Source organism: Pseudomonas sp. Irchel 3F6, from assembly GCF_900187595.1.
In the GTDB taxonomy this organism is placed as follows: domain Bacteria; phylum Pseudomonadota; class Gammaproteobacteria; order Pseudomonadales; family Pseudomonadaceae; genus Aquipseudomonas; species Aquipseudomonas siliginis.
This window is the reverse complement of the sequence record NZ_FYDP01000003.1, coordinates 287,679-518,364: the sequence shown is the minus strand read 5'-3', so window position 1 is coordinate 518,364 and position 230,686 is coordinate 287,679. Positions and strand designations below refer to the sequence as shown.

The window sequence follows — 230,686 nt, the reverse complement described above, 5'->3', positions numbered from 1 at the left end:
CGAATATCTCTGGGTTAACCTTTGCCCTTGGTGCGGGTCATATTCGGCCCGCCATTCTTTTCCAGATGCTCGATGATGATTCCGGCGACATTCTTGCCAGTGGTGGTCTCGATGCCTTCCAGTCCCGGCGACGAATTCACTTCCATCACCAGCGGACCGTGATTGGAGCGCAGGATATCCACACCCGCCACCGCCAGGCCCATGACCTTGGCAGCGCGTAACGCGGTCATGCGTTCTTCCGGGGTGATCTTGATCAGGCTGGCGCTGCCACCGCGATGCAGGTTGGAACGAAACTCGCCCGGTTTGGCCTGGCGCTTCATTGCCGCGATCACCTTGTCGCCGACCACGAAGCAGCGGATATCCGCGCCGCCGGCTTCCTTGATGTATTCCTGAACCATGATGTTCTGCTTCAGGCCCATGAACGCTTCGATCACCGACTCTGCCGCCGTCGCGGTTTCGCACAGCACCACGCCGATGCCCTGAGTGCCTTCCAGTACCTTGATCACCAGCGGTGCACCGTTGACCATGGCGATCAGGTCGGGAATGTCGTCAGGCGAGTGGGCAAAACCGGTGACCGGCAAACCGATTCCGCGCCGCGACAGCAGTTGCAGCGAACGCAATTTGTCCCGCGAACGGGCAATGGCCACAGACTCGTTGAGCGGGAACACGCCCATCATTTCGAACTGACGCAACACCGCGCAGCCGTAGAACGTCACCGATGCGCCGATCCGTGGGATCACCGCGTCAAAACCTTCCAGCGGTTTGCCGCGGTAATGGATCTGCGGCTTGTGGCTGGCAATATTCATGTAGGCGCGCAAGGTGTCGATCACCACCATTTCATGTCCGCGCTCGATTCCGGCTTCGACCAGACGGCGGGTGGAATACAGACGCGGATTACGCGACAGCACAGCGATCTTCATGCAACACCTGTGGAGGAGGTAGATACCGGGAACACCGGCTTGTCTTGTACATATTTGATGCCCGGATTGACCACCAACTGGCCATCGATCAGGGCTTTGGAACCGAGCAGCAGGCGATAGCGCATGGACTTGCGGCAGGCCAGAGTGAACTCCACCGGCCAGACCCGATCACCCAAGGCCAGCGTGGTGCTGATCACATAGCGCACCTGCGCATGGCCGTTGGAGCTCTTGATGGTTTTGCGCGTGACCAGCGGCGCTTCGCAGCGCCGGTGACGCAACTGCACCACCGTGCCGAGATGCGCAGTGAAGCGCACCCATTTCTCGCCGTCGCGTTCGAACGGTTCGATATCGGTGGCGTGCAGGCTGGAGGTGCTGGCGCCGGTGTCGATTTTTGCGCGCAGGCCCGCAACTCCCAAACCCGGGAGCCCCACCCACTCGCGCAGACCGACAACGGTCAAATGATCAAATGTCTTCAAAGAAAAAACCAAGGGTTAACGCTTCCAGGCCCCGTCCGGCACCTGGGCCAACGCTTTGAATGCAGGTCTGGCGAACCAGTAGCCCTGCATCAGGAAAATTCCACAGTCCGCGAGGAAATCCCGTTCCCCGGCGCTTTCTATGCCTTCGGCAATGACTGTAACGTCCAACTCCGCACACATTGTGACAATCCCCCGAACGATCACCTGACGGACACGATCCTGGTCAATATCGCGGATCAGCGCCATGTCGAGTTTGATCAGGTCTGGTTGGAAATCGGCCAGCAGATTGAGCCCCGAATAGCCGGCACCGAAATCGTCGATGGCGGTCTTGAAGCCGAATTCGCGGTATTCACGCAGAATATTGGTCAAATGGCGATAATTATCTACGTGCTCGATTTCCAGAGTTTCGAAAATCAGTCGGTCGATCGGAAAGTTGTGTTTGCGTGCGGCCTCCAGTGTGCTGCGAATGCATAGCTCTGGACGGTAGACGGCGTTGGGCAAAAAGTTGATCGACAAGTGTGTCTGCATATTAAGGCTCGCTGCGCCTTCGATGGCGCGGGTCCGGCAGAGCTGGTCGAAACGGTAGCGGTTGTCTTCTGTAACCTGATTTAACACCGACAGTGCACCTTCCCCTGACACGCCTCGCACTAGCGCTTCGTGGGCAAATACCGATTGATCGCGCAGGTCGACAATCGGCTGGTAGGCGAAGGCAAAATCGAAATCCAGCGGTTCGCTTTGCTGGCAGCCCTGGCAACCGCCCCTGGGTGAGGTCAACGAAGTTGGAAATTTAGTCACGCGGTCACTCCAGGCCGGTCGGGCGGCGAAGATCACAGTCAATCTGGAGGGCCGACTTCTTGCGCCCGACAGAAACGGTAGTACAGTTCCGACTACTGGCTGAGCGAGGAATTCATATGGGACAGAAGCAGGAGGAGGACGACAAGGTCCGTCTCGATAAGTGGTTATGGGCGGCGCGTTTCTACAAGACGCGTGCTCTGGCCAAAGCAGCAATCGAAAGCGGCAAGGTGCATTGTCGTGGCGAGCGCTGCAAGCCGGGCAAGGAGCCGCGCATTGGTGATGAGTTCGAGATTCGCACCGGCTTCGAAGTGCGCACGGTGAGGGTCGAGGCATTGTCGATCGTGCGGCGTGGCGCACCCGAGGCGCAAACCTTGTATGCCGAGACCGAAGCGAGTGTCGCCAAGCGTGAAGCGGCTGCGGCGATGCGCAAGGCGGGCTCGTTGGGCGTGAGCACCGATGGCAAACCGAGCAAGAAACAGCGGCGGGATCTGTTCAAGTTTCGCGGTAGCAGCAACGAAGATTGAAACGTTGTGCCGGCCTCTTCGCGAGCAGGCTCGCTCCCACATTCGATCGAGTCGTCTGTGGCAGCGAGCCTGCTCGCGAATCGAGTACGACGCGGTATCAGGCGCTACGCACCATACTCATCCGCGACACCATCGGCAGCTTGCCCAGCAACGCGAAAATCGGCGCGGTCAGCTTCAACCAGAGGTTCGACGCGTGATAGGCAAACGGCGTGTAGTAACCCCAGCCCAACGCCCACACCGCCAGCAGCACACCGCCGATGTAGTCGTCCTGACCCCAATGCGCGCCGGCCACCAGACGCGGCAACATGAACAATACGGCCAGACCCCAGACCGTTAGAAATTGTCCGACGGTGCGGCTGAACACGCCCATGAACAACGCCCAGATCAACAACACCGAGGCATGATCACCGGGAAAACTCTGGCCCGAGCGGTCCTTCAGCTCCCAGGTTTTTTCCAGATGCGGAAAGTAATCGCTGATGTGCACGGCGCCCTCAAGCACCATTGACGGGCTGCTGTGCTGCCAGCCCATGTGATCGGCGAATTTGGAAAACAGCGCGCGGATCACCACCATCAGCAGCAGGATCGAGAAAAAACCGAAGAACGCGCGACGCACGTCGATCGCCCTGAAAACCCAATCGCCCTTGATCAGCAGCGTCAGCAGAATCAGTCCGACGACGATGTCGAACGGGCGCAGACTTGCAATTGCCCAGATGTGGAGCCATATCGGGTTGCTGGCCAGCGGCGCATTCAACGAGCGGAACAGCCACTCGTCGAAAATCACACACAGCATCTGACCGGTAGGCCATAACCAGAAAGCCAGTAGCGCCAGCGGCACTACGTTACACAGAACCAGCCGGCCGAGGTTCCACCTTGATTGGAACAAACCCGGATTGTTCATAAAATGCCTCCCATGGCGAAAAAGCGCCGGCACCAAAAAAAGTGCCAGCAAGCGCAAATTTTCACGTTTTGTAACCATTTTGTCATCACATTCAGATACCCAGACCTATGACCGACCTAGCGGATACCGATTTCACTCAACGCTTCATCTTCGATGACAGCGACACTCGCGGCGAACTGGTAGCGCTGGAGCGCAGCTACGCCGAAGTCCTCGCCAAACACCCGTACCCGGAGCCGGTCGCGCAGTTGCTCGGCGAACTGATGGCGGCCGCGTCGTTACTGGTCGGCACGCTCAAGTTCGATGGCTTGCTGATTTTGCAGGCACGCTCGGAAGGGCCGATTCCGCTGCTGATGATCGAGTGTTCCAGCGAGCGCGAAATCCGTGGCCTGGCGCGTTACGACGCCGAGCAGATCGCGGTTGACGCGACCCTTGCCGACTTGATGCCGAACGGCGTTCTGGCCCTGACCGTCGACCCGACTGTTGGCCAGCGCTATCAGGGCATTGTTGATCTTGACGGCGAGACCCTGTCGGACTGTTTCACCAACTATTTCGTCATGTCGCAACAGGTCGGCACCCGCTTCAAGCTCTTCGCCGACGGTCGTCGTGCCCGTGGCATGTTGCTGCAACAACTCCCCGCCGATCGCTTGAAAGACGAAGAGGAACGCGCCGCCAGCTGGCAGCATCTCACCGCACTGGCCAGCACCTTGAGCGCTGATGAGCTCATTAGTCTGGACAACGAAACCGTGCTGCATCGCCTGTACCACGAAGAGCAGGTACGTCTGTTTGATGTGCAGCATCTGCGCTTCAGTTGCAGCTGCTCGCGGGAACGCTCCGGCAATGCGCTGGTCAGTCTTGGGCTGGAAGATGCGCTGGCGCTGGCCGCCGAGCAGGGCGGCAAAGTCGAGATCGATTGCCAGTTCTGCAATCAGCAGTACCTGTTTGACGCAGCCGATATTGCTCAATTGTTCGCTGGCGCGGGCGTCGATACGCCGTCAGATACCCGTCACTAAAACGGTTCAGCGCAGGTAAATTCACTGCGGAATGACGGAATATCGCCGTTACGACGGGAGGACCCTACTCTTTTTGGGCTTTTCTGGCATAATCCGGCCCACTTTTTTCGCGGTAGTAGTGCACGACTTTCTACTACAAAACGTTTGGAGCACACTCGGCCACTGGCCGACGGGGAACCTCATGACGCAAGCCAATAACGCCGTGTACACCGATCTGAGTGTTGATGATCTGGTAAAAGAAGCCCTGAATCGCGGTGAAGGCGAGCTTGCCGATACCGGCGCTCTGGTTGTTCGCACCGGTCACCGCACCGGCCGCTCGCCAGTCGACCGTTTCATCGTTGAAGAGCCTTCCACCCAGGCCGCTATCGCCTGGGGCCCGATCAACCGCAAGTTCCCGGCCGACAAGTTCGATGCCCTGTGGGCTCGCGTCGAGGCCTTCAACAACGCGCAAGAGCACTTCGTTTCCCACGTGCATGTAGGCGCGGCGGAAGATCACTACCTGGCCGTGAAAATGACCACACAGACTGCCTGGCAGAACCTGTTCGGTCGTTGCCTGTTCATCAACCCGGCCCAGTACAACCCGGCTGGCCGTGAAGAATGGCAAGTGCTCAACGTTGCCAACTTCGAGTGCGTGCCTGAGCGTGACGGCACCAACTCCGACGGTTGCGTGATCATCAACTTCGCGCAGAAGAAAGTGCTGATCGCTGGCATGCGTTACGCCGGCGAGATGAAGAAAGCCATGTTCTCGGTGCAGAACTTCCTGCTGCCGGCCGCTGACGTGCTGCCAATGCACTGCGCTGCCAACATCGGCGAAGACGGTGACGTGACCCTGTTCTTCGGTCTGTCGGGCACCGGTAAAACCACCCTGTCGGCCGACGAAAGCCGTTACCTGATCGGTGACGACGAACACGGCTGGGGCGAAGGCGTGGTGTTCAACATCGAAGGCGGTTGCTATGCCAAGTGCATCGACCTCTCCGAGAAGAACGAGCCGGTTATCTGGAAAGCCATCAAGCACGGCGCGGTGCTGGAAAACGTCGTCATCGACGACGCCAAGCACGCCGATTATGCCGATGTCAGCCTGACCCAGAACAGCCGCGCCGCCTACCCGCTGGAGCACGTTGCCAAGCGTTCCGAGAAGAACCTGGGTGGCGAGCCAAACGCGGTGATCTTCCTGACCTGCGACCTGACCGGCGTACTGCCGCCAGTGTCGATCCTCAACGAAGAGCAAGCGGCCTACCACTTCCTTTCCGGCTACACCGCACTGGTGGGCTCGACTGAAATGGGTTCGGGCAGCGGCATCAAGTCGACCTTCTCCACCTGCTTCGGCGCACCGTTCTTCCCGCGTCCGGCTGGCGAATACGCAGAACTGCTGATCAAGCGCATCCGCGGCTTCGGCTCCAAGGTCTACCTGGTCAACACCGGCTGGACCGGCGGCGGCTACGGCGTCGGCCAACGCTTCAACATCCCGACCACCCGCGCGGTGATCGCAGCGATCCAGAGCGGCGCTCTGATCGGTGCTGCCACCGAGCACCTGGACACCATCAACCTCGACGTGCCTCTGGCCGTACCAGGCGTCGACACCAACCTGCTCAACCCACGCAACACCTGGGCTGACAAGGCGGCGTACGACGAGGCAGCGAAAGCACTGGCCGGTCTGTTCATCGAGAACTTCAAGAAGTTCGAAGTGAGCGACGCGATCAAGGCGGCTGGGCCGAAGTTGTAAGTAGTAGTTTGCAGTGAATAAAAAACCGCCCTTTGGGGCGGTTTTTTCATGGGCGAAGATTTGGGTAAGCTCATCTCAACGGCGGTTCGTCACTTGCCATGTAGCAGTATTCATTCATTTTTGGCCTGATACGGCCAGAGTAATGCCACTCAACAGTACTGCAACATGATCCTCTAATTAAGGCCATTGCTGCCGTGCATGCATGACACGCAGCACTTCCACCCGGTCTTTTTTGATTGCGTAGACGATGACGTAGTTGGCGGCCGCAACGATTTCACGTGTTCCGAGGACCCTGCCCTTTCGGTACAAGGTTGGGCGCTGTCTTGCTATTTCCCCTTTTGATTCGAACATTTCATCGAGATCCGCAGCAGCGTCTGGGTTGTCCTGACCGATTCGGTCCATTATCCGGTCTCGGTCAGCAAGCGCTTCCGGGCGCCAGACCAACCTCATCAGCGCCCTCGTTGACGCAGGGCATCACGCTTGGCGGCGAATATTCGGCGAGCATCTTCATCGCTGATACTTGGCCTTGGATCATCGATGCTGATCTGCACCTGTCGCTTGAACCATTCCTCATAAGCGGCCGCTTCATGGGCTTGTTTCAACGCTTCAGAGCGATCAGGCCTGGCGTAGGTTTTCAGTTGCAGCGGGTCATAGCCGGAGGCATCCACGTTGAATTGGCTGATGCCCAAGCCCTGCAGATAGATCACAAGCGTCTCCAGCCTCTTGAACAGGCGCACCTGACCACTGCGTTGTGCTGTCAGCGCGCATTTGCGGCTGCCTTGCCGAATCTCGACCGACCAGCCTCCTGGTTTCGCGACGATAATTGTGCCGCTCACAGAACCGTTTTCGACCAAGCGAACGAGGGCGCTGTGATCGATGATTTCAGTGCTGGCCATAAATGCGAGCCCTTCGCTGAGTAATGGCTCCCATCGTACGCAATCAATAGTAGTTTGCAAATTTTGACTCCTGGTGCTGGACACGGCGTGTGCAGCGATGATGTTTCGTTTGTTACTTGGCCGGGGGCATCTGACTTGCAGCAGGTCCCAGCCGTCCTGTGTCAGCAGGTACAGGGCGTGGGTGATGTGGGTGTCGCTGCCAAAGCAGCGACACCCACGACTATAGGTTCGCACCACCCGCTCGCGATAGCCGACAAGGCATTGCGTGAAGTAGGAACGGGACGAACAATTCGCCAGACGTTGCTACCGATTCTTAAACGCTTTTCAACGCAAATGTTGGTAGCCAGAAATATCCAGCAGGCTTGTGGTCAGTCCTGTTGCCGGCCGGTAGATCGTGCCTTTGACTGCCGAGAACGGCACGCCTTTGCTGCCCAGCGAGACATAGCGCTCGCCTTTGTCCTGTTCGGTGAAATAGGTGTAGGACTGGCTGTGCATCTTCTTGTAGCGGGCTTCGTCGCTGACGATGGTGCCGGTGAAGCGCAGTAGGTCGGCATCGCTCAGGTTGAGCGTTTTGCTCAGTGGCACGCCCCAACGCTTGAGGCAGGTTTCCGCCAGATGGCGAACGATGCGGCCGGGCTCGATCAGCGCATTGAGGTCGCTGCTGTTGGTGGGATCGCCGCCGAGGGCCGTGGCGTTGCCGGCGAGGGTGGCGTGGCGACCGGCCATTGGATAGATCGAGGTTTTGGTGCCGGTAGCGGTTTGCGGGATCACGCAGCTGAAGCCTTTTGAGCGCTCGTCGCGGGCATAGAAGGCGATGTATTCCTTGACGTTGGATTGAAGTTTGACGCGGTTTTCCTGGAAGTTGCCGATGCCCGGGACTGGATCAATCGCAAATATATTCACCGGAATATGTTTGAGTGCAGCGTCCTGGAACATCGCATTGGCGAGCATGTGGCAACTGATACCGCCACGGCTCCAGCCGACCAGATTGACTCGCGCGGGAATAACGCCGTTCTTGCGGAAAGTCTTGATGATCTGTTCCTGCAACTTCTGTTGCGTGATACTCCGATCGCCATAGTTATACTGGCGCCAGAACCAGGAGCCTTCCACTTTCACATCTTCAATAGGAATGCCTGCGGCTTTCAGACGGTTATATTCTAACTCGGTCAGTTGTTTACGCTGCCAGTCGCATTTGCCTTTGATAATGTTCACAGCGTGCTGCACGTTTTCATCCCAGCCTTTGCCGAACAGCGTGCCGGACAGGCCGTATTCAGAGGTCTTGGTGAACAGGTCGTCGGCTTGCATATTGCCGCTGCCAGGGCCATCGACGACGATCCACTCGGCAAATTCGCGTCCGCTGTGGTGTGCAGCGAGCGTAGAAACGATTTCGCCGTCCCAGAAGCTTTTATGTTTGTCATCAAATTTGTTGGAGCCGGTGCCGCAGAAAAATATTGTTAAAGTTGTCATTTCGTTGCTCTTGCTTATGTATAAGAGCAGTCAAGTTAGTTTTAGGTGGTGTTAAAAATAAAGGGCGCTGTTGTGTCTGCGTTTGTAATGTGAAGTTTGTTATATATGTAGCTGAGCTTTTCGAAAGTATGTCGAGGCGCTTCGATTGTTAAACGCTTGGTTTTCGCTTCCCATGTATCATTCAGTATCGATTCAACCCCGACCTTTTCTCGACTCGCTGCGATCGCCCGCTAGGCTTTGGGCATGGCAGCAGTCAAAGGAGTGACAGTAAATGCACCACACCCTGGAACAGGTTTTTGGTTATCCACAGTTTCGCCCCGGTCAGGAGGCCGCTGTCAGCGCGGTGCTGGCGGGGCGTTCGGCGGCGGCGATCTTTCCCACCGGCTCCGGCAAATCGCTTTGCTACCAACTGCCGGCACTTTTACTGCCACACCTGACATTGGTGGTCTCGCCGTTGCTGGCGTTGATGCAGGATCAACTGGCGTTTCTCAAGTCCCGCGGCATCTCGGCAGGCAGTATCGATTCGGCGCAGAGCCGCGAGGATGCCAACGACGTCATGGCCCGTGCGCGTTCGGGCGAGCTGAAAATTCTGATGATCTCCGTCGAGCGCTTGAAGAACGAGCGCTTCCGCAATTTCCTGCAGCAGGTGCCGATCTCGTTGCTGGTGGTCGACGAGGCGCACTGCATTTCCGAATGGGGCCACAACTTCCGGCCGGACTATCTGAAACTCCCCGACTACCAGCGTCAGTTCAACATTCCGCAGGCTTTGCTGCTCACCGCCACGGCGACACCAAAAGTCATCGCCGACATGCAGGCCAAATTCGCCATCGCTCCGGACGATGTAGTGACCACTGGTTTCTATCGGCCCAACCTCAATTTGCTGGTCGAGCCTGTACGCGGTCAGGACAAGCGTCGGCGTCTGGTCGAATGGATGAGCGCGCGTCCTGGGCAACCGAGCATTGTCTACGTGACGTTGCAGAAAACCGCCGAGCACATCGCCGAGCATCTTCAACGCAACGGAATCCAGGCCGAGGCATACCACGCAGGTTTGCCCCACGATCAGCGTGAAGACATTCAACGCCGCTTCATGGCCGGGCAGTCCAATTGCATTGTTGCCACCATTGCCTTCGGCATGGGCATCGACAAGAGCGACATCCGCAACGTGGTGCATTTCGATCTGCCCAAATCCATCGAAAACTACAGCCAGGAAATCGGCCGCGCCGGACGCGACGGACAGCCCTCCGACTGCCTGGTACTGGCCAACCGCGACAGCCTCAATGTGCTGGAAAACTTCGTCTACGGTGATACGCCCGAACGCGACGGGATTCATTATGTGCTCGAAGAGCTCAAAGCCTCAGTGCCGGACGGACAATGGGAGTTTTTGCTTGGGCCATTGGCGGATCAGAGCAACATTCGCTCGTTGCCGTTGAAGACTTTGCTGGTGCAGCTGGAACTGCGAGGCCTGATCGCGCCGCGCTACGCTTATTACGCTGAATACCGCTTCAAATATCTGCTTGAGCCTGAAGCATTGCTCCAGCGCTTCGAAGGCGAGCGCAGGGATTTCGTTGCGGCGATCATCAGGACGTCCACGCGAGCACGCACCTGGGCCACAGTAGATTTCGAGGCGATGTATTCGCAGTATTCCGCCGAGCGCAATCGCGTGGTGACAGCACTTGATTACTTCCAGGAAAAAGGCTGGGTCGCGCTTGAAAGCAAGCAAATGACCGAGGTTTACAGCCTGCTGCAAAGTGATTTTGCCAGCGACGCCCTGAGCGCTGAACTGCACGAGTATTTCACCCGCCACGAACAGACTGAAGTGGCGCGGATTCACGCCATGCTTGAGGTGTTTGCCACCGAACGCTGCCTGGGTTATCGCCTGGCCGAGTATTTCGGTGACCACAATGCCCCCGAGCGTTGTGGCCATTGTTCGGTATGTCACGGCCAGATCGCGCGGTTGCCGGAGCCGTCGCCATTGCCGCCGCTTGTGGATAAAAACTTCGCGCAGCTGTGTGGTGAATTTATCCACAGGCATGAGCAGCAAACAGGGCGTATTCCATCGGCCGAACGCCTAACGCGGTTCCTGTGCGGAATCAGCGTGCCGTTGTTCACCAAACTCAAGGCGCGGGCGATACCGGGTTTTGCTGCGTTGGAAGAATACCCCTACGCGCAGGTCCGCGAGTGGGCGCAAGAGCACCTTTGACCCCTGTAGGAGCTGCCGAAGGCTGCGATCTTTTGATGTTGATTTTTTCAAGATCAAAAGATCGCAGCCTTCGGCAGCTCCTACTTCAAGTGTCATCAAGGCAGAGCCTCCATCCATCCGCTGAATGTCGATCATCACGCTAATAAACTTCAAAAACCGCCGTTGCCTGACTAAGGTTGGAATCTGTCTTCGGGCCACCCACAAGAGAACAACATGAGCCAGACATCCTTCGAAATCCAGCAAGCTGCGGTGATCGGTGCGGGCACCATGGGCCGTGGCATCGTCATGTGCCTGGCCAATGCCGGCGTGAGCGTGCAGTGGGTGGACAACAATCCACAGATGCTTGAGCAGGCGCTGACGACGGTCGCGCAAACTTATGCACACAACGTGCGTCAGGGCCGCATCGATCAGGCCGAAGCGGATGCGCGAATGGCTCGCGTATCAGCAGCGGCGGATTACGCATCGATTCGCAATGTCGATCTGGTGATCGAAGCGGTGTACGAAAACCTTGAACTGAAGCAGAAGATCTTTCGCGAGCTGGATGGCTTGCTCAAGCCCGAGGCTTTGCTGGCGAGCAACACCTCGGCGCTGGACATCGACGCCATCGCGGCTGCGACCCGGCGCCCGGAACAGGTGCTGGGTCTGCATTTCTTCAGCCCCGCGCACATCATGAAATTGCTGGAAATCGTGCGCGGTGCGCAGACCTCGCCAGCGGCACTCGAGGCAGCGTTGTCGCTTGGCAAGCGCATGGGCAAGGTCAGTGTGGTGTCGGGCAACTGCCACGGTTTTATCGGCAACCGCATGCTGCATCCGTATGTACTGGAAGCGCGCAAGATGCTTCTCGAAGGCGCTTATCCACAGCAGGTGGATACCGCGCTGCAAGGCTTCGGCTTCGCCATGGGGCCGTTTCGCATGTACGACGTGGTTGGCATCGATCTGGAATGGCGTGCTCGGGAGCTAGCTGGCAAGGGGCAGGATGCGCCCGAAGTTCAGGTGGATAACCGCCTGTGTGAGATGGGCCGGTTCGGGCAAAAGTCCGGTAACGGTTATTACCATTATGAGCCGGGCAGTCGCCAGGCCGAGCATGATCCCGAGGTCGATGCATTGGTACTGCGGGTCAGCGAAGATCTGGGTTTCCAGCGTCGCGACATCGGTCCCGAAGAAATCGTTGAGCGCTGTTTGCTGGCTCTGGTCAACGAAGGCGCGAAGATTTTGCAGGAAGGCATTGCCGGCTCGGCCCATGACATCGATCTGGTGTACTTGAACGGCTATGGTTTTCCAGCGGATAAGGGTGGGCCGATGGCGTGGGCGGATCGGCAGGGGCTAGCGGATATTCATCAGCGCTTGCTGGCGCTGGAGACACGCCAGGGCGATCAGTGGAAGCCGGCGCGGTTGATTGGCGAACTGGCGGCGCAGGGGAAGGGGTTTGCTGATCGTTGACACCAGTCGGCTGTGCTGACGCCTTCGCGAGCGGGCTCGCTCCCACAGGTAAAGTGTTCGTCATCACGATCAAATTCAATTAAGAGAATGCGAGAACCCTGCATGAATCAACGCTGCGACTACCCCCACTTCCAGCCCATCACCACACGCTGGCATGACAACGACGCCTACGGTCACGTCAACAACGTTACCTACTACAGCTTCTTCGACACGGCGGTGAATACCTACCTGATTCAGGTCGGTGGCCTGGATATTCATGACGGCGAAGTGGTGGGGTTCGTGGTCAGTTCCGCCTGCGATTACTTTGCCTCGATCGCTTTCCCCGATCTGATCGAGATCGGACTGCGGGTCGGCAAGCTGGGCAACAGTTCGGTGCAATATGAATTGGCTGTGTTCAAGGTCGGCGAAAGCGAGGCGTGTGCGGCGGGACGGTTCGTGCATGTGTTTGTCGATCGGGCGAGCAATCAGCCGGTGCCGATTCCTGCCGGTTTGCGCGGGGCGCTGGAACGGTTGGTAGTCTAGACGCGCAAAAAAAATCGCAGCCCCAAGGGCTGCGATTTTCATTCAAGCCTTCGCCTCAATGGTGGCGATAGTACTTGTGATGCTTGCGGTGGCCGTAGGCATGGCCGCGACCTGGATGACCACGGTCGCGGTAGTAGCGACGGTCATCATGGCGACGGTCGTAACGACGATCATCGTCGTCACTCTTGTTGCCCATGTAGTTACCCAGTGCGCCACCTGCGCCGCCACCAGCGGCGGAGCCGATCAGGCTGCCGGTGGTGCCGCCGAGACTGCGGCCAACCACGTTACCGCCGGCTGCACCCAGTGCACCGCCGATGGCCGCTTCGCCACGGCTGCGCTTGTCTGCGCCGACCGCACTACCACCCGCGCCGCCCAGGGCTGCGCCGATGGTGGAACCTGTATTGCCGCCTAACGATTGACCGACGACCGAGCCAAGAACCCCGCCCAATGCGCCGCCCACACCTGCTTCGGTGGTGCCTCCGGCAGAAGCGAAGCCACTGACCAGGCCAAGGGACAACAAGAGAATCGAGGAGAACTTCATAGAGGATGAGCCTCAAAGGGATGACGGCGCCGATCCTGAAGCTCTGCAATGGGCGTGACAATCAAAATCCGACGAATAACACGACTTGTATACAATATTGCAAGTTACTGTTTTTTCACCGGAACTTAACCGATTTTCGCCGGTCTTTAGCTACTTCGGACAGGCCGTTTTCATGCAGAAACGGCCTTTTTTGTGGGCGGTCGAAAATCTTTGCCACGGCAGATCTGTTGACAGGTCGATCGCATACGCGAGCAGGCTCGCTCCCACCTTTGAAATGCATTCCAAGTGTGGGAGCGAGCCTGCTCGCGAAGGGGCCGGATCTGGCTCCGCGGTTAAGCGGATTTAGCCATGATCAACCCAGTCTCACTCGCCGCTTCCAGCCGGATCGCAATGAACTTCGACGTCGGCGTGTGGCTGCCATCCCCCGTACTTTCCAGCGGCACCAGCGGATTGACCTCCGGATAGTACGCCGCCGCCTGCCCCGCAGGAATATCGAACGCCAACAATGTAAAACCTTTCACCCGACGCTCGCGACCGTCATCCCAGATCGACACGATGTCGGCCTTCTGCCCAGGACGGAAGCCCAGGCGAATGATGTCGGCCTCGTTGGCGAACAGCACGTCACGCTGGCCCTTCACGCCGCGATAACGGTCGTCGAGACCATAGATCGTCGTGTTGTACTGATCGTGGGAACGCATCGATTGCAGGATCAGATCCGGCACCTGGCCGGTGGCGCGGGTGCGTTCGTGAACCAGATCTTTCGGCAACTGGTTGGCGCGGAAATTGGCACGGCCCGATGGCGTGTTCCACTTGCGGGCGCCAGCCGAGTTGCCCAGATAGAAGCCGCCCGGGTTTTTGATCTTGTCGTTGAAGTCTTTGAAACTCGGGATGGTGTCGGCGATCAGTTCGCGAATGCGCCCGTAATCGGCCACCAGCCAGTTCCAGTCCACCGGTTGGCTGCCCAACGTCGCGGCAGCGATGCCGGCGATGATCGACGGCTCCGAGCGCATCTGGTTCGACAGCGGCTGCAACTGGCCGTTGGAAGCGTGGACCATGCTGAACGAGTCTTCCACAGTCACCGCTTGCGGGCCTTCGGTCTGGATGTCGATGTCGGTACGGCCCAGGCACGGCAGGATCAGCGCGTCTTTACCGTGAGCGAGGTGGCTGCGGTTGAGTTTGGTGCTGATCTGCACAGTCAGGTCACAGTTGCTCAGCGCTTCGAAGGTGCGTGAGCTGTCCGGCGTGGCTTGGGCGAAGTTGCCGCCCAAGCCGATGAACACCTTGGCGCGACCTTCGGCCATCGCATGGATTGCCTCGACCACGTTGTGACCGTTATGACGCGGCACCTTGAACTGGAAGCGACGCTCCAGCGAATCGAGGAACGCCACCGGTGGACGCTCGTTGATGCCCATGGTGCGGTCGCCCTGCACGTTGCTGTGACCACGCACCGGGCACAGACCGGCGCCAGGTTTGCCGATATTGCCGCGCAGCAGCATCAGATTGGCGATTTCCTGAATGGTCGGCACCGAATGACGGTGCTGGGTGATGCCCATGGCCCAGCACATGATCACGTTCTTGCCTTTGGCGTACATGCGCGCTGCTTGCTCGATCTCGACCAGGGTCAGGCCCGATTGCTCGACGATCTGCTCCCACGAGGTATCGTCGACCGTGGCGAGGTACTCCAGCACGTTGGCGCTGTGGGCATTGAGGAAATCATGGTCGAACACCGCCGGCTCGCCCGCCTTCTGCGCATCGCGTTCCCATTGCAGAAGGAACTTGGCCATGCCGCGCAGCACCGCCATGTCACCGCCGAGTGCCGGGCGGAAGTACGCAGTGTTGGTCGGCTTGTCGCCGTTGGTGAGCATTTCGATGGGGTGCTGGGGATGCTGAAAACGCTCCAGACCGCGCTCTTTCAGCGGATTGATGCACACCACCTGGGCGCCGCGTTTCACCGCTTCACGCAACGGTTCGAGCATGCGCGGATGGTTGGTGCCGGGGTTCTGGCCCCAGACGAAAATCGCGTCGGCGTGTTCGAAGTCGTCGAAGGTCACCGTGCCTTTGCCGACCCCGACACTCTGCGCCAACGCTACGCCGCTGGCCTCGTGGCACATGTTCGAACAGTCAGGGAAATTGTTGGTGCCGTAAGCCCGCACGAACAGTTGATACAGATACGCCGCTTCGTTGCTGGCGCGCCCCGAGGTGTAGAACTCTGCCTGATCCGGGCTCGGCAGATTGCGCAGGTGCTTGCCGATCAGAGCGAAGGCATCTTCCCAACTGATCGGCTTGTAGCGATCGGACTCGGCGTCGTAGACCATCGGCTCGGTCAGGCGACCCTGATATTCCAGCCAGTAATCGCTCTGCTCCAGCAGCGAAGTGACGCTGTGCTTGGCGAAGAATTTGGCATCGACGCGACGCTTGGTCGCTTCCCAGTTCACCGCTTTGGCGCCGTTCTCGCAGAACTTGACCATGCCGCTCTCCGGCGAATCACCCCAGGCGCAACCCGGGCAGTCGAAGCCGCCGTTCTGGTTGGTCTTGAGCATCATGCGCAGGTTTTTCAGGGCGTTGTCGCTGGTCAGCCACGCCTGGGCCACACTGATCAGGGCGCCCCAGCCGCCGGCGGCACCTTTGTAAGGCTTGTAGCGCGGGACAGGTTTCTGGTCGGCTTGATGATGTTGGCTCACGCTTGATTCTCCATCGCGGGGCTGTACACCCGCGGCGCACTTTTCTGCGGCAGGTGGATGAGATTGAGGTTGTGGCGCCGGGCCCATTGCACGGCCAGGCCGGTAGGCGCCGACAGGCTGACCAGGGTCTGGATGCCGGCACGCAAGACTTTCTGGATCAATTCGAGGCTGCAACGGCTGGTGACGATCGCCAGCCCGCCCTCTGTGGATATCTTCTGGCGGATCAGTCCGCCGATCAGCTTGTCCAGCGCGTTATGCCGACCGATGTCTTCACGACCGAGCAGCAGTTCACCACTGGCGTTCATGAATACCGCCGCGTGCACCGCGCCGCAGTGCTGACCGAGCGGCTGGAACGCGCCGATGCGCTGGCGCAAACCGTCGAGCCATTCGATCGGTGGCAAGGCTGCGCCCGGCAATACCTTGAGATCAGGCAGTGCCTGTTCGACCGCTTCGACGCCGCACAGTCCGCAGCCGCTGGTGCCGGCCAACTGCCGACGCTGCTGTTTGAGGTTCCAGAACGCGCGGTTGGCAATGGTCACTTGCGCGTATTGCGCCGAGCCTGCGCCTGTCAGTTGCAGATCGTAGATATCGCTGGCGTCTTCGATGATGCCGCTGCCGAGGCTGAAGCCGACAATGAAGTCTTCCAGATCGGTCGGGGTCACCAGCATCACTGCCTGGCTGATGCCGTTGTAGGCGATCGCCAACGCGACTTCCTCGGCCAGCGCGGTGCTGGCCGATGCCTCAAAGGGTAAATCGCTGTAGCTGTAGGTCTGGCTGGCGGCTGGCGCGGGCGTTTCAATTGCTGGCGCCGCGCAGGCTGGACGCTTGGCGTTCATGGCATCACCGACGGTTTGATCTAGGTCAAGACTAGGCGCGGCAAGTTGTCGCGTCTAATCGCTATTACCGATCTACCGATAGATGCCGTCGATCAAGCGTCTTTTGACGATTTCTGATAAAGCGCGAAACAGGCTTCTGCCAGCGCTGAACGCGGCGCGCCACGGCGCATAATCAGGCCCAGCGAGGCGAGGGTGTGGGCATTTTCGATCGGTTGCAGGCGCAGGTGATCGGCGAGGGTTTCCGCGCCGCCGTCGAGGGGCATGATCGCGCAGCAAAAACCGCCGTGTACTGCTTGCAGCAGTTGATGCACGGCGTCGGTTTGCAACAGCGGTTGCGGCGTCAGGCCACGGCTGTGGAAGTTGTGGTCGATGGACTGGCGAAAATGCATGCCGCTGGTGAGCATGCACAGCGGCAGTTCGATCAGCGATTCCCAGCTCAGGGGTTCATCGCCGAAGTTGAACGAGCGCTCGTCATAGAGCAGGCCCATGCGCGTCTCGTTAAAGGCCAGCGAATCGAACCGCTCGCTGTCCAGACGCTCCAGATACGAAACGCCAATGTCGATGCGGTTGTTCGCCAAGTGTTCGAGCACCTGCTCGGAACTCAGCGACGACAGCTCGAAGCGCAGGTCCGGGTGCGCCGCGTGCAGACGTTGCATCAGCGGCAAGGGATCGAAACTCGACAGCGGCACCACGCCCAGGCGCAGCGTACCGATCAGATTGCCGCGACAAGCCGCCGCTTCCGCCTGCAAGCCGTCATAGGCTGCCAGCACCGTGCGCGCCCAGGCCAGCACGCGCTCGCCCGGCGCGGTGAAGCCTTCGAAGCGCTGGCCGCGATTGACCAATGGCAGGTCGAGTTCTTCCTCGAGGCTGCGCAAGCGCATCGACAGGGTCGGCTGGGTGATGTGGCAGCGCGCGGCGGCCTGGCCGAAATGGCGGGTTTCGTCGAGGGCGATGAGGAATTTCAGTTGCTTGATGTCCATCTTCGCTCCGGGCGGTTGGCGGGGTGTGGCGATTCTACCGCCTGCGGCGCGGCAGCGTCATTGGTCGGACTGGAACCGGGTTTGGCCGGGGTGGTCTAGGCTTGGACGACTGGAACCCAAATCAAGGAGTGTGCGCTATGAGTCTGTTGAGCTTTGTGAAAGAGGCCGGTGAGAAGCTGATTGATCTGTTGACCCCAGGCAATGCCAATGCGAGTGAGCAGTTGAAGGAACATATCAGCAAGGTCGGGTTGGGCAATCCCAACGTGCAGGCGACCGTGGATGGCGACAAGGTGACGGTGACCGGTGAAGTGGCGAGCCAGGAAGAGAAGGAAAAGATTCTGCTCGCGCTGGGCAACATTGCGGGCGTAGGCAGTGTCGATGATCAGATCACGGTGACCGGACCGGTCGTCGTGGCTGCCGAGTTTGTCGAGGTCAAGGCAGGTGACACGCTCAGTGCGATCTCCCTGCGCGTCTATGGCAATGCCAACCAGTACCAGAAAATCTTCGATGCCAACAAACCGATGCTCAAGGATGTGAACAAGATCTATCCGGGACAAAAACTGCGCATTCCAAAATAACGCAGTCATGTAGGAGCTGCCGAAGGCTGCGATCTTTTGACTTGGACTTTAAAAAAAGCAGATCAAAAGATCGCAGCCTGCGGCAGCTCCTACAGGGGTCAAAGCCCTGCAATCAAATCGCGGTAATCCTCGACTGCGGCAAACTCCGCTGTGTCCTTCGGCCCTTTGCGGCTGTCCGGTTCTTTCACCGCCAGCAAGTGCGCCACGCCAAAATCCCGCGCACTGCGCAGGATCGGCAAGGTGTCGTCGATAAACAGGCTGCGCGCCGGATCAAAACCTATGTCCGCCTGCAAGGCATCCCAGAACTGCGGGTTCTCCTTGGGATAACCGTAGTCATGCGAGCTGATCAGCCGCTCGAAGTACGGCGCCAGTTCGATCCGTTCCAGTTTCAACGACAGCGAATCGCGGTGCGCGTTGGTGATCATGATCACCCGTTTGCCGGCGCGTTTGATTGCGCCGAGAAAGGTATCGGCATCGGCGCGCAGGGCGATCAAGTGGGCAGTTTCCTGTTTCAGTTCGCGCACCGACAATTTCAGTTCCGCGCTCCAGAAATCCAGGCAGTACCACTGCAACTGGCCAGCGTGGCGCTCGAACAACGGCTGCAATTCCAGCTCGGCCATGGCCCGGCTGATGCCGTGCAGTTCGGCGTAGCGCTGGGGCAGGTGTTCGAGCCAGAAATGGTTGTCGAAGTGCAGATCCAGCAGCGTGCCGTCCATGTCGAGCAGGACGGTATCGATCTCGGACCACGGTAAAGAAGGCATGGCAACGTCTCGAACGGTGAAAGGATATCCGACGCAAACAATCGGGAAAGCCGCGTTATAGTAGCGCGTTCACGCCAAGGAGCTTTGCATGCGCCAGAAACCCACCGTACTCGCCCGCGAGATCGTCGCCACCAGTCGCCTGTTTCGCGTCGAAGAACTCAAGCTGCGATTTTCCAATGGCGTGGAGCGCACTTACGAGCGTCTGGTCGGCAAGGGTGCGGGCTACGGCGCGGTGATGATCGTCGCGATGCTTGATGCCGAACACGCAGTATTGATCGAGGAATACTGCGGCGGCACCGACGAATACGAACTGTCTCTGCCCAAAGGCCTGATCGAGCCGGGCGAAGACGTGCTGGCAGCGGCCGAGCGGGAGCTCAAGGAAGAGGCCGGTTACGGCGCGCGTCAACTGGAGCATCTGACCGAGCTGTCGCTGTCGCCCGGTTACATGAGCCAGAAAATCCAAGTGGTGCTGGCCACCGACCTGTATGAAGAGCGGCTGGAAGGTGATGAGCCGGAGCCGATGCGGGTCGACAAGGTCAACCTGCGCGAACTGTCGGCGCTGGCGCAGAATCCGCAATTTTCCGAGGGCCGCGCCTTGGCTGCGCTGTATCTGACCCGCGACCTGCTGAGCCAGCGCGGGGTGTTCAGCTATGAGTGAGACGTCGATGAATTTTCCCCATCCGCTGATGGCACCTGTGGTTGCGCTGGCTTTACAGGCTGGCGAGGCGATTCTGCCGTTCTGGCGCGCCGGCGTTGAAGTCACGGCCAAGTCCGATGATTCGCCGGTCACGGCCGCCGACCTGGCCGCCCATCACCTTATCGTTGCCGGGCTGACGGCGCTGGATCCGAGCATTCCGGTGCTGTCCGAAGAGGACGCCGACATCCCGCAAAGCGTGCGCGCCGGTTGGCAACGCTGGTGGCTGGTGGATCCGCTGGACGGTACCAAGGAGTTCATCAGCGGTAGCGAGGAATTCACCGTCAACATCGCGCTGATCGAAAATGGCCGGGTGGTGTTTGGTGTGGTGACGATGCCGACCAACGGTCGTTTTTATGTCGGCGGCGCCGGATTTGGAGCCTGGCGTGGCGACGAGGGCGGTACGCCGACGGCGATTCAGGTGCGCGATGTGCCTGCGCCGGGCGAGGCGTTTACCGTGGTCGCCAGCCGTCGACATTCCAGTCCCGAGCAAGAGCGTTTGCTGGCCGGGTTGAGCGCCAGTCTTGGTGAGTTGCAACTGGCCAATATCGGCAGTTCCTTGAAGTTCTGTCTGTTGGCCGAAGGTGCTGCTGATTGCTATCCGCGACTGGCGCCGACTTCGCAGTGGGACACGGCGGCAGCGCAGGGCGTGCTGGAAGGGGCGGGGGGCGAGGTGCTGGATTTGAAGGGTGAAGCGTTCAGTTATCCGCCGCGGGAATCGCTGTTGAATGAGTTCTTTCTGGCGCTGCCGGCGAAGGCTGCGTGGCGCGGACGGTTGTTGGAGTTGGCCCGAGGCTAACTGCCTGATCCGCAATTCCCCTCACCCCAGCCCTCTCCCCCAGGAGAGGGAGCCGACCGAGTTGTCTGGCGCTATGCATCGACCTGGAGAATCGAGTCGTGGATTCGGCGAAGCAGTTTCAGGTCGACGTAAATCTGTAGCATCCCCGTATCGGTTCCCTCTCCCTCGGGAGAGGGCTAGGGTGAGGGGCTGTTGATCTTCAACGGTGCAAAACGTACTGCCCGGTAAATCTCACCGCCTCGTCCTCACTTCCCGCATTCAGTATCCGCGTATCCAGCGTCAGCCGCGCCCGTCCATATCGCCGATACATCGCCACAAAGCGTTTCCACACCGCGGCCTCCGGCACCGGGCAAATGGCCACGGCGTCTCCCGTCACCGGCAGCGGATAACTGATCTGCCCTTCCTGAATGACGATATGTCCGTCGGCAATCCCTTCTTCCTTCAAACGTAAATGCAACCAGCCCCAACCGGCCAGCACCGCTGCGCAGTAAAGGCTGCCGCCAAACATGGTGCTCTTGTGATTGACGTTGGGCGCGAGGGGCAGGTGCAGGCTCAGTTGCTGCTCGCGCCACTCAAGCACCTCGAGGCCCATTTCGGCGGTCAGCGGAATGTCGTGATGCAGCACCGTTTGCAGGTATTCGCTTTCGCTGCTCATTCGTTGTCTTCCCCGTGGCTGCTGTCGCCGAAATTCAGACCGTGTTTGCGCAGCTTGTCATGCAGGGTCTTGCGCGGAATACCCAGAGCTTCGGCGAGGCTGCGCACCGAGCTGTGCGAGCGCGCCAGTTCGGCGGCTATCAACGACTTCTCGAAGTTTTCCACTTGCTCACTGAGGCCGCCGCTGACCACTTCTACGGGCGCGCCGCCGCTGCCATCAGCGCTGTTGTCCAGTGCCAGCTCAAGCCCGAGGGCGAAGCGTTCGGCGGCATTTTGCAGTTCACGTACATTGCCCGGCCAGGTGTGGCGCAGCAGCAGGGCGCGGTGTGCCGGCTGCAGCTCATGGGGCGGCAAGCCATGGCGGGCGCTGGCTTCATCGGCGTAATGCTGGAACAGCACCAATGCGTCTTCGCCCCTTTCGCGCAGCGGCGGGATGCGCAGCGGCGCGACGTTGAGGCGGTAATACAAGTCGGCGCGGAAGCGACCCTGATCCGCCGCCTGGCGCAGGTCTTCCTTGGTCGCGGCGATGACGCGGATGTCCAGCGGTATCAACTGATTGCCACCCAGGCGTTCAACAACGCGCTCCTGCAGCATGCGCAGCAGTTTCACTTGCACGTCCATGCTCATGCTTTCGATTTCGTCGAGAAACAGCGTGCCGCCATTAGCAAATTCAAATTTACCGATGCGACGTTTCTGCGCCCCGGTGAAGGCGCCGGGCTCGTGACCGAACAGTTCGCTTTCCACCACCGATTCCGCCAGGGCGCCGGCGTTGATCGCTACGAACGGACCGTTGCGGCGGCTCGACAAATCGTGCAGCGCGCGGGCCACGACTTCTTTGCCGGCACCGGTTTCGCCGAGGATCAGCACGTCAGCCTTGGTCGCCGCCAGCGCACCGATCTGCTCACGCAGACGCAGCATCGGCGTCGAATGGCCGACCAGCCGCGCGCTCAATTCGTTGCGGTCGCTCAAGGCCAGACGCAGGCTGCGGTTGTCCAGCACCAGCCGCCGTAGCGCGAGGGCGCGACGGACGCTGTCGAGCAGTGCATCGCTGGCAAAGGGCTTTTCCAGAAAATCGTAAGCGCCGGCGCGCATCGCTTGCACTGCCAGCGGTACGTCGCCATGGCCGGTGATCAGCAGCACCGGCAACTCGGGATCCTGTGCGTGCAATTCACTGAGCAGCTCGAGGCCGTCCATGCCCGGCATGCGAATGTCGCTGACCACCACACCTGGCCAGTCACGCTCAAGCTGTGCGGCGAGGCCCTTGGCTTCGGACAGCGGAAGAATTTTCAGGCCGGCCAGGTCCAGGGTCTGGCCGAGAGCCTGGCGCAGGTGCGGATCGTCGTCGATCAACACTACCTGGATGCGATTGTCGATGGTCATGCACTTCGATCCTCGGAAGGTTGCAGGCTGACTCCGGGCGCGCCGGCGCGCAGGCGCAGGGTGATCAGGGCGCCGCCTTGCTTGTGGTTGGCGAACGACAGCTCGCCACCAAAGGCGCGCATCAGCGTTTCACAAATGGCCAGTCCCAGACCCAGACCCTGGGTGCGGGTCTTGGTGGTGTAGAAGGGCTCGCTGGCGCGGCCAAGAGCTTCCATGCAGAACCCGGGGCCGTTGTCGCGAATGTACAGATTGACGCCGTCGGCGGTGGCTTCGGCACTCAGCCACAACTTGCGCGGCGGGCCTTTTTCGGTGAGCGCATCGAGGGCGTTGGCCAGCAGGTTGCCGAGAACCTGGCGCAATCGGGTTTCGCCGGCCTCGACCCACAGCGTCGCGGCGGGCAGGTCGCGAATCAGTTCGACTTCCATGCTGCGCCGACGTTTGGCGAGTAATGCCAGCGCATCGTCCAGCGCCGGTTGCAGAGCGACGCTTTCCGGTGCGTGGCGATCGCGCCGAGCGAAGGCACGCAAATGGGCGATGATCGAGGCCATGCGCCCGGTCAGTTCGCTGATCAGCTTGAGGTTGCCGCGCGCGTCCTCGGTGCGCTGATGATCGAGCAGCACTTCGGCGTTTTCCGCATAACTGCGAATCGCTGCCAGCGGCTGATTGAGTTCGTGGCTGATACTCGCCGACATGGTCCCCAGCGCCGACAGTTTGCCGGCCTGAACCAGATCGTCCTGGGCGCGTACCAGCTCCTGCTGCGCATGCTCACGCTCGAGCACTTCCTGCTTCAAACGCCGGTTGAGGCCTTCCAGATCGCTGGTACGTTCGGCCACCCGGCCTTCCAGTTCGCGGCGGGCCTTGGCTTCGAAGGCGATGCGCTCCAGATAGTGCCGGCGACGCTGCATCATCAAACCCACCAGCAGCATCACCACCAATAGTGTGGCGCCGCCGATCGCGACCACCGTGCGCACGGGACGATCGATCAGCGTGCGCGGGGCGAGGATGCTGACGCTCCAGCCGGTCTCGGCGATGTCGTGGGTCTGCGTCAGCCAGGCGTCGGGGCTCAGGTTCAGCGGCCGGGGTTCACGGGTCGGATAGGGCTGGATCGCAGTGATCGCGGCGCGCTCGGCATCGCTCAACTCGCGAGTGGAGCGGAAACGCCATTCCGGGCGCGACGTCAGGATGACCACGCCGTTATGGTCGGTCACCAGCAGTTGTTCCGGGGTTTTGCCCCACAGGCTTTCCGTGTGGTCGAGGTCAACCTTGATCACCAGCACGCCGATGATTTTCTCGCCGCTGCGCACAGCCGCAGCGAAGAAATAACCGCGCTTGGCCGAGGTGGTGCCGAGGCCGAAGAAGCGTCCGAGGCGCCCGGCCATGGCTTCACTGAAGTACGGGCGGAAGGCGAAGTTGCGGCCGACGAAGCTGTCGCGTTTGTCCCAGTTCGACGCCGCCAGCGTCTGGCCGGAGGTGTCCATCAGATACATGACTTCAGCGCCGGTCTGCGCAGCGATGTTTTTCAGCAGGCGATTGGCGTTGCCTTGGGTCACGCCGTCGTCCGGCGCACCGAGCACCGCGCGCAGGGCCGGCAGATCGCCGAGAATCTGCGGCAACACTTCATAGCGATGCAGGGTGCCGAGTAGGTTGGCGACGTACAGATCGAGGGTCTGGCGATTCTGTCCGGCGAGTTCGCTGCGGTAATAGCGTTCGGCGAGATGTTCCAGCGGCCACAGCAGCGGCGCCAGGCACAGGGCCAACAGCGCGAGGCTGCGCCAGCGAGGTCTGCGGGGGAGCGGTGGTTTCATGTGCCGGATACGCCTGTAGGGACAGGCGCATTATGCCCGGCCTCAGGCGAAGACGTCAGCGTCCTTGAGCAGCGCGGCCGCTTGGTCCTTGGCCGACAGCTTCGGCGCTGCGTCCAGTTGCCAGTCGATGCCCAGCGCCGGGTCGTCCCAACGAATGCTGCGTTCGGAGGTCGGGTCGTAATAGTTGGTGGTCTTGTAGAGAAATTCGGCGAACTCGCTCAGCACCACGAAACCGTGAGCGAAACCTTCCGGTACCCACAGCTGGCGATGGTTTTCCGCCGACAGGCGCACCGCCACCGACTTGCCGAAATGCGGCGAACTGCGACGGATGTCCACCGCCACATCAAGCACTTCACCCGCGGTCACGCGAACCAGTTTGCCCTGGGTGTTCTGCAACTGGTAATGCAGGCCACGCAGCACGCCTTTTTGCGAGCGCGAATGGTTGTCCTGCACAAATTGCGTATCCAGACCGGTGGCGTCCTGAAACGCTTTGGCATTGAAACTCTCGTAGAAAAAACCGCGCTCGTCGCCGAACACCTTGGGTTCGATGATCAGAACACCGGGCAGATCGGTGGTGATGACATTCATGAGGATTTCCATAGACAGGTGTGAATGGCCGACATTCTTGCGCAAAGTGCTGCAGGGCGCGAGCGTTCGGTTTGAATTGGGCCGTTCAGTCACGCTGGGGGTTGCGTAACCGCCAAGGCAATGGCGATATAAGCGCCTAATAAAATTTCAGGGGTCGTTTCATGCCGCTCGCCACGTTGATTCATCGCGCCAGTTTGCCCGGTCCGCAGGTTTCAGAGGCGCAGGCGCTGCAATGGCTGGCCGAACATTACGGGCTCAGCGGCACGTTGCAGGCGCTGGGCAGCCAGCAGGATCTGAATTACCGCGTCGACAGCGCAAATGGGCGCTTCGTGTTGAAAGTCTGTCGTGGCGACTACGCTCTTGTGGAACTGCAAGCCCAGCACGCAGGCCTCAATTATCTGGCCGAGCAGTCGGCGATCAAGGTGCCGCGCGTCATCGCAGCCAATAACGGTGCGGATCTGTTGTCGTTGCAAGCCAATGGCGAAACGGTGCATGTGCGGTTGTTGGAGTACATCGACGGGCAGCCGTTGACCGATTTCGATCATCTTGGCCAGGACGTGGTTGCCGGGTTTGGCCGACTCTGTGGCGAGATGGATCTGGCGCTCGCAGGCTTCGATCACCCGGGCCTTGAACGCACCTTGCAGTGGGACGCGCGTCACGCCAACGCTTTGATCAGTCATCTGTTGCCGGTGATCTCGGACGTGCAGCAGCGTGCGGTGATCAGCGCTGCCGCCGAGCAGGCCGAGCGCCGTTTGCAGCCGCTGCTGGACAAGCTGCCGGTGCAGGCGATTCACATGGATATCACCGATGACAACGTCGTCTGGGCGCGTGATGCCCAGCGGCATTGGCAATTGCAGGGGGTGATCGACTTCGGTGATCTGGTGCGCACCTGGCGTATCACCGATCTGTCGGTGACCTGTGCGGCTTTGCTGCATCACGCCGATGGCGATCCGTTTGTCATCCTGCCGGCGGTCAAGGCGTATCACGCGGTCAATCCGTTGCAGTACGCAGAACTGCAAGCGCTGTGGCCCTTGATCGTGGCGCGTGCGGCGGTGCTGGTGCTCAGTGGCGAGCAACAGGTGAGCATCGATCCCGCCAATACTTATAGCCGCGACAATCTCAGCCACGAGTGGGAAATCTTCCGCGTCGCGACCTCGGTGCCACTGGAGCTGATGGAAGCGGCGATTCTCACCGCCGTGGGACAGACCGTGCCGGAGGCTGAAAACACAGAATTTGCACCATTGTTGCCCGGGCTGGTCGGGCGTGAATTTGCGCTGATCGATCTGGGCGTGTTGAGTCCGCATTTCGAAGCGGGCAATTGGGAGCAGCCGGGCATTGATCAGCGCTTGCTGACAGAAGCAGCAGCGGTCCATGGGCTGGCGGCGACGCGTTATGGCCAGTACCGCTTGTCACGCACCCGCCCGGACAGTGCGACTGAACCGGATACGTTCCCGTTGCATGTCGAATTGCGTGTGCCGACCGGAAGCGAGGTGCAAGCACCGTTCCCCGGCGTTCTGAATCAAGCGGCAAACGGGGCGCTGCAACTCGATGGCCCGCAGTTCAGCGTTCGCCTGTGGGGCGTGACGCCAGTTCTTGGCCATGACGCGGCACTGGATCGAGGCCAGAAGCTCGGTACGGTCACGGGCCCGCTGCTAGTGCAGATGTGCCGGGGAGCAGAACTCGACGCGCCGCTGTTCTGCACGCCGTCCCGTGCATCCGCATGGCAGGCGGTGTGCCCGTCACCGGCGACTTTGCTCGGGCTGGCCTGCGACGCCGAGCCTGAGCTGGACGCGCAAACCCTGCTCGAACGCCGCGATGCCAGTTTCGCCCGCACGCAAAAACACTATTACGTTGACCCGCCACGTATTGAACGCGGCTGGCGCAATCACCTGATCGACATGCACGGCCGATCCTATCTGGACATGCTCAACAACGTCGCGGTTCTCGGCCATGGTCACCCTCGGATGGCGGCGGTCGCGGCGCGGCAGTGGTCGTTGCTCAATACCAATTCGCGCTTCAACTATGCGGCGGTCGCCGAGTTCTCCGAGCGCTTGTTGAAGCTGGCGCCGAAGGGCATGGATCGCGTGTTCCTGGTCAACAGCGGCAGCGAGGCCAATGACCTGGCGATTCGTCTGGCCTGGGCTTTCAGCGGCGGGCGCGACATGATCAGCGTGCTCGAGGCGTATCACGGCTGGACGATCGGTGCCGATGCGGTATCGACGTCGATTGCCGACAACCCGAGGGCGCTGGAAAGTCGCCCGGACTGGGTGCATCCGGTGCCGGCGCCGAACACTTATCGGGGCGAATTCCGTGGCGCGGATTCGGCGCCGGATTACGTGCGCAGCGTCGAGCATCATCTGCAAAAACTGGCCGAGCAGAAGCGGCAACTGGCCGGTTTCATCTGCGAGCCGGTCTACGGCAATGCCGGAGGTATTTCTTTACCGCCGGGCTATTTGCCGCAGGTGTATGAAAAGGTCCGCGCGCAGGGCGGGGTGTGCATCGCTGACGAAGTGCAGGTCGGTTACGGGCGCATGGGCCACTTTTTCTGGGGCTTCGAAGAGCAGGGCGTGGTGCCGGACATCATCACCATGGCCAAAGGCATGGGTAACGGCCAGCCACTTGGCGCGGTGATCACCCGCCGGGAAATCGCCGAGGCGCTGGAGGCCGAAGGTTATTTCTTCTCGTCGGCGGGCGGCAGTCCGGTCAGTTGCCAGATCGGCATGGCGGTGCTGGATGTGATGGAGGAGGAAAAGCTCTGGGAAAACGCCCAGGTCGTCGGCGGTTACTTCAAGGCGCGCCTGGAAGCGTTAATCGATAAACATCCGCTGGTCGGCGCGGTGCACGGCTCCGGGTTTTATCTGGGGCTGGAGCTGATCCGCAATCGGCAGACACTGGAACCGGCAACCGCCGAGACTGCATTGCTGTGTGATCGCCTGCGCGAGTTGGGGATCTTCATGCAGCCGACGGGCGATGACTTGAACATCCTCAAGATCAAGCCACCGATGGTGACGTCGCGCCAGAGCGTGGATTTCTTTGTCGACATGCTGGATCGGGTGTTGAGCGAAGGCCTGTAAGCAAGGCACATCCCATGTGGGAGCGAGCCTGCTCGCGAAAGCTGTGTATCAGTCGCCACATGCGGTGACTGACACAGCGCATTCGCGAGCAGGCTCGCTCCCACATTTGTTTTCGCTCTCAAGTTCGATTTGTATCGATTTAATTAGCGTTCAAACGAATAGATTACTGATTTATAGCTTTTAAAGCCGATATTTATCGGTTATAAATTCGCCATTGCTCCGGCATGACGATCTATTGTCCGGTGCGCGCGTTTTCTTTTCGGTCGAATTCTTCGACTGTCAAAGCACTAGCCCGGAGATGATTCATGAGCCGTATCGTTACCGTCGCCGCCACGCAGATGGCCTGTTCGTGGGACCTGGAAGCCAACCTCGAAACCGCTGAAAAACTGGTCCGTGAAGCCGCCGGCAAAGGCGCGCAGATCATCCTCATCCAGGAACTGTTCGAGGCACCGTACTTCTGCCAGAAGCCCAATCCGGATTACCTGCAACTGGCAACGACGGTTGAAGAAAACGTCGCCATCAAGCATTTCCGGAAAATTGCCAAAGAGCTGCAAGTGGTGCTGCCGATCAGCTTCTACGAACTGGCCGGGCGTGCACGCTTCAACAGCATCGCGATCATCGACGCTGACGGCAGCAACCTCGGGATTTATCGCAAGAGCCACATCCCCGACGGCCCCGGCTATCACGAGAAGTATTACTTCAACCCGGGCGACACCGGCTTCAAGGTATGGAATACCCGTTACGCGAAAATCGGCGTCGGCATCTGCTGGGACCAGTGGTTCCCGGAAGCGGCGCGCAGCATGGCCTTGCAAGGCGCGGAAATTCTCTTTTATCCAACCGCGATCGGCAGCGAGCCGCACGACAAGACCATTTCTTCGCGCGATCACTGGCAGCGGGTGCAGCAGGGCCATGCCGGCGCCAACCTGATGCCGCTGATCGCCAGCAACCGCATCGGCAACGAAGAACAGGACGGCTACGACATCACCTTCTATGGCTCTTCGTTCATCGCCAACCAGTTCGGCGAAAAAGTGCAGGAGCTGAATAAAACCGAAGAAGGTATTCTTGTGCACACGTTCAACCTCGACGAGCTGGAACATATTCGCAGCGCGTGGGGTTCATTCCGCGACCGCCGACCGAATCTGTACGGCGCGTTGAAAACCCTCGACGGTTCCCTGGAGTCCTGATGACCACATTGAAAAGTACCCCGCGCGCCGACGGCTTCTACATGCCGGCCGAGTGGGCGCCACAAACCCAGACCTGGATGATCTGGCCCGAGCGCCCGGACAACTGGCGTCTGGGTGGCAAACCGGCGCAGACCGCGCACGCCACAGTGGCCAAAGCCATCGCCCGCTTCGAGCCGGTGACCGTTGCCGTCTCCGCCGGCCAATACGAAAACGCCCGCGCGCGCCTCGACGTGCCGAATATCCGCGTGGTGGAAATGTCCAGCGACGATGCCTGGGTTCGTGACAGCGGCCCGACCTTCGTTATCAATAACCATGGCGAAGTGCGCGGTGTGAACTGGGATTTCAACGCCTGGGGCGGTTTCGATGGCGGCCTGTATGCACCGTGGAACCGTGATTCGCAGGTCGGCGGCAAGATCCTCGAGATCGAACGCAGTCCACGTTACCGCACCGAAGGTTTCGTGCTCGAAGGCGGTTCGATTCATGTCGACGGCGAAGGCACGCTGATCACCACCGAAGAATGCTTGCTCAACCGCAATCGCAACCCGCACCTGAGCCGCGAAGAAATCGAAGCCGTACTCAGCGACAACCTGTCTGTGGACAAGATCATCTGGTTGCCGGATGGCTTGTTCAACGATGAAACCGACGGCCATGTGGATAACTTCTGCTGCTACGTGCGTCCGGGCGAAGTGCTGCTGGCGTGGACCGATGATCCGCAGGATCCGAACTACCCGCGCTGCCAGGCCGCGATGCAAGTGCTGCAAAGCAGCACCGACGCCAAGGGCCGCCCGTTCACGGTGCACAAAATGCCGATTCCGGGGCCGCTGTACGCGACCGAAGAAGAGTGTGCCGGCGTCGATGCGGTGGACGGTTCGCAGGAGCGCAACCCTTCCGTGCGCCTGGCCGGCTCCTACGTGAACTTCCTGATCGTCAACGGTGGCATCATCGCGCCGAGCTTCGACGACCCGATGGATGCCCCGGCCAGGGAAATCCTGCAGAAGCTGTTCCCGCAGCACGAAGTGGTGATGGTGCCGGGCCGTGAACTGTTACTGGGTGGCGGCAATATTCACTGCCTTACCCAACAGCAGCCAGCGCCGCACAAAGAGTGAGTTGAGTCGTAACAGCTTGAGTTGATTAACAAATCAGCCAGGCAATGATTAGCTCGCTCAGCATGAAAGCAAGCCCGCGGCCCGTCAGGACCGCGGGCTTGTTTGTATCCGCCGGTCGACATTCGAGTCGCCTTGGCATAGCTCTTGTATTGCTCCTGATGCACTAGGGAGGGAGGGGAACTTCAACAGTTCTGTCACAAACCTTGGATAACGTAGCCGCTCACGAACGGGGAGAGAGCGCTGAAATGAACGCCGAAGTGAACGTAATCAGCGAGCGGACTGTGCATCCCATGGCCGTCAACGGCGAATCGCTCCAGCTTGTCGCGCACTGGTTGAAGTCCAATGGAACGCGTCAGATCAGACAACCTGATCCGCGCCGGATGATGATCGAGCGTTACCCCGCTGGCCTGTTCAGCGAGGCCGAGCTGGAAGCCTTGTGGGATGTGATGGAAGGATAGGAACAATAGGGATTGGTAAAAGCGCTGCCGGGATGGCGGCGCTTTTTTTGGCCTGATTTTTATCCACAGGCATTCAAAGGTGGGAGCGAGCCTGCTCGCGAAGACGTCAGCCCTGCCAATGACTTCATCGAATGATCCACCCATTTCGCAAGCAGGCTCGCTCCCACGGTTCAGAACTCCCTGCTTAACCTCATTTTTCTGCAACAGCCCAGCAAAAAAATTACGTTTCTTAGACGTTTTTCGCCTATTTAAAGACGATTCTTGAAATTGACACACAGTTCAGGGCGCGGCTACGATTCGGCCCAACGCCTGTGGCTAACCGCCATGACTCAAAATAAGGAGCAGGCCCGCCATGACGTTAACGTCGGCGGGCTTTTTTGTTTCGGGGTGAATACAAGAGTGCAGAAAGCGCCGTTTCAGCCGTTCGACACAGCGCGTTTCAACCCGTAATAAGGAAAACAAAATGTTGAACAAGCGAATCTGTCTGATCGCACTGGGGATGTTGAGTGCTACACAGGCCATGGCTAACGACCAGGCCGAATCCAAGGGTTTCGTTGAAGACAGCAGCCTTAAAGTGCTGTTGCGCAACGCCTACATCAATCGTGATTACAAAGACGGTAACAAGGACAAGGCCGAATGGGGCCAAGCGGCCATCGGTACGTTCTCGTCGGGCTTCACCCAAGGCACCGTTGGTGTCGGCGTGGACGCTTTCGGTCTGTACGCATTGCGCCTGGACGGCGGCAAGGGCCGTAGCGGCGCTGGCGGCATCGACTTCTTCAAACAGGAAAATGACGGTCGTGCGAACCACGACATCGCCAAGGGCGGTGCTGCGGTCAAGTTTCGTGTATCCAACACCGTGTTGACCTATGGCGACCAGATGCCGGCCCTGCCGGTGCTGAGCTACGACAACGTGCGTCTGCTGCCGGAAAGCTATACCGGTACGTTGATCACTTCCCGTGAAATCCAAGGCCTGGAATTGAACGCCGGGCGTTTCACTGCCGAGTCGCGCAAAAGCGATGAAGGCCGTGACAGCGGCGGTCTGAAGTCGATCAACGTGTTGGGCGGCAGCTATCAGTTCACCGAACACTTCAAAGGCGCGCTGTACGCCTCCGACGTTGAGGACGTCTTGAAGAAACAGTACGTGAACGCCAACTACGTGATTCCGTTCAACAAGGATCAGTCGCTGACCCTGGATTTCAACGGCTATCGCACCAAGCTGGACAGCTCGTACGTACGCGAAAACACCGTACCGGGCGAAAGCATCGTCACCGGTCGCGACAACAAGATCTGGAGCCTGGCAGCCACCTTCGCCACCGGCCCGCACTCGTTCACCGTGGCGCATCAGCGTTCTACTGGCGACAGCAACCTCGGTTACGCCTATGGTGGCTACCAGAAAGATCAGGGCCGTGTTGGCGACGGTGGTAACTCCATCTATCTGGCCAACTCCTACTGGTCCGACTTCAACGCCGAAGACGAGCGCAGCTGGCAGCTGGGTTACGGCCTGGACTTCGGTTCGTTCGGCGTTCCGGGTCTGAGCTACAACTTCGCTTACGTGCGCGGCGACAACATCACCACGTCCACCAGCGAAGGCGGCACCGAGCGCGAAATCTTCAACCAGTTCAAGTACGTCGTGCAGAGTGGCCCGGCCAAAGACCTGAGCGTGAAGCTGCGCAGCTCGATCCTGCGGGTATCGCAGAAATCCAGCGAGTACAACGTCAGCGGTAACGAGCTGCGTGTATTCGTGGACTATCCGATCAACATCTTCTGATGATCGATCCGCTGTAAGAAAAATGAGAAAACCCCGATTCGTTCGGGGTTTTTTTCGCCGGTTTTTCAGCGAAAACCGCAAATAACCGGTGTTCTTGTCATATAAAAGTCGTTTTTCAAGCGCTGCAGATTCCGTTTCAAGCAGTGCTTCAAATGCCTGAAATTCTTTCTCATGGACGCAAATTCTCCACCCAATAGATTAGGGCGTTCAACGCAGCGGAGAATTTGGTAATGATCGTTTTGAACAGAGAAGTGGGCGAATCGCTACGGCGCGACAAGTTTGTCAACGTCCAGGGTGGTGACTTCAATCTCTACGGTCATTTTGCCGACTTCGTCAGACTGACCAAAAGTTGGGAAAACATGGAGCCTGACAGCTATTACGGTCAGGCCGAAGCCGGCATGCGTTATCGTCGTTACAGCGACTTTGAATACAACCCGAAAACCCGCGAACTCAAGCAACTTGAGCATCGCGCCTACGTGCAATCGAAAGAGAACAACGCTTACGTCGGTGGCGTGGTACGGCACTTTCAGGACTTTTCCGAAGAAGTGATCTCTTCCCCGGTGATGCGCAGCCTGATCGACACCGATTTCGAAGTGTACAAAAGTGTCCTGCCGGAAGAGTTGCACGATGAAATCTGGCAGTGCCAGATCCATCAGATCCGCATCGAGATCAAACCCGGCAAACAGCTGGAAATCACTCCTGAAGGTATTCATTGCGACGGCTATCCGTTCAGCGGTGTGCACTTCTGGGGCCGCAGTAACGTAGAGGGTGCCGAGAGTCGACTGTACGACATTCACGAGCATCAACTGGCGGCGACCACCTACGAGGAAATTCTCGATACCACCTTCTTCCTCGATCGCGACATGCGCCACTACGTGACCCCGGCGCGCAATACCCACACCCATGCCATGGCGTACCGGCAGATTCTGGCGATTTCCTTCTCGCGGCCCGGGACCGCTTTCGACATTGTTCGCTAATCAGATCACCCTAATCGACGGCGTCGAGTGCTCGACGCCAGTGGTACTGCGCCGCGCCACCGCCAAGGATGCGCAACGCATGGAGCGCTTCTTCCGCCAGTTCGACGAAGTGTCGTTCTGCGAATGGCAGGACGCCAAATGCCTGCGCGGCGTGTTGATCCAGAAAACCACCACGGCGTATCTGGCGTTCGATGTGGCTGGCGAGATCGTCGGCGCGGTGCTCGGCGGCATGCTCGGCAGTCGCGGCACGATCAATCATCTGGCCGTGAGCCCGCGCTACCGCAGCCAGGGCGTGGGCCAGCGTCTGGTTGAAGCAGCGTCGTCCGACATGAAACGGGTCGGGGTGCTGCGGATGTTTCTGTTCGTCGACGATGCTAACCTCGCGGGCAAGCGATTCTGGACTGCCCAGGGTTTTTGCGAGCCTCACGGCGAACGAACATTTGAGAGGGATCTATGAATGAAAGGTCCGGCAGCGCGCCGCTGATGGCGACTCATCAGCCGTCGCGCACGTTTGCCGAAGCCAGCCCGGTGGTCGCCGGGTATTTCACCGTGTCGTTTGTCTTCGGGCTGATGGCGGTCAACGCCGGTCTGCCGATGTGGCTGCCAGTAGCGATGTGCTTGTTTGTCTATGCCGGCGCCTCGCAGTTCGCCGCGCTGGCGCTGATCTCCAGCGGCGCCTCGCTGACCACCATTGTGCTGACCACTTTCCTGATCAATGCGCGGCACATGCTGATGTCGGTGTACATGGCCAAGGCGCTGCGCGCCCTTGGTTTGAGCCGCATGGAGCGTTGGGCTTACGCCGGTGGCCTGACGGATGAATCCTTCGCCTTTCACAGCGTCAAGCTTGGCACGGGCGCACCGGTCAATGTGCGTTACCTGATCGGCTTCAACCTGTTCTGTCACACCTCGTGGGTGCTCGGCGGTCTGCTCGGTGCGGTCTGCGCGCAGTACGCGGCGCACTTGATCAAGTATCAGCTCGACTACGCGCTGACGGCGATGATGCTCTACGTGCTGGTCTCGCTGTGCAACACGCGCAACAAACTGATCGCCGCCGCTGCCGCCGTGGTCTGTATGGGTGCGCTGAGCCTGATCGGCAGTTCGCCCTTCAACGTATTTATCGCCACGTTTGTGGGCTGCGGAGTGGGTGTATGCCTGACCAAACGTTCCTGATTCTGGTGGTGGTGCTGATGATGGCGGTGACATTCCTGCCGCGCGCCTTGCCACTGCAGATCAACACCGAACACTGGCCGCCCTTCGTGGCGCGGGCGCTGGAATATCTGCCGGTGGCGATCGTCGCTGCGATCAGCCTCACACCCCTGTTGATCAAGGATCGGCAGATCCAGCTCGATCGCCCGGAATTCTATGCTGCGATTCCGACGTTGCTATGTGCGTATTTCAGCAAAAACCTCTTTCTCAGTGTGGCGGTGGGGACGGCTGCGTACATTGCGCTCGGCGCGTTCATGTAGCGACAGATCAACGACGTCGTTCAGCGCCTGGTGCGACAGCTCCGGATTGTTTACCGCCAGGCGCACTTCGAGGAAATCCTCGAAACCGGGAAAAATCGTCAGACCGTTCTTCTGCGCCGCTTCACGCGAGACCATGCCGACCGCATCCATCTGCGTGATCAACGACAGCGTCAGGGTTTCGCTGCAGGAATAGACCATGCGCTGGCCGTTCTCGTGATTGCCCAGCCCGGCGTCGAGAAACCGCAAGAAGCTGTGGGAATACGGACAATCTTCCGCAGGACGCACCTGAAACTTGTTGCCCAGCAAGGTCAGCGGATCGTTCTCCTGACCGCAATGCGCACCGACCACCTGCACCTGCACCTCGGGCAGCACGATGCTCGGCAGCCCCGGCCGCTGCGGGCCGATCAGCACGGCAAGGTCGAAATCTTCGTTCTTCAGCTTGCTGAGATTTTCCATCGACTCGGCGTAGCTGAATTCCATCTGGTAATCGGGAAACACCTCAATCAGGCGTCCGATCATGCGTCGGTTGAAATCAGGCGACAGGGTGTTGTTCAACGCCACCTTCAACGTGCGCTGCCCGGGCACCTTCAGCGCCTCGACCTTTTCTTCCATCTGTCGCGTGGCGATCAACACTTTGTCGATGTAAGGCGTGAGCTCCGTACCTTGCGGCGTCAGCGTCAGGCCCTTGTTGGAGCGGCGAAACAAGCGGAAACCGAACTGCTCTTCGACCTTGTTCAACTGTGCGGCCAACGCCTGCACGGTCAGGCACGAATGCTCGGCTGCAGCCGACAACGAGCCGGTCTGCACGATGCGCATGAGGTTGCGTAAGGTTCTGCTATCCATGGGTAATGCCCTCTGAAGTGGGCTGGGTATTGTTGTTTACGAAACGACCGAAACGGCGCCATATGCCGGCTATATTCCTGCACCTGAGCATAGTTGTCGCGGATTTAGTAGCGAATTGATTTCCCCGCCGATGGCTGGAGGCTGACAGAGGATCGGGGTTTTTGGTGAAGTGGGGGTGATGAAGGTCAAAAAAGTGCGTGGTTTTGGTGCGCGGGGAGATTTTTTTCGAAGAGAAACAGCTTACATCTTCCTAGCTTTTTGCCTGCGTCATACGCAGATAGGTCTCAGGTAAAGTAACGATTCAGCTGATAGCGCCCAACAGTCAAAGGAGTTGAAATGGATGTCTGGCATGCGAGCCATGGTGGTAGATAACCACCTATCAACTTCGCATTGACCCCCAAAGATCACTCCGAACACAATGCAGAGGTAGCGCTGATGTAGCTACAAAACCACGATGAGGTAATTGAAATGGCTGCACTACTGAAAACTACCGATGTGCGCTGCCGCATTGATGAGGATTTGAAAGCGCGTGCCACTGAAGTCTTGAACGCTTGCGGGCTGAGCATTAGCGACGCCATGCGACTTTTTCTGCGACAGGTTGTTGCTACTCAGGGGCTTCCCTTCGAGGTGCGAGTTCCATCGGAGAAGACGGCCCGCGCAATGATGGAAGCACGAGAAATCCGTCAGCGTTTCGACTCGATAGACGACATGCTAAGGAATGCTGATGGCGAAACAGGAGAAAACGCAAAAACGCGCTGATCGGCCTAAACAGTGTGCACAGACTTCTGAATTCAAGAAGTCTTGGGATCGTTTAGGGAGTCATTCAGAACTGTTTAAATAGCGCAGAAAAACATAAGCCGGCTTAACTCCGGCTTCTGAGCGTTTGATTATTACGATTCGTTCATTTGTGTATCAAAACGCTAAAAAATTACAGTTATGTACTAGTCTTCAGCTAAGACAAAAAATCAGGAGGCGTCTATGCCTACCTCATCCCCAGCTCTCACCCCACGCGAACAACTCGACGCCCCCGAAGCCGGTCGCGTCGCGCTGAAGTTCTTCTTTAACCTCATGGAGCGCTGGGGCTGCAGCGCTGAGCAGCAACGCACATTGCTGGGCGGTGTCGGTAACACCACCTTCTATAAATACAAACACCTGCCGAACGTACGTCTGCCTAACGATACCCTTGAGCGCATCTCTTATCTGATAGGCATTCACAAGGCGCTGAGCATCATCTTCAGCAATAGCCGTGAGCGCGCCTACAAGTGGGTCAGCAGCCCGAACACTGCGGCACCGTTCAATGGCAAAACCGCCCTGGATTACATGCTGGCGGGCCGAGTGGTCGATATCGCCGATGTGCGCCGCTACCTCGACGGAGTGCGCGGTTGAAAGCGCCGGCGCTGGTCGACGTGCCATGGCCACGCGCCTATCGCATCGTCAACAGCAGCTTCCCGCCGATTGCGCTGTTCGAAGACGTCCTCGACCCCGAGGACCTCGAAGTTGCCTACGCCATCGAAGCGCTGACCAATGATCGCCTGATCGAACAGGCCGGCGTCCTTGCCCGCGTACGTCCCGAAGATCGTCTGTCCGGCCCCGGTTCCAGCCCGGTGATGGCCGCGTTCACTCACGTCGGCAAACGCAGCCGTTTCAGTGACGGCACCTTCGGCGTCTATTACGCCGCCAGCAGCCAGGCTGCGGCCATCGCTGAAACCTGTTTTCACCAGGAACGCTTTCTCGCGGCGACCCAGGAAGCCGATCTCGAATTGACCATGCGTACTTACATCAATCAGGTGATCAAGCCGCTGCACGACGTTCGCCATGGCTTTGATCATCTGCATCAGCCTGATCCTGAGGCCTATGGCCCATCACAGCTGTTCGCGCGGCAACTGCGCGACGTCGAGTCGTGGGGCTTGCTCTATAGCAGCGTCCGGTTGCCTGGGCATGAATGCGTTGCGGCGTTTCGTCCGCCGGCGGTATCGATTCCGAAGCAGGGCAAGCACTTGCGCTATGTCTGGAGCGCAAGTGAGGGCAGAATTTCGTTTGTGTTCGAGGTCAGTCAGGTCTGAATTATCGCTTTGACTTCGTCGAGTGTTTTGACCGGAATGACGCCGGAAGGAATTCGCGAAGAGGGCGACAAGTTGTAAACGGCAAACTCTTTGCCGACGACTTTGTCGGACATGAGTTTCAGAGATGGAAGTATTCTGGAATGAAAATGCTGATCCAGACCGCACGGCGAGATAGAGCTTCCATCAGTCTCGTAAAAGCGCCCCGCGGACTGGTTCATATCCGCTCCCACCAAAATCACCTTTGAAAAGCCTGCGTGATAGGCAAGTTGGAGTGCGAGATACAAGACTGTGCGGGCATCAAAAAAACCATGGGCCAGGTTTTTGCTGAACCCGATACTGCGGTTTCGGCTACCCAGAACAGCGCGATTGCGTACGAGATCCTGGTTGTTGCGCAGTAGCCATTCAGTCAGGGTTGGTTTGGGCGCTTTCTTCAGAAGATAGAGATCACCTGTCGGTTCAACGGCCAGTTCCTGGGCCTGGCGAGCCCAGAGAGCTACTCGCTGACTGGTGCGCATCGCATAGGCAAACAAGTCAGGCTGTTGTATCGAAAAACTGGTGTCGGTGCATGCATAGAAGAACGGCTTTATGCCTGTTCCCATGAACATGGATATCGCACCGTTCACCGTGATCATCGGGATGTCGGCAAACTGTTCAATGGGAAAATCTTTCGCGGAGCTGCCCGAAACGATGATGAATGCAGCGCCGTGAGCGATATTTCGGCAGTCAGCAAAGTCCCTGACGTGGAGGGGAAGTGGGGAGGCATTTGGCGTTCTTGATGTCGAGTTCATCGATGGTCTCTAGGGCCATGTCATGCGTTCAGTCCGTTGTGCTGACGTGATGAAGCGAGATGACTCTTCCACAGCGCCGCGCTTTGTAAGTGAGTGTTGCGCTCGGCGTTAGTTCCCAGTTGGCTGCTGGGCAGCCCATGCGTTGGCCAAGAACGCTCCAGTGGCTGGCGGGTTATCTGGATAGATGCAGGAGGGAAGTCGGATATGTCCCCGCACCAAGGGACCTTGAGGAAGGCCGGCATGTTTTCGGCAGGCCTGAAATGCAAAAAGCCCTCGCATCAAGGAGGGCTTCGAATGGCGGTTTGCATCGATGCCTTTCTGGTGGCGAATCCATTACTTCACCACATCATCGATCAATGCCTTGCTTAGCTCGTGCAGATACTGCGAGGCATAAGCGCGGACTTTGCAGGATTGGGAGCAGGGGCGCAGGCAACCGACGGGTGCAGCGCAGACTCTCTTGCGGGTCGCAAGTCAGCATCCTGAGGCGTTGCGGGATTTGCATATTGCTTGATACCACTAAGGCCTTTGGCCTGACCTCTGCAATACAAAACGAAGCCCCTGCATTTTTGCAGGGCTTCGTTTTGTATGGCGTCAGCACTAAAATCGTAAAAAATGAATTCAGGTTGCGACTCTGTCATTTTTTGAAAAACGTGGTCTGTCCCCAATTCTGTTTCTCCGCGCAATGGCAAAAGAACAAGACCTCTGGCTTCCTCTACCCCAAACACCATTGCGATTGCCGTTTCCAGTCATCTGGAAATCCCATAAGTTTCAAATCACCCGGTTCCCTCTGGTCCATTATTTCGGCCAAGTGAAATTTCCACTGGCTGTCTGGACTGATCAAATCGGTTAAATACGCCAGCATCGTTAGTACTATAAATAGCCGCTGCTTGGGTTGAGGCCGATTGCCAGGCGCATTTTGGATGACCCATTCTTTTGGTAAGGATGGTCGAATCGAGAGCTCTCTGTTCCATAGTCGTGAGTGGTGGGCGCAGCAGTTTCGAATGAAGGTCAGAGTGTGGAGCCAGGAGGCCAGTACTTCGAAGGGGAGATTAAATCTGCTCGCGATCGCTTTCTTGTCGACGCTTTTGCCTATGGCATTGAACATCGTGGATACCGTCCCAAGGCTGAGCTCTTCCAGAACAGCCCAAGCGGGCGGCAACTCGGGATGGGCATAGGTTGATCCGTAGAATCGAAAATAGTTATCGCGCATGCGATTTTCAATTCGCTGGTGCTGGACCTGATCAACTCGGCTGCTCTTTTTTATACGATCAATCTCACGTCCCAGTTTGTGGCGCTCCTTGCCCAGTTGATCTCGCAGGGGCCGCAATAACTCGCCATGTGAATATGAAGAAGAGAAGATTGACGCGTCAGCTATCCAGTCAGGCCCGTACTTAGGGCACATGTGATTGCTGATAGTCGCTCGTATGGCGACTTCGACACGTTCGATAGCATTCATGGTTATGCGTCGCAACGAGCCATCGAAGCGGTAGATGTCGACGACTGCTTTCTGAGTGCTACCAGGTTTGAAGGTGTGTTCAGGGTTTGTTTCCTGAAAAGGGCGCATGTATGGACTCAAGCGAAACAGCGTGACCACTTCCAGGAAACGCATGGCGCGCTCGTCATTTGCGACTTGCAGGCCTCGTTGCTTTAGCAGTTCCAATTGCTGTTCTACGCTGAGGGCCGGCTTGTCGAAGGGCCTCATGTAGTTTTCTCCAGGCAAAAAAAACCCGCACGATTTGAGCTTGCTGACTGGGTCAACCTAGGCTTGGCGGGTGTATTGGGGTGCATTATAGGTAGGTGCAAGAGCCCGTCAATGTTGGGCTGATGTGAAATTGTAACGGGTCCGGGCGCGCGGGCAGAGTAGGGGGCTGCTGGTTGAGATAAGGCGTCGTTGGTTTTGTCGCAGCGATGTTGCCCTCCTAATGAGCTCCAAACGCCAGAAACAACAAAGCCCCTGCATTTCTGCAGGGGCTTTGTTTTGTATGGTGCCGGCACCAGGAGTCGAACCCGGGACCTACTGATTACAAGTCAGTTGCTCTACCAACTGAGCTATACCGGCGTGTGGGCGACGATTATAGCGATTGGGTTGATCCTGTAAACCCCTGAATTCAGACTATTTTTGCATTCCCGGAAAATCAGGCCCTGCGCAAATTTATACGCAGCTTTTGTACCTCACGTGCAGTGAGGCATCTATGCAGGGCGTACAGTTGAGTCTGGGCTTGCGGGACCCCGCAATTATTCACTCGGCTAGCCCAATATTCGTCGGTTATGTCGTTTTGATTGGCAGCTTATGCACAACTGAGGGGCGCGGATACTGGCTTATGCGAGGTGTTGTGAACCCATTCTCATCTTGTTCGCAAATCCCTGTTTTACAGGTTTTTTATTCATGTGAACAAAAAATGACCAGTGTTGTTAAAGCGACGAAACAGGCGCAGGTATTGGATCCACAGCAAATCCATCAACAGAGTTATCCACAGGTCGTAACGTTTTAGGCGCGCTCGGCGAGCAGCAGTAAGTTACGCGGTGTGAGTGAGGCGTCGCAAAAGGTGCCGAGGCGTACGACGTATCCCTGTTCTGCGAGGAAAAGCGCCCGATCCAGATTCAGCCAGAGCTCAAGGGGGCGGCGGAACAATCCGCGCAGCAATTCCAGGTTGCGAACTTCGGCCAACCGCTGCCAACCGGTTGCTTCGAGTTCGGGCCAATCTGGCTCGCCGACTGTGGATAACTCTTTGAGCACAGCCAGATCGCGACAGTAATCAGCGAACGGTTTGTCCAGCCAGGCGCTGGGCAGGGAGGGCGTTGGCAGGTATTCATCGACGCCGCGCACTTGCCGTTGCAGCAGGTCGAAAGCCAGGCGACGAGCCATCGAGGTGTCACGCTGGCGCCGGACGCGCGCACCGGCGGTGACGGTTTCGTTCATCGGCAGCGCCAGATCTTCCAGCGAGAGCTGTAGAAGCGATGCCGATCCTGCACAGGACGAGGCCTGGTATTCGTTACGACTGATGCGGTTGTAACAGCACGGTGCGATCGCCATTTGCTGGCAGCCGGCAGCACTGGCCAAATGCATCAAGCGCACGTGCAGATCACCGCATGCGTGGAGGGCGACGGGGGTGTGGGCGGCGTTCAATACGGCCGGGGCGTCTGCCGCGAGTACATCCTGTTCGACATGCAGGGCGTGCAAGTGATGACGATGACTCAGTGCCTGACCGCTGGCGACCAATAAAGGATCGTATTCAACGCAAGTCAGTTGCTGCCCCGACCCCGTTAAGCGCCGTCCCAAGTGCCCTTTGCCTGAACACCAATCCAACCAATGCGTCGGTGGCGAAGCGAAAGACAAGCGACCGGCAAACGCCTCGATCTGCTGCCACTTGCGCCCGGGCACATCGACATTCAAACGATGCCCGGCAGCTTCAAGCGCACGCCCCGACAACTCACCGACCGCACTCAGCTGCGCCGACAACTTCGCCAATGAAGCGAACGGCTCAGGCGCATCCACGAGTTCAGCAGGATGGTTATGCGCGCGTTCTGCATCTTCCAGCGATCGCTTGCGTAGCCACGCAGACAACTCTGGATAAGACGCTTCCCAGGCAAGCGAAAAATGGGTGAACGGTCGAGGTTTCCACAGCGCCTGATGCTCAATCAAATAAGCATCCAGCGCGGTGAAGCGGGCGAGTAGGGCCTCGCCCGTCAGCACGTGGGAAGTATCAGCGGCCTTGGCAGGCATCGACGCGCAGCCAGCGTTCCAGCAGCTTGAAGCCGCGAACCAGCACGTAAGCCATGACCAGGTAGAACACACCGGCGGCGAAGAAGATCTCCACCGGCAGATAAGTGCGGGCAATGATCGTGCGTGCCATGCCGGTCAGTTCCAGCAGGGTCACGGTGCTGGCCAGGGCGCTGGCCTTGAGCATCAGGATCACTTCGTTGCTGTAGGCCGGCAGGCCGATGCGCGCGGCACGGGGCAGGATGATGTAGAACATCGCTTTGGGCCTGGACATGCCCAACGCTCGCGCGGCTTCAATTTCACCGGGTGGAATCGCCTGAATGGCACCGCGCAGAATCTCGGCGATGTACGCCGCTGTGTGCAAGGTCATGGTCACGGTCGCGCACCAGAACGGATCGCGCAGGTAGGGCCACAACGCGCTTTCACGTACGGCGTCGAACTGCGCCAGGCCGTAATAGACCAGGAACAGCTGCACCAGCAACGGCGTGCCCCGGAAAAAGAAGATGTAGGCGTAAGGCAGCGAGCGCACGTACCAGCGCTTCGAAGAGCGGGCGATGCCCAACGGAATGGCGAGCAGCAGGCCGGCAATGACCGCGATGGCGACCAGTTCCAGCGTCAGGGTCGCGCCCTGTGCCAGTTTTGGCAGCCACTTGATGATGACTTCCCAGTTCATTGCGCGCTCCTCGCAAAGCCGCGGGCGGCGCGTTTTTCCAGGAAGTGCATGCCGGTCATCGCCAGCACTGTCAGGCCGAGGTACATGATCGCCGCGACCATATAGAAGGTGAACGGTTGTTTTGACACGGTTACACCGATCTGCGCGTGACGCATGATTTCTTCCAGACCGATGACCGATACCAGCGCGGTGTCTTTCATCAGGATCATGAACAGGTTGCCCAGGCCCGGCAGGGCGATGCGCCACATCTGCGGCATGATCAGCCGGGTGAAAATCCGCCATTTCGACAGGCCCAGGGCCTGGCCGGCTTCACGGTGGCCCTTGGGAATGGCCAGCAGGGCGCCACGAAACACTTCCGTGGCGTAGGCGCCGAAGCACAAACCCAGTGCGATGACACCGGCGGCAAAAGCGTTGAGTTGCAGGTCGGGGTTGCCGAAGTACTCACCGAGGGCGCGCATCAGGTTGACCGTACCGAAGTAGATCAACAGCACCCAGAGCAATTCCGGGACGCCGCGCACCAGCGTCGAATAGGTACCGCCAAGCCATTGCAGCGGCTTGTACGGGGAAGTCTTGGCCAAGGCGCCGAGCAGGCCGAGCACCAGGCCCAGGCACAGCGCGGTGAGGGCCAGTTGGACGGTCATCAGCGCACCAGCGGCGAGCGCCGGGCCGAATCCGTAGAGGTCGATAATCATGGGTTTCTGTTCAAATTGCGGCAGGCAAAGTCGGGAGCCGGCGCCGCTTGATTACGGCGCCGGTCCCACAGGTCAGATCAATAGATACTGAACGGGAAGTACTTGTCGTTGATTTTCTTGTAGGTACCGTCGGCGACGATTTCCTTCAGGGCGGCGTTCAGCTTGTTGCGCAGTTCGTTGTCACCCTTGCGCACGGCGATACCGATCTTGTCGCTTTCCACTACCGGGTCGCCCTTGAACTCGTAGTTCTTGCCAGCGTCGGTTTTCAGCCAGTCATAGTTGGCGTACTTGTCGGCGAGGATCGCGTCGACACGGCCGGAGGTCAGATCGAGGTAGGCGTTTTCCTGGGTGTCGTAGAGGCTGACCTTGATATCGTCACCGTAGGTGTCTTCCAGCCAGGTGCCGGCCAGCGTTGCGCGCTGGGTGCCGATGGTTTTGCCCTTGAGCGAGTCCTTGTCGGTTTTGAAGTCGACGTTCTTCGGCGCGATGAACTGCAATTTGTTCGAGTAGTACGGGTCGGTAAAGTCCACTGCGGCTTTGCGATCTTCGGTGATCGACAGCGAGGAAATCAGGAAGTCGAACTTCTTCGCGTTCAGCGCCGGAATGATGCCGTCCCAGTCGGAAGTGACGACGGAACATTCGGCTTTCATCTTCGCGCACAGGGCGTCGCCGATTTCCTTGTCGAAGCCGACCACTTGGCCGCTGGCGTCTTTATTGTTGAACGGCGGGTAGGCCGCTTCGATGCCCATCTTCAGGGTTTCAGCCATGGCACCGGCGCTGAACGCGAGGGTGACGGCGGCGGCCAGGAAGACCTTTTTGAAATTCTGCATGCATGTTGCTCCGTTAGCGGTTGCTGGACATGAATTGTTTGCAGCGCGCCGAAAGCGGGTTATCGAACACCTGCTGTGGCGATCCTTGCTCTTCTATAAGGCCCTGATGAAGGAACACCACTTCGCTGGAGACCTGGCGGGCGAAGCCCATTTCGTGGGTCACGAGCAGCATGGTGCGGCCTTCTTCGGCCAATGCGCGGATGACACTAAGTACTTCCTGAACCATTTCCGGGTCAAGCGCGGAGGTGGGTTCGTCGAACAGGATCACCTTCGGCTGCATTGCCAGCGTGCGGGCGATCGCTGCGCGTTGCTGCTGGCCACCGGACAATTGCGCCGGGTAGGCGTGGCGCTTGTCGGCGATGCCGACCTTGGCGAGCAACGCTTCGGCGACTTCGATGGCCTCGGCCTTGCTCTGGCCGAGCACGCGGCGCGGGGCCTCGATGACGTTGTCGAGCACGCTCATGTGCGGCCACAGATTAAAGTTTTGAAATACAAAACCAATCTCCGAGCGCAGGCGATTGATCTGTTTGCCGTCGGCGGCGACCAGTTCGCCGTTCTTCGCGGCTTTGAGCTTGAGTTCTTCACCGGCCACCAGGATCTGGCCCTGATGCGGGTTTTCCAGCAGGTTGATGCAGCGCAGGAACGTGGACTTGCCGGAACCGGAAGAGCCGAGGATCGAGATCACGTCGCCGTCGCGGGCGGTCAGCGAGATGCCTTTGAGCACCTCCAGCTGTCCGTAGCGTTTGTGCAAGTTGCGGATTTCAAGCGCGGGCGTGGCCTCAGCCATGTGCGTTCCTCATATATGTTGCGCTCCTGCTGTTGGCGGGCCTTCCTGGCGAGGCGGCCAAGCTAGCATAGCGTTTCAATGGCAGCCAACAGCGCTACGAGCGGTAAACGGGTGGCATGTGGCGGGTTGTCGCATCGGCGCAGCAGACTGTCGCCCCGTCAACAACCGAACGGGTGTTTGATCGTGTAAACCCGTGGGTGCCGCGTAAAAAAAGGCGCGATGTTGCCAGCTTTGGCGGGGTGTTGGAAGCGCTATCCGGCCGAACGTTCCTTATTCGCCCTTTTTCTGTGCGCCGCACACTTTTTCTGTGTGTTTCTGGTGCGCGGATTCGTCTTGAAAGTGAGTCGCCGGGTAACGTTCTGGCGAATAGCCATTAAACTCAAGGACTTGCATCGGATGCCGGAGCCCCCGGCCCTCAAGGACTTGAAACATTTTGGCGCAAATATTGCGTGCAGAATAAGGAACAGGCCGTTGGATTCTTTTTACGAGAAAGAATTTACAGACGCGCCGGACGCACTCGCTTTCCTTGCAAAGGTAGTCTCTATGAGCAGTACCCCAAGCTCCACTGGCCTCGAACAGGGGCTCAAACCGCGTCATGTGACCATGTTGTCGATCGCCGGTGTGATCGGCGCCGGTCTGTTCGTCGGCTCCGGCCACGCCATCGCTGCCGCCGGCCCGGCCGTGCTGCTGGCCTACGCCGCTGCCGGTACTCTGGTGGTGCTGGTGATGCGCATGCTCGGTGAGATGGCCGTGGCTTCGCCGGACACCGGTTCGTTCTCGACTTACGCTGATCGCGCGATCGGTCACTGGGCCGGATTCACCATCGGCTGGCTGTACTGGTGGTTCTGGGTGTTGGTGATTCCGCTGGAAGCCAACGCCGCCGCGACCATCCTGCATGCGTGGTTCCCGGGTGTCGACATTTGGGCTTTCGCGCTGGTGATCACCATGCTGCTGACCGTGACCAACCTGTTCAGCGTGAAGAATTACGGTGAGTTCGAGTTCTGGTTCGCCCTGATCAAGGTGCTTGCGATCATCGGCTTCATCGGCCTCGGCCTTGCAGCGATTTTCGGCTTCCTGCCGACCAGCCAGGTCAGTGGCGTTTCGCACCTGTTCGACAGCGGCGGCTTTCTGCCCAATGGCATGGGTGCTGTGCTGGGCGCGATCCTGACCACCATGTTCTCGTTCATGGGTACCGAAATCGTCACCATCGCAGCGGCGGAATCGAAAGACCCTGGCAAGCAGATTTCCAAAGCGACCAACTCGGTGATCTGGCGGATCGGCCTGTTCTATCTGGTGTCGATTTTCATCGTGGTTGCGCTGGTGCCGTGGAACGATCCTACCTTGGCCAACCTGGGTTCCTACCAGACCGTACTTGAGCGCATGGGCATTCCCAACGCCAAGATGATCGTCGACATCGTCGTACTGGTCGCAGTGACCAGTTGCCTGAACTCGGCGCTGTACACCTCCTCGCGCATGCTCTTTTCCCTCGGCAAGCGCGGCGATGCCCCGGCCATGTCGACCCGCACCAACAAGAGCGGTACGCCTTACTGGGCGGTGATGTTGTCGACCGGCGCAGCGTTTCTCTGCACCTTCGCCAACTATGTGGCTCCGGCCGCGGTGTTTGAATTCCTCCTGGCCAGCTCCGGCGCCATCGCCCTGCTGGTGTACCTGGTGATCGCCTTCTCGCAACTGCGCATGCGGAAACAGCGCATGGCGCGCGGCGAGAAAATCGTCTTCAGCATGTGGCTGTTCCCCGGGCTGACCTGGGCGGTGATCATCTTCATCGTCGCCGCGCTGACCATCATGCTGTTCCAGGAAGCCCACCGCGTGGAGATCCTTGCCACGGGCCTGCTGAGCCTGATGGTGGTAGCCGCTGGTCTGCTGGTGTCGCGCCGTCGCAAGCTGGAGAAGCGTGGTGCGGTGGTGTTGAACTGAGTCGTAACGCGTGATGTAAAAACGGCCGCTGTCAGGGATGACTAGCGGCCGTTTTTGTTTCTGAGCTTTCCAGTCAGGTTAAACCCAGTCCTCGATTCGCAAACCGGAAACGCGTTGAAACTCCCGTACGTTGTTCGTCACTACAATGAGTCCAAGTGAGCGTGCGTGGCCAGCGATCATTTGGTCGTATGGCCCGATCGGCGTTCCAGCCTTCGCGAGTTCAGATCGAACCATCCCGGCCTGTGCGGCTGCGTCGTTATCGAAAGGCAAGACATCCAGTCGCGCGACAAATCCTTCAACAATTGCCAGATTTTTCTCCGGGGCCGCCGACTTTTCAGCACCGTAAATAAGCTCCATAAGCGTGATAGCGCTGATGCACAACTGCCCGGAATGTCGATTGAAGGCTTCCCGGACAATTTGTGGTTTGTTCTTGATGGTGAAGATGCAGATATTTGTATCCAGCATGTACTTGATCATCAGAACGACTCGCGCTCCTGTTCAGTGGGTTGCTCACGGTTAGCCATGAAATCAGGGCTGACGCTGTCGCCATCAAACCAGCTATCCCAGCTTTCTCCAGCAGGCGTAATGACGCGTGTTCTGCCAATCGCGATGACTTCCACTCGTTTAACGTCGCCGGGCATCGCAACTGCCTTTGGCAGTCGGACTGCCTGACTTCTGTTGCTCATGAAAATTGTGGTCTGCTCCATATTCGAGCTCCCGGGTCTGTTCCTGTGATTAGCTCAGGATAGATCGTGCTGGGGATATGTCAATGGGATATACATCGTCACCGGACAAAGAGTAGCTAGGCCATCCAAAACAAAAACGGCCGCTGTCAGGGATGACTAGCGGCCGTTTTTTGTTTCTGAGAAGGGCTTATTCGCTCTTGTCTTCCTGGGGCTCTACCGACTTGCCATAAGCATCCAGCGCCACGCCGAAATCCGTAATGAACTGCGGCTCGCTCAGCCAGGCCTGGGCCTGTTCGATGGTCATGCCGTCGGCCCACATGCGGTAGTCGATGAGCATATCGGCGGCCAGGTGGGTGGCGGCCATGCCTTCGTTGTCGGCGTTTTCCATGTCGAGCAGTTCAGGATGGTCGACGATGATGAAGGCCAGTTCGCGCAGCAGGGTCAGCAGCATTTCGTTGCGGCTGACGGCTTCGGCGTCGCGCATTTTGCTGAACATCGCCAGGGTGTATTCCGGGATCGGCTCGGCGAGGTGGCCGAGCTCTTCGTCCTGATCCAGCGGTTTGCGCCCGACCATACGGATCTGCTTGGCTTTGGCCTTGGCGCGTTTGGCGCGTTTCTGTTGCTTGTTCAGGGATGCCATGGGAGCTCAGTTCTTCTGTTGGGTTTGTGCGGCGATCGCGTCGGACGCGGCCACATAGTCGGCCTGAAAGCCCGGGGATTCGATCCACGCCAGCGCGCCGGCCTCGTCGGTTTCCTGCGACCATTGGCGATACTCGATCAGCGCGGCGAGGATGAAATCCATCGCGCCTTCTTCGCCTTCCTGCTCGTACACCAGTTCCAGTAGCGGATCTTCGAGGAACGCGGTGCACATGGCCTGTTGGCTGATCTTCTCGGCGTCGATCATTTTCTTGAACAGCTCGGTCAAGTCCACCGATTCGAAGTCGATGCGGTCGTCGTTCGGGTCCAGCTCGACCGGCGCTTCGGCGCGCTTGGTGCGGTTCTGCTTGGCCTTGGCTTTGGCCCGGGTGGCGCGTTTTTGCTGCTTGTTGGCGGAGGCCATGATGTGTTCCGTCGTGCGTTGAGAGGGGCTCAGCTGCGTGGCACTTGTCGGCCGGGTGTATCGGCGGCCAGTGCGCCGGTCTGCAGCCAGGTCAGAGCAATGGGCCATAGTGTGGCTTGGTATGCGCTGCGAAAAAAGCCGAAATGTCCGACTTGTCGTTCGCCGATGTCCTGCGGCGCAATGCGCAGATGGGTTTTTGCCGCGTTGCTGAAGTAGCCGAGCAGGCGTTCGATCGCCGGGATCGTTCCGTAAGGATCATCGCTGAGGCTGATGGCGAGGGTCTGCGCGCGGACGCCATCGAAGGGCAGGGCGCCCGCCTTTTTCATCAGCACCCGACCGCTTGGACGATCCTCGTACCGTGCAGTGGGTGTGCTCCAGTCGCAGACTACGCCGGTTGGCGTGTCCTCCAGCCAGCCGATCCGCTTGCCTGGAAAATAGCCGCAGAGCAGCGCCATCAAAGGCATGACCACATGCCACTTGCCGAACATCCGCCAGCGCTGTTCGGAAGCATAATCGCGCCAATAAGCGAACTGCGCACCGACGGTTACCAACCGTCGGATCACCTTGCCCGACTCCGCTAAGCCCGCCGCGCAACCGCCGAAACTATGGGCGACCACATCGATTGGCTGACCGGGAAACTCCCGCTGCGCGCGTTTGAGCATCGCTTCGAAATCCAGAGCGCCCCAGTCAGTCCACGAAGCGCGCAGCCCTTTGATCGATTCGCTGCGTGATTCGCCAATGCCCCGGTAATCGTAGGTCATCACATCGCAGCCATGGCTGAACAGGTAGGCCGCGAACCGTGAATAGTGCCGACAGCGCACCGAGGTGGCGGCGTTGATGATGACTACCGGGCGCTGAGGATCGGGCGAACTGTGGCGCCAGGTGAAGCCGCCGAGTGCGTAGCCGTCGTCGGCAGTTTCCTTGAAGGACGTGCCTTCAGCTGCAGTCAAAACTGGTTGGCTCAACTCTGCGTCTTCCAACTCGAATGGGGGCTTGCTGCCTATGGCGCTTGACCTCGGCGGTTAGGTGCCAACCATAGTCGCCGCGCTGATCAAGAACAATCCGGCCGGTTCATTCACTGGATTGAATGAGCATGCGTTCTTCGATCAACGCCTGTTCGCGGTTGAGTTCAGCACGTAACTCTTCTTCGCTCGGCAGTATCGTCTTGTAGCTGCTGGCGAACAGTTGCTCATTGCCTTTGAGCATGGAATAGCGCGCCACCGAGTCATTGCTTTCCGCGCTGAGAATGATACCGACGGTTGGCTTGTCACCTTCGCTGCGCTTGAGCTCGTCGTACATGCGCACATACATGTCCATCTGCCCGACATCGCGGGCGCTGAGCTTGCCGCGTTTCAGGTCGATGATCACGAAGCACTTGAGCAGATAGTTGTAGAACACCAGATCGATATAGAGGTCGACGCCGTCAGTGCTGATGCGTTGTTGGCGGGCGACAAAGGAAAAGCCTTTGCCAAGTTCAAGCAGAAAGCTTTGCAAGTGATCGATGAGGGCTTGTTCGAGTCCGCTTTCCCTGACTTTGCCTGCTGAGGGCAGGCCGAGGAATTCGAGCATGACTGGATCGCGAATGAATTCCCGCGGATTGCATTTCATCGCGTCGATGTTGGTCGTGGCTTCCTCGACCACCTCGGCTTTGTCCTGACTCATCAGCAGGCGCTCGTAGTAGAGCGTCAGGATCTGACGATCAAGGGCGCGGCTTGACCAGTTGAGGTCGGCGCATTCGTTCATGTACCACAGGCGCGCTTTCTCGTTCTCGACGCGTAGCAGGCGGCGGTAGTGGGTCCAGCTCAATTCGGAACGCACTGCGTTCCAAATTGGAAAAGACTGATAAAAGCTACGCATATATCGCAGATTGCGCTCATCAAATCCCTTCCCGAATTGCCCCGTTAGATCCTTCGCCAGCAGCGCGAGCAACTGCTGGCCATAACCCGCTCGCTGAGCGCCTTTCTGTTCAAACTCGACGATATGCCGGCCGATTTGCCAACAAGTCTGCACCTGAATCGTATCGACCGCGCGTAGCACTTTTTGCCGCGCCTGGCGAATCAGCTCGCCCAGTTCGCCCAGCAGTGAATCGATTTTATGGTCTTGCGTATCAGCAGGTTTGAGCTGGCTCATCGGGTCTTCCGCATTCTGGAAACAGAGACGCAAGCATGCCGGGGAAGGCGGCGCAGGTATGTCGGGCGAACCTGCGAGTTCGGAAGGAAGGGTGGGACAGGCGTTGCAGGACATTGCCACCGGAAGGCGCGTAACAGGGTAAATGTCCGTAGTCCATTTCGTGCTTTTGCCCAGTCAATCGCCGCAGAGTTGGCAGCGCTGCGGTGAGCGATCTGGTGTTGCGCTGGAATGAAAGAACAGGCAGGTAAGAGGCTGCTTCAAAAAAGCGCCCCAGTTGCATCATCGCGAGCGCTTGCCCTTCGGCCTCTGCTCACGCACCCGTCCTTTGCGATAAATCCACAGCCCGAACACACCGATGGCCAACATGAACGCGGTCCAGAAGCTCTGCCAGACGAACTCGAACCAGTATCGCCGAGGTTGCAGTGCCAAGGTGTAGGTGCTGCGCGGTCCGCGATTGTTGGTGGTGATGGAACCGCTGATCCAGCTTTCGATAAGCATGTAGATCGAAAGACACACGGCTAAGGCAATCAGCACCCCAGCGAGCACCGTCAGCCAGAATGTCCAGCGGCTCGGGCGATACGGCGGGGGATGCGGCAAGCGAATACGGGATCTTTTCTGATTCATAAGCGAGGCTCGCGCAAGTCGGTCAGGAAACTGCCAGCTCTTGCAGCTGTTCAGTCGGCATCTGCCGCGGGCTCGTCGGGCGTGCGGCAAGGTGGGCGCATTCGGCGATCACCTTGAGAATGCCGATCACCGCCGGGGTCAGCATAGTGCCGAGGCAAATGCGCACGCCTGTGGAAGCCTGGCCATCGGCGAAAAATATGCCGCTGCCAGCCACGTGGCAACCACGCTCCGTGGCCAGTTGCTGCAGCGCAGACATGTCGGTGTGTGCCGGCATTTCGACCCAGTGGATGAAGCCGCCGCGCGGTGGCACATAGACGGTCCCGAGCGGGAAATCCGTGCGCACCAGTGCTTCGACAAAACTCGCCAGCGAGGACAGTTGCGACCTCAATCTGGCGCAGTGCTCGTCCATGTAGCCACGGCCGATGAATTCATTGAGAACATTTTGCGCCAGGCTGGAAACGGCCAGGTTGCGCGAAAACATCTGCGCGAGGATGGCATTGCGGTATTTGCCGGCCAGACACCAGCCGACGCGATAACCCGGCGCGATGGTTTTGGAAAAGGACGAGCAGTAGATCGTCTGGCCGCTGCTGTCGTAGCTCTTGAGGGCGCGCGGTCGATCAGCTTCGGGCACCAGGTCGAAGAAGATGTCGTCTTCGATGATCGGCACATCCGCTTCCCGGGCGATCCTTGAAAGTCGCGCGCGCGCTTCGTCGGGCATGATGAAGCCACGCGGATTCTGCAGCGTCGGGTTGAGAAAAATCACCGCGACCTTTTTTTGCTTCAGGGCTTCTTCCAGATGATCGACATCCAGGCCCGTGCGGCCGTCGGTGCGGATCGGCAGGGCGCGCATGCCCAGGCGTTCGATGGTCTGCAGGATGCCGTAATAGGTCGGGGTTTCGATGGCGACTGTAGCGCCTTTCGACGCGACTGCTTCGAGGGCCAGTTCGAGAGCGATGGTGTCGCCCGACGTCACCAGAATATCGTCCGGCCCGCAGACTACACCGCGGGTCAGCATCAGCCCGGCGATGCGCCGTCGCAGCGCCGGCAGGCCGGGTGGCGCGACCAGACCGCTCAGCGTGTTGTCAGTCTTGGCGGCCAGCACCGAGAGGCATTTGTTGAGCAGCACGTTGGGCGTGAGATCGCTGTGCAGGACGGCCGAATTCAGCGATGCGGTGGTGCGCGAGGCCGCTTCGGAGAGCATCGCAACCACAGCATGATTGACGTTGACGGTGACACTGGAAAAGTCGAAAGCGCCGGACGGTTTTGCCCGCCCTGATGCCGAGACGAAGTAGCCGACGCGCGGTACCGTCGAGACGTAGGCGTCGGCCTCGAGATCGGCCAGCGCCCGCTGCACCGTGGTGATGCTGGTCTCGAACATCCGCGCCAGAACGCGGATTGACGGCAGTTTGGCTTCGGCCGCCAGGTCACCGCTGTCGATCTGGCGAATAATCCAGTCCTTGACTATCCGCCAGCGCTTGTCCGGCAAATCAAACCTGTCCATAAGTTCTCTGTGATGATTCGAAACAATTCACAGAAAGTAGAGCAAAACGATCCCCGTTGCAGCAACTATGACGATGTTCAGCGCCACCAGACCGAAGGCGAAGCGGATCAGGCTGTTTTCTTCCTGGCGGTTGGCCCCGGCAAGTCCGGTGATCAATGACAGGATCGACAGCGAGCCAAGTGCGCCATGGCCGGCGGCGCTGTTGACCATTGCCGCCAGCCACGCCCCGTGTTCGCTGCTCAGCGCGGCAATGGACGGCATCACCAGCGTGTTGCCGCCGACGTTGGAGCCGGTGACATAGCCGGCAATCCCTGCCAGCAGGGCGATCGTCGGTGCCAGCGAAATACCCGACATGGATTGCAACGCGCTTTGCGCCTCGACGAGGAATCCAGCGTTGACCATCACCTGAGACAGCAGCAGGAACAGGAAGATTGTCGTGACCGGAAACTTCGCCCGGTTGAACAGCGCTGGCCACGGGAAACCCGCGCTCGCGGTTTGCCTGAACGCCATCAGCACGGTCACGATCAGCAGCGCCAGCCCTGGAGACGCCAGCGGCTTCCATGAAACGTGTTCGCCCCTGACAACCCACAGGCCATCCCAGCCCGACAGCACGAACAGTCCGCGCGACGCCACAATCACTCCCAGCAAGGCCAGATAAGGCCATGCCGCGCTCGGCCAGCGCACCAGTTTTTTCCGTTGCGCCCAGGAGATGCCCAGGCCGACGCAAGCCACGGCCAGCCCGGCCAGCACACCGGAAACTTCCGGGCCGACCCACAGGTTGACGCAATACAGCACGGCAACGAACAGGGCGGTCACGACGATCAGCCCCAGCCACGGAGTAATCCTGCGGATGCCGGCCTGCCACAAGGCCAGCGACGCCAGGCAGAGGAACACCGGCGCGCTGATCAGCGCTGAATGGCTACCGAGGGTTTGCGCCGGCAAATGTGCCAGCAAGGCGCCGATCACCGTTGCCAGACCCAGCGTGCCCCACGGCATGATCACCATGCCGGCGAGAGCGATTTTCATCCCCGACTGGCGAGTGAAAAGCCCCATCAGCAGCGGCACCGTGGCGATCAGCGAAACGCCGAAGCCGGTCATCGCTTCCAGCAGCGGCGCCAGCCCCAGCACGATGAAAATCACCTGCGCCGGGGGTGTCCAGCCGAGTTCCTTGACCCACGCGCCGATGGCCTGTGGCGCGCCGCCGCGCTCGACCAGAATGACGAAGGCCAGCCCCGGGACGATGACGCACGCGGTGCTGAGAAACAGGATCGTGGTGTCCTGAAAAATCGCCGAGGAGATCGCCGCCGACACCGGCCCGGCAGCGCCCAGCGCCCACAGCACCAGCACCAGCACCACACCGGCCAGCGCCGCTTGTACCGGCGGACGCCGGACGATCAGGATCAGCGCGATCACCAGCGCGATCGGTGACATTTGCAGCAAGAGAGAGCTCATAGCGGTTTCCTTGGCTTAATCGTGCGTCTGTCCGCTGTACTCGGTCGCCCGCATGGACGCGCGCTGGCAGAACGTCTGATACCACTCGCTCAGGCGTGTTTGCGCCGAGAAGTCCGAGAGTTGACGGAAAGCGATCCAGTCCAGCGCGGTCGCCAAGGCGATGTGGCCAACGGTGATCGGGCCATTGAGGTCGACGTGTTCTTCGATGAAGCGATACGCCTCCTTGAGTTTGTAGGCCTGGCCGTCCGCGTACGCCGGATAGCGCAAAGCCTCGGGGCGCCGCTCGACTTCCCAGCGCAGCTTGATGCCGACGTCGCACATGCCCTGCGCCAATGCCTGCAGGCGCAGCGCCTTGTAGCGCTCGGGGCCGCTGGCCGGGATGAATTTACGGCCGTTGCTCAGGTCATCGAGGTATTCGCAAATCACGATGGAATCGAACAGTGCGGTGTCGTCGGGCAGCATCAGCACCGGCACTTTACCCAAGGGGTTGGCCTGGTAAATGGTCGCGTTCGGTGAAGTCGGGCTGGTCTCGTGATGTATCACCTCAAGGCTCGATGCGATGCCAAGTTCGTGAGCCAGCACCAACACCTTGCGGGCGTACGGCGAATGCGTCTGATAGTAGAGTTTCATGCGCGAGTTCCTGTCTCAAGGATGGCGGTGGCGACTCGATGGGCGTCCATGAACAGCCGCGAAGGTGCGCCCGCCGAGGTGACGTAGTGGTTGTAATAGCAAGAGCCTTCGGCGAGCGGTCCCAGCACCCAGATGTCACGCACCGCTTCGCCGCTGTTCGACTTGGGGTTGGACGCCGCGTCGACATCGATGCCGTCGATGCCCGGCACATCGGTGCGTGGACGCACAAGGCCCAGGCGCGCGAGGTCGCGCACAGGTGCGCAGTCGCTGTGGCTGACGCCGCTGCTCTGGACGTAACCGGCGACTCGCTTGAAGTGTTCGATAGCCGGGCGTGAGCCGGGCTTGAGGAAGGTCAGCAAACCGGCATCACACAGCGCGAGCAGATCGGCGTGGCGCTCCTTTTGCGGGCCGGCGACCAGACGGTTGATCGCCTTGTGCCAGCGGCCATAGAACTGCCGATGCGAATCTTCGGTGAGCCCGTCGAAATCGACCGCCTCACGCAGCCGGTCGCGCAAGTCGCGCCAGACTTCGATGGCGGCTTTGATCGGCGACGCGCCGCGTCCCAGACGTGCTTCATGCAAGTCGGCTTCGAGGGTGTCGTAAATCCATGCGTGATAGTTGTAAGGCGTCACGCTGTCGGGCAGTGCGTGGCAGATCAGCTCCAGCGGACTGATTGCGCCGGCAATCGCTTCGAACTCGCGCAGCAAGGCTTCACAAGCGGCCACACCGGCAGGGCCGACAACGCTGACGGTTCTGAGCTGCTCAAGCAGCTGTTGCGGCGCTGAGGGTTTATGCAGGACGGCGACCGCAGCGGCACGCATCTCCAGCAGCATCAGCGGCAGAATGTCCCGTTCGAAATCCAGTCGGCGGTTGTGCGCGTTGACCCGCAACGATTCGATACGCTCGCTCGTGAGCAGCACGGCGCTATGGCGGGGGCAGCCGATCAAGCCATTGGGACGCGTGCGAAACGGCAGCCCGTCCCGCGACTGAATGAAGATCACCGGCTCCTGACCCGAAGGCTGGTAAGTGTGACTGCCATCAGCCATGGGTTTGTAGATCCCGCCTCTGCCAGCCGTCAGCGCCGCCAGGGTGTCCATGGCGCCCAGGCCCAACCCTTCGATCAACACCGTTTCGCCGGGCTCGACGGTGGTGAGGCTGCCCGGCAGCGGGTAAACGTTGTCGACCCGGTTCTGCCCCGCCAGGCGCAGGCGTCCGGTGTGGCCAACGGTCAGCACCAGACGATCCACCGTCACCGCAGCGCCGTCGGCGGTTAGCAGAAGGTATTGCTGATTCTCGCGGCGCTCGACCGCCGTGACCTGATGCCGATTCAGATTGACCGTGACCCAAGCGGGTGCGGTCGCGAGGATCCGCGAGAAGGCGTCGGCCAGATAAGCGCCGAGCAGGTGCCGTGGCAGAAAATCCTCCGGCTCGACGTCGCGACCGTCGGCGGCGAGCAGGCCGCTGTCGGGGTCAACCTTGACGCGCTGTGCTCGGCACCACGCGAGAAAGTCCGGCCCTGGTCGTTCCCGGGCGTCGGTCAGATCACCGAACGCTGCTGCGTCGGGAAATACCCCGAGCTGACCGGCGACGGTGTTGAGCAACAGGTAGTCCGGTTGATCGGGCCAGTGCGCGCCGCTGCCGAGCACGTTGGGCTCGAAGATGTCGATGACGACCGGTTGTTGCGGACGTTCCTCGGCGCGGCTCAACAGGCGCTCGAATACCGACAATCCGCGCGAACCGCAGCCGATCAGGCCGATGTGCACAGGCGCGTTCACCATCTGCGCTCCTCGCCAAAAAATGACGGGATGGCAATTGCCGTCCCGGCTGCCACCGCAATGTCGTGGATCATCCGGCCAATCGCGAGATCGAGAATGCCCATGCCGAATGGCGAATAGATCAGCGGTTTGTCCTGGGCGAGGTGCAGGTCACCGCGAATCAGCTGCGCCACTGTGCCGGTGACAAAGTCGCGATGGCCGTATTGCTGCTCGGCCAGATGCGGTGAGGTATTGGCCTTCAGGCAATGGGTGATGTCGTCGAAGTAGTTGTAACTTTCCTCGATGATTTCGGCGCCGATATCCCGCAGCGAGATGTTCAGAACAATCTGCCCCGGGCGGAACGTGCCCTGGCCTTTTACGTAGGGCTCGCCCGCGCTGGTGGCGAACACCACGATGTCGGCTGTCAGTGCGTCTTCGAGCGACAGCAGACGCACATCCGGCAGGCCCAGTTGTTCGCCAAATTCCGCGAGGGCTTGCGCCGATTCGGCGTTGAGATCGTGAATGCCCACGCTGTCGAAGGACCAGTCGTCCGCGACGAAAGTCTCGAGGATATTTCTTGAGATTACCCCGCCACCAATGATCGAAAGTGTCGCCGCGTGGCGGTTCTGGCCATTCAGCCACCAGGCACCCAATACCGCCGACGCCGCCGTGCGCACGGCACTGATCAGCGCACCTTCGAGCAGGGCGTAGGGATAACCGGTCTGCGGGTCGTTGAGAATCAGCACGGCAGATGCGCGCGGAATGCCTGACTTGATGTTGTCGGGATAACTGGCAATCCACTTGATCCCGGAGACGGATTGATCGCCCTCGCTGTCGACGATGGCCGCCGGCAGCGCAATGATCCGGTTCGCCGGTTGCGCAGGGAAACGCAGAAAATAACTGTCGGGGTTAACGGTTTCGCCACGCTCGTGGGTCAGGTAGGTCTGCGCCACCATGTCGATGGTTGCATGCCGCAGCCCGTTGAGGATGTCTTTGACGACAGCGCCGGGGATGACGTGGAACGGCTGGATCGGATTCTGTGTGGTCATGAGGATTACGCCGAGAGTGCCAGAGCGATTTCAGGGAAAAGGGGCTGCAGTGCGGTTGCGCCGATCCGCTGGGTGACCCAGTCGTCGGAGTAGATGGTTTCGAGATAGCGCTCACCCATGTCGGGGGAGATCGCCACCACGACATCGTCGGGCCGGATATGCGGCGCCCACTGGCGGATGCCGGCGAGCACAGTCCCGGTGGAGCCGCCGAAGAGCAGGCCGTAGCGTTGCGCCAGCCAACGGCAGACCTTGATCGTCTGTTCCTCGGGAATCGACAGGAAGTCGTGAATGCCCGACGACTCGAATATCTCCGGCAGGCGGCTGGTGCCGAGCCCCGGGATATGGCGCGTGCCGCCCGGCAGGCCGAACGTCACCGAGCCGACGGTATCGACGGCAATGATTTGGTCTGCGGATGATGTTCGGCGAAGTAGTTCTTGCAGCCCATCAGCGTGCCGGTGGTGCCCGCGCCGACGAACAGGTAATCCACCTGGGAAAACTTGCGCGCGATGGACCTGGCAGTCGCTTGATAGTGGGCGAGGGGGTTGGTCGGATTCTTGTACTGGTTGAGCCAGATGTAGTCGGCGTTGTCAGCGACCAGTTGTTCGATCAGGCGAATCCGCGAATTCAGGTAACCGCCGTTCTCGTCACGCTGATCGACCATGAGCATTTGCGCGCCAAGGGCTTGAATCAGCTTGCGGTTCGGCGCGGAAATATTCGGGTCGATTACGCAAACGAACTTGTAGCCCTTGGCCGCGCAGACCATGGCCAGCGCAACGCCCAGATTCCCCGATGAGGATTCGATAAGGCGGGTCTTGTGGTTGATCAGTCCGCGAACTTCAAGATCAGTGATCAGCGCGTGCGCGGTCTTCAGCTTGATGGAGCCGGCGGGATTCAGTCCTTCGATTTTCAGCTGGATCGTTGCGCTGCAAAGATCGCCGATCTGCACATAACTGTCTTCATTGATGAGTTGCTTGATCATACGTCGTCCGTTTCGCTCTTTTGCCGGGCGCACGGGGGCGCCAGCATTCATCCTGGAATGTTTGAAAAGCAGTAACTGCAGTTCGCCTGTGGGTTGGGTTCAGATTTTTTGCTGGACAGGAAGTGACCTTGCGGGCGACGCCGATCGATTCAAAAAATCAGGGTTTGCGCTCTGAGGGCTACAGGAGTCCAGAGTGTTGCGGGGCGCAAAGTAGAGCCAGTCATTGGCTCGCCAAGGCTTGCTTGAAGTATTGGCGAAACGCCATCTACACGGAGAGATACAGATTTCGGGTTTTTTCCAGTACAGCTGGAATCCGGGTGTATCGAAGGGGGAAGAGAGGAGGGGGGTCAAATCGCAGGCATAAAAAAACCCTGAATCTTGCGATTCAGGGTTTTCGGTATTTGGTGCCCAGAGACGGAATCGAACCGCCGACACGGGGATTTTCAATCCCCTGCTCTACCGACTGAGCTATCTGGGCAACGGGGCGCATTAAAAGGGTTTTTCGGATTTACGTCAACGACTTTTTGAAAATTTCTTAAATTAATTCCGTCGCTTACGAAATCTGCGGGTTATTCGGCTGGCGGCACGTAGCCTTCGGCCTTGGCGTATTCCTCGCCGGAGAAGTACTTGTCCATTTCGCCCTGCAAGTATTTGCGATCGTCGGCGTTCATCATGTTCAGGCGCTTTTCGTTGATCAGCAGGGTCTGGTGTTTCTGCCAGTCGGCCCAGGCCTTGGCCGAGACGTGGTCAAAAATATCCTGGCCCTTGGCGCCCGGGAAAGGGGCGCGCTCCAGCGCGGGCAGTTCTTCTTTGTACTTGCGGCATATTACGGTGCGGGTCATGGCGACTCTCCTGCATTCAATACGGCGGCCGCGCGTTCGAGCAAGGTCTTGACCGGGGCAGCAAGGCCCAGGCGCGGCGGGGTGGCGAGGTTATACCAGAGCCAGTCGGCCTCGGCCACGTGATGGCTGGCTTCCTGCACCTGAACCAGCCACGGTTCGATGGACAACTGGAAGTGGCTGAAGGTGTGAATCAGGCTCGGCAGCGCCTGCTGCTGGCCCATGGTCAGCGAGTGTTGATCGGCCAGATGCTGCAGATCTTCCAGATCATCCAGTTCCGGCAGGCTCCACAATCCGCCCCACAGTCCTGTTGACGGGCGGCGGTAAAGCAGAATCGCGCCTTCGCCGTTGGCGAGCATCGGCATCAGCGTGCGTTTCTGCGGGATGGCCTTGCGTGGCTTGGGAATCGGATAACGTGTTTCCAGACCAAGTATGTGCGCTTCACAGCCACGCTTGAGCGGGCACAGCAGACAGCTCGGCTTGCTGCGCGTGCAGAGTGTGGCGCCAAGATCCATCATCGCCTGGGTGTAAGCGTTGACCCGATCGTGCGGGGTGAAGCGCTCGGCGTTGGCCCACAGCTGTTTGGCGACTTTCGGTTCGCCGGGGTAGCCCTCTTGCGCCGTGAAGCGCGCCAGCACGCGTTTGACGTTGCCATCGAGGATCGGCGCGCGCAGGCCCATGCTGATGCTGGCGATCGCCCCCGCGGTGGACAGGCCGATGCCCGGCAGCTCGGTGAGTTTTTCCACGTCGCGCGGGAATTCGCCAGCGTACTGGCTGACGACGATCTTCGCGGTCTTCTGCAGATTGCGTGCGCGAGTGTAGTAACCCAGCCCGGTCCACAGGTGCAGCACCTCGTCTTCCGGCGCTTCGGCCAGCGCTTCGACTGTTGGCAGCGCCGCCATGAAACGCTCGAAATAGTTGAGCACGGTGCTGACCTGAGTCTGCTGCAACATGATCTCGGACACCCAGACCCGGTACGGATTGATGTCCTGCTGCCACGGCAAATCGTGGCGGCCATGGCGGTCGAACCATTCCAGCACCGCCGTGGAAAACTGCTCCGCTGTCATCGCTTGAACAGCCCCTTCAATGCGTTTTTCAGTTCCGGACTGACTTTGTCGCCCAATTTCTCGTCGATCTTTTCGCTGAGTTTGTTGCCGGCCATTTTGCTGGCGACCTGACCAAGGCGGTCATTGTCGACGCGACAGGCCTTGGCCCCCAGTTCCAGCGGGCCACGGCAGCGCAGTGGCCACTCGATGCCGACGAACTTCTCGCCGACCTGACAGGCCGGGTCGGGCATGGCGCTGGTGTCGCCCTCGACGATGATGCCGACGCGGTAATCCATGCCGAGCACGCGCAGGTCGATGTCGCCGTCACCGTTGACGGTCATGCCAGGGATACGCACTTTCAGGTCGGGGTTGCTGGCGACGCCGTTGCGCACGGTCAGGTTGCCCTTGAGCTCCTCGAACGGCGTGTCCTTGCCCCGAGGCTCGCCGCTAAGGGTCTTACGGTTGAGGGTGGCGATGCCTTTGCACAATTGCTGTTCGAGATTGGCATTGAGCAGCACGCCGTTGTTGATGACGAAACTGGCGTTGCCGTTCAGCGTATCGATCAGCGCCTGCTGGCTGTTGCCGCTGCCGGTGAGGCTGCTGGTCAGAGTTACCAGACCTTTGACCGGCGGATTTTTGCCTTGGCTTTCGATGATTTTTTCCGCCGGCACGCGGTTGAGCCGGGTCTGCAGGTTCAGCACTGGCGCGCTTGGGCGCACGTCGAGTGTGCCGTTGGCGACGAAGCCGCCGTTGTACAGATCGCCGCTCAGGTTAGTCAGCGTCAGCAAGCCGCCCTGGCCGGTGGCTTTGAGCGCGGCGTTCTGGATCGGCAGCTTGTCGAGGGTCAGTTGGCCGAAAGTCAGGTCCGCGTCCACATCCAGCTTGGCCAGGCGTTCGACCGGCAGCAGGCGCTCGGTGCTCCAGGCGGTTTTGCTCGGTTTGTCCGGCAGCGGCGTGGTACCCGCGACGGCGCCGGCCTCGGTGCTGGCGACTTCGGCCTGACGGGTTTGCGTGGCGTTGTTGGCCTGAGCCGATTTCGGTGGCAGGTAGCGGTCGACGTTGAACGTGTCGGCCTTGAGTATCGCGCGCAGCGACTGTTTGGCGAAGTCCTCGACGGCGATGCGGCCACTGAAGCTGCTGTCATCGAGTTTCAGGTTGATGTTGTCGAACGACAGGCTGGTCGGGGTGGCCGCAACGCGGCTGACCAGTTCGACCTTGCTCAGGCTGCCTTCGCCCATCGCCGGCAGTGTCTGGCCGATACTGTCGACGAATTTCGCCAGATCGAACTGGGCGATGGAAATGCCGCCGCTGATCTGTGGCGTCTTGTCGAGGTCGTTGGCTTTCAGCTCGCCCAGGGCGCGCAACTGGTTGGCGGAAATCTTGATGCCGGTCCATTCGGCGACGTTCGCTGCCTTGTCCAGCAATAACTGGCCCTGAGCAGAGAAGGTCATGGTTTTGCCTTGCAGCGGATCGCCAGCGAGTTCGCCGGTCAGCTTCAAGTCTTCGAACTTGTAGCGTTGCAGGGCGCGCTCGAAGCGCAGCTCGCCGTTGAGCTCGGTACGCACGCGCAGCACCGGTTGATTGGTGCCGAGGAACGCGGTGGCTTTCACCGGGATATTGGTCGAATCGTGTACCGGGCCGGTGCTCAACTGAATGCTTTCGGCACTGAACTGCTTGCCGGTCAGCTCATCGGTGTACTCAACGCGGGCGTTGTTCACGGTCAGGCTGTCGATGTCGAGGCGGATCGGCTGCGCCGGTTTTTCCACGGCGACGGTCGGCTCGCTGGTGGTCGCGCCCGGTGTGGCGGGTGCAGTCGAGCCAGGCGCCACAGGCACCTTGCCGATGTCTTCCCAGTTGCCGTGGCCGTTCTTGTCGCGGTTCAGGCGCAGGTTGAGGCCTTCGACGCGCACGTCGCTCATCTGCACTTCGCGGCGCAACAACGGCAGCACGCGCACGGAAAGGCCGAGCATCTGCAGGTCGGCAAACGGTTCGGCAGGCTTGGCCAGAGTGGCGACGCTGGCTTCGTGCAGTTCCAGACCAAGCCACGGGAACAGGCTCCAGCCGATATCGCCATTGAGCGTCAGCTCGATGTGGGCCTTGTCGCGGGCTATCTGGCGGATCTCGTCTTTGTAGTCGTTGGGATCGAAGAGGTGGGTCAGGGCAAAACCTGCCGCCACAATGATCAGCAACAGCCCGAGAAGTACCAGACCCAGGATTTTGCCGAACGCTTTCATGGGCGAGTCCTTGTAGTTAGTCGAATTCGTCATTTGGCCGGGGAGTATAGCGCTGCAAGCACCCGGTTCGGTGTGGCGTCATCTGCCGAGGGTCGGCGGTGGCACCTGCAACTTCGCCACCGGTGCCTGCGCTTGAGGATGCCCGGCGGGCGCCAGAGGGCGCAATCCGGCCCCCGCTTGCGACGCCATTTTTTGCGCTTGGTTCACCAGTCGTTCAGCCCCGCCAAAGCGACGGGTAACTTTTCGCACGCATAAATGGGACAAGTAGCAAACGGCGTGGTGCCTTTGCAGACGCGGGGTTGGCGGCTTCCCGAGTCGTACGAGAACAGATGACTTGAAAAAAGGTGATATCAGTTTGGTTTTTCTGTCACCTGAGAATGGTAACCTTCGCCAGTTCGTCCGCCCGTCTGCGACTTAACGTCGCGCCTTCAAGGAGCTTCACCTAAAAAAACGGTCATGCCTGCGTGCATAAGGCCGAGGGTGAGCAGTGGCTGGCGAACCATACTAACAATTGGGGGATACACAATGAGCACGAGCATCACGGCGGACGGCCTCAAAGCCGACCAGCCTGCGTTCCTGTCCAAGGAACGCATCATCGCCAAGCCCGGTTTCAACCGCTGGCTGGTTCCACCGGCCGCTTTGGCCATTCACCTGTGCATCGGCATGGCCTACGGCTTCTCGGTGTTCTGGTTGCCGCTGTCCAAGGCACTGGGCGTTACCGCGCCGGTGGCTTGCGCGCCGGACATGAGCTTCATCGCACAGGTATTTTCGTCGAACTGCGACTGGCCGATCTCCATGCTCGGCTGGATCTACACGCTGTTCTTCATCTTCCTCGGCTGCTCGGCAGCGATCTGGGGTGGCTGGCTGGAACACGCCGGGCCTCGTAAAGCGGGCGTGGTCTCGGCCTTGTGCTGGTGCGGCGGTCTGCTGATTTCCGCGCTGGGTATCTATACCCACCAGATCTGGCTGATGTGGATCGGCTCCGGCGTGATCGGCGGTATCGGTCTGGGCCTGGGCTATATCTCGCCGGTGTCGACCCTGATCAAGTGGTTCCCGGACAAGCGCGGCATGGCGACCGGCATGGCGATCATGGGCTTCGGTGGCGGCGCGATGGTCGGTGCACCGTTGGCGACTGCGCTGATGAGCCACTTCGCATCGTCAGAAGGCGTGGGCGTATGGCAGAGCTTCGTGGCCATGGCGGCCATTTACTTCGTGTTCATGATCGGTGGCGCACTGTCCTACCGCGTGCCGCCAACCGGCTGGAAACCTGAAGGCTGGACCGCTCCGGCGAAGAAAGCTTCCAACGCGATGATCACCAACCGTCACGTTCACGTGAACGTAGCGTGGAAAACTCCGCAATTCCGTCTGGTCTGGCTGGTGCTGTGCCTGAACGTGTCGGCGGGTATCGGTATCCTCGGCATGGCTTCGCCACTGTTGCAGGAAGTGTTCGGCGGCAAACTGCTGGGCGTCGATGTGCCGTTCGGTCAACTCGACGCTGGCCAACTGGCCTCGATCGCGGCGATCGCAGCGGGCTTCACCGGTCTGCTGAGCCTGTTCAACATCGGTGGCCGGTTCTTCTGGGCTTCGTTCTCGGACTACCTGGGGCGCAAGAACACTTACTTCGTGTTCTTCGCGCTGGGTTTTGCCCTGTACGCGCTGATTCCGAACATGGGCCATCTGGGCAACGTTGCGCTGTTCGTGGCGGCGTTCTGCATCATCCTGTCGATGTATGGCGGTGGTTTTGCCACGGTCCCGGCGTATCTGGCCGACCTGTTCGGTACGCAGATGGTCGGTGCGATCCACGGTCGTCTGCTGACTGCCTGGGCCGCTGCCGGCGTGCTCGGTCCGGTGCTGGTGAACTACCTGCGTGAGTATCAGTTGAGCATCGGCGTGGAACGCGCTGCCGCTTACGACATCACCCTGTACATCCTCGCCGGCCTGCTGGTGCTGGGCTTCCTGTGCAATCTGATGGTGCGCCCGGTGGCCGACAAGTACTTCATGACCGACTCTGAACTGGCCGCCGAACAGGCGCTGGGCCACGACAAGGGTGCCGATGCCAGCACCGTTCTGGAGTGGAAAGCGGCGCCGGGCACCAAGCCATTGGCGATCGCTGCGTGGCTGGTGGTGGGTATTCCGTTGGCGTGGGGCGTGTGGGTGACTCTGCAGAAAACGGCGGTATTGTTTCACTAAGGTGTTAGCTGAATAAACGCCGAACCTGTGGGAGCGAGCCTGCTCGCGAAGACGGAGCACCAGTCGACATCCATGTTGGCTGGCGTACCGCATTCGCGAGCAGGCTCGCTCCCACATTTGTTTATGGCATGCCTGTACTGGCTTGTATGGACATGTCTACCCGCGACAGCCGGGCGTTCTATCCGTCAGGCATCTCACCTCTCGTGTTTCTGTTTGCCTCCTGCGTGCCTATAATGGCTGCCTTTTTCGCCCAATGATTTTGCGGAGCTGGTGATGGCCGAACGTAAGGCGTCTGTCGAGCGCGACACTCTGGAAACCCAGATCAAAGCCTCGATCAACCTTGATGGCACCGGAAAGGCCCGATTCGATATCGGTGTACCTTTTCTTGAGCACATGCTGGATCAGATTGCCCGTCACGGGTTGATCGACCTGGATATCGAATGCAAGGGCGATCTGCATATCGACGACCACCATACGGTGGAAGACGTCGGTATCACCCTCGGCCAGGCGTTCGCCAAAGCCATCGGCGACAAGAAAGGCATCCGTCGCTACGGCCATGCCTACGTGCCGCTCGATGAAGCGCTGTCGCGCGTGGTGATCGATTTCTCCGGTCGCCCGGGCCTGCAGATGCACGTGCCGTACACCCGCGCCACCGTCGGCGGTTTCGACGTTGACCTGTTCCAGGAATTCTTCCAGGGCTTCGTCAATCACGCGCTGGTCAGCGTGCACATCGATAACCTGCGCGGCACCAACACTCACCACCAGATCGAAACCGTGTTCAAGGCTTTCGGCCGCGCGCTGCGCATGGCTGTCGAGCTGGACGAGCGCATGGCCGGGCAAATGCCGTCGACTAAAGGCGTTCTGTAATGCAGACGGTTGCAGTTATCGACTACGGCATGGGCAATCTGCACTCGGTGGCCAAGGCTCTTGAGCACGTCGGCGCCGGCAAGGTGCTGATTACCAGCGACGCGAACGTGATTCGAGAAGCCGACCGTGTGGTATTCCCGGGTGTTGGCGCGATTCGCGATTGCATGGCGGAGATCCGTCGCCTCGGCTTCGACTCGCTGGTCCGTGAGGTCAGCCAGGATCGGCCGTTCCTCGGCATCTGCGTCGGCATGCAAGCCTTGCTCGATACCAGCGAAGAGAACGCCGGCGTCGACTGCATCGGCCTGTTTCCGGGCGCGGTGAAATTCTTCGGCAAGGATCTGCACGAAGACGGCGAGCACCTCAAAGTCCCGCACATGGGCTGGAACGAGGTAAAGCAGAAGATCAGTCACCCGCTGTGGCACGACATCCCCGACCTGGCGCGTTTCTATTTCGTGCACAGCTACTACATCGCCGCCGCCAATGCGCGTCAGGTTGTAGGCAGCGGCCATTACGGTGTCGATTTCGCCGCAGCGCTGGCCGACGGTTCGCGTTTCGCCGTGCAGTTCCACCCGGAGAAAAGCCATACCCACGGCTTGCAACTGCTGCAGAACTTCGCTGCGTGGGACGGTCGCTGGTAAATGGCTGTCAAGAAATCCAGACCGCCGATCCTGACCCTCACTCCCGAGCAGGAGAGCGAGGCCAATCGCAAGATCCAGCGGTTCATGGAAGACCGTTTCGAACTGGATCTGGGTTCGTTCGAGGCGGCGGAAATTCTTGAGCTGTTTACCCGCGAGATTGCTCCGCACTATTACAACAGGGCGATTTTCGATGTGCAGACCCACCTCAAGGAACGGTTTGAAAGCATCGAAAGCGACCTGTGGGCGCTCGAGAAAAACTGATTCCCGAGCCAAGCTGAACATTCCAATTTTAAGGTTTGCCAGATGCTGATTATTCCCGCTATCGATCTCAAAGACGGTGCCTGCGTACGTCTGCGCCAGGGCCGCATGGAAGATTCCACGGTGTTCTCCGATGACCCGGTGAGCATGGCTGCCAAGTGGGTGGAGGGCGGTTGCCGCCGTCTGCATCTGGTCGACCTGAACGGCGCGTTCGAAGGCCAGCCGGTCAACGGCGAAGTGGTTACCGCAATCGCCAAGCGTTACCCGACCCTGCCGATCCAGATCGGTGGCGGCATTCGTTCGTTGGAAACCATCGAGCATTACGTTAAGGCGGGCGTGAGCTACGTGATCATCGGCACCAAAGCCGTAAAAGATCCGGCGTTCGTTGCTGAGGCCTGCCGCGCCTTCCCAGGCAAGATCATTGTCGGTCTGGATGCCAAAGACGGTTTCGTCGCCACCGACGGCTGGGCTGAGATCAGCACCGTGCAGGTCATTGACCTGGCCAAGCAGTTCGAAGCCGACGGCGTATCCTCGATCGTTTATACCGACATCGCCAAAGACGGCATGATGCAGGGCTGCAACGTACCGTTCACCGCCGCGCTGGCCGCTGCCACCAGGATTCCGGTGATCGCTTCCGGCGGCATCCATAACCTGGGTGACATCAAGTCGCTGCTCGACGCCAAGGCACCGGGCATCATCGGCGCGATTACCGGCCGGGCGATCTATGAGGGCACTCTCGATGTCGCCGAAGCGCAAGCTTTCTGCGATTCGTACCAAGGCTGAGGACTGACCATGGCGTTAGCCAAACGCATCATCCCTTGCCTGGACGTGGACAACGGCCGGGTCGTCAAAGGCGTGAAGTTCGAGAACATCCGCGACGCCGGTGACCCGGTGGAAATTGCCCGTCGCTACGACGAGCAGGGCGCCGACGAAATTACCTTTCTCGACATCACCGCCAGCGTCGATGGCCGTGACACCACGCTGCATACCGTCGAGCGCATGGCCAGCCAGGTATTCATCCCGCTGACCGTCGGCGGTGGTGTGCGTACCGTGCAGGACATCCGCAACCTGCTCAATGCCGGCGCGGACAAGGTGTCGATCAATACCGCCGCCGTGTTCAACCCCGAGTTCGTCGGCGAGGCCGCGCAGCATTTCGGCTCGCAGTGCATCGTCGTTGCCATCGACGCCAAAAAAGTTTCCGGTCCCGGCGAAACCCCGCGCTGGGAAATCTTCACCCACGGCGGGCGCAAGCCGACCGGTCTCGACGCAGTCGAGTGGGCGAAGAAAATGGAAGGCCTCGGTGCCGGCGAGATCCTCCTGACCAGCATGGATCAGGACGGCATGAAAAACGGTTTCGACCTCGGCGTGACCCGCGCCATCAGCGACGCGCTGGGCATTCCGGTGATCGCTTCCGGTGGTGTCGGCAATTTGCAGCATCTGGCCGATGGCATTCTCGAAGGCCATGCCAGTGCGGTGCTGGCGGCGAGTATTTTCCACTTCGGCGAATACACCGTGCAGGAAGCCAAGGCCTACATGTCGCATCGCGGCATCGTCATGCGCTAAAGCGTACAGGCCAGTGGACAGCATGGCGCGCCCAAGGCACTCTTGGGCACGCCATGGATTCCGGTAGCCCGACATGATCAAACGCCTGCTTGTTGTTCTCGCCAGCGCCTCGTTGTTGTTCATCAGCAATGCCCGGGCCGAAACCAGTCCCGACACCGATCTGGTGCTGCTCACCGAGAACTTCCCGCCGTACAACATGGCGAAGAACGGCAAGAATTTCGCCCAGGGCGACAACATCAACGGCATTGCCACGGACATCGTTCGCGAGATGTTCCAGCGCGCCGGCCTCACTTACAGCCTGACCCTGCGTTTCCCCTGGGAGCGTGTCTACAAACTCGCCCTGGAGAATCCCGGCTACGGGGCCTTCGTCATGGCGCGCCTGCCCGATCGCGAAAGACTGTTCAAATGGGTCGGCCCAATCGGCCCGGACGACTGGATCCTGCTGGCCAAGGCTGACAGCAAGATCACCCTCGAAACCCTCAATGATGCGCGCAAATACAAGATCGGCGCCTACAAGGGCGATGCGATTGCCGAGACGCTCACCAAGCAAGGCCTCAAACCGGTAGTAGTGCTGCGCGATCAGGACAACGCAAAAAAACTGCTCAATGGCCAGATCGATCTGTGGGCCACGGGTGATCCTGCCGGCCGTTATCTGGCGCGGCAGGATGGCGTGACCGGCCTGAAGACCGTGCTGCGCTTCAACAGCGCCGAGTTGTATCTGGCGCTGAACAAGGACGTCTCCGATGAGGTGGTCAACAAGCTACAGACCGCGCTGGATCAGTTGCGCAAGGAAGGCGTGGTCGATGAAATCATGGCGCGCTATCTGTAACGGCTGACTCGTCGGGCTCTGGCAGGGAGGCGCTGATTTCACCCTCGGTCGCAGGCGCAAGCACAGTCTGATCTTCGACCGCCTCCGGCTCAGTTGCGACGATGATTTCAGGCTCGGTGGGTGCGTACTGGCTGATGTGCAGGCTATTGCCATCGGTGTAGATGAAACCCTCCGTCACTGCCGTGCCGTCCGCGCGCACCAGTCTGTATTCGCTCTGGGCCAGGTAGGCGGCCACTGAGCGGTTTTTGTCCACCACCGCAACCACTTCGATGGTCGCTGTATTGAGCCATTCATTCGAATGCAGTTCGCATTGGGTGAAATCGTGGCCCAGCCGTGCGGAAAACATCAGCGCGCCGTGCTGTCGGGTTTGCCATTGGGCGCCGAATTCGATGGATGTGGTCTGGGTGAAAGTACGCAAGCCGCCAGTACGCTGGGCGCGCTGCGCATTCCACCTGAATATCTGGCTGTCGTTGCCACTGTTGCGTGCGTGACCGACGAGGATGTAGCGATCCTTGCGTTCAAGCAGATAGAAGGGCGAGTGACGCCATTGCTCAGCGGCGGTGTAACGCGGATCGTTGACCGTGAACCAGGGGAGGCTGGCGGTGTAAGTCGCATCGTCCGTTGGCTCTACAGGTGTTGGCGTCTCGCCGCAGAGCACCGGTGGCGATGGGCGTGTAGACATCTGCAGGCCGATCTGCAAGCGCAAGCAGTAGACCGGGAAACTGGCCGGTCGGGTGTAGTCACTCAAGCTGAAAAAACTGCCCGATGCCAAGTAGACTTCGCCCGGCAAAGCGGCTGGAGGAACGGCGCTCCAGGTGCTGAGGCGCTGTCGGGCCTTGCTGCCCTTGTCGTCCCAGATCAGATCGGTGGTATTCGACGCGATCACCAGGTCTTCGCGAACGCACCGCACCGCGTTGAGCGACGGTTTTTCATGATCGTTCGAGCACACCGACCCCAGCGCTACGTAGCCTGCGGGAGCTAGCGGTCGCCAGATCGACAGATCTCTTTTCGAGCCTGATCCGGAGTCCTTCCAGACCAGCTCGTAATCATCGGGACGTCGCAGTGCCCTGCCTTTGGTGGGGTCATTGCTGGCAATGTCTGCCTCACAAACAACCGCGACCACGCGTTCACCGTTGATGTTGCCAACGCCTCTGGTGACGAAGTCGCCCAAGGGGAAATAACCGGGCAGCGCGTCGGGAGCCGGGGTCGGGCGCCAGAACGACGCGGGTCTGGCCGACAAACCGTTGGTATCCCAGATGCGCAGAAATTCTGTTGTGAAGTTGATCAGCAGGTTATCGATGCGGATCGGTTCAGTCCGCCCAACGGGCGGGATAATCGGGGCGTTGTTTGTCATGGGCACTCCTGATAGTTGCAAGCGACTCAAAGGAGTCGCGACCTGTTGCAGGTCTCACTATCCGGAAGGGGGAGGGGCGTTCGGTGGTAACTATGTATTGCAACGTGACCGGGTGTTACCGGTAAACGCCATCCTTGCCATGGCCAGCCATGGCGCGGTTGCTGCGCACGCTGATCATCTGCCTGATATCGATCCAGTCGATGCCCTGCGATTTGAGCTTGGGTAATTCGCGCTCGAGCACCGCCAGGGTCTGCGGATACGGATGGCCGATCATCACCGCTGAACCCTGTTTGTGCGCCAGGGCGATCGCGGTCTGCAACTGAGTGGCAATGGCCGCTTCGGTGCGCTCATCATCAAGAAACACATCACGGGAAACGCTGGCCAGGTCGATCTTCTGCGCCTGCTGCGCAGCGACCGTTTGAGCGCTGGTGCGGCTGTCGACGAAGAACTTGTGCCGACGCTGCAATTCGCCCATCAACCACGCCATCGCCACAGGCTGCGCGGTCATGCGGCTGCCCATGTGATTGTTGATGCCGGCAGTGAACGGGACTTTTTCAAACGCGGCATTCAGGCGTTTCTGCAGCTCTTCAATGGGCAGTTCGGGGTGCCAGGCGTACGGCCCGGTGGCCGGGTCCATGGGCATGTGCAGGATGACGATCTTGCCGGCGCGATGGGCTTCGCGGGCAAATTCGGTGGCGTGGGGGGTATCGGGCATGATCGCCGCCGTGACCGGGCCGGGCAGGGCGAGCACGCGACGATCCCGGGGCAGGTTCTGCCCCAGGTCATCGATGATCAGTGTCAGGTAGGCCTTGTGCGGCGAGGAACTGGCGGGCTCTGCTTGGGCAAGACCCGCCAGACAGCACAACAGAACGCAGAGGGAACGCAACAACATCCTCAGCGGCCGGACGTGATGCTCAGGCCTTTGAGCAGGCTCAGGGCCTGGGCCAACTGGTAATCGTCATCCTGCGGCATCGCTTTGGCCTTGCCGCCGGAGCCGCTCGGTTTGTCGGCGCCGCCGTTGCCGTTGCCCAAGTGACCTTGCAGATCGGCTTCCTTGAAGTATTCGCTGTCGGCTTCGTTGGTGATCTTCGCGCGGCGCACTTCGATGTCCGGCACGATGCCCTGAGCCTGGATCGAGCGGCCGTTCGGCGTGAAGTACAGCGCGGTGGTGATCTTCAGCGCGCGGTCGTTGTTCAGCGGCAGCACGGTCTGCACCGAGCCCTTGCCGAAACTGGTGGTGCCCATGACCACGGCACGCTTCTGGTCCTGCAGGGCGCCGGCGACGATTTCCGAAGCCGAGGCACTGCCACCGTTGATCAGCACGACCATCGGTACCGCTTCGCTTTCATCCTTGCCGGTGGCGGAGAAGCGCAGCTCGGAATTGGCGATGCGGCCCTTGGTGTAGACGATCAGGCCTTTGGTGATGAAGTGGTCGACCACTTCCACCGCCGATTGCAGCACACCACCCGGGTTGTTGCGCAGGTCGAGGATGATGCCGTTGAGCTTCTTGCCGTTGTCCTTGCGCAGTTTGGCCAGAGCCTTGGAGACTTCTTCGCCGGTCTTGACCTGGAACTGGGTGATGCGGATATAGCCGTAGCCCGATTCCAGCAGCTGCGCCTTGACGCTCTTGACCTGAATTACTGCACGGGCCAGGGTCACGTCGAACGGCGTGCCGCCATCGCGAACCAGGGTCAGGGTGATTTTCTGGCCGATCTTGCCGCGCATCTTGTCGACGGCTTCGGTCATGGTCTGGCCACGGGTTGGCTGGCCGTTGATCTTGACGATGAAGTCACCCGCCTGGATGCCCGCCTTCGACGCTGGCGTGTCATCAATCGGCGAGACAACCTTGATGAAGCCGTCTTCGGCGCCGACTTCGATGCCCAGGCCGCCGAACTCACCGCTGGTGCTTTCCTGCAGCTCGGTGAAATCTTCAGGGCCAAGGTACGCCGAGTGCGGATCAAGGTTGCTGAGCATGCCCTTGATCGCGTTTTCCAGCAGGGTCTTGTCGTCCACAGGCTCGACGTACGCGGCTTTGATCCGGTCCATGACCTCGGCGAAGGTGCGCAGCTCTTCCAGTGGCAACGGCGCCTTGGCGGTCGCGGCAGTGCCTGCCGGAGCGACGGTCGGGGCCGGTTGCGCGGCGAACGCCAGAGGCGCGCCGATCACCAGGGCGATCGTCAGGGCCAGCGAGGTAAGGCGGGACAAATGCAGCATGTCGAACGAACTCCTGAATTAGGTGGTGCGCTTATCCTTGCGCACGACACCATTGCGCCGGATCACTCGGGTGACCCTGCTGACGAATTGCGAAATACAGCGCTGGCGTGTCCTGACCGCCACTGTTACCGACAGTGGAAATCGACTCGCCCGCCTTGACCACATCACCCGCCGACTTGAGCAGCGTCTGGTTGTGGCCGTAAAGACTCAGAAAACCGTTGCCGTGATCAAGAATCACCAGCAAACCGGCACCGCGCAGCCAATCGGCGAACACCACGCGCCCGCCGTGTACGGCGTGCACCTGGCTGCCGGCGGAGGCGCTGATCATCACGCCATCCCACTTGGTGCGGGCGTCGTCGCCACGGCTTTCACCGAAGCGTGCGAGTAATCGACCATCAACCGGCCACGGAAGTTTTCCCCGCGTTGCAGCAAAAGGCCCGCCAAACGTTTCGCCGCTGCTCGATACCAGCGCGCCGGGGCTTGATCTGGCGGGTTTTCGTGGGGCGTCGCTGTTTTCAGCCTGCGCCTCACGCAAACGCTTTTTTTCCGCTTCCTGCTGGGCGATCAGCGCTTTCTGCCGCGCCTCTTCTGCCTCACGAGCCTGTCGGGCCAGGGTTTCTTCAATGGTTTTAAGGACTTTAGACAGGTCTGCCTGATCCTGCTCGCGGGCGGCGAGTTTCTGATCGCGGGCCTTGACGTCGTCATTGAGTCTGGCGAGAACCTGCTGGCGCTCCTTGCGGACTTTCTCGAGTGCTTCGCGCTGCGTGTCGAGGTCGCTTTTCTGCACCAGCAACTGCGCTTGCTGCAGACCGATGTCTTTTTCGACATTGGCCAGTTGGCGCAGGGTTTCGTTGAAGTTCTTCAACTGCTCCAGGCGTGCCTGGCTCAGGTAGTCGTAATAGGTGAGGGTGCGGGCGAATTTCTCGGGATTCTGCTGGTTGAGCAGCAGCTTGAGGTATTCCTGGCGGCCGTTCTGGTACGCCGCTCGGGCCTGAATGGCGATCAGTCGCTGCTGTTCAGTGCGCGCGCTCTGGAGTTTTTTTTTCTCTGCATCGAGCCGCTGCAGCTCGGATTCGCTCTTCTGCAGTTCTTTCTGCAGCGCGTCGACCTGCTTCTGCAGCTTGCCCATCTCGGTTTCAGTGCCCTTGAGCTCTTTCTGCACGCCGGACTTTTCTTCCTGCAGCTTGCCCAAGAGTTTTTTCAGCTCGGCGATATCCTGACGCGTGGCGTCCAACTGCTGTTGGGTTTGCGCGCGCTCGTCGGCGAAGGCCGGCTGGAGCAGACAGGTCAGAGCAAGGGCGATCAGGACGCGAAGCATAGGGGCGGGCGGCACCAGGGTAAGGGACGGCCTAGTATGCCCGCCCGAGGCTGCAAAAAAAACGCCCAATTGGGGCTGTGTGATAACTGGCTGGAGATACAGCTGAAAATAATCTTCGAAACCAGCACAAACCACTGTGGGAGCTGGCTTGCCAGCGATGGCGGCTGCACATTCAACATAAATGCTGGCTGTCAGCTTGCTATCGCTGGCAAGCCAGCTCCCACAGGGTTTTTGCGGTGTTTTCCGGATTCGGCTCAGACCAGAATCGAAGTCCCGGTCATCTCCGCCGGTTTTTCCAGACCCAGCAGCATCAGCATGGTCGGCGCTACGTCCGCCAGCACGCCGCCTTCGCGCACTTTCAGGTCGCGTTTGCCGACGTAGATGAACGGCACCGGCTCGGTGGTGTGCGCGGTGTGCGCCTGGTGGGTTTCTTCATCGGCCATTTTTTCGACGTTGCCGTGGTCGGCAGTGATCAAAGCTTCGCCGCCGACTTTTTCCAGCGCCTCGACGATGCGACCGACGCAGGTGTCGAGGCACTCGACCGCTTTGACCGCTGCATCGAACACACCGCTGTGGCCGACCATGTCGCCGTTGGCGTAGTTGACCACGATCACGTCGTAGCGCTGGTTTTCGATGGCGTCGACGATACGGTCGGTGACTTCCGGCGCGCTCATTTCCGGCTGCAAGTCATAAGTAGCGACTTTCGGCGACGGGATCAGGATGCGCTCTTCGCCCGGGAACGGTTCTTCACGACCGCCGGAGAAGAAGAAGGTCACGTGAGCGTACTTCTCGGTTTCAGCGATGCGCAGCTGGGTCTTGCCGTTTTTTGCCAGGTAATCACCAAGAACGTTTTCCAGGCTGCCGGCGGCGAAGGCCGACGGTGCCGGAATACTTGCGGCGTACTGGGTAAGCATGACGAAACCGGCCAGTTTCGGCTGACGGGCGCGCGCGAATTCCTTGAAATCGTCTTCGACAAACACCCGGGTCAGCTCGCGGGCGCGGTCGGCACGGAAGTTCATGAACACCACGGCATCGCCGTCTTCGACTTTGACCGGCTCACCGATGGAAGTGGCTTTGACGAATTCGTCGCTTTCGCCACGGGCGTAGGCGGCTTCGAGACCTTCCTGAGCGGTGGCGGCGTTGAATTCGCCGTTGCCGTCGACGATCAGGTTGTAGGCCTGGGCGACGCGATCCCAACGGTTGTCGCGGTCCATGGCGTAATAGCGGCCGATGATGCTGGCGATCCGGCCTTTGCCCAATGCCTGGAACGTCGCGTCGAGCAGTTCGATCGACGAGGCAGCGCTTTTCGGCGGCGTGTCGCGGCCATCGAGGAAGGCGTGCAGATAGATTTTTTCGGCGCCGCGCTTGAAGGCCAGCTCGGCCATGGCGATCAGGTGATCCTGATGGCTGTGCACGCCGCCATCGGACAGCAGGCCCATGAAGTGCACGGCTTTGCCGGCGGCCACGGCTTTATCCACAGCGGCGCAGATGGTCGGATTGTCGAAGAATTCGCCGTCGCGGATCGCTTTGGTCACACGGGTGAAGTCCTGATACACCACGCGCCCGGCGCCGAGGTTCATGTGGCCGACTTCGGAGTTGCCCATCTGGCCATCCGGCAGACCGACGTCCATGCCGCTGCCCGAGATCAGGCCGTTCGGCACGGTGGCCCACAGACGATCCAGCACGGGTTTCTTTGCCGCGAACACAGCATTGGATTCGGGGCTGTCGCTGTGACCGAAGCCGTCGAGAATCATCAGGACCAAAGGTTTGGGCGTAGTCGTCATGGAATCCACTCGTGGCTGATAAAGAAGAGGGCGATGGAAAACGGAGTTGGAGTTTAAAGCGAAGTTCCGACCGCGTCACCGCCGGACGGGGTTTGGCCGACCATAGTGGCTGTGTATACTGGCCGACATTTTAACGCCCTGGAACCTCCTTCGATGGTTGCTCACCTGATTGAATTTGCCACTAACCACTACATTCTTGTCGGTATCTTCGTCGTACTTCTGGCTCTGTTGCTGGCGCACACGATGCAGGGCGGCGGCAAGAGCCTGAGCACCGGCGAACTGACCGCACTGGTCAATAAAGACGCAGGCGTGGTGGTGGACATCCGTCCGGCCAAGGATTATGCCGCTGGCCACATAGTCGGCGCGGTGAACATCCCGCAAGACAAACTGGCTGCCCGCGTCGGCGAGCTGGAAAAGCACAAGGCCAAGACCATCATTCTGGTCGACGCCCTCGGTCAGACCGCCGGCACCCACGCCCGCGAACTGATGAAGTCCGGCTTCACCGCCGCCAAGCTGTCCGGCGGGATTTCCAGCTGGAAAGGCGACAACCTGCCGCTGGTGAAATGACATGAGCGAAGTCATCGTCTACTCCAGCGATTACTGCCCTTACTGCTCGCGCGCCAAGCATCTGCTCGCCAGCAAAGGCGTGGCCTTCGAAGAGATCAAGGTCGATGGCAAGCCGCAGCTGCGTGCCGAAATGACCAAAAAGGCCGGGCGCACGTCCGTGCCGCAAATCTGGATCGGCGCGAAGCACATCGGCGGTTGTGATGATTTATACGCCCTGGAGCGCGCCGGCAAACTCGACGCGCTGCTCAAGGGCTGAACGGCTGCACCCACGTACAGCACTCCCTAAAAGACCCAAGATCGATAAGGATCTGAGATGACTGACCAACAGAACACTGCAGCCAGCGAAGAAGAAACCGCACCGCAATTCTCCTTGCAGCGCATCTACGTACGCGACCTGTCCTTCGAAGCCCCGAAAAGCCCGGCAATCTTCCGCCAGCAGTGGGATCCGGCGGTCGGTCTGGATCTGAACACCCGCCAGAAAGCGCTGGAAGGCGATTTCTACGAGGTGGTGCTGACCCTTTCCGTTACCGTGAAAAACGGTGAAGAAGTGGCCTTCATCGCTGAAGTGCAACAGGCCGGTATCTTCCTGATCAAGAATCTGGACGCGGCTTCGATGAGCCACACCCTCGGTGCGTTCTGCCCGAACATCCTGTTCCCGTACGCCCGCGAAACCCTGGACAGCCTGGTCACCCGCGGTTCGTTCCCGGCGCTGATGCTGGCCCCGGTGAACTTCGACGCCCTGTACGCGCAAGAGCTGCAGCGCATGCAGGAAAGCGGCGAGACCCCGACCGTTCAGTAAGACGGTTCAGTAATACCCATGTGGGAGCGAGCCTGCTCGCGAAAGCGGTCTGTCAGACACATCAATGTTGACTGACACTCCGTAATCGCGAGCAGGCTCGCTCCCACATTTGCTTGCGGCGTTACTTGAAGTCGTTCTGCCGCCACGCTTCGTACACGGCGACCGCCACGGTGTTGGACAGGTTCAGGCTGCGGCAGCCTTCGCGCATCGGCAGGCGCAGGCGCTGTTCGGCGGGCAGGGCGTCGAGCACGTCCGCCGGCAGGCCACGGCTTTCCGGGCCGAACAGAAAAGCGTCGCCGGGCACGAACGCGGCATCATGGAACGGTCGCGAACCCTTGGTGGTGAAGGCGAACACGCGCGGGTTGCCCAGACTTTCCAGACAACTGGCCAGGTCAGCGTGACGCTGCAACGTGGCATATTCGTGGTAGTCGAGACCGGCACGGCGCAGGCGCTTGTCGTCCATCTCGAAACCCAGTGGTTCGATCAAATGCAGGTGGCAGCCGCTGTTGGCGCACAGCCTGATAACGTTGCCGGTGTTCGGCGGAATTTCTGGTTGAAAAAGGATGACGTGAAACATGCACGGCTCCGAAGGTAAAGATGAGCGGCATTCTACGCCGCCTGTGGACAACCGTTCGAAACTATTCCCGCGAGTCATCGGCTCGCTGGCGATTGTCGGCTTGATGATCGGCTTGATGATCGGCCGTCTGACCACGCCCGATCCAAGCGTGCTGGAGCGTGTCGAGGTCACCGATGGTGGCCTGGTGGTGTGGTTCAACAACGAGCCGAAACTGCACGGCGAGATCATCGATGGCACCGTCGCGCTGCTGTTTCAGGCCGAAGGTCGGGCGCAGAAGGGCCAGCTCAGGCTCAACGGCAAGGACGTCAACTGGCGCACGCGCAAAAGCGATGGAGGGTTATTGCTGACGGTGCTGGCAGCGCGCCCGTTGCAGGGCGACTGGGTTGGCAGCGAGGTCGATGATCGTTGGCGGCTGGAGATCCGCTTGAGCGAGCCCTAGGGGCAAGTCCTCATCACTGGGCGCGCTCCGACACTGTTTGAGGTCGTTTCCCACTGCGGCCGTCTCCCTTTCCCATCTCCGTCCGATGCTCGTCCACGCTATCGTTTGCCCCTTCAAACGGCAGGATGCCGAAACCCGTCGTCCCCTTGCTCGACTGCATGGGGCGTCTTTTTCAAGGATGAAAACATGCCAGTAAAACCCCCTCGCGGTGGCGGTACCCACGTGGACGTTCCGGGCAGCCCGCATCGGTCTGCGGACGCCGACACTTCGCTTTACGGCCACTCGGGTCGCACAGGCGTCGATGTGAATTTTGCTCAGCACCATTTGCTGCCGCGCGCCGAATCATCCAGTGACGCGACCCTGGATGCCATACCCCCTGCCGCGGCCGTTGTGGTGCGCGCACTCGCAGAAGGTATTCGCCCTCCCACCACCCAGCCTTCGCTGGACAATTACGTCACCAACGCCCGAGCGATACTTCCACAGGTCAACAGTGAGGGTTTGCGGGTGATCAGTCGGCGAACCTACGCAGACCTGGTCAACGGCGACCTGGTGCCTGTCGCAGTGGATCCTGCGACGGGTCTGTATCGAGCCCGGCGGCCAAGCGAGTTGCTCCCATCCGGCCCGGTGATGCTGCGCGATGTGGACAGCGGACTTTGGTATGCGCGTGAAGTCGCGGAGCCCACCACCCGGGAGCAGATCCGCAAGTACCTGCCCGACACGACCGACGAGGACGCGGACGCCTTCATCGCCCGGTTCGATGACAAGGACGGGGCAGAGCTTGAGCTCAAGCATATTCAGCTTGGGCTGGCGCAATTGGACTCGACGCGTTTTGACCTGCCGATCAGTCGAGGTCGCATTTCATCGGACAAGGAGTTACATGAGGCGCGGAATATATGGGCGACGTTTCGCCAGCTGTATAGATGGCAAGGCCAGCCCGAACAGAGCGTCTACCGTGACGGGCGGCATGTGGGCTTCAAGCTGGAAATCGATCTGACGATATGGCCAGTTCAAAAACCGCTTTCCTTGAAATTCAGCTCAGTGGTTTCTCTGACTTTAAGAGGCCGTGGCCGGCTGGACCCGGACGTGTTTTGCGCACAGTTTCCCAATCTTGAAAGTCTGACCATTACCAGTCAGGCAATCGAAGTGGAATGGCGGTTTCAAGGCTGGAACGTGATCGAACGGGCTTATTCGAAATTCAGGCTGGATTCGCGCTTTGCCGAGCAATTGAAAAGATTCCCGCGTTTGCAAAGGCTGCACCTGCAGGACTGTGAATTGACGTCTGACTTTTCGGTACGAGGCCTTGCCAGGCTAAACGAGCTATGGCTTTGCAACACATTCGAGGCCCCGGTGAACAGCCTGGACATGCAGATGCGGCATCAGGAGCAAGTCACCTTTTTGCAAGTGGCAGCTGATATCAGAGGGATGACTGAACTGCGGGTGCTGGATCTGAGCCGCACCGGAATACACCTGCTGCCTTCCGGACTTGAGGCCATCGACGTGGCGTCGACGCTGGAAGTGTTAAAACTGGGGGGCAATCCGCTTTCGACCAGCCCCTCACTCGAACACATGACCGCACTGCAGGAGCTGGATCTTTCCAATACACGATTGCAAAGATTTCCCGAGGGCATTACCGACAGGATTCCCGCAAGAGAACTGAATCTTGCGGACAATCACATCAGGTCGATCCCCGAATCCGTGGAGCTCAGAGCGGGCTTCAATCTCATCGGCAATCCGATAATGGACCCGGCCTCTTTACGGCGGTTGATACGAGCACGGGTAGAGACAGGCACCGATATCTGGCTTGGGCAGGAAAGCAGCGATGTAACTGCCGATCTCTGGCTACGCAATGTGCCACAGGAACAGATAGCGGAAAAACAAGCGCTGTGGGACAGGCATAACGCCGCAATGCCACTGGCAGTGACCGGCATTCTTCGTCGACTGAGTCGAACGCCCGAGTTTCACGTTGAACGCCCGCTTCTGCAGCGGCGCGTGTGGTGGTTTCTGGAAATGTATGACAGCGCCGAAGTCAACGAGCGGGCCAGGCTCGACGCCATTCTTTATACGGAAACGAGTCCCGGGAGAATGCTGGACAGGCTGGAGAATGAAATCCGCAGCTATGACGGAGGACGACAGAGTCAGCCGCTGCATCCTTTGCCCAAGCGGCCCAGGTTCGAGTAACTCGCAGGAGTACGCAGTGCCGATGCAAAAGCGGCAAACCTCGACCCGTCTGTAACAGCAATGCCACCCCCCCATCGTCTCTGGGATAAATGCCAGGGACGACTTTCAAGGATGAAAACATGCCAGTAAAACCACCCCGCAGTGGCAGCACCCGCGTGGACACGGATGTTCACCCGGCCATGACCCGACGTCTGGACAAGGATTTCGCACTGGTGCGCACTCCCGATCTCAATGGCACCGCCCCCTGGGTTCGTGGCGATGATCCGAAGCTGCGGGGCAGCTTGCCGGGCGATGTTGTCGGCGCGGACAGGACCTTGCCGACGCCGATGGTCGAGGTTCGCCCTGCGCCCCACACCAATCCAAGTCCTCCCGTCATCGCCAGGTCGCTGGACAGTTATGCAATGCGATCACCGGCCGGACTGCCGGCAGCTGACGGTGACGGCTTCAGGCTGTACAAAAAACGTCAGTATGTGGATGTGTCTGGCGGCGGCATCGTTCTGGTAGGGGTGGATCCGGACAGCGGATTTTATCGCGCTCGACTCCCCAGCGAGTTGCTGCCCACCGGTCCATGGATGTTGCGGGATAGCCGCAGCGGCCTCTGGCATCCGCACAACGACTTCAACGCACGCACCGATCCTCTGACCGTTGCGGGTTTGCAGGGATTTCGCAGCGGGCTGGATCTCAGCGGCGTCGCCCCCGGCAGCGACGGCGTGGTACGTCACGCTGGCAAGCTCTACGTGGTCATTGATCAACAGGCGTATCAGGTTTTGCAGGATCTTGCTGCGTCTCGCCCGGAATACAAGGTCTGGCGTCTGGTTGATCCCAGTCATCCCGGCGCCACCGACAGCGCAAACATTTATCGCGCCAGCCTCGGCGGTGAGACGCTGGCCATTACCCGGAACGAGCGCAATACCTGGGTTTCCATCCTTCCTGGTTTACGCGGGGGCATGCAGCGCAATGAGGCTGCAGGTGCCAATCCGTTCAACTTTCATCGCCCCTGGCTCACTGACTCCGGCCCTTCACGGGGGCAAGCGGCGGTTGCAGACGCGACCACGCGGGCGCAGGTAAAACGCTATTTCGCCGACTCCACCGATCAGCATGCCGATGATTTCATTGCCCGATTTGCTGAGGCAGGTGCGGCTGAGGTGGAGCTAAAACGGCTACAGCTTGAGTTTCCTCAACTCAACCGTGAGGTCACTGCGTGGGAGACTGCCTACAGGGGTGACAGCAGTGCCGAGCGCATTCGGCGACTGGCAATAGGTGCCAGCGTGCGTCGATTGTTCAAGTGGCAGGGCGACAGTTCGGAAAAAGTCTACCGGGATGGCCGGCTGATCGGCTTCAGGTTGAAACTGGATTTGGGCGCGCGGGGGAATTTCGCCCTTCCGGTTTTTTCGACTCGACTCGGATCTGTTGTGTCTCTTGGCCTGGAGGGACGCACCTCTAGGAATCTGGGAGATCTGTTGTCGATGTTCCCGCGCATGGACACCTTGCAAACACGCAGAATCGACGGCCAGAAATTGCTTGCCCAACTCGACAAGCTCCCACAGTTGAGAGTCCTGGAAATTCGTGAAAGCAGTCTGTTGCTGTCGTCGACAGGCCTCGACCACTTCGCCACATTGACCGGGCTGGAAGAGTTGAGCCTGATCAACTGTGGTATCTGGCCCGATCTTTCAGTGCGAGGGATGACCGGGTTACGGGTATTGCGCGCACGTTCCTGTGGCTTGCTCCGTCTGCCTTTCGGATTGGATGAGGTGGCCGTGGCGTCACGGTTGCAGGTGCTTGATCTGTACCACAATCCCGAACTGCGACATCCGCCTGATGTGACCCAGATGTCCGAATTGCGAGTATTGGATCTGTCCCATACCCGCATATCCGCGCCGCCACCCGGGCTTGGCATGCAGAGCGGTCCTTCGCGACTCCAGGTCTTGAATTTATCCAGCACCCCACTCGCTGTGGCGCCGTCGCTCAGCGCAATGTCGGCATTGCTGGAGGTTGACCTGAGCCATACCGCGATAAAAACTTTCCCGGACGGCGTGAACTCCGAGGTTCCCCGAGCACGTCTGGATCTGAGTTATACCCGGATCGAATCAATCCCCGAAGCTGTTGAACTCAGGGAAGGTTTCAACCTTACCGGCACGTTGATTTCCGATCCTGTCTACTTTCGGCGGTTGATTGCTGCACGTCGGCAAACAGGTACGGACATCTGGTTGGGACGAGCTTCGAGCCATCTGGTCATAGACCACTGGATGCACAATGTTCCACAGGCGCAACGCGCCGCCCGGATTTCCCTCTGGGACTCGTTAATCGATCAGACGAATGTTGCCATGATGGGCAAAATCAGAGAGCTGGTCCGCACGCCTGAGTTTCAGGTTGAGCGGCCGCTTCTGCAGCGTCGGGTCTGGGCGTTTCTGGAACATTTCCAAAAGGCGAGTCTTGGTGAGCAAGACGCTTTGCGGGACATCGCGATAACGGAGTCCAGTCCCGGAAAAATGCTGGAAAGGCTCGAAGAGGAAATGACGAAGTTCGACTCAACCTGGCAGCACCAGCCCCCGCATCATTTGCCCAAGCGGCCGCGGCTTGCATAGGGGGGTGCAAACCGCAGGCGGCACGATGCCGGCATCATCACCCCTGCACAAAAGCGCAGGCTGATGACGTTCGGCCTGCCCTGCCATTCCCACATTTGCTAGCGTCATTTCCCACCGGAGCCGTCTGTTTTTCCGCTGCGCGTCAACGTTAACGCAGGCTATCGTTGGTCTTCCCAGCTAACCGGCAGGATGCCGACCCCCCCGCCTGAGCATGAATGGCGGGGCGACTTTTCAAGGATGAAAAAACATGTCAGTAAAACCACCTCGCGGGGGCAGCACCCACGTTGATACGGATGTCCACACGTTCCCGAAGCGAAGCTCGGACAAGGATTTCACAGCGGCGGATATGCCCGTCCGTGATGGCACGGTCCCGTGGGCCCGTCTCGATGATCTGAAGTCGCTTAGCACCAAACCTGGCGACGACGCAGGCCCGAATACGATCCTGCCGGCGCCGGTGGTCGAGGTTCGCCCGGCACCGGAGGTTGCTGCCATCTCTCCTGTGATACACCGGTCGCTGGAGACTTACCGGATAACATCAACCACCGAATTGCCTGACGCTGATGGCGAAGGCTTCAGGCTGTACAAAAATCGCCGTTATGTTGACGTCCCTGGCAGTGGCCTCGTTCTCGTCGCAGCTGATCCGGATACGGGATGGTATCGCGCTCGACATCCCGGCGAGTTGTACCCTTGCGGCCCATGGATGTTGCGCGATAGCGAAAGCGGCATCTGGCATCCGCACAGCGACTTCAGCACCCGCACCAACCCCCTGACCGCCCAAAGCCTGGATGGCTTTCATGCCGGGCTGGATGTCAGTGGCGCACAATCGGGCAGCGACGGCGTGATACGTCACGATGGCAAACTCTATGTGGTCATCCATGAGCAGGCGTATCAGGTGATGCAGGATCTGGATGCCTCCCGCCCGGAATACAGGGTTTGGCGCCTGGTCAAACCCAATGATCCCGTCGCTGCCGACAGCGCGAACATTTACCGCGCCAGCCTGGGCGGTGAAACCCTGGCGATCACCCGCAGCGAGCAGAACACCTGGGTTTGCATCCTCACAGGTTTGCGCGGCGGGATGGATGGCGCTGCTCAAGCACCTGCCAACCCGTTCAACTTTCACCGCCCCTGGCTCACCGGCGCAGGCCCCTCTGGGGGACAGCCGCCGGTTCTGGTTGCGACCACACGGGCACTGGTCAGACGCTATTTTGCTGATGCGACGGATCAACATGCCGATGATTTCATCGCAAGGTATGGGGAAGCGGGTGTGGCAGAAGTCGAACTCAAGCGGCTTGAGCTGGAGTTTCCTCGATTGAACCGTGAGATCACTGCCTGGGAGACGGGTTACAAAGGCCAGGACATTGCCGAACGCAGGCGCCGGCTGGCAATAGGGGCCAACGTGCGTCGGTTGTTCAAATGGCAGGGAGAGCATTCGGAAAAAGTCTACCGCGACGGGCGGCTGGTCGGTTTCAAGCTGGAGCTCGACTTGGGAAGTCGGCGCAATCTGGCGCTACCGGGTTGTTCCGTTCCGCTCAGATCCGTCGTATCTCTAGGCCTGGAAGGAAGTCCTTCGAAAAGTCTGGGAAAATTGTTCTCGATGCTTTCCCACATTGAAACCCTCGAAATCCGCAGATTCAATGGCAAGTGTCATGAACTGTTGGCCGAAATCTATAAACTCCCGGCGTTGAAAGTCCTGACGATGCAGGAAGCCAGACTATGGCTCCCGTCGGACGGCCTTGAGCATTTCACGCGATTGACCCGTTTGCGGGAGTTGAGCCTGACGCACTGCAGTATCTGGCCGCTTTTTTCAGTGCGTGGCATGAGCGAGTTGCGGGTCTTGCGCGCACGTTCCTGTGGTTTGAGTCGTCCCCCTGTCGGCCTGGATCAATGGCCCGTGGCGTCACGGTTGGAGGTGCTTGACCTGTACCATAATCCCGATTTGACAGAAGCACCTGATGTGACTCGCATGTCCGGATTGCGAGAGTTGAATCTGGCCAATACGTTCATAACCTCGCCGCCGCCCGGGCTTGGTTTGCAGAACGGTCCGTCGCGGCTGGAGATATTGAATTTGTCGGAAAGTCGGCTGGCTGTGGCGCCCTCACTGCGGGGAATGACGGCGTTGCGGGAAGTCGATCTCCACCGAACTCGTATAAGAGAATTCCCGGACGGCGTGACATCCGATATTCCCAGGACACGTTTGAATCTGGCCTATACCGCGATCAGAGCCATTCCCGAAACCATTGAGCTGAGAAAAGGGTTTGACCTGACTGGCAGTCCGATTGCCGACCCCGCTTCTCTTCGACGATTGATAGCTGCACGTCGGCAGACGGGTACCGATCTGTGGCTGGGGAGAATCGAGGCTGATTTGGCGGACAGTCCATGGCTGCACCATGTCCCCCAAACGCAACGCGCTGAAAAGTCTGCCCTGTGGGATTCATTTGTCCTTCAAGTGAACCCCGCAATGATCAAACAACTCAGAAATCTGGTGCGTACGCCGGAATTTCAGGTTGAGCGTCTGCTTTTGCAGCGCCGGTTCTGGTCGTTTATTGAAAGCTTCCAAAAGGCCAGCGTAGGTGAGCAAGAAAGTTTGCTGAACATTGCGTCTACTGAACCCAGCCCGGGGAAAATGCTGGACAGGCTGGAGGAGGAAGTAAGGAGGTTTGACCCGACATGGCAAAACCAGCCCCCACATCATGTGCCCGAGCGCCCCAGGTTCGAATAAGGGCGGGACGCATTGCGGTGTAAAAGCGGGAATCCCTGACCTGCCTGTATCAGGGTTCCCAAAAGCATGGGCTTCGCTTGCAGCGTCAGCCCGGTGTAAAGAGGGAACCCCCGGCCTGCCTGTACCAAGGATCCCAAAACGGTGGGCTCGCTGCTTTGCGCTGTGAGCCCGGTGTAAAGAGGGGAATCCCCGGCCTGCCTGTACCAAGGTCCCCGAAACGGGTGGTGAATCGAATCACCTGAGATAGATATTGCAGGCGGCGTGCCAGGTTTTGATTTGCTGTAACAAAAAATGCTTCGAAAACGCGAAAGCCCCGGAATACGGGGCTTTCGCTTATTTCAAGTCTGGGTTTTTCGGCACTGCGGAACTGGGCGATGAGAATCGGGCTCTGCGCGATCACGGGTCATCGTGCATTGATGCGGTGCACGGTGGCCCTCACCCTGACCCTCTCCCAAGGGAGAGGGGACTGACCGAGTTGCCCGGTCAAGTTACGCCGACCTGAGATACCGAGCCGAACCCAGGCCTCGAAACCACCCGAGATTGCTCCCTTCCCCCGGGAGAGGGCTGGGGTGAGGGGGATCGATCCTGAGTGCACGGCAACCCTTAAGCGTTAACCCTCTTCCCCCTCGTCATCATCCCCACCATCAACCTTCATCCCCAGTTCCTTGATCTTGCGCGTCAGGGTATTGCGCCCCCAACCCAGCAGCACCGCCGCATCACGCCGACGTCCTGCGGTGTGCTTCAAAGCAGTCTCGATCATGATCCGCTCGAACGCCGGCACTGCGCTGTCGAGCAGGCTCGACTGGCCGCGGGCCAAGGCCTGATCCGCCCACTGGCGCAGGGCCTGTTCCCAGTTGGTCACTGGCGCCGAATCCTGCGGCAGGTTGAGCAGTTCCGGCGGCAAATCGCTGATGTGCACTTCACGGCCGGAGGCCATGACGGTGATCCAGCGACAGGTATTCTCCAGCTGGCGCACGTTACCTGGCCACGGCAGGTTTTTCAGGTATTCCTCGGTCTCGCTTTTCAGCAGCTTCGGCTCGACCGCCAGTTCCTGCGCGGCGCGGCTGAGGAAGTGCCGGGCCAGGGTCGGGATGTCTTCGCGACGATCCGACAGGCGCGGGATGTGGATGCGGATCACGTTCAGGCGGTGGAACAAGTCCTCACGGAATTTGCCGGCGTGGACAAGTGTTTCGAGATTCTGGTGGGTCGCGGCGATGATGCGTACATCCACCTTGACCGGTACATGGCCGCCGACGCGGTAGAACTCGCCATCGGCCAGCACGCGCAACAGACGGGTCTGGGTGTCCGCCGGCATGTCGCCGATTTCATCGAGAAACAGCGTGCCGCCGTCCGCCTGTTCAAAACGACCGCGACGCAGGTTTGCCGCGCCGGTGAACGCGCCTTTCTCGTGGCCGAAAAGTTCCGATTCCATCAGATCCTTGGGGATCGCCGCCATGTTCAGGGCAATGAACGGCGAGGCCGCGCGTGGGCTGTGGCGGTGCAGGGCGTGGGCCACCAGTTCTTTACCGGTACCGGATTCGCCGTTGATCAGCACGGTGATGTTGGAGTGGCTCAGGCGCCCGATGGCGCGAAACACCTCCTGCATCGCCGGCGCTTCGCCGATGATTTCCGGGGTGCGGGTCAGCGCCGGCACAACCTCTAGGCCTTGCTGTTCCTGCGCATGTTGATTGGCGCGTTTGACCAGCGATACCGCTTCATCGACGTCGAAAGGCTTGGGCAGGTACTCGAAAGCACCGCCCTGATAGGAGGCGACAGCGCTGTCCAGATCGGAGTGAGCGGTCATGATGATGACCGGCAGCCGTGGGTGCTGTTCGCGAATCCGCGCCAGCAGATCCAGGCCACTGGCGCCTGGCATGCGGATATCGGAAATGATCACGTCCGGCTGCTGCCGGGCCAGACGACTCATCACGCCATCGGCGCTGTCGAAGCTCTGGGTGGTCATGCCTTCCTGCTGCAAGGCTTTTTCCAGGACCCAACGGATAGAACGGTCGTCATCGACGATCCACACGGTTTCACTACGGCTCATGTCGATGTGGCTCCTTGTTCCAGTGGCAGGAAGATCGAGAAGGTGGTGTGGCCTGGATGGCTCTCACACTCGATCAGGCCCTGGTGCTGACTGATGATGTTCTGGGTAATGGCCAGGCCCAGCCCGGTACCATCCGGGCGGCCGCTGACCATGGGAAAGAAAATGGTTTCCTGCAGTTCCGCCGGAATGCCGGGACCGTTGTCGATGATCTCGATCTTGGTCACCAGACGATGGCGGATGTGGCCGATGGTGAACTGGCGCATGGCGCGGGTGCGCAGGCTGATGCGGCCCAGGCGCAGCTCGTTCTGGCTGCTGATGGCCTGCATCGCGTTGCGCACGATGTTCAACACCGCCTGAATCATTTGCTCGCGGTCGATCAATACGTCGGGAATGCTCGGGTCGTAATCACGCACCAGGGTGATGCAGCCCTGGCTTTCGGCTTCGACCAGATGGCAGACGCGTTCGAGCACTTCGTGGACGTTGCACATGGCCAGCGATGGCAGTTTGTTCGAGCCGAGCATGCGATCGACCAGATTGCGCAGGCGGTCGGCCTCTTCGATGATCACATTGGTGTAATCGCGCAGGCTTTCTTCCGGAAGCTCGCGGGCGAGCAATTGCGCCGCACCACGGATGCCGCCGAGGGGGTTCTTGATCTCGTGGGCTAAACCGCGCACCAGCATCTTGCTGGTTTCCTGCTTGGACAGCTGCGCCTCTTCCTTGGTGATCCGCAGCAGGCGATCACGCGGGTGCACTTCAAGCAAAAGCAAAGTCTCGCCGTTACTGAGAATCGGCGTCACCGCGTAATCCACGGTCAGCGTCTGGCCGGTGAGGGCGGTGAGCATCGCTTCACGCTTGGTGAACGGGTGCGCCTGCTCCACGGCCTGACGCAGGGAATTGAGCGCCTCGGGGGATTCGGTGAACAGCTCGCTGATGAACTGGCCGTGGCTGCGCTGACCGCTGACGGCCAACAGCATCTCCGCCGCCGGGTTCATGTACTCCAAGCGCAGTTCGGCGTCGAGCAGGATGGTCGCCGTGGTCAGGTTGTCGAGCAGCAAACGGTGAATAGCGTCGCTTATGGTCATCTGGACCCCTTTTGGAGCAAGGCGTGCGCGAGAACAAAGCGCTGATGTCGGGAAAATGCAAAAACCAAACCAAGGCTCCGAAAAGAAGCGTTTAAGCCCTGAAACAGGCGTTTGACGCGCGTTTGTATGGCACGAAGCCAGCTCAAACGGGAAGTTTCGAACCAAAATGGGTTGGGTTGTGGGCGAGATGCAGTTTAGTGCACCAATATAGTGCGCGCGGCTGGCGGAGGTTAAAAGAAGCGCAGGAATGGATTTTTCGGCTCTTCAGGTTTGTCCTTGAGCGGGCACTCCGGGCGCACGCCATAGTCGTCGGGAACGCAGGGTTTGACCTGACGTTTCTGCGCGAGGGAAATGCGCAGCATGTGGAACGGCTGATTGGCGGTGCGTTCCACGGTACGTCCGGCGGCGTCGAGGATTTCGATCGAAAGGCTGTGGCTGCCGCGATCGATATTGCTCAGCGCAAATACCGGGCTGACGCCGGGCTCGCCAGTGGCCTTGCCATCCAGCAGCAGGCGATAACGATGGCCGCTTTGCAGGCCCGGTTCGCTGGTGACGCTGACGATCAGCTCGCCGGCGCTGCTGCGCAGAGTGGCATCAGGCTCCGGGATCAGAATGCGCAGCATGTCGTAGTGAAAGGGCGCTGGTTCGGCGGATTTTTTCGCTGTGGTGATCGGCGCTGCGGTGTTGGCAGGGACAGCCATGCGATTGCTCGTCGCGATCGGCACTCGCTTGGCGTTGGCGCGCGGCTGATCGGTATAGACGCGGTTGCCCTGTGCGTCGACATAGGTAAAGACCTCCGCCAAGGTGTACGTCGACACCAGCGCCAGAATGAGTGCCAGCCCCGCGCGGATCATGGCGTATGCACCCGTTGCACGGTGAAGGCGGCTGGCGGGCTCTGCTGAACGACGCTTTGGCCGTCGATCACTTGCACGGCCAGGCGATGCTCGCCGCGATCGATGTTGACCAGTTGCAGAACCGGCACGTTGCTCGGCTGGCCATAGGGCTGGTCGTCGAGTAGCAGCCTTAATTGATGCGGCGGTTGCAGACGCGGCTTGATCAGAACATTGACCGTAAAGGTGCCGTTGTTGGCGCGCAGGGCCTCGTCAGTGGGCAGGCCGGCGAGCTCGAGGATTTCATAGGCGTTGCGCGCTGGTTGCGGTGCTTCGGGGCGGGGTGATTGCGGCGCACTCGGTGCTTGCGGCTCGACCCGATTGAGTGGCGGCAACTCGACCGGTTGCGCCTGCACGCCGTCCGGCGGCTGATTGCTGTACGCCGTGTTGCCGTTGGCGTCGGTGTACTTGTAGATCTGCGCGGCGGCGGGCAGGGCGATCAGCAGCAGAATGTAGAGAAGCGTGCGACCCATGAAATCGACCGGGGTTGGAAACTGTGGGTAGCAGCATAGGACAGGTGGGGCGGTTGGCCAAAACCGTTAATAACTGGAATTGAAAAGACTGGTAGCCAAAACATGGATTGTTCCCATGCTCTGCGTGGGAATGCCTCCTGGGACGCTCCGCGTCCAGTGACGCAGAGCGTCACGGGCTGCATCCCACGCGGAGCGTGGGAACGATCAAACGATCCATGACCCACCGCCTTCGCGAGCAGGCTCGCTCCCACATGGAAAATGCGTTGCGCCGGGCAATAAAAAAGGCCTCCCGAAGGAGGCCTCTTTTGTCACGCCGCTTTACGCAGCGCTACCGGATCAGCAGCTGTAGTACAGCTCATATTCCAGTGGGTGCACGAAGGTGCGAACCTTGATTTCTTCTTCCGATTTCAGCGCGATGTAAGCGTCGATGAAGTCGTCGGAGAACACGCCGCCCTTGGTCAGGAACGCGCGGCCCTTGTCCAGCTCTTCCAGGGCTTCTTTCAGGCTGCCGCAAACCTGTGGAATCTCTTTCGCCTCTTCAGGCGGCAGGTCGTACAGGTTCTTGTCGGCGGCATCGCCTGGGTGGATCTTGTTCTGGATACCGTCCAGACCGGCCATCAGCAGTGCTGCGAAGGCCAGGTACGGGTTGGCAGCCGGATCCGGGAAGCGTGCTTCGATACGGCGGGCTTTCGGGCTCGACACGTAAGGAATACGGATCGAAGCGGAACGGTTCCGAGCCGAGTAGGCCAGCATTACCGGAGCTTCGAAGCCTGGCACCAGACGCTTGTAGGAGTTGGTCGCCGGGTTGGTGAAGCCGTTCAGGGCCTTACCGTGCTTGATGATGCCGCCGATGAAGTACAGAGCGGTATCGGACAGGCCGGCATAGCCTTCACCTGCGAAGGTGTTCTTGCCGTCTTTCCAGATCGACATGTGTACGTGCATGCCCGAACCGTTGTCGCCGTACAGTGGCTTCGGCATGAAGGTCGCGGTGCGGCCGTAAGCGTCGGCAACGTTGTGCACAACGTATTTCAGGGTCTGAACTTCGTCGGCCTTCTTCACCAGGGTGTTGAACTTGACGCCGATTTCGTTCTGGCCGGCAGTTGCCACTTCGTGGTGGTGAACTTCAACCGACTGACCCATTTCTTCCAGTGCGTTGCACATGGCGGTACGGATTTCGTGGTCGTGGTCGAACGGTGGAACCGGGAAGTAGCCGCCTTTCACGCCTGGACGGTGACCCTTGTTGCCGCCCTCGATGTCCTGGTCGGACATCCACGAACCTTGCTCGGAGTAGATCTTGAACATCGAGCCGGAGATGTCCGACTTGAATTTCACCGAGTCAAAGATGAAGAACTCAGGCTCCGGACCGGCGAATACGGTGTCACCGATACCGGTGGCTTTCAGGTGCTCTTCGGCGCGCTTGGCGATCGCACGTGGGTCGCGATCGTAGCCCTGCATGCTCGAAGGCTCGATGATGTCGCACACCAGAATCAGGGTTGGGTCTTCGGTGAACGGATCGAGCACGGCAGTTTCGTCGACCGGCATCAGGATCATGTCGGAGGCTTCGATGCCTTTCCAGCCGGAGATGGAGGAACCGTCGAACATCTTGCCGACTTCGAAGAAGTCGTCATCCAGCGCATCGCGAGCCGGCATGGTCACGTGGTGCTGAGTGCCTTTGGTGTCCGTGAAGCGCAGATCAATCCACTTGACGTCATGATCTTTGATGAGTTGAACCGACTTCGACATAGTGTCCTCCGGGTGAATTAGGGCGGGTAGTGGATGCCCTTAATAATGGTGATGCCGGCGCGAATACTCTGCCAAGGCAACCTGCCTCACAAGGGAGCAAATTGCATGCCAGTGCCCCAGCATGGGTTTTTTGCCCCAAATTCACGCTTATTAAGGCGTGCGAGGTTCTGAATCGACAAATCCCGCCCCTTAATGTTGCGTTTAAATTCATAAATGACCTGTTTTGGTGCAAGCAAAACCTTCTGCACATTAACTGGTTAAACCTTGAGCAATTTCCGCTATAATCCGCCCCCCCCTTTTTCGGCTGGCCGTTCGCGCGCTGTTTTCATGAAACTTATCGTAAAAGTCTTCCCCGAGATCACCATCAAAAGCCGACCTGTCCGGACGAAATTCATCCGCCAGTTGGCCAAGAACATCCGCACCGTGCTCCGTGACCTGGACCCGGCCGTGGTGGTGAACGGCGTGTGGGACAATCTCGAGCTGGAAACCCGCGTTACCGACCCCAAAGCCTTGAAAGAGATCGGCGAGCGCCTGACCTGCATGCCGGGTATCGCGCATTTTCTGCAGATCGACGAGTACCCGCTGGGCGACTTCGACGACATCACCGAAAAGTGCAAACAGCACTACGGCGATGCACTGGCCGGGAAGATTTTCTCGGTGCGCTGCAAGCGCGCAGGCAAGCATGCCTTCAGCTCGATGGACGTGGAAAAATACGTCGGCAGCAAGCTGCGTCGTGAGTGCGGTGCGGCCGGAATCGACCTTAAAGCACCGCAAATCGAAGTCCGTATCGAAGTTCGCGACAAACGGTTGTTCGTGATTCACAGCCAGCACAACGGCATTGGCGGCTACCCGCTCGGCGCGTTGGAGCAGACGCTGGTATTGATGTCCGGCGGCTTCGATTCGACCGTGGCGGCTTACCAGATCATGCGTCGCGGCCTGATGGCGCACTTCTGCTTCTTCAATCTTGGCGGGCGTGCCCACGAATTGGGCGTGATGGAAGTCGCGCACTTCATCTGGAAGAAGTACGGCAGCTCGCAACGCGTGCTATTTGTCAGTGTGCCGTTCGAGGAAGTGCTGGGCGAAATTCTCGGCAAAGTCGATAACAGTCATATGGGCGTGGTTTTGAAGCGTATGATGTTGCGCGCCTCGTCCGAGATCGCCGAACGCCTGCACATCGATGCACTGGTGACCGGTGAAGCGATCTCCCAGGTGTCGAGCCAGACGCTGCCGAACCTGTCGGTGATCGACTGCGTGACCGACAAGCTGGTGCTGCGGCCGCTGATCGTCGCGCACAAGCAGGACATCATCGACACCGCCAACGAGATCGGCACCGCCGATTTCGCCCGGCACATGCCGGAATACTGCGGCGTGATTTCGGTCAACCCCAAGACCGCCGCCAAGCGTGGCCGGGTTGAGCACGAAGAGAAAGAATTCGACATGGCGGTACTCGAGCGTGCGCTCGCCAACGCCAAACTGGTGCCGATCGATCGGGTAATCGACGAGTTGGGCCAGGATTTGCAAATTGAAGAAGTCAGCGAAGCGCTGGCCGGTCAGATCGTCATCGACATCCGCCACCCGGATGCCGCCGAGGATGACCCGCTGGAGCTCGCCGGCATAGAGGTACAGACGATGCCGTTCTATGCAGTGAACGCACGTTTCAAGGAACTGGACCCTACTCGCCAGTACCTGCTGTATTGCGACAAAGGCGTGATGAGTCGCCTGCATGCCCACCATTTGCTCAGTGAGGGGCATGCCAATGTGCGCGTTTATCGACCGAGCTAAGTGCCCGGGGCTGTTTGCCTGTGGCCTGCGTCACCGGCCCCCCGACACCGCCGTCAAGCTGTAACGGCCATGCCGGACACTACTGCTAATCGCTGCCATGACTTGTCAGCAAACCGAATCCTCTGATCGAGATACACAAGTGATCGAAAATCTACGCAACATCGCCATCATTGCCCACGTTGACCACGGTAAAACCACCCTGGTAGACAAACTCCTGCGTCAATCCGGCACCCTGGAGCGCAACGAGCTCAACGACGAGCGCGTGATGGACTCCAACGACCAGGAAAAAGAGCGCGGTATTACCATTCTGGCGAAGAACACCGCCATCAACTGGAACGGCTACCACATCAACATCGTGGACACCCCGGGCCACGCCGACTTCGGCGGCGAAGTTGAACGCGTAATGTCGATGGTCGACTCCGTTCTGCTGCTGGTTGACGCTCAAGACGGCCCTATGCCGCAAACCCGTTTCGTGACCAAGAAGGCTTTCGAAGCCGGCCTGCGTCCAATCGTGGTCATCAACAAGGTTGACCGTCCAGGCGCGCGTCCGGACTGGGTTCTGGACCAGATCTTCGACCTGTTCGACAACCTCGGTGCTACCGAAGAACAACTGGACTTCCAGGTTGTTTACGCTTCGGCCCTGAACGGTATTGCCGGTCTGGACCACACCGCCATGGCGGAAGACATGACTCCGCTGTACCAGGCAGTAGTCGACCACGTTCCGCCTCCGGCCGTTGACCGTGACGGTCCGTTCCAGATGCAGATCTCCGCTCTGGACTACAACAGCTTCCTGGGTGTTATCGGTGTTGGCCGTATCGCTCGTGGTCGCGTCAAGCCGAACACCCCGGTTGTCGCTATCAGCGCCGACGGCAAGCGTCGCAACGGTCGTATCCTGAAGCTGATGGGTCACCACGGTCTGCACCGCATTGACGTTGACGAAGCAGCAGCCGGCGACATCGTCTGCATCAGCGGCTTCGACGAGCTGTTCATCTCCGACACTCTGTGCGATATCAACACCGTCGAGGCGATGAAGCCGCTGACCGTTGACGAGCCAACCGTGTCCATGACCTTCCAGGTAAACGACTCGCCATTCTGCGGTAAAGAAGGCAAGTTCGTGACCTCCCGTAACATCAAGGATCGTCTGGACAAAGAGCTGCTGTACAACGTTGCACTGCGCGTTGAAGAAGGCGACTCGGCTGACAAGTTCAAGGTTTCCGGCCGTGGTGAGCTGCACCTCTCGGTACTGATCGAAACTATGCGTCGCGAAGGCTTCGAGCTGGCCCTGGGCCGCCCTGAAGTGATCATCCGTGAAGTCGACGGCGTGAAGCAGGAACCGTTCGAAAACGTCACCATCGACATCCCTGAAGAATCCCAGGGCAAGGTCATGGAAGAGATGGGTCTGCGTAAGGGCGACCTGAGCAACATGGTGCCGGATGGCAAGGGCCGTGTTCGTCTGGAATACAACATCCCTGCTCGCGGTCTGATCGGTTTCCGTAACCAGTTCCTGACCCTGACCAACGGTGCTGGCATCCTGACCTCGATCTTCGACCGTTACGCTCCAGTGAAGTCGGGCCACATGTCCGGCCGTCAGAACGGCGTTCTGGTTTCGGTTGAAACCGGCAAGGCTCTGACCTACTCGCTGGAAACCCTGCAGGCTCGTGGCAAGCTGTTCGTAGAACACGGCCAGGAGATCTACAACGGTCAGATCGTTGGTCAGAACAGCCGCGACAACGACCTGGGTGTCAACCCAACCAAAGGCAAGAAGCTCGACAACATGCGTGCTTCGGGTAAAGACGAAACCATCGCTCTGGTTCCACCTGTTCGCTTCACCCTGGAACAGGCTCTGGAATACATCCAGGAAGACGAGCTCTGCGAAGTCACGCCTAAGTCGATCCGTCTTCGCAAGAAGATCCTCGACGAAAGCGAGCGTACCCGCGCTGCCAAGAAAGCCAAGGCGTAATCCAGCCCTGGAATAGAAAACGCCCCCGGTCGCGAGACCGGGGGCGTTTTTGTTTGTCTGGCGTTTAGCGATATTTGTGCTGGCCCCATCGCTGGCAAGCCAGCTCCCACAGGGTTTTGGGTCGTATATAAAATATGTGTTCGACCACAATCATTGTGGGAGCTGGCTTGCCAGCGATGGCGGCCGGTCAGCCGCTGAAAATCTCAAGGCCGATCAAAATTTGTCGATGGCCCGGAAATTCTGCACCCGCTCGACTTCTTTCGGCTTATAAGCGCAATACCCCGGCCGCGGCCCGATCTTCGGGTGGTTGCGGCAGGTGTCCGGGCGCTTGTCATAAATGGTGCACAGGCGGGTTTTACGATCCAGGTAATAGCAGTCGTTGTTGCTCATGCGCTGCAGGGTGAAGATCCCCGACTTCTGATTGAAGCGCTCGACCAGACCTTCCTTTTGCAGACGCTTGGCGATGTTCTTTGGCGGATCGCCCAGTTCGAACTCGTCGACCACACCGATGCGCACCAGATCCTTGATCTTCACTTCGACCGGCAGCGTGCAGCAGCTGGACATGCACGAGCCGCACATCGGCGCCGAGTATTTGGCCCACGTATCGAGACGATCAATCTCGGCGGCGGCGATCAGGTTGGGCTTCATCATCGGGAGTTACCAGGCGTGTATGCATCAGGGCGCGCGATCATACCGGGAGCGGTGGAATTTTGAACAACCTTTCGCCGGATATTTTCGCAACGACTGCAATTTGCCCGACAGGACGGCACGGCCCCTGCATTCATTGGCTCATCCGCCAGGGTTATGTCGGACTGGTGCACAGTCCGCGCAAATACTGCCGAACCAGAGCCGTTACCGCCGGTCAGACCGTCTAGGCTCAGAAAATTCCCGCTCGCTCGAGGTCCTGTTGATGACTCAAGAACCACTAGTTCGCGAAGCAGAGGTGGCCGCGTTCCGCGACGCCGTCCTGACCAAACTCACCTACGCCGTGGGCAAAGACCCCGATCACGCCTTCGACCATGACTGGTTCGAAGCCATTGCCCTGGCTGCGCGTGATCACATGGTCGAACACTGGATGGACCACACCCGGCAGATCTACCGCAAAGGCCAGAAGCGGGTTTATTACCTCTCGCTGGAATTTCTCATCGGCCGCCTTCTCTACGACAGCCTGAGCAACCTTGGGCTGCTCGACGTCGCCCGTGAAGCGTTGACCGAACTGGGCGTCGATCTGGAGCGCATCCGCTTGCTGGAGCCTGACGCGGCGCTCGGCAACGGCGGCCTCGGTCGGCTCGCGGCGTGCTTCATGGAAAGCATGTCGACCCTCGGCATCGCCGGCCATGGCTATGGCATTCGTTATGAGCATGGCTTGTTCCGTCAGGCGATCGTCGATGGCTGGCAACAGGAGCAGACCGAACACTGGCTGGATTTCGGCAACCCTTGGGAATTCGAACGGCCGGAAGTGGCGTACCCGATCGGCTTCGGCGGCAGCGTCGAAACCGTCACCGATGCCTCCGGCAAGACTCGTCAGGTCTGGTCGCCGGCGGAAACCGTGCGCGCAATTGCTTATGACACGCCGGTGGTCGGCTGGCGCGGAGCGAGCGTCAACACTCTGCGCCTGTGGCGTGCCCGCGCCATGGAAGACCTGCACCTGGAACGCTTCAACGCCGGTGACCACCTGGGCGCCGTGGCGGAAGTGGCTCGCGCCGAAAGTATCTCCCGCGTCCTTTATCCGGCCGACAGCACCGAAGCCGGGCAAGAACTGCGCCTGCGTCAGGAATACTTCTTCGTCGCCGCCTCGCTGCAGGATCTGCTGCGCCGTCACCGCAACATGCACACCTCGGTGCTGACCCTCGGTGATCACGCGGCGATCCAGCTCAACGACACTCACCCGTCAATCGCCGTGGCAGAACTGATGCGCCAACTGGTCGACGTCTACGACGTCGCGTGGGACGCAGCATGGCAAGTCACCGTCGACACGCTGTCGTACACCAACCACACGCTGCTGCCGGAAGCGCTGGAAACCTGGCCGGTCGGGCTGATGGAACGCATGCTGCCACGGCACATGCAGATCATTTACCTGATCAACGCGCAGCACATCGATTCGCTGCGGGCCAAGGGCATTCACGACTTCGACGTGTTGCGCGCGGTGTCGCTGATCGAAGAAGACAACGGCCGCCGGGTGCGCATGGGCAACCTCGCGTTCCTCGGTTCCCACAGCGTAAACGGCGTGTCCGGTCTGCATACGCAGTTGATGCGCAAAACCGTATTCGCCGAACTGCACAAGCTCTACCCGGAGCGGATCAACAACAAAACCAACGGCATCACCTTCCGCCGCTGGCTGTATCAGGCCAACCCGGAACTGACCTCGATGCTGATCGACGCTCTCGGCCCGGATGTGCTCGACCATCCCGAAGAGCGCCTGCTCGAACTTGAACCGTTCGCCGAGAAAACCGCGTTCCGCAAAGCCTTCGCCGAGCAGCGTTTGCACAGCAAGAAGGCGCTGGCCTATCTGATTCACGAGCGCCTCGGGATCGCGGTCAACCCGGCGGCGATGTTCGACGTGCAGGTCAAACGTATCCACGAATACAAGCGTCAGTTGCTCAACCTGATGCACACCGTGGCGTTGTACCAAGCGATTCGTGCCGAGCCGGAAGTCGACTGGGTGCCACGGGTCAAGATCTTCGCCGGTAAAGCGGCGGCGAGTTACCACCAGGCCAAGCTGATCATCAAACTGACCAACGACATCGCTCGGGTGGTGAACAACGACCCGACCGTGCGCGGCCTGCTGAAAGTGGTGTTCCTGCCCAACTACAACGTCAGCCTGGCCGAAAGCATCATTCCGGCGGCGGATTTGTCCGAGCAGATTTCCACCGCCGGTTTCGAGGCGTCGGGCACCAGTAACATGAAGTTCGGCCTCAACGGCGCGCTGACCATCGGCACCCTCGACGGTGCCAACGTGGAAATGTGCGAGCGCATCGGTGCCGAGCACATGTTCATCTTCGGTCTCAGCGCGCAACAGGTTGAAGCGCGCAAGCAGAACCACGAGTTCAGCGCCGTACCCGACATCGCCGCCTCCCATCGTTTGAACGATGTGCTGCAAGCGATTCGCAGCGGTGTGTTCTCGCCGGACGATACCTCGCGTTATACCGGGCTGATCGACTCGTTGATCGACTATGACCGCTTCCTGGTCTGCGCCGACTTCGATTCCTACTGGGAAGCGCAGAAGCGTGTCGATGCGCACTGGCACGACTCGCAGAACTGGTGGCGTTCGGCGGTGCTCAACACCTCGCGGATGGGCTGGTTCTCTTCCGACCGGACGATTCGCGAGTACGCCACGGATATCTGGAAAGCGCTGGAGTAACTTTCCCCGACAAATCTGCGCAAGGCCCAACGTTTGTTGGGCCGGATCGATATACTGAGCGCCGGTTAAAAGGCATCAATCACCGCCGTACCCTGTGGGAGCGAGCCTGCTCGCGAAGCGATCGTCGACTTAAACAGAAATGTTGGCTGACAATCCGCCTTCGCGAGCAGGCTCGCTCCCACACGGTTTGTGCCTAGACTGAAGCCATCGCCGGACTCGCCCCGCCCCGGGGCTGCTTAGGGATATCGACCATGCAATGGATGTTCATGTTGATCGGGCTGGTGCTCGGTGGACTGCTCGACGAGTCATTCAGCGGCGCGCTGTTGGGTGCGCTGCTGGGGCTGGTCATCGGCCAGGCGCTACGCATTGCGCGCCTCGGCTCGCAGGCGGCGGAGCAACAGCGTCAACTCGAGCAGGTGCGCGAAGCCTTGCAAGGCGTGGCCCAGCGGCTGTTTGTGCTGGAAGGTTCGCCCTCGCATGCGCCCGCGCCGCCACCTGAAGCCGAGCCAGTCGCCGCGCCCGTCGACGTGGCTGAGCAGGCAGCCCCGCCCCCTGAGCTGATCTGGGAACTGCCCCCCGAACTCGAACCGGTCTCCGCCGTCGCCCGCGAAACCAGCCAGTCGCTGCCGGCCGATGTCTGGCGCGCCGAACCGGCTCCCGTTGCACCAACGCAAAAACCCGCCGAACCCCGTGGCCCGAACATGATCGAGCGCGGCATCAGCGCTGCGCGCAACTGGCTGTTCGGCGGCAACACGGTGCTGCGCGTCGGCGTGGTGCTGCTGTTTTTCGGTCTGGCATTTTTACTGCGTTACGCCACCGAAGGCATGGTGGTGCCGATCGAGTTGCGATACGCCGGCGTCGCGGCAGCGGCGTTGGCCCTGCTGGCACTGGGCTGGTGGCTGCGCAGACGCAACAGCAGCTATGCGTTGATACTGCAAGGCACCGGGATCGCGGTGTTGTACCTGACGGTGTTTGCGGCGATGCGTCTGCATCCGTTGCTTGATCCGTCCGCTGCACTCGGTTTGCTGGTCGCGGTGACGGTGTTCTCGGCCATTCTGGCGATTACCCAGGACGCGCTGGGGTTGGCCGCAGCGGCGGCCCTCGGTGGTTTCGCCGCGCCGATTCTGACTTCTACCGGCGAAGGCAATCACGTCGCACTGTTCAGCTATTTCGCTCTGCTCAACGCCGGCATTCTCGCCATCGCCTGGTTCAAGGCCTGGCGCCTGCTCAACCTGATCGGTTTCGTCGGCACCTTCGGTATCGGTTTCGCCTGGGGCCTGCGTTCCTACACGCCGGAGCTGCTGTGGAGCACCGAGCCGTTCCTGATTGTGTTTTTCCTCATGTACCTCGCCATCGGCCTGCTGTTCGCCCGGCGCAAATTGCGCGACCTGCAGGATGCTCCGGCGGAGGCTGATCGCGAGGCGCTGCTGCAATGGTCGGCCCGCAAGGGTGATTATGTCGACGGCACCATGCTGTTCGGCCCGCCGATCATTGGCTTCGGTTTGCAGTTTGCGTTGGTCCAGCACCTGGAATTTGCGGCGGCGTTCAGTGCGTTGGCGCTGGGCATGATCTATATGGCGCTGGCCAAAGTTTTGATGGGCGGGCGCGCGATGCTGCTGGGCGAAACCTGCCTGGCGCTGGGGGTGATTTTTGCCAGCCTGGCGATTCCGCTGGGGCTCGATGCGCGCTGGACGTCTGCGGCGTGGGCCGTGGAAGGCGCAGGAATTTTCTGGCTCGGGTTGCGTCAGCATCGACCGTTTGCCCGGGCCTTTGCCTTACTGCTGCAACTGGGTTCGGCACTGGCGTTTCTCAGCCAGCTGCAACTCGGCGAGAGCAGCCTGCTCGACGGCGCACCGCTGGGCGCGCTGATGCTTGGCGCCGCGCTGCTGTTCAGTTTCCTTCAACTGCGCAAGGCTACGCCCGAGCAGACATCGCCGTGGGAAAGGCAAGGCCTGCCGCTGCTGGCGTGTCTGGGCCTGACGTTCCTTTATCTGCTGGCACCGTTGTTCCTGTTCATCCAGGGCACGGCGATCAGTTGGGCCTTGGCCGGGTTGGCGACTTTGTTCGTGGGGCTGCGGATTCAATCACGCACATTCCTGTTCACCGCGTTCGCCGTGCAGTTGCTGGGCGGCGCGTTGTTCCTGCTGCGCCTGCAAACTGCCGGTGAAGATTCGGCGGCGGTGTTCAGCGCTGGCTGGAGCGGTTTGCTCAGTGCGTCCTTGATCGGTCTGGCCTTGATTGGCGGCATGCTGCTCGCGGCGCGGGATGAGATGGTGCGCGGCGATGTGCGCCTGCTGCGCGGCTTGTCGGTGGTGCTGCTGGCCGGCTTGGTACTGATCAATCTGGCGGTGCTGTTCGTGCTGCCGTGGCAAACCGCGAGCGCGGTGTGGGCGGCCAGCGGTTTGCTGATCATCTGGCTGAGCCTGTACCTGCAACAGCGTCTGAGTTTCGTTTTCGGCCTGCTGTTGCAGGTGGTCGGCGGCGCAGCGTTTCTGCTCGCCGGCCCCGAATGGCTCGGGCCGTTGTCTAGCGAAGGATTGAAACCATTGGCCCATGGCGGATTCTGGACGCCGCTGGTGCTGGGGCTGGCCGCGCTGATCGGCGCGTGGCGCTTGCAATTGGGCAACCATGCCAGTGCTTTTGATGCCTTGAGTTTGCAACGCTTGTCGCAAGTGCTGCTGGTCTGGGGCGCCGGTTGGTGGACGCTGGCGTGGGTCAGCGAGATCCTGCGTTTCGCTTCGCCGAACCTGCAAGGCACATTGTTGCTGCTGGTCGCTGCGATCAGTGTTGCGCTGTGGACGCTGTTGTCGCTGCGTCTGAAATGGCCGGCGCTGGGGTTGCTCTGCACCTTGCTGATTCCGGCGGCGACGCTGGTTTTGCTCGGCTCTTGGCATTCGCGCTACCACCCGGCCGCCGACTTCGGCTGGCTGGCGTGGCCGGCGCTGTTCGCGGTGCATTTCTTCAGCCTGCGCCGCTTGGCTTCGGTGTTGCCGGCGCGCGCATTGAGCGCGGCCCATGTGTTCGGTTGCTGGCTGTTGATTGGCGTGCTGGCGCTGGAGTTGCGTTACGGCCTGCTGTTGTTGGCCGAGCAGTACAACGCGTGGCGGTGGCTGGGCTGGGCGATTCTGCCGAGCCTCTATCTGTTGCTGATGGCTGCACCGCGCAACTGGCCGTGGCCGGTGGCCGCATTTGCCCGCGAGTACCGCTTGTACGCAGCGGCACCGCTGGCGGTGCTGATGCTGGCGTGGTTCTGGCTGGCCAATGGCGTCAGCGATGGCAATGCCGAACCATTGCCTTACGTGCCGCTGCTCAACCCATTGGAGCTGGGTCTGCTGTTTGCGCTGTTCGGCGTTTATGCCTGGTCGCGCAGCGCGGTCGCGCAGCTGTCGATCCGTCAGGATCATGCCGACAAGGCTACGCAACTGATCGCCGGGGTTTCGCTGTTCGCCTTCTGCACCGCGCTGGTCACCCGCGCGGCGCATCACTGGGCCGGCATCCCGTTCGAGCTTGATCAACTGCTCGCGTCGATGCTGGTGCAGGCCGGCCTGTCGATCGTCTGGACGTTGATGGCGCTGGGGCTGATGATCGGCGGCCATCTGCGCCATCGCCGCGAAGTCTGGCTGATCGGCGCGGCGCTGATTGCGCTGGTGGTGGCCAAGCTGATTTTTGTCGAACTGAGCAACCGTGGCGGCCTCGCCCGGATCGTCTCGTTTATCGGCGTTGGCGTATTGCTGCTGGTGGTCGGCTACTTTGCGCCGCTGCCACCCAAACGCGTCGAGGCTGAACCGGCGGCGGACAAACCCGCGCCGGAAACCGAAGGAGTTGCATCTTGAGTCGCATGCTGAATCTGGGTTGGTTGGCGCTGGGCGTGGTGATGGTCGCTGGCGCTCAGGAAAAACCGGCGGACTTCGCCACGCAGTTGCCGTTGACGGTGAGCGGCAATGGCCCGTGGTATCGGCTCGACCTGCCGCTGAGCGCGCAATTGCAGGCGCGCCAGACCGATCTCAGTGACTTGCGCGTGTTCAACGCCGCCGGCGAAGCGCAGGCCTACGCCTTGGCTCGCGAGTCGGCGCAGACCCGCGACGACGGCAAGCTGCATGAGGTCAAGTGGTTCCCGCTGTACAACGCTGCCGACGCCAGCGAGCGTGCGCCGAATGTGCGCGTGCAGTCGACCACCAACGGCACCCTGGTCGAAGTGCAACCATCCTCGCAACTGGAGGCGGGCGAAGAAGTGCTGCGCGGCTGGCTGCTCGATGCCAGTGCGATCAAGGCACCGTTGCAGCAGTTGATCCTCGACTGGACCAGCGAGCGCGACGGTTTCCAGCGTTTCAGCATCGAGGCCAGCGACGATCTGCAGCACTGGCAATCCTGGGGCGAGGGCCAAGTGGCACGGCTGACCTTTTCCGATGAGCGCATCGAACAGCACGAAGTGACCCTGCCGGGGCAGACCGCGCGCTATGTGCGCCTGCTGTGGGAGTCGCCGGGTTCGGCGCCCGTCCTGACGTCGGCGCAATTGAAAAGCAGCGACCCGCGCAACCTGCCGCTGCCTTTGGTCTGGTCGCCCAGCGTGGCCGGCAACAGCAGCAAATCCGGGGAATACATCTGGCAGCTGCCGATGGGGCTGAATGTCGAGCGGGTGCAGATCGAGCTGAAACAGCCGAACAGTCTGGCGCCGGTCACGTTGGCCGGCCGGCGCGAGAGCAACTTGCCATGGCAGCCACTGAGCAGTGGTTTGCTGTATCGCCTGAGCCAGAACAATCAGGACGTGGTGCAGAACGAAATCCCGCTGTCCGGGCAGACCGTGCAGCAACTCAAGCTGACCGTGGATGAGCGCGGCGGCGGGTTGGGTGAGCAGGCGCCGGACCTGAAATACGCGGTGCGCGCCACGCAAGTGATCTTCCTCGCCCGGGGCGAAGGGCCGTACAGCCTGGCCTTGGGCAATGCCACGGTGAAAACGGCGAACCTGCCGCTGGCAACGTTGATTCCGGATTTCAAGCCAGAAAAGCTGGCGAGCCTGGGCAAGGCGACGGTGCAGGACGAAGCGAAGGCCACGCAAACCTCAACGGCGACGACGGCTGCGGTGGCCGGGACCAACTGGAAGAAGTTCGGCTTGTGGGCAGTGTTGCTGCTCAGTGTGGTGTTTCTCGGGGCGATGGCGTTCAGCCTGTTGCGCAAACCGCCAGCCAATACCTGAGCATGGCGGCGCTTTGCGCCATTCGCGAGCAGGCTCGCTCCCACAGTGATCTCGGTCGTTCACATATTTTGTGTACACCACACATCCTGTGGGAGCTGGCTCGCCAGCGATGGCGGCCGGTCAAACAACAAAAATTCATCAGACTGCCGCTATCGCTCAACCACCACCCGCCCCATTTCCAACTACGCTAAACCCGACACCTGAACTCTCCACCAACAATCACGTCTCATACAGGCAAATACACCCAGGCGCAGGTTAGCCGGCGTCTTCGCTCGCTAGGTTTTCAGACTCCCTGTAAACTGCGCGGGTTTTCCGCCCCCCATTCCACCGGAGCCGTCCATGTCCCGCGTTACCTTGAGTCGCTATTTGATTGAGCAGACCCGCAGCAACAACACTCCTGCCGATCTGCGCTTTTTGATCGAAGTGGTAGCGCGTGCCTGCAAGGAGATCAGCCACGCCGTGTCCAAAGGCGCCCTGGGTGGTGTTCTGGGCAGCATGGGCACCGAGAACGTGCAAGGCGAAGTGCAGAAGAAGCTCGACGTGATCTCTAACGAGATCCTGCTCGAAGCCAACGAATGGGGCGGTCACCTGGCCGGCATGGCGTCCGAAGAAATGGACAACGCCTACCAGATCCCGGGCAAATACCCGAAAGGCGCATACCTGCTGGTCTTCGACCCACTGGACGGCTCGTCGAACATCGACATCAACGCCCCGGTCGGCACGATCTTCTCGGTATTGCGTTGCCCGAACGAATACCTGAGCCAGAACGAGCCGCTGAACGAAAAAGCCTTCCTGCAGCCAGGCACCCAGCAAGTGGCCGCCGGTTACGCCATCTACGGCCCGCAGACCATGCTGGTGCTGACCCTGGGCGACGGCGTCAAAGGCTTCACCCTGGACCGCGAAATGGGCAGCTTCGTACTGACTCACGAAGACATCACCATCCCGGAAACCACCCAGGAATTCGCCATCAACATGTCCAACCAGCGCCACTGGGAAGCCCCGGTACAGCGCTATGTCGGCGAGCTGCTGGCCGGTGAAGAAGGTCCGTTGAAGAAGAATTACAACATGCGCTGGGTCGCGGCAATGGTCGCTGACGTCCACCGCATCCTGACCCGCGGCGGTCTGTTCATGTACCCGCGCGACAGCCGCGAGCCGTCGAAACCGGGCAAGCTGCGCCTGATGTATGAAGCCAACCCGATGTCGTTCCTTGTCGAACAAGCCGGCGGCGCGTCCACCGACGGTCACCAGCGCATTCTCGACATCCAGCCGGAAGGCCTGCACCAGCGCGTTGCAGTGTTCCTCGGTTCGAAAGAAGAAGTCGCCCGCGCCACGGCCTACCACAAGGAATAAACCATGCACGCGCCCTGGCAGCCGTTGCTCGACTGGTGGTTCGGACACGCCGAATCAGCCAGCGAAGTGGCGGCCGAAAAGGGCAAGTTGTGGTTCGGCAAGCGAAACAGCCAGGACCTCGAAGCGCAGACGCGTTTCGGGGTCTTTGTCGATCAGGCCCTGGCCGGCGAATTGACTGAGTGGACGCAATGTCCCGAAGGCTGGCTGGCGGTAGTGCTGCTGCTCGATCAGCTGCCGCGCATGATCTATCGCGACACTCCCAAAGCCTTTTCCGGTGATCTGCGCGCTCAGAAGCTCGTCGCTCAAGGCATTGCAGCGGATTTCGATCGGCAGTTGAAACCGATTCAGCGTGTGTTCATTTATCTGGTGTTCGAGCACTGCGAAAACCTCGCGGTGCAGAACGAAGCCGTTTCCAGATTTATTGAATTGGTGGCTGAACAGCCAGAGTCGGAGCGGGCGGTGTTTGCCGATAACCTGGACTACGCCGAGCGGCATCAGAAGGTGATTGCCCGGTTTGGAAGGTTTCCGCATCGCAATGCGGTGTTGGGGCGGGAGTCTACGTCTGAGGAATTGGAGTTCCTGTCCAGGCCCGGCTCAAGATTCTGAATCTTCAGTGCGGCTTATGCCGCTTTCGCGAGCAGGCTCGCTCCCACAATTGAAATGCATTCCACTGTGGGAGCGAGCCTGCTCGCGAAGAGGCCTGAGGCTGCAGCTTAGATCCTGAAGCTGCCGACCAGATGCTTCAACCGCGCCGCCTGCTGTTCAAGATCCGAACACGCGCGCAACGTCGCCTGCAAGTTCTCCACGCCTTCCTGATTCAGCGTGTTGATCTCGTTGATATCGACATTGATCGACTCGACCACAGCAGTCTGCTCTTCAGTCGCGGTGGCCACCGACTGGTTCATGCCGTCGATTTCGCCGATGCGCTGGGTCACGCTGCCCAGACGCTCGCCGGCCTGGTTGGCGATGCCGACGCTGCTTTCGCTCTCGCGCTGGCTCTCGGTCATGATGGTTACCGCCTGGCGTGCGCCGACCTGCAGCTCTTCGATCATCTTCTGCACTTGCTGCGCCGAATCCTGGGTGCGGTGCGCGAGGTTGCGCACCTCGTCGGCGACCACGGCGAAACCGCGTCCGGCCTCACCGGCACGCGCGGCTTCAATGGCGGCGTTGAGTGCGAGCAGGTTGGTCTGCTGGGAAATGCTGGTGATCACTTCGAGAATCTGGCCGATGTTCACCGTGTTGCTGTTCAGCGTTTCGATATTGCCGCAGGAATCGCTGATCTTCGCCGACAGTTGTTGCATGGCGTGGATGGTTTTATCCACCACCTGCTGGCCGTCGACCGCGAGGCTGCGCGCATCGCTGGAATGCTGCGAGGCGAGCGCGGCGTTCTGGGCGATTTCCTGAGCGGCGGCGCCGAGCTGATTGATCGCGGCGGCGACGCTGTTGGTGCGGCTGGCCTGCTGGTCGGAGTTGTACATCGACGAGTTCGAGGCAGCGACCACACGCAGGGCGACTTCGTTGACCTGGCCGGTGGCCGAGGACACTTCGCGGATCGACGTATGAATGCGTTCGACGAAGCGGTTGAACGACGTACCCAATGCGCCGAATTCATCGTTGCCGTGAATCACCAGACGTTTGGTCAGATCGCCTTCGCCTTCAGCGATGTCATGCATCGCACGGCCCATGGTCAGCAGCGGTTGCATCAGCACGCGAATCAGCATGCCGAGCAGGCCGATGATGATCAACACGGCGATGACCATGGCGATCAGTGCCGAGGTGCGGAATTCGCTGAGCATCGAGAACGCGGTGTCTTTGTCGAGCACCAGCGCCACGTACCAGTCAGCCGATGGCACGCCGTTGACGTGGGTGAATGAGATCAACTGGGTCTTGCCGTCGAACTCGACTTCTTTCAGGCCTGGACTGACCTCAGGCACGCCGTTCGGATAAGCCTCGGCCAGTGTTTTGAGCACCAGCTTGCTGTCCGGGTGAATCAGGATTTTCCCTTCGGCGCTGACGATGAATGCGTGACCGTGGCCGCCGAAGTTCAGCGAGTTGATGATCGCGCTGACGCTGGTCAGATCGATGTCGGCACCGGCGACGCCGAGCATTTGGCCCTGACGCTGCACCGGGGTGGCAACGGTGATGACCAGTTTGCCCGACGAAGCGGCGATGTACGGTTCGGTGACGATGGTTTGTTGTGCGCTGTTGGCCGCTTTGTACCAGCCGCGCGCGCGTGGATCGTAGTCCGGCGCACGGTTGCCGGCCGGCACCGAGAACATCACGCCGTCAGCGCCACCGAAATAGCTGAGCTGGAAATTGCCGGTGTAGGCGGGCAGGTCGATGATGCGCTTGAGGCTGGCGGGCGCGTTGCCGTCGACGGCGACTTGCTGCGACAACGATTGCAGCAGTTGAATGCGGCTTTCCAGCCAGGTCTGGATGTTGCTGGTGGTCAGGCTGCCCAGTTCCTGCATGGTCGCTTCGGTGCTGCTGCTCAAGGCCTGACGCTGGCGATAGTCGTTGAAGAGGATGAAACAGGCGAACGCAACGGCCACCACAAGGGCAGCAGCCAGCAAAATCTTGTGGCTGAATTTCATGTTTCTGGTCATCGAATGAACTACCGCGAAGGGGCTGGTCAGGAAAGGGCGGCAATTTGCCATATTCGGCAGCGTTGCGCTGCTCTTATTTTCGACCGCGCCGCGCCAAAGATTAGGCGTTTGCAGGGAAAGTCGACGAAATGCTCGACGGCTTCACAAAGTTTTTGATTTACCGACAAAAGCCGGACGGGCGGGCTGATAAATAGGCGTTCGGTCACGGAACCAGATGACACTTTTCTCTTCTAAGCTTCTGGTTGGCACCATGCCATCCCCCCTCGTTCCAGGAGTTTCACCATGTCGCTGCGATCTATCGCCCTGCTGTCGTTTTGCGTGCTGTTGGCCGCATGCAGCAAGGTCAATCAGGAAAACTACTCCAAGCTCTCGGCCGGCATGGCCAAGTCCGAAGTGGAAACCCTCCTCGGCAAGCCCACCGATTGCTCGGGCGCGCTCGGTATGTCCAGCTGCACCTGGGGCGACAAGAACAGCTTTATCAGCGTGCAATACGCCGGTGACAAAGTGCTGATGTTTTCCGGCCAAGGCCTGAAGTAAACCGGGGCTTCGCGCCCACGGAGAAAAAAATGAAGCGGTTATTGCTGATCCTTTTTGCTGGCCTGGTACTGGCTGGCTGCGCCACTTCCGGCGTCGACCCGTTGGCGCCCAAGACCGTCAACAGCGTCAATCTCAAGCGTTATCAGGGCACCTGGTATGAACTGGCACGCTTGCCGATGTACTTCCAGCGCCACTGCGCGCAATCCGAAGCCCATTACACCCTCAAGCCTGACGGTAATGTCGGCGTGCTCAACCGTTGCCTGACTCCGGAGTGGCAGTGGGAAGAAGCCAAGGGCACGGCTTATCCACAAGTGCCGGGCAAGACCGACAAGCTCTGGGTCGAATTCGATAACTGGTTCTCGCGCCTGGTGCCGGGTGTGGCGAAGGGCGAGTACTGGGTGTTGTATGTCAGCGACGATTACAAGACCGCCATCGTCGGCGATCCGAGTCGCAAGTACTTGTGGCTGCTGTCACGCACACCGACCGTCAACGGTGTAGTGCGTGAAGAATTGCTGAGCAAGGCGCGTCAACAGGGTTACGACACCACACGCCTGATTTGGCGGGCGTCGGATCGGCAGATGGCCAAGACCTCCAATTAAGCCGCTATACAAATCAAATGTGGGAGCGAGCCTGCTCGCGAAGAGGGTGTATCAGTCGACATGAATATTGACTGATACACCGCGTTCGCGAGCAGGCTCGCTCCCACAGTTTGGTTTTGGGTCAGCCCAAGAGATCGCGCAGGACCTGGGTGAAGGCTCGGGCGCTTTCCTCTTCGCCAGCATGCCGGCCATCACGCACCACCCATTGACCATTGACCAGCACATCGCGCACCTGGCGATCGCCGCCGGCGAACAACCAGCGATTGAGAATCCCGTCCCCCGCAGCCGTCGCCAGATACGGATCGCTACCGTCCAGGACAATCCAGTCCGCGCGCTTGCCCACTTTCAGCGCACCAATCGGTTGCCCCAACGCTTGCGTGCCGCCGTCCAGCGCGGCGTCATATAGTGTGCGACCGACCATCGGCTGCTGCGCGCCATACAAGCGATTGCGCCGCTGGTCACGCAGACGCTGGCCATATTCCAGCCAGCGCAATTCTTCCACCACGCTCAGCGACACATGGCTGTCGGAGCCAATGCCCATGCGCCCGCCCTGGGCAAGAAAGTCCACCGCCGGGAAAATCCCGTCACCCAGATTCGCTTCAGTGGTCAGGCACAGCCCGGCGATCGCGCGACTGTTGGCCATCAGCGTGACTTCTTCCGGGTTGGCGTGGGTGGCGTGGACCAGACACCAGCGCTGATCGACTTCAGTGTTCTCGTACAGCCATTGCAGCGGACGACGACCGCTCCAGCTCAGGCAATCGTCGACTTCCTTTTGCTGTTCGGCGATGTGTATGTGCACCGGGCATTGTTTGTCACTGGCCGCCAACACTTCGCTGATTTGTTGTGGCGTCACCGCCCGCAGCGAGTGGAAACACAGGCCCAGCGATTGCGCCTTTTGCTGCGCCAGTAATGGCTGCAACCGCGCTTGCAGATTCAGATAGTTTTCAGTGCTGTTGATAAAGCGACGCTGGCCATCGTTTGGCGTCTGCCCGCCGAATCCGGAATGACTGTAGAGCACTGGCAGCAGGGTCAGACCGATGCCGCTTTCGCTGGCGGCCTGACTGATGCGCAGTGCCAGTTCGGCAGGATCGGCATACGGCTGGCCGTTGCTGTCGTGGTGCACGTAGTGAAATTCGGCGACCGAGGTGTAACCGGCCTTGAGCATTTCGATGTACAGCTGACGGGCGATGATGCCGAGCTGATCCGGGCTGATTTTTCCGACGAGGCGGTACATCAGATCGCGCCAGGTCCAGAAACTGTCGTTGGGGTTGCCGGCCACTTCGGCCAATCCAGCCATGGCACGCTGGAAGGCGTGGGAGTGCAGATTGGGCATCCCCGGCAGCAACGGCCCGCGCAGCCGCTCGGCTTCGTCTGCGCTGGAATCGGCCTGGATTCGGGTCAGCAGGCCATCGGCGCTGACCTCGAGACGTACATTGTTGGCCCATCCGTTAGGCAGCAGTGCGCGTTCGGCAAAGAAGGCGGACATCGTTCGGCACCCCATCGTGTGTTATTTGTATATACATATACAGACGTTTGCCTGCCCGGTAAACTCCGGCAAGCTAGTCACTTTCATCCAATGAACAGGGATCAACCGTGCCGACTCCGCCTCCAGTTTCTCCGTTGGCCGCGAACATGGGCGACAGTCCGGCGCCCTTGTACGCCCGCGTCAAACAGATGATCACCCAGCAGATCGACAGCGGTAATTGGCCGCCGCACTACCGCGTGCCGTCCGAAAGCGAGCTGGTCAGCCAGCTTGGCTTCAGCCGCATGACCATCAACCGCGCCCTGCGCGAGATGACCGCTGACGGCCTGCTGGTGCGCATGCAAGGCGTGGGCACGTTTGTCGCCGAACCGAAGAGCCAGTCCGCGCTGTTCGAAGTGCACAACATTGCCGACGAAATCGCCTCGCGCGGGCATCGCCACACCTGTCAGGTCATCACCCTCGAAGAAGAGGCCGCCGGTTCCGAACGCGCGCTGGCGCTGGACATGCGCGAAGGCCAGAAGGTCTTCCACTCGCTGATCGTGCACTACGAAAACGACATTCCGGTGCAAATCGAAGACCGTTTCGTCAACGCTTTGGTCGCCCCGGAATACCTCAAGCAGGATTTCACTCTGCAAACGCCCTACGCCTATCTCAACCAGGTCGCGCCGCTGACCGAGGGCGAACACGTGGTCGAAGCCATCCTTGCCGAGCCGTCGGAGTGCAAGTTGCTGCAGATCGAAAAGGGCGAGCCGTGCCTGCTGATTCGTCGGCGTACGTGGTCGGGGCGTCAACCGGTGACGGCGGCGCGTTTGATCCACCCGGGTTCGCGTCATCGTCTGGAAGGGCGCTTTCACAAATGAATGAGATAAAGGTTTTACGCGCCGAAGGCTACCCGCGCATGCCCTGGAAAAACGGCGGCGGCAGCACCGAGGAAATCACCCGTGATGCCGGCGCTGGCCTGGACAGTTTCGGCTGGCGCCTGTCAATTGCCGACATCGCCGAATCGGGCGGTTTCTCGACATTTGCCGGTTACCAGCGAGTGATCACCGTGTTGCAGGGCGACGGCATGACTCTGTGCGTCGACGGTGACGCTACCCGTCCACTGTTACCGCTGGACCCGTTCGCCTTCAGCGGCGAAAGTCAGGTGTCCTGCACCTTGCTCGGCGGTGCGATTCGCGATTTCAATCTGATCTACGCGCCGCAACGTTACAGCGCACGGTTGCAGTGGTTGGCCGGTGAGCAGCGGTTTTTCAGCTCGGCATCGACGGTGCTGGTGTTCAGTGCCAGTGAGCGGATGGACGTGAGTGTTGGCGACGGCGTTTCGCAGCTCGGTCGGCATGATTGCCTGCAGCTGGACGGCAACAGTGGGCTGGTCGAAGTCTCTACCAACGCCGCATGCTGCGTGATCGAACTCCTCCAGAACTGAACACACCCCTGTGGCGAGGGGATTTATCCCCGCTGGGTCGCGAAGCGGCCCCATTCTTGATAAAAAAAAGCGGTCTGCTGCGCAGCCCAGCGGGGATAAATCCCTCGCCACGAAAGCCATCCCCACTCTTGTTTCCCTCTACGCACCAACTTGTTACCGAACGCCCCAGCGTGGCGCAAAACCACGCTGTCGTAGCCAATCCCAACCTCCCCAAAATAACTGCGAAGAAAATTTCATTCACGCCAGAACCCTCGATTCAGGCGCTCTCCAGCCCTACCTCTGATTTTTCCTGAACACTCCTCCAGCAAGTTGGCCGCTTGATTGCATATGCTTGTATGTACAAGTAAAGACGTATGCGTATGAGTCGTCCGAGACTCTCCGCAGCGTCCACTGATTCGCTTGTCGCGCAGCACAGCGCGCAGGCTGCTGCCCACTGCCAGGGTTGGTTTGAATTGATCGCTGAGGAGTCTTTTTCGTGACTGACAATACCCAGAACAGCAACAAGTTTCGTGACGTGCAGATCCGCGCCGCACGCGGTAACACGCTGACCGCCAAGAGCTGGCTGACCGAAGCGCCGCTGCGCATGTTGATGAACAATCTCGACCCGGAAGTCGCCGAGAACCCGAAAGAACTGGTGGTCTATGGTGGCATCGGCCGCGCCGCACGCAACTGGGAGTGCTACGACAAGATCGTCGAGAGCCTGACCAACCTGAATGACGACGAAACCCTGCTGGTGCAGTCGGGCAAGCCGGTCGGCGTATTCAAGACTCACAGCAACGCGCCGCGCGTGCTGATCGCCAACTCCAACCTGGTACCGCACTGGGCGAGCTGGGAACACTTCAACGAACTCGACGCCAAAGGCCTGGCCATGTACGGCCAGATGACCGCCGGCAGCTGGATCTACATCGGCAGCCAGGGCATCGTTCAGGGCACCTACGAAACCTTCGTCGAAGCCGGGCGCCAGCATTACAACGCTGACCTCAAGGGGCGCTGGGTGTTGACCGCCGGCCTCGGTGGCATGGGCGGCGCACAACCGCTGGCTGCCACCCTGGCCGGCGCCTGCTCGCTGAACATCGAGTGCCAGCAAGTCAGCATCGATTTCCGCCTGAAAAGCCGTTACGTCGATGAGCAAGCCAAAGATCTCGACGACGCTCTGGCGCGTATCGACAAATACACCAAAGAAGGCAAAGCGATTTCCATCGCGCTGCTCGGTAATGCGGCGGAAATCCTCCCGGAACTGGTCAAGCGCGGCGTGCGCCCGGACATGGTCACCGACCAGACCAGCGCCCACGATCCCCTCAACGGTTACCTGCCGGCCGGCTGGAGCTGGGACGAATACCGCGCTCGCGCCAAGACCGAACCGGCCGCTGTGATCAAAGCCGCCAAGCAGTCGATGGCGGTGCACGTCAAAGCCATGCTGGAGTTCCAGAAGCAAGGCATTCCGACCTTCGACTACGGCAACAACATCCGTCAGATGGCTCAGGAAGAAGGCGTCGAAAACGCTTTCGATTTCCCGGGTTTCGTGCCGGCCTACATCCGTCCGCTGTTCTGCCGTGGCATCGGCCCGTTCCGTTGGGCGGCGCTGTCGGGTGATCCACAGGACATCTACAAAACCGACGCCAAGGTCAAAGAGCTGATCCCCGACGACGCGCATTTGCACAACTGGCTGGACATGGCCCGCGAGCGCATCAGCTTCCAGGGTCTGCCGGCGCGTATCTGCTGGGTCGGTCTGGGCCAGCGCGCCAAGCTCGGTCTGGCCTTCAACGAAATGGTCCGTAGCGGCGAGCTGTCGGCCCCCGTGGTGATCGGCCGCGACCACCTCGACTCCGGCTCGGTGGCCAGCCCCAACCGCGAAACCGAATCGATGCAGGACGGTTCCGACGCCGTCTCCGACTGGCCGCTGCTCAACGCACTGCTGAACACCGCCAGCGGCGCGACCTGGGTCTCCTTGCACCACGGCGGCGGGGTCGGCATGGGCTTCTCGCAGCATTCGGGGATGGTGATCGTCTGCGACGGTACTGACGAAGCCGCCGAGCGCATTGCTCGTGTGCTGCATAACGACCCGGCGACTGGCGTCATGCGCCATGCCGATGCCGGTTACCAGATCGCCATCGACTGCGCGAAAGAGCAGGGGCTGAATCTGCCGATGATCACTGGCGGGTAACACGCTCTGGTTTTAAGTGGGAGCGAGCCTGCTTGCGGAGGCGTCGTGTCAGTCGCTACTGCTGTGACTGATACACCCGATTCGCGAGCAGGCTCGCTCCCACAGAGGAATTTCAGTGAACCCGAATAGCAATCCACAGAGGTTGAATCATGGCGGTTAACAACGAACGTGCAGGCAGTACTCCGTTGATTGAAAGGCGTTCGATCGACTACATCCCGGAAGCGGAAAGACACGGTCGTCTGTTCAGCCAGTTCACCCTGTGGATGGGCGCCAACCTGCAGATCACCGCGATCGTCACCGGGGCCTTGGCCGTGGTGCTTGGCGGTGATGTTTTCTGGTCGTTGATCGGTCTGCTGATCGGCCAACTGCTCGGCGGTGGTGTGATGGCGCTGCATGCCGCGCAAGGGCCGAAACTGGGCTTGCCGCAGATGATCTCCAGTCGTGTGCAATTCGGCGTTTATGGCGCTGCGATTCCGATCGTGCTGGTGTGCCTGATGTACCTGGGTTTCACCGCCACCGGGACAGTGCTCTCCGGGCAGGCGCTGGGGCAGTTGTTCGGTGTCAGCGACAGTGTTGGCATCCTGATTTTCGCCAGTGTCATCGTGCTGGTCACAGTGCTTGGCTACCGGGTGATCCACTGGATCGGCCGCGTCGCCAGCGTGATTGGCGTGATCGCTTTTGTGTTCCTGTTCTGGCGGCTGATGAGCCAGACCGACGTCGGCGCACTTCTGCAGATACGTCATTTCAGCTGGAGCAGTTTCCTCCTGGCGGTGTCGCTGGCGGCGTCCTGGCAGATCGCTTTCGGCCCGTATGTGGCGGACTATTCACGCTACCTGCCGAGCGCCACTTCATCGGTGAAAACCTTTTTCGCCGCTGGCGCAGGTTCGGTGATCGGCGCGCAAGTCGCGATGATTCTCGGTGTATTTGCCGCCGCGTCGGCCAACGGTCAATTCGCTGGCCATGAAGTCGCCTACATCGTCGGCCTCGGCGGTACCGGCGCCACTGCTGCGCTGCTGTATTTCAGCATCGCGTTCGGCAAAGTGACCATCTCCACGCTGAACTCTTACGGCAGCTTCATGTGCATCGCCACCATCATCAGTGGCTTCAAAGGGCACTTGACGGTTACCCGCATGCAGCGGCTGATCTTCGTGCTGTTCATCGTCGGCGCGGCAACCCTGATTGCCCTGCTCGGGCAGCACTCGTTCCTCGGTGCGTTCAAGTCGTTCATCCTGTTTCTGCTCGCCTTCTTCACCCCGTGGAGCGCGATCAATCTGGTCGACTACTACTGCATCACCCGCGAGCGCTATGACGTGCCGGCGCTGGCCGATCCGGACGGTCGCTACGGTCGCTGGAACCTGCTCGGTATCAGCGTCTATGTGTTCGGCGTGCTGGTGCAGTTGCCATTCATCTCGACCAAGTTCTACACCGGCCCACTGGTAGCCGCCCTCGGTGATGTCGACATTTCCTGGATCATCGGCCTGGTTCTCCCGGCCACCGTCTATTACTTCTGCGCAAAGAAATGGCACAGCGCAGTGCCCGATCGCCTGATTCTGCCGGTCGAGCAGAACAGCACCCAACAAGCAAAAACGAGCGGGGCCGGTCGCGCTGCGGCGCAGGCCTGATCTGGACGTGGACCAGGCTGGATGCCTCTTGAACTGCCGTAAGCCCATTCATGATTAGGAGCGTCACGACAATGAAATCGAACAAGACCCTGCTGACCACATTGCTGTCCATGGGCCTGTTGGCCAGTGCCGGTGCGACGCAAGCCGCCGGCTGGTGCGAATCGGGCAAACCGGTGAAATTCGCCGGGCTGAACTGGGAAAGCGGCATGCTCCTGACCGACGTTATGCAAGTGGTGCTGGAGAAAGGTTACGGCTGCAAGACCGACAGCCTGCCGGGCAATTCCATCACCATGGAAAACGCCCTGAGCAGTAACGATATTCAAGTGTTTGCCGAAGAGTGGGTCGGCCGCAGCGAGGTCTGGAACAAGGCCGAGAAGGCCGGCAAGGTCGTCGGTGTCGGCGCGCCGGTAGTGGGCGCGGTCGAAGGCTGGTACGTGCCGCGTTACGTGATCGAAGGCGACGCCAAGCGCAAGCTTGAGGCGAAAGCCCCGGACCTGAAAAACATCGCTGACCTGGGCAAGTATTCCGCCGTGTTCAAGGACGCCGAAGAGCCATCCAAGGGCCGCTTCTATAACTGCCCGGCCGGCTGGACCTGCGAGCTCGACAACAGCGAAATGCTCAAGAGTTATGGCCTGGAAAACAGCTACACCAACTTCCGTCCGGGCACAGGCCCCGCGTTGGATGCGGCGGTGCTGTCGAGCTACAAGCGTGGCGAGCCGATCCTCTTCTACTACTGGTCGCCGACGCCGCTGATGGGCCAGATCGATGCAGTCAAACTGGAAGAGAAACCCGGCGTCGACAAGACCGTCAGCATCAAGGTCGGCCTGTCGAAAACCTTCCACGACGAAGCCCCGGAACTGGTCGCCGTGCTGGAGAAAGTCAACCTGCCGATCGACCTGCTCAATCAGAACCTCGGGCGCATGGCCAAGGAACGCATCGAGTCGGCAAAACTGGCGAAAATCTTCCTCAAGGAACATCCTGAAGTCTGGCACGCATGGGTGAGCGACGACGCAGCCAAGAAAATCGACGCGGCCTTGTAGGTCAGGTTTCCCCGGCTGCCAGCCACGGCAGCCGGACGCTTGATCGCAACCCCTTGATTGAGAGTCCCTTATGTTTCCCGAAAGCTTTACCTTTTCCATCGCCGACTGGGTCAACGGTTGGGTCGATTCGCTGGTGACCAACTACGGCGACGTGTTCCGGCATATCTCCGACACGCTGTTGTGGGCCATCGTCAGTCTCGAAGGTTTGCTGCGTGCGGCGCCGTGGTGGTTGATGCTGGCAATCGTCGGTGTCATCGCCTGGCACGCCACGCGCAAAGTCGTGACCACCGCCGTGATTGTCGGTCTGTTGTTTCTGGTGGGCGCGGTCGGCCTCTGGGACAAACTCATGCAGACCCTGGCGCTGATGATGGTCGCGACGATCATTTCGGTGCTGATCGGCATCCCGCTGGGGATTCTCTCGGCGCGTAGCAATCGCCTGCGTTCGGTGCTGATGCCGCTGCTCGACATCATGCAGACCATGCCGAGTTTCGTTTACCTGATTCCGGTGCTGATGCTGTTCGGTCTGGGCAAGGTGCCGGCGATTTTCGCCACGGTGATCTACGCCGCGCCCCCGCTGATTCGCCTGACCGACCTTGGTATTCGCCAGGTCGACGGCGAAGTCATGGAAGCGATCAATGCCTTCGGCGCCAACCGCTGGCAGCAACTGTTCGGCGTGCAACTGCCGCTGGCGCTGCCGAGCATCATGGCCGGGATCAACCAGACCACGATGATGGCCCTGTCGATGGTGGTGATCGCCTCAATGATCGGCGCCCGCGGCCTCGGTGAAGACGTGCTGGTGGGGATTCAGACCCTCAACGTCGGCCGTGGTCTTGAAGCCGGGCTGGCGATCGTGATTCTCGCGGTGGTCATCGACCGCATTACTCAAGCGTACGGTCGGCCACGCCACGAGGTGAGCAAATGAGCAACGCAAGCGTGAGCAAGATCGAAGTGCGCAACGTCTTCAAGATTTTCGGCAACCGCGCCAAGGATGCGCTGGCCATGGTCGGCCAGGGCAAGAGCAAGGATCAGGTGCTCAACGAAACCGGTTGCGTGGTCGGCGTGAACGACTTGTCGCTGAGCATCGGCACCGGTGAAATCTTTGTGATCATGGGCCTGTCCGGCTCGGGCAAATCCACCCTGGTGCGCCACTTCAATCGCCTGATCGATCCTACCAGCGGGGCGATTCTGGTCGATGGCGAGGACATCCTGCAGTACGACATGGACGCCCTGCGTGAATTTCGCCGGCACAAGATCAGCATGGTGTTCCAGAGCTTCGGCCTGCTGCCGCACAAGACCGTGCTCGATAACGTCGCCTACGGCCTGAAAGTACGTGGCGAAAGCAAGCAGGTCTGCGCCGAACGCGCGTTGCACTGGATCAACACCGTCGGCCTCAAAGGCTACGAAAACAAATACCCGCACCAGCTCTCCGGCGGCATGCGTCAGCGCGTCGGCCTCGCCCGTGCATTGGCGGCGGACACCGACATCATCCTCATGGATGAAGCATTCAGTGCGCTGGATCCGTTGATCCGCGCCGAGATGCAGGACCAGTTGCTGGAACTGCAAAAGACCCTGCACAAAACCATCGTCTTCATCACCCACGACCTCGACGAAGCCGTGCGCATCGGCAATCGCATCGCGATTCTCAAGGATGGCCGGCTGATTCAGGTCGGCACGCCAAGAGAGATCCTGCACTCGCCGGCAGATGAGTATGTCGACCGGTTCGTGCAGCGGCGCGCGGCGGTGGTGTGACGCTGAGTGGCCGTCGTGGCGAGGGGATTTATCCCCGTTCGGCTGCGAAGCAGTCGTAAAACCGGCCACTGCGGTCTGTCTGACGGATTTGCGGGCATGGTTTGGGGCGGCTTCGCCACCCAACGGGGATAAATCCCCTCACCACTGGGTTACCGGCATCAACAGAATTGGTATGAGGTTAGAGATGTCCCAGGCTGAAAAAATCGTTATCACAGGCAGCCCTCTGCGTTGGCAGGACGTGGTCGCCGTTGCCCGGCACGGTGCGCCACTGGAACTGTCCAGCGAAACCTGGGCGCGCATCGATAACGCTCAGGCCATCGTCCAGCGCATCGTCGCCAGCGGCGAGCGCGCCTATGGCGTCAACACCGGTCTGGGCGGTCTGTCCAACGTCTCGCTGCAGGACGAACAGCTCAGCCAACTCTCGCGCAACACCTTGCTCAGCCATGCCTGCGGTGTCGGCCCGGTGCTCAGCGACGAGCAGACCCGCGCGATCATCTGCGCTGCTGTTCACAACTACAGCCACGGCAAGTCCGGCCTGCATCGGCGTGTGGTCGAAGGGCTGCTGGCGCTGCTCAATCGCGGCATCACCCCGCAGGTGCCGTCGCAGGGTTCGGTGGGTTACCTGACGCACATGGCGCACATCGGCATCGCGCTGCTCGGCGTTGGCAATGTCAGTTATCGCGGGCAGATCATTTCGGCGCAACAGGCGCTGGCCGAAGAGGGCCTGCAACCTGTGCAGCTCGGCGCGAAGGATGGCTTGTGTCTGGTCAACGGCACGCCCTGCATGACCGGCCTCAGTTGCCTGGCGATTGCCGATGCTACGCGGCTGTTGCAATGGGCCGATGTCATTGGTGCGATGAGTTTCGAAGCCCAGCGCGGCCAGATCGATGCCTTCGATGCCGAGATCATTGCGCTCAAGCCGCATCCAGGCATGCAGCAGGTCGGCCAAAATCTGCGCGCATTACTCGATGGCAGCGAAGTGATCGCCGCAAGCAAAGGCGTTCGCACTCAGGACGCGCTGAGCATCCGCTCGATCCCGCAGGTGCATGGCGCCGCGCGTGATCAATTGGAGCACGCAATCAAACAGGTGGAAGCCGAACTAAACGGCTGCACCGACAACCCGTTACTGCTCGGCACACCGGACAATTTCCGGGTGATGTCGCAGGCCAACCCGCACGGTCAATCCGTGGCGATGGCGGCGGATCTGCTGGCGATTGCCATGGCCGAAATCGGCTCGATTGCCGAGCGCCGTCTGGACCGTTTGGTCAATCCGCACGTCAGCGGTCTGCCGGCGTTTCTGGTGGCCAATCCCGGGGTCAACTCGGGGATGATGATCGTGCAATACGTCGCCGCCTCGCTGTGTGCGGAAAACCGTCAATTGGCGCAACCGGCGGTACTCGACAACTACATCACCTCGGGCCTGCAGGAAGATCACCTGAGCATGGGCGCCAACGCCGCGCTGAAGCTGCATCGCGCGCTGGAAAACTGCACGCAGATCCTCGCGATTGAATACCTGCTGGCGGCGCAGGCGTTTGAATTCCTCAAGGAACAGCGCTTTGGCGTGGGCACTGACCGCGCGTGGAAACTGCTGCGCGAAACGGTCCCCGCCTACGATCAGGATCGCTGGCTGGCGCCGGATATCGCTGCCGCTGCGACCGTGCTGAAAGACCCGAATCTGCCGCACAACGTTCTACCGAATTTGCACTGACAACTACCCATACCAGCGTGCCAAGGCGTGGATCGTTCACAAGACGAGAAACGACGGATAACGGAATGCTCCGGAGCGACTGGTAGTTAATAACAATGCCTGACAGGAGCATTTTAATGACTGCGCTGAATCTGATCCCCGGCCAACTGAGCCTGGCCCAACTGCGTGACGTCTATCAGAACCCGGTCACACTGACCCTCGACAACAGCGCCAGCGCGCAGATCGAGGCCAGCGTCGCCTGCGTCGAACAGATCCTCGCCGAGAACCGCACCGCCTACGGCATCAACACCGGTTTCGGCCTGCTGGCCTCGACGCGCATCGCCAGCGAAGACCTGGAGAACCTGCAGCGTTCGCTGGTGCTCTCGCACGCTGCCGGCGTCGGCCAGCCGATCAGCGATGACCTTGTGCGACTGATCATGGTGCTCAAGGTCAACAGTCTCAGCCGTGGTTTTTCCGGCATCCGTCGGCAGGTGATCGATGCGCTGATCGCGCTGATCAATGCCGAGGTCTATCCGCACATTCCGCTGAAAGGTTCGGTCGGTGCGTCGGGGGATCTGGCGCCGTTGGCGCACATGTCGCTGGTGCTGCTGGGCGAGGGCAAGGCCCGCTACAAGGGCGAATGGCTTGAAGCCACCGAAGCACTGAAAGTCGCAGGCCTGGCGCCGCTGACTTTAGCGGCTAAAGAAGGTCTGGCGCTGCTCAACGGTACTCAGGTTTCCACAGCGTTTGCCCTGCGCGGTTTGTTCGAAGGCGAAGATCTGTTTGCCGGTGCAGTGGCGCTGGGCAGTCTTACCGTAGAAGCCGTGCTCGGTTCGCGCTCGCCGTTCGACGCGCGCATTCATGCCGCGCGTGGGCAGAGAGGGCAGATCGATGCTGCTGCCGCGTACCGCGATCTGCTCGGTGAGCGCAGCGAAGTCTCCGCCTCGCACCAGAACTGCGACAAGGTCCAGGACCCGTATTCGCTGCGCTGCCAGCCGCAAGTCATGGGCGCCTGCCTGACCCAGTTCCGCCAGGCCGCTGAAGTGCTGGCGGTCGAAGCCAACGCGGTTTCCGACAACCCGCTGGTATTCGCCGCTGAAGGCGACGTGATTTCCGGCGGCAACTTCCACGCCGAACCGGTAGCCATGGCCGCTGACAACATGGCCCTGGCCATCGCTGAAATCGGCTCGCTGAGCGAACGCCGCATCTCGCTGATGATGGACAAGCACATGTCGCAACTGCCGCCGTTCCTCGTCGCTAACGGTGGTGTGAACTCCGGCTTCATGATCGCGCAAGTAACTGCGGCAGCACTGGCCAGCGAAAACAAGGCATTGTCCCATCCGCATTCGGTGGACAGCCTGCCGACCTCGGCCAACCAGGAAGATCACGTATCGATGGCCCCGGCGGCGGGCAAGCGTCTGTGGGAAATGGCCGAGAACACTCGCGGCATTCTCGCCGTGGAATGGCTGGCGGCGGTGCAGGGCCTGGATCTGCGCAACGGCCTGAAGACCTCGCCGAAGCTGGAACAGGCACGGGCGATTTTGCGCAAGCAAGTGCCGTTCTATGAGAAGGACCAATTCTTTGCCCCGGACATCAATGCGGCGACTGAATTGCTGGCTTCGCGGTGTCTGACCGAGCTTGTTGCTGGGCAGTTGTTGCCTAGTTTGTAAGCGCTTTACGGGGAGATTTGTATTGTTAGTGAAATCGATCCCCCTCACCCCAGCCCTCTCCCCCAAGGGGGAGAGGGGGAAGGGAGCCGATCTTCATTGTTTTCGCAACGTGAGTTCGGCTGAGAAATTTCAGGTCGGCATATCTCGACGGAACAACACGGTCAGTCCCCTCTCCCTCTGGGAGAGGGCTAGGGTGAGGGGCTTTTGAGGCTGCTCACCATACAAACCCAAACGGAGGCCAACAGTGAAAACCCTCTGGCAACACTGCTACGTCGCAACCATGGCCAACGGCGCCTATTCGATCATCGAGGATGCCGCGATCGTGACGTCCGGCACGCTGATCGAGTGGATTGGCCCACGCACTCAATTGCCATCCGGCGAATACCCGGCGGTCAATGATTTGCAGGGTGCGTGGGTCACCCCCGGTCTGATCGACTGCCACACCCACACCGTGTTCGGCGGCAACCGCAGCGGCGAGTTCGAGCAGCGTCTGCAAGGCGTCAGCTACGCCGAGATCGCCGCGCAGGGCGGGGGCATCGCCAGCACGGTGCGCGCCACCCGTGAAGCGAGCGAAGACGAGCTGTTCGCCAGCGCCGCCAAACGCCTGAAAAGCCTGATGCGCGACGGCGTGACCACGGTGGAAATGAAGTCGGGCTACGGTCTCGATCTGGCCAACGAGCGCAAGCTGCTGCGGGTCATCCGGCGCCTGGCCGAAGAGCTGCCGATCAGCGTGCGCAGCACTTGCCTGGCGGCGCACGCGTTGCCGCCGGAGTACAAGGATCGCGCCGACGATTACATCGATCTGGTCTGCGAGCAGATGCTTCCGGCCCTTGCCGCCGAAGGTCTGGTCGACGCCGTGGATGCGTTCTGCGAATACCTGGCATTCTCGCCGGAGCAGGTCGAGCGGGTGTTCGTCGCCGCGCAACAACTCGGTCTGCCGGTGAAACTCCACGCCGAGCAATTGTCCTCGCTGCACGGCTCCAGCCTCGCCGCACGCTACAAAGCCTTGTCCGCCGATCACCTGGAGTTCATGGACGAGGACGACGCGATCGCCATGGCCGCTGCCGACACCGTCGCCGTGCTGCTACCGGGCGCGTTCTACTTCTTGCGCGAAACCCAGTTGCCGCCGATGGAAGCGCTGCGCAAGCACAAGGTGAAAATCGCCATCGCCAGCGACTTAAATCCCGGCACCTCGCCAGCGCTGTCGTTGCGCCTGATGCTGAACATGGCCTGCACCTGTTTTCGCATGACTCCGGAAGAAGCCCTGGCCGGGGCGACCCTTCATGCCGCGCAGGCGTTGGGCATGGCCGATACCCACGGCTCGCTGGAGGTCGGCAAGGTCGCTGATTTCGTGGCGTGGGACATCGAGCGTCCAGCGGATCTGGCCTATTGGCTCGGTGGCGATCTGGACAAGCGCGTCGTGCGTCACGGCGTCGAATCGAATTTCTAGGAGGGCGGTTGTGGACAAGGTTCTGAGTTTCAAACAAGGCCGCGTGCCGCTGCTGATCAGCATGCCCCACGCCGGCGTGCGTCTGACCCCGGCGGTCGAAGCCGGGTTGATCCCCGCCGCGAAGAGTTTGCCGGACACCGACTGGCATATCCCGCAGCTCTACGATTTTGCCGAGGAACTGGGCGCCAGCACCCTGGCTGCCGAGTATTCGCGTTTCGTCATCGACCTCAACCGGCCGTCCGACGACAAGCCGTTGTATGCCGGGGCGACCACCGGGTTGTATCCGGCGACGTTGTTCGACGGCATTCCGTTGTTTGAGGAGGGGCAGGAGCCGTCGAAAGAGGAGCGCGCAACATACCTGGAGCAGATCTGGACGCCGTACCACCGCACCTTGCAGGAGGAACTGGCGCGACTGAAAGCCGAATTCGGCTACGCGCTGTTGTTCGATGCGCACTCGATCCGCTCGATCATCCCGCACCTGTTCGACGGCAAGCTGCCGGACTTCAACCTCGGCACCTTCAATGGCGCCAGTTGTGATGCGCAACTGGCCAGTCAACTGGAAGCGATCTGTGCGCAGCACGCGCAGTTCACCCATGTGCTGAACGGGCGGTTCAAGGGCGGGCACATCACCCGCCAGTACGGCGATCCGGCGCAGAACATCCACGCCGTGCAGCTGGAACTGTGCCAGTCCACCTACATGGAAGAGTTCGAACCGTTCCGCTACCGCGCTGACCTGGCCGAGCCGACGCGGGTGGTGCTCAGGGAATTGCTGCACGGCTATCTGGCCTGGGCAAAATCTCACTACAGCGCCTAACCCCTGTGGGAGCGAGCCTGCTCGCGAAGGCGTCCGTTTGATCGTTCCCACGCTCTGCGTGGGAATGCAGCCCGTGACGCTCCGCGTCACTGGACGCGGAGCGTCCCAAGAGGCGTTCCCACGCAGAGCGTGGGAACGATCAGGCCCCGGAGCATGCTCATTGACGCAAATCGGGTTTATGATGCCCAACGGCAGAATAATACGAGTCCCCCCAGGGATGACCTCGACCCCTTACGGAGCGCGCAATGCAGACTTTGTTTCCGCAGATCAAACCTCACGCCCGGCACGATCTGGCTGTCGATGACACCCATACGCTGTACGTCGATGAAAGCGGCTCGCCGGAAGGATTGCCGGTTGTATTCATCCACGGTGGCCCCGGCGCCGGCTGTGACGCTCAGAGCCGACGCTATTTCGATCCGAATCTGTATCGCATCGTCACCTTCGACCAGCGCGGCTGCGGTCGCTCCACCCCGCACGCCAGCCTGGAAAACAACACCACCTGGGATCTGGTCGAAGACCTTGAGCGCATCCGCAGACACCTGGGCATTGAAAAGTGGGTGTTGTTCGGCGGCTCCTGGGGTTCGACCCTGGCCCTGGCCTACGCGCAAACCCACCCGGAGCGCGTGCACGGTCTGATTCTGCGCGGGATTTTCCTCTGCCGTCCGCAGGAAATCGAATGGTTCTATCAGGCCGGCGCCAGCCGTCTATTCCCGGATTACTGGCAGGACTACATCGCGCCGATCCCGCTGGACGAGCGCGACGACCTGCTCAGTGCTTTCCACAAACGCCTGACCGGCAACGACCAGATCGCCCAGATGCATGCAGCGAAGGCGTGGTCGACCTGGGAAGGGCGTACCGCGACCCTGCGGCCAAACCCGCTGGTGGTCGATCGTTTCTCCGAGCCGCAGCGCGCGCTGTCGATTGCGCGGATCGAATGCCACTACTTCACCAACAATGCCTTCCTTGAACCTAACCAGCTGATCCGCGACATGGGCAAGATCGCTCATCTGCCCGGCGTGATCATTCACGGTCGCTACGACGTGATCTGCCCGCTCGACAATGCCTGGGAATTGCACCAGGCCTGGCCGAACAGCGAATTGCAGGTGATCCGCGACGCCGGCCACGCCGCGTCCGAGCCGGGCATCACCGATGCGCTGGTGCGCGCGGCGAGCAAAATGGCCCAGCGCCTGCTCGACTTGCCACTCGAAGAAGCATGAAGGCGCTGTTACAACGCGTAAGCGGCGCGCGGGTAGAGGTCGCCGGCGAGGTAGTCGGCGCAATCGATCAGGGTTTGCTCGTGCTGGTCGCGTTAGAACCCGACGATACGCGTACCAGCGCCGACAAACTTCTGCATAAGCTGCTTAACTATCGAGTATTCAGTGACGCCGAGGGCAAGATGAATCTGTCCCTGGCGGATGTGGGTGGCGGGTTGCTGCTGGTCTCTCAGTTCACACTTGCCGCCGACACCAAAAGCGGCCTGCGCCCGAGCTTTTCCACGGCCGCACCGCCGGCACTGGGTGAGGAATTGTTCGACTATTTATTGAGCCAGGCGAAACAGGTGCATGGCACTGTGGCATCAGGTAGATTCGGCGCCGATATGCAGGTGCACCTGGTCAACGATGGCCCGGTTACCTTTTTGTTACAGACCTGACAGTGCCTGAAACACCTTTTTCGGAAATTTCGACTGTTTTTAGGCTGTTTTCGCGATAAATACTTTGTTACCCCTGATGCGTTGTCATCCGGGCTACTAGATAATCGCGCGCTGCGGGGATCGACATTCGTTGATCCGTTTTGACTTAGGTAGAGACTTGTCTGGATCCGATTGGGGAATCATTTTGCCCCGGCGGAGTCGGAACAATGCTCGCCAACCTGGCATAAAGATAGCTGGCCGTTGGTTTATTGATCTGTTTTCGGCGAGGGTTGCTCGTGATTGTTAGTCCCTGTAATGCAGCAAAAATGTCTGCCAAACGCATGCGAAGTGCTCTGGTAGCGGGTTCGGCGCTCCTGTGCCTGCTCAGCGCCGGTCAGCTTTGGGCGTTCAATCTTGACGACGTATCGGCCAAGGCCAAAGAGCTGGCCGGGCAGAAGTTCGAAGCCCCGCGCAGCAACCTGCCGAACGAATTCCGCGAAATGAAGTTCGCGGACTACCAGAAGATCCGCTTCCTCACCGAAAAGGCTGAGTGGGCCGATCAGAAGACGCCGTTCAAGCTCTCCTTCTATCACCAGGGTATGCACTTCGATACACCGGTGAAAATCAACGAAATCACCACCAATACCGTCTCGGAGATCAAATACGATCCGAGCCGCTTCGATTTCGGCGATCTGAAATTCGATCCGAAAGCCACCGAGCAACTGGGTTATGCCGGTTTCCGTGTGCTGTACCCGATCAACAAGGCCGACAAGCAAGACGAGATCATGACCATGCTCGGCGCGAGCTACTTCCGCGTCGTCGGCAAGGGCCATACCTATGGTCTGTCGGCCCGTGGTCTGGCGATCGATACCGCGCTGCCGTCGGGTGAAGAGTTCCCGCGTTTCCGCGAGTTCTGGATTCAGCAGCCCAAGCCGGGCGACAAGCACCTGGTGATCTTTGCTCTGCTCGACTCGCCGCGTGCCACTGGTGCCTACCGTTTGATCCTGCGTCCGGGCAGCGACACCATCGTCGACGTCAAGGCGCAGATGTTCCTGCGTGACAAGGTCGGCAAACTTGGCATCGCGCCGCTGACCAGCATGTTCCTGTTCGGCGCCAACCAGCCGTCGAAAGTCCTCAACTACCGTCGTGAACTGCACGACTCCAGCGGTCTGTCGATCCATGCCGGCAACGGCGAGTGGATCTGGCGCCCACTGAACAACCCGAAACATCTGGCTGTGAGCAACTTCAGCGTCGAGAACCCGCGTGGTTTCGGTCTGCTGCAGCGTGGCCGTGATTTCAGCCACTACGAAGACCTCGACGACCGCTACGACAAGCGCCCAAGTGCCTGGATCGAGCCGAAGGGCGAGTGGGGCAAGGGCACTGTCGATCTGGTAGAGATTCCGACCGCTGACGAAACCAACGACAACATCGTTGCGTTCTGGAGCCCGGAAAAAATGCCGGAGCCAGGCCAGCCGCTGGACTTCGCCTACCGCATGCACTGGACCATGGACGAAGCAGCACTCCATGCGCCGGATAGCGCCTGGGTGGCACAGACCCTGCGTTCGACCGGTGACGTCAAGCAATCGAACCTGATCCGTCAGCCCGATGGCAGCGTGGCCTATCTGGTCGACTTCGAAGGCCCGTCGCTGGCGGCCCTGACGCCGGATGCCGACGTGCGCAGTCAGGTCAGCGTCGGTGACAACGCCGAACTGGTCGAGAACAGCGTGCGCTACAACCCGGAAACCAAGGGCTGGCGTTTGACCCTGCGGATGAAGATTAAGGATCCGAGCAAGGCAACCGAGATGCGCGCTGCTCTGGTTCAGCCGGTGGTCACCGCGGATCTGGGCAAATCGGTCCCGGCCTCCAACTCGTCGGTCGCCAAGGCTGACAAGGTTGCTGCCAAGCAACAGGAAAAACTCGACAAGGAAGCCAAGGCCGCCGAAGCCAAACAGGCTGAAGCCAAGCCTGCAGCCGACGCCAAGGACAAGGCCAACAAAGACGCCAAGCAGCCAGTCGCTGCCGACGCGGCCCCTGCCACACCGGAATCGGCGCCGACTGAAGAAGTCCTGACCGAGACCTGGAGCTATCAGTTGCCTGCCGATGAGTAATTCACCAGTACAGCCAGAGACTCTGTCCGAGTATCTGGCGCATCTGCCGATGACCGACGAGCAACGCGCGGAACTCGCGGGTTGCCAGTCGTTCAGCGAGCTGCATGAACGCCTGTCGTCCTCGACATTCGACGCCCCTGCTGAAGCCGCCCAGGCTTCGGTGGGCAAGCGTCTGACCCTGAGCACTGCCGAAGAACTGGCTGAAGCGGAAATGCTGGTGCTCGATGCCAGCGGTCGGGTCAGCCTCAAGGCGACCCCGCCGATCCGCCGCACCAAGGTCGTGCCGGAGCCATGGCGCACCAATATCCTGGTGCGTGGCTGGCGCCGTCTGACCGGGCGCACCAACCCGCCGCAGCCACCGAAGGACGCCAATGTCCTGCCGGCCGCGCGCTGGCGCACGGTCGGTTCGATCCGCCGCTACATTCTGTTGCTGCTGATGCTCGGCCAGACCATCGTTGCCGGTTGGTACATGAAAGGCATCATGCCGTACCAAGGCTGGTCGTTCGTCGATCTGGAAGAAGTCCTGCATCAGCCGCTGCTGCAAACCGCCACGCAAGTGCTGCCGTATGCGCTGCAAACCAGCATCCTGATTCTGTTCGGGATTCTGTTCTGCTGGGTATCGGCCGGTTTCTGGACCGCACTGATGGGCTTCCTCGAGTTGCTCACTGGCCACGATAAATACCGTATCTCCGGGAAAAGCGCGGGTAACGAGCCGATTCCGAAAGATGCGCGTACTGCGCTGGTGATGCCTATCTGCAACGAAGACGTGCCGCGTGTATTCGCCGGTCTGCGTGCGACGTTCGAATCGGTAGCGGCCACCGGTGATCTGGATCGCTTCGACTTTTTCGTCCTCAGCGACAGTAACGACACCGATATCTGCGTCGCCGAGCAACAGGCCTGGCTGGATGTCTGCCGCGAAGCCAAGGGCTTCGGCAAGATCTTCTATCGCCGTCGCCGCCGTCGCGTGAAGCGCAAGAGCGGCAACCTCGACGACTTCTGCCGTCGTTGGGGTGGTGACTACAAGTACATGGTCGTGCTCGACGCCGACTCGGTGATGAGCGGCGAGTGCCTGACCAGTCTGGTGCGCCTGATGGAAGCCACGCCGGACGCCGGGATCATCCAGACCGCGCCGCGTGCGTCGGGCATGGACACTTTGTATGCGCGCATGCAGCAGTTTGCGACCCGCGTGTACGGCCCGCTGTTTACCGCCGGTCTGCACTTCTGGCAGTTGGGTGAATCCCACTACTGGGGTCACAACGCGATCATCCGCATGAAGCCGTTCATCGACCACTGCGCTCTGGCGCCGTTGCCGGGTAAAGGAGCGTTCTCCGGTGCGATCCTGTCCCACGACTTCGTCGAAGCTGCGCTGATGCGCCGTGCCGGCTGGGGCGTGTGGATTGCCTACGACCTGCCGGGCAGTTACGAAGAGTTGCCGCCGAACCTGCTCGACGAACTCAAGCGTGACCGTCGCTGGTGCCACGGCAATCTGATGAACTTCCGCCTGTTCCTGGTCAAGGGCATGCACCCGGTGCACCGCGCGGTGTTCCTGACCGGCGTGATGTCCTACCTGTCGGCGCCGTTGTGGTTCTTCTTCCTGGTGTTGTCGACCGCGCTGCTGGCGGTGAACACGCTGATGGAGCCGCAGTACTTCCTCGAACCGCGCCAGCTCTATCCGCTGTGGCCACAATGGCACCCGGACAAGGCCATCGCGCTGTTCTCGACGACCATCGTGCTGCTGTTCCTGCCGAAGCTGTTGAGCATCATCCTGATCTGGGCCAAGGGCGCGAAAGAGTTCGGCGGCAAGTTCAAGGTGACTCTGTCGATGCTCCTGGAGATGCTGTTCTCCATGCTGCTGGCGCCGGTGCGGATGATTTTCCACACCCGCTTCGTCCTCGCCGCGTTCCTCGGTTGGGCCGCGACCTGGAACTCGCCGCAGCGTGACGACGACTCGACGCCATGGAGCGAAGCGGTCAAGCGCCACGGTCCGCAGACGTTGCTGGGCTTCTTGTGGGCGCTGCTGGTGATCTGGTTGAACCCGAGCTTCCTCTGGTGGCTGGTGCCGATCGTCGGTTCGCTGATGCTGTCGATCCCGGTCTCGGTGATCTCCAGCCGTGTCGGCCTTGGTCTGAAGACCCGTGACGAGAGCCTGTTCCTCATCCCTGAGGAATACAATCCGCCACAGGCCTTGCTGGCAACCGATCAGTACACCCACGAAAACCGCTATCACGCCCTCAACGACGGCTTCGTCCGCGCCGTGGTCGATCCTCAGCAGAACGCCTTGGCGTGCTCGCTGGCGACCTCGCGTCACGGCCAGGCCGAGCCGATCGAGTGGCTGCGTCAGGAACGTGTGCGCCACGCGATCAAGGTCGGCCCGGCCGGGCTGAACAACCATGATCGTCTGCAACTGCTCAGCGACCCTGTTGCACTGGCACGTTTGCACGAGCAGGTCTGGGCCGAAGGGCTTGCCGAGTGGCTGGATGCTTGGCGCGCTTCGGTGAAAGCCGATCCGCATGCGCCGTTGCTGCCGCTGCGACCGGTGAGTTTGCAGGCTCAGCCGGCCTGATAAGAGAACCCCGCTGATTCAGCGGGGTTTTTTTATGTCCGCTGTTGAGCTGCGAACAAACACCGATCAAACCTAAAACCAGTGCATAGCATCCGTCGCCAAATTGGCGCGCCCGTTACCTACGACGCGCAGACCGCGCCGCTGCCTTCGCGAGCAGGCTCGCTCCCACCTTGGAATGCGTGTCCCTGTGGGAGCGAGCCTGCTCGCGAATGGCATCACCTCGGTTACAGGCGAATCGGGGTTGTGCATCAACTCAGACTTTGAAACGGCCTACCAGCATCTGCAGATGCGTGCCCAACCGCGCCAGTTCAACGCTGGACGCAGCGGTCTCTTCACTCGCCGCCGAGGTCTGATCCGACACATCGCGCACGTTCAGCACGCTGCGGTTGATCTCTTCGGCCACGGCGCTCTGCTGCTCGGCAGCGGCGGCGATCTGCTGGTTCATCGCCTGGATCGCCGAGACGGTGCGGGTGATGCTCTCCAGTGAGCCACCGGCACGCCGGGTCAGTTCGACGCTGCTGTCGGTGAGGCTGCGGCTGTTGTCCATGATCGTCGCCACTTGCTGAGTGCCGTTTTGCAGGCCGACGATCAGCTCTTCGATCTCTTCGGTGGACTTCTGGGTGCGCTGGGCGAGGCTGCGCACTTCGTCGGCAACCACGGCGAAACCACGTCCGGCTTCCCCGGCACGGGCCGCTTCGATGGCAGCGTTGAGGGCCAACAGGTTGGTTTGTTGGGCGACAGACTTGATCACGTCGAGGACGCTGCCGATCTTGTCGCTTTCACGCTTGAGCTCGCCCATGGCTTCAGTGGAGTGACCCACCTCGATTGCCAGACGCTCGATCTGCGCGATGGCTTCGCCGACGACCTTGTCGCCTTCACGGGCCTGTTGGTCAGCGGCGACAGCGGCCTCTGAGGCTTCTTCAGCATTGCGTGCGACTTCCTGCACGGTGGCGGCCATCTCGTTCATGGCGGTGGCGACCTGATCGGTCTCCACCTTCTGATTGTTGACCCCGGCGCTGGTCTGCTCGGTCACCGCCGAAAGTTCTTCAGCGGCGCTGGCGATCTGCGTGACGCCGTCGCTGATGCCACCGATCAACTCGCGCAGGCCTTGGGTCATGCTTTGCATCGAGCGCTGCAATTGCCCGAGCTCATCGCGACGCAGGGAAACCAGGTTGTGGGTCAGGTCACCGGCGGCCACGCGCTCGGCCACTTTCAGAGTCTGGGTCAGCGGAATGATGATTTGTCGGGTGATCGCCCAAGCGGCAATCAGACCGAAGGCCAGCGCCAGCGCAGTGGCGATCAGCAGCATGTTCTTGGCATGGGCGGCATCGGTGTCGCGCACCACGGTTTGCGATTCGGTGAGCTTCTTGCTGGCCGCGATCAGGATGTCGCCCTGAGCCGACATGTTGGCCAGTGCGGCGGCGTTCTTGACCTGCGAATCACGGAACTGAGCGACAGCGGCGCGGTAAGCCTTGAGCGAATCGGTGGCTTGCTGCAGGTTGGCGATGTGCTGCTCTGGCACGCGGGTCGGCAGGCTTTCGAGGTTCTTCAAGGCGTTGTCGATGGCGGTCAGCGCCGGTTGCTCGGCATCGGCCTTGCCGCTGTAGGTGTAACCGCGCACCTGATAGCGCGCCTGCTGCAACAGTTTGCTCAGCTCGATGACAGCGTTGTACTGCGCAACGCTGTCGCCTTGCAGCATCGCACTTTCGACTTCGCCGACCTTGGCCACAGCATTGTCAGCGTTGGCGCCAAGCTTGCTGCGCGCATCTTCACGGTGCACGGTGGCCTGGGTCATTTCGCCGAAAGCGCGTTTGTATTCGGCAACCGCAGCAAGCTGTTGATCGACCATTGCCACATCCGACGGCTGCTCGATCATGCCGCGTGCCGACTGCAAACCGCTTTCGAGTTTGCTGAGCAATTCATTGACCGCGCCCGGACCCTGTTCACCACGACGCATGTCGTAGTCCATGCGCGCCAGGCGCAGGTCTTTGGTCAGCTCATTGAGGCTGGAAATGAAGCCGAGCTTGTCGCCACGGCTGATGATGCCGCTCATGCCGGTCCAGCCGGTGAACGTGATCAACAGCGTCAGCAACAGCACCAGGCCGAAACCGATGCCCAGCTTGCGTTTGACGCTGACGTTTCCAAGACTCTCGGCTAACCAACGGTACATGCGACCACTCCCTTCGGACCACTTAATTGGACTTATAGGGGTTGTATCGGCTGGGTGGTGGCAATCTGTAACGCCACTTGTCTGCGACTGTAGGGGCTTGTAGGAGCTGACGAGTGCAACGAGGCTGCGATCCTTTGATCTTGCTTTTAAAAACAAAAGATCGCAGCCTTCGGCAGCTCCTACACAGGATCGGTGTCGCGCTAGAACAGGCGTGCGAGCAGGGCGGTGACGGCGGTTTCGACGCGCAGGATGCGCTCGCCCAATTGCACCGGTTGCAGGCCGGATTTGGCCAGCAGATCGATTTCGTAGGGAATCCAGCCACCCTCGGGGCCAATGGCCAGGGTCACCGGTTCGTTCAGGGCGCGCGGGCAGGGCGGGAAGTGGCCGGGGTGGCCGACCAGGCCGAGGGTGCCCGCGCTGATCGCCGGCAGCCGATCCTCAACGAAAGGCTTGAAGCGCTTTTCGATGACGATCTCCGGCAATACCGTATCGCGAGCCTGTTCGAGCCCGAGGATCAACTGCTCACGAATCGCTTCCGGCTCCAGAAACGGCGTCTGCCAGAAGCTTTTCTCCACGCGATAACTGTTGACCAGAATCACCTTGGCCACACCCATGGTCGCGACGGTCTGGAACACGCGGCGCAGCATTTTCGGCCGGGGCAGGGCCAGCACCAGGGTCAGCGGCAGCTTGGCCGGCGGTGGCTGATCAAGGCTGACACGCAACTCTGCTTCGCCCGCTTCCAGACGCAGCAGCTCAGCCGAACCCATCAGTCCGTTGATGCGCCCGACGCGCAGGCTGTCACCGACTTCGGAGCGATGCACTTCCTGCATGTGGGTCAGGCGCCGGTCGCGCAGGATCACGCGGTCGGCCGCAATGAAGTCGGCCTCTTCGAGCAGCAGCAGGTTCATGCCTGAGTCGCTGGCGGCTGGTCGTTGTGGTCATCGGCCGGGGTTTCGTCCGGGCGTTCGCGCTTGCTGACCAGCGCGCCGAAGAGGATGCCGATCTCGAACAGCATCCACATCGGCACAGCCAGCAGGGTCTGCGAGAAGATGTCCGGCGGGGTGAGGATCATGCCGACCACGAAGCAGCCGATGATCACGTACGGGCGGATCTTCTTCAGGTATTTGACGTCGACCACGCCGATCCACACCAGCAGGACCACGGCCACCGGGATTTCGAACGCCACGCCGAAGGCGAAGAACAGCGTCATGACGAAATCGAGGTAGCTGGCGATGTCGGTCATCATTTCCACGCCGGCCGGGGTGGCAGCGGCGAAGAATTTGAAGATCAATGGAAAGACGAAGTAATAGGCGAACGCCATGCCGATGTAGAACAGCAGGATGCTGGAGATCAGCAGCGGTACCGCGACGCGTTTTTCATGCTTGTACAGGCCCGGAGCGATAAAGCCCCAGATCTGATGCAGGATCACCGGAATCGCAAGAAACAGCGAAACCATCATCGTCAGTTTCAGCGGCGTCAGGAACGGCGACGACACGTCTGTGGCGATCATCGTCGCGCCGACCGGCAGGTACTGGCGCAGCGGCGTCGAGACGAAGGTGTAGATCTGCTGGGTGAACGCGAACAGCCCGGCAAAGATGATGAAGATCGCCGCCACGCAACGCAGCAGGCGGGTGCGCAACTCGGTGAGGTGCGATACCAGCGGCATGTGCTGGTCGTTTTCCGGAAGATCGCTCATGGGGCTCGCGGCGGCAGTGTAGGGTCTTGAGGCGCTGGTGTAGTCGGCGCGGCGGAGGGCGCTACGTGTTCAACCGATGTGTCTGTGGTAACCGGCGCCGGTCCTGGCGGTGTTACAACAGGTGCAGGAGTCGGAGCGGCAGCGCTGTGAATCGTCTGCTCGCCCACAGGCTCGACCGGCGTCGGCTCCTGCTGGTTCGGATTGAAGATCTTCCGCGCCTCTTGCTCCAGCGACAGAATATGTTCGTTGTGCAGTTGCCGACGGATCTCGTCGGCACCGATTTCACGTTCAACTTCCTGTTTGATCGCGTTGAAGCTGCGCTTCAGGCGGCCGACCCACAGACCGGCGGTGCGCGCCGCGCCCGGCAGACGCTCGGGGCCGAGCACCAGCAGGGCGACGAGGCCGACGAGCAGCAGTTCAGAGAAGCTGATACCAAACATTAGTCAGTGCTCACACGTCTTTGCGGATCGGCTCTTCGACTTTTTGCGCCTGCACGTCGATGGTGTGCGGCGGGTTGGCCTGAGCGGTGGTTTGCGGCTGCACCGGTGGCACTGGCTGGGCCGGCGGGGTCACGCTCGGCTCGGCCGGTTTTTCGTCGTCGTTCATGGCTTTGCGAAAGCCCTTGATCGATTCGCCAACGTCGGTGCCGAGGTTTTTCAGTTTTTTGGTACCGAACACCAGCACCACGACAATCAGAATGACGACCCAGTGTTTCCAGTCAAAAATGCCCATGTGGCGATTCCTCTCTAAAAGTTGTTCAGGCGGACGGACGCGAGGCTTTCTCGACGTGTCCGGACAAGCCGAAGCGACGGTCCAGTTCATCCAGCACGGCCTGCGGATGCTGCCCCAGTTGGGCGAGCATGACCATGCTGTGGAACCACAGGTCGGCGGTCTCGTAGATCACATCACTGCAATCGCCGCTGATCGCGGCATCCTTGGCGGCAATAATGGTTTCGACCGACTCTTCGCCGACTTTCTCCAGAATCTTGTTCAGCCCCTTGTGATACAGGCTGGCGACATACGAACTGTCGGCGGCTGCGCCTTTGCGCTCTTCAAGTACCTGAGCGAGGCGGGTCAGGGTGTCACTCATGTGTGTGTCCTGCGGAATAGATAGCGTGCGGGTCTTTCAGTACCGGGTCGACCGTTTTCCAGTCGCCGTTTTCGAAGACCCGGTAAAAGCAGCTTTGACGGCCGGTGTGGCAGGCGATGTCGCCGATCTGTTCAACCATCAGGATGATCACGTCGGCGTCACAGTCCAGACGCATTTCATGCAGGGTCTGCACATGGCCGGACTCTTCGCCCTTGCGCCACAGCTTGCCACGGGAACGTGACCAGTAGATTGCACGATTCTCCGCAGCGGTCAGTTCCAGCGCTTCGCGGTTCATCCAGGCCATCATCAATACGCGCCCGGTCTTGTGATCCTGGGCAATCGCCGGCACCAGGCCGTCAGCATCCCACTTGATCTCGTCCAGCCAGTTTTTCATCGTCAAATCTCGAAAAGCAGCAGCAAGCCATGAGCTTCGAGCTGCAAGTAAACGCACGTTGCGGCGTGCCTGTAGCGTCAAGCTTGAAGCTGGCAGCTTATAACTTGCAGCTCAATCGTGCTATCGGCGAACGACCAGATACAAACCGACCGCGATCATGATTCCGGCGGGCCAGTGCGCCCACTCGGTCAACGGACCACCCGCTGCGAGGATCGCGCCGCCGGCCAGATGCGCGCAGCCGAGCAGGCGCAGGAACCAGTCGTCCTTGCGTTTGTGCCACGGCGGCGGAGGGTCTTTGGCGTGGGGTTGCGACATGCGTTCGAGCAGATCGCGGGCCATGTTCGACAGGTGCGGAATCTGCTCCAGCTGGCTCTGCACGTTGCCCAGCAAGGCTTTCGGGCTGACGCGTTCGCGCATCCAGCGCTCGAGAAACGGCTGCGCGGTGTTCCACAGATCCAGATCCGGATACAACTGACGACCGAGGCCTTCGATGTTCAGCAAGGTCTTCTGCAACAGCACCAGTTGCGGCTGCACTTCCATGTTGAAGCGGCGTGCGGTCTGGAACAGGCGCATCAGCACCTGGCCAAATGAAATATCTTTTAACGGTTTTTCGAAGATCGGTTCGCACACCGTACGGATCGCCGCTTCGAATTCGTTGAGTTTGGTTTCCGCCGGCACCCAGCCCGAGTCGATGTGCAGTTGCGCCACACGACGGTAGTCACGCTTGAAGAAGGCGAACAGGTTGCGCGCCAGATAGTCCTGGTCTTCCGGGGTCAGGCTGCCGACGATGCCGCAGTCGATCGCGATGTATTGCGGGCTCCACGGATTGACGGTGCTGACGAAAATGTTGCCCGGGTGCATGTCGGCGTGGAAGAAGCTGTCGCGGAACACTTGAGTGAAGAAAATCTCCACGCCACGCTCGGCGAGCATTTTCATGTCGGTGCGCTGGTCAGCGAGGGTCGCCAGATCGGTGACCTGAATGCCGTAAATGCGCTCCATGACCAGCACTTTCGGCCGGCACCAGTCCCAATAGACTTGCGGTACATAAAGCAACTGCGAGCCTTCGAAGTTGCGGCGCAACTGGCTGGCGTTGGCCGCCTCGCGCAACAGATCGAGTTCGTCGTAAATGGTTTTTTCGTAGTCCTGCACCACATCGACCGGGTGCAGCAGGCGTGCATCAGCGGAGAACTTTTCCGCCGCGCGGGCGAGGATGAACAGCCACGCCAGGTCCTGCGCGATGATCGGTTTCAGGCCTGGGCGAATGACCTTGACCACGACTTCTTCGCCGCTTTTGAGCTGCGCCGCATGCACCTGCGCCACCGAGGCCGAGGCCAGCGGGGCGACGTCGAAACGGCTGAACACTTCGCTGATTTTCTTGCCCAGCTGTTCTTCGATCAGCTTGATTGACAGCTGCGAGTCGAACGGCGGCACGCGGTCCTGCAGCAGCATCAGCTCATCGGCGATGTCTTCGGGCAACAGGTCGCGGCGGGTCGAAAGAATCTGCCCGAACTTGATGAAGATCGGCCCCAGATCCTGCAACGCCAGACGCAAGCGCGCACCACGGTTGAGTTCCAGCGGCTTGCGCGGCAGCCAGCGCCACGGCAGCAAAAAGCGCACGGCCAGAAGGAACCAGGGCAGCGGCAGATCGAACAGCAGGTCATCGAGGCGGTAGCGGATCACGACGCGCTGGATGCGCAACAGACGGCGGACGGCAAGCAGCTTCATGCGTTATCGCTTGGGTCGAGGGATCGGGAAAGGCGCTCAAAACGCGCCTCGAGTCGTTCCAGATCAAGTTTGATCCGGTCCAGTTCGCTGAACCGCGCTTCGGCTTCACGCTGCCCGACAAGGGTGCGCGATTCTTCGGCGAGATATTCGGCAAGATTCTGGTTGAGGCTGGCAAATCCTTGTTGATACCAGCGTGCGCGGCTGCGCAGATGGCCACCGAGCAATTGCGTTGCGACCGGACCGAGCCAGCGCGAGAGTTCGTACTCCCAGTCCAGCTCGAGGTTTTGCAGCACGCCGGCCAGCTCCAGCAACACACCGCTGTCGCCATCGAGCTCGACTTCCGGAGCGTGCAGCACGGCGGTCTTGTCCTTGCTCAGGGCCAGTTTCAGCAGGCTTGAGGCCGGTGCACGCAACGTGCAATCGACGTCCGCTGCCCACTGCGCAGCGAGCATCAGGCCTTCGTCGCTGGGCAGTATGAACAGTTGCAGCGCCGGGCTGCGGCAGTCGACGGCAATCACTTTGCCGGTCAGATGCGCCAGGCGCGGCAGCGCCGTGCTGTCGAGACGCAGCACCCGATTGAGGCCGAGTTCGACGCTGGCGAGCAGCCCGGTGAGCAACATCAGGGTTTGATGCCGCGGTGCAGGGCGACGATGCCTGCGGTCATGTTGTGATAGGTCACGCGGTCGAAACCGGCCTCGACCATCATCGACTTCAGCGTTTCCTGATTCGGGTGCATGCGGATCGATTCGGCCAGGTAACGATAGCTTTCCGAATCGTTGGTGATCAGCTTGCCCATCAGCGGCATGAAGGCGAACGAGTAGGCGTCGTAGGCTTTGGACATCAGCGCGTTGGTCGGCTTGGAGAATTCCAGCACCAGCAGGCGGCCGCCAGGCTTGAGCACGCGCAGCATCGAACGCAACGCGTCCTCTTTGTGCGTCACGTTGCGCAGGCCGAAGGCGATGGTCACGCAGTCGAAATGGTTGTCCGGGAATGGCAGTTTTTCCGCGTCGGCCTGGACGAATTCGACGTTGCCGGCAACGCCCAGATCGAGCAGACGATCACGGCCGACCTTGAGCATCGACTCGTTGATGTCGGCCAGCACGACCTGGCCGGTCGGGCCGACGAGGTTCGAGAACTTGCGGGTCAGGTCGCCGGTGCCACCAGCGATGTCGAGTACGCGGTTGCCGCTGCGCACGCCGGAAAGCTCGATCGCGAAACGCTTCCACAGACGGTGCATGCCGCCCGACAGAAGGTCGTTCATGAGGTCGTATTTAGCGGCTACGGAATGGAAAACCTCAGCGACTTTTTCCGCTTTCTGGCTTTCCGGAACGTTTTTGAAGCCGAAGTGAGTGGTGGGTTCGGCATCGCTGCCTTTGCGCTGATCAGTCATATCGCTGTCACCAAAAGAGAATGCGCGACATTCTAATCCCCAAGCCATGCTTTGTCTTGGAATGGCTAAAGGTAAGATGGGCAACCTTCGGGACGATTTGCCGCAGATGCGGTCAAGATTCAACGTCAGCCATTCAATCATCAGGAGTCATTCCATGGCCAAAATCAGTGTTGAGCGCGCCCACACCCTGGGCAAGGACGCCGCCCGCGAAAAGGCCGACAAACTGGCCAAAAAGCTCAATGAACAATACGGCCTGGAGCCGCAATGGTCGGGCGACACCCTGAACCTCAAACGCTCTGGCGTGAAAGGTGAAGTGCATGTGGCGGACGATTCGATCAGGGTCGACGTCGAACTGGGCCTGATGATGTCGGCCATGAGCGGCATGATCAAAGCCGAGATCGAGAAAGCCCTCGACAAAGCCCTGGCCTGATTTCCAGATTGAAATCCAATCCCCTGTGGGAGCGAGCCTGCTCGCGAAAGCGTTCTTTCAGTCAAATTATCCGTGATTGACAAACCGCTTTCGCGAGCAGGCTCGCTCCCACATTTGTTTAGAGTTGCTCCCGCTGGTTAGGGTGCCCTTTCTAATTTTTCTCCCTACTTTGTGCCTGAGCCCGACACTCGTCCGGCAGTTCCTCAAACCTTCTGCGCGTGAGGTGCACCATGGCCAAAGTCATTTTGAAGAAAAAAATCGACGCTCCGACTTCCACTCTGAGCGACGTCAAATCCTATGCCCGCAAGATCTGGCTGGCAGGCCTGGGCGCCTACACCAAGGTCGGCCAGGAGGGCAGCGAGTACTTTCAGGAGCTCGTTGCCGCCGGTCAAACTGTTGAAAAGAAAGGCAAAAAAGCCGTCAGCGAAAAACTCCATGCGGCCAACGCCGAGATCGATGACGCGGCCACTCAGGTCAGCTCGTTCAAGGGTCGCGTGGAAGTTCAGCTCGACAAGGTCGAGAAGGCCTTCGACAACCGTGTAGCCAGCGCCTTGAATCGGATCGGCATTCCGTCTAAACATGACGTTGAGGCACTCTCTGCTAAGCTCGATGAGCTGACGGCATTGCTCGAACGCGTCGCGCGAAAATCTTAAGGAGAACGGGATGGCTGGCAAAAAGAACACCGATAAAGAAAGCAGCTCGTGGGTCGGGAAGGTCGAGTCCTACTCCCGCAAAATCTGGCTGGCTGGTTTAGGCGTGTACTCGAAGATCGACACTGACGGCAGCAAACTCTTCGATGCATTGGTCAAAGACGGCGAGAAAGCCGAGAAACTCACCAAGACTGCCGTCGGCAAGAAAGTCGAGGACTCGACCTCCTCGGCCAAGTCGCGTATCAGCGGCGTGAAAGATCGCGCACTGGGCAAGTGGGACGAGCTGGAAGGGGCTTTCGACAAGCGCCTGAACAGCGCGATTTCGCGCCTGGGTGTGCCGAGCCGCAATGAGGTCAAGGCGCTCAACGCCAAGGTCGATACGCTGACAAAGCAGATCGAAAAACTCACCGGTCTGAAAGCGCAGCCTGTGGCGGCAAAAACCGCTGCGGCGAAACCTGCCACTAAAACTGCAGCTGCCAAACCTGCGGCGAAAACCGCAGCCAAGCCACTGACCAAAGCGGCAGCAAAACCGGCTGCGAAAGCTGCGACCAAAACTGCGGCCGCCAAGCCTGCGGCCAAAGCGGCAGCCAAACCGGTTGCCGCCAAGGCCGCTGCCAAACCGGCAACCAAAGCAGCAGCAAAACCTGCGGCTAAAGCAGCAGCAAAACCAGCGGCCAAGCCAGCAGCGAAAACTGCTGCCGCCAAACCCGCTGCGAAGCCTGCGGCCAAGCCGGCTGCGGCGAAAAAGCCAGCAGTGAAAAAACCGGCCGCGCCGAAAGCCGCTGCGCCGAAACCGGCTGAGGCGCCATCGACTGCGCCAACAGCTCTGGCCAACGCGGCAAACTCCGCTGCGGCACCCACGGCAGCAGCTACTCCGACTGCGGCATCGACACCGTCGACGCCATCCAGTCAGTCCTGATTTCAGGGCAAATCAAAAACGCCCGGCCTGTGAAGGTCGGGCGTTTTTGTTTGTGCATTCCAAGCGGTCCCTCACCCCAGCCCTCTCCCCAAGGAGAGGGAGCCGACCGAGGTGTCCTGCGTCATACGTCGACCTCAACAAATCGAGTCGATTATCGATTCAAAGAAGCTCGCTCAGGTCGGCGTAGCTCGCGAACATCCCCCAATCAGTCCCCTCTCCCTCCGGGAGAGGGTTAGGGTGAGGGGCTTTTCGGGTCAGTCGTGATCCTCAAGGTATTGCAGGGCCATTCGCTCTGTCGCCACCTTCACCGGCGGCAGCAAATGCGGCGCCACCAGCATCATGATCTGATAAACCACCAACCGAACCTCTCCCTCACGATCAAGAATCCGCTGGTAATCCAGCGAGAACAGCAACGTCATGGTCACCTGCTCCACCAGTTGCCCCAATGCCTGGGTATCGCTGACCAGTTGCCCCGAAGCCTTCAATCGCGCCAGCAACGACGCCAGCGTCCGCTTCAGCGCATTGAGCAGATTGCGAATCCCCTTGGCCAGTTTCGGCAAGCGCCCGGCGAGGTTCGACAGGTCCTGGAACAGGAACCGGTATTGCGCCAGGCGCTCGACGATCAAATGCAGAAACAGCCAGTAATCCTCCGGTGCAAGCTCCACGTCCGGCGGCGGGTCGAGCAGGGGCGCGAGCTCGTGCTGGAAGCGTTCGAACAGGCCGAGAATCAGCGGTTCCTTACCGTGGAAGTGGTAGTAGAGATTGCCCGGGCTGATCCCCATTTCGTTGGCCACCTCCATGGTGGAAACGTTCGGTTCACCCTTTTCGTTGAACAGTTGCAGCGCACATTCGAGGATCCGGTCGCGGGTTTTCATCCAGTCTTCTTAGAAAATTTCGGTTGAGCGTCAGCGCACATGCACATAGGTGCCAGGTGCTGCTTCCATCGGTGGATAGTTCGGATTGCCGAGGGTGGTGCGAGTCTCATTCAGGGCGCCGGAGCGCTGGGCGACCCATTCCAGCCACTGCGGCCACCAGCTGCCGTCGACGTGTTTGGCATCGTAGTACCAGGCACGCGGGTCGCTGCTCAGTTTGGCGTTCTCGACGTAGGCAGCTTTCGGGTTGCTCGGCGGGTTGAGGATGCTCTGCACGTGGCCGCTGTTGGACAGCACGAAACGTCGTTCGCCACCGAGCAGCAGGGTCGAGCGATACACCGCGTCCCACGGCGTGATGTGGTCGTTCATGCCGGCGACGCTGAAGCTGTCGACATTGACCTTCTGCAGATCGATCGGCGTACCGCACACCTCGAGACCGCCCGCGTGGATCAGCGGGTTGTGCTTGAAGAAGTCCAGCAGATCGCCGTGCAGCGCCGCCGGCAGGCGCGTGTTGTCGTTGTTCCAGTAGAGGATGTCGAAGGCTGGCGGCTCCTTGCCCAGCAGGTAGTTGTTGACGAAATAGCTCCAGATCAAATCGTTGGGGCGCATCCAGGCGAAGACCTTGGCCATGTCGCGACCGTCGAGCACGCCTCGCTGGTACGAGCGACGTTTGGCCGCTTCCAGTGTTTGCTCGTCGGCGAACAGCGTGGCCGGGGTCTCGATCTGGCTGTCGAGCAGACTGACCAGATAGGTCGCGCTGGCGACCCGGCGCAGTTGCCGTTTGGCCTGCAAATGCCCTTGCAGGGCGGCAATGGTCAGGCCGCCGGCGCAGGCGCCCATCAGGTTCACTTCGCGGGCGCCGGTAATCGCCCGGCAGATGTTCATCGCTTCTTCGACCGCTTCGACGTAACTCGACAGGCCCCACTCGCGATGGCGCACATCAGGGTTGCGCCAGCTGATCATGAAGGTCTGCAGGCTGTTTTTCAGGGCGTACTGGACGAAGCTGTTCTGCGGGCTCAGATCGAAGATGTAGTACTTGTTGATTTGCGGCGGCACCACCAGCAAGGGCTTGGCGTACTGCTTTTCGCTCATCGATTTGTACTGGATCAACTCGAACATTTCATTGCGAAACACCACAGCCCCAGTGGTGGTCGCTACGGTTTTGCCGACCTCGAACGCCTGCTTGGTCACTTGCCGTGGCAGGCCGTCGTTGTGCAACAGATCATCGAACAGATGGCTCAGGCCACGCACCAGACTCTGCCCGCCGGAATTGAACAGCTCCTTGACCGCCAGCGGATTGAGCAGGGTGTTGGAGGGCGCCACGGCGTCATTGAGCAGAGTGAAAGCGAAGTGCGCACGGGCACGATCTTCAGGGCTCATGTCGCCTTCATCGATCCAGCTCTTGACCTGTTTCTGCCAGGCCAGATAAGCCTGCAGGCTGCGTCGGTAGAACGGGTTGAGGCTCCACGCCGGATCGGCGAAGCGGCTGTCTTGCGGATTGGTCGGGTGCAGGGTTTCGCCGAGCAGCACGCGCCCCAACTGCCCGCCAAGCTTCAGCGCGTGCCTGGCGCTGTGCAACGGATTGCGCAAGCCGTGGGCGGCGACGCTGCGCAGTGTCGACAGCAGATCCCTGCCACGCAGACCGGCGATCGCACTTTGGGCGTTGATAAACACGGCGGGGCTGGGCACCACGCCCGTCGCTGGTTTTTCGCGCATGACTCAACACTCCTTCGTCTTCAGGGCAAAAACACACTCACCGAACCAGAACACCATAGACGCTGTTACCGGTTGCTGCCTGCGCGGCGTCCTGCCGCGCGCTTGATTTGAAAAGTGCTGCATAAAGCAGGCCGCCGCGATCAGCCGCCGAGCGGGGTCGGATGCGGGTGCATGACTGCGCGCAGACGCTCCTCTTCGAGAAACTTCATGATGATCGGCGCCACCGCTTCGGCGCGAGTGATCAGGAACAGATGGCCGTCATCGATGATGTGCAACTGGGCGTTGGGAATGCGCCAGGCGAGCATGCGCATGTTGATCAGCGGAATCAGCGGATCGTCATCGCCGGCCAGCACCAGCGTCGGCTGATGGATCTTGTGCAGCCAGTGGATGCTGGTCCAGCCGAGGCCGGCGAACAGTTGCCAGTAGTAACCGAGCTTGCCCGCCGAGCGCACTTTCGCCGCATGGCTGGCAGCCAGCGTCGGGTCGCGACGGAACGAGCCGCCGTAGATCATTGGCGCGATGCGGATCACATGGGATGGCTGAATGTAGCGGCGCGGGCTGGCCATCATCCACAGCACTTTCGGTTTGCCAGGGACCATCACCGCACCGGCCGCAGTGGCCGCCAGTACCAGTTTTTTGCAGCGCTCGGGATAGTCGTAGGCAAACTGCTGCGCCAGAGCTCCGCCCCACGACACGCCGATCACATTGACCTGACCGTAGTCGAGATAGTCGAGCATCCGCGCCGTCAGTTTGGCCAGGCCGGGGAAGCGATACGGCCGGTTCGGCGTCGACGATCCGCCGACCCCTGGCACGTCGAAGGCGATCACTTCCAGATCCGGGTCGAGCGCCGCGACAAACGGGAACACCAGCTCCAGGTTGGCGCCGATGCCGTTGAAAATCAGCAGAGGCGTCAAATGAGGCTTGCCGGGACGCACCGCCGTGCGGAGGGTCTGGCCATCCAGATCGACGGTGCGGAATATGAACGGTTGCGGCATGCGTGAGGCCCTGTAGATTTCAAGTCCACCCGTATTCCTGTAGGAGCGGACCTTGTGGTGAGGGGATTTATCCCCGTTGGGTTGCGAAGCGACCCCCGAATCCTGAAACCGCGATTTGTCAGACTGATCGCGGCTAGTCGATTCACGACTGCTTCGCAACCCAACGGGGATAAATCCCCTCGCCACAAGGCCCTCTCCCACAATGGGTGGTGTCAGTTACCGTTCGTGAACATAAGTGCCCGGCGAAGCCTCGCCTGCCGGGTACGCTTTGTTGCCCAGTTTCGTCGGGGCCTTTTTCAGGTTGCCCGAGCGCTCGGCCAGCCATGCCTGCCAATACAGCCACCAGGAATCGGTGTGCTTGGTCGAGTTTTCCTGCCAGTCATCGGCAGTCGCCGCCATCTCTTCGCTGGTCATGTAACGCGATTTCGGATTGCCCGGCGGGTTGAGGATGCTTTGGATATGGCCGCTGCTCGACAGCACGAATTCTACTTTTCCGCCGAACAGCTGCGCCGACTTGTAGCAGGACTTCCATGGCGTGATGTGATCGTTGGTGCCGGCCAGCGAGAAGATGTCGGCGGTGACCTGCTTGAGGTCGATCGGCGTGCCGCACACTTCCAGTGCATTGGGACGGATCAGTGGATTGTTTTTGAACATCTCGATCAGGTCGCCGTGGAACGCAGCGGGCAGGCGGGTGGTGTCGTTGTTCCAGAACAGGATGTCGAACACCGGCGGCTCGTTGCCGAGCAGGTAGTTGTTGACCCAATAATTCCAGATCAGATCGTTGGGGCGCATCCAGGCGAAGACCTTGGCCATGTCTTTGCCTTCGAGCACGCCGGCCTGGTAGGAGTGGCGCTTGGCGGTCTCCAGGGTCTGCTCATCGACGAACAGGGCGACGTCGCTGTCCAGGGTGGTGTCGAGCACGCTGACCAGCAGGGTGAGGGTGTTGACCTTGTTCTCGCCGAGCGCGGCGTAGTGGCCGAGCAGGGCGGTGCAGGTGATGCCGCCGGAGCAGGCGCCGAGCATGTTGACGTCTTTGCTGCCGGTGATCGCGGTGACTACGTCGACCGCTTCCTTCAGCGCTTCGATATACGTCGACAGACCCCACTCGCGCTGGGCCTTGGTCGGGTTGCGCCAGCTGATGATGAAGGTCGGCACATTGTTGCGCAGGCAGAAGCGCGCCAGACTCTTGTCCGGGCTCAAGTCGAAGACGTAGAACTTGTTGATCTGCGGCGGCACTACCAGCAGTGGGCGTTCGTGGACCTGCTCGGTGATCGGCCGGTACTGGATCAGCTCCAGCACATCATTGCGGAACACCACAGCACCTTCGGTGACGCCGAGGCTCTTGCCGACTTCGAACGCGCCCATGTTGACCTGGCTCGGCATGCCGCCGTTGTGCACGAGATCCTTGGCCAGATGCGAGAGGCCATCGAGCAGGCTTTTGCCGCCGGTTTCGAAGAAGCGTTTGACCGCCGCCGGGTTGGCCGCCGTGTTGGTCGGCGCCATGGCTTCGGTCATCAGGTTGATGACGAAATGCCCGCGAGCGATGTCCTTGGGGGACAGGCTGCTGTCATCGATCCAGGCATGCAGTTCCTTGCGCCAGGCCAGGTAGGTTTGCAGATAACGTTTGTACAGCGGGTTCTGGCTCCACGCCGGGTCGGCGAAACGGCGGTCGTCACCGGCCGGTTGCAGCGCGGACTTACCCAGCAGCACGTTCTTCAGCTCGAGGCCGAAATGGGTCACGTGCCTGACGCTGTGAATCGGTTGTCTGATGGCCTGTTTCAGCACCATTCGAGCAGAGGCCAGCAGATCCTTTCCGCGCAGCCCGACGACGGGGTTAAGCCCCAGAGTGTTTTCCGAGGCTTGGTACTTCAGGTCATCGTTATTCTTGTCACTCATCTACGACGCTCCATTGTCCTGAGACGAGTACCCGGTTTCACGCTGTCGCTTCCACAGCCAATGCCGGGTACTACTGCTCGGGTGACCGTTGATTCTGCATAGCTGCTTTACAGTCGTAGAGCACTGCAGGGAACTTGCCAGCTCCATTGGTTACCCGAGTTTAATTTTTTTCGCAAGCGGCCGATCCGGGGCCATATGCGCGGAGCATTCAAACAGATGAAGTTAGAAAATGCCCTCTAAAGAGCGAGAGCCACGGCCTAGAGCATCAGCTTGACGAACGACTCGTTCGGATCGCGGGATTTTCCGGCCGCGCGCAGCTCGGCAAGATAATCGTCCCAGAGTTCGTTCTGGCGCTTGCCGAGTTCATAGAGGTATTCCCAGGTGAACAGGCCGCTGTCATGACCGTCGTCGAAGGTCAGTTTCAGTGCGTAGTTGCCAGCCGGTTCCAGCTTGCTCAGACCCACGTTGAGCTTGCCGAATTGCAGGATCGGTTTGCCGTGGCCCTGGACCTCGGCGGAGGGAGAGTGCACGCGCAGAAACTCCGCGGGCAGGGTGAATTCCTCGCCGGACGCGTAAGTGAGCGTCAGGGTTTTCGAGGCTTTGTGCAGTTTGATGTCGGAGGGGATTCGATTCATGGGCTGGCGTCCGATGTGTGGGCGACCCTGATTCAAATGTGGGAGCGAGCCTGCTCGCGAAAGCGGCGGTTCAGACGGCATTGATACCGACTGACACGACCTCTTCGCGAGCAGGCTCGCTCCCACAGGGTCCGCTACCGCTGTAAGTATGGCTTACAGGATATAACGGGACAGATCTTCGTTCTGCGCCAATTCGCCGAGGTGGCTGTTGACGTAGTCGGCGTCGATCAGAATCGCCTTGTCATCGTGGGCGCTGGCGAGGTCGCCGGCGCTGAACGACACCTCTTCGAGCAGACGCTCAAGCAGGGTGTGCAGGCGACGGGCACCGATGTTCTCGGTTTTCTCGTTGACCTGCCAGGCGATCTCCGCCAGACGCTTGATGCCCTCGGGCTGGAACTGGATGTTCAGGCCTTCGGTCTTCAGCAGCGCGCAGTATTGCTCGGTGAGCGAGGCGTGCGGTTCGCTGAGGATGCGTTCGAAGTCTTCCGGGCTCAGCGCCTTGAGCTCGACGCGGATCGGCAGACGACCTTGCAGCTCCGGCACCAGATCGCTTGGCTTGCTCAGGTGGAACGCACCGGAGGCGATGAACAGGATGTGGTCGGTCTTGACCATGCCCAGCTTGGTGTTGACGGTGCAGCCTTCGATCAGCGGCAGCAGGTCGCGCTGTACGCCTTCACGGGAGACATCGGCGCCGCCGACATTGCCGCGCTTGGCGACCTTGTCGATCTCGTCGATGAAGACGATACCGTGCTGCTCGACCGCTTCCAGCGCCTTGGCCTTCAGTTCTTCTTCGTTGACCAGACGCCCGGCTTCTTCATCGCGCACCAGTTTCAGCGCTTCCTTGACCTTGAGCTTGCGCGACTTCTTCTTGCCCTTGCCCATGTTGGCAAACAGCGATTGCAGCTGGTTGGTCATCTCTTCCATGCCTGGCGGCGTGGCGATCTCGATGCCGGAGACTTCGGCGACTTCGATTTCGATTTCCTTGTCGTCCAGCTGGCCTTCGCGCAGGCGCTTGCGGAACAGCTGACGGGTGTTGGAATCGGAGCTCGGCGCTTCTTCGTTGCTGAAGCCCATGCGTGCTGGCGGCAGCAACGCGTCGAGGATGCGATCCTCGGCGGCGTCTTCGGCCCGGTGACGTACGCGGGTCATTTCCTGTTCGCGGAGCATTTTGATCGCGGCATCGGCCAGATCACGGATGATCGACTCGACGTCACGGCCGACATAACCGACTTCGGTGAATTTGGTCGCTTCGACCTTGATGAACGGCGCATTGGCCAGTTTCGCCAGGCGACGGGCGATCTCGGTTTTACCGACACCGGTCGGGCCGATCATCAGGATGTTCTTCGGGGTCACCTCAACGCGCAGCTCTTCAGGCAGTTGCATGCGGCGCCAGCGGTTGCGCAGGGCAATCGCGACGGCGCGCTTGGCATCGTCCTGGCCGATGATATGGCGGTTGAGTTCGTGGACGATTTCGCGGGGAGTCATGGACATAGTAATTGACGGTCCTCAAGCAAAAACAAGCCGTGGCACAGGGGCCGCAACAGGCTTATTCAGCGAGATCCTGCTCCTCAATGGTCTGGGTGTGGTTGGTGAATACACAGATGTCGCCGGCGATGCCGAGAGCGGTTTCGACGATCTCGCGCGCCGACAGATCGGTCTTTTTCAGCAGGGCGCTGGCGGCGGCTTGCGCGTAGGCGCCGCCGGAACCCATGGCGATCAGGCCATCTTCGGGTTCGACCACGTCACCGTTACCGGTGATGATCAGCGAGGCGTCCTTGTTGGCGACCGCGAGCATCGCTTCGAGGCGGCTCAGGGAGCGGTCGGTGCGCCATTCCTTGGCGAGTTCGACGGCGGCGCGGATCAGGTGACCCTGATGTTTTTCGAGCTGGCCTTCGAAACGTTCGAACAGGGTGAAGGCGTCGGCGGTGGCACCGGCGAAACCGGCGATGACCTGGCCGTGGTACAGGCGACGGACCTTTTTGGCGTTGCCTTTCATCACGGTGTTGCCGAGAGAAACCTGGCCGTCGCCGCCCATGACGACTTTGCCGTGGCGGCGGACTGAAACGATGGTGGTCAAGGGAAGAGTCTCCACGCAGCGGGGCGAAAATGCCTTATGCCCATTCATATGGGGGTGCTGGAGGGGATTTCAACCGGTTGGGGCGATGGGAGACGAATGGTGTGTGTGATGACTGTGGCGAGGGGATTTATCCCCGTTCGGCTGCGGAGCAGTCGCGAAACCATCATTTGCGGTATGCCTGCTGCACCGCAATGGCTGGTTTCAGGGCTGCTCCGCAGCCAAACGGGGATAAATCCCCTCACCACAAAGTTTGAAGGTCACCTGCAAGTTGCAGCTGACCTCTGAGAGCCTTAGCGGCTCTGGCGTTGTTGTAACAACAGGTTGCTGAAGCCGGCACCAGCCAGTTGTTTCTGCGCCGTGGTCAGTTGTTCACGGTTGCTGAACGGGCCGACCAGCACGCGATACCAGGTTTCATCCTTGACCGTGCCGGACTCCACCGCCACGGCTTGGCCGAGCAGAATGATCTGCGCGCGAACCTTGTCGGCATCGGTTTCCTTGCGGAACGAACCGGCCTGGAGGAAAAACTTGGTCACTGGCGCGGCCTTGCTCACCGGTGGCGCTGGCGGCGGCGTGATCCCGGCCAGAGCTGCCTGTGCCCGTGCGGTGTCGATCTTCGCCGCTTCGGCCGGGGTTACCGGCGTGGTCGGGACGGCCGGCACTTGCGGCGTCGGCAGGGTCTTCTCCGGTACCGCGTCCGGCGGCACGATCACTTCCGATTCCGGCAGCAGGGTGTAGAAGTCGTACTTCGGTTTCACCGGTTGCGTCGGGCTCGGCGGGGTCTTGTTGGCCTCGGCGATCTTCGACGCTTTCTGCTGCTGTTCGACTTTCTCGCGCTTGACCGTGTCGCTGCCCTTGCCCGGTTCCAGTTTCATCAGAAACACGATGAACGCGCCGACGGTCAGGCCGATGGCCATCCACAGCCAGCCCGGAATCGGTTGTTTCGCCGGGGCCTGATAGCGGCTGGCGCCGCGTTTGGGTGCAGGTTTTTTCTTGGCAGCCAACTTACATACGCTCCAGAGTTTCCAGACCCAACAGCTCCAGGCCTTGCTTGAGGGTGCGACCGGTCAGTGCGGCCAGACGCAGACGGCTCTGCATCTGCGCCGGGGTGTCGGCGGCGAGGATCGGGCAGTTCTCGTAGAAGCTGGAGAACAGGCCGGCGACGTCGTACAGGTAGGTGCAGAGAATGTGCGGCGTGCCTTTTTCAGCCACGTTGTTCAGCACTTCGCCGAACTGCGCCAGCTTCGCCGCCAGCTCCTGCTCGTGCGCCGCTTCGAGGACGATCTGGCCGTCGACTTCGCTGAAGTCCTTGCCCAGTTTGCGGAACACACCGGCCACACGGGTGTAGGCGTACAGCAGATACGGCGCGGTGTTGCCTTCGAAATTGAGCATCAGGTCGAAGTTGAAGCTGTAGTCGCTGGTGCGATGCTTGGACAGGTCGGCGTATTTCACCGCGCCGATGCCGACGACCTTGGCGATGTTGCGCAACTCGTCTTCGGCCAGGGTCGGGTTCTTCTCTTTCACCAGGTTGTAGGCGCGTTCCTGGGCTTCGGTCAGCAGGTCGATCAGCTTCACAGTGCCGCCATCACGGGTCTTGAACGGACGGCCATCGGCGCCGTTCATGGTACCGAAACCCATGTGTTCCATTTCCATGGGATGGGTGACGAAACCGGCCTTGCGCGCCACCGCGAAGACCTGCTGAAAGTGCAGGGCCTGACGCTGGTCGACGAAATACAGCGCGCGATCAGCCTTGAGCTTGCCGCTGCGGTAGCGCACGGCCGCCAGGTCAGTGGTGGCGTACAGGTAACCGCCATCGGCCTTGACGATGATCACCGGCAGCGGGTCGCCATCGGCGTTCTTGAACTCGTCGAGGAACACGCACTGGGCGCCGTTGCTCTCGACCAGCATGCCCGCTGCTTTCAGGTCGTTGACCACGTTGATCAGGTCGTCGTTGTAGGCGCTTTCGCCCATCACGTCGGCCATGGTCAGTTTGACGTTGAGCAGTTCGTAGATCTTCTGGCAGTGCGACAGCGAGATGTCCTTGAACTTGGTCCACAGTGCCAGGCATTCGGCATCGCCAGCCTGCAACTTGACCACCAGGCCACGGGCGCGATCGGCAAATTCTTCGGACTCGTCGAAACGCTGCTTGGCCGCACGGTAGAAGTTTTCCAGATCGGACAATTCGTCGCTGGTGATCGGATTTTCCTGCAGATAAGCCATCAGCATGCCGAACTGAGTGCCCCAGTCGCCGACGTGATTCTGGCGGATCACTTCGTCGCCGAGGAACTCAAGCACGCGGGCCACGCCGTCGCCGATGATGGTCGAGCGCAAGTGGCCGACGTGCATCTCCTTGGCCAGGTTCGGCGCCGACAGGTCGACCACGGTGCGTTGCGCCGGGCCGGCCTTGCGCACGCCGACATGGGCGTCGGCCAGTGCGGCGTCGAGGCGCGAGGCCAGTGCCTGGGTGTTCTGGAAGAAATTGATGAAGCCCGGGCCGGCGATTTCGGCCTTGGTGACGTTCTCGTCAGAGGGCAGGGCGGCGATGATTTTCTCCGCCAGATCCCGTGGCTTCATGCCGGCCGGCTTGGCCAGCATCATGGCGATGTTGCTGGCGAAGTCGCCGTGGGTCTTGTCGCGGGCGTTCTCCACCTGGATCGCCGGCGTCAGGCCTTCAGGCAACACACCTTCGTTGACGAGTTGGGTGAGGGCTTGCTGGATCAGCTGGCGAATGGTGTCTTTCATGGTCTTCTCTTTCGACCGCAAGCGCGGCGGGCGCATCGATGCGCGGGTGGAAAAACTGGGCATTATCCGTTGCGAAGACGGGCTTGCCAACCTTAGCAGGCAGGATGTGGATATGTGGTGACAAAAAGTCCGCTTTCGCGAGCAGGCTCGCTCCCACAAGGTTTTGCGCAGGACACACAAGGTATGTACGGCGCTGATCCACTGTGGGAGCGAGCCTGCTCGCGAAAGCGATCTTCAGCTCAATACAGATCCACCGGATCAACATCCAGCGACCAGCGCACCGCCCGCCCGCTCGGCATCTGCTCCAGCACCAGCATCCAGCTCGCCAGCAAGCGGTGCAGCGGTGCCCGCGCGGTCGCCTGTAACAACAGCTGGGCGCGATAACGCCCGGCACGGCGCTCCATCGGCGCCGGCACCGGCCCGAGCAACTCGATGCCGCTCAGATTCAATTCGGCCAGCAAGCGTTCGGCCGCGCTGCACGCTTCATCGAGAAAGCCTTCCGCCTGCCCCGGCTTGTGCGCTTCGGCACGCAACAGCGCCAAATGGGCAAACGGCGGCAACCCGGCCGCGCGGCGCTCGCTCAAGGCTTGTTCGGCAAAGGCGAAATAACCCTGCTCGGTCAGTTGCACCAATAAAGGGTGGTCGGCCAAATGCGTCTGGATGATCACCCTGCCCGGCTCCTCAGCCCGGCCGGCGCGCCCGGCGACCTGGACGATCAACTGCGCCATGCGCTCGCTGGCGCGGAAGTCGCCGGAAAACAGGCCACCGTCGGCATCCAGAATCGATACCAGCGTCACCCTTGGGAAATGGTGCCCTTTGGCCAACATCTGCGTGCCCACTAGAATGCACGGCTGACCCTTTTGAATCGTCGCAAACAGCTGATTCATCGCGTCCTTGCGCGAGGTGCTGTCGCGATCGACGCGCAGTACCGGATAATCCGGGAACAGAATCGCCAGACGCTCTTCGGCGCGTTCGGTACCGGCGCCGACCGGGCGCAGATCGACCTTGCTGCACTTCGGGCACTGGCGTGGCGTGCGCTCAACGTTGCCGCAGTGGTGACAGCGCAACTCGCCGTAACGCTGGTGTACGGTCATGCGCGCATCGCAGCGCGAACACTCGGACATCCAGCCGCAATCGTGGCAGAGCAGGGTCGGGGCAAAGCCGCGACGGTTGAGGAACACCAGCACCTGCTGACCGTTGGCGAGGGTCTGGCCGATGGCTTGCTGCATCGGCCCGGAAATACCGCTGTCGAGCGGACGGCTTTTGACGTCCAGACGCAGAAAGCGCGGTTGCTTGGCGCCGCCGGCGCGCTCGTTCAGGCGCAGCAGGCCGTAGCGGCCGGTGTAAGCGTTGTGCAGACTTTCCAGCGACGGCGTGGCGGAGCCGAGCACGATCGGGATGTTTTCCTGCCGCGCGCGCACCAGCGCCAGATCGCGAGCGTGGTAGCGCAGACCTTCCTGCTGTTTATAGGAACCGTCGTGCTCTTCATCGATGATGATCAGCCCGGGATTTTTCATCGGCGTGAACAGCGCCGAACGGGTGCCGATAATAATGTCGGCCTCGCCATCACGGGCGGCGAGCCACGCGTCGAGGCGTTCGCGATCATTCACTGCCGAATGCAGCAGGGCGATACGCGCATTGAAGCGCTGTTCGAAACGCGCCAGGGTTTGCGGGCCGAGGTTGATCTCCGGAATCAGCACCAAGGCTTGCTTGCCGGCTTCGAGGGTTTCGCGGATCAGTTGCAGATAGACTTCGGTCTTGCCGCTGCCGGTGACGCCGGCCAGGAGAAACGCGTGATAACTGTCGAAACCGGCGCGAATCGCTTCATACGCCGCGCGTTGTTCGCTGTTGAGCGGCAGCTCCGGTTGTGCCAGCCAGTGTTCATGGCGGACGCCGGGGGCGTGGCGGCGGATTTCGACTTGCACCAGTCCCTTGGCCAGCAGCAGATCGAGGCTGTCCTTGCTCAGCATCAGTTTGCTCAGCAACTGATGGGCGACGCCGTGGGGGTGCTGGGCCAGCGTGGTCAGCGCCTCGCGCTGGCGTGGCGCACGGGCCACTCGCGGGTCATCGACGCTGGCGCCGGGGGCCACCGACCAGAAGCGTTCCTGGCGGGCTTCGGCCAGCTCGCCCTGACGCAGCAGCACTGGCAAGGCCCAGTTCAAGGTGTCGCCGAGGCTGTGCTGATAATACTGCGCCGTCCACAGGCACAGCTTGAACAGCGCCGGCGGCAGCGGTGAAGTCGAGTCGAGGAGGGCCAGTGCCGGTTTGAGTTTTTCTGCCGGCACCTCGCTGGTGTCGGTGACCTCGACCAGAATCCCGATCATCTCGCGCCGACCGAACGGCACCCGCAAGCGCATGCCCGGCTGCAATTGCTCACGCCGCACCCCGGCCGGCGCCCGGTAATCGAACAGGCGGCGCAAAGGCGAAGGCAGGGCAAGGCGCAAAATGGCGTCGGGCACGCGGGGGGATCTCGATACGCAAAATGATCGGATATGCATGACCTGTGGGAGCGAGCCTGCTCGCGAAGGCGGTGGGTCAGGCAACACATGTGTCGACTGCCATGGCGCCTTCGCGAGCAGGCTCGCTCCCACAGGGAAGTGCGTTCAAGGCCGGGAGCCTAGCAGACGGTCGGTCTCGGTGACAGCTTGCGCGATTGAAAAGGTCTGGTAGAATCCGCGGCCTAATTACGTGCGGTATTCAACAATAGTGTTGGGTGGCGGCACGCTAGCCTGAGGAAGACACCATGAAAGCCGATATCCATCCGAACTACCCGGAAATTGCTGTTACCTGCAGCTGCGGTAACAAGTTCGAAACTCGTTCGACCTACGGCAAAGCCCTGGCGATCGACGTTTGCAACGAATGCCACCCGTTCTACACCGGTAAGCAGAAGACTCTGGACACCGGCGGCCGTGTGCAGAAGTTCGCAGACCGTTTCGCTACTTTCGGCGTCGGCAAAAAAGCCTGAGGCTGATCATTTTGGATGGTCGTTTCGACTTCTCCAGACTGATGAAAAAGGCGTCCCTTGCGGGCGCCTTTTTTGTGTCTGCGATTTGGCTGTCCGCCGCCCAGGCGTTCTGCCCGACACCCGCAGGGCTGACCAGCGTCTCCGTGCAGCGGGTGGTCGATGGCGACACCCTGCGCCTGAGCGACGGGCGCAATGTGCGCATGATCGGCCTCAATACGCCGGAGCTGGGCAAGCAGGGCCGCAGCGACGAACCGTTCGCCGTGGCGGCGCGTAAACGCCTGCAAGCGCTGGTCGATGACAGCGGCGGCCGGGTCGGCTTGCGGCCCGGCAGGCAGGCGAAAGACCATTACGGCCGTACGCTCGCGCATGTTTACAGCGCCAGCGGAGTGAATCTCGAAGCGCTAATGCTTGCCGATGGCCTGGGTTTTCACGTTGCGGTGGCGCCGAACGTCGATCTGGTCGCCTGCCAGCAGGCCGCCGAACGCAGCGCTCGACAGGCCGGGCTTGGTCTCTGGCGGCAATCGCCGGTGCAGAAAGCGCAGGAGATCCAGCGTTCAGGCTTTGCCGTAGTCAGCGGTCGGGTGAGCAAGGTGCAGCGCAATCGCGGCGGAATCTGGATCGAGTTGCAGGACAGGCTTGTATTGCGGGTTGCACCCAATCTGCTCGGACGATTTGACAGTACTGGTCTGGAAGCACTGAAAGGCAGGCAGATCGAGGCGCGTGGCTGGGTGGTTGACCGAACCCGGCGCGGTGGATTGCAAAAAGGTCAGGCGCGCTGGTTGTTGCCGTTGACCGATCCTTCGATGCTGCACGTGCCGCGTTGAAGAAAAATTGTAGACATTTTTACAGCTGATTGTGAACAGTCCAGCCCTTGTGCGCCGTGGCTCTTGGCCCAAAGTCGTAGGGCAGGGCGCTTGACAGCGGTGACTGCCCAGTCTTGTGGGGACTTTGCGAGGCGCGTATCCTCGCTGACCAGTCTGTCCAACAGTAAAAAAGCGGAATGCCAAAATGTCTGATCTGAAAACTGCCGCTCTCGAATACCACGCCAATCCTCGTCCGGGGAAGCTGAGTGTCGAGCTCACCAAGGCCACTGCTACCGCCCGCGACCTGTCGCTGGCCTACAGCCCCGGCGTAGCTGAACCAGTACGCGAGATCGCTCGCGATCCTGAACTGGCCTACAAATACACCGGCAAGGGCAACCTGGTGGCAGTCATTTCCGATGGCACCGCGATTCTCGGCCTGGGCAACCTCGGCCCGTTGGCGTCCAAGCCTGTGATGGAAGGCAAGGGCGTACTGTTCAAGCGTTTCGCCGGCATCGACGTATTCGACATCGAAGTCGACTCGGAAAGCCCGCAAGCCTTCATCGACACCGTCAAGCGCATCTCCATCACCTTCGGTGGCATCAACCTGGAAGACATCAAGGCGCCAGAGTGCTTTGAGATCGAACGCGCTCTGATCGAGCAGTGCGACATTCCGGTGTTCCACGATGACCAGCACGGCACCGCGATCGTGACCGCTGCCGGCATGATCAACGCCCTGGAAATCGCTGGCAAAACCCTGCCGGAAGCAAAAATCGTCTGCCTCGGCGCCGGCGCTGCCGCCATCTCCTGCATGAAACTGCTGGTGAGCATGGGCGCTCGCATCGAAAACATCTTCATGGTTGACCGTACCGGCGTGATCCACTCCGGCCGTGACGACCTGAACCAGTACAAAGCCGTGTTCGCCCACGCTACCGAGAAGCGCACCCTGGCAGACGCACTGGCAGGCGCTGACGTATTCGTCGGTCTGTCCGGTCCGAACCTGCTGAGCGCCGAAGGCCTGCTGTCGATGGCGGCCAACCCGATCGTGTTCGCCTGCTCCAACCCGGATCCGGAAATCTCCCCGGAACTGGCGCACGCCACCCGTAGCGACGTGATCATGGCTACCGGCCGTTCGGACTACCCGAATCAGGTCAACAACGTACTGGGCTTCCCGTTCATCTTCCGTGGTGCCCTGGACGTTCGCGCCAAGCGCATCAACGAAGAAATGAAAGTCGCCGCCGCCAACGCCCTGCGCGAACTGGCCAAACTGCCTGTTCCACAGGACGTGTGCGATGCCTACGGCGGTGCTCCGCTGGAGTTCGGCCGTGAGTACATCATTCCGAAGCCAATGGACAAGCGCCTGATCACCCTGATCTCCGACGCCGTGGCCAAGGCCGCGATCGAGACCGGCGTTGCTACTCTGCCGTATCCGAAGAACTACCCGCTGAAAAGCGTGGATGACGTGTTCAACGGCTAAGTCGTTGTAGCGTGTCAAACAAAAGCCCCGGCTCGTGAGAGTCGGGGCTTTTTTATGCCTGAAGATCAAGAGCCCCTCACCCTAACCCTCTCCCAGAGGGAGAGGGGACTGATTGGGGGACGCTTGGGAGCTACGCCGACCTGAATGTATGGTTTTGAATCCATAATCGACACCACACTTTCAGTGTCGGTGTTTGACCCCAGACAACTCGGTAAGTCCCCTCTCCCTCTTGGAGAGGGTTAGGGTGAGGGGCTTTTGATCTTCGGGTAATAAAAAGCCCCGCACTTCTCACGAAGACGGGGGCTTTTTGCGGCATCAGGATCAGAACAAATCGATCGGCGCCTGTTCATCCGCCGGCAGCGGGCTGCCTGGCACTGCGCCGTTGCCCAGCTCGTTCACCGATGGCGGCGTGTCTTCGGCCTTGAACAGTTCGAAGTACGCCCCCGGTGTGCTCGGTGTTGCTGCACGGCCGCTGACCGGGTCTACCCGCAGGCTGAGCAAGCCTTCTGGCTCAGGCTGCACATGCGGCGGCTTGTCTTTCAGCGCGGCCGACATGTAATTCATCCATATTGGCAGCGCCACAGTACCGCCGAACTCACGGCGTCCGAGGCTTTCCGGTTGGTCGAAACCAGTCCACACCGTGGTTACGTAATCAGCGTTGTAGCCAGAGAACCAGGCATCTTTCGATTCGTTGGTGGTACCGGTCTTGCCCGCGATGTCACTGCGGCCCATGGCCAGTGCGCGCCGGCCGGTGCCGAGTTTGATTACATCCTGCAGCATGCTGTTGAGGATGTAGGTGGTACGTCCATCGACAATCCGTTCGGCCACGGCCGGCGCTTGCGGCACTGCCGGATTGGCCGACGCTTCACCGGCAACCGGAGCGGCATTGACCGTGAACGACTCGGTAGCCGGCGCAGCGATACCGTCGGTCGCCGCGCCACCCTGTGGCACGGTCGGCGGGTTGGCGACGAACAAAGTGTCACCGTTACGGCTTTCGATCTTGTCGATGATGTACGGGGTGATCTTGTAGCCACCGTTGGCAAAGGTGCTCCAGCCAGTGGCGATTTCCATCGGCGTCAGCGTTGCGGTGCCGAGTGCCAGCGACAGGTTCGGCGGCAGGTCCTGCTTGTTGAAGCCGAAGCGGGTGATGTAGTCGATGGTCTTGCCCACGCCCATGGCCTGCAACAGGCGGATCGACACCAGGTTGCGCGACTTGTACAGCGCTTCACGCAGGCGGATCGGGCCGAGGAAGGTGTTGGTGTCGTTCTTCGGGCGCCAGACCTTGTCCAGGTACTCGTCGACGAACACGATCGGCGCATCGTTGACCAGGCTGGCAGCGGTGTAGCCGTTATCCAGCGCGGCGCTGTAAACGAATGGCTTGAAGCTCGAACCCGGCTGACGCTTGGCCTGCATGGCGCGGTTGTAGTTGCTCTGCTCGAAAGCGAAGCCACCCACCAGCGAACGGATCGCACCGTTTTGCGGATCCAGCGACACCAGTGCGCCCTGAGCCTGTGGTATCTGGCTGAATTTCAGCGAATTGTCCGTCTGGCGCTGCACGCGGATCAAATCACCGACCTGCGCCACATCCGACGGCTGGCGCGGGTTGGCGCCCATGCTGTTGGTGTTGAGGAACGGTCGCGCCCATTTCATCGTGTCCCAGGCTACGTGCTCTTCACCGGTGCGGGTCAACACCTGCAGGCCGGTTTTATCAACCTGGGTGACGATCGCAGGTTCGAGGCTGCTGATGGTGCGCTGCTTGGTCAGCTCGCTGGCCCAGGCTTCGCGGGTCTTGCCCGGCAGGCGCGACTCGGGGCCACGGTAGCCGTGGCGCTGGTCGTAGGTCATCAAGCCTTCGTGCAGCGCGGTGTTGGCCATTTCCTGCAGATTGCTCGGCACTGTGGTGGTGACGCGGAAACCTTCGGTGTAGGCCTCGCTGCCATAACGGCCGACCATTTCGGCACGGGCCATTTCGGCGATGTACGGTGCGTTCACTTCCGGGGTCGGCACGTGGTAGCTGGCGTTCAGCGGCTCGTTGATCGCCGCGGTGTAGTCGGCTTCGCTGATCTTGCCCAGCTTATACATGCGCCCGAGGATCCAGTCGCGGCGTTCTTTGCTGCGCGCCGGGTTGGCCAGCGGGTTGAAACGCGACGGTGCTTTTGGCAGACCGGCGATCATCGCCATCTGCGCCAGGCTGATGTCACGGATCGATTTGCCGTAATACACCTGCGCCGCCGCCTCGATGCCGTAGGCGCGGTTGCCCAGGTAGATCTTGTTGACGTACAGCTCAAGAATCTCGTCCTTGGTCAGTTGTCGTTCGATCTGCAGGGCCAGAAGAATTTCGGTGGTTTTGCGCGAGAAGCTGCGCTCGCTGGTGAGGAAGAAGTTCTTCGCCACCTGCATGGTGATGGTGCTGCCGCCGGACTGAATATGTCCGCTCTTGACCAGTTGCGTCGCCGCGCGCATCAGGCTGCTCGGGTCGACGCCATAGTGGTTGGCAAAATTGTCGTCTTCAGCACTTAGTAACGCATTGATGAAGTTGGGCGGAATGTCGGCGAAACGAATCGGTGTACGGCGCATTTCGCCAAATTCTGCGATCAACTTGTTGTCGCTGCTGTAGACGCGCAGAGGAATCTGCAACTGAATGCTTCTCAGCGCCTCCACAGACGGCAAACCCGGACTAAGGTAAAGAAAGGCGCCGCTGAGACCTAAGAGCAGTCCGCAGAAAACGGCGACGATGGACCAACCGAAAAATTTCAGCAGACGAATCAAGGCTTTTGGACATCCAGGGCAAAGAATGAATTTGGCACGGGGCTGCGGTTACACACAGAGCCATCCGCGCTGGCAGTAAAAAGCGGAAAAAATCGCTGGGCATTATAAGCACTTTTCCGTCGGGGGCGTCATTGGCGCTTCTGTCAAGACGGGGGTGAAGGAACGCAATGCGTATTACAGAGTCCGTAACTCACGGAAAGTCATAGGGAATTGGTAGTGCTGGGACTCTTCAATAAAAAGACCAATGCGTTACTGGGGATCGACATCAGCTCCACGTCGGTGAAGCTGCTGGAACTGAGCCGTCAGGGCGAGCGCTACCGGGTCGAGGCCTATGCGGTGGAGCCGTTGCCGGCGAACGCCGTGGTCGAAAAGAACATCGCCGACCTCGAAGGCGTCGGCCAGGCGCTGAGCCGGTTGCTGGTGAAAGCGCGAACCGGGGTCAAGAGCGTGGCGGTGGCGGTGGCCGGTTCTGCGGTGATCACCAAGGTCATCGAGATGGACGCCGGGCTGTCTGACGACGAACTGGAAAACCAGCTCAAGATCGAGGCCGACCAATACATTCCCTATCCGCTGGACGAAGTCGCCATCGATTTTGAAGTCCAGGGCGTCTCGCCGCGCAACCCGGATCGGGTCAACGTGCTGCTTGCCGCCTGTCGCAAGGAAAACGTCGAGGTGCGTGAAGCGGCGCTGGCGCTCGCCGGCCTGACCGCGCGGGTGGTGGACGTCGAGGCCTACGCCCTCGAGCGCTCGTTCGGTCTGCTGGCGACGCATCTGGCGGCCTCCCAGGAGCGCCTGACCGTGGCGGTGGTCGACATCGGTGCGACCATGACCACCCTCAGCGTCCTGCACAACGGCAAGATCATCTATACCCGCGAGCAATTATTCGGCGGACGCCAGCTTACCGAGGAGATCCAGCGCCGCTACGGCCTCACGGTCGAACAGGCGGGCCTGGCGAAAAAACAGGGCGGGCTGCCTGACGATTACGTCAGCGAGGTCTTGCAGCCATTTCGCGAGGCGCTGGTGCAGCAAGTCTCGCGTTCGCTGCAGTTCTTCTTCGCCTCCGGGCAGTACAACGCGGTCGACCATATCCTGTTGGCCGGCGGCACCGCCTCGGTGCCCGGGCTGGACCGTCTGATCGAACAGCGTCTGGACACGCCGACGCAGGTCGCCAACCCATTCGCCGACATGGCCTTGGGCAGCAAGGTCAACGCAGGAGCGCTGGCCAGCGACGCGCCAGCCTTGATGATTGCCTGCGGGCTCGCGCTCAGGAGTTTCGACTGATGGCGCGGATCAACCTTCTCCCCTGGCGCGAGGAACGCCGCGAAGAACGGCGCAAACGCTTTCTGCTGGTTCTGATCGGCGTGCTGGCCGGCTCGATCGGCGCGGTGCTGATTGCCGACCAGATCATCAGCGCAGCGATCGAGCGGCAGATGGCGCGCAACGATTACATCGGCAAACAGATTGCCGTGGTCGACGAGCGCATCAAGCAGATCAGTGAACTCAAGGCGCGCCGCCAGCAACTGGTCGAGCGCATGCGCATCATCCAGGACCTGCAGGGCAATCGGCAGATCAGCGGGCGGGTCTTCGACCAACTGGCGCGTACCCTGCCGGACGGCGTGTATTTCACCGATGTGAAAATGGCCGGCAAGACCCTGTCCATCAGTGGCGCGGCGGAGTCGAACAACCGGGTCTCCGAGCTGATGCGCAATCTCGACGCGTCCGACTGGTTCGACGCGCCAAGCCTGAATGAGGTCAAGGCCACCAGCGCCGATCAGGTCGAACAGGCCAATGTCTTCCAGCTTACCGTCCGTCAGACTCAGCCCAAGGTTGTGGAGGACGAGCAATGAACGCCCCCGAATGGCTGCAAAGCCTGCGCAATATCGATTTCAACGACCTCGACACCAGCAACATCGGCTCCTGGCCCCCGGCGGTAAAAACCCTGTGCGGTGCGCTGGTGATGGTGTTGATCCTCACGCTTGGCTATTACTTCTTCATCAGCGACATGGAAAATCAGCTCGACCTCAAGCGCGAAGAGGAAACCACCCTCAAGGAACAATTCGCCAGCAAGGCGCGGCTGTCGGCGAACCTTGAGCTCTATACCCAGCAAATGAAGGAAATGGAAAACACCTTCGGCGTATTGCTGCGGCAATTGCCCAGCGACACCGAAGTGCCGGGCCTGCTCGAAGACATCACTCGCACCGGTCTGGGCAGCGGCCTGGAATTCGAAGAGATCAAGCTGCTGCCGGAAGTGACCCAGCCGTTCTACATCGAGCTGCCGATCCAGATCACCGTGACAGGCGCCTATCACGACCTCGCGACCTTCGTCAGCGGCGTCGCCGGGCTGCCGCGAATTGTCACTCTGCACGATTTCGAACTGGCGCCAGCCAATCCCGAGGGCGGGACGAAGCTGCGCATGAGCATTCTTGCCAAGACGTACCGCTATAACGACAAGGGGCTGGAGAAATGACCCCGATTCGTTATCTCGTCCTGCCCATGATGCTGGCGTTAAGCGGCTGCGGTGGCGGCGATGACTTCAGCGACCTCGACGCGTACCTCAACGAAGTGCGCCTGCGTCCGGCGGGCAGGATTGAACCAACGCCGACATTCCGGTCTTACCCCACATTCACTTACAGCGCCGCCAACCTGCGCAGCCCGTTTTCGCGGCAGGCGCGGGTCGATCTGGCCGGGCAGAAACACGGTTCGCGCAACGTCAAACCCGACCCCAATCGGGTCAAGCAATACCTTGAAGGGTTCAATATCGAGCAGTTCGAAATGGTCGGCACGATTGCCAATGCCTCGGGCTCGTTTGCGCTGTTGCGCGGCGCAGGCGGGGTGCATCGTCTCAAGGTCGGAGACTACCTGGGCCGCAACGACGGCCGCATCGTCGCCATCAGCCCTACCCAGGTCGATGTCGTCGAGATCGTGCCCGACGGCGCCGGCGCCTGGCTGGAGCGGCCGCGCACCATTCCTTTGAAAGAGCACTCATAGTGGAAGTCGAACAATGAACAGGATTTTCTCCACCCTCGGTTTTTCGCTATGGATAGCGCTGGTGTCACCGATGGTAATGGCGGCCAGTCTGAAAGCGCTGGATGTTGCCGCGCTGCCGGGTGACCGCGTCGAACTGAAGCTGTCATTCGACGGCCCGCCACCACAGCCCAAGGGCTACACAACCGAGTCACCGGCACGCATTGCACTGGATCTGCCGGGCGTGACCAGCCAGATGGCCAACAAGAATCTTGATCTGGGCAGCGGCAACGCGCGCACGGCCACGGTGGCCGAAGCCAAGGATCGCACGCGGCTGATTGTCAGCCTGACGCAGTTGGCGCCTTACAGCACGCGGGTCGAGGGCAATAATCTGTTTGTGGTGGTCGGTCAGGGCGCTTCCGCGACTGCGCCGCGCCCGGCTGCCGTTGCACCGCGTGCCGCCACGGCCGCTGCGGCACCTGCCAGACCAGCCGCGCAACGCAGCAGGGCGATTCGCAGTGTCGATTTCCAGCGCGGCACCGAGGGCGAGGGCAACGTAGTCATCGACCTCTCTGATCCGACCATCGCCCCGGATATTCAGGAGCACGATGGCAAGATCATCCTCAGCTTCGCCCGCACGCAATTGCCGGAAAAGCTGCGCGTGCGCCTCGACGTCAAGGACTTCGCCACCCCGGTGCAGTTCGTCAATGCCGCGGTAACCGGTGATCGCGCGGTGATCAGCGTCGAGCCCAGTGGCACCTTCGACTACTCCACGTTTCAGACCGACAACAAGCTCACCGTGAGCGTTCGGCCGATGAGCATCGACGACCTGCAAAAGCGCAACGCCGACCGTCAGGCCTATGTCGGCGACAAGCTCTCGCTGAATTTTCAGGACATCGACGTGCGCTCGGTGCTGCAACTGATCGCGGACTTCACCAATCTCAATCTGGTGGCGAGCGATACGGTGCAGGGCGGTATCACCTTGCGCCTGCAGAACGTGCCGTGGGATCAGGCACTGGATCTGGTGCTGAAAACCAAGGGGCTGGACAAGCGCAAGATCGGCAACGTGCTGCTGGTCGCGCCGGCCGATGAAATTGCCGCTCGCGAGCGTCAGGAACTGGAATCGCAGAAGCAGATCGCCGAGTTGGCGCCCCTGCGTCGTGAGCTGCTGCAAGTCAATTACGCCAAGGCAGCGGACATCGCCAAGCTGTTCCAGTCGGTGACCAGCGCCGAGGCCAAGGTCGACGAGCGCGGTTCGATTACCGTCGATGAGCGAACCAACAACATCATTGCCTACCAGACCCAGGATCGCCTCGACGAACTCCGGCGGATCGTCGCCCAGCTGGATATTCCGGTGCGCCAGGTGATGATCGAGGCGCGCATCGTCGAGGCCAACGTCGATTATGACAAGAGCCTGGGCGTGCGCTGGGGCGGTTCGGTGCAGAACAAGGGCAACTGGAACGCGTCCGGGGTCAATGGCTCCTCGAGCACCATCGGTACGCCGGGCAGCACCGGCACCAACTCGCCGTTCGTCGACATGGGCACGGTCAACAATACCTCGGGGATCGGCATTGCTTTCATCACCGACAACGTGCTGCTGGATCTCGAACTGACGGCGATGGAAAAGACCGGCAATGGCGAAATCGTCTCGCAGCCGAAGGTGGTCACCTCGGACAAGGAAACCGCGAAGATCCTCAAAGGCACCGAGATTCCCTATCAGGAGGCCAGCTCCAGCGGCGCTACCTCGGTGTCGTTCAAGGAGGCTTCGCTGTCACTGGAAGTCACCCCGCAGATCACCCCGGACAACCGCATCATCATGGAGGTCAAGGTCACCAAGGATGAGCCCGATTACCTGAACAAAGTGCAGGATGTGCCGCCGATCAAGAAAAACGAGGTCAACGCCAAAGTGCTGGTAAATGACGGCGAGACCATCGTAATCGGCGGTGTTTTTTCAAATACTCAGAGCAAGGTCGTAGATAAGGTGCCATTTCTTGGCGATGTGCCGTATCTTGGCCGCCTTTTCCGGCGTGATGTGGTTTCGGAGAAAAAATCCGAGCTGCTGGTATTTCTCACTCCGCGTATCATGAATAACCAGGCGATTGCTGTGAGTCGTTGATTCTGTGCGAAATTTGATACTTGTAGGACCGATGGGTGCTGGCAAAAGCACCATCGGCCGATTGCTGGCCAAAGAGCTGCGCCTGCCGTTCAAGGATTCCGACAAGGAAATTGAGCTGCGCACGGGTGCCAATATCCCATGGATCTTCGACAAGGAAGGCGAGCCCGGCTTTCGTGACCGTGAGCAGGCGATGATCGCCGAGCTGTGCGCGTTCGATGGCGTGGTGCTGGCGACCGGCGGCGGCGCGGTGATGCGTGATGCCAATCGCAAGGCCCTGCATGAAGGCGGGCGCGTGGTGTATCTGCACGCCTCCGTCGAGCAGCAGGTCGGCCGCACCTCCCGCGACCGCAATCGGCCGCTGCTGCGTACCGCCGATCCGGCGAAAACCCTGCGCGACCTGCTCGAGATCCGTGATCCGCTTTATCGGGAAATTGCCGATCTGGTGGTGGAAACCGACGAGCGGCCGCCACGCATGGTGGTGCTCGACATTCTCGACCGTCTCGCGCAGTTGCCACCCCGTTAAAGCATCGCCCGAAATGCGCTATCCTCGGCGTCCTGTCAGCGCCCGCCGAGGGTGTGGCGGTTGCCGGGCGAGCGGCGTCATACCGCTACGAGCCGCAGAACACCAATAATTTCAGGGCAGGATGCCTGCTTCCATCTTCACTGTGGGGACACATGCAGACACTCAAGGTCGATCTAGGCGAGCGCAGCTACCCGATTCATATTGGCGAAGGTCTGTTGGATCAGCCGGAACTGCTGGCGCCGCATATCCACGGGCGGCAGGTGGCAATCATCTCCAACGAAACCGTCGCGCCGCTCTATCTCGAACGTCTGACCCGCAGCCTTGCGCAGTTTTCGGTTATCTCAGTGGTGTTGCCTGATGGCGAAGCCTTCAAGAACTGGGAAACCCTGCAACTGATTTTCGACGGTCTGCTGACCGCCCGTCATGACCGCCGCACCACCGTGATCGCCTTGGGCGGCGGGGTGATCGGCGACATGGCCGGTTTCGCTGCCGCCTGTTATCAGCGCGGTGTCGATTTCATCCAGATTCCGACCACGCTGTTGTCGCAGGTCGATTCCTCGGTCGGCGGCAAGACCGGCATCAACCATCCGCTGGGCAAGAACATGGTCGGCGCGTTCTATCAGCCGAACGTGGTGCTGATCGATACCGCATCGCTGAAAACCCTGCCGCAGCGCGAGCTGTCGGCGGGCCTGGCGGAAGTCATCAAGTACGGCCTGATCTGCGACGAGCCGTTCCTGACCTGGCTCGAAGAAAACGTCGACGCCCTGCGCGCGCTGGATCAAACCGCGCTGACCTATGCGATCGAGCGTTCCTGCGCGGCCAAGGCTGCGGTGGTCGGTGCCGATGAGAAGGAAACCGGCGTACGCGCCACGCTCAACCTCGGCCACACCTTCGGCCACGCCATCGAAACCCACATGGGCTATGGTGTCTGGCTGCATGGCGAGGCGGTCGCGGCGGGCACGGTGATGGCGCTGGAAATGTCCGCGCGCCTGGGCTGGATCAGCGAGCAGGAGCGTGATCGCGGCATTCGTCTGTTCCAGCGGGCCGGCCTGCCGGTCATTCCGCCTGAAGAGATGAGCGAAGCCGATTTTCTCCAACACATGGCAATTGATAAAAAAGTGATCGACGGTCGTCTGCGCCTGGTGCTGCTGCGCCGGATGGGCGAAGCGGTAGTGACCGACGATTATCCGAAAGAGGTTCTACAGGCCACGCTGGGAGCGGATTACCGCGCCCTGGCTCAGCTTAAAGGTTAAAACGATTCCGATGACTAGTTTGCATGCCGACGAGGCGTTTCTCGGCCATTTCCAGTTAAGTCACGACCCGTTCGCGCCACGGGTGCCGGGCTTCAAATTCTTCCCGGCCCAGCGCAAACCGGTGCTGGGTCAACTGCATCATCTGGCGCGTTACAGCCAGTTGCTGCTGGTGGTCACCGGCCCGCAGGGCAGCGGCAAGACCCTGCTGCGGCAAGCGCTCGTTGCCAGTACCAACAAGCAATCGGTGCAGAGCGTGGTGGTTTCCGCCCGTGGCGCCGGTGATGCGGCCGGCGTGCTGCGCCAGGTGGCGCAGGCGCTGGATGTCGCTCAGGCCGAAGTCGGCGCGATTCTCGAGCAGGTGGTGCAACTGGGTCTGACCGGGCAGGAAGTCTATCTGCTCGTGGACGATGCCGAGCAGCTCGACGAGTCCGCGCTGGAAGCATTGATGGCGCTCGGCGCCGGCACGCCGGAAGGTCGTCCGCATGTGTTCCTGTTCGGCGAGTCGTCGCTGATCGCTCAGCTTGAGGCGTTGCAGCTCGAAGAAGAGCGTTTCCACGTCATCGAATTGCAGCCGTACACCGAAGAAGAGACCCGCGAATATCTCGACCAGCGGCTGGAAGGCGCGGGCCGGGGTGTCGAACTTTTCACCGCAGATCAGATCTCTGATATTCACGAAAGCTCCGAGGGCTGGCCGGGCAACATCAACCAGGTCGCTCGCGATGCACTGATCGAAGTCATGATTGCCAGCCGCTCCGCGGTCAAGCGTCCAAGTATGGGGTTCAACATGCCGAAGAAACACGTATTGGCGATTTCCGCCGTCGTTGTGGTCGCGGTTGCCGCCGCCTGGCTGATGCCGGGTCGCAGCAAGGCACCGACCACCGGTGCTCCGGCCAATGAACAGGCGCAACTGCCATTGGGTCAGGGTGCAGCGAACGGCGCCAACCCGTCCGTCGAATTCGCCGGCAACACCCAGCCGATGCCGCTGCCATTGGTCGGCAACTCGCAGCCGGTCATGCGTGGCCCGCTGGCAGAAGCCGCCGGTGGCATCACCGAAGGCGACGACGGCGTGCCCCTGGAAGGCTCCAGCGATACGCCGCCGACCGTAACCACCTCCGCACCGCCTGCGGGCGTTCCGGCCGGTCCCGCGCCGACACCGGCTCCGACTCCTGCCGCCAAACCGGCGCCAACCCCGGCACCGACGCAGATCGCCACAGCCAAGCCTGCTCCGGCCACCCCGGCGCCAGCTGCGAAACCGGCTCCTGCTCCGGCCAAGCCTGCCGACAAGCCCGTTACCGTGGCCAAGGCTGCCGGTGGCAGCTGGTACGCCGGTCAGCCGACCAGCAACTATGTCGTGCAGATCCTCGGCACCAGCTCGGAGACCGCCGCGCAGAACTTCGTCAAGGAGCAGGGCGGCGAGTACCGTTATTTCAAGAAAGTCCTCAACGGCAAGCCGCTTTACGTGATCACCTACGGCAACTTTGCCAATCGTGATGCGGCCGTTTCTGCCATCAAGGCCTTGCCAGCGAAGGTTCAGGCTGGTAAACCTTGGCCTCGCACTGTCGCCAGCGTCCAACAGGAACTGGCAACAACTCGCTGAAGATTCGGCGGCCTTACCCAGGCCGCCTCTCCCGGCACCTCAAAATCTCCACGAGTGCGCGCCGCCTCTAGGGACGGTTGGCGCTTGCTGACGACCGCGACGCCGCCCCATTTTTTGCTGGGCAAGGCGCGAGGAACGCAGTTTGGTTTTTCCAAATAAGTTCCGAGCAACGCTGCCCAGCGAAAAATGGGGCGCGTCCCTTCGGGTTGCGCGCCAACGTGTGCGAGGCTGCGTTGCGGGATTTGCCAAGGGAACAACCATTGGCAGCATCCCGCGCCTTGCCTCGCACACGTTGGCGTGCAACGCGGTTCGCCAGCAAGCGCCAACCGTCCCTGCGGTCGCGTGCCTTGTGGTGTCTGCGTCACAGTAGTCTTTGAGTCGTTGCGGTCAAAATTAAAAAAGTTTTGACTAGCACAGCAGATCGCTTTAAACCTTTCACAAATGCGACATGAATTTGCGACAGTTCGTCGTCAAATTTGTGAGCCTCTGTGTCGCTGTGTACAATGACCACCCTTTTGCCCCCGCTAAGCCGGCGTACGTTCGGCGCGGAACGCAAGTGGTTGAATTGAAAAGAAATTTGCCTCGAGTAGAGGCAGCCTGGTGAGAAAGTGTCTATGAAAGCAGGTCTGTACCAACCAGATGAATTCAAGGATAACTGCGGTTTCGGCCTGATAGCTCATATGCAGGGCGAGCCCAGTCATACCCTTTTGCAAACGGCCATCGAGGCCCTGACCTGCATGACCCACCGCGGTGGGATTAATGCCGACGGCAAGACCGGTGACGGTTGCGGTCTGCTGATTCAAAAACCCGACGCCTTCCTGCGAGCCATTGCCCAGGAGAGCTTCGGTGTCGAAATGCCCAAGCAATATGCCGTGGGCATGGTGTTCTTCAATCAGGATCCGGCCAAGGCCGAAGCCGCTCGCGAGAACATGAACCGCGAGATCCTCGCCGAAGGCCTGCAACTGATCGGCTGGCGCAAAGTGCCGATCGACACCAGCGTCCTCGGCCGCCTGGCCCTTGAGCGCCTGCCGCAGATCGAGCAGGTCTACATCGGCGGCGAAGGCCTGAGCGATCAGGACATGGCCGTGAAGCTGTTCAGCGCCCGTCGCCGTTCGTCGGTGGCCAACGCCGCTGACACCGACCATTACATCTGCAGCTTTTCGCACAAGACCATCATCTATAAAGGCCTGATGATGCCGGCCGACCTGGCCGCGTTCTATCCGGACCTGAGTGACGAGCGCCTGCAAACCGCGATCTGCGTGTTCCACCAGCGCTTCTCCACCAACACCCTGCCGAAATGGCCGCTGGCGCAGCCGTTCCGCTTCCTCGCCCACAACGGCGAAATCAACACCATCACCGGTAACCGCAACTGGGCGCAGGCCCGTCGGACCAAGTTCACCAATGATCTGATGGATCTGGAAGAGCTCGGCCCGCTGGTCAACCGCGTCGGTTCCGACTCCTCGAGCATGGACAACATGCTCGAACTGATGGTCACCGGTGGCATCGACCTGTTCCGTGGCGTGCGGATGATCATTCCGCCTGCGTGGCAGAACGTCGAAACCATGGACCCGGATCTGCGTGCGTTCTACGAGTACAACTCGATGCACATGGAGCCGTGGGACGGCCCGGCCGGCGTGGTGATGACCGATGGTCGCTACGCGGTGTGCCTGCTCGACCGTAACGGTCTGCGTCCGGCGCGCTGGGTCACCACCAAGAATGGTTTCATTACCCTCGCCTCGGAAATCGGCGTGTGGAACTACCAGCCCGAAGACGTGCTCGCCAAGGGCCGTGTCGGCCCTGGCCAGATCTTCGCCGTGGACACCGAGACCGGGCAGATCCTCGACACCGATGCGATCGACAACCGTCTGAAATCCCGTCATCCGTACAAGCAATGGCTGCGCAAGAATGCCCTGCGCATTCAGGCGACCATGGAAGACAATGACCACGGTTCGGCTTTCTACGACGTCGACCAGCTCAAGCAGTACATGAAGATGTATCAGGTCACGTTCGAAGAGCGTGATCAGGTGCTGCGTCCGCTTGGCGAGCAAGGTTACGAAGCCGTGGGCTCGATGGGCGACGACACGCCGATGGCCGTGCTGTCCCAGCGTGTGCGCACGCCGTACGACTATTTCCGCCAGCAGTTCGCGCAGGTCACCAACCCGCCGATCGACCCGCTGCGTGAAGCGATCGTGATGTCGCTGGAAATCTGCCTCGGTGCCGAGCGCAACATTTTCCAGGAGTCGCCGGAACACGCCTCGCGCGTGATCCTCAGCTCGCCAGTGATCTCTCCGGCCAAGTGGCGCTCGCTGATGAACCTCGACCGTCCGGGTTTCGAACGGGCGATCATCGACCTCAACTACGACGAAAGCCTTGGCCTCGAAGCGGCGATCCGCAACGTTGCCGATCAGGCTGAAGAAGCCGTGCGCGCCGGGCGTACCCAGATCGTCCTGAGCGACCGTCATATCGCCCCGGGCAAGCTGCCGATCCACGCTTCGCTGGCGACCGGTGCCGTGCACCACCGCCTGACCGAGAAGGGCCTGCGTTGCGATTCCAACATCCTCGTTGAAACCGCGACCGCCCGTGACCCGCATCACTTCGCGGTGCTGATCGGTTTCGGTGCCTCGGCGGTCTATCCGTTCCTGGCCTACGAAGTGCTGGGTGACCTGATCCGTACCGGTGAAGTACTGGGCGACCTCTATGAGGTGTTCAAGAACTACCGCAAGGGCATCACCAAAGGTCTGCTCAAGATCCTGTCGAAGATGGGTATCTCGACCATCGCTTCGTACCGTGGTGCGCAGCTGTTCGAGGCCATTGGTCTGTCCGAAGAAGTCTGCGAACTGAGCTTCCGTGGTGTGCCAAGCCGGATCAAGGGTGCGCGTTTCGTCGACATCGAAGCCGAGCAGAAAGCCCTCGCCGTCGAAGCCTGGAGCCCGCGCAAGCCGATCCAGCAGGGCGGTCTGCTGAAATTCGTCCACGGTGGCGAATATCACGCCTACAACCCGGACGTGGTCAACACCCTGCAAGCCGCCGTGCAGCAGGGCGACTACGCCAAGTTCAAGGAATACACCTCACTGGTGGACAACCGTCCGGTGTCGATGATTCGCGACCTGTTCAAGGTCAAGACCCTCGACACGCCGCTGGACATCAGTGAAGTCGAGCCGCTGGAGTCGGTGCTCAAGCGCTTCGACTCCGCCGGTATCTCGCTCGGCGCACTGTCGCCGGAAGCTCACGAAGCCCTGGCCGAAGCCATGAACCGCCTCGGCGCGCGTTCCAACTCCGGCGAAGGCGGCGAAGATCCGGCGCGTTACGGCACCATCAAGAGCTCGAAAATCAAGCAGGTTGCCACCGGCCGTTTCGGTGTAACCCCGGAATACCTGGTCAACGCCGAAGTGCTGCAGATCAAGGTCGCCCAAGGCGCCAAGCCGGGCGAGGGCGGGCAACTGCCGGGCGGCAAGGTCAACGGGCTGATCGCCAAACTGCGTTACGCAGTGCCGGGCGTGACCCTGATTTCGCCACCGCCGCACCACGATATCTACTCGATCGAAGACTTGTCGCAACTGATCTTTGACCTCAAGCAGGTCAACCCGCAGGCGCTGGTTTCGGTGAAACTCGTAGCTGAAGCGGGCGTCGGCACCATCGCCGCCGGTGTGGCCAAGGCCTATGCCGACCTGATCACCATTTCCGGTTACGACGGCGGTACCGGTGCTTCGCCGCTGACTTCGATCAAATACGCGGGCGCACCTTGGGAACTCGGCCTCGCTGAAACCCACCAGACCCTGCGCGGCAACGACCTGCGCGGCAAAGTCCGGGTGCAGACCGACGGCGGCCTGAAAACCGGCCTCGACGTGATCAAAGCAGCAATCCTCGGCGCCGAGAGCTTCGGCTTCGGTACCGCGCCGATGATCGCACTGGGCTGCAAATACCTGCGCATTTGCCACCTGAACAACTGCGCCACTGGCGTCGCGACGCAGAACGAGAAGCTGCGCAAGGATCACTACATCGGCACCGTCGACATGGTGGTGAATTTCTTCACCTACGTCGCCGAAGAAACCCGTGAGTGGCTGGCCAAGCTCGGCGTGCGCTCCCTCGAAGAGCTGATCGGTCGTACCGATCTGCTGGAAATCCTCGAAGGCCAGACCGCCAAGCAAAACCATCTGGACCTGACGCCGCTGTTGGGCAGCGATCACATTCCGGCGGACAAGCCACAGTTCTGCGGCGTTGAGCGCAACCCGCCGTTCGACAAAGGTCTGCTGGCGGAGAAGATGGTCGAGCTGGCCGCGTCGGCGATCAACGACCTCAGCGGTGCCGAGTTTGAGCTGGATATCTGCAACTGCGACCGTTCGATCGGCGCCCGGATCTCCGGCGAAATCGCGCGCAAGCACGGCAACCAAGGCATGGCCAAGGCGCCGATCACCTTCCGCTTCAAGGGCACGGCCGGGCAGAGCTTCGGTGTGTGGAACGCCGGCGGTCTGAACATGTACCTGGAAGGCGACGCCAACGACTACGTCGGCAAAGGCATGACCGGCGGCAAGCTGGTCATCGTGCCGCCGAAGGGCAGCGTCTATAAAACTCAGGAAAGCGCCATTATCGGCAACACCTGCCTGTACGGTGCCACTGGCGGCAAGTTGTTCGCCGCCGGCACCGCAGGCGAGCGTTTCGCCGTGCGTAACTCCGGTGCCCACACCGTCGTGGAAGGCACTGGCGATCACTGCTGCGAGTACATGACCGGTGGTTTCGTCTGCGTGCTGGGCAAGACCGGTTACAACTTCGGCTCTGGCATGACCGGTGGTTTCGCCTACGTGCTTGATCAGGACAACACCTTCGTTGACCGGGTCAATCACGAGCTGGTGGAAATCCAGCGGATCAGCGGCGAGGCGATGGAAGCCTATCGCAGCCACCTGCAGAACGTGCTGAACGAGTACGTCGCCGAAACCGACAGCGAGTGGGGTCGTGAACTCGCCGAGAACCTCGACGATTACTTGCGGCGTTTCTGGTTGGTCAAGCCCAAGGCTGCCAGCTTGAAAACCCTGCTTTCCAGCACTCGTGCCAACCCGCAGTGATATGCGCCTGAAGAGTTTGATGAGGTTTTAACAATGGCTGAACGTCTGAATAACGACTTCCAGTTCATCGATGTCGGGCGCAAGGATCCGAAGAAGAAACTGTTGCGTCAACGCAAGAAAGAGTTCGTTGAAATCTACGAACCGTTCAAACCCCAGCAGTCGGCCGATCAGGCCCACCGCTGCCTGGGTTGCGGCAACCCGTATTGCGAATGGAAGTGCCCGGTGCACAACTTCATTCCCAACTGGCTCAAATTGGTCGCCGAGGGCAACATCCTCCAGGCCGCCGAGTTGTCGCACCAGACCAATACCCTGCCGGAAGTCTGCGGCCGGGTGTGCCCGCAGGATCGTCTGTGCGAGGGTGCCTGCACCCTCAACGACGGCTTCGGCGCGGTGACCATCGGTTCGGTCGAGAAGTACATCACCGACACCGCGTTCGCCATGGGCTGGCGCCCGGACATGTCCAAGGTCAAGCCGACCGGCAAACGTGTCGCGATCATCGGCGCAGGCCCGGCGGGTCTGGGTTGCGCCGACGTGCTGGTGCGTGGCGGTGTAACTCCGGTGGTGTTCGACAAGAACCCGGAAATCGGTGGCCTGCTGACCTTCGGCATCCCCGAGTTCAAGCTGGAAAAGACCGTGCTGAGCAATCGTCGCGAAGTCTTCACCGGCATGGGCATCGAGTTCCGTCTCAACACCGAAGTCGGTAAAGACGTGACCATGGAACAACTGCTCGCCGAATACGACGCGGTGTTCATGGGCATGGGCACCTACACCTACATGAAGGGCGGTTTTGCCGGGGAGGATCTGCCGGGCGTTTATGACGCGCTGGATTTCCTCATCGCCAACGTCAACCGCAACCTGGGCTTTGAAAAGTCGCCGGAAGATTTCGTCGACATGAAAGGCAAGAAGGTCGTGGTACTCGGCGGCGGCGACACGGCGATGGACTGCAACCGCACCTCGATCCGTCAGGGCGCCAAGTCGGTGACCTGCGCTTATCGTCGTGACGAAGCGAACATGCCCGGCTCGCGCAAAGAGGTGAAGAACGCCAAGGAAGAAGGCGTGAAATTCCTCTACAACCGCCAGCCGATCGCCATCATCGGTGAAGACAAGGTCGAAGGCGTGAAGGTGGTCGAGACCCGTCTCGGCGAACCGGATGCCCGTGGCCGTCGCAGCCCCGAGCCGATCCCGGGTTCCGAAGAGATCATCCCGGCCGATGCCGTGGTCATCGCCTTCGGCTTCCGCCCGAGCCCGGCGCCGTGGTTCGAACAGTTCGAGATCCAGACCGATAGCCAGGGCCGCGTTGTTGCGCCCGAGCAAGGTCAGTACAAGCACCAGACCAGCAACCCGAAAATCTTCGCCGGTGGCGACATGGTGCGCGGTTCCGACCTGGTGGTGACGGCGATCTTCGAAGGGCGCAATGCGGCTGAAGGGATCCTCGATTACCTGGGTGTCTGATCACTTTCCAAAATTGGAATGGGATTAATTGTGGGAGCGAGCCTGCTCGCGAAAGCGGTGGATCAGTCAACAGAGATGTTGAATGTGAAGCCCTCTTCGCGAGCAGGCTCGCTCCCACAGTTGTTTCTCGGTGTTGCTGATAGCGTGTTCCAGCGCGACAAATTGACCCGATAGACAAAAGGCTGACCCACATCCGTGCCTTTTGCCGCGCGCTCTGAGAAAATGCCCGCACTTTTTTTCCGGATGCCGACATGACTGCCCTGAAGAACGACCGTTTCCTCCGCGCCCTGCTCAAGCAACCCGTTGACGTCACCCCTGTGTGGATGATGCGCCAGGCCGGTCGCTACCTGCCGGAGTACCGCGCCAGCCGCGCGCATGCCGGCGACTTCATGAGCCTGTGCATGAATCCGCAATTCGCCTGCGAAGTCACCCTGCAACCGCTCGACCGCTACCCGCAACTGGACGCGGCGATCCTGTTTTCCGACATCCTCACCATTCCCGATGCCATGGGCCAGGGCCTGTACTTCGAGACCGGTGAAGGTCCGCGCTTCAAAAAAGTCGTCAGCACGATGGCCGACATCGAAGCGTTGCCGATCCCGGATCCGCACAAAGACCTCGGTTACGTCATGGACGCGGTCAGCACCATCCGTCGCGAACTCAACGGTCGCGTGCCGTTGATCGGTTTCTCCGGCAGTCCGTGGACCCTCGCGACTTACATGGTTGAAGGCGGCTCGTCGAAAGACTTCCGCAAGACCAAGGCGATGCTTTACGACAACCCGCAAGCCATGCACCTGCTGCTCGACAAACTGGCGCAGTCGGTGACGTCGTACCTCAACGGCCAGATCATGGCGGGTGCGCAAGCGGTACAGATCTTCGATACCTGGGGCGGCAACCTGTCGGCAGCCGCGTATCAGGAATTCTCCCTGGCCTACATGAAGAAAATCGTCAGCGGCCTGATCCGCGAGAACGACGGACGCAAAGTGCCGGTGATTCTGTTCACCAAGAACGGCGGCCTGTGGCTGGAAAGCATCGCCGAAGCCGGCGCCGACGCCCTCGGCCTGGACTGGACCTGCGACATCGGCAACGCCCGTGCCCGTGTCGGCGACAAGGTCGCGCTGCAAGGCAACATGGACCCGACCGTGCTCTACGCCAAACCGGAAGCGATCCGCACTGAAGTCGGGCGCATTCTGGCCAGCTACGGCAAGGGCAGCGGCCACGTGTTCAACCTTGGTCATGGCATCACCCCGGAAGTCGATCCGGAACATGCCGGCGCATTCCTGCGTGCGGTGCATGAGCTGTCGGCGCAGTATCACGAGTGATCAGCGCCCAATAAAAAACGCCCGGCCAAGTGCCGGGCGTTTTCTTTTGCACGATCTAATGTCGTACCCAAATCAACTGTGGGAGCGAGCCTGCTCGCGAAAGGGGTGTGTCATTCAACACTGATGTTGCCTGACACAGTGCATTCGCGAGCAGGCTCGCTCCCACAGGGTTTTATGTCAGGCTTTGACACCCTGCAACGGCGGCAACTTCGCCAGCTTCAACGCCACCAGAAGGGCAATCAGCAACAGCGCACCAATAAACAAGCCGATGCCGTTCCACCCGCCCAGATGCCAGAACACCCCGCCCGCCGTCCCGGCAATGCTCGATCCGGCGTAATAACTGAACAGATACAGCGACGACGCCTGACCCTTGGCCGTCAACGCGCGCCGGCCGATCCAGCTGCTCGCCACCGAGTGCGCGGCGAAGAAGCCGAAGGTGAACACCAGCATGCCGATGATGACCAGCAACAGCGGCGTGAACATCGTCAGCGCGAGCCCGGCGAACATCAGCGCAATCGTCGCCCAGAGCACTTTGCGCCGCCCCAGTTTGTCCGCCAGCGAACCGATCTTCGCCGAGCTGTAGATCCCCGACAGGTAGACCACCGAGAGCAATCCGACAAATACCTGATCGAGGTTGTACGGCGCAGCCAGCAAGCGGTAGCCGATGTAGTTGAACAGCGTGACAAACGCGCCCATCAGCACGAACGCTTCAAGAAACAGCAGCGGCAGGCCGGCGTCGCGAAAGTGCATGGTGAAGCCGTCGAGCAGGCTGCGCGGGTGCAGTGAGCGGGCGCGGAAGTTGCGCGACTCCGGGAGGATCTTCCAGAACACCGCCGCCGCGACCAGCGCCAGACCGCCGATCACCAGCATCGCCGTGTGCCAGCTGACGAAGTCGATCAGCACGCCAGTTATCAAGCGTCCGCTCATTCCGCCGATCGCGTTGCCGCCGATGTACAAACCCATCGCCAGGCCGATGTGCTGTGGATGGATTTCTTCGCTCAGATAGGTCATCGCCACTGCTGCCAGGCCGCTCAACGACAGGCCGATCAGCGCGCGCATGATCAATACGCCGTGCCAGCTCGGCATCATCGAACTGGCGATGGTGCACAACGCGGCAGCGAACAGCGCCGCGACCATCACTGGTTTACGGCCGATGCGGTCGGAGATCGGCCCGGTGATCAGCAGACCGAAGGCCAACATGCCGGTTGCCACCGAGAGGATCAGACTGCTCTGCGCCGCGTTGATCCCGTATTCGTGGGACAGCAGCGGCATCATCGGTTGTACGCAGTAGAGCAGGGCAAACGTCGCAAAGCCGCCACAGAACAGCGCCAGCACCGTGCGCATGAACGCCGGCGTGCCTTTTTCGATGTAGATCTCTTGCAGCTCGGCGAGGGTATCGTCGCCGGCAGCGGGCGGGACTTCGTGGGCAAGGGGCGCGACAGCAGTTTTCACTTCAGACCTCGGAAAGCACAGCCGGGCAGGCAATGAAAAAATCATATAGCTGGCTAATGTTTCTATCCAATATATTGTTCGACCTGTTTGATAGCTTCAGCGACCTAATGGAAATCCTATGGAACTGCGTCATCTGCGTTACTTCATCGCAGTCGCCGAAGAACTGCATTTCGGCCGGGCCGCACAGGTGCTGGGCATCTCCCAGCCACCACTGAGCCAACAGATTCAGGCGCTGGAGCAACAGCTCGGCGCGCGCTTGTTCGAGCGCACCAATCGTCGGGTCGAGTTGAGCGAGGCCGGTCGCCTGTTTCTGCAGGAGGCGCGGCTGGTGCTGGCACAAGTCGACAAGGCAGCGGATGTCGCCCGCCGTGCGCAACTTGGCGAGCTGGGTGAATTGAAGATTGGCTTCACCTCGTCGGCGCCGTTCAATTCGACGATTCCGCAGGCGATTTTTTCTTTTCGTCAGCGCTTTCCGGCGGTGCATCTGAACCTGCGCGAAATGAGCAGCACCATGGTCGCCGATGCTCTGGTGGACGAGTCGATCGAAGTCGGCATCATGCGCCCGCTCGGATTGCCAGATTCACTGAGTGTTGTGGAGTTGATGCGCGAGCCATTGGTGGCGGTGCTCAGCTCCAAGCATCCACTGGCCCAAAGTAGCGATGAAGGCCTGTTTCTATCGGCGCTGGCGCTGGAGCCATTCGTGTTTTTCCCGCGCAGCTATGGCAGCGGGCTCTACGCACAACTGCTGAGCCTGGCCCGTGACGCCGGCTTCAGCCCGCACTTCGCTCAAGAGGCTGGTGAGGCGATGACCATTATTGGTCTGGTGGCGGCGGGCTTGGGTGTATCGGTGCTGCCAGCGTCCTACCAACGCATGCGCATCGACGGCGTGGTCTACCGACCGCTGCTCGATCCCGAAGCGATTTCGGCGGTGTGGCTGGTGCAGCGCAAAGACCAGAAATCGCCGATGGCCAAGGCGTTTGTCGAACTGCTTACGCGCAAGGTTGAACCGCTGACGGTGTGAAGGCGGCTGGCGCTTTCGCGAGCAGGCTCGCTCCCACAGGGAAACGCATTCCAAGGTGGGAGCGAGCCTGCTCGCGAAGGCGTCGGCCCAAACATCACAGATTTCAGGGCAACCGCACCAAATCCCCCTTCAAAGCCACCCGGGTAACAAAAACTCCTGCCCGGCACTCGTAGGTATTCAAATCCTTGCGTACACGTTGGTCGTAGTAACTGACGATGTTGACCACCGCATTCGCCCCGACCCGCTTGGCATCAGCCTGCAATTTGATCAGATTCGACTGCAACACCCATTCACACGAAGCCTGATCGCTCTTGTTGAAGCCGTTGGTTTGCAAATCACTGACCACCCCTTGGCGCAGCAACTGCTGAGTGCCCTGCGGCCCGTTGCCGATCAGGTAGAACTTCACACTGCCATCCAGCCGCCCGGCGCGAATGGCGTCCGACAGCACGGTTTCGAAAGGCATGTACATGAGGTTGGTGGCATGGCTGGCACTGGGCAGCAGGGCGATAAGCGCAGCGGCCATCAGGGCTTTCACTTGCATGGTCATCTCCTTTGACGGTGAAAGAGACTGCGAGGGCAGGTGACGGTGCTGCGACCTGCATCAGCGAGTGTAGATGCTGCTGAATCACTGCAAATAAAAAGGGCGCCAAACGGCGCCCTTTGTCGTTTCTGGCGCTTACTGAACCTTCGCCAGATCACCCTTCAACGCAACGCCCGCCATGATCGCGCCGGCGTGGCATTCGTAGGTTTGCGCGTCCTTGCGCTCGTTGCGCTTGTAGAAGCTGACGATGTTGGTCACGGCGTTGGCGCCGGCGTTTTTCGCGGCCTGGTGCAGGCTGATGATTGCCGATTGGGCGACCCACTCGCAGGCGACTTCGTCGGATTTGTTGAAGGCGTTGGTTTTCTTGTTGGTCACGGCGTCGGCGCTGACGACGGTGACTTTGCCGGCCGGGGTGTTGCCGGCCAGATAGAATTTCACGCTGCCATCGATCTTGCCGGAGCGGGTGGCTTCGGCGACGGCTTTGTCGAATGGCAGGTAGACCGCCGTGTCGCGGGCCTGGCTGACCGCTGGCAGGGCGCAGAGCAGCAGGGTAACGGCGGCGAATTTCTTGAAGTGCATGTAGGTCTCCTTGACCTGGATTGATTCGGTTATGCCCAGCGGCGGAAGATCAACGAAGTGTTGACGCCACCGAAAGCGAAGTTGTTGTTCATCACGTAATCGTGGTGCATCTGACGAAACTCGCCGCGCAGGTAATCGAGCTTGCCGCAGTGCGGGTCGACCTCGTCGAGGTTGAAGGTGTGCACGTAACGGTCGCTGTTGAGCATTTCGATGCTGAACCATGACTCCAGCGCACCGCAGGCACCGAGGGTGTGGCCGAGAAAACTCTTCTGCGAGCTGATCGGCATGTGTTCGCCGAACAGGCTGCTGGTGGCCAGGGTTTCGGCGATGTCGCCCTGCTCGGTCGCGGTGCCGTGGCCGTTCACATAGCCGATGGCGTCGGGGCGGAGGCCGGCATCTTCCAGGGCCAGCTCCATGGCGCGGCGCATCGTGGCCTGTTCCGGGCGGGTCGTGTGCTGGCCGTCGGCGTTGCTGCCGAAACCGACGATTTCCGCGTGAATGTGCGCGCCACGGGCGAGGGCGTGTTCCAGCTCCTCAAGCACGAGCATGCCGCCACCTTCACCAATCACCAGACCGTCGCGGCCCTTGTCGTACGGGCGTGGGCTGGTCTGTGGTGCATCGTTTTTCAAGCTGGTGGCGTAGAGCGCGTCAAACACCATGGCTTCAGTCGGGCACAGTTCTTCGGCACCGCCGGCGAGCATCAACGGCAGGCGGCCGAACTTGATTGCTTCGTAGGCGTAGCCGATGCCCTGGCTGCCGCTGGTGCAGGCGCTGGAGGTCGGGATCAGGCGGCCGGTGAGGCCGAAGAAAATGCTGATATTGGCGGCGGTGGTGTGCGGCATCATCCGCACGTAGGAGTTGGCGTTGAGCCCCTCGGCCACCGAGTTGAGCAGCATGTTGCCGAAGGCTTTGATCTCGTCAGTGCTACCGGTAGATGAACCACAAGCGACGCCCATGCGCCCGTCCTTGATCGATTCGTCACCGAGCAGGCCAGCATCGGCCAGAGCCTTTTCTGCTGCGCCGACCGCCAGTCGCGAAACCCGGCCCATGCTGCGCAACTGCTTGCGGGTCCAGTGCGACGGTACGAGAAAATCATCGATAGGCCCGGCCAGACGCGTGTTGAGCTCAGTGAAGCGATCCCACTCGTCCATCCGGCGAATGCCGCTGCGATTGGCCGCGAAATTGCCGGCAATGGTCGGCCAGTCGCTGCCCAGCGAGGTGATGCCGGCCATGCCGGTGACGACGACGCGCTTCATCAGCACAGGCCTCCGTTGACCGCCAGCACCTGGCGGGTGATGTACGAGGCTTCCGCCGACATCAGGAAATTCACCGCAGAGGCCACTTCTTCAGGGGTGCCCATGCGTTGCGCGGGGATCATTTTCATCAGTTCCTCCACCGGCACGTTTTCGTCGAGCATGGCCGTGTCGATCAGGCCAGGGGCGACGCAGTTAACGGTGATTTTGCGCTTGCCCAGCTCGATCGCCAACGCCTTTGCCGCACCGATCACGCCGGCCTTCGAGGCGCTGTAATTGACTTGGCCACGGTTGCCGATCAGGCCCGACACCGAGGTGATGCACACGATGCGTCCGGCGGCGCGACGACGGATCATCGGCATCATCACCGGGTGCAGGACGTTGTAGAAACCGTCGAGGTTGGTGCGCAGGACCACGTCCCAATCGTCATCGCTCAGCGCCGGAAACGCTCCGTCGCGAGTCAGCCCGGCGTTGAGTACCACGCCGTAATAGGCGCCATGGTTTTCGACGTCGGCCTCGAGAATGCTTTTGCAGGTTTCACGGTCGGCGACGTCGAATTGCAGAATGCGTGCGCGGCGACCCAATGCTTCGATTTCGGCCTGCACCGCTTGGGCTTCGGTCATGCCGCTGCGGCAATGCAGGACGATGTCGTGCCCGGCTTGCGCCAGACGCAAGGCAATGGCGCGGCCGATGCCACGGCTGGAGCCGGTGACCAGTACGGATTCAGTCATCGTGCGACTCCTTTGTCTGTTGCAGATATTGGTTGGCATGCGGCGGACGGAACACGTTCAGCCGGGCGCTGGCATGAATGCCGTCACCGTGGATGTGACATTCGAATACGCCCATGCCGTTGTCGTCTTCCAGTGAGCGCAGGCCGTGGATGGTCAGCACGCTGCCAGGCGCAAAGGCTTCGACGTTGCACTCGAATTTGCGCGTGCCGAGGAGAAAGCCCAGCTCCGGCGGATTGCCTTTCTGCCGGGCGTGGCAACCGGCGAAAGCGGCGACGCTCTGCGCCATCAGCTCGACGCCGACCCACGCCGGCAGGCTGCCGTCGGGCAGGTTGAACAGGCCGTCGGGCTTGACCGTGAGGCGGGTGAAAATCTGCTCATCGTCGAAGCGCTCGATCGCGTCGATCAGAATCATGTCGCCGGCATGCGGCAGCAGTTCGGCGAGCGGCCAGTGGCTCATGGGGCGTCTCCGATAATCAGGCTGACGTTGTTGCCGCCGAAGGCAAACGAGTTGCTCATCAGGTAGCGCGGTGCAATGGACGTCAGGCGTTCGCTCGCGGTCACCCACTTGAGCGGCGGCAGCGCGGGATCGGCCTGGCCGTCCCAGATATGCGGCGGTAACGCCTGCTCAGGGTTGTCGGCACTCAGGCTCAGCCAGCAGAACGCCGCTTCCAGCGCGCCAGCCGCGCCGAGGGTGTGGCCGGTCAGCGGCTTGGTTGACGAGCAGGCGACGCCTTGGGGAAACAGCGCCGCGACCGCCAGACTTTCCATCGCGTCGTTGTGCTGGGTGGCGGTGCCGTGCAGGTTCAGGTAGTTGATTTGCCCGGCTTGCAGATGCGCGCGACCAAGGGCTTTTTGCATGGCTTGCAGGGCGCCGCGACCGCTCGGCTCCGGCGCGGAGATATGGTGCGCATCCGAGCTGGCGCCCGCACCCAGCAGGGCGATGCCCGGGCCTTCGTCGCGCTGTTTGCTCATCACGAACAGCACCGCTGCCTCGCCGATATTGATGCCGTTGCGGTTGGCGGAGAACGGATTGCAGCGCTCATCTGAAACGGCTTCCAGCGAAGAGAAACCGTTCAGCGTGAGCTTGCACAGACTGTCGACGCCGCCGCACAGTACCGCGTCGCACAGGCCCAGATCGAGCAGGCGCTGAGCGCTCATCAGCGCGCGGGCGCTGGAGGTACAGGCGGTGGAAATCACGTAGGCCGGGCCGCTCAGTTGCAGCCATTCGGCGAGAAAATTCGCCGGGGCGCCGAGTTCCTGTTGGCGATAGTCGTACTCGCGGGGAAATTGCTGTTCGCGGATGTAATGCGCCAGACCCCGGCTGGCCTCGTCGATGCCTGAGGTGCTGGTGCCGAGCACCACGCCTATGCGCTCGCGGCCGAAGGTCTGGATCGCACGATCGATGTCGTCTCGAATCTGCAGCGCGGCTTCCAGCAGCAGCTGATTGTTGCGACTGCTGTGCTCGACCAGGTCCGCGGGGATCGGCGCCAATTCACCGTGTACGCCGGCGACAGGCAGTTCACGTTCGGCGACCCAGCCGGACTCGCGGCGCATTCCCGAACAGTCTCCGGCAAACAGATTGCGCGCGACTTCAGACTTGTCGCGTCCCAGGGCGCAGATCACGCCTAGGGCATTCAGGTAAGCGGTCATGGCGTCGATTCACCTAACTGGGAAACGCGATATTGCGGGCCTTGGGGCAGATTCAATTGGAAGCTCAACGGTTGTGAATAGCGGATGTTCCAGCGCGCCGGCAGTGAACGCTGATCGGCCTGTTGTCGGGCGTCGGGATAGTTGCGCAGCAGCTCGGCAGGAGGCGTCAGGGCGAACAGCAATGCGGCGAACAACTCCCGCGCTTCCGGGTTCGGCGGCAGCAGACCGTCGGCCTGCCAGTGCCCGTCGATCAGTTGCTGGCGGGCCTGGGGAATGCCCAGCGGATCCATCATCGACCACCGCGTGCCGGCGCCTTCGCGCTGGATCACCAGCAGCCAGTCCTGACGCTGCCCGGCTTGCTCGCGCTCAATGTGCAGTTGCAGCGGCAGAGGCAGCGTCGGGTTGGCCGCTGGTAGCGGTGGCTGGCTGGCGCAGGCACTCAACAGCAAGGCTGACAAAACGATCGCCAGCCATGCAGCAAACCCTGTGGGAGCGAGCCTGCTCGCGAATGCCATCTGACATTCGCCACTTTGGCTGACTGATACACCGCTTTCGCGAGCAGGCTCGCTCCCACAGGGTTTCAGGTGTTCAGATCGATAGCCGTACATCAGACAGATTCCTGCAATGGCTTGCGCGCGACGACGTTTACCAGCGTCTCTTCGCGCTCACCGAATGGCTTGGGTTTGCTCAACCCCAACCGCTCCAGCAAACCAAAATCCTTCGACCGGCTCCACCACAGATACGGGTAGGACACATTGCGCTCGGCAAACTCGAAGCCCTGCTCGCGGATCATCTGCAGGTAGCCGGCGGCGCTCTTCTGCACATGCATCGGATGGCGGAACAGCCAGCGAATCACCCAGGTATCAATGTAAGCCTCGGTGGATTCGGCGAACAGCAGATAGCCGCCTGGCTTGAGCACGCGATAGAACTCGGCCAAGGCCTTTTCCTGCTCGACCAGATGATGGAAGGTCTGGTGGCAGAACAGCAGGTCGACGCTGGCATCGGCGACGTTGAGCGTGGCGCAATCGCTGCCGATCAACTCGACTGGCATGCCCAGGCGGGTGGCCTCTTCGGCGCTGAGTTGCAAACTGTGCGGGTCGGCGTCGACGCCGATCAGTCGCTGCGGGGCGAAGGTCTGACGCAGGTGGCCGAAGGACTTGCCCTGACCGCAACCGGCGTCGAGCAGCACCGGGTGTTCCGGCAGCGGCTCACTGAATAATCCACGCAAATCGTTGATCGCCACGCGCAGCACATGGCGCTGCCAGGTGTGGCTGCGCAAGAACCAGAGACCGAAGCGGGTTTCCTCGACGTAACTGTCGCTCAAGTAATTCATGAGGCGTCCTGCGCGCAGAGTTGGGAAATCATCTTCAGCCGGCGCCGCGCTTCACTGACGAACGGGTTGCGCTCGTCCCAGGCGTAACCGGCGAGGATCGAGCAGATCATCCGGCGAATTTCCGCTTGGCTGTCCTCATAGAAAATCACGTCCTGGAAGGTGCCGGCGTACCAGCCTTCGACGTAGCAACGGAAGGTATCGACGCCGCGTTTCAACGGTTCGGCAAATTCGCTTTGCCAGTCCACCGTTTCACCCTGCAACTGACGGTGCAGCACGCCGGCAGCCATGCTCGCCGAACGCATGGCGATGGTCACGCCGGAGGAGAACACCGGGTCGAGGAATTCTGCGGCGTTGCCCAGCAGCGCAAAGCCCGGGCCGTGCAGGGTTTTCACGTTGGCCGCATAGCCGCCGAGGGTGCGCGCCGGGGTGTCCCAGACCGCGTTGTTCAGAACCGCGGCGAGGCTTGGCGTCTCGGCGATAAAACTGCGCAGGCAGGCATCGAGATCGCTGTCGCGGCTCTGGAAATGTTCCTCAGCCGCGACCACGCCCACCGAGCAGCGGCCGTTGCTGAAGGGGATGGTCCAGAACCACACATCGCGATGCTCGGGATGGGTGGTGACGAGGATCTTTTCACGGTCGAACGCCGGGTTGTCGATGTGATCTTCGACATGGGTGAACACGGCCTGACGCACCGGGAAATTCGAAGGTGCTTCGAGGTCGAGCAAGCGCGACAGCACGCGGCCGTAGCCGCTGGCGTCCAGGACGAAATCGGCTTCGACGCGGTACTCGCTGCCATCTTCGCGGCGCACATCGAGTTGTGGTTTCGCCTGATCGAAATCGACGCTGACAATCGCATCGCCATAACGGATTTCCGCACCTTGCAATGCTGCTTGATCGGCCAGCAACTTGTCGAAATCGGCGCGCTGCACCTGGAACGTGGTCGGCTTGCCGGCGGTGAAAGTGTCGCCAAAATCGAAAGCGCTGTAGCGCTCGCCCCAGGCAAACGCCGCGCCGGTCTTGCGCTGGAACCCGGCTGCGTTGACGGCGTCGAGCATGCCGGCTTCTTCAACGAAGTCCAGGCAGTGGCTGAGCAGGCTTTCGCCGATGGAGAAGCGTGGGAAGTGCTGGCGCTCGAGCACCAGCACATCGTGGCCCTTGCGCTTGAGCAGGGCAGCGGCGATAGCACCGGACGGGCCGGCACCGATGATCACGACCTGACGGGATTCCATTTCAACGATTGGCACGTGAGCTCCGGGGCAGAGGACTGTTCAGATTCAGGGGCGCGCGATGCAGGCCGATCAGGGCCGGCAGCAGCGTCGCGATCAGGCCCATCAGCATCAGCGCGAAATACAGCGCCGGGGTGATGAGCTGTTGTTGCAACAACAGATTGAGAAAGACGATTTCGCTCAGGCCGCGAATGTTCAGCAGTACGCTTTCGCGCCAGCGGCTGGCACCCGCGAACGAGGCTCCAGCCCAACCGAGGCCGAGCCAGTTGCCGAGCAGTTTACTGGCAATCGGCAACAGCAGCAGCGCCGCCCATTGCCCGGCGTCGAGGCTGGCGAGGGCGCTGTGGACGTCGATCTGGACGATGCCGAGCGTGAGGATCAGCGGGATTGCGATCCACGTCTGCAAACGGCTCATCCAGCGTGCCGGCAACGGCAGCACCAACGGCACTTTCAGCAGCGCCATGCACAGCAGATAGCCGATGCCGAAAATCAGCGCGTTGAGTTTGTAATGCTCGGCCATGACCAGCAACGCGAAGAAGCCGAGGCTGTAAGTCAGCGGGCGACGCACGCGCAGCAGGTGCAAAAGCAGCGGCACGCCGGCCATGGCCACGGGCAGCAACAGGCTGCTCAGGTACAGGCTGCCCTGGGCGAGGCCGAACAGCGTCCAGCAGGTCAGATCGATAAGGATCGCTGTTTGCACCAGACGCCGCGTGGCAGCGGGCGGGTAATCGATGTGACGCAGATACAGGTACAACACCGGGATCGCGGTAATCGCGAAGACCAGTCCGATGGCCAATGCGTTGAGCCACGGCTGCGACGGCAGCAACCAGTACGCAACCGCCAGCCCGCAAGCGAACGGCACAGCGAAACTCGGTATAGCGATTTTCACGCTCTGGCGATCCAGACGCAGATCGATGACATCGCTGAGGATATGCCCGAGCAGCAAGGCGAAGCTCAGGCTGTAGAGGTTTTTCAGCCAGTCCGGGGCGATCAGTTGTGCGCCGCTGAGCTGCCAGCCCGGCTCGATCCAGAAATACATCAGCAACGGCAAACCGAAGCTCGCCAGCAGCAACTGACTGACGATCGGAATCAGGCCGAAGTGACGGCCGACACGAGTCGCCAGCGCAAACAGCGCCAAGGCCAGCAACCAGAAGCCGAAGACCATCATGCCGCTGGCTCCGCAACCGGTTCATGGCGCCCGGCCCACGGCGCGAGCATGAAGCTGAACGCCAGGCCGAGGCTCACCGACAGGCCGAAATTACTCACCGCCGGGGTGCTGGACACCGCTAGCAGGCCGAACGACAGCCACGTCGTCACTGCTGCAAGCAAGGTGCCGAGCAGGCTCACCGCCGCGCCGCCCACCTGTTCGCGCATGAGGATTGCATAGTCGACACTGATCGCCGTCACCAACAGCAGGCCGAACAGGCTGAACAGGGTCAGCGGCTGACCGAGCCAGCCAAGGCTGGCCAGACTGCACAGCGCCGCCAGCAGCGGCAGGGCGACGATACGCAGGGCGCCGGTCAGGCCGAACGGCAGGATCAGCACCAGCACGATCAACACGCAGGAGGCCAGTTTCAGTTCGGCGGCGCTGATCTGCGTGGCGGCGAACACCTTGTTCAGATCACCGAGGCGATCGACCAGCACCACCCCCGGCAAATCGAGCGCCTGCACGCGCAACAACGACGGATTGTTCAAGCCCTGCAGGCTGGTGATTGCCGCAACGCCGTCTTCAGTCGGGCCAAGCCATAGCGTGCGATACGGCTCGCCGAGCGGGCCGGCCAGCGCGGCGTCGATGTCTTCGGCGGGCAGGGTCTGCAACTGCTGCAATTCATTTTGCAACGCAGCCACCGGCACGCCGAGATCGAGCAGCGGTTGCCAGACCGACGGCAGCCTGTTCAGTGATTCGCGCACTTGCTGTTGCTGGCTCGGCGCGCTGACCAGTTGATCAAGGGCCAGATAGCCTTGCAGTTTGTCGAGGTTGACCAGTTGCTGCAGCCGTTCGCTCAGCGCTGCCTGGCGCTCAAGCAATTGCTCCTGATTGGCAGCGCGGATCAGGAAGAACTGGCTGGTCGGTTGAAAACCGGTGATGCGCGCGATGGTCTGCGCTTCGTCGGTCAGATGCTGCGGCGCGCCAACCCATTGGCGAATGTCGTTTTTGCTCTGCAACTGCATCAGTCCGCCGACGCAGAAGGCGATCAGCAGGGCCAGCAGCGCGGGCGTGCGTATGCAACCGAGCAACGCCTCACGCAGATGAATCAGGCGCTCGGCCAGACGCAGCGGCCATTGCGCCGGGCGCAGTTCGACATTTTTCAGCAGCGCCGGCAGCAGGCAGACCGCCGACAGATAGGCGCCGAGCAAACCGGCGGCGGAGAACACCGCGATCTGCGTCAGCGCCGGGAACGGTGTCCACGCCAGCGCCAGGTAGCCGATAACGCTGGTGATCAGGCTCAGGGTCAGCCCCGGCAACGTCAGGCGCAGGGCCGGCCAGCTGCGCCACGGCTTGAGGCTCCAGCTCTTGGACAGATAGTGCAGCGGGTAATCGACGGCGACGCCGATCAGACTCGAACCGAGCACCAGCGTCATCACATGCATGTGGCCGAACAGCGCCACGCAGGCCACCGCGCCGAACAGCATGCCGACCAGCACCGGAACAAATGCCAGCAGCACGCCCCAGCGGCGAAACGCCAACAGCAGCAACAGCAGAATGCCAACCGTCGCACCACCGCCGACCCAGGTCATTTCGCGGGTGGCTTGTTGCTGGCCGTTGGCGGCGTAGAGCAGGCCACTGGCGGCGAGCAACTGCACGTCGCCTTTCGCCGCCTGTTCGCGGCTGTGCTGGAGCAGATCCGCAACTTGCAGCGGCAGGTTCATATCGAAGGCATTGCCGGTGGTGCGCGCACGCAGCATCACCCAGCTCTTGCCGTCGGCATCGGCGACCAGTGCGCCGCTGCCAATGTCCAGTTGCACTGCGCCATGTTTCGGCTGGCTGTTCTGGATGCGCCCGGTCAGGCCCAGCCAGTCGTCCTGGCTTGGCACCAGGGTGAAGCCGTTGAACGGATCGAACAGCGCCTGTACTCGCTGCTGGATGAACGCGTCGGGGTGCTTGCTGAGTAGCTGCCGATCATCCGCCGAGAGCATCGCAAGGCGTCCTTGCAGCAATTGCTTGCGCAGCGCCGGCAAGTCGGCTTGCAGGTTCCACTGCACGGTTTCGAACAGACCGCTGGCCTGCCATTGTTCGCCCAGTTGTTGGGCCATGGTCAGCGCTTGCTGGCGATCGGCGTGGCCGACCAGCACCAGCATTTCGCGATTGAGCGGTTCTTGCATGCGCTGTTCGGCGCGCAACTCCAGCGCGTCTGGATTGGTCCCGGGTACCAGCTCCATGAGATTGGCCGACAGCGGCGCACCGTCGCGCCACTGCCAGGCACCCAGCGCGACGACGGCCAGCAGCAGGCTCAGAAACAGCCAGGGCAGCTTGCGTTCACTCGGCAAAGTCATGTTGCTCCGCTTCGCTCAAGGGTTGCTCGGCCGTGCTGTCCTGCATGCGCAGCAGGGTGCTGTCGCCTTGGGTTTCCAGCAGCTCGATGGTTTGCACAAGGGCGCCGCCATCGATATTGATCTGCTGGAACACTTGCTTGAGCAGCATCGAACGCGGCGTCAGGGTCAGTTGCCACTGCTGCGCCGTGCCGCTCAGGGCCAGTTCGAAATCGCGCTGCAAACCGCTGCTGTCACCTTGCAGCACAGCGAGAAACAAACGGTTCTGCTCGGCACCGGCGCTCTTGTTCGGCAGGAGTTGCCAGCCGTTGGTGTCACGGCGGGCGATGCCATCGGCGGTGATGCGGTAATCCTGTTGCAGCGGGGTTTTCAACAGCCACAGCAGGCCATGATTTTTCGCGAGGACGAAGCTGCCCTTGCTGATCAGCGGCTGCGGCAGGGCGCGCAGGTGTTTTTCCTGAGTGAACTGGCCGTGGATAACATCCGGTTTCGCCAGTTGTTCACTGAGTTGTTGCAGGTCGAAGGCATTGGCCCATGACGACACGGCCAGCAGCGTCAACGCGCCGAGGCTTCTGAAAAACACATTCATCGCAGCATCCTTTCCACGGCATCGGTGAAGACTTTGGGTGAAGCCAGTTGCATCTCGCGGCTGCTGACCTCGACAGCGACCTGCACGGAGCTTGCGCGGGTCAGGCGTTCGCCGGTCTGCAGGTCGGTGATCAGGTAATTGATCTTCAGACGGTTTTCCCACTCGACCAGACTGGCGCGCACGTTCAGCCGCTGGCCGAACACCGCGCTGCGCACGTAGCGCAGTTGCAGGTCGATGATCGGCCAGGCGTAACCCGACTCGACCATGTGCGTGTAGTTGTGGCCGATCTTGTCCAGCAACGCGCAGCGCGCGACTTCGAGGTATTTGACGTAATGGCCGTGCCAGACCACGTGCATGGTGTCGACGTCGAAAAACGGCACCAGAATCTCGGTATCGGCGTGAAGCACTCCGGCACTACGCATGCAGCCTCCAGTGTTGCGCGGCGATGCGTTGCAGGCACAGGCGCAGTTCGCCTTCCAGGGCGCGGTCTTCGATGACCGGCGGGAAGTCCTTGCCCAGCTCTTCGTGCATCGCTGCCAGTGCCGGCGGCAGCGGGCGCGCATCGGCGGCTTGAGCGCGCAGCCACACGCCCTGATTGGCGGCGAGCAGGGTGGCGGCGGCGACCTGTTCGGTCAGCTCCAGCACGCGAATCGCATCACGGGCGGCGATGGTGCCCATGCTCACCTTGTCCTGGTTGTGGCACTCGGTGGAGCGCGAGAACACGCTGGCCGGCATGGTGTTTTTCAGTGCTTCGGCGGTCCAGGCGCTGGTGCCGATCTGCACCGCTTTGAAGCCGTGGTTGATCATGGCCCGATCGGCGGGTGCGCCGGACAGGTTGCTCGGCAAGCCGTGGTTGTAACGCTCGTCGACCAGCAACGCCAGTTGCCGATCGAGCAGATCGGCGACGTTGGCCACGAGGTTTTTCAGGCTGTCCATGGCAAAGGCAATGTGCCCGCCGTAGAAGTGCCCGCCATGCAGAACGCGCTCGGCTTCGGCATCGATAATCGGGTTGTCGTTGGCACTGTTCAGTTCGGTTTCGATGAAACCGCGCAGCCAGTTCAGGCTGTCCGCCAGCACGCCGAGCACATGCGGCGCGCAACGCAGCGAGTAACGATCCTGCAGACGATGCAGTGGCGCGGTCGGCGCGTCGATCGCCAGATCCTTGCGCAGCCACGCGGCGACCTGCATCTGCCCCGGGTGCGGTTTGGCGGCGAACAGGCGTTCGTCGAAGTGCTCCGGGTTGCCTTGCAGCGCGACGACGTTGAGCGCGGTGATGCGCGTGGCCAGTTGCAGCAGATAATCGGCGCGAGCGAAGGCGAGACAGGCGAGGCCGGTCATCACCGCTGTGCCGTTCATCAGCGCCAGCGCCTCTTTCGGGCGCAGCACCAGCGGTGTCCAGCCGAGCTCGCGATGCACGTCGGCAGCCTGACGACGTTCGCCACGGAACAGCACTTCGCGCTCGCCGGACAGGGTTGCGGCGACATAGGACAACGGCGTCAGATCGCCGCTGGCACCCACCGAACCCTCTTCGGGAATCAGCGGCAGGATGTCGTATTCGAGAAACGCGTGCAGACGCTCGAGCAGTTCGACGCGCACCCCGGAAACGCCGTGGCACAACGACTGCAAACGCGCCGCCAGCACCGCGCGGGTTGCCTGCGCGTCGAGCAGTTTGCCCAGGCCGCAACCATGAAAGGTGTAGAGATGACGCGGCAGCGCCTCGACGTGATGCAGCGGCACCGCGACCACGCAGGAATCGCCGTAACCGGTGGTGACGCCGTAGATCACGCCTTCCTTGTCCAGCAGCGAATCGAGAAACCGCGCGCCTTTGGCGATGCGCTCGCGATAGTCGGCGTCAGCCTGCAATTGCACGGGCGCCTGACGGTTGGCCAGGGCCAGCACGTCTTCGATGCGCAAAGGGCGTTCGCCGAAGGTTACCGGCTCATGGGTTGGCGTCGTCATCGGTCTTCCAGAAAGGGTAAAAGTTGAACCATTGCTGCGGGGCTTCGAGGCAATAGTGACTCAGGCGCTGCGCGTAGCGGGTGGCCCACTGATGAATGACCTGCTCGCGCTCGCGGCGTGTCCACACCACCGCGTCGGCGAACGGTTCGAGAGTCAGGCGATAGTGGCCGTCGGGTTGCTTGAGGCACATCAGCAGATTGACCGGGCACTTGAGCAGGCCGGCCAGTAACCACGGGCCTTGCGGAAATGGCGCCGGATGGCCGAGAAAGTCCACCGTCACGCTGCGCCCGCCGTGCAGCGGCACGCGGTCACCGGCAATCGCCAGCCACTCGCCGCGTTCCAGCCGTTCATGCAGTTGCAGCATGATCACCGGGTCGAGTTCGCTGACCTGAATCAGGCGCAGATTGGTCGCCCCGGCCTCGCCAAGCAAGCGGTTGAATTGCTCGGCGTGCTTGGTGTGCACCAGCACGTTCATGGTGACCTTTTCGCCGATCTCCGCCAGCGCCCGGCAGACTTCGAGATTGCCCAGATGTGCGCCGACCAGCAGTTGCCCGCGACTGCCGCGCAACTGCTTGCGCAGCAGCGCCGGGTCGATGATTTCGATCTGCTCGATGCTCAGCTTACCGTTCCACACGTCGAGCTTGTCGAGCAGCGAATCGGCGAAGGTCATGAACTGGCCGAACACCCGCCAGTGGCTCGGACGCAGGTCGTCGCGCTGGCTCCACGCGGCCAGCCGCTGCTGGTACTGCCAGGCACTGCGCCGGGCGATCCGGCCGAACAAAAAGAAATACAGGACGATGGCGTACAGCAACGGGCTGAGCAGGCGCCGTCCGAGGACTCTGGCGGCGAACGCGGTGAATTTCATCAGCAGGAAACTGCCGCGCTCTTCGCGGTCGGCCCAGTGCTTTTTGTCGACTTCTTCGCTCATGGTTTCCACCGCCGCCAGAGGATCACCGGCCAACGCAGCAACATGCCGAAGAACAGCCGCGTGTGCATGCTGGAAATCAGCGCGTTGTCGTGGAACAGGCGAAAGTGCGACACGCCGTCCAGCGGGTAATGCACGCTGGTCTGCAGCCAGCGCATCGGCTGATTGCGCCAGGCCAGCCGCACAAGAATGTCCGAGTCGAAATCCATGCGCTTGCCGACTTTGGCCGAGTCGATCACGGCCAGAGTTGGCGCCAGCGGGTAGACGCGGAAGCCGCACATCGAATCGCGAATCTGCAACGACAGGGTGTTGATCCAGACCATCACGTGGGTCAGGTAGCGCGCGTACAAACGCCCTTTCGGCACGCTCTCGTCGAACAGTGGATAGCCACAGATCATCGCCTCGGGATGGCCGCGGGATTCGCCGACGAAGCGCGCGACGTCATGCAAATCGTGCTGGCCGTCGGCATCGACCTGCAAGGCATGGCTGTAACCCAGACGCGAGGCTTCACGCAGACCGGTCATCACCGCGCCGCCCTTGCCCTGATTGGCCGTCAGGCGCACCAGAAAAACCCTGTCGCGCTCGGCCAGGGTGTCGAGCACCCGCGCGCAGGATGGCTCGCTGGCATCGTCCACCAGAATGCACGGCAGGCCTTGTGCGAGCAGGGCATCGACCACGGTGGTGATCGCGGTTTCGTGGTTGTATACCGGGATTACGGCGCAGGGGTTATGCATGGGCAGGCCCCAGGAGAATGCGTCCGCTGGAACACGTCGCCGTGTCGTTGCGATAAGCGAAATACAACTTGCCGCGCTCGGCATCGAAACGCAGATGCAGCTGGATTTCATCACCCGGGCGCACCAGTTGCTGGAATTTCAGCACTTCCATTCCGGCAAATGCGCCGTCCAGCTTCAGCAACTGCCGACCCAGATTCAGCGCCCATTCCACCTGCACCACACCGGGCAACACCGGTGCCTTGGGAAAGTGTCCGCTGAAGTAGGCCAGGTCCGGCGGCACGCTGAGTTGCAGGCTCCACTCGCCGTCGCTTGCGCTTTGCTCCAGCACTTCGGGGACTTTCGGCCGTGCGGCCAGCAGCAATGCTTCGACGTCGGCTTGCGCCAGTTTGCCCTGGCTGTTCAACGGCATCTGCCGCAGCAGGCGCCAGCGCCGGGGCAGGGCGAGGGCTTCGCAATGCTGGCTCAAATGTTTGCGCAGGGTTTCGGTCAGGTCGCGGCGACCGTGCTCGCGCAGGGCGAACAGGCCCGATTCGCTGAGCACCAGCAGCGCACCGAGCGAAGCGCGGTTTTCCTGCACGACACCGAGGCGCGCTTCGGCGACCCAGTCATGGGCTGCCAAGGCCTGCTCGAGCATCGGCAACGAGATGCGTTTTTCTTCCAGTTTGACGATGCGGTCGAGCCGTCCCAGCAGTTCGAAGCGACCATCGGCGGCAATGCGCGCGGCATCGGCGCTGTGTTCAACATGGCCGGCAGGCAGGTAAGGCGAGGCGATCAGCAGGGCGCCGTCGCTGTCCTGGCTCAGTTCGACGCCAGCAAACGGCCGCCACAACGAATCGCCCTGACGCCAGGCGATGCCGCCGGTTTCCGAGCTGCCGAGGATTTCTGTCGGCCATTGCTGCAAGCGCTGTTGCAGACTTTGCGCCGCTTCCGGCGGTAACGCGCCCCCGGAGGAAAACACCCGGCGCACCGCGCTCAGGGCCGGCCAGTCGAGGTTGTCGCCCATGCGCTTGAGCAGCGCTGGGCTGGCGACCCAGGCAAAGGCCGGATGCTCGCGGCTGGCGCGTTGCAGGTCTTCGGAAAAGGCCAGTTGCCGGCGCACGAACGGACGCCCGGCGCACAAGGGCCACAACACGCGAAACAGCAGGCCATAGATGTGTTGGGTGGCGACACTGCCGATGATGCAGGCTTCACCGAGGTCTGCGCCCCACAACTGTTCCAGCGCTTCGACCTCGTTGGCCAATTGGCGCAGGGTCTTGTCGATGCGCTTGGGCTCGCCGCTGGAGCCGGAAGTGCACAGGCTCAGTCGGCATTGATCGAGATCCAGTTGTGCACCGGGCAGTTCGGGCTGAGTGAAGTCGTCCAACTGTGCATCGCCCGGCTGATCGGTCAGCCATAGATCGACTTCCTGCGACCAGCGCTGACGCGTCTGCGCTTGCAGATCCGCCGGCAGCAACACGCTGACGCCGGCACGCCACGCGCCGAGCAGGGCGATGGCGAGGTCGGCGGCATCTTCCAGATGCACGGCCAGCCTTTTCACGCCTTGGCTTTGCAGACCCGCGGCGACGCTCAGGGCCTGCGCTCGCAGTTGCGTGTGATCGAGTGCCGGCGCTTGGCAGATCGCCCGTGCCGGCAGTGCCTTGAGCAACAGCTGCTCAAGTTTTATCCAATTCATGTACGGCCTCTTACCCGTTGTCGTATCAGCCATTCAATGGCAAACATCAGGCCGATCAATCCGTAGGAGATCAGGCCGGTGTACAACATCCACCAATCCAGCGGCGCCCACAGGGTGAGGAGGGCGGCGCACAAACCGTTGCAGAAGAAAAACACGCTCCAGGCCAGTGTGACCTTGCGTGTGTAGCGAACGGCAACCTCCGGCAGCTCCGGCTCACGCAAGCGCGCCAGACGCTCGACCATCGGCGGGCCGAATTTCAGGCTTGCGCCGAACAGCACCAGCATGAATGCGCTGATCAGCACCGGGTACCAGCGCAGCAGCTGCGGGCTGTCGAACACCGCCAGCAGCAGGCAGAAAACCATCGCCACGCACGCCATCCACAGGCTGCCCGGCTTGCGTTCGCCGGTCAGGGCTCGCGCCAGCCACAGGCTGCCCAACAGCAGCGCAAATTGCCACGGGGCGAAATGCTCCATGCCGAAATACACCGCAAAGGGGTACAGCAGACCGGCCAGCAGCAGGCCCAGGCCGATCAGTCGGCTCATGCGGCCGGTTGAACCAGACGGAACACCGCTTCGACCACGTCACCGACGGTGCGCACCGATTTGAACTCTTCGGCGGCGATTTTCTTGCCGGTCTGGCGTTTGATGTGATCGATCAGGTCGACCGCATCGATGCTGTCGATTTCCAGATCCTGATACAGATTGGACTCTAGGTTCACACGGGCCGGATCCAGCTCGAACAGCTCGACCAGGGCATCGCGCAGGGTGTTGAAAATATCGTCACGAGTTTGCATGGTCCGGTCTCAAGCTGCCTTTTTTGCCGTGACGAACGCCGCAAGGCTGGCCACGTTGGTGAAATGGTTGCGGGTGTCCTTGGCATCGGCGTCGATCTTGATGCCGTATTTTTTCTGGATCGCCAGGCCCAGTTCCAGCGCGTCCACGGAGTCCAGGCCGAGGCCTTCGCCGAACAATGTCTGCTCGTCGCCGATGTCCTCGGGGCTGATGTCTTCCAGGCCCAAGGCGTCGATGATCAGCAGTTTGATGTCACGCACCAGGCTAGCGGTGTTCAGTTCGCTCATCTGCGGCGAGCTCCTTAATGAAATAGTCATGCAAATAATCGTTGAGCTTGCGCGAGGCCTGCGGTGCGGGGCCTTGCGCGGCGAAGGTCTGTGGGTCTATATCGGCCCCCACGCGAAAACTGAAGTGCACGCGGCGATGGGGGATGCGATACCACGGCTCGGCTTTGGTCAGGGTGGTCGGGCTGACCTTGATGATCACCGGGGTAACGATTTTCGCACCGCGCAGGGCAATTGCCGCCGCCCCCCGATGAAAGGCCGGCGCCTGCCCCGGCTGGGTGCGGGTGCCTTCGGGGAAGATGATCAGGGTCTGGCCGTCCTGCAATGACTGCGCGGCGGCGTCGAGCATGTCCATGCTGCCGTCGTTGCTGATGTACTCGGTGCGGCGCAGCGGGCCACGGGTGAACGGGTTTTCCCAGAGGGTTTTTTTCACCACGCAATTGGCGTGGCGCACCAGACCGATGAGAAACACCACATCGATCAGCGACGGGTGGTTGGCGATGATCATCTGCCCCGGTCGGCCAAGGCGCTCGGCACCCTCGATGTCATAAGTCAGCACCCCGGTGCGGGCCATGAAACGCACGAAAAACCAGAACAAGCGACTGACCGTACGCCGCGCGCGCAGGCGATGGACCAGCGCGTCACCGGGCAGGCAGCCGAGCAGCGGAAATACCAGAAGGCGCAGACACAGCCCGCCGAGCCCGAACAAGGCGAAGCTCGCAGCAGTGGCCAGCAGGCGCCAGTAGTAGGCGTCGCGGTGTTTGGCGGTCACGGGTTGCGATGCCAGGTCCATACACGATTTTTCCACGCATGTTGGCAGTCAGGTTGCTGGCCGAGCAGGGTTCGCAGCAGGTTGAGCGCGTGCGGCCAGTGCGCCTTTGACCGGGTTTCGGTGCTGCTGTTCAGGGTCAGCCGCCAGTCGGTACCGGGCGTAAGCAACAAGCCCAGCGCATAAGGGAACGGCACATCATCGACCCACTGCGAATACGCCTCGGGCGGCTGCTCTTCGGTGATCACCAGCAGCACCGCCGGGGCGCCTTCATCAAGCAGTGCGGCTGCTTCGAGCATGCCGTGTTCGAGGCCGTCGCCAGCAGCGGCGAGGGCGGTCATTTCGCTGGTTTCACCGCGCATGATCGACCACAAACCGATGATCGCGTTATGCACCGACAGGCTGAATTGGGTCGGCGACAAGGGCTGCTCGGTGGCCAGATCGCGGAGGATTTCAAACGTGCGGGGGGTTTCGCCGTGCCGCGAGACGAACACCAGCGGCAGATTGTCCCGCCCGTCGGCCAGCGGCCAGCCAACGCTGAAGGCCATCCGCGCCAGGCGGCTGAGGCGGCGGCGCTGCATGGCCGGCAGAAACGACACATCGGGCGCGGCATCACTGCTCTGCAGCACGACCGGTTGTCGGCTCCAGGCCTGCCAGGCGTCCACGCTGTCGAGCCCCGGGGCCCACGCGCGCCATTGGGCGATGTTGAAGTTGATCACGGACATTCATCCCGCCCCTGCGGGCTTTCGTTGACGCGTTGAGTCGCCAGCGCCGCAGCAGGCTTGGCTTGGCGCAGGGCGCCGGGTGGCGCGCATTATCCCGGTGCGACGGGTGTGTAGCAAATGTTGGTTACATTTTGCCCAACAAAATGTACCGAGCGGTTCGCTGCATGGCTATCACTTGGCCATTATCCGGATTTGACGCGGCGTGTCTGTCAGGTGTCTCCGTAATGGCTGGCGGTTTTTTCCATGCCTGGGCGTCGATTTTTACACCTGACGACGTAGTCCATGTCCGTGAAGGTAGCGAAGCGCGGTCACCGCCAACTACACTCGGTCATTCTTTGATACACGGAGGTTTGGTCATGCGGCGCGTGGTGTTCAATCAGAAAGGTGGCGTGGGCAAATCCAGCATCGCCTGCAATCTGGCGGCGGTCAGCGCCAGCGAGGGTTATCGCACGTTGTTGGTCGACCTCGATGCCCAGGCCAATTCCACTCAGTATCTGACCGGGCTCACCGGCGACGATATCCCGATGGGTATCGCTGACTTCTTCAAACAGACCCTGTCCTCCGGGCCGTTCTCGAAAAAGAATCAGGCGGACATCTACGAAACGCCGTTCGACAACCTGCACATCATTACCGCCACCGCCGAGCTGGCCGACCTGCAGCCCAAGCTCGAGGCGAAACACAAGATCAACAAGCTGCGCAAGTTGCTGGACGAATTGTCCGAGGATTACGACCGGATCTATCTCGACACCCCGCCTGCACTGAATTTCTACGCGGTATCGGCGCTGATTGCCGCGGATCGAGTGTTGATCCCCTTTGACTGCGACAGCTTTTCACGTCAGGCCCTGTATGGACTGATCGCCGAGATCGAAGAGTTGAAGGATGACCACAACGAAGGGTTGGAAGTCGAAGGCATTGTGGTCAATCAGTTTCAGGCGCGGGCCAGCCTGCCACAGCAGATGCTCGATGAGTTGATCGCCCAAGGCTTGCCGGTATTACCGGTGTATCTGAGCAGTTCGGTGCGCATGCGCGAGTCGCACCAGGCCAGCATGCCGCTGATCCACCTCGATCCACGGCACAAGCTCACGCAGCAGTTCGTTGAACTGCACAATCTGCTGGAAGGCCACTGATTCCCCGACTCACACGCAAATCCTGTGGGAGCGAGCCTGCTCGCGAAGAGGCCGGCACATTCAACATCGGCGCTGAATGATCGACCGCCTTCGCGAGCAGGCTCGCTCCCACAGGGGGATCTGTGCTGGATCAGATGCCTTGGCTACGCAGCCACGCCATCAACTGCGGCAATGGCAACGCACCGCTCTGTCGCGCCACTTCCCTGCCGTTTTTAAACAGAATCAGACTCGGAATCGAGCGAATCCCCAACTGCGCCGACAACTGCTGATTCGCTTCGCTGTCGAGCTTGGCCAGCCGACACTTGCCCGCCAACTGCGCCGCAGCCTGTTCGAACACCGGCGCAAACGATTTGCACGGCCCGCACCAGTCCGCCCAGACATCCACCAGTAACGGCAGATCGCCCTTGATCTGACTGGCGTAATCGCCTTGCTTTAGTTCGAAAGGCTTGCTCAGCAGTACCGCAGATTTGCAGCGCCCGCACTTGGGTTGATCGGCGAGACGCTCGGCTGGAATGCGGTTGACGCCATTGCAGGAGGGGCAGGGGATGAGGAGTGGGGTGGTCATGATTGGTTCTCTGATAGGCAGTCTATAGAACTGATTTGGAGTCGATCTGCCAACTTATCAATGTCGCAACTGCTCACATTTTTCTCAAAACAGTTCCGGGATCGATGGCTAGTCTGAAGACCAATTCGGCGTTTTACGCTTGTCGTGAGGAGATCGCTTTGTCTTTATCCGCGTGCTACTTTTGTTGCACTAATCCAGGAATCGATGATTCCTATGCATCAAATCGGAGCGACATAATGTCCGTAACTTCCAAGATACGCCGCCAAGGTGGCGCTGCCGTCATTACGATTCCGCCCACGCTTTTAAAGTTGTTGCATCTGGAGGTTGGCGCACAGCTAGAGCTGAATGTGGTCGATGGCGAACTGATTGCTCGTCCAGCCGTAGCCGCTACGCGTAAGCGTTATAGTTTGTCAGAGCTACTCGAAGGCGCAGAAGAATTGCAGAAACTTAACGCCCAGACTAGCGAGACCCTTGAAGGTGATTCTGTCGGCCGGGAGCTGGGTTGATGGTGCGCCGACAGCCCCCTCAGCGGGGTGACGTTTACTGGATTGATCCAAACCCAGTGGCGGGGCGGGAGATGATGAACAGACATCGCTTTGTGGTGATCACGCCCAGAGAGATCAACGCATTGGGCGTGAGCATGACGGTGCCTGTTACTCGCGGTGGGAATTTCAGCCGGTATATGGGTTTGGCGGTCGCCATTACTGGCCACGAAACCAATGGTGTAGCGGTGTGTAATCAGGTTCGCAGTTTTGACATAGAACAACGGGTACGAGACGGCACGGCCAAATTCATCGAGCGACTGGATGACGTGACAATGTCTGACATCGTCGACCGTGTAATCAGTGCAATCGACCCGCTAAGCTGAAGCGCCTACGAAGAACAACTGATCTCCAAATGCTTGCCCCACTCCGGCGGTCTCTCGGCGTAACTTTCCATTCCCGGCTGCTCGTCGAACGGTTTGCTCAATACCGCATGCAACCGGCGCACCTCGGAATAGTCGCCTTGCTCGGCCGCATCGATGGCTTTTTGCGCAAGGTAATTGCGCAGGATGTACAGCGGATTGACTGCATGCATCCGTGCGCGGCGTTGTGCCTGATCGGCATTGCCGTCGCGGGTAACCCGGGCGACGTAGCGTTCGCCCCAGGCATCGAAACCTTTGATATCGACAAAATCGTCGCGCAGGCGGGCGATGGCCTGTTCGGCTGACTCTTCACCGAGGCGGCGGAAAAACAGCGTGTAGTCGACGCCGCTGTTCTGCATCAGTTGCAGCAGGTTTTCCAGCAGTTGCTGGTCCTCCTCCTCGGCGGTGGTGAAGCCGAAGCGACGGCGCATCAGGTCGAGGTAGTGCGCCTGGAACAGCGGCAGGTACAAGCCGAGGGTTTCACGCAGGGCTTCGACGCTGATGAATGGCGTCAGTGCCTGGGCGAGGGCGCTGAGGTTCCACTGGCCCACCGGCACCTGATTGCTGAACGAGTAGCGGCCCTGATCGTCGGAGTGGTTGCAGATGAAATGCGCGTCGAAGTCATCGAGGAAGGCGAACGGGCCGAAGTCGAAGGTGATGCCGAGGATCGACATGTTGTCGGTGTTCATCACGCCGTGGCAGAAGCCATAAGCCTGCCACTTGGCGATCAGCTCGGCGTTGCGCTCAACGATTTCGCGAAACATCGCCAGATACGGTTCCGGCTGTTCGAGGCATTCGGGGAAGTGCGTCGCCAGCACATGCTCGCCGAGCTGTTTCTGCTGCTCGGGTCGCTTGGTGTAGTAGAAATATTCGAAGTGGCCGAAGCGGATATGGCTCGGCGCCAGACGCAGCACCATCGCCGCGCGTTCCTGCTTTTCCCGCCAGACCGGCGTGTCGGAGCCAATCACGCAGGCGGCCCGCGAAGATGGAATGTTCAGCGCAAACAGCGCCTCGGAGGCGAGAAACTCGCGAATCGATGAGCGCAGCACCGCGCGACCATCGCCCATGCGTGAAAACGGCGTCTGCCCGGCGCCTTTGAGGTGCAAGTCCCAATGCTCGCCAGCGTTGTTGTACACCTCACCCAGCAGCAGACCGCGCCCGTCACCCAGTTGCGGGGTATAACCGCCGAACTGATGCCCGGAATACACCATCGCCCGCGGCTCGGCATCGGCCCACAGCTTGTGGCCGCCAAACAGTTGCGCGAATTCTTCGGTGTCGGCGCTGGCCGCATCGAGATCAAGCAAGGCCAGAGCGGCCGGGCTGGCGACCACCAGACGCGGATTGTCGATCGGTTCGGGCAGCACGTGCGCGGAGAACGCGTCGCCCAGCCGGGCAAAGCGGTTATCGAAAGTCAGTTCGTCGAGGGCTTTCACGGGCCGGCTCCAGCAGAATGTCCGAGCATTCTGCTGGGACCATGTCGGTTAGTCGAGTTTGCTCGGTGGCGGTTCCGGCAACGGTTTCTGCCCGTCGACGATCGGCACGATGGTTTTGTTCTCGGGTTCCACAGGCACCATCTTGTATTCCTGACCGTGGAGGTTCTTCAGATAAACCTCCATCTGCCGGAACGAGATGTTGATGTGCTGCTTCTTGAACTCGCGATTGATGAAGCGGTTGACCTCATCCAGCACCGGGTTGCGGTCGCCGAGATCGCGCACATGCATGCGCAGTTCGTGGTCGAGGGTGCTTTCGCCGAAGTTGAGGAAGTACACGTGTGGCTCAGGTTCTTTGAGCACGCGCGGGTTCTCCCGAGCCGCTTTGAGCAGCAACTCCTTGACCAGATCCAGATCCGAGCCGTAGTCGACGCCGAGTTTCAGCGTGACGCGGGTGATGGTGTCGGTCAGCGACCAGTTGATCAGTTGCCCGGTGATGAACGTTTTGTTCGGGACAATGATGTCCTTGCGGTCGAAGTCGGTGATGGTTGTGGCGCGGATGCGGATCTTGCTCACCGTGCCCGACAGGTTGCCGATGGTGATGGTGTCGCCGATCCGCACCGGGCGTTCGAAGAGGATCATGATGCCGGAGATGAAGTTGGCGAAGATCTCCTGCATACCGAAACCGAGGCCCACCGACAGCGCTGCCACCAGCCATTGCAACTTGTCCCAACTGACGCCGAGGGTCGACAGGGTGGTGACAAAACCAACGCCGGCAATCACGTAGGACAGCAGCGTCGTTGTCGCATAAGCGCTGCCCTGGGCCAGATTGAGTTTGGACAGCACGAACACTTCGAGCAGGCCGGGCAAGTTGCGCGCCAGAGCGAAGGTGATACCGATGATGATCAGCGCGCCGAGCATGTCGCCGATGCTGATCGGCACCATGCTCATGTTGGCGCCGGTGCCGCTGGTGTATTCGTAAAGGGTGATGTTGTCCAGATACGAGAACACCGAAATCAGGTCCGACCAGACCCAGTACAGCGCCGCGATGAAACCGCCGAGCAGGGCCAGGCGGATCAGGCGCAGGGACTGTTCGTTGACCTTTTCAATGTCCAGGGTCGGCTCTTCGATCACCGCTTCGCCGTCGCCGGCCTCTTTTGCCGCCTGCCGTTTGGCCAGCGCTCGCTGGTAAGCCAGACGCCGCGCGGCAACGCTCAGGCCCCGTACGAAAGTGGCCTCGATCACTAGCCAGAACATCAGCAGGTACAGGGTGTTGATCAAACGGTCGCTGAGTTTCAGCGCGGTGTAGTAGTAGCCGAAACACACCGCAACAAACAGGGCGATCGGCAGCAGGGTGAACATCACTCCGACGGCTTTGCGGAACAGCGAAGCGTTCTGGTGCGTCGGGCTGCTGATCAGCAGGCGACTGAGCAGCCATGCCATCAAGGCGTAGCAGGTCAGCACCACCGGCATGCCGAGCACGTCATCGGCCAGCGCCGCCGGTTGCAACTCGGCGACGGCCACCACGGCCACCAGCGCCATGACCACAAGGCCCAATCGACGTACCCAGCCCTGAAGGAACTCGACCTGCGGTTTTTCCCAGCGGAAGTGCAATTCCGCCACGCCACCCGGTGCGAGAATCCGGTACGCGGTGTAGAACACCAGCCAGGCCTGGCCCATCTGCAACAGCGCCGCGCCCATGTTGGCGTTCTGCCCGCGCGCGTCGATCTGCAGGGCCAGACCGCACAGCGCCAGACCCAGCGCCACCGGCATCGCCAACAGGATGTTGATCAGAATCGCCTGCGGCGTGTGCCACTGGCTGTCGCGCTTGAAGTGGCCGATGTCCTGGTGAACCTTGTTGAGTCGTCCGTACAGCGCTTTGCGTCGCCACAACAGGGCGCCGATCAGCAGCGCCAATGGCAGGAACAGCAATGGCCGCTGGGTCAGGCCGTCAGTCAGTTCGCTCAGGCTCGACGCCCAGGGCAGGGTGTTGACCTGTCGCTCGAGACGCTCGGGCACGCCGCGCATCCATTCCACGTCCAGCGGCTTGTTGCTGGGGATCCAGAACATCTGTTCGTCGAGGGTCGCGCGCAGGCTTTGCGCGGTGCTCAGCAATTGTTTCTGGTTGAGCTGCAGGGTGATCGATTCATTGAGCATCGCGCTCAATTCGCGGTTCAGCCGCTCGAGCAGATCAGCACGGGTGTTGGCCAGATCGAGCAGGCTTTTGCGCAGTTGCGGGGTGACCTGCTCTGGCGGCTGCGTGGCCAGCAAATTGTCGACGTAGGTCGCCGGATTGCTCAACAGCTCCCGCTGCTGGCTGACATCGAACTGATACAGGCGAATATCGGCAATCTGGTCGGCGAGGTCGCGGTCGACCTTCAAGTGCGGCAGCGCCTGCTTCTGTTTATAGAGAATTTTCGACAGCAACAGGCTGCCCTTGAGCACGCTGATCTGTTCGTCCAGTGCCGAATCGCTCTGGGTCAGGGTGTCGAGTTGCTGTTTGGTCTGCAGGTTCTGCTGCGTGACTTCGTTGAGACGGTCGGTGCTCTTGAGCAAATAGTCGGAAAGCTTGAGATTGGTCGCGCTCTCGCTCGCCAGCAGGCTGCTGCCGCCGGCCTTCTGCGCTTCGATCGATTGCTGGGTAACGGTTTCCTGCGACTGCGCCAGACGCTTCTGGTTGATCAGGGTTTGCAGTTCCTGGATCTCGCGGTCGAGGCGATCGGATTTCTCCGAGAGCAAGTCATGCTGAGCGTTGCCCAGATCCTGCAACTGGGTGTTGCCGGCCAACTCCTGGCGGCGCAATGGAATCAGTGCATTGAGTGCGGCCAGTTCGGCGTTCAACTGGTCGCGCTGTTCGGCGGTGACCGTTTTGCCCGTGTCCTTGCCGGATTTGAGGATGGTGTTGATCTGCTGGATGCGCGTCTGGCTGGCGGAAATCTCCGCCTGCGCACGCTCGGGGCGAGTCTGCGCGGTGATGATCAGACTGTTGGCTTCGGCCAGGGCTTTTTGCAGATCGCTTTGCTGGGTCGAGCGATCGGTGAGGATCTGCTCCAGTTGCTGGATCGACTCTTTCGGAAAACGCTGCGCTACCGGCACCGGTGCGGTGGCCTTGAGGCGGCTGAGTTCGCGGGTGTTTTCAATCGTCTGCTTCGGCGCGTTGGCCAGCTGACGCTTGAGATCGATCAGCTTCTGCTCGTAATCACGCTGGTTGTTCAGTTGATTGAGGGTGTTCTGCAGGACGGTCTGCAGGGTCTTCTTGTCGGCGTCCGGCAGTTTGCTGTCAGCCAGCTTGTCGAGGCTGGCCTGCACGGCATCGCTGGACGGTGGTTCGGCAGCATGCAGCGGGCCGACAACGAGACTGAGGCCCAGCAGGGCCGCGGCGAAAAAGGAGCGCAGGGTAGGCATAGAGACCGGTCAAGCAAGTGAGAGTGGAAGCAGTTTAGAGGAAGAGTCCGGGGCCCGGGCGACTTCCTTCGGGGAATCTGACGCCCACTTTGCCGATCTTGTTCCCGTCCATGACCGCAACCGTCCAGTGGGTGTTGTTCCACTCCACCTGGTCACCGACGATGGGAGCACCCCCGACTTTTTGCGCAATGAACGCGCCCAGGGTCATGTCCGGATCGATGCCTTCGGCCGGCAAGCCATACAGCGCTGCAACCGCTTTAAGCTGGGCGTCTCCTTCGAGTACGAAGTCGCCGAAGAAGCGCAGATCGAGGCCACGTTGCGGCGCCTGGCTGAACAGTTTGCCGAGGGCCGACAAGTTGTGTTCATGGCCAATAACACACAGCAAATCATCGACTTCCAGCACCGTACTACCCGACGGATGGAGCAGTTGCTGACCACGAAACAGTGCCGCGATGCGTGTGCCTTCGGGCATTTTCAGCTCACGCAGGGGCGAACCGATGCACCATTTCTCGGCGCCGAGCTTGTAAACGAACAGTTCCCACTCGCTGGTGACGTGCACTTCCAGTGCCGCCCGGGATATCGGCGCGGGTTCTGGCGGAACGGTCACCTTGAGCAATTTGGCCACCCACGGCAGGCTCGTGCCTTGCACTAGCAGCGACACCAGTACGATGAAGAAGGCCAGGTTGAAATACAGCTGCGCTTGCGGCAGCCCGGCCATCAGCGGGAACACCGCGAGAATGATCGGCACCGCGCCGCGCAGGCCGACCCAGGAAATAAAGGCTTTTTCACGACCATGGAAAGCCTTGAACGGCAGCAGGCCGACCATCACCGACAGCGGCCGCGCGAACAGGATCATCCACAGCGCCAGACCGAGGGCGGGCAGGGCGATCGGCAGCAGATCGTGGGGCGTGACCAGCAGGCCCAGCACCAGGAACATGCCGATCTGCGCCAGCCAGGCCATGCCGTCGAGCATGTGCAGAATGCCGTGGCGGCTACGCACCGGGCGGTTGCCGATCACCAGACCGCACAGGTACACGGCGAGAAAACCACTGCCGTGCAAGGCGTTGGTCAGCGCGAACACTACCAGACCGCCAGCGATGATCAGAATCGGATAGAGCCCGGCGGCGAGATTGATGCGATTGACCAGTTGCAGCATCACCCAGCCACCGCCCAGACCGATCACACCACCGATGCCGAACTCGCGGATCAGGTGGGTCAGCAGGCTCCAGTGCAGGCCGGTTTCGCCGCTGGCGAGCATGTCGATCAGGGTGACGGTGAGAAACACCGCCATCGGGTCGTTGCTGCCGGATTCGATTTCCAGACTGGCGCTGACCCGTTCGTTGAGGCCTTTACCGCCGAGCAGCGAGAACACCGCAGCGGCGTCGGTCGAACCGACGATGGCGCCGATCAGCAGGCCCTGAATCAGATTGAGGTCGAACAGCCACGCAGCGGCCATGCCGGTCAGCCCGGTGGTGATCAACACCCCGACCGTGGCCAGCGACAGCGCCGGCCATAACGCCACGCGGAAACTCGACACCCGCGTACGCAAGCCGCCGTCGAGCAGGATCACTGCCAGGGCGAGGTTGCCGACCAGATAGGCCGTCGGGTAGTTATCGAAAATGATCCCGCCACCATCGACCCCGGCCGCCATGCCGACCGCGAGAATGATGACCAGAATCGGAATGCCGAGACGTGAAGAAAGAGAGCTGACAAGAATGCTTGCGCCTACCAGCAACGCGCCGATCAAGAACAGGCTGTTGATGGTCGTCGCATTCAAAGGCAGTACTCCAGAAGCGTAAAGACGGGGGCACAAACTGACCATGCAGTCTGCGTGCCAGCGATTCTAACCTGTTGAAATGTGATGCTGTCAAAAAGGTTTTCAGGGTGCATCAGGTTTTGCGGCAGGCGGAGGATTGCGGCCCTCACCCTAGCCCTCTCCCGGAGGGAGAGGGGACTGACCGAGGTGTTTGTAAAGGTTACACCGACTTGCAATATCGAGCCGAACTCAAAATCTGAAAGGCCCTCAATCTGCTCCCTTTCCCCCTCGCCCCCTTGGGGGAGAGGGCTGGGGTGAGGGGGGTAGCCTTTGATCTTAGAGGCTGAACCGCCCAACCATGTTGTTCAGATCCAGCGCCAGGCGCGACAGCTCATTGCTCGCCGCGCTGGTCTGATTGGCGCCGGTCGCCGACTGCACCGACAGATCGCGGATATTGACCAGGTTGCGATCGACTTCCCGCGCCACCTGCGCCTGCTCTTCGGCAGCGCTGGCGATGACCAGGTTGCGCTCGTTGATTTCGACGATGGCGCTGTTGATCGTGTCCAGCGACATCCCGGCGCCACGGGCGATGTTGAGCGTCGACTCGGCGCGCTCGGTGCTGTTGCGCATCGAATCCACGGCATGCTCGGTGCCGCTCTGGATGCTGCCGATCATGCGCTCGATTTCGCTGGTCGACTGCTGGGTGCGATGGGCCAGGGCGCGCACTTCGTCCGCCACCACGGCAAAACCACGACCGGCCTCACCGGCACGGGCCGCTTCGATCGCTGCGTTCAATGCCAGCAGGTTGGTCTGGTCGGCGAGGCCACGGATCACGTCGAGCACCTTGCCGATGTCGCGGGATTCATTGGCCAGGTCGCCGATCAGCGAAGCGGTGCTCTGCACATCGGCGCTCATGCGTTCGATGGCGCTGACGGTTTCCTGAACCAGATCACGACCGTCGCCCGCCGAAGTGGTGGCGTTTTTCGAGGCTTCCGAAGTGCTGACTGCGTTGCGCGCGACTTCTTCGACGGCGCTGGTCATCTCGTTCACGGCAGTGGCCGCCTGCTCGATTTCGTTGTTCTGCTGGGTCAAGCCGCGAGCACTTTCATCGGTGACGCTGTTCAGCTCTTCTGCGGCAGACGCAAGCTGTGTGGCCGAACCGGAGATGCGCTGCAGGGTATCGCGCAGCTTCGATTGCATCTTCGCCATCGCCGCCAGCAAGCGCCCGGCTTCATCTTCGCCATCGACATGGATCGGCTGGGTCAGGTTGCCTTCGGCGATGGTTTCCGCCGCCTCCAGTGCCTTGGAAATCGGCTTGGTAATGCTCACGGTCAGCAACCAGGCGAACAGCAGGGTCAGGCCGCTGGCGATCACCAGCAAGGTCACCACCAGATTGAACGACATCGAATACTGATCCTTCGCGCCCTGGTCGGTTTCGGCGATCTGCTGGGTGTTGATCTCCAGCAAGCGCGCCAGCGCGGTATTCACCGCTTCCGAATTGCTCAGCAAATCGCTGTTGAGCATCTGCCGCAACTCGTCGATCTGATTGTTGCGCGACAGGGTTTTCATCCGCTCTTCGAGCTGACGGTACTGCGCCAGCAATTGCACGTACTGATCGTACGCCGCACGTTCCTGCGGGCCTTCGATCAGTGGCTCGTATGCGCGTTGCGCATCGGCGATCTGGCGATTGCGCAGGTCGAACAGTTCGATGGTTTTCTGCTGCACGTCGGGTTCGCGGTTGATCAGCAAACGATAGGAGAGCACGCGCAGGCGCAGGGTCAGTTGGGTGAATTCGTCCAGAGCCTTGATCGACGGCACGCTGGCGGTGGCGATGTCTTCGCCGGCCGCGCGGATCTTGCTCATCTGGTTCAGCGCAAACACGCCGAGGATCAACATCAGGCCGCCGATCAGGGCGAAGCCGGTGAACGCCCGTGGGGCGATGTTCATATTGCGAAGGGACATGGGCGGATACCGAAAAGGGCCGCATCCATGCGGGCTGAGACTGCTGTATGGGTGACTTATCGGTCATACGACTAAAGTCTTGAGGTGGTGTGCGTATTTGTCGCAGACAGGCTTGAGCGACGAAGTGCAGGAACCAGATCGACCAATCACAGTCTTTTAAACTCGCGAGAAGCTTCGCCACCCAGGAAAATCAAGGCCTTGCGCCGGTTTAACCCTGGCATCCGTGGTGACTTTTCTTTATCGTACGCGCCCTTTGAAAAACGCTTGGAAGATCAAAATGTTGGAAGCATCCCTCAGCCAATTGGAACAGCTCGTCAGCGACCTGGTGCAACAGAACCAGACCCTGCTGCAGACCAACCAGACCCTGTCCACGGAACTGGCCCAGGCCAAGGATGAAAACGAAAACCTGCAACTGAACCTGATGGAGCAGGAAGAAAAACACGGCGCCACCGCCGCGCGCATCCAGGCGCTGGTTGATCGCGTCAATGCCGGTCCTGTCAGCGCATGAACCACGGCACAGCAGGGGTAAAAGTCATCTCCATTCTCGGCGAGGACTATTCGATCAAGGCACCGGCCGGGGAAGAACAGACCCTGCTGGACGCGGCGATGATGCTCAAGGCAGCGCTGGAAGACACCAAGCGCAAATACCCGACGCTGATCGGCGACCGTTTGCTGGTGCTGGCGGCGATGAATCTGTGCTCGCAGCAGATCGAAATGAAGAAGCAGCACAAAGAAGAACTCGAGCGTTATCAAGAGCAAGTCAGCGCCACGGTCGAGACGATTGCCAAGACCATCAGTCAGGGCTGATGGGGTTGCGCACAACCAGGGAATAGATTGTCGGTTGGTTTGTATACAATCGGCACGGCCGTTGCAGTGTTTCGGCCACTTATTCCTTGGGGGTGCTCCATGCAGTGGTGGCGACGCAGTATTCAGTGGCAGTTGATTCTCGGCATGGGCGCGGCCCTGCTGATCAGCATCGTGATTGTGGTTGGCATTTATACCCTGGTGGTCAACCGCCTCGCCCAGAGCTATCTGGTCGAACAGGCGCTGCCGTCGAGCATTGAAGCGACGCGCAACGATATCGAACGCATCCTCGTCCAGCCACTCACCGCCGCCAAGGACATCGCCAGCAACACCATGGTGCGTGACTGGCTGGCATCCGGCGAAGACAGCCGCAAAACCGCGCTTTTCGCGCAATATCTGGAAGGCATCCGCGCTGAACACAAAGCCTTTACCGCGTTGATCATCGGCACCGAATCCAATCATTACATCACCGAAAAAGGCCTCGATCGCACCCTCAGTCGCGCGAAACCGGCCGACGCCTGGTTCTATTCCTTTCTCGACAGCAATCAGCCGCGCACCCTCAATATCGACAACGACGGCGCCACTGGCGAGCTGGCCCTGTTCATCGATCTGAAGGTCGAGCAGGCCGGCAAAGTCGTCGGTGTCGCCGGGTTGGGGCTGAGCATGAAAGAGCTGTCTGAGCTGATTCACAACTTCAGTTTCGGCGAGCGCGGCAAGGTCTATCTCGTGCGTTCCGATGGTTTGATTCAGGTCCATCCTGAAGCGCAGTTCAGCGGCAAACGCACCTTGACCGAGCAGATCGGCGCCAACGCGGCGCAAGCGCTGATGGGGCACAAATCCGCAGTGAACAGCAGCTTCCAGCGCGACGGTGAAGACTTCCTCGCCTTCAGCCTGCCCCTGCGCGATCTCGGCTGGACGCTGGTGGCCGAAGTGCCGCAGTCGCAGATCTACGCCGAAGCACGGAAAGCGATGTGGATGAGCGGCGGCATCGGTCTGGTGGTGGCGCTGGTCTGCCTGGCGTTGGTGGTGTGGCTGGCGCAGGGGCTGGTGCGACCGATTCGACAAGTAACACGGGCGCTGGTGGCCATCGGTAGCGGTGGTGGAGATTTGACCCACCGGTTAGATTCCAGCCGTGCCGATGAGCTGGGTGACCTCGCGCGCGGCTTCAACCGTTTCCTCGACAGCCAGCGCGCAATGATCGGTGAAGTGCTGACCACCAGCGAGCGCCTGCGCACAGCCGTAGGGCAAGTGGCTACGGTGGTGGACAACACCGCCGAGCGTTCCGGCCGGCAGCAGGAAATGACCGACATGGTAGCCACCGCCGTCCACGAAATGGGCCTGACCGTGCAGGAAATCGCGCAGAACGCTGGCAACGCCGCGCTTGCCTCGCAAACCGCGCGCGATGAGGCGTTGCAGGCACGGGAAGTGGTCGGTGGCTCGATCCGTCATATCGAAAGCATGTCCGATGAGATCGGCTTAGCGGCGGGCGCAGTGGGTGAGCTTGCGCAGCAAGTGGCGTCGATCGATTCGGTGCTGGCGGTGATTCGTGGCGTTTCCGAACAGACCAATCTGCTCGCACTCAACGCCGCCATCGAAGCTGCCCGCGCCGGCGATATGGGCCGTGGCTTCGCGGTGGTCGCCGATGAAGTGCGCACCCTCGCGCGCCGAACCCAGGCCTCGACCGACGAAATTCAACTGATGATCGGCAGCCTCAAGCAAGGCGCGGAGAACGCCGTGTCATCGATGCGCACCGGCCAGGCCGCGACCGGCACCGGGGTCGAATCGAGCCAGCGTACCGGCGCGTCGCTGACGGCGATCACCGGTCAGGTCGAGCGCATCAGCGATATGAACCATCAGGTGGCGACGGCAACCGAAGAGCAGTCGGCGGTGACCGAAGAGATCAACCGCAACGTGCAGGGGATTTCCGATCTGGCGCGGGCGACGGCGGGGGAGGTTCGTGCGTGTCGTGAGGATTGTCAGATGTTGCAGCGGCTGGCGGATGATCTGGCGCGGCAGATGGGTGGGTTCAAACTGAGTTGAGTATCAGACCTGAAAAGCCCCTCACCCTAGCCCTCTCCCGGAGGGAGAGGGGACTGACCGAGGCGTCTATCGCTATACGTCGACCTGAAAACACCAGTCGATTATGGATCCGGCAAGGCCCTTTCAGGTCGGCGTACTTCTTGAATATTCCCCATTCGGCCCCCTCTCCCTCCGGGAGAGGGCTGGGGTGAGGGTAGCGTTTCAGAACCACGCATCCCGCATCCCCAGACACGTATCATCCCGCGCCTCCAGCAAGTCCAGCTCATGCTGGCAACCCGGCACTTCCCATGTCAGGAAATACCGCGCCGCCTGCAACTTGCCCTTATAGAAGTCGACATCCGCCGCATTTCCTTTGGCCAGGCCTTCCTCGGCGCGGATCGCCTGCTCCAGCCAGCGCCAGCCGATCACTGCGTGGCCGAACACTTTCAGGTACAGCGCCGAGTTCGCCAGGCTGCTGTTGACCTTGCCTTGGGCCAGATCGGTGAGCAGGCCGATGGTCACGGTTTGCAGGCGGGCAACGAGTTTTTCCAGCGGTTCGCGCAGGGTGGTCAACGAATCGTATTCAGTGGCACGTTCGGCCGTGTTGGCGATCAATCGAATCAGCTGCTTGAGACCGGCGCCACCGTTCTGCGCCAGTTTGCGCCCGAGCAAATCCAGCGACTGGATGCCGTGGGTGCCTTCGTGGATCGGATTCAAGCGGTTGTCGCGATAGTACTGCTCCACCGGGTACTCACGGGTGTAGCCGTGGCCGCCAAGAATCTGGATCGCCAGTTCGTTGGCCTTCAGGCAAAACTCCGAAGGCCAGGATTTGACGATCGGTGTCAGCAAGTCCAACAGTTCATGAGCCTGTTTGCGTTCGGCTTCGGTTTCCAGCGTGGTGGTGTCATCGAACAACCGCGCGGCATACAGGCCGAGGTCAAATGCCCCTTCGACGTAGGATTTCTGCGTCAGCAGCATGCGTCTGACGTCCGCGTGCTGAATGATCGCCACCGGCGCCGTGGTCGGATCCTTGCTGTCCGGCACCCGACCCTGCGGCCGCTCGCGCGCATATTCCAGTGAATACAGGTAACCGGCATAGCCGAGCATCACCGCGCCCATGCCGACGCCGATTCGCGCTTCGTTCATCATCTGGAACATGTAGCTCAAACCATGGTGCGGTTTGCCCACCAGATAGCCGACGCACTCACCGTTATCGCCGAAGTTCAGCGCCGTCGATGTGGTGCCGCGCCAGCCCATCTTGTGGAACAAACCGGCGAGCAGCACGTCGTTGCGCTGGCCGAGGCTGCCGTCGTCGTTGACCAGAAACTTCGGCACGATAAACAGCGAAATACCTTTCACCCCCGGCGGGGCGTCCGGCAGCTTGGCCAGGACCATGTGCACGATGTTTTCCGACAGCGGATGATCGCCGCCGGAAATGAAGATCTTGTTGCCCTTGAGGCGATAGGTGCCGTCGGATGCAGGCTCGGCGCGTGTACGAATATCCGACAACGATGAACCGGCATGGGGCTCGGTCAGGGCCATGGTGCCGAAAAAACGTCCGTCGATCATCGGTTGCAGGAAGCGCTGTTTCTGCTCTTCGCTGCCAAAGCTCTCGATCAGATTGGCCGCGCCCATGGTCAGGAACGGGTAGGACGTCGAAGCTGCGTTGGCGGACTGAAAGTGCGCGAAGCAGGCTTGCGACAGCAGGGTCGGCAATTGCATGCCGCCGGCGTCGAAACTGCGTGCGGCGTTGAGAAAGCCGGCCTCGAGAAAGGCATCCACCGCCGGTTTCACTTCGGGAATCAGAATGGCCTGGCCGTCTTCATAGCGCGGCTCGTTTTCATCGCTTTTGCGGTTGTGCGGTGCGAAATACTTCTCGGCGATGTTGCGCGCGGTGCCGATGGCGGCGTCGAAGGTTTCGCGGTTGTGCTCGGCAAAGCGCTCACGCCGGGTCAGGCCCTCGGCATCAAGGACTTCGTACAGCTCGAAAGCCAGATTGCGGGAACTGAGCAGCGTCTCGGACATGGCGGCCTACCTGGAAATTGGGGTTGGGCCGAGTCTAAGTCGGTGGAATAGAGGCTGGATAGGATGATTGATGAGAGTGATGCAGAAGCAAAAGATCGCAGCCTTCGGCAGCTCCTATATTTGGAATGCGTTTCCCTGTAGGAGCTGCCGAAGGCTGCGATCTTTTGATCTTCTGTGGAAGCGAGCCTGCTCGCGAAAGCGGTGGGTCAGGCAACATTGATGTCGACTGAAACGCCGTCTTCGCGAGCAGGCTCGCTCCCACAGAGTATTGCGTACCAGGCGACCATTGCGGTCGCCTGGATTTACAGCGGTTTAACCGATCGTCATCAAGCTGGCGTTACCCCCCGCCGCAGCGGTGTTCACGCTCAATGCACGCTCGATCACCAGGCGCTCCAGGGCAATGTTGGTCTCGCCTTGGGACAGTCCCTGAACGCCAACGATCGCGCCGCCACGCTGGGCGATCTGCTGGCAGACGCCGCGCAACTGGTCGGAGTGGCCGTGATGCAGCACGGCATCGAACACCACTTCGTCCTTGTTCCAGTCGGCAACGCGTTTGATCCGCGCCTGGACTTCCTTCGGCAGACGGGCGAATAGCGTCTTGGTCAGCTCGGTTTCCGGCCACACTGCCGAACCGCCAACCGCCAGCACCGCCGCCAGTTGCGTCAGCAGATCACCTTCAACTTCTGCCAGGCACAGCACGTGTTCGCGCGGCAGGATCGCGTAGCTGTTTTTCTCGCCGGTCGGGCCAGCCAGCACGCGGGTGATGCCGCTCTGCGATTGCGCTGCGTATTGCACGCACAGGGTGCTCAGATCGGCGAACTTGTTGTTGTCGGCCCAGGCTTTCAGAGCGTTCAACGATTGGCTCATGGCATCGCGCAAACGCACGTCCGGGGCGACGATGGCGTCACCGCGAGCGAAGGATTGCTCGATGGCGTCGCTAGGACGCGTCGACAGCAAACGGTACAGATACAGCGGGCCGCCGGCTTTCGGGCCAGTACCCGACAGGCCTTCGCCGCCGAATGGCTGCACGCCGACCACGGCACCGACGATGTTGCGGTTGACGTAGACGTTACCGGCGTTGACGTTGTCGATCACCTTGGCGATGGTCTCGTCGATGCGCGTGTGCACGCCCAGCGTCAGGCCGTAACCGGAGGCGTTGATCTGGCCGATCAGTTGATCCAGCTCTTTGCGCTTGTAGCGCACCACGTGCAGTACCGGGCCGAAGATTTCGCGTTGCAGTTCGTCGAAGCTTTCCAGCTCGATCAGGGTCGGCATGACGAAGGTGCCGCGCTTGATCTCTTCGCTGTCGGCAATCGCCACCTGGTAAACATTGCGACCTTTATCGCGCATGCCCTGGATGTGCTTGTCGATGCCCGCCTTGGCTTCGGCGTCGATCACCGGGCCGATGTCCACGGACAGACGCTCGGGGTTGCCGAGACGGCTTTCGGCCATGGCACCTTTGAGCATTTCGATGACGCGATCGGCGGAATCTTCCTGCAGGCACAGCACGCGCAGTGCCGAGCAACGCTGGCCGGCGCTGTCGAAGGCCGACGACACCACGTCGATCACGACTTGTTCAGTCAGTGCCGAGGAATCGACGATCATCGCGTTCTGGCCACCGGTTTCGGCGATCAGCGGAATCGGACGGCCCTGGCTGTCGAGACGGCCAGCGATGTTGCGTTGCAGCAAGCGCGCGACTTCGGTGGAACCGGTGAACATCACGCCTTTGACACGCTCGTCACCAACCAGACCGGCGCCGACAGTTTCACCGCGACCCGGCAGCAGTTGCAGCACGCCTTCCGGAATGCCGGCTTCGAGCATCAGGCGCACGGCTTGAGCGGCGACCAGCGGAGTCTGCTCAGCCGGTTTGGCCAGTACCGGGTTACCGGCAGCCAATGCCGCAGCGACCTGGCCGCTGAAGATTGCCAGCGGGAAGTTCCACGGGCTGATGCACACCACCGGACCGAGTGGGCGGTGAGCGTCGTTGCTGAAATCGTTGCGCGCCTGCACTGCGTAATAACGCAGGAAGTCGACGGCTTCGCGCACTTCGGCGATGGCGTTGGCGAAAGTCTTGCCGGCTTCGCGAGCCAGCAGGCCCATCAGCGGCTGGATCTCGCCTTCCATCAAGTCAGCGGCGCGCTCCAGAATCGCCGCACGTTCGGCCGGCGGGGTGGCCTGCCAGATCGGCGCGGCGTTCAGTGCGCATTGAATGGCGTTGTCGACGTCTTCGACCGTAGCTTCTTGAACATGACCGACCACATCGCGGTGATCGGACGGGTTCAGCACGGCGACCGGCGTTTCGTTGCTGGAGGCGCAACCGAGCATCGGCGCGGCTTTCCAGTCGTTGTGCGCGGTGGCGAGCAGGGCGCAGGACAGCGAGGCCAGACGATGTTCGTTGGCCATGTCGATGCCGCTCGAGTTGGCGCGCTCGGCACCGTACAGGTCACGCGGCAGCGGAATGCGCGGGTGCGGCAGGCCGAAACCGCCTTCCACGGTGGCCATCTGCTCGATCTGTGCCACCGGATCGGCCACCAGTTCCTGGATCGAAATCGACTGGTCGGCGATACGGTTGACGAACGAGGTGTTGGCGCCGTTTTCCAGCAGACGACGCACGAGGTACGCCAGCAGGGTTTCGTGGGTGCCGACCGGTGCGTACACACGGCACGGACGGTTCAGCTTGCCCTCGGAAACCTTGCCTACAACTTGTTCGTAGAGCGGTTCACCCATGCCGTGCAGGCACTGGAACTCGTACTGGCCCGGGTAATAGTTCTGACCGGCGATGTGGTAGATCGCCGACAGGGTGTGGGCGTTGTGCGTAGCGAATTGCGGGTAGATGACTTCCGGTACCGACAGCAGTTTGCGTGCGCACGCAATGTAGGAAACGTCGGTGTAAACCTTGCGGGTGTAGACCGGATAGCCTTCCAGACCTTCGACCTGGGCGCGCTTGATTTCGCTGTCCCAGTACGCGCCTTTTACCAGACGGATCATCAGGCGATGACGGCTGCGGCGGGCCAGATCGATCACGTAGTCGATCACGTACGGGCAACGCTTCTGGTAAGCCTGGATGACGAAACCGATGCCGTTCCAGCCGGTCAGTTGCGGCTCGAAGCACAGACGTTCGAGCAGATCCAGCGACAGCTCGAGGCGGTCGGCTTCTTCGGCGTCGATGTTCAGGCCGATGTCGTATTGCTTGGCCAGCAGGGTCAGCGACAGCAGGCGCGGGTACAGCTCGTCCATCACCCGCTCGTACTGCGCACGGCTGTAGCGCGGGTGCAGCGCCGAGAGCTTGATGGAGATGCCCGGGCCTTCATAAATTCCACGACCGTGGGACGCTTTGCCGATCGAGTGGATCGCCTGTTCGTACGAGGCCAGGTATTTCTGTGCGTCGACTTCGGTGAGTGCCGCTTCACCGAGCATGTCGTAGGAATAGCGGAAGCCTTTGGCTTCGAACTTGCTCGCATTGGCCAGCGCTTCGGCGATGGTTTCGCCGGTAACGAACTGCTCGCCCATCAGGCGCATGGCCATGTCGACGCCCTTGCGGATCATCGGCTCGCCGCTCTTGCCGATGATGCGGCTCAGCGACGAAGTCAGGCCGGCTTCGTTATGGGTGGAGACCAGTTTGCCAGTCAGCAGCAAGCCCCAGGTGGCGGCATTGACGAACAGCGAAGGGCTGTTGCCCAGGTGCGGATGCCAGTTGCCGGTGCTGATCTTGTCGCGGATCAGCGCATCGCGGGTGCCTTTGTCCGGGATGCGCAGCAGCGCTTCGGCCAGGCACATCAGCGCCACGCCTTCCTGGGACGACAGGGAGAATTCCTGCAGCAGGCCCTGAACAATACCGGCACGACCACCGGCACTCTTCTGGTTGCGCAGTTTTTCTGCGATGGTCGCCGCGAGCTTGTTGGTGGCTTCGGCCATCGGGGCCGGCAGGCGCGCCTGCTCGATCAGCATTGGCACCACTTCCGGCTCAGGACGGCGGTAAGCAGCGGTGATCGAAGCGCGCAGTACCGATTGCGGGAGGATGCTTTCAGCGAATTCGAGGAAGCATTGGTGAGCGTGATCGGTCTGCACTTCGCCTGCGTCATCGGCGTCTTTGGCGGTCAAACCGTTCAACTCGGTCAGGGTTGCACCACCCTCGAGTTTTTCCAGGTAATTGAAAATTGCCTGCTTGATCAGCCAGTGCGGCGTGCGATCAATCGAGGTTGCGGCAGCCTTCAGGCGCTCGCGGGTCGGGTCATCGAGTTTGACCCCAAGGGTGGTGGTAGCCATATTTTTATCCTCATGGTTGCCACAGTTGCGTGGCATCAGCTGGCCGCAAGATTAGCCGTGCGCTGAATGAGGTGCAACCGGGTGCAACCCTTTTTTTGCCGGAATAATACGCAGCTCGTCAGGAAATAATTTCTGGTACGAAAGTGCTGCTCCTGCTTGGTGCTTTTACTTCTAGCAAAGAGGCGTGACTGCCACAAAAGGGAGCAAAAACGGGGTGATCGTCGATTAATCCGACTGGGTGCAACTAATTCTCGCGAAACTGGTTGCACCTTATTTGCTTTGTTGCATAGCATTCGCCGCCAAGGTGCAACCGGGAATAACCCGGTGTACCGGCTGATGGCTTTCCTGGGGAAACATCAGTCTTAAATGCGCGGGATCCCGGATCGTCTGCCAAACGTCGTCGTTTGCGAGCGGTTCACCACCGCCGCTACATAAAAACAAAGCCAGGGCGTAACTCAATGAGCGTAAGCAATCCAACCCTGATCACATTCGTGATCTACATCGCAGCAATGGTGCTGATCGGCTTGATGGCCTATCGCTCCACCAACAACCTTTCTGACTATATTCTCGGTGGTCGCAGCCTCGGCAGCGTCGTCACCGCGCTGTCTGCCGGTGCCTCCGACATGAGCGGCTGGTTGCTGATGGGCCTGCCGGGCGCCATCTACATGTCCGGTCTGTCTGAAAGCTGGATCGCCATCGGCCTGATCGTCGGTGCCTACCTGAACTGGCTGTTCGTCGCCGGCCGTCTGCGTGTGCAGACCGAGCACAACGGCGATGCCCTGACTCTGCCGGATTACTTTTCCAGCCGTTTCGAAGATAAAAGCGGCTTGCTGCGGATTATCTCGGCGATCGTGATTCTGGTGTTCTTTACCATCTACTGCGCTTCCGGCATCGTCGCTGGTGCCCGTCTGTTCGAAAGCACGTTCGGCATGACCTACGAAACGGCGCTGTGGGCCGGTGCTGCGGCGACGATTGCTTACACCTTCATCGGCGGTTTCCTCGCGGTGAGCTGGACCGACACCGTGCAAGCCACGCTGATGATCTTCGCGCTGATCCTTACGCCTATCATCGTCCTGCTGGCCACTGGCGGCGTCGACACCACGTTCCTGGCCATCGAAGCGCAGGATCCGAGCAACTTCGACATGCTCAAAGGCACCACCTTCATCGGCATCATCTCGCTGATGGGTTGGGGTCTGGGCTACTTCGGCCAGCCGCACATCCTCGCGCGTTTCATGGCGGCGGATTCGGTGAAGTCGATCGCCAAGGCGCGTCGCATTTCCATGGCCTGGATGATCCTCTGCCTGGGCGGCACAGTGGCAGTGGGCTTCTTCGGTATCGCTTACTTCTCGGCGCACCCGGAAGTGGCCGGTCCTGTGACCGAGAACCCGGAGCGCGTGTTCATCGAACTGGCGAAAATCCTCTTCAACCCATGGGTTGCCGGTGTACTGCTGTCGGCCATTCTGGCGGCGGTGATGAGCACCCTGAGCTGCCAGTTGCTGGTGTGCTCGAGCGCCCTGACCGAAGACTTCTATAAAGCCTTCCTGCGCAAGTCCGCTTCGCAACTGGAACTGGTCTGGGTCGGTCGTGCCATGGTGCTGCTGGTAGCCTTGATTGCTATCGCGATGGCTGCCAACCCGGAAAACCGCGTACTGGGTCTGGTGTCCTACGCCTGGGCCGGTTTCGGTGCTGCGTTCGGTCCGGTTGTGCTGATCTCGGTCGTCTGGAAAGACATGACCCGCAACGGCGCCCTGGCCGGCATTCTGGTCGGCGCGATCACCGTGGTGGTCTGGAAGCATTTCGAACTGCTGGGTCTGTACGAAATCATTCCTGGCTTCATCTTCGCCAGCCTGGCCATCTACTTTGTCAGCAAGGCGGGTGAACCGACTCGCGGCATGGTTGAGCGTTTCGAGGCAGCGGAAAAAGACTTCCATCTGAACAAGTGATGGACTGAGCTTCGGCTCACATGAAAACGGCCCGCTTCCTACCGGAGGCGGGCCGTTTTTTGTTGCCTGTGATTCTTCAACAACACTGGAGAACCCTGTGGGAGCTGGCTTGCCAGCGATGACGGTGTGTCAGTCAGCGATAAGTTGAATGTGCCGACCTCATCGCTGGCAAGCCAGCTCCCACAGGGACACTGACCGGCTTGAAGGAATGTCTGTAGTCAAAGTGCTAATTTCTAAAGGTCCTTTCAGCAAACCACGTAGGGCAAATCTGAATTTGCCGTCACCTGCTCAGCACCCCTTGCCCCTCATGCAGAATCGCCCGCCCTCACACTGCAGAGAGACATCGGATGTTCGCGCCTGCCAATCAACCGCGTTTCACGTTGACCCTCGAAGGCGCCCGGCATGACCTCAAAGTCCTTGAGTTCACGGGCAGGGAAGCCATCAGCCAACCCTTTCGCTTCGAGCTGGAACTGGTCAGCGAGCGGCCGGACCTGGATCTGGAAAGCCTGCTGCATGGTCAGGCGTTTCTGAGTTTCGATGCTCAGGGTTGCGGTATTCATGGTCAGATCTATCAGGTCGGGCAGGGCGATTCCGGGAAACGTCTGACACGCTATCACCTCAGCCTTGTCCCGCGTCTGACGTATCTGGGGCATCGCATCAACCAGCGGATTTTTCAGCATCAGAGCGTGCCGCAAATTGTCACGCAGATCCTCAAGGATCATTCGATCCTGCGCGATGCCTTTGAATTTCGCCTGGGCAGCGAATACCCGGAGCGCGAATACTGCGTGCAATACGCCGAAAGCGATCTGGCCTTCATCCAGCGCCTGTGTGCCGAAGTCGGCATTCATTACCACTTTCAACACAGCCCCGAAGGCCATTTGCTGGTGTTCGGCGACGACCAGACCGTGTTCCCCAAGCTGCCCGCGCCAACGTTGTATCTGCCGGGCAGCGGCATGTCGGCGGGCGCGCCGGCGATTCAACGGTTCAACGTGCGCGTGGAAACCCGCACCAGCGTCGTCACCCGGCGCGACTACAACTTCGAAAAACCACGCCTGTCGCTGGAAAGTCGCAGTGACGGCGAGCAGCGTCCGGTGCTGGAGGACTACCTCTTTCCGGGCCAATTCAACGATCGCGAAACCGGCAGACACCTGACGCGCCGTGCGCTTGAACGGCACGTTGCCGATTACCGTCAGGCCGAGGGCAGCAGCGACGAATCCTCACTGGTCTGCGGGCATTTTCTGCAACTCACCGAGCATCCGCGCAGCGACTGGAATGATCTGTGGTTGCTCACCTGTGTCGAGCATCGCGGCCGCCAGCCGCAGGTGCTTGAGGAATCGGTGACCAGCGATGGCGAATCCTTCCAGGGCTACCGCAATACTTTCGTCGCCACGCCGTGGGACGTGGTCTTTCGTCCGGCGCTTTGCCCGGAAAAACCGCGCATGTCGGGCTACCAACCTGCCGTGGTCACCGGCCCGAAAGACCTGGAAATCCATTGCGATGAATATGGCCGGGTCAAAGTGCAATTGGCCTGGGATCGTGATGGCGAACTCAACGAGCACTCCAGTTGCTGGCTGCGCGTCGCGACCGGTTGGGCTCACGATCACTACGGCAGCGTGTTGATTCCGCGCGTCGGCATGGAAGTTTTGGTCGGCTTCATTGATGGCGATGCCGACAAGCCGCTGGTCATGGGTTGCCTGCCGAATGCGGCGACCCCGGTGCCGCTGGATCTGCCGGCAGACAAGACCCGCAGTATTTTCCGCAGCCAGAGCAGTCCTGGCGGTGGCGGTTATAACGAACTGCGCATCGAGGACAAAAAGGGCGCCGAGGAAATCTACCTGCGTGCCCAGCGCAACTGGACCCAGCATGTGCTCAACGACCAGCAGTTGCAGGTCGACAACCAGCGCAGTGTGGTGGTCACCGGCACCGCCCGACATGAACTCAAGGCCGACGAGCAACGCATCACCCACGGCCAGCGCCAGACCGAAGTCAGGCAGGATGATCATTTGTCCGTGCTCGGCGACCGGCAGGTGCGGGTGAACAGCCAGGCCACCAGCGCCTCGGCGCAGATCCATATCAGCGCAGGCCAGCAAGTGGTCATTGATGGCGGCGCGAGCGCGACGATTCAGGCCGGCGGACAGTGGATCAACATCGGCCCCGGCGGAATTTTCAGCAGCGTGCCGATTGTTGTGGGTGGCGCGCCGATGGCGGCGACCAGCGCTGCGCCGGTGGTGCCGGGATTGCCGGAGAAACTGGCCGCTGCGCCGGCGGCGATTCTCACCGCCGCACAGATCATGAGTCTCAAAGGTGATGCGCCATTCTGCGAGGAGTGTGAGCGTTGTAAGGATGGTGTTTGTGCCGCGTGAGGAATTGACGCCTGAACAATGGCTGGCGCGGCAGCCGCTGCATGCGTCGGAAAAATTGTTCGCCATTTTCAGCCGCGCCAGCGACGCCGATGCCTTCAAAGCCTGGCAGGGCACGGCGAATCCGGTCTGGGCCGAAACCATTTATGCCGAGTGGGACGCGGTGATGCCCTACGTGGGAATTGTCGCTGCAGACAGTGAGTTTTTACGTTGGGTGGCGGAAACAGAATCCCGGGATTGGGGATGGTTGGCGGTGTCTTCGGCGGATCTTGACGTGCTGGTCGAACATTTCCGCAGCCTGACTCAAGTGCTGATGCCGGACGGTAAAACCGTGTTTTTCCGCTTTTGGGATGGTCGGTTTCTGCTGCCTCTTTTGCACTCTGAGGAGGTCAATTCCGCGCAATTGCTGCCAGTCGTTTCACGAGCCTTGATCAATGGCCAAGCCATCGAAATCGCGGGCCGTGCGCTGGTTTCGGGGCGGGTCTTTCCGTGGTGGAGCGTGCCGCAATCGCTCTTGGCGCAGACAGATGCAAGCGTACGCATCGCCAATGCTCTGCAATGGCTGAGCGAGGAGCGACCGGCCATATTCGAGGCGTTTCCCGAGGCTGTTTTGCGCTGCAAGGTCGGGCAGTTTTTCAAATTATCGATGTCGGAAGATTCGTCACGATCGTCCCTTCTGGAGTTTTTGCTGGCAGAGGCAGAGTGAAATTTCGGGGCAAACGCTTCGGACGTTTCCTTCGAATCGCGGCGGCTTTCATGAACTGGTGCGCGGTGGGTTGCAGGGATAGTCTTTTCGTTGTCGCCGCGAGAGCGTTGGCAGGATGAAGGATTCCCGCATTCATGACGTTACAGTTCGTTGGCTTTTTGCGGCACTTGGTTCAAGTCCGTAAGATCGTTCGCGGCGGCTGTGCGTGGGGCACGCTTCGGCGTGGCCGAGGTCCATGATTGCTCGGTTCCTACTCCCGCGCACAGCTGCCACCCTAACCCGTAGGAAGGTGTGATGGCGGCTCACGTTTATCAATCATGGGACCCGGAAAATGACCAATATGCATACTGATTCACCCTACGAAAAAATCACTCCTCACCCCGACAACCGCTTCATGGCCCTCACCGGCAATTGCAGTGACATGCCCAGCCTGTTCGTCGACACCCACGTGCCCCTCGACATCCTCATGGACGCCGCCAACCATCGCATCCGCGCCGTGGTCCAGGTCCTGGAAAACATGTGCATGCGCGGCTCGATCGAATGCGACTCCGTGATCCTCAGCGACTTCGCCCTGCTGTGCGCCATCCCATTGCGCGATGGCTGTGATGTGCTCGATGTCATCGGCAGACGCTTGCGCAGCATGCCCGCCTGAAGATCAGAAGATCGCAGCCTTCGGCAGCTCGAACAGAGTGAACGCGTATCCCGTGTAGGAGCTGCCGAAGGCTGCGATCTTTTGATGTTGAGGCCCGCTCGGCTGCGAACCCCTGACTTGCCGACCGGTAAAAGGTAAACTTTGCGGCCCTCGCAGGAGCAGCCATGAATTATCGTCACGCCTTCCATGCCGGCAATCACGCCGATGTGTTCAAACACCTGACCTTGACCCGCCTCATCGCTCTGATGTCGCGCAAGGAGCAGCCGTTTGCCTATCTCGACACGCACGCCGGCATCGGTCTGTATGACTTGCAGGGCGATCAGGCCAACCGTACCGGCGAGTACCTGGAAGGCATCGCGCGGTTGTGGGATCAGCCGGACCTGCCGGCGCTGACCGCTGATTACATGAAGGTGCTGCACGAGATGAACCCGGATGGCCAGTTGCGCTATTACCCGGGTTCGCCCGAGCTGGCGCGGCGCCTGACGCGGCCGCAGGATCGGGTGATGCTCAATGAGAAGCACCCGGAAGATGGCGTGCTGCTCAAGGACAATATGGCTGGCGATCGTCGGGTGAAGGTCCATTTGGGCGAGGGCTGGCACGTGGCGCGGGCGATGTTGCCGGTGCAGGAGAAGCGCGCGGTGATGCTGATCGATCCGCCGTTCGAGCAACTGGACGAGATGCAGCGCTGCGCGGCGTCGATGAAAGAAGCCATCGGCCGCATGCGCCAGACCGTGGCAGCGATCTGGTATCCGGTGAAGGATCAGCGTGCATTGCGGCGTTTCTATCAAGACCTGGCAGGCACGGGTGCACCGAAGTTGCTGCGTGTGGAGCTGCTGGTGCATCCGCTGGATACGCCGAACAGCCTGAACGGTTCCGGGCTGGCGATCGCCAATCCGCCGTGGGGGCTGGAAGAAGAATTGCGTGAGTTGCTGCCGTGGTTGTCGAAGAAGCTTGGGCAGACTCAGGGTGGCTGGCAGATGGATTGGTTGATTGCCGAGAGCTGATCGCCGAGCGATCGTTCCCACGCTCCGCGTGGGAATGCCTCAATGGACGCTCTGCGTCCGCTGTCAGGACGCGGAGCGTCCCGGGCTGCATTCCCACGCAGAGCGTGGGAACGATCAGGCGGGGTTAGTCGCCCGCCAGGCTCGCAGGCATGCAAACGCCGGTGCCGCCAATCCCGCAATAACCCTCAGGGTTCTTCGCCAGATACTGCTGGTGATACGCCTCGGCAAAGTACACGGTCGGCGCCTGTTCGATCTCGGTGCTGATTTCGCCCAGACCCGCCTTCGACAGTTCCGCCTGATACACAGCCTTGCTCTTCAGCGCCGCGTCCAGATGCTCAGGCGAGGTCGCGTAGATCACCGAGCGGTACTGGGTGCCGATGTCGTTGCCCTGACGCATACCCTGAGTCGGGTTGTGCAGTTCCCAGAACATCGCCAGCAGCTCTTCATAGCTGACTTGGGCCTTGTCATACACCACCAATACCACTTCGGCGTGGCCGGTCAGGCCCGAGCAGACTTCTTCGTACGTCGGGTTCGGCGTGAAGCCGCCGGCGTAACCGACCACGGTGCTGACCACACCTTCGCGCTGCCAGAAACGTCGTTCCGCGCCCCAGAAGCAACCCAGACCGAAAATCGCAAAGTCGACGTCCTGAAAGAATGGACCGAGCAGCGGGGTGTCTTCGAAGACAAAGTGTTTTTCCGGCAGGGTCATCGCGGTTTCGCGGCCGGGCAGGGCTTGTTCTTTGGTTGGAAGCACGTTTTTGTTCACCAGAATTTCCGAGCGCAGAACCATGAGCGTTCCTCTCAGTCAGGTTGGAGGTAAAAAGTCAGACCGCCAGTGTGCCGAATGATGCCGAGTTAATCACTACCCAATGTAGGAGCTGCCGAAGGCTGCGATCTTTTGATTTTGCTTTTTAAAAACCAGATCAAAAGATCGCAGCCTTCGGCAGCTCCTACAGGGGGCGGCATGTTATGGCGAGAATGGGGTAGCGGGGTTAGAGGCAGAGCGGGCCGCGCGGATAGCGCTTGAGAGCCTGGATCAGCTCGCCGCCTGGAATCGGTCGGTCGAACAGATAACCCTGGCCGACGTCGCAACGGTGTCGACGCAGGAAGGCCAGTTGCTCGGCGGTTTCGATGCCTTCGGCCACAACCTTGAGTTTCAGGTTGTGGGCCATGGCGATCACCGCCGAGGTGATTTCCATATCGTCCTGGTTGTCGGGGATTTCGTGGATGAAGCTGCGATCGATCTTGATGATGTCGATCGGGAATTTCTTCAGATAGCTCAGCGACGAGTACCCGGTGCCGAAGTCATCCATGGCCAGGGTCAGGCCCAGGCGCTTGAGCTGGTCGAGTTGCAAATGCGTGTCTTCGGTGGCTTCCAGCAGCAGGCCTTCGGTCAGCTCGAGTTCGAGCAGATTGGCCGGCAGCGCTTCTTCCCTGAGGATGTTGGCGATCGAGGCGACCAGATCCGGATCAGAGAACTGTTTCGGTGACAGATTGATTGCCACCTGCAGATTGCCCAGGCCGGCAGCGGTCAAGGATTTGCTCATGCGGCACGCCTGACGCGCGATCCACTTGCCGATCGGAATGATCAGGCCGGTTTCCTCGGCGACGCTGATGAACTGATCCGGGCGAATCATGCCGCGCTCCGGGTGGTTCCAGCGCAACAGCGCTTCCATCCCCAGCAGACGACCGCTGCGCAGGCACAGTTTCGGCTGGTAGAACACGTCCAGCTCGTTCTGCGTCAGGGCGCGGCGCAGGTTGTTCTCGACGAACAGTTTGTAACTGGCCTCGGCGTTCAGCGCCTCAGTGAACACCTGCAACTGGTGTTTGCCGTTGGCCTTGGCCTTGTGCAGTGCCAGACCGGCGTTGCGCATCAGGGTTTGCGGATCGCGCCCGTGCAGCGGCGCGCAGGCCAGACCGACGGAGCCGGTGACGCTGATAAGCTGGTTGTCGACGAACATCGGCTTGTCGAGGGTCATCAGCAACTGACTGGCGATCTGCTGCCCGGCCTCAAGATCGGTGTCGTCGAGCAACACGGCGAACTCGTTACTGGCAAAACGCGCCAGGCTGCCACTCGGGCTGAGGCTGTTGCGCAAGCGCCGGGCGAGGCTGATCAACAGTTTGTCGCCGGTCTGGTGACCGAGGCTGTCGTTGATGCGCTTGAAGTTGTCGATGTCCACCAGCAACAGGCTGATCGGCGTATCGCTGTCGCGGGCGAAACGCTCATCGAGATTGCGGATGAATGCCGGACGGTTGCCGAGGTTGGTCAGGTTGTCGGTATAGGCCAGGCGCTCGATACGTTGCTGCGCGAGTTTGGTCTGGGTGATGTCTTCGTAGATGCCGATGTAATGCGTCAGCTCACGGTTATCGCCATAGACCTTGGAGATCGACAGCTGGCCCCAGTACGGTTCGAGGTTCTTGCGTCGGCTCTTGAATTCGCCCTGCCAGCTGTTGCTCTGGGCCAGCGCCGAGGGCGCATCGAACAGCAGCTCGCTGAGATTTTCCAGGGCGGGCAGTTCCGACAGGCGCTGACCGTGGACTTCCTCGGTGGTGTACTGGGTGATCGCAGTGAAGCTCGGGTTGACGTACTCGACCACGCCGTCGCAGTTGACCAGCAAGAAGGCGTTGGCGCTTTGCTCGACCGCGCGCTGAAACAGGTGCAGGGCGCTGGTGGCAGTGCGCCGGTTGTGGTTGTTGATCACTTGTGCGAACTGGTCGGCCAGTTCGCCGGCAAAGGCGATTTCGTCGGACTGCCAGGCACGGGTGACGCCGGTCTGTTCCAGGCACAACACGCCGACAACCTGGCCGTCGACGCGAATGCTGGCATCGAGCATGGCGTTGACGTCACGCGGACGCATCGCCTCGGCCATCTCGCGGGTGCGCGGGTCGTGCATGGCGTTGTGGGCATCGATGGCGCGGCTGCTGTGCAGGGCTTCCATGTAGTCGGGGAAGCCGCTGATATCGATCGGCTCCGGCAGGATGTATTCCTGGGTCGCGCGATGGTAAGCGGAGATCGGCAGCAAGCGCTGGCCTTCGAGGTTCCACAGGCTGGCGCAGTCGATCTCGTAGATATCGCAGGCGCAGCGGGTGATCAGTTCAGCGGCTTCCTGCAGCGAGTTGTGCGTGCTGTAGCGCTGGCGTGCGAGCAGCAGAATCAGATCCTGCTGGGCACGCACGCGCTCCAGATGCTGCAGTTGTTCCTGCTGGGCACGCTGGTTCAGCTCAAGGGCGATTTGCAGGCGCGAGTTCTGGGTTTCCAGATCCACCGAAGGCAGCGCCTGGGTTTCGTCGAACACCTCGTCGACCGCCAGCAGGTAGCCGCGCAGCAAGTGCCGGTTGTGCTGTTTGTAGGCTTCGCCCAGCTCGAGGATGTTCAACGCGCCGGCGGCGGTGTGCAGGGTGTAGCGCACCACGTAATGTGCGCTTTTGCTCAACTGCTGCTGAATCGCATCGTGCAGTTGATAGCGCGCCTCGGGCTCCATCAGGCTGGCGTAAGGCGAGCCGACCAGTGCGCAGAGCTCTACGGCCGGCTGGCCAAACTGGCGTTCGCAGTTGGGATCGAGGAACAGCATTGCCCAACTCGCTTCATTCAAGCGCTCGAAACGCAGCATGCCGAGCCGCGAGGGCACAGGCAACTGCGTCACTACCTCGGCCGCCATACGGCTGGCGGCATCGGGCTGGCTCTTCATGAAGGAAACTCGCTTGGAAATATGCTGAATGCGCCGGGCTCTCGCCCTCTTGTCTGTTGGCTGCGGCAAGGTTGCATCATTGCGGCACCGACTGACAAGAGAGATGAAGGCCAAGTGCTATAAGAATATGTCGGCTGCAGTGAACATTTCTCCAGTGCACAACTGAAATGAGCACAAGATCGCAGCTTCACGCAGCCCCAACAGGGTAATGCGCCTTGTGTAGGAGCTGCCGAAGGCTGCGATCTTTGGGTGTTTCAACGCAATTTCATACTGATCGACTGCAAGTTCTTGCCATCGCGGTCATGGTAATTGACCAATATCTGATCAGCCTCGACCACCACATGCGCAAAATTGTCCTGACTCACCACTGCACTGGTCAGCTCGTGCCGATAATCCCCTGCCGCCGTGCGCACCAGCGGTTGATCGAGGATAAACGTTGAAGCCTTGGCATACGGCAGCAATTTGCTGTTGTGCAGCGGCGAGGACACGATAGTGTGCACCTCGAAATCGGTGTCCTCGCTGTGACTCAAGCGACTGGTCAGCGAGCCATGGACGTCGCCGGAGACGAACACCACGTTCTTGATCCGGTGAGTGCGAATGGTTTCCAGCAGGCGCAGACGCTGTTCGGGAAATGCTTTCCAGGCATCGTCACCGTTGAACTTGCGATCGGGATAGAACATCACGCTGGTCACCACGAACTTCACTCGTGCCGGGCTATGGATCAGCCATTGCAGCAGGGTCTGTTCCTGCTCGATGTCGAGAATGCGCCGGTCTTCTTTCGAGAGGTTGCGTCGGGTGCGGCTGTCGGTGACGAACCAGGCGATATCGCTGTCGCCAAACTGATACCAGTAATGCTTCAACGTATCCCGGTCTATCTGACCCTTCTCATTACATGCATAAACCGGGCTGTGGCTGGCTTGATAAAGTTCATAAGCGGCCATGGCGTTGCGATATAAGTCCTCGTCCGCTGCGGTGGCATTGGCAGGCCAGTTATCTTCTATTTCATGATCGTCGAGCATCATGTAAGTCGATGTATTGGACATCAGTCGCTGAATATTCGGTTGCGAAAATGCCGTTCGATATTTCTTCAGGATGTCTTTGGCTTCGCGATCCGGAGCAATGACATTCAAATCATCTACATACACTTGATCTCCGGTCATGATCACCGCGCTGACGGGTAGATGACTGTTCTCGACCAGTCGATTGATCGAGCCAAAGATGCGGTCGC

197 protein-coding genes, 2 tRNA genes and 7 pseudogenes (1 of these 206 running past the window's edge) are annotated in these 230,686 nt (G+C 60.5%); 92 read left to right on the top strand and 114 right to left on the bottom strand.

The genetic code is table 11. The features are described 5' to 3' along the window. Positions 1-14: 14 nt before the first annotated feature. Genes rimK through CKW30_RS13945 form a run of 3 tightly spaced genes read right to left on the bottom strand, consistent with a single transcriptional unit; the run spans position 15 to position 2,191 of the window. Positions 15-920: a 30S ribosomal protein S6--L-glutamate ligase gene (gene rimK, locus CKW30_RS13955; RefSeq protein WP_024011184.1), complete on the bottom strand. Its 906-nt coding sequence runs from the start codon at positions 918-920 to the stop codon at positions 15-17. Continuing rightward, entirely contained in the window at positions 917-1,378 is a 462-nt protein-coding gene (locus tag CKW30_RS13950) for an ATP-dependent zinc protease (protein ID WP_177434215.1), read from the bottom strand. Before CKW30_RS13950 ends, rimK begins: the two co-directional genes overlap by 4 nt. 33 nt (positions 1,379-1,411) lie before the next feature. Then, positions 1,412-2,191 (bottom strand): EAL domain-containing protein, encoded by a 780-nt coding sequence (locus CKW30_RS13945; RefSeq protein WP_095181098.1) that lies wholly within the window; start codon positions 2,189-2,191, stop codon positions 1,412-1,414. Positions 2,192-2,307: 116 nt separating this feature from the next. On the opposite strand from CKW30_RS13945, the gene CKW30_RS13940 reads away from it, so the two are divergent. Then, positions 2,308-2,715, top strand: a complete 408-nt coding sequence (locus CKW30_RS13940) for an RNA-binding S4 domain-containing protein (protein ID WP_016772182.1) — start codon at positions 2,308-2,310, stop codon at positions 2,713-2,715. Between the two features lie 97 nt (positions 2,716-2,812). On the opposite strand, the gene CKW30_RS13935 is transcribed toward CKW30_RS13940, so the two are convergent. Continuing rightward, the gene (locus tag CKW30_RS13935) at positions 2,813-3,613 is read right to left on the bottom strand and encodes a phosphatase PAP2 family protein (protein WP_095181097.1); all 801 of its coding nucleotides are present in this window, start codon (positions 3,611-3,613) and stop codon (positions 2,813-2,815) included. Between the two features lie 107 nt (positions 3,614-3,720). Between CKW30_RS13935 and hslO the strand changes: the two genes are divergently transcribed. Continuing rightward, complete coding sequence (gene hslO, locus CKW30_RS13930; RefSeq protein WP_056787111.1) at positions 3,721-4,623, top strand: Hsp33 family molecular chaperone HslO; 903 nt, start codon at positions 3,721-3,723, stop codon at positions 4,621-4,623. 181 nt (positions 4,624-4,804) lie between these two features. Continuing rightward, positions 4,805-6,346: a phosphoenolpyruvate carboxykinase gene (locus CKW30_RS13925; protein WP_016772179.1), complete on the top strand. Its 1,542-nt coding sequence runs from the start codon at positions 4,805-4,807 to the stop codon at positions 6,344-6,346. 177 nt (positions 6,347-6,523) lie between these two features. Here CKW30_RS13925 and CKW30_RS13920 read toward each other — a convergent pair whose 3' ends face one another. From CKW30_RS13920 to CKW30_RS13910, 3 genes are all read right to left on the bottom strand, one after another. After that, positions 6,524-6,796: a type II toxin-antitoxin system mRNA interferase toxin, RelE/StbE family gene (locus tag CKW30_RS13920; protein ID WP_056787114.1), complete on the bottom strand. Its 273-nt coding sequence runs from the start codon at positions 6,794-6,796 to the stop codon at positions 6,524-6,526. Continuing rightward, positions 6,796-7,242, bottom strand: a complete 447-nt coding sequence (locus CKW30_RS13915; protein WP_095181096.1) for a hypothetical protein — start codon at positions 7,240-7,242, stop codon at positions 6,796-6,798. Before CKW30_RS13915 ends, CKW30_RS13920 begins: the two co-directional genes overlap by 1 nt. Before the next feature lie 324 nt (positions 7,243-7,566). Then, complete coding sequence (locus CKW30_RS13910; protein WP_095181095.1) at positions 7,567-8,709, bottom strand: hypothetical protein; 1,143 nt, start codon at positions 8,707-8,709, stop codon at positions 7,567-7,569. Between the two features lie 271 nt (positions 8,710-8,980). Here CKW30_RS13910 and CKW30_RS13905 point away from each other — a divergent pair, with 271 nt between their 5' ends. The 3 genes from CKW30_RS13905 to CKW30_RS13895 all read left to right on the top strand — a co-directional run bounded on the left by CKW30_RS13905 (position 8,981) and on the right by CKW30_RS13895 (position 12,871). After that, the gene (locus CKW30_RS13905; protein ID WP_095181094.1) at positions 8,981-10,909 is read left to right on the top strand and encodes an ATP-dependent DNA helicase RecQ; all 1,929 of its coding nucleotides are present in this window, start codon (positions 8,981-8,983) and stop codon (positions 10,907-10,909) included. Positions 10,910-11,122: 213 nt separating this feature from the next. After that, positions 11,123-12,349 carry a 3-hydroxyacyl-CoA dehydrogenase gene (locus tag CKW30_RS13900; protein WP_095181093.1) on the top strand — a complete coding sequence of 409 codons (1,227 nt, stop codon included), beginning with the start codon at positions 11,123-11,125 and terminating at the stop codon, positions 12,347-12,349. Positions 12,350-12,451: 102 nt separating this feature from the next. Next, the gene (locus tag CKW30_RS13895; RefSeq protein ID WP_071174077.1) at positions 12,452-12,871 is read left to right on the top strand and encodes a thioesterase family protein; all 420 of its coding nucleotides are present in this window, start codon (positions 12,452-12,454) and stop codon (positions 12,869-12,871) included. 55 nt (positions 12,872-12,926) lie between these two features. On the opposite strand, the gene CKW30_RS13890 is transcribed toward CKW30_RS13895, so the two are convergent. From CKW30_RS13890 to CKW30_RS13875, 4 genes are all read right to left on the bottom strand, one after another. Next, positions 12,927-13,412 carry a glycine zipper domain-containing protein gene (locus tag CKW30_RS13890; RefSeq protein ID WP_039756448.1) on the bottom strand — a complete coding sequence of 162 codons (486 nt, stop codon included), beginning with the start codon at positions 13,410-13,412 and terminating at the stop codon, positions 12,927-12,929. Between the two features lie 332 nt (positions 13,413-13,744). Next, positions 13,745-16,093, bottom strand: a complete 2,349-nt coding sequence (locus CKW30_RS13885) for an FdhF/YdeP family oxidoreductase (RefSeq protein WP_056787127.1) — start codon at positions 16,091-16,093, stop codon at positions 13,745-13,747. Next, positions 16,090-16,929: a formate dehydrogenase accessory sulfurtransferase FdhD gene (gene fdhD / locus CKW30_RS13880; protein ID WP_016772170.1), complete on the bottom strand. Its 840-nt coding sequence runs from the start codon at positions 16,927-16,929 to the stop codon at positions 16,090-16,092. Before fdhD ends, CKW30_RS13885 begins: the two co-directional genes overlap by 4 nt. A gap of 92 nt (positions 16,930-17,021) precedes the next feature. Next, positions 17,022-17,909: a LysR family transcriptional regulator gene (locus CKW30_RS13875; protein ID WP_095181092.1), complete on the bottom strand. Its 888-nt coding sequence runs from the start codon at positions 17,907-17,909 to the stop codon at positions 17,022-17,024. Positions 17,910-18,046: 137 nt separating this feature from the next. On the opposite strand from CKW30_RS13875, the gene lysM reads away from it, so the two are divergent. Beyond that, positions 18,047-18,487, top strand: coding sequence for a peptidoglycan-binding protein LysM (gene lysM, locus CKW30_RS13870; RefSeq protein ID WP_056787132.1), 441 nt, complete (start codon positions 18,047-18,049; stop codon positions 18,485-18,487). Between the two features lie 98 nt (positions 18,488-18,585). Here the strand turns inward: lysM and yrfG are convergent, their stop codons facing one another. Beyond that, complete coding sequence (gene yrfG, locus CKW30_RS13865) at positions 18,586-19,248, bottom strand: GMP/IMP nucleotidase (protein WP_095181091.1); 663 nt, start codon at positions 19,246-19,248, stop codon at positions 18,586-18,588. Between the two features lie 88 nt (positions 19,249-19,336). On the opposite strand from yrfG, the gene nudE reads away from it, so the two are divergent. Further along, positions 19,337-19,906, top strand: coding sequence for an ADP compounds hydrolase NudE (nudE, locus tag CKW30_RS13860; protein ID WP_016772166.1), 570 nt, complete (start codon positions 19,337-19,339; stop codon positions 19,904-19,906). A 7-nt stretch (positions 19,907-19,913) separates the two neighbouring features. Further along, a complete protein-coding gene (cysQ, locus tag CKW30_RS13855; RefSeq protein ID WP_095181090.1) occupies positions 19,914-20,741 on the top strand; it encodes a 3'(2'),5'-bisphosphate nucleotidase CysQ in 828 nt (275 codons plus the stop codon). A gap of 199 nt (positions 20,742-20,940) precedes the next feature. Here cysQ and CKW30_RS13850 read toward each other — a convergent pair whose 3' ends face one another. The 4 genes from CKW30_RS13850 to rfbC are packed head-to-tail and all read right to left on the bottom strand — an operon-like array spanning position 20,941 to position 25,168. Beyond that, positions 20,941-21,396, bottom strand: a complete 456-nt coding sequence (locus tag CKW30_RS13850; RefSeq protein WP_095181089.1) for a thioesterase domain-containing protein — start codon at positions 21,394-21,396, stop codon at positions 20,941-20,943. Then, positions 21,393-22,775, bottom strand: coding sequence for a sigma-54 dependent transcriptional regulator (locus tag CKW30_RS13845; RefSeq protein WP_041477494.1), 1,383 nt, complete (start codon positions 22,773-22,775; stop codon positions 21,393-21,395). Before CKW30_RS13845 ends, CKW30_RS13850 begins: the two co-directional genes overlap by 4 nt. Next, positions 22,772-24,580 carry an ATP-binding protein gene (locus CKW30_RS13840; RefSeq protein WP_095181088.1) on the bottom strand — a complete coding sequence of 603 codons (1,809 nt, stop codon included), beginning with the start codon at positions 24,578-24,580 and terminating at the stop codon, positions 22,772-22,774. Before CKW30_RS13840 ends, CKW30_RS13845 begins: the two co-directional genes overlap by 4 nt. Positions 24,581-24,622: 42 nt before the next feature. After that, complete coding sequence (gene rfbC, locus CKW30_RS13835; RefSeq protein WP_095181087.1) at positions 24,623-25,168, bottom strand: dTDP-4-dehydrorhamnose 3,5-epimerase; 546 nt, start codon at positions 25,166-25,168, stop codon at positions 24,623-24,625. Positions 25,169-25,329: 161 nt separating this feature from the next. Between rfbC and CKW30_RS13830 the strand changes: the two genes are divergently transcribed. The 9 genes from CKW30_RS13830 to CKW30_RS13790 all read left to right on the top strand — a co-directional run bounded on the left by CKW30_RS13830 (position 25,330) and on the right by CKW30_RS13790 (position 35,201). Then, a complete protein-coding gene (locus tag CKW30_RS13830; protein WP_095181086.1) occupies positions 25,330-28,242 on the top strand; it encodes an aminotransferase in 2,913 nt (970 codons plus the stop codon). A 305-nt stretch (positions 28,243-28,547) separates the two neighbouring features. Beyond that, a complete protein-coding gene (aguB, locus tag CKW30_RS13825) occupies positions 28,548-29,426 on the top strand; it encodes an N-carbamoylputrescine amidase (protein WP_095181085.1) in 879 nt (292 codons plus the stop codon). Then, complete coding sequence (gene aguA, locus CKW30_RS13820; protein WP_095181084.1) at positions 29,426-30,532, top strand: agmatine deiminase; 1,107 nt, start codon at positions 29,426-29,428, stop codon at positions 30,530-30,532. The genes aguB and aguA overlap by 1 nt, the downstream gene beginning before the upstream one ends. A gap of 245 nt (positions 30,533-30,777) precedes the next feature. Then, positions 30,778-30,990 carry a hypothetical protein gene (locus tag CKW30_RS13815; RefSeq protein WP_016772156.1) on the top strand — a complete coding sequence of 71 codons (213 nt, stop codon included), beginning with the start codon at positions 30,778-30,780 and terminating at the stop codon, positions 30,988-30,990. A gap of 463 nt (positions 30,991-31,453) precedes the next feature. After that, positions 31,454-32,758 (top strand): OprD family porin, encoded by a 1,305-nt coding sequence (locus CKW30_RS13810; protein WP_095181083.1) that lies wholly within the window; start codon positions 31,454-31,456, stop codon positions 32,756-32,758. Between the two features lie 230 nt (positions 32,759-32,988). Beyond that, positions 32,989-33,735, top strand: coding sequence for a 2OG-Fe dioxygenase family protein (locus CKW30_RS13805; RefSeq protein ID WP_041477502.1), 747 nt, complete (start codon positions 32,989-32,991; stop codon positions 33,733-33,735). A 79-nt stretch (positions 33,736-33,814) separates the two neighbouring features. Further along, positions 33,815-34,192 carry a GNAT family N-acetyltransferase gene (locus CKW30_RS13800; protein ID WP_008080517.1) on the top strand — a complete coding sequence of 126 codons (378 nt, stop codon included), beginning with the start codon at positions 33,815-33,817 and terminating at the stop codon, positions 34,190-34,192. Then, a complete protein-coding gene (locus CKW30_RS13795; protein ID WP_016772152.1) occupies positions 34,189-34,905 on the top strand; it encodes an AzlC family ABC transporter permease in 717 nt (238 codons plus the stop codon). Before CKW30_RS13800 ends, CKW30_RS13795 begins: the two co-directional genes overlap by 4 nt. After that, a complete protein-coding gene (locus tag CKW30_RS13790) occupies positions 34,884-35,201 on the top strand; it encodes an AzlD domain-containing protein (RefSeq protein ID WP_095181082.1) in 318 nt (105 codons plus the stop codon). The genes CKW30_RS13795 and CKW30_RS13790 overlap by 22 nt, the downstream gene beginning before the upstream one ends. On the opposite strand, the gene CKW30_RS13785 is transcribed toward CKW30_RS13790, so the two are convergent. Beyond that, the gene (locus tag CKW30_RS13785; protein ID WP_071174089.1) at positions 35,118-36,044 is read right to left on the bottom strand and encodes a LysR family transcriptional regulator; all 927 of its coding nucleotides are present in this window, start codon (positions 36,042-36,044) and stop codon (positions 35,118-35,120) included. The genes CKW30_RS13790 and CKW30_RS13785 overlap by 84 nt on opposite strands. 468 nt (positions 36,045-36,512) lie before the next feature. Between CKW30_RS13785 and CKW30_RS13780 the strand changes: the two genes are divergently transcribed. The 3 genes from CKW30_RS13780 to CKW30_RS13765 all read left to right on the top strand — a co-directional run bounded on the left by CKW30_RS13780 (position 36,513) and on the right by CKW30_RS13765 (position 38,107). After that, positions 36,513-36,803 (top strand): type II toxin-antitoxin system RelB/DinJ family antitoxin, encoded by a 291-nt coding sequence (locus tag CKW30_RS13780; RefSeq protein WP_056787159.1) that lies wholly within the window; start codon positions 36,513-36,515, stop codon positions 36,801-36,803. Positions 36,804-37,022: 219 nt separating this feature from the next. Beyond that, positions 37,023-37,430 (top strand): MbcA/ParS/Xre antitoxin family protein, encoded by a 408-nt coding sequence (locus CKW30_RS13770; protein WP_095181081.1) that lies wholly within the window; start codon positions 37,023-37,025, stop codon positions 37,428-37,430. 11 nt (positions 37,431-37,441) lie between these two features. Further along, a complete protein-coding gene (locus CKW30_RS13765) occupies positions 37,442-38,107 on the top strand; it encodes an RES family NAD+ phosphorylase (protein WP_095181167.1) in 666 nt (221 codons plus the stop codon). Here the strand turns inward: CKW30_RS13765 and CKW30_RS13760 are convergent. Together CKW30_RS13760 and CKW30_RS27580 are read right to left on the bottom strand one after the other, a co-directional pair. After that, positions 38,098-38,895 carry a lipopolysaccharide biosynthesis protein gene (locus CKW30_RS13760; protein ID WP_095181080.1) on the bottom strand — a complete coding sequence of 266 codons (798 nt, stop codon included), beginning with the start codon at positions 38,893-38,895 and terminating at the stop codon, positions 38,098-38,100. The two genes, CKW30_RS13765 and CKW30_RS13760, sit on opposite strands and share 10 nt — an antisense overlap. Before the next feature lie 333 nt (positions 38,896-39,228). After that, the gene (locus tag CKW30_RS27580) at positions 39,229-39,273 is read right to left on the bottom strand and encodes a hypothetical protein (protein WP_236168269.1); all 45 of its coding nucleotides are present in this window, start codon (positions 39,271-39,273) and stop codon (positions 39,229-39,231) included. 19 nt (positions 39,274-39,292) lie between these two features. Between CKW30_RS27580 and CKW30_RS27575 the strand changes: the two are divergent. Continuing rightward, positions 39,293-39,406, top strand: a pseudogene (locus CKW30_RS27575) (helix-turn-helix domain-containing protein); the annotation flags it as partial. A 201-nt stretch (positions 39,407-39,607) separates the two neighbouring features. On the opposite strand, the gene CKW30_RS13750 reads toward CKW30_RS27575, so the two are convergent. The 7 genes from CKW30_RS13750 to CKW30_RS13720 all read right to left on the bottom strand — a co-directional run bounded on the left by CKW30_RS13750 (position 39,608) and on the right by CKW30_RS13720 (position 45,598). Then, a complete protein-coding gene (locus tag CKW30_RS13750; protein ID WP_095181079.1) occupies positions 39,608-40,597 on the bottom strand; it encodes an Abi family protein in 990 nt (329 codons plus the stop codon). Positions 40,598-40,878: 281 nt separating this feature from the next. Continuing rightward, positions 40,879-40,954, bottom strand: a tRNA-Thr gene (locus CKW30_RS13745). A 429-nt stretch (positions 40,955-41,383) separates the two neighbouring features. Then, the gene (locus CKW30_RS13740; RefSeq protein WP_095181078.1) at positions 41,384-42,619 is read right to left on the bottom strand and encodes a methyltransferase; all 1,236 of its coding nucleotides are present in this window, start codon (positions 42,617-42,619) and stop codon (positions 41,384-41,386) included. Then, on the bottom strand, positions 42,600-43,289 hold the full coding sequence (locus CKW30_RS13735) for an ABC transporter permease (protein ID WP_016772145.1): 690 nt from the start codon (positions 43,287-43,289) through the stop codon (positions 42,600-42,602). Before CKW30_RS13735 ends, CKW30_RS13740 begins: the two co-directional genes overlap by 20 nt. Next, positions 43,286-43,981, bottom strand: coding sequence for an ABC transporter permease (locus CKW30_RS13730; protein ID WP_041477511.1), 696 nt, complete (start codon positions 43,979-43,981; stop codon positions 43,286-43,288). The genes CKW30_RS13735 and CKW30_RS13730 overlap by 4 nt, the downstream gene beginning before the upstream one ends. A gap of 77 nt (positions 43,982-44,058) precedes the next feature. After that, a complete protein-coding gene (locus tag CKW30_RS13725; protein WP_095181077.1) occupies positions 44,059-44,811 on the bottom strand; it encodes an ABC transporter substrate-binding protein in 753 nt (250 codons plus the stop codon). Positions 44,812-44,824: 13 nt separating this feature from the next. Next, positions 44,825-45,598, bottom strand: coding sequence for an ABC transporter ATP-binding protein (locus tag CKW30_RS13720; RefSeq protein ID WP_024011209.1), 774 nt, complete (start codon positions 45,596-45,598; stop codon positions 44,825-44,827). A 543-nt stretch (positions 45,599-46,141) separates the two neighbouring features. Between CKW30_RS13720 and gabP the strand changes: the two genes are divergently transcribed. After that, complete coding sequence (gabP, locus tag CKW30_RS13715; protein WP_016772141.1) at positions 46,142-47,533, top strand: GABA permease; 1,392 nt, start codon at positions 46,142-46,144, stop codon at positions 47,531-47,533. A 78-nt stretch (positions 47,534-47,611) separates the two neighbouring features. Here the strand turns inward: gabP and vapC are convergent, their stop codons facing one another. The 18 genes and pseudogenes from vapC to CKW30_RS13625 all read right to left on the bottom strand — a co-directional run. Beyond that, positions 47,612-48,010, bottom strand: coding sequence for a tRNA(fMet)-specific endonuclease VapC (gene vapC / locus CKW30_RS13710; protein ID WP_016772140.1), 399 nt, complete (start codon positions 48,008-48,010; stop codon positions 47,612-47,614). Beyond that, on the bottom strand, positions 48,010-48,240 hold the full coding sequence (gene vapB / locus CKW30_RS13705; RefSeq protein ID WP_024011210.1) for a type II toxin-antitoxin system VapB family antitoxin: 231 nt from the start codon (positions 48,238-48,240) through the stop codon (positions 48,010-48,012). The genes vapC and vapB overlap by 1 nt, the downstream gene beginning before the upstream one ends. Positions 48,241-48,406: 166 nt before the next feature. Beyond that, complete coding sequence (locus tag CKW30_RS13700; RefSeq protein WP_056787197.1) at positions 48,407-48,859, bottom strand: hypothetical protein; 453 nt, start codon at positions 48,857-48,859, stop codon at positions 48,407-48,409. A 6-nt stretch (positions 48,860-48,865) separates the two neighbouring features. Continuing rightward, positions 48,866-49,279 (bottom strand): hypothetical protein, encoded by a 414-nt coding sequence (locus tag CKW30_RS13695; protein WP_095181076.1) that lies wholly within the window; start codon positions 49,277-49,279, stop codon positions 48,866-48,868. Between the two features lie 29 nt (positions 49,280-49,308). Beyond that, positions 49,309-50,244: an alpha/beta fold hydrolase gene (locus tag CKW30_RS13690; RefSeq protein ID WP_256584334.1), complete on the bottom strand. Its 936-nt coding sequence runs from the start codon at positions 50,242-50,244 to the stop codon at positions 49,309-49,311. Positions 50,245-50,350: 106 nt separating this feature from the next. Continuing rightward, entirely contained in the window at positions 50,351-51,409 is a 1,059-nt protein-coding gene (locus tag CKW30_RS13685) for a YhcG family protein (protein ID WP_095181074.1), read from the bottom strand. A 279-nt stretch (positions 51,410-51,688) separates the two neighbouring features. After that, the gene (locus CKW30_RS13680) at positions 51,689-52,033 is read right to left on the bottom strand and encodes a hypothetical protein (RefSeq protein ID WP_095181073.1); all 345 of its coding nucleotides are present in this window, start codon (positions 52,031-52,033) and stop codon (positions 51,689-51,691) included. Between the two features lie 22 nt (positions 52,034-52,055). Beyond that, positions 52,056-53,534 carry a PLP-dependent aminotransferase family protein gene (locus tag CKW30_RS13675; RefSeq protein ID WP_095181072.1) on the bottom strand — a complete coding sequence of 493 codons (1,479 nt, stop codon included), beginning with the start codon at positions 53,532-53,534 and terminating at the stop codon, positions 52,056-52,058. Positions 53,535-53,561: 27 nt separating this feature from the next. Continuing rightward, a complete protein-coding gene (locus CKW30_RS13670) occupies positions 53,562-54,986 on the bottom strand; it encodes an L-lactate permease (protein WP_095181071.1) in 1,425 nt (474 codons plus the stop codon). A 15-nt stretch (positions 54,987-55,001) separates the two neighbouring features. Next, positions 55,002-55,616, bottom strand: a complete 615-nt coding sequence (locus tag CKW30_RS13665; protein ID WP_095181070.1) for a glutathione S-transferase family protein — start codon at positions 55,614-55,616, stop codon at positions 55,002-55,004. Continuing rightward, positions 55,613-57,394, bottom strand: a complete 1,782-nt coding sequence (locus CKW30_RS13660) for an FAD/NAD(P)-binding protein (protein WP_095181069.1) — start codon at positions 57,392-57,394, stop codon at positions 55,613-55,615. The genes CKW30_RS13665 and CKW30_RS13660 overlap by 4 nt, the downstream gene beginning before the upstream one ends. Beyond that, complete coding sequence (gene sbnB, locus CKW30_RS27895) at positions 57,388-58,419, bottom strand: 2,3-diaminopropionate biosynthesis protein SbnB (RefSeq protein WP_095181068.1); 1,032 nt, start codon at positions 58,417-58,419, stop codon at positions 57,388-57,390. The genes CKW30_RS13660 and sbnB overlap by 7 nt, the downstream gene beginning before the upstream one ends. 5 nt (positions 58,420-58,424) lie before the next feature. Next, a pseudogene (gene sbnA, locus CKW30_RS27890) lies at positions 58,425-59,398 on the bottom strand (2,3-diaminopropionate biosynthesis protein SbnA). 402 nt (positions 59,399-59,800) lie between these two features. After that, a tRNA-Phe gene (locus CKW30_RS13645) sits at positions 59,801-59,876 on the bottom strand. 91 nt (positions 59,877-59,967) lie between these two features. Further along, on the bottom strand, positions 59,968-60,240 hold the full coding sequence (locus tag CKW30_RS13640; protein WP_095181067.1) for an oxidative damage protection protein: 273 nt from the start codon (positions 60,238-60,240) through the stop codon (positions 59,968-59,970). Continuing rightward, the gene (mutY, locus tag CKW30_RS13635) at positions 60,237-61,304 is read right to left on the bottom strand and encodes an A/G-specific adenine glycosylase (RefSeq protein ID WP_095181066.1); all 1,068 of its coding nucleotides are present in this window, start codon (positions 61,302-61,304) and stop codon (positions 60,237-60,239) included. Before mutY ends, CKW30_RS13640 begins: the two co-directional genes overlap by 4 nt. Then, positions 61,301-63,517: an AsmA family protein gene (locus CKW30_RS13630; protein WP_095181065.1), complete on the bottom strand. Its 2,217-nt coding sequence runs from the start codon at positions 63,515-63,517 to the stop codon at positions 61,301-61,303. The genes mutY and CKW30_RS13630 overlap by 4 nt, the downstream gene beginning before the upstream one ends. A 78-nt stretch (positions 63,518-63,595) precedes the next feature. Beyond that, positions 63,596-63,814: pseudogene (locus CKW30_RS13625) on the bottom strand (acetyl-CoA sensor PanZ family protein); the annotation flags it as partial. Between the two features lie 228 nt (positions 63,815-64,042). On the opposite strand from CKW30_RS13625, the gene CKW30_RS13620 reads away from it, so the two are divergent. The 7 genes from CKW30_RS13620 (at position 64,043) to CKW30_RS13590 (ending at position 69,862) form a co-directional block, all read left to right on the top strand. Then, entirely contained in the window at positions 64,043-65,707 is a 1,665-nt protein-coding gene (locus CKW30_RS13620) for an OFA family MFS transporter (protein WP_095181063.1), read from the top strand. Positions 65,708-65,980: 273 nt separating this feature from the next. After that, positions 65,981-66,574: an imidazoleglycerol-phosphate dehydratase HisB gene (gene hisB / locus CKW30_RS13615; RefSeq protein ID WP_016772125.1), complete on the top strand. Its 594-nt coding sequence runs from the start codon at positions 65,981-65,983 to the stop codon at positions 66,572-66,574. Beyond that, positions 66,574-67,212, top strand: coding sequence for an imidazole glycerol phosphate synthase subunit HisH (gene hisH, locus CKW30_RS13610; protein WP_056787225.1), 639 nt, complete (start codon positions 66,574-66,576; stop codon positions 67,210-67,212). Before hisB ends, hisH begins: the two co-directional genes overlap by 1 nt. After that, positions 67,213-67,473 (top strand): DUF2164 domain-containing protein, encoded by a 261-nt coding sequence (locus CKW30_RS13605; protein WP_056787227.1) that lies wholly within the window; start codon positions 67,213-67,215, stop codon positions 67,471-67,473. 42 nt (positions 67,474-67,515) lie between these two features. Further along, complete coding sequence (hisA, locus tag CKW30_RS13600) at positions 67,516-68,253, top strand: 1-(5-phosphoribosyl)-5-[(5-phosphoribosylamino)methylideneamino]imidazole-4-carboxamide isomerase (RefSeq protein WP_056787231.1); 738 nt, start codon at positions 67,516-67,518, stop codon at positions 68,251-68,253. A 9-nt stretch (positions 68,254-68,262) separates the two neighbouring features. Next, positions 68,263-69,033, top strand: coding sequence for an imidazole glycerol phosphate synthase subunit HisF (gene hisF / locus CKW30_RS13595; protein ID WP_016772122.1), 771 nt, complete (start codon positions 68,263-68,265; stop codon positions 69,031-69,033). Positions 69,034-69,106: 73 nt separating this feature from the next. Next, on the top strand, positions 69,107-69,862 hold the full coding sequence (locus tag CKW30_RS13590; RefSeq protein WP_041477526.1) for an ABC transporter substrate-binding protein: 756 nt from the start codon (positions 69,107-69,109) through the stop codon (positions 69,860-69,862). Here the strand turns inward: CKW30_RS13590 and CKW30_RS13585 are convergent. From CKW30_RS13585 to gpmI, 5 genes are all read right to left on the bottom strand, one after another. Continuing rightward, entirely contained in the window at positions 69,843-71,216 is a 1,374-nt protein-coding gene (locus CKW30_RS13585; RefSeq protein ID WP_095181062.1) for a Vps62-related protein, read from the bottom strand. The two genes, CKW30_RS13590 and CKW30_RS13585, sit on opposite strands and share 20 nt — an antisense overlap. Before the next feature lie 115 nt (positions 71,217-71,331). Further along, entirely contained in the window at positions 71,332-72,108 is a 777-nt protein-coding gene (locus tag CKW30_RS13580; RefSeq protein ID WP_095181061.1) for a divergent polysaccharide deacetylase family protein, read from the bottom strand. A gap of 2 nt (positions 72,109-72,110) precedes the next feature. After that, the gene (locus tag CKW30_RS13575) at positions 72,111-73,430 is read right to left on the bottom strand and encodes a S41 family peptidase (RefSeq protein ID WP_039756590.1); all 1,320 of its coding nucleotides are present in this window, start codon (positions 73,428-73,430) and stop codon (positions 72,111-72,113) included. Between the two features lie 31 nt (positions 73,431-73,461). Beyond that, positions 73,462-74,748 carry a murein hydrolase activator EnvC gene (locus tag CKW30_RS13570; RefSeq protein ID WP_056787238.1) on the bottom strand — a complete coding sequence of 429 codons (1,287 nt, stop codon included), beginning with the start codon at positions 74,746-74,748 and terminating at the stop codon, positions 73,462-73,464. Positions 74,749-75,002: 254 nt separating this feature from the next. Further along, positions 75,003-76,532: a 2,3-bisphosphoglycerate-independent phosphoglycerate mutase gene (gene gpmI, locus CKW30_RS13565; protein WP_095181060.1), complete on the bottom strand. Its 1,530-nt coding sequence runs from the start codon at positions 76,530-76,532 to the stop codon at positions 75,003-75,005. Positions 76,533-76,685: 153 nt separating this feature from the next. On the opposite strand from gpmI, the gene CKW30_RS13560 reads away from it, so the two are divergent. Genes CKW30_RS13560 through secB form a run of 3 tightly spaced genes read left to right on the top strand, consistent with a single transcriptional unit; the run spans position 76,686 to position 77,898 of the window. Then, a complete protein-coding gene (locus tag CKW30_RS13560; RefSeq protein ID WP_016772116.1) occupies positions 76,686-77,099 on the top strand; it encodes a rhodanese-like domain-containing protein in 414 nt (137 codons plus the stop codon). A 1-nt stretch (position 77,100) separates the two neighbouring features. Further along, on the top strand, positions 77,101-77,355 hold the full coding sequence (grxC, locus tag CKW30_RS13555) for a glutaredoxin 3 (protein WP_016772115.1): 255 nt from the start codon (positions 77,101-77,103) through the stop codon (positions 77,353-77,355). Positions 77,356-77,412: 57 nt separating this feature from the next. Next, positions 77,413-77,898 carry a protein-export chaperone SecB gene (gene secB / locus CKW30_RS13550; RefSeq protein ID WP_016772114.1) on the top strand — a complete coding sequence of 162 codons (486 nt, stop codon included), beginning with the start codon at positions 77,413-77,415 and terminating at the stop codon, positions 77,896-77,898. A 121-nt stretch (positions 77,899-78,019) separates the two neighbouring features. Here secB and CKW30_RS13545 read toward each other — a convergent pair whose 3' ends face one another. Next, entirely contained in the window at positions 78,020-78,475 is a 456-nt protein-coding gene (locus CKW30_RS13545; protein WP_016772113.1) for a tRNA (cytidine(34)-2'-O)-methyltransferase, read from the bottom strand. On the opposite strand from CKW30_RS13545, the gene CKW30_RS13540 reads away from it, so the two are divergent. The 4 genes from CKW30_RS13540 to CKW30_RS13525 all read left to right on the top strand — a co-directional run bounded on the left by CKW30_RS13540 (position 78,474) and on the right by CKW30_RS13525 (position 86,396). After that, the gene (locus CKW30_RS13540) at positions 78,474-78,914 is read left to right on the top strand and encodes a hypothetical protein (RefSeq protein ID WP_095181059.1); all 441 of its coding nucleotides are present in this window, start codon (positions 78,474-78,476) and stop codon (positions 78,912-78,914) included. The genes CKW30_RS13545 and CKW30_RS13540 overlap by 2 nt on opposite strands. A gap of 186 nt (positions 78,915-79,100) precedes the next feature. Further along, entirely contained in the window at positions 79,101-81,092 is a 1,992-nt protein-coding gene (locus CKW30_RS13535) for a leucine-rich repeat domain-containing protein (RefSeq protein ID WP_256584333.1), read from the top strand. A 119-nt stretch (positions 81,093-81,211) separates the two neighbouring features. Beyond that, the gene (locus CKW30_RS13530; RefSeq protein ID WP_095181058.1) at positions 81,212-83,677 is read left to right on the top strand and encodes a leucine-rich repeat domain-containing protein; all 2,466 of its coding nucleotides are present in this window, start codon (positions 81,212-81,214) and stop codon (positions 83,675-83,677) included. Positions 83,678-83,924: 247 nt separating this feature from the next. Next, positions 83,925-86,396 carry a leucine-rich repeat domain-containing protein gene (locus CKW30_RS13525; RefSeq protein ID WP_095181057.1) on the top strand — a complete coding sequence of 824 codons (2,472 nt, stop codon included), beginning with the start codon at positions 83,925-83,927 and terminating at the stop codon, positions 86,394-86,396. A gap of 610 nt (positions 86,397-87,006) precedes the next feature. Here the strand turns inward: CKW30_RS13525 and ntrC are convergent. The 5 genes from ntrC to glnA all read right to left on the bottom strand — a co-directional run bounded on the left by ntrC (position 87,007) and on the right by glnA (position 92,631). Next, positions 87,007-88,443, bottom strand: coding sequence for a nitrogen regulation protein NR(I) (ntrC, locus tag CKW30_RS13520; protein ID WP_016772108.1), 1,437 nt, complete (start codon positions 88,441-88,443; stop codon positions 87,007-87,009). After that, positions 88,440-89,525 (bottom strand): nitrogen regulation protein NR(II), encoded by a 1,086-nt coding sequence (gene glnL, locus CKW30_RS13515; protein ID WP_024011230.1) that lies wholly within the window; start codon positions 89,523-89,525, stop codon positions 88,440-88,442. Before glnL ends, ntrC begins: the two co-directional genes overlap by 4 nt. A gap of 230 nt (positions 89,526-89,755) precedes the next feature. Further along, on the bottom strand, positions 89,756-90,379 hold the full coding sequence (locus CKW30_RS13510) for a DUF4124 domain-containing protein (RefSeq protein WP_095181056.1): 624 nt from the start codon (positions 90,377-90,379) through the stop codon (positions 89,756-89,758). After that, on the bottom strand, positions 90,376-90,888 hold the full coding sequence (locus tag CKW30_RS13505) for a DUF4124 domain-containing protein (RefSeq protein ID WP_095181055.1): 513 nt from the start codon (positions 90,886-90,888) through the stop codon (positions 90,376-90,378). Before CKW30_RS13505 ends, CKW30_RS13510 begins: the two co-directional genes overlap by 4 nt. Positions 90,889-91,224: 336 nt before the next feature. After that, positions 91,225-92,631, bottom strand: a complete 1,407-nt coding sequence (glnA, locus tag CKW30_RS13500; RefSeq protein ID WP_016772104.1) for a type I glutamate--ammonia ligase — start codon at positions 92,629-92,631, stop codon at positions 91,225-91,227. Between the two features lie 327 nt (positions 92,632-92,958). Here glnA and thiI point away from each other — a divergent pair, with 327 nt between their 5' ends. Together thiI and typA are read left to right on the top strand one after the other, a co-directional pair. Further along, positions 92,959-94,413 carry a tRNA uracil 4-sulfurtransferase ThiI gene (gene thiI / locus CKW30_RS13490; RefSeq protein WP_095181053.1) on the top strand — a complete coding sequence of 485 codons (1,455 nt, stop codon included), beginning with the start codon at positions 92,959-92,961 and terminating at the stop codon, positions 94,411-94,413. A 139-nt stretch (positions 94,414-94,552) separates the two neighbouring features. After that, the gene (typA, locus tag CKW30_RS13485; protein ID WP_016772102.1) at positions 94,553-96,373 is read left to right on the top strand and encodes a translational GTPase TypA; all 1,821 of its coding nucleotides are present in this window, start codon (positions 94,553-94,555) and stop codon (positions 96,371-96,373) included. A 213-nt stretch (positions 96,374-96,586) separates the two neighbouring features. Here typA and CKW30_RS13480 read toward each other — a convergent pair whose 3' ends face one another. Then, positions 96,587-97,024: a YkgJ family cysteine cluster protein gene (locus tag CKW30_RS13480; protein WP_016772101.1), complete on the bottom strand. Its 438-nt coding sequence runs from the start codon at positions 97,022-97,024 to the stop codon at positions 96,587-96,589. Between the two features lie 259 nt (positions 97,025-97,283). Here CKW30_RS13480 and CKW30_RS13475 point away from each other — a divergent pair, with 259 nt between their 5' ends. The 5 genes from CKW30_RS13475 to CKW30_RS13455 all read left to right on the top strand — a co-directional run bounded on the left by CKW30_RS13475 (position 97,284) and on the right by CKW30_RS13455 (position 106,884). Further along, on the top strand, positions 97,284-99,734 hold the full coding sequence (locus tag CKW30_RS13475; protein ID WP_041477535.1) for a glycogen/starch/alpha-glucan phosphorylase: 2,451 nt from the start codon (positions 97,284-97,286) through the stop codon (positions 99,732-99,734). 251 nt (positions 99,735-99,985) lie between these two features. Beyond that, positions 99,986-103,567, top strand: coding sequence for a DUF2339 domain-containing protein (locus CKW30_RS13470; protein ID WP_095181052.1), 3,582 nt, complete (start codon positions 99,986-99,988; stop codon positions 103,565-103,567). Beyond that, positions 103,564-104,928, top strand: a complete 1,365-nt coding sequence (locus tag CKW30_RS13465; RefSeq protein ID WP_095181051.1) for a DUF3999 domain-containing protein — start codon at positions 103,564-103,566, stop codon at positions 104,926-104,928. The genes CKW30_RS13470 and CKW30_RS13465 overlap by 4 nt, the downstream gene beginning before the upstream one ends. Before the next feature lie 339 nt (positions 104,929-105,267). Then, positions 105,268-106,278 (top strand): class 1 fructose-bisphosphatase, encoded by a 1,011-nt coding sequence (locus CKW30_RS13460; RefSeq protein ID WP_016772098.1) that lies wholly within the window; start codon positions 105,268-105,270, stop codon positions 106,276-106,278. A 3-nt stretch (positions 106,279-106,281) separates the two neighbouring features. Continuing rightward, on the top strand, positions 106,282-106,884 hold the full coding sequence (locus CKW30_RS13455) for a DUF924 family protein (protein WP_095181050.1): 603 nt from the start codon (positions 106,282-106,284) through the stop codon (positions 106,882-106,884). Positions 106,885-106,991: 107 nt separating this feature from the next. On the opposite strand, the gene CKW30_RS13450 is transcribed toward CKW30_RS13455, so the two are convergent. Continuing rightward, entirely contained in the window at positions 106,992-108,884 is a 1,893-nt protein-coding gene (locus tag CKW30_RS13450; RefSeq protein WP_218192302.1) for a methyl-accepting chemotaxis protein, read from the bottom strand. A 282-nt stretch (positions 108,885-109,166) separates the two neighbouring features. On the opposite strand from CKW30_RS13450, the gene CKW30_RS13445 reads away from it, so the two are divergent. After that, positions 109,167-109,421 (top strand): hypothetical protein, encoded by a 255-nt coding sequence (locus CKW30_RS13445; RefSeq protein ID WP_016772095.1) that lies wholly within the window; start codon positions 109,167-109,169, stop codon positions 109,419-109,421. Positions 109,422-109,450: 29 nt separating this feature from the next. Next, positions 109,451-110,020 carry a lipocalin family protein gene (locus CKW30_RS13440; protein WP_016772094.1) on the top strand — a complete coding sequence of 190 codons (570 nt, stop codon included), beginning with the start codon at positions 109,451-109,453 and terminating at the stop codon, positions 110,018-110,020. A gap of 121 nt (positions 110,021-110,141) precedes the next feature. Here the strand turns inward: CKW30_RS13440 and CKW30_RS13435 are convergent, their stop codons facing one another. Beyond that, on the bottom strand, positions 110,142-111,506 hold the full coding sequence (locus CKW30_RS13435) for a formimidoylglutamate deiminase (RefSeq protein ID WP_095181048.1): 1,365 nt from the start codon (positions 111,504-111,506) through the stop codon (positions 110,142-110,144). 146 nt (positions 111,507-111,652) lie between these two features. Here CKW30_RS13435 and hutC point away from each other — a divergent pair, with 146 nt between their 5' ends. The 15 genes from hutC to mdoH all read left to right on the top strand — a co-directional run bounded on the left by hutC (position 111,653) and on the right by mdoH (position 131,426). Next, complete coding sequence (gene hutC, locus CKW30_RS13430) at positions 111,653-112,363, top strand: histidine utilization repressor (protein ID WP_162803449.1); 711 nt, start codon at positions 111,653-111,655, stop codon at positions 112,361-112,363. After that, positions 112,360-112,929 (top strand): HutD family protein, encoded by a 570-nt coding sequence (locus tag CKW30_RS13425; protein ID WP_095181047.1) that lies wholly within the window; start codon positions 112,360-112,362, stop codon positions 112,927-112,929. Before hutC ends, CKW30_RS13425 begins: the two co-directional genes overlap by 4 nt. A gap of 475 nt (positions 112,930-113,404) precedes the next feature. Then, positions 113,405-115,093: a urocanate hydratase gene (gene hutU / locus CKW30_RS13420; RefSeq protein WP_016772090.1), complete on the top strand. Its 1,689-nt coding sequence runs from the start codon at positions 113,405-113,407 to the stop codon at positions 115,091-115,093. 149 nt (positions 115,094-115,242) lie between these two features. Then, positions 115,243-116,715 (top strand): cytosine permease, encoded by a 1,473-nt coding sequence (locus tag CKW30_RS13415; RefSeq protein WP_095181046.1) that lies wholly within the window; start codon positions 115,243-115,245, stop codon positions 116,713-116,715. Positions 116,716-116,786: 71 nt separating this feature from the next. Further along, positions 116,787-117,755, top strand: coding sequence for an ABC transporter substrate-binding protein (locus CKW30_RS13410; protein ID WP_041477544.1), 969 nt, complete (start codon positions 116,787-116,789; stop codon positions 117,753-117,755). Positions 117,756-117,825: 70 nt separating this feature from the next. After that, positions 117,826-118,677 (top strand): proline/glycine betaine ABC transporter permease, encoded by an 852-nt coding sequence (locus CKW30_RS13405; RefSeq protein WP_016772087.1) that lies wholly within the window; start codon positions 117,826-117,828, stop codon positions 118,675-118,677. Then, the gene (locus CKW30_RS13400; protein ID WP_016772086.1) at positions 118,674-119,504 is read left to right on the top strand and encodes a glycine betaine/L-proline ABC transporter ATP-binding protein; all 831 of its coding nucleotides are present in this window, start codon (positions 118,674-118,676) and stop codon (positions 119,502-119,504) included. The genes CKW30_RS13405 and CKW30_RS13400 overlap by 4 nt, the downstream gene beginning before the upstream one ends. A gap of 184 nt (positions 119,505-119,688) precedes the next feature. Next, complete coding sequence (gene hutH / locus CKW30_RS13395) at positions 119,689-121,212, top strand: histidine ammonia-lyase (RefSeq protein ID WP_095181045.1); 1,524 nt, start codon at positions 119,689-119,691, stop codon at positions 121,210-121,212. A 116-nt stretch (positions 121,213-121,328) separates the two neighbouring features. Beyond that, positions 121,329-122,861 carry a histidine ammonia-lyase gene (gene hutH / locus CKW30_RS13390; protein WP_095181044.1) on the top strand — a complete coding sequence of 511 codons (1,533 nt, stop codon included), beginning with the start codon at positions 121,329-121,331 and terminating at the stop codon, positions 122,859-122,861. A gap of 244 nt (positions 122,862-123,105) precedes the next feature. After that, a complete protein-coding gene (gene hutI, locus CKW30_RS13385; RefSeq protein ID WP_095181043.1) occupies positions 123,106-124,311 on the top strand; it encodes an imidazolonepropionase in 1,206 nt (401 codons plus the stop codon). Positions 124,312-124,321: 10 nt separating this feature from the next. After that, positions 124,322-125,125: an N-formylglutamate deformylase gene (hutG, locus tag CKW30_RS13380; RefSeq protein ID WP_095181042.1), complete on the top strand. Its 804-nt coding sequence runs from the start codon at positions 124,322-124,324 to the stop codon at positions 125,123-125,125. 245 nt (positions 125,126-125,370) lie between these two features. After that, positions 125,371-126,342 (top strand): prolyl aminopeptidase, encoded by a 972-nt coding sequence (gene pip, locus CKW30_RS13375; protein ID WP_095181041.1) that lies wholly within the window; start codon positions 125,371-125,373, stop codon positions 126,340-126,342. After that, entirely contained in the window at positions 126,339-126,776 is a 438-nt protein-coding gene (gene dtd, locus CKW30_RS13370) for a D-aminoacyl-tRNA deacylase (RefSeq protein WP_095181040.1), read from the top strand. The genes pip and dtd overlap by 4 nt, the downstream gene beginning before the upstream one ends. Positions 126,777-127,081: 305 nt before the next feature. Beyond that, positions 127,082-128,863 (top strand): glucan biosynthesis protein G, encoded by a 1,782-nt coding sequence (locus CKW30_RS13365; protein WP_162098724.1) that lies wholly within the window; start codon positions 127,082-127,084, stop codon positions 128,861-128,863. Next, complete coding sequence (mdoH, locus tag CKW30_RS13360; protein WP_056787293.1) at positions 128,856-131,426, top strand: glucans biosynthesis glucosyltransferase MdoH; 2,571 nt, start codon at positions 128,856-128,858, stop codon at positions 131,424-131,426. The genes CKW30_RS13365 and mdoH overlap by 8 nt, the downstream gene beginning before the upstream one ends. Before the next feature lie 253 nt (positions 131,427-131,679). Here mdoH and CKW30_RS27885 read toward each other — a convergent pair whose 3' ends face one another. The 11 genes and pseudogenes from CKW30_RS27885 to ubiE form a co-directional block, all read right to left on the bottom strand. Further along, complete coding sequence (locus CKW30_RS27885; protein ID WP_370593502.1) at positions 131,680-132,393, bottom strand: methyl-accepting chemotaxis protein; 714 nt, start codon at positions 132,391-132,393, stop codon at positions 131,680-131,682. Between the two features lie 141 nt (positions 132,394-132,534). Further along, a pseudogene (locus CKW30_RS27880) lies at positions 132,535-133,479 on the bottom strand (methyl-accepting chemotaxis protein); the annotation flags it as partial. A gap of 317 nt (positions 133,480-133,796) precedes the next feature. Beyond that, positions 133,797-134,504: a 16S rRNA (uracil(1498)-N(3))-methyltransferase gene (locus CKW30_RS13350; RefSeq protein WP_041477553.1), complete on the bottom strand. Its 708-nt coding sequence runs from the start codon at positions 134,502-134,504 to the stop codon at positions 133,797-133,799. After that, complete coding sequence (gene tatC / locus CKW30_RS13345) at positions 134,501-135,292, bottom strand: twin-arginine translocase subunit TatC (RefSeq protein WP_016772075.1); 792 nt, start codon at positions 135,290-135,292, stop codon at positions 134,501-134,503. Before tatC ends, CKW30_RS13350 begins: the two co-directional genes overlap by 4 nt. Further along, positions 135,289-135,732, bottom strand: a complete 444-nt coding sequence (gene tatB, locus CKW30_RS13340; protein ID WP_095181038.1) for a Sec-independent protein translocase protein TatB — start codon at positions 135,730-135,732, stop codon at positions 135,289-135,291. Before tatB ends, tatC begins: the two co-directional genes overlap by 4 nt. A gap of 10 nt (positions 135,733-135,742) precedes the next feature. Further along, positions 135,743-136,024, bottom strand: coding sequence for a twin-arginine translocase TatA/TatE family subunit (locus tag CKW30_RS13335; RefSeq protein WP_016772073.1), 282 nt, complete (start codon positions 136,022-136,024; stop codon positions 135,743-135,745). A 25-nt stretch (positions 136,025-136,049) separates the two neighbouring features. Then, complete coding sequence (locus CKW30_RS13330) at positions 136,050-136,382, bottom strand: phosphoribosyl-ATP diphosphatase (RefSeq protein WP_003220849.1); 333 nt, start codon at positions 136,380-136,382, stop codon at positions 136,050-136,052. Then, positions 136,375-136,776: a phosphoribosyl-AMP cyclohydrolase gene (hisI, locus tag CKW30_RS13325; RefSeq protein ID WP_007899278.1), complete on the bottom strand. Its 402-nt coding sequence runs from the start codon at positions 136,774-136,776 to the stop codon at positions 136,375-136,377. The genes CKW30_RS13330 and hisI overlap by 8 nt, the downstream gene beginning before the upstream one ends. A 120-nt stretch (positions 136,777-136,896) precedes the next feature. Continuing rightward, the gene (ubiB, locus tag CKW30_RS13320; protein WP_056787303.1) at positions 136,897-138,501 is read right to left on the bottom strand and encodes a ubiquinone biosynthesis regulatory protein kinase UbiB; all 1,605 of its coding nucleotides are present in this window, start codon (positions 138,499-138,501) and stop codon (positions 136,897-136,899) included. Continuing rightward, entirely contained in the window at positions 138,498-139,121 is a 624-nt protein-coding gene (locus CKW30_RS13315; RefSeq protein WP_095181037.1) for an SCP2 domain-containing protein, read from the bottom strand. The genes ubiB and CKW30_RS13315 overlap by 4 nt, the downstream gene beginning before the upstream one ends. Next, positions 139,121-139,891 (bottom strand): bifunctional demethylmenaquinone methyltransferase/2-methoxy-6-polyprenyl-1,4-benzoquinol methylase UbiE, encoded by a 771-nt coding sequence (gene ubiE, locus CKW30_RS13310; protein WP_016772069.1) that lies wholly within the window; start codon positions 139,889-139,891, stop codon positions 139,121-139,123. Before ubiE ends, CKW30_RS13315 begins: the two co-directional genes overlap by 1 nt. 154 nt (positions 139,892-140,045) lie before the next feature. Between ubiE and CKW30_RS13305 the strand changes: the two genes are divergently transcribed. The 3 genes from CKW30_RS13305 (at position 140,046) to CKW30_RS13295 (ending at position 141,890) form a co-directional block, all read left to right on the top strand. After that, on the top strand, positions 140,046-140,321 hold the full coding sequence (locus tag CKW30_RS13305; protein WP_016772068.1) for a polyhydroxyalkanoic acid system family protein: 276 nt from the start codon (positions 140,046-140,048) through the stop codon (positions 140,319-140,321). Positions 140,322-140,551: 230 nt separating this feature from the next. After that, positions 140,552-140,974: a phasin family protein gene (locus CKW30_RS13300; RefSeq protein WP_076565216.1), complete on the top strand. Its 423-nt coding sequence runs from the start codon at positions 140,552-140,554 to the stop codon at positions 140,972-140,974. Positions 140,975-140,984: 10 nt separating this feature from the next. Then, on the top strand, positions 140,985-141,890 hold the full coding sequence (locus CKW30_RS13295) for a phasin family protein (protein ID WP_095181036.1): 906 nt from the start codon (positions 140,985-140,987) through the stop codon (positions 141,888-141,890). 254 nt (positions 141,891-142,144) lie between these two features. Here CKW30_RS13295 and CKW30_RS13290 read toward each other — a convergent pair whose 3' ends face one another. The 9 genes from CKW30_RS13290 to argS all read right to left on the bottom strand — a co-directional run bounded on the left by CKW30_RS13290 (position 142,145) and on the right by argS (position 152,820). Beyond that, positions 142,145-142,765: a TetR/AcrR family transcriptional regulator gene (locus tag CKW30_RS13290; protein ID WP_024011259.1), complete on the bottom strand. Its 621-nt coding sequence runs from the start codon at positions 142,763-142,765 to the stop codon at positions 142,145-142,147. A 30-nt stretch (positions 142,766-142,795) separates the two neighbouring features. Further along, positions 142,796-144,478, bottom strand: coding sequence for a class II poly(R)-hydroxyalkanoic acid synthase (gene phaC / locus CKW30_RS13285; protein ID WP_095181035.1), 1,683 nt, complete (start codon positions 144,476-144,478; stop codon positions 142,796-142,798). A 140-nt stretch (positions 144,479-144,618) separates the two neighbouring features. Then, on the bottom strand, positions 144,619-145,473 hold the full coding sequence (gene phaZ, locus CKW30_RS13280) for a poly(3-hydroxyalkanoate) depolymerase (RefSeq protein ID WP_016772063.1): 855 nt from the start codon (positions 145,471-145,473) through the stop codon (positions 144,619-144,621). A 216-nt stretch (positions 145,474-145,689) separates the two neighbouring features. Beyond that, on the bottom strand, positions 145,690-147,369 hold the full coding sequence (gene phaC / locus CKW30_RS13275; RefSeq protein WP_095181034.1) for a class II poly(R)-hydroxyalkanoic acid synthase: 1,680 nt from the start codon (positions 147,367-147,369) through the stop codon (positions 145,690-145,692). Between the two features lie 257 nt (positions 147,370-147,626). Further along, complete coding sequence (locus tag CKW30_RS13270) at positions 147,627-148,004, bottom strand: gamma-butyrobetaine hydroxylase-like domain-containing protein (protein WP_056787320.1); 378 nt, start codon at positions 148,002-148,004, stop codon at positions 147,627-147,629. Positions 148,005-148,157: 153 nt separating this feature from the next. Beyond that, positions 148,158-149,495 (bottom strand): ATP-dependent protease ATPase subunit HslU, encoded by a 1,338-nt coding sequence (gene hslU, locus CKW30_RS13265; RefSeq protein WP_016772060.1) that lies wholly within the window; start codon positions 149,493-149,495, stop codon positions 148,158-148,160. Between the two features lie 55 nt (positions 149,496-149,550). After that, positions 149,551-150,081 carry an ATP-dependent protease subunit HslV gene (hslV, locus tag CKW30_RS13260; RefSeq protein WP_007968352.1) on the bottom strand — a complete coding sequence of 177 codons (531 nt, stop codon included), beginning with the start codon at positions 150,079-150,081 and terminating at the stop codon, positions 149,551-149,553. A gap of 290 nt (positions 150,082-150,371) precedes the next feature. Beyond that, positions 150,372-151,082, bottom strand: coding sequence for an SPOR domain-containing protein (locus CKW30_RS13255; protein WP_041477562.1), 711 nt, complete (start codon positions 151,080-151,082; stop codon positions 150,372-150,374). Position 151,083: 1 nt separating this feature from the next. Next, a complete protein-coding gene (argS, locus tag CKW30_RS13250) occupies positions 151,084-152,820 on the bottom strand; it encodes an arginine--tRNA ligase (protein ID WP_095181033.1) in 1,737 nt (578 codons plus the stop codon). Between argS and CKW30_RS27570 the strand changes: the two genes are divergently transcribed. Next, positions 152,819-152,941 carry a hypothetical protein gene (locus tag CKW30_RS27570; protein WP_016772057.1) on the top strand — a complete coding sequence of 41 codons (123 nt, stop codon included), beginning with the start codon at positions 152,819-152,821 and terminating at the stop codon, positions 152,939-152,941. The genes argS and CKW30_RS27570 overlap by 2 nt on opposite strands. A gap of 118 nt (positions 152,942-153,059) precedes the next feature. On the opposite strand, the gene CKW30_RS13245 is transcribed toward CKW30_RS27570, so the two are convergent. Then, positions 153,060-155,279: a primosomal protein N' gene (locus tag CKW30_RS13245; protein ID WP_041477564.1), complete on the bottom strand. Its 2,220-nt coding sequence runs from the start codon at positions 155,277-155,279 to the stop codon at positions 153,060-153,062. A gap of 284 nt (positions 155,280-155,563) precedes the next feature. Between CKW30_RS13245 and rpmE the strand changes: the two genes are divergently transcribed. The 3 genes from rpmE (at position 155,564) to CKW30_RS13230 (ending at position 158,062) form a co-directional block, all read left to right on the top strand. Continuing rightward, positions 155,564-155,785 carry a 50S ribosomal protein L31 gene (gene rpmE / locus CKW30_RS13240; protein ID WP_041477565.1) on the top strand — a complete coding sequence of 74 codons (222 nt, stop codon included), beginning with the start codon at positions 155,564-155,566 and terminating at the stop codon, positions 155,783-155,785. Positions 155,786-155,826: 41 nt separating this feature from the next. Then, positions 155,827-156,609 (top strand): thermonuclease family protein, encoded by a 783-nt coding sequence (locus CKW30_RS13235; protein ID WP_095181032.1) that lies wholly within the window; start codon positions 155,827-155,829, stop codon positions 156,607-156,609. A 184-nt stretch (positions 156,610-156,793) separates the two neighbouring features. Further along, positions 156,794-158,062 (top strand): malic enzyme-like NAD(P)-binding protein, encoded by a 1,269-nt coding sequence (locus CKW30_RS13230; protein ID WP_016772053.1) that lies wholly within the window; start codon positions 156,794-156,796, stop codon positions 158,060-158,062. A 321-nt stretch (positions 158,063-158,383) separates the two neighbouring features. On the opposite strand, the gene CKW30_RS13225 is transcribed toward CKW30_RS13230, so the two are convergent. Next, positions 158,384-160,828 (bottom strand): penicillin-binding protein 1A, encoded by a 2,445-nt coding sequence (locus CKW30_RS13225; protein WP_371857552.1) that lies wholly within the window; start codon positions 160,826-160,828, stop codon positions 158,384-158,386. A gap of 219 nt (positions 160,829-161,047) precedes the next feature. On the opposite strand from CKW30_RS13225, the gene CKW30_RS13220 reads away from it, so the two are divergent. From CKW30_RS13220 to hemE, 11 genes are all read left to right on the top strand, one after another. Then, positions 161,048-162,112, top strand: a complete 1,065-nt coding sequence (locus tag CKW30_RS13220) for a pilus assembly protein PilM (protein WP_056787331.1) — start codon at positions 161,048-161,050, stop codon at positions 162,110-162,112. Beyond that, positions 162,112-162,678 carry a PilN domain-containing protein gene (locus tag CKW30_RS13215; protein WP_095181030.1) on the top strand — a complete coding sequence of 189 codons (567 nt, stop codon included), beginning with the start codon at positions 162,112-162,114 and terminating at the stop codon, positions 162,676-162,678. The genes CKW30_RS13220 and CKW30_RS13215 overlap by 1 nt, the downstream gene beginning before the upstream one ends. After that, positions 162,675-163,298: a type 4a pilus biogenesis protein PilO gene (gene pilO, locus CKW30_RS13210; RefSeq protein ID WP_095181029.1), complete on the top strand. Its 624-nt coding sequence runs from the start codon at positions 162,675-162,677 to the stop codon at positions 163,296-163,298. The genes CKW30_RS13215 and pilO overlap by 4 nt, the downstream gene beginning before the upstream one ends. Beyond that, entirely contained in the window at positions 163,295-163,819 is a 525-nt protein-coding gene (locus tag CKW30_RS13205) for a pilus assembly protein PilP (RefSeq protein ID WP_041477571.1), read from the top strand. Before pilO ends, CKW30_RS13205 begins: the two co-directional genes overlap by 4 nt. Before the next feature lie 13 nt (positions 163,820-163,832). Further along, positions 163,833-165,911, top strand: a complete 2,079-nt coding sequence (gene pilQ / locus CKW30_RS13200; protein WP_095181028.1) for a type IV pilus secretin PilQ — start codon at positions 163,833-163,835, stop codon at positions 165,909-165,911. A gap of 4 nt (positions 165,912-165,915) precedes the next feature. After that, a complete protein-coding gene (aroK, locus tag CKW30_RS13195; protein ID WP_024011270.1) occupies positions 165,916-166,434 on the top strand; it encodes a shikimate kinase AroK in 519 nt (172 codons plus the stop codon). A 152-nt stretch (positions 166,435-166,586) separates the two neighbouring features. Beyond that, a complete protein-coding gene (gene aroB / locus CKW30_RS13190) occupies positions 166,587-167,687 on the top strand; it encodes a 3-dehydroquinate synthase (RefSeq protein WP_041477573.1) in 1,101 nt (366 codons plus the stop codon). A 10-nt stretch (positions 167,688-167,697) separates the two neighbouring features. Beyond that, the gene (locus CKW30_RS13185) at positions 167,698-169,284 is read left to right on the top strand and encodes an AAA family ATPase (RefSeq protein ID WP_056787348.1); all 1,587 of its coding nucleotides are present in this window, start codon (positions 167,698-167,700) and stop codon (positions 169,282-169,284) included. A 614-nt stretch (positions 169,285-169,898) separates the two neighbouring features. Continuing rightward, positions 169,899-174,344: a glutamate synthase large subunit gene (gltB, locus tag CKW30_RS13175; RefSeq protein WP_095181027.1), complete on the top strand. Its 4,446-nt coding sequence runs from the start codon at positions 169,899-169,901 to the stop codon at positions 174,342-174,344. Between the two features lie 33 nt (positions 174,345-174,377). Next, entirely contained in the window at positions 174,378-175,796 is a 1,419-nt protein-coding gene (locus tag CKW30_RS13170; protein WP_095181026.1) for an FAD-dependent oxidoreductase, read from the top strand. Between the two features lie 251 nt (positions 175,797-176,047). Then, on the top strand, positions 176,048-177,115 hold the full coding sequence (hemE, locus tag CKW30_RS13165; RefSeq protein ID WP_056787355.1) for a uroporphyrinogen decarboxylase: 1,068 nt from the start codon (positions 176,048-176,050) through the stop codon (positions 177,113-177,115). 177 nt (positions 177,116-177,292) lie between these two features. Here hemE and CKW30_RS13160 read toward each other — a convergent pair whose 3' ends face one another. After that, complete coding sequence (locus CKW30_RS13160) at positions 177,293-178,567, bottom strand: MFS transporter (protein WP_095181025.1); 1,275 nt, start codon at positions 178,565-178,567, stop codon at positions 177,293-177,295. 118 nt (positions 178,568-178,685) lie between these two features. On the opposite strand from CKW30_RS13160, the gene CKW30_RS13155 reads away from it, so the two are divergent. Beyond that, a complete protein-coding gene (locus CKW30_RS13155) occupies positions 178,686-179,588 on the top strand; it encodes a LysR family transcriptional regulator (protein WP_076565243.1) in 903 nt (300 codons plus the stop codon). Between the two features lie 103 nt (positions 179,589-179,691). Here the strand turns inward: CKW30_RS13155 and CKW30_RS13150 are convergent, their stop codons facing one another. The 22 genes from CKW30_RS13150 to CKW30_RS13045 form a co-directional block, all read right to left on the bottom strand. Next, complete coding sequence (locus CKW30_RS13150) at positions 179,692-180,129, bottom strand: excinuclease (protein WP_095181024.1); 438 nt, start codon at positions 180,127-180,129, stop codon at positions 179,692-179,694. A 135-nt stretch (positions 180,130-180,264) separates the two neighbouring features. Next, positions 180,265-180,708, bottom strand: a complete 444-nt coding sequence (locus CKW30_RS13145; RefSeq protein ID WP_095181023.1) for an excinuclease — start codon at positions 180,706-180,708, stop codon at positions 180,265-180,267. 29 nt (positions 180,709-180,737) lie between these two features. After that, on the bottom strand, positions 180,738-181,964 hold the full coding sequence (locus CKW30_RS13140; RefSeq protein WP_095181022.1) for a beta-ketoacyl-ACP synthase: 1,227 nt from the start codon (positions 181,962-181,964) through the stop codon (positions 180,738-180,740). Continuing rightward, complete coding sequence (gene fabG, locus CKW30_RS13135; RefSeq protein ID WP_041477582.1) at positions 181,964-182,692, bottom strand: 3-oxoacyl-ACP reductase FabG; 729 nt, start codon at positions 182,690-182,692, stop codon at positions 181,964-181,966. The genes CKW30_RS13140 and fabG overlap by 1 nt, the downstream gene beginning before the upstream one ends. After that, entirely contained in the window at positions 182,685-183,149 is a 465-nt protein-coding gene (locus CKW30_RS13130; protein WP_056787367.1) for a hotdog family protein, read from the bottom strand. The genes fabG and CKW30_RS13130 overlap by 8 nt, the downstream gene beginning before the upstream one ends. Next, positions 183,146-184,342: a beta-ketoacyl-[acyl-carrier-protein] synthase family protein gene (locus CKW30_RS13125; protein WP_095181021.1), complete on the bottom strand. Its 1,197-nt coding sequence runs from the start codon at positions 184,340-184,342 to the stop codon at positions 183,146-183,148. The genes CKW30_RS13130 and CKW30_RS13125 overlap by 4 nt, the downstream gene beginning before the upstream one ends. Continuing rightward, complete coding sequence (locus CKW30_RS13120) at positions 184,339-184,950, bottom strand: hypothetical protein (protein ID WP_177434212.1); 612 nt, start codon at positions 184,948-184,950, stop codon at positions 184,339-184,341. Before CKW30_RS13120 ends, CKW30_RS13125 begins: the two co-directional genes overlap by 4 nt. Continuing rightward, on the bottom strand, positions 184,950-185,675 hold the full coding sequence (locus tag CKW30_RS13115; RefSeq protein ID WP_095181020.1) for a class I SAM-dependent methyltransferase: 726 nt from the start codon (positions 185,673-185,675) through the stop codon (positions 184,950-184,952). Before CKW30_RS13115 ends, CKW30_RS13120 begins: the two co-directional genes overlap by 1 nt. After that, on the bottom strand, positions 185,672-186,919 hold the full coding sequence (locus tag CKW30_RS13110; protein WP_095181019.1) for an NAD(P)/FAD-dependent oxidoreductase: 1,248 nt from the start codon (positions 186,917-186,919) through the stop codon (positions 185,672-185,674). Before CKW30_RS13110 ends, CKW30_RS13115 begins: the two co-directional genes overlap by 4 nt. After that, positions 186,906-188,069, bottom strand: a complete 1,164-nt coding sequence (locus CKW30_RS13105; protein WP_095181018.1) for a sodium:proton antiporter — start codon at positions 188,067-188,069, stop codon at positions 186,906-186,908. The genes CKW30_RS13110 and CKW30_RS13105 overlap by 14 nt, the downstream gene beginning before the upstream one ends. Next, on the bottom strand, positions 188,066-190,396 hold the full coding sequence (locus CKW30_RS13100) for an MMPL family transporter (protein WP_095181017.1): 2,331 nt from the start codon (positions 190,394-190,396) through the stop codon (positions 188,066-188,068). Before CKW30_RS13100 ends, CKW30_RS13105 begins: the two co-directional genes overlap by 4 nt. Next, on the bottom strand, positions 190,380-190,982 hold the full coding sequence (locus tag CKW30_RS13095) for an outer membrane lipoprotein carrier protein LolA (RefSeq protein ID WP_095181016.1): 603 nt from the start codon (positions 190,980-190,982) through the stop codon (positions 190,380-190,382). Before CKW30_RS13095 ends, CKW30_RS13100 begins: the two co-directional genes overlap by 17 nt. After that, on the bottom strand, positions 190,979-191,404 hold the full coding sequence (locus CKW30_RS13090) for a thioesterase family protein (protein WP_016772031.1): 426 nt from the start codon (positions 191,402-191,404) through the stop codon (positions 190,979-190,981). The genes CKW30_RS13095 and CKW30_RS13090 overlap by 4 nt, the downstream gene beginning before the upstream one ends. Continuing rightward, positions 191,397-192,941 carry a histidine ammonia-lyase gene (hutH, locus tag CKW30_RS13085; protein WP_095181015.1) on the bottom strand — a complete coding sequence of 515 codons (1,545 nt, stop codon included), beginning with the start codon at positions 192,939-192,941 and terminating at the stop codon, positions 191,397-191,399. Before hutH (CKW30_RS13085) ends, CKW30_RS13090 begins: the two co-directional genes overlap by 8 nt. Continuing rightward, positions 192,922-193,869: a glycosyl transferase gene (locus tag CKW30_RS13080; RefSeq protein WP_095181014.1), complete on the bottom strand. Its 948-nt coding sequence runs from the start codon at positions 193,867-193,869 to the stop codon at positions 192,922-192,924. The genes hutH (CKW30_RS13085) and CKW30_RS13080 overlap by 20 nt, the downstream gene beginning before the upstream one ends. Beyond that, entirely contained in the window at positions 193,866-194,600 is a 735-nt protein-coding gene (locus CKW30_RS13075; RefSeq protein ID WP_056787395.1) for a glycosyltransferase family 2 protein, read from the bottom strand. The genes CKW30_RS13080 and CKW30_RS13075 overlap by 4 nt, the downstream gene beginning before the upstream one ends. Beyond that, a complete protein-coding gene (locus CKW30_RS13070; protein ID WP_095181013.1) occupies positions 194,593-196,272 on the bottom strand; it encodes an acyl-CoA synthetase family protein in 1,680 nt (559 codons plus the stop codon). Before CKW30_RS13070 ends, CKW30_RS13075 begins: the two co-directional genes overlap by 8 nt. After that, a complete protein-coding gene (locus CKW30_RS13065; RefSeq protein ID WP_095181012.1) occupies positions 196,269-196,814 on the bottom strand; it encodes a hypothetical protein in 546 nt (181 codons plus the stop codon). Before CKW30_RS13065 ends, CKW30_RS13070 begins: the two co-directional genes overlap by 4 nt. Continuing rightward, positions 196,811-197,065, bottom strand: coding sequence for an acyl carrier protein (locus tag CKW30_RS13060; protein ID WP_056787400.1), 255 nt, complete (start codon positions 197,063-197,065; stop codon positions 196,811-196,813). The genes CKW30_RS13065 and CKW30_RS13060 overlap by 4 nt, the downstream gene beginning before the upstream one ends. Before the next feature lie 9 nt (positions 197,066-197,074). Next, positions 197,075-197,350, bottom strand: coding sequence for a phosphopantetheine-binding protein (locus tag CKW30_RS13055; RefSeq protein ID WP_095181011.1), 276 nt, complete (start codon positions 197,348-197,350; stop codon positions 197,075-197,077). Then, a complete protein-coding gene (locus CKW30_RS13050) occupies positions 197,328-198,140 on the bottom strand; it encodes a 1-acyl-sn-glycerol-3-phosphate acyltransferase (RefSeq protein WP_041477597.1) in 813 nt (270 codons plus the stop codon). The genes CKW30_RS13055 and CKW30_RS13050 overlap by 23 nt, the downstream gene beginning before the upstream one ends. Beyond that, positions 198,116-198,841 carry a beta-ketoacyl synthase chain length factor gene (locus CKW30_RS13045; RefSeq protein ID WP_041477598.1) on the bottom strand — a complete coding sequence of 242 codons (726 nt, stop codon included), beginning with the start codon at positions 198,839-198,841 and terminating at the stop codon, positions 198,116-198,118. The genes CKW30_RS13050 and CKW30_RS13045 overlap by 25 nt, the downstream gene beginning before the upstream one ends. Before the next feature lie 356 nt (positions 198,842-199,197). Between CKW30_RS13045 and CKW30_RS13040 the strand changes: the two genes are divergently transcribed. Beyond that, positions 199,198-199,968 carry a ParA family protein gene (locus tag CKW30_RS13040; RefSeq protein ID WP_095181010.1) on the top strand — a complete coding sequence of 257 codons (771 nt, stop codon included), beginning with the start codon at positions 199,198-199,200 and terminating at the stop codon, positions 199,966-199,968. Positions 199,969-200,098: 130 nt separating this feature from the next. On the opposite strand, the gene trxC is transcribed toward CKW30_RS13040, so the two are convergent. Beyond that, complete coding sequence (gene trxC, locus CKW30_RS13030; protein ID WP_095181008.1) at positions 200,099-200,533, bottom strand: thioredoxin TrxC; 435 nt, start codon at positions 200,531-200,533, stop codon at positions 200,099-200,101. A 236-nt stretch (positions 200,534-200,769) separates the two neighbouring features. Here trxC and CKW30_RS13025 point away from each other — a divergent pair, with 236 nt between their 5' ends. Beyond that, entirely contained in the window at positions 200,770-201,039 is a 270-nt protein-coding gene (locus CKW30_RS13025; protein ID WP_008077592.1) for a hypothetical protein, read from the top strand. Then, positions 201,039-201,401 carry a type II toxin-antitoxin system PemK/MazF family toxin gene (locus tag CKW30_RS13020; RefSeq protein ID WP_095181007.1) on the top strand — a complete coding sequence of 121 codons (363 nt, stop codon included), beginning with the start codon at positions 201,039-201,041 and terminating at the stop codon, positions 201,399-201,401. The genes CKW30_RS13025 and CKW30_RS13020 overlap by 1 nt, the downstream gene beginning before the upstream one ends. A 5-nt stretch (positions 201,402-201,406) precedes the next feature. Here the strand turns inward: CKW30_RS13020 and selO are convergent, their stop codons facing one another. The 5 genes and pseudogenes from selO to CKW30_RS27870 all read right to left on the bottom strand — a co-directional run. Next, complete coding sequence (selO, locus tag CKW30_RS13015; RefSeq protein ID WP_095181006.1) at positions 201,407-202,870, bottom strand: protein adenylyltransferase SelO; 1,464 nt, start codon at positions 202,868-202,870, stop codon at positions 201,407-201,409. 48 nt (positions 202,871-202,918) lie between these two features. After that, positions 202,919-206,272 carry a mechanosensitive channel MscK gene (gene mscK / locus CKW30_RS13010; RefSeq protein WP_095181005.1) on the bottom strand — a complete coding sequence of 1,118 codons (3,354 nt, stop codon included), beginning with the start codon at positions 206,270-206,272 and terminating at the stop codon, positions 202,919-202,921. A 34-nt stretch (positions 206,273-206,306) separates the two neighbouring features. Beyond that, a complete protein-coding gene (locus tag CKW30_RS13005; protein WP_041477603.1) occupies positions 206,307-208,049 on the bottom strand; it encodes a potassium/proton antiporter in 1,743 nt (580 codons plus the stop codon). Between the two features lie 315 nt (positions 208,050-208,364). Continuing rightward, positions 208,365-208,964: pseudogene (locus CKW30_RS27875) on the bottom strand (methyl-accepting chemotaxis protein); the annotation flags it as partial. A gap of 303 nt (positions 208,965-209,267) precedes the next feature. After that, positions 209,268-209,924 (bottom strand): annotated as a pseudogene (locus CKW30_RS27870) (MCP four helix bundle domain-containing protein); the annotation flags it as partial. A 343-nt stretch (positions 209,925-210,267) separates the two neighbouring features. Between CKW30_RS27870 and CKW30_RS12990 the strand changes: the two are divergent. The 4 genes and pseudogenes from CKW30_RS12990 (at position 210,268) to CKW30_RS27860 (ending at position 212,834) form a co-directional block, all read left to right on the top strand. Continuing rightward, complete coding sequence (locus tag CKW30_RS12990) at positions 210,268-210,498, top strand: hypothetical protein (RefSeq protein WP_016772015.1); 231 nt, start codon at positions 210,268-210,270, stop codon at positions 210,496-210,498. After that, complete coding sequence (locus CKW30_RS12985; protein WP_039756738.1) at positions 210,495-210,797, top strand: cell division protein ZapA; 303 nt, start codon at positions 210,495-210,497, stop codon at positions 210,795-210,797. Before CKW30_RS12990 ends, CKW30_RS12985 begins: the two co-directional genes overlap by 4 nt. Positions 210,798-210,896: 99 nt before the next feature. After that, a pseudogene (locus CKW30_RS27865) lies at positions 210,897-211,967 on the top strand (cache domain-containing protein); the annotation flags it as partial. Between the two features lie 21 nt (positions 211,968-211,988). Next, a complete protein-coding gene (locus CKW30_RS27860) occupies positions 211,989-212,834 on the top strand; it encodes a methyl-accepting chemotaxis protein (protein ID WP_371857551.1) in 846 nt (281 codons plus the stop codon). A 201-nt stretch (positions 212,835-213,035) separates the two neighbouring features. Here CKW30_RS27860 and CKW30_RS12975 read toward each other — a convergent pair whose 3' ends face one another. Both CKW30_RS12975 and putA read right to left on the bottom strand, forming a co-directional pair. Further along, on the bottom strand, positions 213,036-214,838 hold the full coding sequence (locus CKW30_RS12975) for an acyl-CoA dehydrogenase (RefSeq protein WP_095181002.1): 1,803 nt from the start codon (positions 214,836-214,838) through the stop codon (positions 213,036-213,038). 312 nt (positions 214,839-215,150) lie between these two features. Beyond that, the gene (gene putA, locus CKW30_RS12970) at positions 215,151-219,104 is read right to left on the bottom strand and encodes a trifunctional transcriptional regulator/proline dehydrogenase/L-glutamate gamma-semialdehyde dehydrogenase (protein ID WP_095181001.1); all 3,954 of its coding nucleotides are present in this window, start codon (positions 219,102-219,104) and stop codon (positions 215,151-215,153) included. 458 nt (positions 219,105-219,562) lie between these two features. Between putA and putP the strand changes: the two genes are divergently transcribed. The 5 genes from putP to CKW30_RS12945 all read left to right on the top strand — a co-directional run bounded on the left by putP (position 219,563) and on the right by CKW30_RS12945 (position 225,769). Then, complete coding sequence (putP, locus tag CKW30_RS12965; RefSeq protein ID WP_095181000.1) at positions 219,563-221,047, top strand: sodium/proline symporter PutP; 1,485 nt, start codon at positions 219,563-219,565, stop codon at positions 221,045-221,047. Between the two features lie 347 nt (positions 221,048-221,394). Further along, on the top strand, positions 221,395-223,410 hold the full coding sequence (tssI, locus tag CKW30_RS12960; RefSeq protein ID WP_095180999.1) for a type VI secretion system tip protein TssI/VgrG: 2,016 nt from the start codon (positions 221,395-221,397) through the stop codon (positions 223,408-223,410). Then, positions 223,400-224,113 carry a DUF4123 domain-containing protein gene (locus CKW30_RS12955; RefSeq protein WP_095181164.1) on the top strand — a complete coding sequence of 238 codons (714 nt, stop codon included), beginning with the start codon at positions 223,400-223,402 and terminating at the stop codon, positions 224,111-224,113. The genes tssI and CKW30_RS12955 overlap by 11 nt, the downstream gene beginning before the upstream one ends. Before the next feature lie 331 nt (positions 224,114-224,444). Beyond that, entirely contained in the window at positions 224,445-224,765 is a 321-nt protein-coding gene (locus CKW30_RS12950; protein ID WP_056787448.1) for a hypothetical protein, read from the top strand. A 164-nt stretch (positions 224,766-224,929) separates the two neighbouring features. Then, the gene (locus tag CKW30_RS12945; protein WP_016772007.1) at positions 224,930-225,769 is read left to right on the top strand and encodes a 23S rRNA (adenine(2030)-N(6))-methyltransferase RlmJ; all 840 of its coding nucleotides are present in this window, start codon (positions 224,930-224,932) and stop codon (positions 225,767-225,769) included. 124 nt (positions 225,770-225,893) lie between these two features. On the opposite strand, the gene msrA is transcribed toward CKW30_RS12945, so the two are convergent. From msrA to CKW30_RS12930, 3 genes are all read right to left on the bottom strand, one after another. Continuing rightward, positions 225,894-226,559: a peptide-methionine (S)-S-oxide reductase MsrA gene (gene msrA, locus CKW30_RS12940; RefSeq protein WP_095180998.1), complete on the bottom strand. Its 666-nt coding sequence runs from the start codon at positions 226,557-226,559 to the stop codon at positions 225,894-225,896. Between the two features lie 202 nt (positions 226,560-226,761). Further along, a complete protein-coding gene (locus CKW30_RS12935; protein ID WP_095180997.1) occupies positions 226,762-229,458 on the bottom strand; it encodes a bifunctional diguanylate cyclase/phosphodiesterase in 2,697 nt (898 codons plus the stop codon). Between the two features lie 254 nt (positions 229,459-229,712). Beyond that, on the bottom strand, positions 229,713-230,686 hold the 3' portion of the coding sequence (locus CKW30_RS12930; protein ID WP_095180996.1) for an alkaline phosphatase D family protein. The gene runs 424 nt beyond the window's last position; only the last 974 of its 1,398 coding nucleotides appear in the window; the start codon falls outside the window, past its right edge; the stop codon is at positions 229,713-229,715.

What these genes read in the sequence shown, in the direction of transcription:
- hutH (WP_095181044.1), top strand. Translation starts at nt 121,329, where the DNA reads ATGACTGCGCTGAATCTGATCCCCGGCCAACTGAGCCTGGCCCAACTG.
- CKW30_RS13425 (WP_095181047.1), top strand. Translation starts at nt 112,360, where the DNA reads ATGAATGAGATAAAGGTTTTACGCGCCGAAGGCTACCCGCGCATGCCC.
- CKW30_RS13095 (WP_095181016.1), bottom strand. Translation starts at nt 190,982, where the DNA reads ATGAATGTGTTTTTCAGAAGCCTCGGCGCGTTGACGCTGCTGGCCGTG.
- CKW30_RS13900 (WP_095181093.1), top strand. Translation starts at nt 11,123, where the DNA reads ATGAGCCAGACATCCTTCGAAATCCAGCAAGCTGCGGTGATCGGTGCG.
- mscK (WP_095181005.1), bottom strand. Translation starts at nt 206,272, where the DNA reads ATGCCTACCCTGCGCTCCTTTTTCGCCGCGGCCCTGCTGGGCCTCAGT.
- CKW30_RS13230 (WP_016772053.1), top strand. Translation starts at nt 156,794, where the DNA reads ATGTCTGATCTGAAAACTGCCGCTCTCGAATACCACGCCAATCCTCGT.
- CKW30_RS13290 (WP_024011259.1), bottom strand. Translation starts at nt 142,765, where the DNA reads ATGAAAACCCGCGACCGGATCCTCGAATGTGCGCTGCAACTGTTCAAC.
- hslO (WP_056787111.1), top strand. Translation starts at nt 3,721, where the DNA reads ATGACCGACCTAGCGGATACCGATTTCACTCAACGCTTCATCTTCGAT.
- hutC (WP_162803449.1), top strand. Translation starts at nt 111,653, where the DNA reads ATGGGCGACAGTCCGGCGCCCTTGTACGCCCGCGTCAAACAGATGATC.
- CKW30_RS13525 (WP_095181057.1), top strand. Translation starts at nt 83,925, where the DNA reads ATGTCAGTAAAACCACCTCGCGGGGGCAGCACCCACGTTGATACGGAT.
- CKW30_RS13845 (WP_041477494.1), bottom strand. Translation starts at nt 22,775, where the DNA reads ATGACCATCGACAATCGCATCCAGGTAGTGTTGATCGACGACGATCCG.
- CKW30_RS13585 (WP_095181062.1), bottom strand. Translation starts at nt 71,216, where the DNA reads ATGACAAACAACGCCCCGATTATCCCGCCCGTTGGGCGGACTGAACCG.
- CKW30_RS13540 (WP_095181059.1), top strand. Translation starts at nt 78,474, where the DNA reads ATGCACGGCTCCGAAGGTAAAGATGAGCGGCATTCTACGCCGCCTGTG.
- CKW30_RS13750 (WP_095181079.1), bottom strand. Translation starts at nt 40,597, where the DNA reads ATGAGGCCCTTCGACAAGCCGGCCCTCAGCGTAGAACAGCAATTGGAA.
- putA (WP_095181001.1), bottom strand. Translation starts at nt 219,104, where the DNA reads ATGGCTACCACCACCCTTGGGGTCAAACTCGATGACCCGACCCGCGAG.
- CKW30_RS12945 (WP_016772007.1), top strand. Translation starts at nt 224,930, where the DNA reads ATGAATTATCGTCACGCCTTCCATGCCGGCAATCACGCCGATGTGTTC.
- hutH (WP_095181045.1), top strand. Translation starts at nt 119,689, where the DNA reads ATGTCCCAGGCTGAAAAAATCGTTATCACAGGCAGCCCTCTGCGTTGG.
- fabG (WP_041477582.1), bottom strand. Translation starts at nt 182,692, where the DNA reads ATGACTGAATCCGTACTGGTCACCGGCTCCAGCCGTGGCATCGGCCGC.
- CKW30_RS13450 (WP_218192302.1), bottom strand. Translation starts at nt 108,884, where the DNA reads ATGACCAGAAACATGAAATTCAGCCACAAGATTTTGCTGGCTGCTGCC.
- aroB (WP_041477573.1), top strand. Translation starts at nt 166,587, where the DNA reads ATGCAGACACTCAAGGTCGATCTAGGCGAGCGCAGCTACCCGATTCAT.
- CKW30_RS13920 (WP_056787114.1), bottom strand. Translation starts at nt 6,796, where the DNA reads ATGAGGTTGGTCTGGCGCCCGGAAGCGCTTGCTGACCGAGACCGGATA.
- CKW30_RS13570 (WP_056787238.1), bottom strand. Translation starts at nt 74,748, where the DNA reads ATGCTTCGCGTCCTGATCGCCCTTGCTCTGACCTGTCTGCTCCAGCCG.
- CKW30_RS13590 (WP_041477526.1), top strand. Translation starts at nt 69,107, where the DNA reads ATGATCAAACGCCTGCTTGTTGTTCTCGCCAGCGCCTCGTTGTTGTTC.
- CKW30_RS13300 (WP_076565216.1), top strand. Translation starts at nt 140,552, where the DNA reads ATGGCCAAAGTCATTTTGAAGAAAAAAATCGACGCTCCGACTTCCACT.
- CKW30_RS13315 (WP_095181037.1), bottom strand. Translation starts at nt 139,121, where the DNA reads ATGTTGCTCACCGGGCTGCTCGCCAGCGTCGAACTCGGCCTCAATCGG.
- CKW30_RS13620 (WP_095181063.1), top strand. Translation starts at nt 64,043, where the DNA reads ATGAGCACGAGCATCACGGCGGACGGCCTCAAAGCCGACCAGCCTGCG.
- pilQ (WP_095181028.1), top strand. Translation starts at nt 163,833, where the DNA reads ATGAACAGGATTTTCTCCACCCTCGGTTTTTCGCTATGGATAGCGCTG.
- CKW30_RS13815 (WP_016772156.1), top strand. Translation starts at nt 30,778, where the DNA reads ATGAACGCCGAAGTGAACGTAATCAGCGAGCGGACTGTGCATCCCATG.
- vapB (WP_024011210.1), bottom strand. Translation starts at nt 48,240, where the DNA reads ATGGAGCAGACCACAATTTTCATGAGCAACAGAAGTCAGGCAGTCCGA.
- tssI (WP_095180999.1), top strand. Translation starts at nt 221,395, where the DNA reads ATGTTCGCGCCTGCCAATCAACCGCGTTTCACGTTGACCCTCGAAGGC.
- CKW30_RS13940 (WP_016772182.1), top strand. Translation starts at nt 2,308, where the DNA reads ATGGGACAGAAGCAGGAGGAGGACGACAAGGTCCGTCTCGATAAGTGG.
- CKW30_RS13530 (WP_095181058.1), top strand. Translation starts at nt 81,212, where the DNA reads ATGCCAGTAAAACCACCCCGCAGTGGCAGCACCCGCGTGGACACGGAT.
- CKW30_RS13115 (WP_095181020.1), bottom strand. Translation starts at nt 185,675, where the DNA reads ATGAATTACTTGAGCGACAGTTACGTCGAGGAAACCCGCTTCGGTCTC.
- CKW30_RS13575 (WP_039756590.1), bottom strand. Translation starts at nt 73,430, where the DNA reads ATGCTGCATTTGTCCCGCCTTACCTCGCTGGCCCTGACGATCGCCCTG.
- CKW30_RS13075 (WP_056787395.1), bottom strand. Translation starts at nt 194,600, where the DNA reads ATGCATAACCCCTGCGCCGTAATCCCGGTATACAACCACGAAACCGCG.
- CKW30_RS13150 (WP_095181024.1), bottom strand. Translation starts at nt 180,129, where the DNA reads ATGCAAGTGAAAGCCCTGATGGCCGCTGCGCTTATCGCCCTGCTGCCC.
- CKW30_RS13785 (WP_071174089.1), bottom strand. Translation starts at nt 36,044, where the DNA reads ATGGATAGCAGAACCTTACGCAACCTCATGCGCATCGTGCAGACCGGC.
- CKW30_RS12950 (WP_056787448.1), top strand. Translation starts at nt 224,445, where the DNA reads ATGACCAATATGCATACTGATTCACCCTACGAAAAAATCACTCCTCAC.
- hemE (WP_056787355.1), top strand. Translation starts at nt 176,048, where the DNA reads ATGACTGCCCTGAAGAACGACCGTTTCCTCCGCGCCCTGCTCAAGCAA.
- CKW30_RS13055 (WP_095181011.1), bottom strand. Translation starts at nt 197,350, where the DNA reads ATGAGCGAACTGAACACCGCTAGCCTGGTGCGTGACATCAAACTGCTG.
- CKW30_RS13505 (WP_095181055.1), bottom strand. Translation starts at nt 90,888, where the DNA reads ATGGGTCGCACGCTTCTCTACATTCTGCTGCTGATCGCCCTGCCCGCC.
- CKW30_RS13670 (WP_095181071.1), bottom strand. Translation starts at nt 54,986, where the DNA reads ATGAGCTCTCTCTTGCTGCAAATGTCACCGATCGCGCTGGTGATCGCG.
- CKW30_RS13145 (WP_095181023.1), bottom strand. Translation starts at nt 180,708, where the DNA reads ATGCACTTCAAGAAATTCGCCGCCGTTACCCTGCTGCTCTGCGCCCTG.
- CKW30_RS13045 (WP_041477598.1), bottom strand. Translation starts at nt 198,841, where the DNA reads ATGTCCGTGATCAACTTCAACATCGCCCAATGGCGCGCGTGGGCCCCG.
- CKW30_RS13740 (WP_095181078.1), bottom strand. Translation starts at nt 42,619, where the DNA reads ATGCCTGCCAAGGCCGCTGATACTTCCCACGTGCTGACGGGCGAGGCC.
- grxC (WP_016772115.1), top strand. Translation starts at nt 77,101, where the DNA reads ATGAGCGAAGTCATCGTCTACTCCAGCGATTACTGCCCTTACTGCTCG.
- CKW30_RS13735 (WP_016772145.1), bottom strand. Translation starts at nt 43,289, where the DNA reads ATGAACTGGGAAGTCATCATCAAGTGGCTGCCAAAACTGGCACAGGGC.
- CKW30_RS13475 (WP_041477535.1), top strand. Translation starts at nt 97,284, where the DNA reads ATGACTCAAGAACCACTAGTTCGCGAAGCAGAGGTGGCCGCGTTCCGC.
- CKW30_RS13435 (WP_095181048.1), bottom strand. Translation starts at nt 111,506, where the DNA reads ATGTCCGCCTTCTTTGCCGAACGCGCACTGCTGCCTAACGGATGGGCC.
- CKW30_RS13925 (WP_016772179.1), top strand. Translation starts at nt 4,805, where the DNA reads ATGACGCAAGCCAATAACGCCGTGTACACCGATCTGAGTGTTGATGAT.
- CKW30_RS13140 (WP_095181022.1), bottom strand. Translation starts at nt 181,964, where the DNA reads ATGAAGCGCGTCGTCGTCACCGGCATGGCCGGCATCACCTCGCTGGGC.
- CKW30_RS13905 (WP_095181094.1), top strand. Translation starts at nt 8,981, where the DNA reads ATGCACCACACCCTGGAACAGGTTTTTGGTTATCCACAGTTTCGCCCC.
- CKW30_RS13560 (WP_016772116.1), top strand. Translation starts at nt 76,686, where the DNA reads ATGGTTGCTCACCTGATTGAATTTGCCACTAACCACTACATTCTTGTC.
- phaZ (WP_016772063.1), bottom strand. Translation starts at nt 145,473, where the DNA reads ATGCCGCAACCGTTCATATTCCGCACCGTCGATCTGGATGGCCAGACC.
- CKW30_RS13040 (WP_095181010.1), top strand. Translation starts at nt 199,198, where the DNA reads ATGCGGCGCGTGGTGTTCAATCAGAAAGGTGGCGTGGGCAAATCCAGC.
- CKW30_RS13805 (WP_041477502.1), top strand. Translation starts at nt 32,989, where the DNA reads ATGATCGTTTTGAACAGAGAAGTGGGCGAATCGCTACGGCGCGACAAG.
- CKW30_RS13800 (WP_008080517.1), top strand. Translation starts at nt 33,815, where the DNA reads ATGGAGCGCTTCTTCCGCCAGTTCGACGAAGTGTCGTTCTGCGAATGG.
- CKW30_RS13305 (WP_016772068.1), top strand. Translation starts at nt 140,046, where the DNA reads ATGGCCAAAATCAGTGTTGAGCGCGCCCACACCCTGGGCAAGGACGCC.
- hisH (WP_056787225.1), top strand. Translation starts at nt 66,574, where the DNA reads ATGCAGACGGTTGCAGTTATCGACTACGGCATGGGCAATCTGCACTCG.
- msrA (WP_095180998.1), bottom strand. Translation starts at nt 226,559, where the DNA reads ATGGTTCTGCGCTCGGAAATTCTGGTGAACAAAAACGTGCTTCCAACC.
- CKW30_RS12990 (WP_016772015.1), top strand. Translation starts at nt 210,268, where the DNA reads ATGTTGGAAGCATCCCTCAGCCAATTGGAACAGCTCGTCAGCGACCTG.
- CKW30_RS13215 (WP_095181030.1), top strand. Translation starts at nt 162,112, where the DNA reads ATGGCGCGGATCAACCTTCTCCCCTGGCGCGAGGAACGCCGCGAAGAA.
- CKW30_RS13830 (WP_095181086.1), top strand. Translation starts at nt 25,330, where the DNA reads ATGCCGCTCGCCACGTTGATTCATCGCGCCAGTTTGCCCGGTCCGCAG.
- CKW30_RS13695 (WP_095181076.1), bottom strand. Translation starts at nt 49,279, where the DNA reads ATGGCCTCCGCCAACAAGCAGCAAAAACGCGCCACCCGGGCCAAAGCC.
- CKW30_RS13910 (WP_095181095.1), bottom strand. Translation starts at nt 8,709, where the DNA reads ATGACAACTTTAACAATATTTTTCTGCGGCACCGGCTCCAACAAATTT.
- dtd (WP_095181040.1), top strand. Translation starts at nt 126,339, where the DNA reads ATGAAGGCGCTGTTACAACGCGTAAGCGGCGCGCGGGTAGAGGTCGCC.
- gabP (WP_016772141.1), top strand. Translation starts at nt 46,142, where the DNA reads ATGAGCAGTACCCCAAGCTCCACTGGCCTCGAACAGGGGCTCAAACCG.
- CKW30_RS13335 (WP_016772073.1), bottom strand. Translation starts at nt 136,024, where the DNA reads ATGGGCATTTTTGACTGGAAACACTGGGTCGTCATTCTGATTGTCGTG.
- CKW30_RS13680 (WP_095181073.1), bottom strand. Translation starts at nt 52,033, where the DNA reads ATGAATCAGAAAAGATCCCGTATTCGCTTGCCGCATCCCCCGCCGTAT.
- CKW30_RS13050 (WP_041477597.1), bottom strand. Translation starts at nt 198,140, where the DNA reads ATGGACCTGGCATCGCAACCCGTGACCGCCAAACACCGCGACGCCTAC.
- CKW30_RS13810 (WP_095181083.1), top strand. Translation starts at nt 31,454, where the DNA reads ATGTTGAACAAGCGAATCTGTCTGATCGCACTGGGGATGTTGAGTGCT.
- CKW30_RS13665 (WP_095181070.1), bottom strand. Translation starts at nt 55,616, where the DNA reads ATGAAACTCTACTATCAGACGCATTCGCCGTACGCCCGCAAGGTGTTG.
- CKW30_RS13720 (WP_024011209.1), bottom strand. Translation starts at nt 45,598, where the DNA reads ATGGCTGAGGCCACGCCCGCGCTTGAAATCCGCAACTTGCACAAACGC.
- CKW30_RS13460 (WP_016772098.1), top strand. Translation starts at nt 105,268, where the DNA reads ATGTCCCGCGTTACCTTGAGTCGCTATTTGATTGAGCAGACCCGCAGC.
- ubiB (WP_056787303.1), bottom strand. Translation starts at nt 138,501, where the DNA reads ATGAAGCTGCTTGCCGTCCGCCGTCTGTTGCGCATCCAGCGCGTCGTG.
- hslU (WP_016772060.1), bottom strand. Translation starts at nt 149,495, where the DNA reads ATGTCCATGACTCCCCGCGAAATCGTCCACGAACTCAACCGCCATATC.
- CKW30_RS13130 (WP_056787367.1), bottom strand. Translation starts at nt 183,149, where the DNA reads ATGAGCCACTGGCCGCTCGCCGAACTGCTGCCGCATGCCGGCGACATG.
- yrfG (WP_095181091.1), bottom strand. Translation starts at nt 19,248, where the DNA reads ATGCCTTCTTTACCGTGGTCCGAGATCGATACCGTCCTGCTCGACATG.
- CKW30_RS13535 (WP_256584333.1), top strand. Translation starts at nt 79,101, where the DNA reads ATGCCAGTAAAACCCCCTCGCGGTGGCGGTACCCACGTGGACGTTCCG.
- CKW30_RS13125 (WP_095181021.1), bottom strand. Translation starts at nt 184,342, where the DNA reads ATGACCGCTTACCTGAATGCCCTAGGCGTGATCTGCGCCCTGGGACGC.
- CKW30_RS13850 (WP_095181089.1), bottom strand. Translation starts at nt 21,396, where the DNA reads ATGAGCAGCGAAAGCGAATACCTGCAAACGGTGCTGCATCACGACATT.
- CKW30_RS13270 (WP_056787320.1), bottom strand. Translation starts at nt 148,004, where the DNA reads ATGAATCGAATCCCCTCCGACATCAAACTGCACAAAGCCTCGAAAACC.
- ntrC (WP_016772108.1), bottom strand. Translation starts at nt 88,443, where the DNA reads ATGAGCCGTAGTGAAACCGTGTGGATCGTCGATGACGACCGTTCTATC.
- trxC (WP_095181008.1), bottom strand. Translation starts at nt 200,533, where the DNA reads ATGACCACCCCACTCCTCATCCCCTGCCCCTCCTGCAATGGCGTCAAC.
- CKW30_RS13760 (WP_095181080.1), bottom strand. Translation starts at nt 38,895, where the DNA reads ATGAACTCGACATCAAGAACGCCAAATGCCTCCCCACTTCCCCTCCAC.
- CKW30_RS13580 (WP_095181061.1), bottom strand. Translation starts at nt 72,108, where the DNA reads ATGTTGTTGCGTTCCCTCTGCGTTCTGTTGTGCTGTCTGGCGGGTCTT.
- CKW30_RS13400 (WP_016772086.1), top strand. Translation starts at nt 118,674, where the DNA reads ATGAGCAACGCAAGCGTGAGCAAGATCGAAGTGCGCAACGTCTTCAAG.
- gpmI (WP_095181060.1), bottom strand. Translation starts at nt 76,532, where the DNA reads ATGACGACTACGCCCAAACCTTTGGTCCTGATGATTCTCGACGGCTTC.
- CKW30_RS27860 (WP_371857551.1), top strand. Translation starts at nt 211,989, where the DNA reads ATGATCGGTGAAGTGCTGACCACCAGCGAGCGCCTGCGCACAGCCGTA.
- CKW30_RS13105 (WP_095181018.1), bottom strand. Translation starts at nt 188,069, where the DNA reads ATGATGGTCTTCGGCTTCTGGTTGCTGGCCTTGGCGCTGTTTGCGCTG.
- CKW30_RS13170 (WP_095181026.1), top strand. Translation starts at nt 174,378, where the DNA reads ATGGCTGAACGTCTGAATAACGACTTCCAGTTCATCGATGTCGGGCGC.
- hisB (WP_016772125.1), top strand. Translation starts at nt 65,981, where the DNA reads ATGGCCGAACGTAAGGCGTCTGTCGAGCGCGACACTCTGGAAACCCAG.
- mdoH (WP_056787293.1), top strand. Translation starts at nt 128,856, where the DNA reads ATGAGTAATTCACCAGTACAGCCAGAGACTCTGTCCGAGTATCTGGCG.
- CKW30_RS13020 (WP_095181007.1), top strand. Translation starts at nt 201,039, where the DNA reads ATGGTGCGCCGACAGCCCCCTCAGCGGGGTGACGTTTACTGGATTGAT.
- CKW30_RS13480 (WP_016772101.1), bottom strand. Translation starts at nt 97,024, where the DNA reads ATGATGAAGCCCAACCTGATCGCCGCCGCCGAGATTGATCGTCTCGAT.
- CKW30_RS13545 (WP_016772113.1), bottom strand. Translation starts at nt 78,475, where the DNA reads ATGTTTCACGTCATCCTTTTTCAACCAGAAATTCCGCCGAACACCGGC.
- lysM (WP_056787132.1), top strand. Translation starts at nt 18,047, where the DNA reads ATGAGTCTGTTGAGCTTTGTGAAAGAGGCCGGTGAGAAGCTGATTGAT.
- vapC (WP_016772140.1), bottom strand. Translation starts at nt 48,010, where the DNA reads ATGATCAAGTACATGCTGGATACAAATATCTGCATCTTCACCATCAAG.
- CKW30_RS12935 (WP_095180997.1), bottom strand. Translation starts at nt 229,458, where the DNA reads ATGAAGAGCCAGCCCGATGCCGCCAGCCGTATGGCGGCCGAGGTAGTG.
- CKW30_RS13890 (WP_039756448.1), bottom strand. Translation starts at nt 13,412, where the DNA reads ATGAAGTTCTCCTCGATTCTCTTGTTGTCCCTTGGCCTGGTCAGTGGC.
- CKW30_RS13080 (WP_095181014.1), bottom strand. Translation starts at nt 193,869, where the DNA reads ATGAGCGAAGAAGTCGACAAAAAGCACTGGGCCGACCGCGAAGAGCGC.
- aguA (WP_095181084.1), top strand. Translation starts at nt 29,426, where the DNA reads ATGACCACATTGAAAAGTACCCCGCGCGCCGACGGCTTCTACATGCCG.
- CKW30_RS13410 (WP_041477544.1), top strand. Translation starts at nt 116,787, where the DNA reads ATGAAATCGAACAAGACCCTGCTGACCACATTGCTGTCCATGGGCCTG.
- CKW30_RS13660 (WP_095181069.1), bottom strand. Translation starts at nt 57,394, where the DNA reads ATGGTGAACGCGCCTGTGCACATCGGCCTGATCGGCTGCGGTTCGCGC.
- tatC (WP_016772075.1), bottom strand. Translation starts at nt 135,292, where the DNA reads ATGAGCGATCTTCCGGAAAACGACCAGCACATGCCGCTGGTATCGCAC.
- CKW30_RS13915 (WP_095181096.1), bottom strand. Translation starts at nt 7,242, where the DNA reads ATGGCCAGCACTGAAATCATCGATCACAGCGCCCTCGTTCGCTTGGTC.
- fdhD (WP_016772170.1), bottom strand. Translation starts at nt 16,929, where the DNA reads ATGAACGCCAAGCGTCCAGCCTGCGCGGCGCCAGCAATTGAAACGCCC.
- CKW30_RS13205 (WP_041477571.1), top strand. Translation starts at nt 163,295, where the DNA reads ATGACCCCGATTCGTTATCTCGTCCTGCCCATGATGCTGGCGTTAAGC.
- CKW30_RS13415 (WP_095181046.1), top strand. Translation starts at nt 115,243, where the DNA reads ATGGCGGTTAACAACGAACGTGCAGGCAGTACTCCGTTGATTGAAAGG.
- sbnB (WP_095181068.1), bottom strand. Translation starts at nt 58,419, where the DNA reads ATGACCACACAGAATCCGATCCAGCCGTTCCACGTCATCCCCGGCGCT.
- nudE (WP_016772166.1), top strand. Translation starts at nt 19,337, where the DNA reads ATGCGCCAGAAACCCACCGTACTCGCCCGCGAGATCGTCGCCACCAGT.
- gltB (WP_095181027.1), top strand. Translation starts at nt 169,899, where the DNA reads ATGAAAGCAGGTCTGTACCAACCAGATGAATTCAAGGATAACTGCGGT.
- CKW30_RS27570 (WP_016772057.1), top strand. Translation starts at nt 152,819, where the DNA reads ATGGTCTTCTCTTTCGACCGCAAGCGCGGCGGGCGCATCGATGCGCGG.
- rfbC (WP_095181087.1), bottom strand. Translation starts at nt 25,168, where the DNA reads ATGAATGTCATCACCACCGATCTGCCCGGTGTTCTGATCATCGAACCC.
- thiI (WP_095181053.1), top strand. Translation starts at nt 92,959, where the DNA reads ATGAAACTTATCGTAAAAGTCTTCCCCGAGATCACCATCAAAAGCCGA.
- cysQ (WP_095181090.1), top strand. Translation starts at nt 19,914, where the DNA reads ATGAATTTTCCCCATCCGCTGATGGCACCTGTGGTTGCGCTGGCTTTA.
- CKW30_RS13070 (WP_095181013.1), bottom strand. Translation starts at nt 196,272, where the DNA reads ATGAATTGGATAAAACTTGAGCAGCTGTTGCTCAAGGCACTGCCGGCA.
- CKW30_RS13120 (WP_177434212.1), bottom strand. Translation starts at nt 184,950, where the DNA reads ATGTACGGCTATCGATCTGAACACCTGAAACCCTGTGGGAGCGAGCCT.
- CKW30_RS13470 (WP_095181052.1), top strand. Translation starts at nt 99,986, where the DNA reads ATGCAATGGATGTTCATGTTGATCGGGCTGGTGCTCGGTGGACTGCTC.
- CKW30_RS13510 (WP_095181056.1), bottom strand. Translation starts at nt 90,379, where the DNA reads ATGATCCGCGCGGGGCTGGCACTCATTCTGGCGCTGGTGTCGACGTAC.
- CKW30_RS13025 (WP_008077592.1), top strand. Translation starts at nt 200,770, where the DNA reads ATGTCCGTAACTTCCAAGATACGCCGCCAAGGTGGCGCTGCCGTCATT.
- CKW30_RS27885 (WP_370593502.1), bottom strand. Translation starts at nt 132,393, where the DNA reads ATGAACGAGATGGCCGCCACCGTGCAGGAAGTCGCACGCAATGCTGAA.
- hisI (WP_007899278.1), bottom strand. Translation starts at nt 136,776, where the DNA reads ATGAAAAACTGGCTGGACGAGATCAAGTGGGATGCTGACGGCCTGGTG.
- secB (WP_016772114.1), top strand. Translation starts at nt 77,413, where the DNA reads ATGACTGACCAACAGAACACTGCAGCCAGCGAAGAAGAAACCGCACCG.
- rpmE (WP_041477565.1), top strand. Translation starts at nt 155,564, where the DNA reads ATGAAAGCCGATATCCATCCGAACTACCCGGAAATTGCTGTTACCTGC.
- CKW30_RS13725 (WP_095181077.1), bottom strand. Translation starts at nt 44,811, where the DNA reads ATGCAGAATTTCAAAAAGGTCTTCCTGGCCGCCGCCGTCACCCTCGCG.
- CKW30_RS13065 (WP_095181012.1), bottom strand. Translation starts at nt 196,814, where the DNA reads ATGAGCCGACTGATCGGCCTGGGCCTGCTGCTGGCCGGTCTGCTGTAC.
- CKW30_RS13350 (WP_041477553.1), bottom strand. Translation starts at nt 134,504, where the DNA reads ATGAACCTGCTGCTGCTCGAAGAGGCCGACTTCATTGCGGCCGACCGC.
- CKW30_RS13790 (WP_095181082.1), top strand. Translation starts at nt 34,884, where the DNA reads ATGCCTGACCAAACGTTCCTGATTCTGGTGGTGGTGCTGATGATGGCG.
- hisF (WP_016772122.1), top strand. Translation starts at nt 68,263, where the DNA reads ATGGCGTTAGCCAAACGCATCATCCCTTGCCTGGACGTGGACAACGGC.
- CKW30_RS13875 (WP_095181092.1), bottom strand. Translation starts at nt 17,909, where the DNA reads ATGGACATCAAGCAACTGAAATTCCTCATCGCCCTCGACGAAACCCGC.
- CKW30_RS13730 (WP_041477511.1), bottom strand. Translation starts at nt 43,981, where the DNA reads ATGATTATCGACCTCTACGGATTCGGCCCGGCGCTCGCCGCTGGTGCG.
- pip (WP_095181041.1), top strand. Translation starts at nt 125,371, where the DNA reads ATGCAGACTTTGTTTCCGCAGATCAAACCTCACGCCCGGCACGATCTG.
- CKW30_RS13440 (WP_016772094.1), top strand. Translation starts at nt 109,451, where the DNA reads ATGAAGCGGTTATTGCTGATCCTTTTTGCTGGCCTGGTACTGGCTGGC.
- CKW30_RS13405 (WP_016772087.1), top strand. Translation starts at nt 117,826, where the DNA reads ATGTTTCCCGAAAGCTTTACCTTTTCCATCGCCGACTGGGTCAACGGT.
- argS (WP_095181033.1), bottom strand. Translation starts at nt 152,820, where the DNA reads ATGAAAGACACCATTCGCCAGCTGATCCAGCAAGCCCTCACCCAACTC.
- CKW30_RS13840 (WP_095181088.1), bottom strand. Translation starts at nt 24,580, where the DNA reads ATGAAACCACCGCTCCCCCGCAGACCTCGCTGGCGCAGCCTCGCGCTG.
- mutY (WP_095181066.1), bottom strand. Translation starts at nt 61,304, where the DNA reads ATGACAGCGGAGCAGTTTTCCACGGCGGTGCTGGAATGGTTCGACCGC.
- putP (WP_095181000.1), top strand. Translation starts at nt 219,563, where the DNA reads ATGAGCGTAAGCAATCCAACCCTGATCACATTCGTGATCTACATCGCA.
- CKW30_RS13090 (WP_016772031.1), bottom strand. Translation starts at nt 191,404, where the DNA reads ATGCGTAGTGCCGGAGTGCTTCACGCCGATACCGAGATTCTGGTGCCG.
- CKW30_RS13795 (WP_016772152.1), top strand. Translation starts at nt 34,189, where the DNA reads ATGAATGAAAGGTCCGGCAGCGCGCCGCTGATGGCGACTCATCAGCCG.
- CKW30_RS13770 (WP_095181081.1), top strand. Translation starts at nt 37,023, where the DNA reads ATGCCTACCTCATCCCCAGCTCTCACCCCACGCGAACAACTCGACGCC.
- CKW30_RS12985 (WP_039756738.1), top strand. Translation starts at nt 210,495, where the DNA reads ATGAACCACGGCACAGCAGGGGTAAAAGTCATCTCCATTCTCGGCGAG.
- rimK (WP_024011184.1), bottom strand. Translation starts at nt 920, where the DNA reads ATGAAGATCGCTGTGCTGTCGCGTAATCCGCGTCTGTATTCCACCCGC.
- glnA (WP_016772104.1), bottom strand. Translation starts at nt 92,631, where the DNA reads ATGTCGAAGTCGGTTCAACTCATCAAAGATCATGACGTCAAGTGGATT.
- CKW30_RS13330 (WP_003220849.1), bottom strand. Translation starts at nt 136,382, where the DNA reads ATGAGTGACACCCTGACCCGCCTCGCTCAGGTACTTGAAGAGCGCAAA.
- ubiE (WP_016772069.1), bottom strand. Translation starts at nt 139,891, where the DNA reads ATGACTGATCAGCGCAAAGGCAGCGATGCCGAACCCACCACTCACTTC.
- glnL (WP_024011230.1), bottom strand. Translation starts at nt 89,525, where the DNA reads ATGACCATAAGCGACGCTATTCACCGTTTGCTGCTCGACAACCTGACC.
- CKW30_RS13295 (WP_095181036.1), top strand. Translation starts at nt 140,985, where the DNA reads ATGGCTGGCAAAAAGAACACCGATAAAGAAAGCAGCTCGTGGGTCGGG.
- CKW30_RS13445 (WP_016772095.1), top strand. Translation starts at nt 109,167, where the DNA reads ATGTCGCTGCGATCTATCGCCCTGCTGTCGTTTTGCGTGCTGTTGGCC.
- aguB (WP_095181085.1), top strand. Translation starts at nt 28,548, where the DNA reads ATGAGCCGTATCGTTACCGTCGCCGCCACGCAGATGGCCTGTTCGTGG.
- CKW30_RS13895 (WP_071174077.1), top strand. Translation starts at nt 12,452, where the DNA reads ATGAATCAACGCTGCGACTACCCCCACTTCCAGCCCATCACCACACGC.
- hutH (WP_095181015.1), bottom strand. Translation starts at nt 192,941, where the DNA reads ATGACGACGCCAACCCATGAGCCGGTAACCTTCGGCGAACGCCCTTTG.
- hisA (WP_056787231.1), top strand. Translation starts at nt 67,516, where the DNA reads ATGCTGATTATTCCCGCTATCGATCTCAAAGACGGTGCCTGCGTACGT.
- CKW30_RS13685 (WP_095181074.1), bottom strand. Translation starts at nt 51,409, where the DNA reads ATGAGCCAGCTCAAACCTGCTGATACGCAAGACCATAAAATCGATTCA.
- CKW30_RS13235 (WP_095181032.1), top strand. Translation starts at nt 155,827, where the DNA reads ATGAAAAAGGCGTCCCTTGCGGGCGCCTTTTTTGTGTCTGCGATTTGG.
- CKW30_RS13185 (WP_056787348.1), top strand. Translation starts at nt 167,698, where the DNA reads ATGACTAGTTTGCATGCCGACGAGGCGTTTCTCGGCCATTTCCAGTTA.
- tatB (WP_095181038.1), bottom strand. Translation starts at nt 135,732, where the DNA reads ATGTTTGGTATCAGCTTCTCTGAACTGCTGCTCGTCGGCCTCGTCGCC.
- pilO (WP_095181029.1), top strand. Translation starts at nt 162,675, where the DNA reads ATGAACGCCCCCGAATGGCTGCAAAGCCTGCGCAATATCGATTTCAAC.
- phaC (WP_095181034.1), bottom strand. Translation starts at nt 147,369, where the DNA reads ATGAGTGACAAGAATAACGATGACCTGAAGTACCAAGCCTCGGAAAAC.
- CKW30_RS13100 (WP_095181017.1), bottom strand. Translation starts at nt 190,396, where the DNA reads ATGACTTTGCCGAGTGAACGCAAGCTGCCCTGGCTGTTTCTGAGCCTG.
- CKW30_RS13700 (WP_056787197.1), bottom strand. Translation starts at nt 48,859, where the DNA reads ATGGCATCCCTGAACAAGCAACAGAAACGCGCCAAACGCGCCAAGGCC.
- CKW30_RS13365 (WP_162098724.1), top strand. Translation starts at nt 127,082, where the DNA reads ATGTCTGCCAAACGCATGCGAAGTGCTCTGGTAGCGGGTTCGGCGCTC.
- CKW30_RS13935 (WP_095181097.1), bottom strand. Translation starts at nt 3,613, where the DNA reads ATGAACAATCCGGGTTTGTTCCAATCAAGGTGGAACCTCGGCCGGCTG.
- CKW30_RS13640 (WP_095181067.1), bottom strand. Translation starts at nt 60,240, where the DNA reads ATGACCCGCACCGTAATATGCCGCAAGTACAAAGAAGAACTGCCCGCG.
- CKW30_RS13060 (WP_056787400.1), bottom strand. Translation starts at nt 197,065, where the DNA reads ATGCAAACTCGTGACGATATTTTCAACACCCTGCGCGATGCCCTGGTC.
- CKW30_RS13675 (WP_095181072.1), bottom strand. Translation starts at nt 53,534, where the DNA reads ATGGACAGGTTTGATTTGCCGGACAAGCGCTGGCGGATAGTCAAGGAC.
- phaC (WP_095181035.1), bottom strand. Translation starts at nt 144,478, where the DNA reads ATGCGCGAAAAACCAGCGACGGGCGTGGTGCCCAGCCCCGCCGTGTTT.
- CKW30_RS12975 (WP_095181002.1), bottom strand. Translation starts at nt 214,838, where the DNA reads ATGTCCGAGACGCTGCTCAGTTCCCGCAATCTGGCTTTCGAGCTGTAC.
- CKW30_RS13605 (WP_056787227.1), top strand. Translation starts at nt 67,213, where the DNA reads ATGGCTGTCAAGAAATCCAGACCGCCGATCCTGACCCTCACTCCCGAG.
- CKW30_RS13630 (WP_095181065.1), bottom strand. Translation starts at nt 63,517, where the DNA reads ATGAAAGCGTTCGGCAAAATCCTGGGTCTGGTACTTCTCGGGCTGTTG.
- CKW30_RS13455 (WP_095181050.1), top strand. Translation starts at nt 106,282, where the DNA reads ATGCACGCGCCCTGGCAGCCGTTGCTCGACTGGTGGTTCGGACACGCC.
- CKW30_RS13155 (WP_076565243.1), top strand. Translation starts at nt 178,686, where the DNA reads ATGGAACTGCGTCATCTGCGTTACTTCATCGCAGTCGCCGAAGAACTG.
- CKW30_RS13780 (WP_056787159.1), top strand. Translation starts at nt 36,513, where the DNA reads ATGGCTGCACTACTGAAAACTACCGATGTGCGCTGCCGCATTGATGAG.